We start from the raw sequence: 230,686 nt of genomic DNA, 5'->3' as shown, positions 1-230,686 counted from the left end.
GCCGAACCACTTCTGGTAGATCTGCGCGTAGGTGCCGTCCGACACCGAGGCCTTCAACGTGTCGTTGATCGCCGTGACCAGGGCGGAGTTACCCTGCTTGACGCCGATGCCGTAGAACTCGTTGGTCTTGAACTCGGTCGCGACGGCGGTGTCCGGGTTCGTCTTCACGAAGTCGTAGAGGACGCCGTTGTCGTTGACGCCCGCGTCGACCGTGCCGTTCTTGACCGCCTGCTCTTCGAGGGCGAGGTCGTCGAAGGTGACGATCTCGGCGCCCTTCGCGTGCTCATTGGCGTAGTCGGCGCCGGTCGTGGCCGACTGGACGCCGATCTTCTTGCCTGCGACGTTGCTGAAGTCCTTGATCGGCGAACCGGCCTTGACCAGCAGTGCCTGCGTGGCCTCGAAGTAGGGCTCCGAGAAGTCGAACTTCTGCTTGCGCTTGTCGGTGATCGTCATGCCCGCCGCGGCCAGGTCGCACTGCCCGGAGTTCATGGCCTCGCCCGACTCGATGTTCTCGAAGGCGATGTCCACGATGTTCTGCTGGACGTTCAGCTTCTTCGCGACCAGGTCCACGAGGTCGACGTCGAAGCCGACGATCTTGTCGCCCTGCTTGACCTGGAACGGCTGGTAGGGCAGGTGCGTGCAGGTCGTGAGCTTGCCCGCGGCGATGAGCTGGACACCACCGGCGGCGGTGCCGCCTTCGTCGCCCCCGCACGCGGCCAGGGCACCGGCCGCCAGGGCGAGAGCCGGGATCAGGGCGAGCGCCTTGAGTTGGGGTACTCGGGCCACGTCGTCACTCCTCGTAGTTCTCAGGTTCTGAGAGTACGCATCCTGCCACTCAATCGACTCAACGCCCAGCGACTGCCCGTTACAGACACGTTGCGATGGCATCGAGCACGCAGAGCAGCCGTCAGTTGGTGATCCAGATCACAGTCAAGCGAGAGCTTGATCGACTTTTCGGACTGTGACCACCGCCGGAAAGCGGCTGTGCCCGGCCCGCGACGAGGCTTCACCAGCCGACCCGAATGCGTACAGGTGCAGAACAACTACGCCCTTTACACGGAGCGCTGACGAGCACCGCTGCCGCCCCGGCCGGGCGGCACCGAGCGCCTCGGATTACGGCGACGTTTCGCATCGCGCCACCCTGCGTAGAAGTGTCGCGCCACGCCGCTCACGTGGGTGAGGATGTCGTTCATGAACGCGACCCCGCCCCGGCTGCCCCCGTCCGGTCGACGCGCGAGGAAGGCGACGACCCGCCGGATCACCCGGCCGGGGGCGCGGTTCGAGGGATACCTCTCCCCGGAACGCCCGCACGCCGGTGCCTACGACGAGATGTTCGCCGCGGACGGCACGGTCCGCGGCCCGTACCGCGCGCTCTACGAGTCGATCGCCGCGCTCGACGCGCACGATCTGAACTCGCGGTCGCAGGCGCTGGACCGGGCGATGGTCGACCAGGGCATCACCTTCTCGCTGTCCGGGCAGGAGCGGCCGTTCCCGCTGGACCTGGTGCCGCGGGTGATCCAGGCGGCCGAGTGGACGAAGCTCGAGCGCGGCGTCGCCCAGCGGGTCCGGGCGCTCGAGGCGTTCCTCGCCGACATCTACGGCGACCGGCAGATCCTGCGCGACGGCGTGCTGCCGCGGCGGCTGATCACCTCGTGCGAGCACTTCCAGCGGGAGGCGTTCGGCATCAACCCGCCGAACGGCGTGCGCATCCACGTGTCCGGAGTGGACCTGGTGCGCGACGAGGAAGGCACGTTCCGGGTACTGGAGGACAATCTCCGCAACCCGTCCGGGGTGTCGTACGTGATGGAGAACCGGCGGACGATGGCGCGGGTCTTCCCGGACCTGTTCGTCCAGCACCGGGTCCGCCCGGTCGGCGACTACGCGTCACACCTGCTCCGGGCGCTGCGGGCGGCGGCCGCGGCGAACGTGGCCGACCCGATGGTCGTGGTGCTGACCCCCGGCGTCCACAACTCGGCGTACTTCGAGCACTCGCTGCTGGCGCGGCTGATGGGCGTCGAACTGGTCGAAGGCCGGGACATGTTCTGCCGTGACAACGTCGTCTACCTGCGGACGACCGAGGGCGAGCGCCAGGTCGACGTCATCTACCGACGGATCGACGACGAGTTCCTCGATCCGGTGCACTACCGGCCGGACTCGGTGCTCGGCATCGCCGGCGTCCTCAACGCGGCGCGCGCGGGCAACGTCGTCGTCGCGAACGCCGTCGGCAACGGCGTGGGCGATGACAAGCTCGTCTACACCTACGTGCCCGAGATGGTGAAGTACTACCTCAACGAGAAGCCGCTGCTGCCCAACGTGGACACGTTCCGGTGCTGGCTGCCCGACGAGTTCGACCACGTCATGGCGCACCTGGACGAGCTGGTCGTCAAGCCGGTCGAAGGCTCGGGCGGCTACGGGATCGTGTTCGGCCCCGAGGCGACTCCGGCCGAGCTGGCGACGCTGCGGCGGAAGGTGCGCGCGAACCGGCGCGGCTGGATCGCGCAGCCGGTGGTCCAGCTCTCGACCGTGCCGGCCAAGGTGGACGACCGGCTCGCGCCGCGGCACGTCGACCTGCGGCCGTTCGCGGTCAACGACGGCAAGGACATCTTCGTCCTGCCCGGCGGCCTGACGCGGGTGGCGCTGCCGGAGGGCAGCCTGGTCGTCAACTCGTCGCAGGGCGGTGGCTCGAAGGACACCTGGGTGCTGGCGTCCCGGGCGTCGACCGCCGAACGCGAGCTCGAGTCCCCGGCGCTCGGTGCGATGTCCACTGTGGACGGACTGGTCGCCGAACAGGGGCCCGAGCTGACGTCGTCCCAGCAGCAGCAGCAACAGCAGAGCTAGGGAGGTTCCGATGCTGGCACGCAACGCGGAGTCGCTCTACTGGATCGGCCGGTACGTCGAACGCGCCGACGACACCTCCCGGATCCTCAACGTCTCGGTCCACCAGCTGCTGGAAGACGCGACGGTCGACCCCGACCACGCGAGCCGCCAGCTGCTGGCCGTCCTGGGCATCGACACCCCCGACGGCGAAGCCCTCGACGTCTGGAAGCTGACCGAGCTGGTCGCGTACGCGAAGGACAACCCGGCGTCGATCGTCGGCTCGATCAACTCCGCGCGCGAGAACACGCGCGGCGCGCGCGAAGTCGTCTCGACCGAGCTGTGGGAATGCCTGAACGCGACGTGGAACGCGGTCCCGGACCGGCAGCGGTACGCGCGCCGGGCCGGGCCGCACGCGTTCCTGTCGTTCGTGGAGGAACGCGCGGCGATGTTCGCCGGGCTCGCCGACTCGACGATGTCGCGCGACGACGGCTGGCTGTTCATGGTGCTCGGCCGCTCGATCGAACGCGCCGATATGGTCGTCCGGCTGCTGCTCTCGCGGGTCGCGGACCGCGCGTCGTCGCCGGGCTGGATCACGGTGCTGCGCTCGGCCGGCGCGCAGGACACGTACCTGCGGACGTATCGCGGTGCGCTCGACGCCGGCCGCGTCGTGCAGTTCCTGTTGCGGGACACGCTGTTCCCGCGCTCGGTGTTCCACGCGCTTCGCCAGGCGGAGGAGTGCCTGCAACGGCTCGACCCGGGTGGCGGCGCGCGCAGCAACGAGAAGTCGGAGGCGCTGCGCGAGCTCGGCCGGGCGCGCAGCGAGCTGGAGTTCCTCCGGGCGTCGGAGCTGCTCACCGACCTGCCGGGGCGGCTCGCGGCGTTGCAGACGTCGATCCGGGAAATCGGGGAAGCGGTGTCGTTGCAGTACTTCAGCACGTCGCCGTGGGTGGCGTGGAGCGGTGCGGAGGTTTCGCTGTGACGTGGCAGCTGCGGGTGGCGCACCGGACGGGGTACCGGTACGCGACACCGGCGACGCAGTCGTACAACGAGGCGCGGCTGACCCCGCGTTCGGACCGCCGCCAGACGACGGTCGCGACGCGCATCGAGACGACCCCCGCGACTCGCGCCTACCGGTACACCGACTACTGGGGCACGGTCGTGACGTCGTTCGACCTCCACGCGCCGCACACCGAGTTCACGGTGCTGGCGACGTCGGTGGTCGAGACGGCGGACGAAGCCGAGCCGATCCGCACCGCGACCTGGAAGGACCTGCGGTCCGACACGGTCGTCGACCACCGCACCGAGTACCTGACGCCGACCGACTACACCCCGCGCGACCCCGAGCTGGCGCGCGAGGCCCGCGCGCTGCGGACCGGACTTGATCCGGCGGACGCCGTCCTGGCGGTGTGCGAGTGGGTGAACAAGCAGCTCAAGTACCAGCCGGGCACGACGGGCGTCCACTCGACGGCGACGGACGCCTGGCAGGCGCGTGAAGGTGTCTGCCAGGACTTCGCGCACGTCTCGCTGGTGATGCTGCGGGCGATCGGCGTCCCGGCGCGGTACGTCTCGGGGTACCTCCACACGAAGCCGGAGGGGAAGCTCGGCGAGGTGGTCGAGGGCGAGTCGCACGCCTGGGTCGACGTCTGGACCGGTGGCTGGTGGGCGTACGACCCGACGAACGCGATCCCGGTCGGCCCGCGGCACGTGTGGGTGGCGATGGGCCGGGACTACGCGGACGTGGCGCCGTTGAAGGGCATCTTCACCGGCGGCGGGCAGTCCACTTTGGACGTCTCGGTCCACCTGACCCGGCTGGCTTAGAGGAGGAACGTCCCGCCCGCCGCCTCGGCCACCTCCGCGCCGAGGGCCGACGCCGGGGTGTGCGCGCCGGGCTTGCCCTCGCCGCGGGCCAGGCGGGCCGCGACCTCGGCCACGACCGCCGTCGTGAAGTCCATGCCCTCGCCGGCGCGGAGCCAGCCGTCGCGCGTGGTGCCGTCGGGCCAGGTGACGACGGCGTGACCCCAAGAGTGCGTGCGGGGACGCGGAGCAGCCTTCGCCTGGATCCCGGCCAGCCGCCGGACCGCGAACCGGCGCACGACCGGGATCGCCACCACCCGGCTGAGCAGGGGCAGGAGCGCCCGAACCACCGGAGCGACCGGCGCGAGCGCCGAGATGACCGTGACGTCCGGCGCACCGCTCGCGCGCTGGGCGGCGATCAGCTCACCCGAGGGAATGCCCGCCGCCTTCACCGACTCGCCGTCCGGCAGGGCGATGGCTCTCGGGGCCGCGCCGGGCTTGGCCGTGGTGAGGGCATCGACGATGCTGGCGGCCAGCGCGACGCCCATGGCACCCGCTTCGACGGCGACGGACGCCAGCGCGTCGACCTGCACGTGGCTCGGCGTGTCGCGCCCCTCGCACAGCTTCGCCACGACGGCTTCCGTGGCCAGGACGCCGAAGCCGGCGCCGGTCACGAAGGTGCTGCCACCGGCCAGGGCCTCCTCGTGCAGATCGAGCAGCCGCTCGACGGCGGCGAGGTCGGCGGCCAGGTCGACGTAGTGGCCGCCAGGTAGGCACGCCCGCGCGATCGTCGCGGCCGTGGCGGCGTACTCGCCGATCGTGTTGACGACGACGGCCGGCCGCTGCCGCCGGATCTCCGTCGCGATCGCCTCGACACCGTCCGCGACGACGTACTTCTCTCCCGTCGCCTCGAGCCGCTCACGGTTGCGTCCGACCAGCACGACCGGCACGCCCCGCCGCTCGAGTTCGGCGGTGATGCCCCGGCCGGTCCGGCCCAGCGCTCCGAGTACCCAGATCTCCATGTCGACCTCCGGTGATGTCTCAGTGTGTCATCACCGAGGCTAGCACGTGACGACACAGTGAGACATGACTTGTAGGCTGGGGCCGTGGCCAGATGGGATCCCGGCACCGCGGACCGGCTGCGGAAAGCCGCGCTGGAGCTGTTCGCCGAGCACGGGTACGACGCCGTGACCGTGACGCAGATCGCCGAGCGCGCCGGGATCACCCGCCGCTCGTACTTCCGCTACTTCGCCGACAAGCGCGAAGTCCTCTTCGCCGGCGCGGAGCAGCTACCGCCGGCGGTCGGCGAAGCCGTCCTCGCCGCCGAAGAGGCCGAGTCGCCGCTTCGCACGGCCCTGGGCGCGCTCGCCGAGGTCGGCACGCAGGTGACGCGGCTCGTCGACCCGTCGCCGGAACGCCGGGCCGTGATCGCTTCGAGCGCCGAGCTCCGCGAACGCGAGCGGAGCAAGGGCGCGGCGATCACGGCCGCGATCCGGGACGCCCTGGAGCGCCGGGGAACACCGCCCGAGCTGGCGAAACCGGCGGCACAGGCCGCGGCGATCATCCTCGGCGACGCGTTCGACCGCTGGATCGACTCGGCCGGCGCCGAGGAATTCCCGGCCTACCTCAACGCGGCCACCTCGGCGTTCCACGAGGCCTGCCGCTAGCGCACTTTCACGTGAAAGTGATCCGGAGGGTCCTCCGGATCACTTTCCCTATGAAAGTGACGTGGAGGGGCGTCCTCCGGATCACTTTCATAGGGAAAGTGACGGGTCAGCCGCGGGCGTGCGCGTCGAGGATGTGCGCGACGGCCTCGGTGACCCGCTGCGCGTAGTCCAGGTGCAGCCACTCGTCCGGCACGTGGATGTTCGAGTCGGACCCGCACGCGCCGGTGACCAGGAACTGCGCCTCCGGGTACTTTCGCGAGAGCAGCCCCATGAACGGGATCGACCCGCCCATGCCGGCCGCCCGGTGCGGCCGGCCGAAAACCTCGTCGCTGACCGTGCGCAGGGCGTTCGTCAGCCACGGCGCCTCGGTCGGCGCGTTCCAGCCGTCCTCCGCCTGCGGGTTGTGCCCGAAGGTGACCTTCGCGCCGTACGGGACGTCGGTGGTCAGGGCCTTCTTGACGGCTTCGAGGCCCTTCTCGGCGTCGGCCGTCGGCGGGAGCCGGAAGCTCAGGGTCAGCGTGGTGCTCTCGCGCAGGACGTTGCCGGCGTCGGCGGGCTTCGGGAAGCCGTCGGCGCCGATCACCGAGAGCGTCGGGCGCCAGGTGTTGTTGAGCGCCAGTTCCAGCGCGTCTTCGGTGATCACGCGGCCGCCTTCGACCAGCGGGAACGCCGTCGCCAGCGCCTCCGGGAAGTCCTGTGAGACGGCCTTGAGCTCGGCCAGCCGGTTCGCCGGGACGTCGACCTTCAGCTCGTCGAGCAGCAATTCGCCGGTGGTGCTGTCCTCGAGCCGTTCGAGCAGCTTCCGCAGCACGCGGAACGAGCTGGCGACGACGCCGGAAGCCACGCCGGAGTGCTGCGCCGAGCCCAGCAGCTGCACGGTGACGTCCAGGTGCAGCATCCCGCGCAGGCTCGTGACCAGCCACAACCGCTCGTAGTCGCTGCCGCCGGCGTCGAGGCAGACCACCAGCGAGACGTCGCCGATCCGGTCGGCCAGGTGCTCGACGTACGCGGGCAGGTCGGGGCTGCCGGACTCCTCGCCGGTCTCCAGCAGCACGACGATCCGCGCGTGCTCGCCGCCGGCCGCGTGCACGGCCTGGATCGCCGTCGTCGCCGCGTAGCCGGAGTAGCCGTCGTCGACGGACCCGCGGCCGTACAACCGGCCGTCGCGGATCACCGGCGTCCACGGCCCGAGGCCCTCGGACCAGCCGCCGACGGGCGGCTGCTTGTCGAGGTGGCCGTACATCAGGACGGTGCCCTTGCCCGCCGCGCCTGGGGTCGCCGGGACGTCGACGAGCAGCAGGGGCGTGCGGCCTTCGAGCTGCACGACGTCGAGGGTCGCGCCGGGCAGGTCGCGCGCGGCGATCCACTCGCGGACGTGGTCGACGGCGGCGGCCAGGTGCCCGGTGTTCGCCCAGTCGGCGTCGAAGGCCGGGGACAGGGCGGGGATGGCCACCAGCCCGGACAGGCTCGGGATGACGTCGTCGGTCCACGACGTCACGACGGATTCACGAACGGATTTCTGCTCCACGCCGCCATCGTGCCACGGGGCTCCCGGCGTGCGGCACATCACAACGTCGTCCCCGGCGCGGGTGATCACGCGAGCACCCGATCACACCACGCCTGGTGAGCACGGCGACCGGTACCCGACTCTCGTAGGTCCGATGCTCGGGCTTCCAAGCGTTTTCCCTGTTCAGGGCCCTCTTCTCAGCAACAAATCAGCATCCGTCACTCACCAAAACGCGGACCTTCGTGCCAGGATGACGGCGAGAACCGTCAACGCCGACGGTGACCGAGCGCTTCGGACCCGATGCGCTGGTCCCCGCCGGTGCAGTCGCTGTGGTCGCCACAAGCGGCCGCCAGAGGCACCGACACCGAGGAGTACTGCGCATGCCGTCCGAACAGTGGACGCACCCGGAACCTGGAGACGGGCCGGCCGCCGTCGCGGCCCAGCCTTCCCCCGAGCAGGTGATCGCCGGATTGCGGGCAACCAGCGAAGGTGGCGCTGAGCTGACTCAGCTGCTCACCCCCGAAGGCGAACGGGTCCCCTCGCCCCAGTTCGACAAGTACGTCGAGGACGTCGACGCCGAAGCGCTGCGCGGCCTGTACCGCGACATGGTGCTGGTGCGGCGGGCCGACCGCGAAGCCAACGCCATGCAGCGCCAGGGCCAGCTGGGCATCTGGGTCCCGCTGCTCGGGCAGGAAGCCGCGCAGATCGGCTCCGGCCGGGCGCTGAAGAAGAACGACATGGCGTTCCCCAGCTACCGCGAGCACGGCGTCGCGTACGCGCGCGGGGTCGACATGAAGGACCTGCTGGGCATCTTCCGGTGCACCGACCACAGTGGCTGGGACTACCAGGGCCACGGCTTCCACCCGTACACCATCGTGATCGGCAACCAGGTGCTCAACGCCGCCGGGTACGCGATGGGCCAGAAGTTCGAGGGCAAGGTCGGCGACGACGACGGCGAAGCCACGATCTGCTACTTCGGTGACGGCGCGACCTCGCAGGGCGACGTCCACGAAGGGTTCGTCTGGGCCGCCGTCTACGACGCGCCGCTGGTGTTCTTCTGCCAGAACAACCAGTGGGCGATCTCCGAGCCGACCGAGCGCCAGTCGCGCCTGCCGCTGTACCAGCGCGCCCGCGGCTACGGCTTCCCCGGCATCCGCGTCGACGGCAACGACGTCCTGGCGTGCCTCGCGGTGTCCCGCTGGGCGCTCGACGAGTGCCGCCACGGCAACGGACCGGTCCTGATCGAGGCGTTCACCTACCGGATGGACGCGCACACGACGACCGACGACCCGACCCGCTACCGCCTCTCCGACGAGCTGGAGGAGTGGAAGCTCAAGGACCCGATCGAGCGCGTCCGCGCGTACCTGGCCCGCGGCGGCTACGCCGACCAGGCCTTCTTCGACAGCGTCCAGGCCGAGGCGGACGCGTTCGCCGCCGACCTGCGCGACTACACCTTCAACATGCCCGAGCCGCCGCCGGAGCGGATCTTCAGCAACGTCTACGCCGAGGGCAACCCGGTGCTGGACGCGCAGCGCGAAGAGTTCCTGTCCTACCTCGACGGCTTCGTATCGGCGGGTGAGCACTGATGACCGACCTCCAGAAACTCACCATCGGCAAGGCGCTCAACCTCGGCCTGCGCCGGGCGATGGAAGAAGACCCCAAGGTCCTGATCATGGGCGAGGACGTCGGCAAGCTCGGCGGCGTCTTCCGGATCACCGACGGCCTGCAGAAGGACTTCGGCGAGCAGCGCGTGCTGGACACGCCGCTCGCGGAGTCCGGCATCATCGGCACCGCGGTCGGCCTGGCCGTGCGCGGCTTCCGGCCGGTGTGCGAGATCCAGTTCGAGGGCTTCATCTTCCCCGGCTTCGACCAGATCTCCTCGCAGCTGGCGAAGCTGCACTACCGGACGCAGGGCAAGGTCAAGATGCCCGTCGTGATCCGGGTGCCGTTCGGCGGCGGGATCGGCGCGGTCGAGCACCACTCGGAGTCGCCGGAGTCGCTGTTCGCGCACATCCCGGGCCTCAAGGTCGTGTCCATTTCGAACGCCGTCGACGCCTACTGGGGCATCCAGCAGGCGATCAAGTCCGACGACCCGGTGCTGTTCTTCGAGCCGAAGCGGCTGTACCACTCGGGTGCGCTGCGCGCGGAGATCGACGTGGCCGGAACACCGGCTCAGGTGTTCTCCTCGCAGGTCGTGCGCGAAGGCACGACGGCGACGGTCGTCGCGTACGGCCCGTCGGTGAAGGTCGCGCTCGACGCGGCCGCCGCGGCGGAGGACGAGGGCAAGTCCCTCGAGGTCATCGACCTGCGCACGCTCTCGCCGCTGGACCTCGGCCCGGTGTTCGAGTCGGTGCGCAAGACCGGCCGGCTGATCGCGCTGTCCGAGGCGCCGTCGGAGTCGTCGCTGACGTCGGAGATCGCCGCGCGCGTCCAGCAGGAGTGCTTCTACTCGCTGGAAGCGCCCGTCCTCCGGGTGACCGGGTTCGACACGCCGTACCCGCCCGCCAAGCTCGAGGAGCACTACCTCCCCGACCTGGACCGGGTGCTGCACGCCGTCGACCGCTCGCTCGCCTGGTAAGGGGGATCTCCGCGCAATGCCTACGTACAAACAGTTCCCCCTGGCCGACACCGCCGAGGGGCTGACCGAAGCCGACATCCTGAACTGGCACGTCAAGCCGGGCGACACGGTGACGGTCAACCAGATCGTGGTCGAGATCGAGACCGCGAAGGCCGCCGTCGAGCTGCCGATCCCGTGGGCCGGGGTGGTCACGGAGCTGCTCGTCGAGCCGGGTCAGACGGTGGAGGTCGGCACGCCGATCCTCACCATCGACGTCGACCCCGGTGGCGCCGCGGCTCCCGCTCCCGCTGCCGCCGTGCCGGCTCCCGCCGAAGAAGAAGAGATGAAGCCGCTGGTCGGCTACGGCTCCAAGGCCGTCGTCACGCAGCGACGCGCGCGGAAGGGTGCCGAGCCCGTCGCTCCGGCCCCTGCCGCGGCTGTTGCCGCTCCTCCGGCGCCTGCGCCCGCTGCTCCGGCCGCTCCGCGCGGCGGGTACGTCCCGCTGGCGAAGCCGCCGGTGCGGAAGCTGGCGAAGGACCTCGGCGTCGACCTGCACGCGCTGACCGGCAGCGCTTCCGGCGGCGTGATCACCCGCGAGGACGTCGAGCGGGCCGCCAACGGCACGCCGGTCGTCGAGTCCGTTGTGGACAGCGGCTCCCGCGAGCGGCGCGTGCCGATCAAGGGCGTCCGGAAGATGACCGCGGCGGCGATGGTGCAGAGCGCGTACACGGCTCCGCACGTCACGGAATTCCTGACCATCGACGTCACGCCGATGATGGAGTTCCGCGAGAAGCTGAAGAAGTCGCGGGAGTTCGCCGGCGTGAAGGTGACGCCGCTGACGTTCGCGGCGAAGGCCGTGTGCCTGGCGGCGAAGCGCACCCCGGACGTCAACGCGGTCTGGGACGAGGCGGCGCAGGAGATCGTCTACAAGGACTACGTGCACCTCGGCATCGCGGCGGCGACCCCGCGCGGCCTGATCGTGCCGAAGGTCCGCGACGCCGACTCGATGTCGCTGAAGGAGCTGGCTCAGGCGCTGACGACGCTGACCGACGTCGCCCGCGAGGGCAAGACGTCGCCGGCGGACATGGCGAACGGCACGATCACGATCACCAACGTGGGCGTGTTCGGCGTCGACACCGGAACGCCGATCATCAACCCGGGCGAGTCCGCGATCCTATGCCTCGGCGCGATCAAGGACCAGCCGTGGGTGGTGGACGGCGAGATCAAGGTCCGCAAGGTGCTGCAGCTGTCGCTGAGCTTCGACCACCGGGTGGTCGACGGCCAGCAGGGCTCGGAGTTCCTGGCCGACGTCGGCGCGCTGCTGGCCGACCCGGCCATGGCGATGACGTACTGACGTTCTGCCGATGAGGGGTGGCTCCGGGTTCGGAGCCACCCCTCATCACGTTCAGGCGCCCAACTGCTCGCGGTTCCGCGGCGAACGGGCAACGCTATGGTGACATCGCGTTATACGCTGACTTCTCAATCGGAGTAATCGAGAAACAATAACTCAACGTAACAAGCATCGAGGTACCGCCGGCACTTTCTTCCTCGAGCAGCGTTTCGCGTATGAGCAGACGCTGACCATGCCCAAGGCAACCCAGAAACTCACGTTCGAGAAGAGCCTCCGGAAAACGGAGGCGACGACCCAGGGCCGGAACAGATGCTCAAGGCTTCCGGAAGACGATCTTCCCCGCGTCCAGATCGACCCGCGTGGCGCCGCCGGCCTGGTTCTCGACCAGCATCAGCTGAACCTGGCGCTGCTCCAACTCGTGCTGCTTCGTGCCGCCGAGGATCGCCTCGACCTCTTCGGTCGCGACGGCGCTCGCCATCCGGGGGCCGTCGCCGCGGCGGTGCCACGGCAGGAACCGACGACCCCAGACCTCGAGCACGGCGAGCAGGAACAGCAGCACGACCAGGATGGGGAACGCCATCGCCCAGAGCACGCCCATGGGGCGAACCCTATACTCATTTGACGGAGTGAGCACTCACTCCGCACACTGGTGGCATGACACCAGCACCCGAGACCCGACGCAGAGCACCGAGCATGAGCGTCGAAGACCGGCGCGCCATGATCGTGCACGCGGTGCTGCCGCTCCTCATGGAGCACGGCGCCAACGTCACGACCAGCCAGATCGCCCGCGCCGCCGGCATCGGCGAGGGCACCATCTTCCGCGCGTTCAAGGACAAGGACGAGCTGTTCGACGCCTGCACCGCCGAGGTGCTGCGCCCCGACCACGTCCTCGACGCGATCGCCGAGATTCCCATCGAGCAGCCCCTGGCGGACCGGCTCGTCGAGGCCGCCGAAGCGCTCGGCGCGCACCTCGAGCGGATGGGCGCGCTGATGGGCGCCCTGCACGCGTCCGGCAGGCACAAGCAGCGCGACCCCGAGCAGCGGCTGAAGAACCGCACGATGAAGGGCGGCCGCAGCGAGTCGATGACCGCCATGCGCGGCGCGATCACCGAACTGTTCGAACCCGACAAGGATCAGCTGCGGCTGACCCCCGAGCAGCTGGCCGCGCTGTTCCTGACCCTGCTGTTCGGCGGCCGCCGGATGGCGCCGATCGACGACGCCCCCACCATGCGCCAGGTGGTCGACGTCTTCCTGCACGGCGCCGTGGAGGCCAAGTGATCCCGGGCGGTGGGGGCGGCATGGAGTTCATGCTGGCCCGGCGCGGTCGCCGGCGGCACGCGACGACAGTGCCGGAGAGCGGGCTCACCGGGCCCGTCGACATTCCGGAACCGAAGCCGGAAGACCAGCCGAAGGACCTGCGCTCGCGGCTCAAGCGGGCGAAGACGTCCGTGGCGGGCACGGTCCGCGGCCTGCCGAAGGTCGTCAAGCTGACCTGGCAGGCCAGCCCGATCCTGACGATCCTCCTGGCGCTGATCACGCTGTTGTCGGGCCTTCTGCCGACAGTGACCGCGTACATCGCGAAGCTGCTGCTCGACTCGGTCGTCGCGGCGATCCAGGGCAAGGGGACCACGGGCGACATCGTGAACGTCGCGCTGTTCCAGTTCGGCGTGCTCGCCGCGACGGCGATCAGCAGCGCGCTGACGTCGATCGCGCAGTCGCTGCTGCAGGAACGCATGACGCTGACCATCCGCCACCAGGTGATGGCGCACGCCAGCGAGCTGCACCTCGCGTACTTCGAGGGCTCGACGTCGTACGACATGCTGCGCCAAGCCGCGCAAGAGGCGCCGACGCGGCCGTTGTCGATGATGAACTCCGCACTGGGGCTGGTCCGGACGCTGATCACGTTCGGCAGCATGGTCGCGCTGCTCGTCGCGATCAGCCCGCTGCTGGCGCTGGTCGCCCTGGTGGCGCCGATCCCCGCGTTCATCTCGCAGTCGAAGTACGGCTCGCGCGCGTTCTGGCTGACGTTCCTGATGTCGCCGATCAAGCGCCGGATGGATTATCTGTCCTCTTTGGTCACGACGGACACGTACGCCAAGGAGACGAAGCTGTTCGGGCTCGGCCCGTACTTCGTCGACCGGTTCCGCCGGCTCGGCCTGGTGTCGTACGAGCGGCAGCGGAAGCTGACGATCAACCGCAACATCAGCTCGACGTCCTGGGGCCTGCTGAGCACGTTCGCGGGCTCGGCGATCGCCCTGTACATCGCGCTGGAGGCGGTCGGCGGCCGGCTCACGCTCGGCGACTTGGCGCTGTACACAGCTGCGGCTACTTCGGTGCAGACGTCGGTGTCCGGGCTGTTCACGGCGTTTTCGGGGATGTACGAGAACAATCTGTACCTGGACACGCTGTACCGCTTCCTGGACACGAAGCCGGAGATCACACCACCTGCTTCGCCACGTCCATTTCCCTCCGAAGTGGACGGACACATCGAGTTCGAGTCGGTGACCTTCAGCTACCCGGGCGCGGACGAGCCGGCGCTGGACAACGTCAGCTTCGAGATCCACCCCGGCGAGACGGTGGCGGTGGTGGGCCGCAACGGCGCGGGCAAGTCGACGCTGTTCAAGCTGCTCTGCCGCCTGTACGACCCGACCGGCGGCCGCATTCTGCTGGACGGCGTCGACATCCGCGAGTACGACCCGGTGGAGCTGCGCACGCGGATCAGCGCGATGTTCCAGGACTACGTGACGTACCAGGGAACGGCGGCGGAGAACATCGGGTTGGGCGACCTTTCTCGGTTGGAAGACCGTCCGCACATCGAGGACTCGGCCCGCCGGGCGGGCGCGGACGAGCGCATCGAGCGCCTGCCGTCCGGCTACGACAGCCCGCTGGGCCGCTGGTTCGATCAAGGCGTCTCGCTGTCCGGCGGCGAGTGGCAGAAGATCGCGCTGGCGCGGGCGTTCCAGCGGGAAGCGCCGTTGCTGATCCTGGACGAGCCGACGTCGGCGCTGGACGCGCAGGCCGAGCACGATCTGTTCTCGCGGCTGCGTGAGCTGTCCGAGGGCCGGACGACGTTGTACATCTCGCACCGGTTCTCGACGGTGCGGCAGGCGGAGCGGATCCTGCTGCTGGACCACGGGAAGGTGGCGGAGTACGGCACGCACGAGGAGCTGATGGCGGCGAAGGCGGGATACGCGGAGCTGTTCACCCTCCAGGCGCGCGCGTACCTGGACGAGGTGCCGAGCTGAGCGATGGGGGGCGCCGGATGATCCTCTCGGGGATTTCGGTGCCCCCGCGCAGCTCCACGTTGCGGAGGTTGAGCCACGGCATCGGCGCCTCGCGGTCGTCGATGACGACGGCCGTCGTGTCGAGCAGGCAGTCGGTGAACCAGATCGCCCGCTCACTGTCGGACAGGAACCGCAGATCGAGCCGGCACCGGGTGAACCGCACGTCCTCGAAGCTCAGCCGAGCGAAAGCGCTGCTGCCGGACCAGTTGCCCAGCAGGCCGAAATCGAGGGCGGCGTCGCTGAATTCGACCTGCTCGAACCGGACTACGGCGTTCTCGATGGACAACGCGGAGAAGTCGAGCGTGCCGACCGGGAACCGGCAACGGTAGAAGTCGACCGGTCCGCGAGCGTCCCACCCGGAGCAGATCAGTTCCCCTCCGCCGAACTCGGCGCCGACGAATTCGGCACCGCCGTCGAGCCACGCGTAAGTGATCGAAGTCCGGTCGGCGGTGAACCGCGTGCCGTGACAGCTCAGCGCCCCGGCGAACTTGGTCCGGTCGAAAGACGTCAGCTCGCCGGCGAACTCGGCCCGGTCGAAGATCACTCGCCCGGGAAAACGCAGGCCGGCGAAATCGGCGTTGTCGAAGACGACCTCGGTGAAGTCGAAGTCGACCGGCTGCCGCCAGGCGGTCCCGGTGAGCCGGTCCCGGATCATCCGCAGGATCGCCTGCCGGACCTCGGCCTCGCCGGACGACATCACTTGTGGCTGCAGCCGCAGGTACCCGCAGAGGACGTCGACGCAGACCTGACGCTTGTCGACCCAGTCATCGGCGAGCCCGGCGAGCGCGTACACGCCGGTCAGCCGAACGGCCGGGCTGTCGTGCGCGAGCTGCTCGGCGGCGGTCCCGAGCCGTTCGTTGAAGCCTTGCACCACCTCCCGATCGGCCTTGTCGACGGCCAGGGCGTGCTCCTTTTCGGTGATCCGCTGCTTGCGGTAGTTGACGGCGAGCAGCACGACACCGCCGAACCCGGCGACGACGGAGAGGGCGATCTTCAGCAGGTCGAGCACCTGGTCGACCCCGAACACCCCGGCGTTCGGCAGCTTCGGCCAGCCGAGGAACCACAACAGCCCACCGGCGGTCCCGCCGGCGACGACGATCGCGACGAGCAGCCACGCGAGGACGGACAGCAGGATCGAGCCCCGCCCGTCGAGGTTCGGCAGCCGCGGCCAGGAAAGCCCCAACCGACCCGGTGACACCCGCCGCCCGACGACCAGGCCGACCGCGGCGAGCACCACTGCGGCGATGAGGAGCCAGCGGAGCCAGTCGGACACGAGGGGTGACACTAGCCGGTGCGCTGGGCGGCGCGGGAGCAAATCGGACAGCTCGTTCGTTGACCGGGTATGGCTGTCGCGTTCCTGCTCTACGTCTTCGCCGAGATCGCCGCGATCTGGGCGGTGGGATCGGCCGTCGGCGTGCTCGGCACGCTGGGCCTCCTCCTGGCCGGCGCGTTCCTGGGCTCGTGGCTGGCCCGCCGCGAGGGCGGCAAGGCGATGCGGGCGTTCATGTCGGCGGCCCGGGCCGGGCAACCGGCGGAGAAGGAACTGACCGACGGGATGCTGGTCGCGCTCGGCGGGGTGTTGATCCTGGTGCCGGGGTTCGTTTCGGACGTCCTGGGGTTGCTGCTGATGCTGCCGCCGTCACGGGCGGTGGCGCGTCGGTGGTGGCTGCGGCGGATGGAGAAGCGAGCGGTCCGGTTCGCCAACCAGCGGCGGGGGCCGGTGATGGTGGTGGACAGTGAGGTCGTGCCGCCTTCGGACGCGGGGCCGCGCCGCGACCAGCCGACGGTGATCGAGGGCCGGATCATCGAGGGGTAGTCCTCGCTGGGCTCGAACTTTGCCACAATGTGCGCGTGGAGCGCTTGAAGACCACATCCGCGGTACGCGTCCGGATGAGCAAGCAGAAGTCCCGGAACACCGGGATCGAGATGGCACTGCGCAGACTCCTCCACAGCGCCGGCTTCCGCTACCGAGTGCACCGGCGACCGGTCAAAGGGGTGCGCCGGGAGGCGGACCTGGTATTCGGCCCCGCACGCGTCGCGGTCTTCGTCGACGGATGTTTCTGGCACGGGTGTCCGGAGCACGCGACGTGGCCGAAGAACAACGCGGAATTCTGGCGCGAGAAGATCGAGACCAACCGCAGGCGCGACGCAGACACCGACGCTCGCCTCGACGATGCCGGGTGGTTGTCGCTCCGTGTGTGGGAGCACGAGACAGTGGATGCTGCGGCGGACCGGGTCATCGCCGCGGTCCGGGAACGACGCTGAACCTCAGCTCCTGGCGGTGTCCTTTAACAGGCCGTCGCATCCGCCACGCGTGTCTCTCCAGCTTCGTTTGACGCACGAGTCCAGCTTCGCCACGTCGAGCTCCTTACCCAGAGCTGCGGCGAGGACATGTGCGGCCAACCGCGGCGGAATGGCGTTGCCGATCTGCTGCGCGATGCCTCGACCGGACCACGGGTAGTCGGGCGGGAAGGTTTGCAGTTTGCCTGCCTCGTAGTCGGAGAGGCGGTCCGGCATTCCTTTCGCCCTGCCGACCAGCCGGTTACGGGATACTTTTCCGGTCACGGTGAAAGCGGGCTGGGTCGACAGCCGTTCTCCACGAGCCTTCGGATCACCGCCGGTACCGTAGTTGGATACCACCGTGAACTGCTCCGACCAGCCGAGCGCTTCACCCATGGTTTTCCACGGACGCAAACGCGGATCGCCCTCGCCGCGCGGCGTCCCCTTACGGTACCGCCGGTGCGTGGGTTGGGGCAGCTTCGCTTCGCCATCACGCCGAGCGATCAAAATCGCCCGGCGGCGTGTCTGTGGAACTCCAAAGTCCTCGGTGTGGAGAATTCCACAATCGACGCTGTACCCGCGCTCTTCGAGCACTCGGGCGTACGCTTGCCACACCGGCAGCACGGTCGGGACCTGCTCGAGCACGATCGCCTCGTACGGGACGCCTGCGTCAAGCGCCCACCGAAGCGGCTCCAGCACCAAGCCGGTGCGCTCGTCGTCCAGCTGAGCGAGGTCTTCTGTCACATCTTCGCCCTCGGCGATGGCGTCGACGAAGGAAAGCACCTGCTCCAGCGCCCGCCTGCCGGCGCCTTGCCCCGCAACCGTGTACGTCTGACAGGGGGGGCCACCACTCAGGTAGCGCGCTTTCGGGTAGTCAGCCGGCTTAGAAAGGCGGACATCACTCTGCTTGGTGAGCAAGCTAGCTTGCTCGCGAGTGACGCAGGCGTCTTCGTCCCATTCGATGCCGACGACGGACATGCCGAGCCAGTGGGCGGCGACGTCGAGACCGCCCGGACCTGCGAAGAGATCCACCATCTCGACCTGCGCGGATAACGGCGGGGCCAACTGTCCGTCGGTCATAGGACGGAAGTGTATAAGGAGGGTCCGACAAGACTCGTCCCGCCGAACCCGACACGCCGGCCGAGTGCGGCTTCGACATCCGCACCGGCGTGACACGTTCGTGACGGACTGGCGTAACAAAGTTGGCCGCCCTCACGACGTGAAAGGTTACGAAGCACGTTACGTTTCGAGGCGACTACTTCGGCCTGGGATTGTCTTCCGACGTCCCAGACGAGGAACCTGCAGACTGAGTTCAAACACGAGGAGCGGGGATAAGCGGTGACAGATCCGCAATCTTGGCGGCCAGACGCGGAACTGGTCCAAGAGGTCGTGAACCAGTTCGACGTCGCCATCGCGGTCTACGACAAGAACCCGAATCTCATCTCAGAGCATGCGAATCATGAGGAATCGATCCGGGTCGGGGGCTACTCGGAGCGGACGCTCCTCGAACTCGTCCAGAACGGCGCTGACGCCATGTCCGGAGCCGACCCCGAAGTAAGTTCCGCTGGCCGAGTCGAAATCGTCCTCGACATGGCGAACCAGACGCTATACTGTGCCAATACCGGACGTCCGTTCTCCCGGAGCGGGATAACCGCGATCACCCACGCTCACCTGAGCGGCAAGCGGGGCGACGAGATCGGACGCTTCGGCCTCGGCTTCAAGTCCGTTCTCGCCGTTTCGGACTCCCCGCAGGTCTTCAGCCGGTCCGTGTCGTTCGAATTCAACTCACCGCGGGCTCAGGCAGCGATCGCAGCAATCAAGTCCACCGCAAGACGCCATCCGATCCTGCGAACTGCGACAGTGGTTGACGCAGAGGCGGCGTTCGCCGAGGATCCAATCCTCACCAAGCTCGCCGATTGGGCGACCACAGTCGTCAAGCTCCCCCGGGCATCCAGCCTCGCCCGACTCCGCCGGGAGATCGAGCTGTTCCCTTCGGAGTTCCTGCTCTTCGTCGGTGCCATTCGAGAAATCAAGCTTCGCATCCTCGGCGTCGAACCGTTCGAGACGACCCACGTTTCCCGGGATTTCGGCCAAGGGATCTTGAAGATCGAGCGTCCCGACGGTAGCGGCGAAGAGTGGATCGTCGAGAGCCTGATGCACTCACCGTCAGCCGAAGCACGGAAGCAAGTCGGTGAGGCCGTCTCGCGAGAGAAGGTCAAAGTCTCCGTCGCAGTCCCGAAACGCCATACACGACAGCGGATCGGGCAATTCTGGTCATACTTCCCCCTCAAGGATCAGACGTCGGCGTCCGCCCTTTTCAATGCGCCGTGGAGCGTGAACGACGACCGGACTACGCTGCTGAGAAACGACTACAACCGAGAGATGCTGAAAACTCTCTCGCAGATGTTCGTCAAGCTGCTGCCACGCGTCAGCACCTCCGACGATCCCGCCGCCCACCTCGACTACATGCCTGCGCGAGGCCGAGAAGCTCTATCGTTCGGCGATGAGCTACTGTGCGCACACGTTCCGCAACTGTCAGCGACGGCCGCCCTCATTCCTGACGCAACGGGAGCGCTCACATGCGCTGCAAGGCTGCGACCTCTGGACCTGACCATTGCAAACGTCGAGGCAAGTGATCACCGAGAGTGGACTGACTCGCCGAACACCGGCGACGATGTTCCGCACTGGCGCTGTTACACGTCGCTACAGCGAGCGACGCGTCTACGCCAGCTTTTCGTGGCATCGGTGTCCCAAACTCTTCTCGACAAGGACAGGGATGACAAACGTGCCCTGGAAGCCGTGGCCAAGCGTGGGCTGCTCTCATGGCTGCGGGAGTGGGCAGACGGCGACGATGTCATGTCCTCCGCTCGTGCGCTCAAGTTCGTCGAGGCCCATCGAAACCTGCCCGATATCGATCACGCCAAGGTGGTTCCGACCACCGACGGCATCCGCACGCTACGGGACAGGAACACCGTCTTCTTGCACCAGGAAGACGACATAGCGATCGAGCACGCGGTCTTCGTGGCTCCCGACTACCTCGCTCAACCCGGGGTGGACAAAATCCTCAGGGGGTTCAGATTCCGCGACTTGGATCCTCTGGCGATCCTGAACGCTCGACTTGCGAAGCTGTCGGCCAGTCCTGATGACGAGCAGCTTTCCAAGGTCTGGGATGCCGTGCTCGGCGTTCCAGTGGCCCAAGCGGCAAAGGTCTTGAGGGAGCACACGACCACGGTCAAAGTCCCGACCCGGGACGGCGGCTGGGCGTGGCCGACGCAGGTCTTCGACCTCGACGAACCATTGGGTGACGAGCTGGCGGCCAAGATCCTGGACCACGACCGTTGCCTCCCCTCGGTGGCGCACCGGCTCGGGGTCGTGCACAGCCCCGTCAGCAGCTACTCATCGGAGGACGAACCCCTCTTCGGGCAGTATCGGGAGTGGGTTTTGACAACGCTCAACGCAAGACAAGGTCCCGGCCAGCGTCCGATCGAACGCGTGGAGTTGTACCCGGGCGACGGCCCCGGCCCTTTTTCCGTACTGTCCCTCCTTCGGGATGCCGGGGCGTCCGACCGGTCACGCGCGGCCTGGACCGTCGGACTGCTCCAAGGCGGTGACTCGGACTGGACGTGTGAAGATTTGGACACAGGCACGTCTCATCCGGTGGAATCGCCCGTTCGCTGGGCGGTGAACCGTGCAGGCCTGCTGAACACCGATCGCGGGTTTCGTCCGCCTGCCGAGGTGGTCGCTCCGTCTATGCTCAAGTACAAATACCTCCTGCCGCTTTTCGACGGACCTCGACCGGTTGCCGACGCGTTGGGCCTCCCTGACACATTGGACGCCGTACCATGTTCGGTTCTCCGCGACGCCCTCGAAGCGGAGCTGTTCCCGTCGAGTCTCGACAACGCCGTACTCGTCGAGTTCATCACCGCTGCATGCCGCGTCGCGTATCCCGAGAGTCGGCCCGCGACCATCCCAGCTCGGGTGAAGCGCGCGGTCGAGGCACGCCCGCCAGCTTCTGTGTACCTTGCCACCAATGACGAGCAAGAGGAATTCCTCTACTCGCGTCAGCGCCCTTACTTGCGGGTCACGGGCGAACAGGTGGTCGAGCTCACGGCTTCCGTCGGCTGCCGTCGATTCGAAGACAGCTTCGCCTTCTCCATGGTGATCGAGGGAGAGCAGGAGAGCGAGCGCATCGTCGACATCTTCAGCGGGTTACGTGCCACGCCTGCCGCGGACACAGTACGAAACGCGACGGTTGCGCGCGCACTCCGATTGGTCAAGCGGGTAACCACCGAGAGCGGCGTCGAAGACCAGTCGCTCGAGTGGCATCGCGACGGAGCCGACCTGGTGGTACTCAGTGACATCGATGAGCGCCGCCTCCTCGTCGTCGTCAACGAGGCCTTCGACCTCTGCCTCACGAACGCCGAACTCGAGAACGTCCGCAAGGCAGCGTTGGACCAGCGTCTTCAGGCGCTACGCCAAGAAGCCAAAGCCGTATCCACCGATGCCGAACGACTGGAAGTCTACTTCGGTCCGGACGATCTGCGCGACGCGCTACCAAAGGGACTTTGGCACGCGCTCGAAGGCCAGAGCCTGGTGGACGACAACACCTCAGTCGCCGAGCTGCTCCTGAGGGTCTTCGGCTCCGACTCGATCAAGTTGCTCGCCGACCAGTTCCGACAAGAAGGTTTCGTCGACGTACCTACGCAGTGGACGGGGGGCGCCTCGACCATCTCGTGGCTGCGGCAGATGGGCTTCGGAAGCGAATATGCCGGCCGACGCACCCGGCACCAGGAGGAAGAATTCGTCGTACCCGGCGCCGTCAAACTCAATCCTCTTCACCCCTTCCAGCAGAAGATCAGCAGCCGCTTGAGGGACGTTCTCACACTTCGCGAGGCGAATGGTCGTCATCTCAAGGCAATGGTCGAGCTCCCAACCGGATCGGGCAAGACTCGAGTGGCAGCCGAGACTGTACTCCGCCTCTTCATCGATGGCGGCTTGCAAGGTCCGATCTTGTGGATAGCACAATCGCAGGAACTTTGCGAACAGGCTGTCCAGACTTGGAGCACCGTCTGGCGTGGCCTCGGCGACGAGCGTCCGCTGACGGTCGGCAGGCTGTGGGAAAACAACACAGTGCACGAACCGGATACGGAATTTTCAGTTGTGATCGCGACGGATGCCAAGCTCGACGTCGTCCTCGAGAATCCTGAGTACGGTTGGCTGAGGAACGCCGCCGCGGTGATCGTCGATGAGGGACACCGAGCAGGCGGTTCTGAACGGTACACTCGAATCCTCACTTGGTTGGGCGTTGCAGGTCGTGGTTGGGAACGGCCCCTCATCGGGCTGTCAGCGACGCCTTTCAAGGGTACTTCCGAGTCTGCGACCGCGGCGCTCGCGAGCCGGTTCGGCATCCGGAAGATCGACATCTTCGACTCGACCAACGCCTACCGGCACCTTACGGAAACTGGCGTCCTGGCAAGGGTTCGACACGAGGTACTCTCAGGCATCGACGTCGCTCTTCAGCCGGATGAGGCGGCCGAGGCAGAGCGGCAACGCCGGGTTCCGGCGCGGGTCATGGACCGCGTTGGCGCCGACCTTGCACGGATGTCGACGCTCGTCAACCACATCATGAGTCTGGACCCGAGCTGGCCGGTGCTCGTCTTCACGCCCAACGTCCTCTCAGCCCAGGTGCTCGCTGCAACATTGCGTTATCGGAACGTCGAGGCGGCTGCTGTGAGCGGGCAAACCGGCAGGCAGGAACGCCGAGAGGTCATCGAGAAGTTCAAGAGGAACGAGATCCGTGTCCTCGCGAACTGTGATCTGCTGGCTCAAGGCTTCGACGCTCCCGGCGTCCGCGCCCTCTACATCGCTCGCCCCACCTTCAGTCCGAACGCCTACATCCAGATGGCCGGACGCGGTCTCCGTGGTCCCGACAACGGTGGGAAAGAAGAGTGTCTGATCGTGGACATGGCAGACAACTTCGGAACCTTCAACGAATGGCTCGGTTATCGTAAGTACGAAGACCTTTGGCAGGAGCAGTACGCGTGATCCTCGTTCCGGACCTGACCGACATAGAGAAGAATTCAACTAGCGACGCGGAACGCAGGACAGCCCGCCTCTTACGGGAGATCGAGGGGGATCCAGATGCGGTCGCCTTCCACTCGGTGAAGCTACGGTCCCACGCGTACAAGCAGCAGGCTGAGGCAGACTTCGTCGTATTGTGGAAGAAAATCGTCGTCGTCGTCGAGGTAAAGGGCGGCGGCGTGAGAAAACACGACGGCGTCTGGTACAGCATCGACCGACGGGGCGACTGGCATAAACTCGCCACCTCGCCGATGGAGCAAGCGCAGTCGGCGATGTATGCCCTTCAGAAAATTCTCCGCGAAGAAGGGGTCGGCTGGTTCGCGCACGAGGCCGTCGTAATTACCCCGGACATCGACGACCCGCCACACTCGATCGAGTGGCAGCCGAGTAACTGGCTGGCGCGTGACCACATGAGCATCGGCAGGTTGACCGACGCTCTCGACAAGATCGCATACAACGCTCCAAAGCCACCGGCGGATCGTAAGCTGGCGAGAACAGAAGACCTGAGGACGCGCCTGTTCGGGCACTTCACCCGCATGCCGGTGATCGACGCGCAGCGCGGTGCGGTGATCGAGGAGCAGAACCGGGCCACGTCGGGTCAGGCCAGGGTGCTCGCTTCCCTGGCACGAAATCCTCGGGTATTGGTATTCGGCGGTGCCGGCACAGGTAAGTCGCTGGTTCTCGTCGAGGCGGCCAAGCAGGAGGCGGACCAAGGCAAATCCGTTCTGATCACATTCCGCTCGCCTGCGCTCCGCAACTTCTTCTCCCCTCACATACTCGGTCGCGGAATCGATCTGCTGCCTTTCGACCAGCTGGAACCCGCGAAGGCATACGACATCGTGTTCGTCGACGAGGCGCAAGACCTGATGACTGCGGACGGCATGGACAAGATCGACGGTGTGGTCGCCGGCGGCAGAGGCAGCGGGCGATGGCGGATGTTCCTCGACATGAACAATCAGGCGCATGTGGACGGGCACTTCGATCCCGATGTCCTGGAGATTGTTGCCTCCGATGCGCTTTCGGTCGATCTAGCTCTCAACGTCCGGAATACCCGGGCGATCGTGCACATGGTCCAAGAGTACGTCGGTGCGGATGTAGGAGACCCCGGCATCGTCCACGGCGAGAAGGTTCGATGGCAGGCGGCCGAAGAAGACAGCCTGGTCAAGGCCGAATCCGTGGCGCAGGAGTTGACCGCCGAGGGTGTCCGCCCCGACGACATCTGGATCATCCGCACAGTCTCGAGCGCGCCGCCCCAAAGGACGAAGCATGGTTTCACCGTGACCAGCCCCAAGTACGCCAAGGGCCTCGAGGCTGACCACGTGATCGTCTGTGAGCTTCCCGAGGTTTTCGACGAAGCGACGACTGCAGCGTTCTACGTCGCCGTGACACGCGCGCGAGTTTCCTTGGATGTAGTGCTCACGCGTGATGACAAACGACGCATCCAGCACTTGGTTCGACGACAGTTGGAGAAGAAGTGACACTCACCCGGAATCAGGAGGTCGCACTAGCCCACCTTCGAATGGCATACACCGGCCCTGATCGCGGTGAGAATGAAGTCCTATTCAATCTGCCCGACCGTCAGTACGCCGTAGGAATGCTGTTCCCCGCGGCATCGTCGCCTCCGGGACCCAACATCGCCGGAGAAGATGCGCAGGTACAAGCGGACGTGGCTGCAGGTGAGGTGGAGGAGGCCAGCGCGGGCGTCCCGCTCGCCGAGGACTGGCGGCCGTCGTCAGTTGCAATTTCCTTCGTCACCGACAAGCCGATCGTGTCGTGCGACTTTTCCGGTGGGACCTACCAATCGATCAGTGATGATGGTCCGCCGCGTTGGCGACGTGCACCGTTCCGGTTCGAGGGGCTCGAACTCACACAAGGACGTCCCCCGCACGTCCTTGCCGCAGGCGAGGTGCCGATCGAGATTGGATCGAGGTGGCGCAGCTTCGGAAACGCTCATCTCGTGACGGTTCACGCTCGAGTGTCGGCCGTTTCGACCGACGAAGACCGCCGCGACATCGGCCTGACCCTGTTCCAGGTGGCTCTCGAGGTGACCCCGGCACGCGGTGGCCGTATCCTGGAGTACGACAGGTCCAATGCGTTCGACTCCGATCCTGAAGCCGCTGAGTTACGACTCCGGTACCGAGACAACAAGACCTACGCAGTCGGCCACGGCATGGCGGCGGACTGGGACATCACCGACGGGATCTGCACGCGGATCTTCCTCCAACCGGTGCCCGCCTTCGTCGTGCCCGCCGTCGAGACGACCGGACTCGATCCCGAATCCGTCGCGTCGCAAGCGCTCTTGCTTGACAACCTGTCACGCATCGATACGGAGACCAGCCAGGTGACGCCGATGCTGGACGCTTTCGTCGACGAGTTCGCCCGATGGGTCACCGAGCAGACCGACTGTATCGACGACTTCGGCGCTGACGCGCCAGTCGCGCGCTCAATCACCGATCGAGCGGATACCGCCTTGCGTCGGATGAGAGCTGGCGTCGAGCTCCTTCGCGCGCCTGGGCAAGACTCGTTGAGAACTGCCTTCGCTCTTGGCATGACGGCTATGCGGCTACAGATGCAACAGACTGCGATCAAGGGTGGCACTGATCCGGCCATCGTCAAAGAGCCCCGGTGGCGTCCGTTCCAGCTCGGCTTTCTACTGGTGGCCATGGCGTCGACGGTCGACGAAACACACGGTGACCGTGAACTCGTCGACTTGATCTGGTTTCCTACCGGCGGCGGCAAGACCGAGGCATATCTGGGTCTTGCCGCCGTGGAGATCTTCCGACGCCGTATCGCCCACGGCATCTCCGGGGCTGGAACCGCGGTGATCACGCGATACACCCTCCGCTTGCTGACCTCTCAGCAGTTCCAACGCGCGGCCACACTCATCTGTGCGATGGAGCTGCTCCGGAAAGATGACCAGCGGGCGAGGGGGATGGCTCCGTTCTCCATCGGGCTCTGGGTGGGGAACGAGGTCACTCCTCGCACCCGCGTAGACGCAAAGGCGGCGCTCGAACGCCTGCATAAAGCTGCACGCCCCGAGGAGGCGAACCAGTTCCAAATCGAGAGCTGTCCGTGGTGCGGCGCGCCTCTCCTGCCGCGATCCAGGTCCATCGATCCGGACCGTTACGGCTTTCGCGATGTCGGCCATGACGTACTCATCCACTGCACTTGGACGAGGTGCGAGTTCCACAGTGAACTTCCAGTGGCTGTGGTCGACGAGGTCCTCTACGAGGATCCACCGACGATTCTCCTGGCGACCGTCGATAAGTTCGCGCGCCTGCAGTTTCTTCCCGATGCGGGCAAGTTGCTCGGACTCGGCACTCCGTTCCGGCAACCGTCACTGATCATCCAGGACGAGCTGCATCTGCTATCAGGTCCGCTTGGCACGACTGTCGCTGTCTTCGACGCTGTCATCCAGGTGCTGCTGAGCCATGGCGGCCGGGCTCCCAAGATTGTCGCGTCGACCGCCACAATCCGTGCGTCGGACGAGCAGGTTCGAGGTCTGTACGGACGAGCCGTCGCCCTGTACCCGCCGGCAGGGCTTCACGGCGATCGGACCTTCTTCTCCCGTCCGGTGGAAAGCGGTGAAGGTCGTCTCTACGTCGGGCTGATGCCGCAGTCGGTCTCGCAGGTATCTGCGGTCGTCGCCGCGACAGCCCCACTGGTCGAGATACCAGAGGTGCTCGCCGCTGACTCGACCACGTCCACCGCGAGAGACTCGTACTGGACACTGGTGATGTACCACAACAGCCTCCGCGAACTCGGCCGCACCGGAACGCTTGTGGTCGACGACGTCAACGGTCGCCTCGAACCACGGTCGGAGCGGTTGGAGATACCGTTGCGACAGGTTCGCGCCGACCGGATCCTCGAGCTCACAAGTCGACGAGGGCCGGACGAACTTCCCAACGACCTTCGCGAGCTGGGACGAAGCATCGACGATTCATCAGAGGCGATCGATGTCGTTCTCTCGTCGAACATGCTCTCGGTCGGGATCGACATCCCCCGGCTGGCTCTGATGTTGATGGTGGGTCAACCCAAGACGACCGCCGAGTACATTCAGGCGACCAGCAGGGTGGGGCGTGGCCAGAACAATGGGATGGTCACCACGCTGTTCCGATCGAACCGGGCTCGCGATCGCTCCCATTTCGAGAGTTTCCGTTCGTATCACGAAGCTCTCTATCGCAACGTTGAACCGACAAGTGTAACCCCCTGGTCGTTGTCCTCGCGAACGCGTTCCTTGGCGGGCGCGTTGGTGGTCTTGTTGCGGCATTCATTTCCGATTCTCGCGGCGAACGACGCTGCGTCACGCCTGGATCTCGACGATGACCGTGTACGAAGCTCGATCGAAAAGCTCCTGACGCGCTTTCTTGATCTAGTGACCCGCTCAGATCGAGTCGAGGCAGAAGAGGCCGAGCAAGAGATGTGGCGGCTCATAAACGAATGGGATCGTCGCGCGAAGATCGCTCGCGAGGCAGGCACCACGCTGGTGTACGACCGTCAAAAGCAGGAGGACGATGCGCTGCTCAAGCGCTTCGGTCAGAGTGGTCAGGGGTGGCTCGTCGCAGATTCGATGAGATCGGTCGAGCCGAACGTCGCGATCCACATACGCGAACCGCTGGAAGGTGGCAACGGTGGAACCAATCGTGCATGATCTCCGTCTTTCGGAGACGATCACACCTTTCGGCGTGGGATCCATCGTCGACGTGCTTGGCGAATCCCTGATCGCGGCCGATACCTCCTGGTGGGATCGCAAGTACTCGGCCGAGATCAGCTGCGATCGGCTCCTCGCTCGGCTAGGACCGGGCGTCCTCCGACAGCCGCCCGCACACGCCGGGCGTGCTGCCAAGGAAACAGCACACCTGCTCTACTGGCGCTTTCCCGCGTGGCGGTTCTGCGAGCAATGCAGCCGGCTGTCCCAGATCACCGGCAGGAACAAGGGCCGTTGGGTCAACAGGTGCGAGTGCGGCGGAAAGCTCGTCCCGATGCGTTACGTCGCCGTCTGCGAGAAGGGTAGCCACATCCAGGACGTGCCCTGGTTCAAGTGGGCGCATCGTGGTAACAGCGGGGACGTCACCGACGCCGCGCGTTTTTGTCGATCTTACAAGCAACTCAAGTTCGTCAGAACTTCCCAGCGCGGGGAGGGCCTCGCATCGCTCAGCGTGCACTGCGCGGGGTGCCGGCGCAGTCGCCCGCTCTCCGAGCTCGTGGTTAAGGACTCACTACATCGCGACGGGATTCGTTGTGCCGGTTGTCAGCCTTGGCAGGAACCGACGAGTGACACTGTGTGCGATTACCGACTGAGCGCCGTTCAGCGGGGCGCCACCGGCAACTACATTGCCGAACATCTGTCAGCCCTCGACATTCCCGAAGAGGTTCCCCGGTCGGCCGAGCAAACGGAGAAAATCCGTAACCACGTGTACTTCGAGAAGGTAGTCGCCGATAACGGCGGGCCCCAGGCCGAGATGGTGGCCGGATGGATCGCGGATGAAGTCGGGGTCGCGACAACGGACGTACTCGCCCTAGCGGCTGGCGGAGACGATGCTGAGGAGGCTCCTCTCCTCGGCCTCAAAGACGGCGAGTGGGCTGCCTTCTGCAAGAAGCTCGACAGCGGTCGGGATCACGGCGAAGACGACTTCGTGGTCGACGGTTGGCAGGTGTCCGCCGAGAGCCACCGTCCGTCAGCGTTGACGAGCAGATTGACCGGGATCGGTCAGGTGCGCCGCGTCCGCGAGGTTCGGGCACTTCGTGGATTCCGGCGACACAAAGCAGACGCCGAGTTCGTCAAGGCGGGCTTGGGTATCGATAGCAAACGAAAGCCGATCTACCCGGCCGTCGAAATGTTCGGCGAAGGTATCTTCCTACGATTCAACGAAGACCAGTTGTCCGATTGGGAAAGTGCGCCGGAAGTCCGCGCACGTGCCGAGATCCTGGTGGCCCGACGGAACTCGAGCCCATGGGCTCACCGCCTTGCCGTGCCGGAGCCGCGTTTCATCGCGTTGCACACCATCGCTCATCTCCTCATCCGTCGGCTGGCCTTCGCTAGCGGCTACTCATCGGCATCACTGCAGGAGCGCATCTACGCGCACTCTGAACGTCCTGATCGCACCGCCGGCATTCTGATCTACACAGCAGGCGGCGACGCACAGGGAACACTCGGCGGCCTCGTCCGGCTCGGACATCCCGACAAGCTAATCCCTCTGCTGCTGGCCGCCTTGGGCGACGCGGACGTCTGTTCGAACGATCCGGTGTGCATCGAGAGCGATCGCCAAGGTTCTTCGCACCTCAACCTGTCCGCCTGCCACGGTTGCGCACTCGTCAGTGAAACCTCCTGCGAAACCGGAAATCGTCTCCTGGACCGCCAGCTTGTCCTCGGCGGTGGAACCGTGCCCGGCCTTCTGGACCATGTACTCGACGAGCTGCGACGGACGGACGGCAGATGACCTGAAACGAGGACACCCCGACGGGACTGGTTCGCAATGCTGTCTAGTCCACGGTTGGCTTGGGGATGTCGAAGTAGCTCGAGAACCGGACCGCCGGGGCGTACTCGCCCTTCACCTTGACCCGGCCCGTCACGAACATCGCCGCCACTGCGGCGTTGCCCGTGGCCATCCGGATGAAGTCGTCCACCGACAGCGTGATCGTGGTGTCCGGTGTGCGGGATAAGTCCGTTGAGGAAACGCACACCCCGTCCTCGATCACCGTCTGGAAACGGTCGTAGCCGTCCTCGCCCGTTCCCTCGGAAAAGCGCCACGAAACCACGAAATCCACGTGGCGCGCCCGCGCCGGGGAAAAGTGCTCCGACATTCTGCGGAAAATCTCGTCCAGAAACACTGCGCGCAGCTCCGGATGAGAAGCGATCGCCTTCAGTTGCTCGCGAGACGCCCGGCGGACCACGTCCACCAGGACGTCCGTCGACAACGAACTCAGCTCGATGCCCGCTCCCGCGGAGCCCAGCATGTGCAGGGTTTCCAGCACCTGGATGAACTGCGCGGGCGTCAAGTTGCCGATGACGAGCTTGTCCGCGAACGCGTTGACCGCGTGGCCGGCGCGTACTCCGCGGGGCCGGGAAAGGCGCCACTTCGCTTTTCGGGGCACAGCGACGGACTATACGGGGTGGGGGAGGTCGAAGTATCCGATCAGGCCCGCCGCGAACGCCAAATCGCCCTTGACCTTGATTCTTCCCGTGACGAACAACACCGCCGGCGTAGCCTGGTGGGTGATGAGCCGGAAGAAGTCGGCCGGGGCGATCGTGATGGTGACCCGCGGGGCGGAGTGCATCTCCCGGCTCACCGTGCACGCGCCGTGGGAGATCGTTGTCTCGTAGCGGTCGTAGCCTCCCTCGCCCACGCCGCCCGACAGGCGCCAGTGGACCACCGCGTGCAGGTCGCGGGCTCGATCAGGCCTGATGTGCGCGCCCATGCGGGCGAAGATCTCGTCCAGTACCCGCTCGCGCAGGGGCCTCTCCGCGACGACGCTCTCCAGCTGCGCGCGCGATGCCGAGGACACCAGGGAGGCGAACCGGGCCGGCTCGACCTTGCTCAAGTCGAACGCCGGGGCCTGGGCGGCCAGCCGCAGGAGCGCGTTCAAGAGTCTTCGGAAGTCGTCCTTGCCGAGGTCGCGCGGGTTGACCGCGTCGGCGAGGGCGTTGACGTCGAGGGCGTGCGCCTCGGGGCTCAGCGGGTCGAGCCGCTCCAGGGCGTCCAGCAGCGCCGCCCCACGGAGCACCGCGACCTGATCGGCGCTGGTCATCCCGGCGTTGTCGGCCATGGTCACTCCTCTGCAGTTACTCACGCGTAAGGCTACCCGCCAGTAGGTAGGCGGGCAAGCGTGCCGAAATCACCCTGACGGGGCAGCGCCCGGTACCGTCTCTCGGCAGCAACAGGGAGGTCCAGCGTGTCAGAGGATGATCAGCGTCCGCCCGAACGGGCCAGGCGGCTGCCGCGCGCGGTGCGCGAGCGGCAGATCCTGGACGCCGCCGTCCAGGTTTTCTCGCGCCACGGCTACCACGCGGCCTCGATGGACGAGATCTCCGACGTCGCCGGGGTCTCGAAGCCGATGATCTACACCTACCTCGGGTCCAAAGAGGACCTGTTCGGCGCGTGCATCCGCCGCGAGGCGACGCGGCTGCTCGAGGCCATCCAGGCCGGCGTGCAGCCCGACCTGCCGCCGGACATGCAGCTCTGGCACGGCCTGCGGTCGTTCTACCGCTTCGTCGCGGAGTACCGCGAGTCGTGGACGGTGCTGCACCGCCAGGCCCTCACCGTCGGCGGGGCGTTCGCCGCGGAGATCACCGACATGCGGGCGCGCGCGATCCAGCTCGTCGCGGCCCTCGTCGTGTCGGCGGGCACGCGCAAGGGTGTCGGCGAGCAGGCCGAGTTCTCCGGCGAAGGCCTCTCCGCGGCCTTGGTCGGGGCGGCCGAATCGCTGGCCGACTGGGCCCTCGACCACCCCGACATCTCCGACGGCGTCCTGGCGTCCTGGCTGATGAACCTCGTCTGGCTGGGCTTCAACGACCTCATCGAGGGCGAGGTCTGGAAGCCGTCAGAGTGAGGTGATCGAACCTTCCAGGTGCGGCTTCGACCCGCTCCACAGCTCGAACGCCCAGCCCTCAGGGGTGGCCCACGAGGTGAAGCCCGCCTTCGCCGGCAGCAGCACCGGCTGCTTGAACTTGACGTCGATCGTGAACGCCGGCGGCAGCCGGCCCTCGAACGCCGCCAGGGCGTGGGCCTTCGTCCACATCCCGTGGGCGATCGCGCGCGGGAAGCCGAACAGCTTGGCCGTCAGTGGGTGCAGGTGGATCGGGTTGCGGTCGCCCGAGACCTCCGCGTAGCGGCGGCCGATGTCGCCCGGGATCCGCCAGATCGCGTCCGGGGTCGGCGGCGCCAGCTGCTCTCGGCGAGCGGACGAAGAACCGCCTCCGCGACGCAGGTACGTGCTCACGTCGACCCAAACCAGGTCGTCCCCGGCCCAGGCTTCGCTGACGACGTCGAACTGACGCCCCTTCTCGTGCGGGCGCAGGTTCTCCGCGCGCACCCGGATCGTCAACGCCTCGCCCAGCCGCAGCGCGCGGTGCTGGGTGATCCGGTTCGCCACGTGCACCATGCCGAGCAGGGGAAACGGGAACCCCGGCTCGGTCATCAGCGCCATCTGCAGCGGGAACGCCAGCATGTGCGGGTACGTCGCCGGCAGCTCGTCGCTCAGCCGGAAGCCGCAGACCGTGTTGTACGCGGCCAGGTGCGCCGGGTCGACGACGACGCCCGTGCGGACCAGCTCGGTGTCGGGCAGCGACGAGCCCGTTTTGCGGAAACCGAGCAGCGCCTTCGGGTACAGCGTCGCCAGGCTCGGCGTGCTGTCGAGTTCGCGGATCGCCACGTCACGCCCCCAGCAGGGCCTGGCCGCAGACGCGGACTACGTTGCCGTTCACCGCGGCCGACGCCGGGTTCGCGTACCAGGCGATCGTCTCGGCGACGTCTACCGGCAAGCCGCCCTGGCCGAGGCTCGACAGCCGGCGGCCGGCCTCGCGGATGAACAGGGGGACCGCCGCCGTCATCTTCGTCTCGATGAACCCGGGCGCGACGGCGTTGATCGTGCCGCCGTACGCCGCGAGCTGCGGCGCGCCGACGTTCACCATGCCGATCACGCCCGCCTTCGACGTCGCGTAGTTCGTCTGGCCGACGTTGCCGGCGATGCCCGCGATCGACGAGACGCCGATGATCCGGCCGTTCTCGTTCAACACGCGATCGCCGAGCAGCTTGTCGTTCACCGCGAGCTGCGAAGCGAGGTTCACCGCGATGACCGAGTCCCACGCGCTCTCGCTCATGTTGCCCAGCGTCTTGTCGCGGGTAATACCCGCGTTGTGCACCACGATGTCGACGCCGCCGTGCCGCTCCTTCAGGTACTCCGCGAGCTTCGCGGGCGCGCTCGGCGAAGTGATGTCGAGCTGCAGCGACGACCCGCCGATCTTGTTGGCCACCTTCGACAGGTCGCCGCCCTGGGCGGGGATGTCGAGGGCGACGACGTGCGCGCCGTCGCGGGCCAGCACCTCGGCGATCGCCGCGCCGATGCCGCGGGACGCGCCCGTGACCAGCGCGACCTTGCCGTCGAGCGGCTTTTCCCAGTTCGCGGGGGCAGTGGCCATCTTGCCTTCGGTGCCGATCCGGATGACCTGCGCGTCGACGAACGCCGACTTCGCCGAGAGCAGGAAGCGCAGCGTCGACTCCGTCGCCTCTTCGGCGCCTTCGGCGACGTACACGAGCTGCGCCGTCGCGCCGCGCTTCAGCTCCTTACCCACCGAGCGCACGAAGCCCTCGAGAGCGCGCTGCGCGATCCGCTCGCGGCCTTCGACCTGCTCCGGCGGGGTGCCCAGGACGACGACCCGGCCGGACGGCCCGACGCTGCGGATCACCGGGTGGAAGAAGTCGTAGACCTCGCGCAGGCGCGATGGGTCGGTGACGCCGGTGGCGTCGAAGACGAGCGCCGCGTGCCGGTCGACTGCCGACGTGACGACCTCGATGCCCGCGTCGGCGAGCTGATCCTTGAGGGTCTTCTCCAGGCGACCGCCGGGCGCGGCGCCGAGAAGTGCGGGACCCTCGAGGGCGGGTTGCCCGGGCTTGTACCGGCGCAGCGTGGCGGGGTTGGGCAGGCCGAGCTTCGGCACCACGAACTTCCCCACCGGGGTTTTCGTGAACTGCTGGTACCTGTCAGCCATCGGTTGCCTCCCGTGCAGTCTGCGTCACGTCGCAGTCTAACCTACTGCCGAGTAGGTTACAGTGTGAGAGAGCCGACCAGAGAGGTGGAGTCATGCCGCCCAGGAAAACGCCCGCCGTGCGCAAGGTCGCGATCATCGGCGGCAACCGGATCCCCTTCGCGCGGTCCAACGGCCCGTACGCGAAGGCGTCGAACCAGGACATGTTCACCGCCGCGCTCGACGGCCTGGTCAGCCGCTTCTCGCTGCAGGGCGAGGTGATCGGCGAGGTCGCCGCCGGCGCCGTGCTCAAGCACTCGAAGGACTTCAACCTGGCCCGCGAGAGCGTGCTGGGCAGCAAGCTCTCGCCCGCGACGCCCGCGTCCGACGTGCAGATGGCGTGCGGCACCGGCCTGCAGGCCATCGTCAACGTCGCCAACAAGATCGCGCTCGGCCAGATCGACTCGGCCATCGCCGGCGGCGTCGACACCACGAGCGACGCGCCGCTGGCCGTCAACGAGGACCTCCGCCAGATCCTCATCCAGCTCAACGCCGCGAAGACGCTCGGCGACCGCCTCAAGCTCGTCGCGAAGATCCGGCCGGGCCACATCGTCCCGGCGATCCCGCGCAACGAGGAGCCGCGCACGGGCCTGTCGATGGGCGAGCACGCGGCGCTCACCGCGAGGATCTGGGAGATCACGCGCGAGGCGCAGGACGAGCTGGCCGCGAGCAGCCACCAGAAGCTCGCCGCCGCGTACGACCGCGGGTTCTTCGACGACCTCGTGACGCCGTTCCTCAAGCTCGCGCGCGACCAGAACCTGCGCCCGGACTCGACCGCGGAGAAGCTCGCCAAGCTCAAGCCGGCCTTCGGCGGCCCGGACGGCACGATGACCGCGGGCAACTCGACCCCGCTGACCGACGGCGCGTCGACGGTCCTGCTCGCCACCGACGAGTGGGCGAAGGCGCACAAGCTGCCGGTGCTGGCGTACCTGACGTTCTCGCAGACCGCCGCCGTCGACTACGTCCACGGTGAAGAGGGCCTGCTGATGGCGCCCGCGTACGCCGTGCCGCGGATGCTCGCCCGCGCCGGGCTTTCGTTGCAGGACTTCGACTTCTACGAGATCCACGAGGCGTTCGCGTCACAGGTGCTGGCCACGCTCAAGGCGTGGGAGGACCCGGCGTTCGCCAAGGAGAAGCTGGAGCTGGACGCGCCGCTGGGCGCGATCGACCGGGCGAAGCTGAACGTCAACGGCTCGTCGCTGGCGGCCGGGCACCCGTTCGCCGCGACCGGCGGCCGGATCGTCGCGACGCTGGCGAAGCTGCTGCACGAGAAGGGGTCGGGCCGCGGCCTGATCTCGATCTGCGCGGCCGGCGGCCAGGGCGCCACCGCGATCCTGGAGAAGTAACCGCACGAAAAGGGCCGCCCCTCGCTGGGGCGGCCCTTTTCGCGTTCTAGTTGGGAAGCGCCTTCTGGGCCCGCTTGGCGAGCTTGTTGGCGCGCTTCTGCCCCTTGCGGCTCAGCTTCCCGGCGGCAGCTGACACGTCCTTCGCGGCGTGACGCGCGCGCCAGGCCGCCGACGGCTTCCCGTGCGTGTCGCTGACCGCGAGCAGCAGGCCACCGGCCAGGCTCGCGTTCTTGAAGAACTGGATCTGCTGCTGCTGGCGCTCGCCCGGGTCCTTGATGGTCCAGAAGCTGTGCGTCGCGAGCGTCGTCGGCACCAGGCTGCCGAGCAGCAGCCCGGCCGCGAGCCGCGGCGCCTTGCCGGCCGCGAGCGCGAGGCCGGCGCCGATCTTCACGGCGGCGTCGATGCGGACGAGCGTCACCGGGTCGCGCGGAACCTGCTCCGGCACGACGTCGCCGACCTTCTCGAACGCGCTGTTGAGGAAGGGTTCCGCCGCCTTCGCGTGTCCTTCGGCCTGCCTCAGCGCATTGATTCCGCCCGTCACGAAGATCGTGGCGAGCAGGGGACGTGCCACTCGACGGAGTATCACGGTCGTTTGCCTTCCTCGTACGGGCCGCTGCCTGGTCGAACCTACTCCGTGGATGCCCGCTCGGCTCGGGCTCGAATCCTCATCGGGCTTTCTGGCTCTTTATAGTCTTGATACTAGAAAGCATTAGGAAGACTTAGCGGTTGACCTTGACGCTGCGTCAACTTCTATCGTCGTCGGCATGGAGTGGTCGATCCAGGACCTCGCCCGCTCGGCCGGGACCACGAGCCGGACGCTGCGCCACTACGGCGCGGTCGGCCTGCTCGAGCCCAGCCGCGTCGGCAGCAACGGCTACCGCTACTACGACGAGCACGCGCTCGTCCGGCTGCAGCGGATCCTGCTGCTGCGCGAACTGGGTCTCGGGCTCCCGGCGATCGCGGAGGTCCTCGACGGGCAACGCGACCGCGCCGCGGCGCTCGAGACCCACCTGGAGCTGCTCGAACAGGAGCGGCGGCGGATCGGACGGCAGATCGATTCGGTCCGGACCACGTTGCGGAAACTGAAGGGAGGTGAACGACTGATGGCGGAAGAAGTCTTCGACGGATTCGACCACACGCAGTACGAGGAAGAGGTCACGCGCCGCTGGGGCGCCGACGCTTACCGGCGCGGTGACCAGTGGTGGAGTTCGTTGTCCTCAGCGGAGAAGAAGGCCCACCAGCAGGAGCAGCTGGACATCGCGGCCGCGTTCGGTACGGCCCGGGAAGCCGGGCTCGCGCCGGATTCCGACGAGGTCCAGGCGATCACGCGGCGGCTGCACGAGTGGCTGCGGCCTGCGGTTTCGTCGGTGTCCGCGGGGTACTTCGCGGGGCTCGGGCAGCTGTACGTCGACGACCCGCGTTACGGGCTGGAAGGCGCGACGGCGGAGTTCGTGCGGGACGCGATGAAGATCTACGCGGAACGGAACCTCGGCGAGTAGTGCTACGTCGTAGTGCGCGCTGGGGGTAGGGACGAGCAGGGCTGCAGACCTGTTCGTCTCTATGTACGGCCATCCGGTCGAACTCCGGCGACACGCCCTAGCCGTCTATGGCGGAATATCGGGCTCGCGCTAGATACGTCGATAACTTGGCAGAGTGGACCCCATCCGCAACCCCTTCGCGCCGGGCGCCGGGCAACGGCCGCCCGAGCTGGCCGGGCGCGAGCGTGAGCTCAAGGCCTTCGAGGTCGTGCTCGAACGGGTTGCGCGGGGGAGACCCGAACGCAGTCTCGTCCTCACCGGCCTCCGCGGCGTCGGGAAGACCGTGCTGCTCGGGGAGCTGCGGGCGATGGCCGTGCGGCACAAGTGGGGTGCCGGGAAGATCGAAGCCCGGCCGGACGCCGAGTTGCGGCGGCCGCTGTCGGCCGCGCTGCACCGGGCCATCCGGGACCTCGCCGTGCGGCACCGCGCTCCGGACCGCGTCGAAGAGGTGCTTAGCGTACTCAAGGCCTTCGCGCTGCGGGCCAACAAGGCCGACGCCAAGCTGCGCGACCGCTGGCAGCCGGGCATCGACGTGCCCGCCGCGCAGGGGCGGGCCGACTCCGGGGACATCGAGATCGACCTCGTCGAGCTGTTCACCGACGTCGCCGAGCTGGCCGCGGACGTCGGGACCGGCGTCGCGCTGCTCATCGACGAAATGCAGGACCTGCAGCCGGACGACGTCTCCGCGTTGTGCGCCGCCTGTCACGAACTCTCGCAGTCCGGGGCGCCACTCGTGGTGGTCGGCGCCGGGCTGCCGCACCTGCCCGCCGTGCTGTCGGCGTCGAAGTCCTACTCCGAGCGGCTCTTCCGGTACTCGCGCATCGACCGGCTCGACCGCGAGGACGCCGACTACGCCGTGATGGCGCCGATCGAGCGCGAGGACGCCGGCATCGAGCCCGAAGCCCTCGACGCGCTCTTCGACGCGTCCGGCGGCTACCCGTACTTCATCCAGGCCTACGGCAAGGCGGCCTGGGACGCGGCGCCGTCCGACCCGATCACCGTCAAGGACGTGCAGGTCGCCGCGCCCGAAGCGGAGTCCGAGCTGGCGGTCGGCTTCTTCGGCTCGCGCTACGACCGGGCGACGCCGGCCGAGCGCGAGTACCTGCAGGCCATGGCCGAGCTGACCCAGGGGCGCGACGAGCCCGCCGGCACCGCCGACGTCGCCGTGTTCCTCGGGCGGAAGCCGTCTTCGCTGTCGCCGGCGCGCGACAGCCTGATGAAGAAGGGCCTGGTCTACTCCGCCGAGCGGGGCCAGATCGCCTTCACCGTGCCGCACTTCGGCCACTACCTGCTCGGTCGCGACTGACCCCCTATCCGCGTTCCTAAGGCTCTCTAGCTCATGAGCTAGAGAGCCTTATAGCTATGTAGCGGGTTGCTTTGTCGTGACCGCCGCCACCCCTGATCCTCCGGCTCTTACCCAGATTTGCCGATGATTCATCGGCACGTGCGCCACATCACCGGATATCCGTTGGCTTCCTTGTGAAAAAAGGCGCATACTAGAGGCACAAGCCACCCAGAACCCTCGAAGGGGATGCAGAAACCGATGAACAACATCGCCGCCAAGCTCCGTGCCCGTCGCGCCGAGGCTCGCACTCGCCGGGCGCTGAACCGGGCGATCGACACCGCCGCCACCGCGACGGTCCGTCAGGAACTCATCGCGATCGCGCAAGCTCGCTCGGGCTACATGCGCTGACCTCTGTTTCACCCCGTGGCGGTCGCCCATTCGAGTGACCTATGCCACAAAGTGCTGAAGGTGTAACGACACGCAAAGTGTCGTCGATACCCCCTACGACCCCGTGATGCTGGCGGACCCCCGACCTGGCAGCATCGCGGGGTTTCCCATTTCCCCGGTAAACCCCTTGCCCGGGCCGGCTTGCCGAGTAATCTTTGACTTCGTCAACGAACTTGTTGAGGTGGTCAATGAATGACGATCGGCTCGCCGACCGCGTGGCCGCGGTCCGCGCCTTCAACCGGCTCTACACCGGCGTCATCGGGGTGCTCGACGAAGGACCCGCCGACGCCGAGTACTCGCTGCCGGAAGCTCGTGTGCTCTTCGAGCTCGCGCACCAGGACCCGCTGCCGGTGACCGAGCTGCGCAAACGCCTCGACCTGGACGCCGGCTACGCCAGCAGGCTGCTCGCCCGGCTCGAGTCGCGCGGGCTGATCGCGCGTGAACGGTCCGGCGAGGACGCCCGGCGCCAGCTCGTGCGCCCGACGGCCGCGGGCCGGGACGCCTTCGCCGTGCTGAACGCCCGGTCCACCGAGCAGATCGGCGGGCTGCTGCGCCGGTTCGCCGACGAAGACCAGCAGCGGCTGCTGACCGCGATGCGCACGATCGGCGACCTCGTCGGCGACCGCCGTCGCGACCCGGCGCTGGTGCTCCGGCCGCCACGACCGGGTGACCTCGGCTGGGTGGTGGAACGCCACGGCGCGCTCTACGGCCGCGAGTACGGCTTCGGCCCTCGATTCGAGGGCTTGGTCGCCCGGATCGTCGCCGACTTCGCCGAGCGCGAAGACCCGCGGCAGGCCTTCTGGATCGCCGAGCTCGACGGCGAGCGCGTCGGCAGCATCGCGTGCACCCGAGGTCCGGACGACGACACCGCGAAGCTGCGGCTGCTGCTGCTTGAGCCGTCGGCCCGGGGTCACGGCGTCGGCAAGCGGCTGGTCACCGAATGCGTTTCCTTCGCGAGGGCGCACGGGTACAGCGCGATGGAACTGTCGACGGTCTCGATCTTGACCGCCGCGCGCTCGATCTACCGCGCGGCCGGCTTCGAGCTGGTCGAGGAGACGGACTTCGCCGACTGGGGTCCGAAGCTGACCGACGAGACCTGGCGCTTGAAGTTCTAACGCGGCACGCGGCCGAGCAGGTAGAACTCCGGGTTCGGGCGCAGCGCGGTCAGGTGGGCGAGGCGGTTGGACATCGCGAACAACGCCGTGATCGCGCCGACGTCCCAGATTTCGTCGTCGGACAGGCCCGCGTTGCGCGCGGCTTCGAGGTCGCCTTCGCCGAAGAGCGCCGAGTCCTGGGCGAGCGCCAAGGCGAGGTCGACGATCGCGCGGCCGCGCTCGTCCAGCTCCACCTGCCACGGGTTGCTCGAGACGCGGTCGGCCAGCTCGGGGTCCTTGGCGCGGATGCGCAGGATGGCCCCGTGCGCGACGACGCAGTAGGTGCAGTGGTTGGCACCGGACGTGGCGACGACGACCAGCTCGCGCTCGGCCTTGGTGAGTCCGTCGGCGCGTTCCATGAGCGCGTCGTGGTAGTCGAGGAAGGCGCGCAGCTCGGCGGGGCGGTGGCCGAGGGCGCGGAAGATGTTGGGGACGAACCCGGATTTCTCGGCGATCGCGCCGACGCGCTCGCGCAGGTCGTAGGGCAGGTCTTCGAGTTCCGTGATCGGGAACCGGCTCACCGCGTCGCTCATACCCCGCACGCTAGTCGTGGTTGGCTGTGTTCGTGACGGACTACGTCGACGGGTACTGCGAACGCGTCGGGCCCGGGCTCTGGGGTGAGCCGCTCAACGATCTCAGCAACCTCGCCTTCCTCGTGGCCGCCGTGCTCGTGTGGCGACTGGCCGCGGGGGACCGGATCGGGCGGTTGCTCGCCGCTCTGATCGGGCTGGTTTTCGTCGCCAGCGGCGTCTTCCACCTGGTTGCGACGCGCTGGGCCGGCGCCGCGGACTCGGGCGCCATCCTCGTCTTCGTGCTGGTGTACGCCGTGGTGTTCGTGCGCGAGTACTGGAGCCGGCGGTGGGCTTGGGTTGCCGTGCCGGGGTTTCTCGCGCTCACCGTCGGCACCGCGTTGCTGGGCGGCGGGCTTTACCTCGCCCCGCTGATCGGGCTGTTCGCCTTCGCCGCGGTGCTCGCCGTCCAGCGCGACACCGCCTGGACGCACTTCGCCGTCGCCGGCGCGGTTTTCGCGCTCTCGCTGAGCCTTCGCACGCTCGACCGGGACGTATGCGCATACGTCCCGGTCGGCACGCACTTCCTCTGGCACCTGCTCAACGGGCTGGTGCTCTACCTCGTATCCCGAGCGGTCATCCGTCCTCAGTGGACTTAGTGGACGCCGATCGGGCGCAGGTCCTTGTCGTGCTCGTCGGCGTGGTAGTCCTCGGCGTTGGTGTCGTCGGTGCCGTTGAACACCTTCAGCTGCCGGGCGATCACCGTGACGATCGCCGCGACCACCAGGTTGGCGACCAGCGCCACGAAGCCGACGTAGATCTGGACCTGGGAACCCGCGAACGGGTGCCAGCCGAAGATCGACATGTTGCCCAGCGCCAGCGCCGAACCGCCGAAGTGGAGCTTGCCGTTGGCCGGGTTGGGGATGCCGTACAGCATGATCAGGCCCCAGCCGATGCCGACGACCCAGCCCGCGATCAGGCCCCAGCGGTGGAACCAGCGCGTGTACAGCGCGAGCGCCACGGCCGGCAGCGTCTGCAGGATCAGCACGCCGCCGATGAGCTGGAGGTCGATCGAGAACTGCGGGTCGATCAGGATGATCACGGCCACCGCGCCGAGCTTCACGACCAGCGAAGCCAGCTTCGCCTGCTTCGCCTCTTCCGCCGGGGTCGCGTTCTTGCGGATGTACTCCTTGTAGATGTTGCGGGTCCACAGGTTGGCCGCGGCGATCGACATGATCGCGGCGGGCACCAGCGCGCCGATGCCGATCGCGGCGAACGCGATGCCGGCGAACCACGACGAGAACTGCGTGTCGAACAGCACCGGGACGATCGTGTTGCCGTCCGCCTTGCCGGTCGCCGCGTTCGTCAGCGGCTTGACACCCGCCGTGATCGCCACGTAGCCCAGCAGCGCCAGCAGGCCCAGCACCAGCGAGTACGCCGGCAGCGCGACCATGTTCCGCTTGATCACGTTGCGGCCGCGCGAAGCCAGCACGCTGGTCAGCGAGTGCGGGTACAGGAACAGCGCGAGCGCCGAACCCAGCGCCAGCGTCGCGTACTGCAGCTGGTTGTTGGCCGTCAGCAGGATCGACCCGGCCGGCTTGCCGGTGGCCGGGCTCGGGGTGCCGAGCTTCTTCGCCGCCGCGTCGAAGATGTGCGACCAGCCGCCCAGCTTCGAGGGCAGGTAGATGATCGCCACCAGGATCACGATGTAGATCAGGATGTCCTTGACGAACGCGATCAGCGCGGGCGCCCGCAGACCGGACTGGTAGGTGTAGAAGGCCAGGATCACGAACGCGACCAGCAGCGGCAGGTGCCCGACGATGCCGGAGCCGTTGATGCCCATCGTCCGCAGCACGGCTTCGAGGCCGACCAGCTGCAGCGCGATGTACGGCATGGTCGCGACGATGCCGGTGATCGCCACCAGCAGCGCGAGGATCGGCGAGCCGAAGCGGCCGCGCACGAAGTCGGCCGGGGTCACGTAACCGCGGACCCGCGAGACCGACCACATCCGCAGCGCCGGGAGCAGCACGATCGGGTAGACGACGATCGTGTACGGCAGCGCGTACAGGCCGAGCGCACCGGCGCTGAACACCAGCGCGGGCACCGCGACGAACGTGTACGCCGTGTAGAGGTCACCGCCGAGCAGGAACCACGTGATCCACGAGCCGAACTTGCGGCCGCCGAGGCCCCATTCGTCCAGGTGGTCCAGCGTGCTGCCGCGCTGCCAGCGCGACGCCATGAAGCCGAGGACGGTGACCAGGGCGAACAGGATCGTGAAGATGATCAGCTCGGGCCACTGCAGGTTGCTCATCGAGCGTCCCCCTCGTCCAGGTCCTCGACGCTCAGCTTGTCCGGTGCGTCAACGGTCGGCTTGTCCCGCGTCATCAGGTAGACGATCCAGGTGCTCAGCACCCCGACCGCCACCATGAGGAACTGGAACCAGTAGAAGAACGGCATCCCGAACAGCCGTGGACCGTCCATGTTGAACAGTGGCGTGACCAGGACCAGCAGCGGGACGATCAGGAGCAGGTTCCACGGGCTGAACCGCAACCCGCGCACCTTCCCGTCGTGCTTCACAGTCGACATCGGACCTCACCTAACACTCCCGTAACCGACCGCCTGACCTTAGAACCTGGGTGACAGGGAGTCACGTCTGTCCGATATCGATTTGATCGCCCCGGTCCGCGTTGCCCGACCAACGTCGGTTGCCCCGCCCCCACCCGGCCTATAGGAATAGCCGGACTCGCACGCGAAAACCCGATAAGGGGCAACCGTATGACACGACTCCGCTACGCGGTGGTGATCCCGGCGATCGCCGGCACCCTGCTGGCCGGGTTCACCCCTGCGTTCGCAGGCCAGGATGCCGCGGCCGGCAAGCAGCCGCTGAACTCCACGAACATCCCGCCGCAGTACGCGAACCAGACGCTGAGCTGGCACAAGTGCGCCGTGCCCGACGAACTGCCGACGGCCCCGCCCGCGGGCGCCGAGGACATGGAGTGCGCGACCTACAAGACGCCGCGCAACTGGTACCAGGCCAACGCCCAGATCGACCTGACCATCGCGGTCAGCCGGCTGAAGGCGACCAAGGACGCGACGGCCAGCGTCGTCACCAACCCGGGCGGCCCGGGGGCGCCCGGGCGCAACTTCCCGGCGCGCCTGCGCAACCAGCCCAAGCTGCGCGAGCACCAGGAGATCGTCGGGTTCGACCCGCGCGGCACCGGCAAGAGCACGAACATCACGTGCGGTGGCGCCATCGGCACCGGCTCGGACCTGGACCCGCGTGACCGCAGCAAGCAGAACCTGAACCTGATCATCCAGGCGACGAAGTACGCGGCGCTGTCCTGCCAGCAGAAGTCCGGCGAGCTGGGCCCGCTGATCAACACCGACCAGACGGTCAAGGACATCGACCTGCTGCGCGTGCTGCTCGGCCGCGACAAGATCAACTGGGTCGGCTACTCGGCGGGCACGTGGATGGGCGCGCACTACGCGCAGGCCTACCCGACGCGCACCGGCCGGTTCGTGCTCGACTCCGCGACGGAGTTCACCACGACCTGGCAGAAGTCGTTCGACTGGCAGCCGCTCGGCTTCGAGCGCCGCTGGCGGCAGGACTTCCTCCCGTGGATGGCGAAGTACGACAAGCTCTACCACTTCGGCACCACCGGCGAGGCCGCCCGCCAGACCTACGAGCAGGTCCGCTACGCCCTGACCCAGGGCGCGGTCACCCTGCCCGACGGCTCGACCGTGTCGGCCAACGGCCTGGACTCCTTCATCGCGTCTTCGATCTATTCGAAGCGTTCGTTCCCGGGCCTGGCCGACTACCTGGTCAGCGTCCGCACGCTGACCCAGGGCACCGCGTCCGCGCAGGCCAAGACGTCGGCCGCGCAGAAGGTCAAGGCCGCCGACAAGAGCACCGAGACCTCCGGCGCGCAGCCGCTGATGGTCCCGACCGACGGCGACGCCTACGACGCGTCGTTCTGGACGATCCCCTGCAACGAGGGTCCGTGGACCGGCTCGACCCAGAGCGCCATCAAGCAGTCGCAGAAGTTGATCGACCAGCAGCTGCCCCTGCTCGGCGCGGGCTGGTTCATCCAGCCGTGCCTGTTCTGGAAGAAGCCGCCGGCCCCGCTGCCGGTGCTCAACGGCAAGGGCGTCCCGCCGGTGCTGATCGTCGAGTCGGAGCACGACCCGGCGACGCCGATCGAGGGTGCGCGGCGCGCGCACAAGGCGTTCGACAACTCGCGGATGCTGACGATCACCGGTGAGGGTGACCACGGCATCTACGCCGGCGGCAACGCGGGTGTGGACAAGGTCGTGGAGGCCTACCTGGTCGACGGCGTCGTGCCGAACGACCAGAGCCTGCCCGGCATGCCACTTCCGGTGCCTCCGGGCGCCTGAAGGCACTAGATGTGGTGGGGCCCCGCCGATCTCCGGATCGGCGGGGCCTTTTCCACACCTGTGCACAGAGTTGTCCACCATCTGTGGACAACTCTGGTATTAGTATTGGCGCCATGGTGCGGGTACCGCTAACGGACGAAGAGCGCGAACGGGGCGAACGCCTCGGCCAAGCGCTGCGAGCGGCGCGGGCCGGCCGGAGCATGGTCGACGTCGCCGCGGAGGCCGGGATCTCGGTCGAGACGCTGCGGAAGATCGAGACCGGGCGGATCCCGACACCGGCGTTCTTCACGGTCACGGCCATCGCGGACGCCGTGGGCCTGCCGCTGGACGAGTTGCGCGCAACCGTCGCGGAGACGGCGTCCCCACCGCTTTCCCAGGCGAGCTGACCCCGGAACATGGGCTGGCACCTCACCGAGGACATCGACGACTTCCTGGCTCGGGCCGACGACTTCCTACGCTCGAAGCCCGCGCTGCACACCTCGCCGCTGACCCGGCTCGAGAAGCTGCGGAAGCAGGAGGAAGCGGGCACGCTCTTCGGCCGGCTGGAGCAGGACGGCGAGGTCCGCGCGATCTGCTACCGCCGTCCGTCGCAACGCCTGCTCCTCACCGCGGTCACCCCCGACCAGGCCGACGCCCTCGCCGCGGAACTGGCCGGCCGGCCGTTGTCCGGCGTGACCGCGGAGGACGACACCGCCACCGCGTTCGCCGAGGCGTGGCAACGGCGCACCGACGTGGTGCCGGTGCCCGGCGTGCGAGTCCGGCTGCACCGGCTAGGCACGCTCACCCCGCCGGAACCGATGCCCGAGGGCCACGCTGTGGACGCGCTGGACCGCGCGGAGATCATCCGCTGGTGCAGCGAGTTCGCCACCGCGGTCGGGCAGGCGCCCTTCGCCGACGAGCGGTCCTGGGCCGCGTCGAACTTCGCCGACAAGCGGTTCACGTTCTGGGCGGCCGACGGCCCCGTCGCCATGGCCGGCGCCACCGCGATGGTGGCCGGCATGGTCCGCGTCGACCCGGTCTACACCCCGGCCCGGTTCCGCGGCCGGGGTTACGCGGGCGCCGTGACGTTCGCCGTGAGCCAGGCCGCGCTGGCGGCGGGAGCGACGGACGTCGTCCTCTACACCGATCCCGCCAACGTCACCAGCAACGCCCTCTACCGGCGGCTCGGGTACGTCCCGATCGCCGCGTTCACCGGGTACGACTTCCGCTAGACCGGGCGGAGCTGGTTCAGGATGTGCTCGCGGTCGTTGAGGAACGCGCACGCCGGGACCGGCAGGTCGTAGCTGTTCAGCAGCCGCTCGAAGTCGGAGAACTCGTCCGTCGAGAAGCCGAAGCCGACCTTGACCGCGTGGGCCGCCAGGACGTCGGCCAGCTCCTCCCACTCGCCGGACCACAGCAGCGTCCGGTAGTGCGTGTAGTCCTCCGGGGACAGGCGGTCGGCCAGCTGGGTCAGGACGCTGTCGCCGAAGAAGCTGATCCGGTTCTCCTTGAGGTCGGCCACCGTCGGGTTCGCCGGGTCGCGGGCCGCGTCCGGGTTGCGGACCACGCCGGGGCCCGCCACCGGGTACGCCGTGTGGACGTGGCCGTTCTCCTCGACCAGCACGATCAGGTGCACGTTGTACCGCTCGCCCGCGCAGCGCCAGCGGCCGTTCGGCTGCCGCCGCCGGGCCTCGCTGGGGTCGTTCGCGACGTCCTTGACGACCGAGATGATGTGCTCGTCGCTCCAGCCGGGCGGGAACTCACTGGTCGACCGCCGCCCGACGCCCGGTGCGTGTCCGCCGCCCACCGCTGCTCCCTTCGACGGAACGAGCGTAGGTCAAACGGCGGCCGACAGCACCACGATGCCGAGCACGAGCAGGTCGAGACCGCGGAACAGCTGGCGGGTCAGGTTGGCGGGCATCGGCCCGACCGGGGTGTCCACGAAACCCGGATTCGCGTAGTCAACGGCGGTGCGCGTGACTGTGCGCAGGATCGAGAGCACCGCCAGCGGCACGGCCAGCCACGCGCCCACGCCGAACGACGTCCCACCCGCGAGGGTGACCACGGCGAGCACGCCCGCCCAGAGCAGGCCGGTGCCGGCGAGCACCACACCGTGCGCCAGGACGAGGTCGCGGTTCGACGACCCGAGCCAGCGGCGGCGGCCCGGGTTGCGCCACAGCTCGCCGAGCCCGGCGCCGAACGGCGTCAGCGCGACGTACGCGCCGATGCCGGCCAGGACCGCGCCCGGCAGGGTCGGCAACGCGATGTGCGCGACGACCACCGCGAAGCCGACCAGCACCGCCGCGCCCGCGTAGCGCGACCGGCCGAGCGTGCCCGCCACCGCCAGCCGCAGCGGGGTCGGCCGCCGGACCGAAAGGCCGATCGGCGCGGACGGCGGGAGCAGCATCATCGGGTCGAGGAAGGTGACGGCGACCGAGCGCAGCACCCGGCCGTCCCACCCGGCGAGCAGCGCGGACCGGCCCGCGCGCGAGACCGGTTCGCCGCCGAAGGCCAGCGGCAGCGCCGCGACCAGCACGCCCGCCGCGACGAACTCGACGGTCACCGGACCGAGGCCGAGAGCGGTGATCGCCAGCCCGAACACCGCCAGCACCAGCGGGCCGAACGCGTCGAACCCAGTGCCTTCTGGGGCCGAGCCCCAGACCCCAGCCGGGGGCCGAGCCCCCCTGGACCCCCCAAATGCGAGTGGCGTCCGCCGCGCGCTCACGAACGCGACCACCGCGGTCGCCGCGACGACGGCGATGCCCGCGCGCCACTGGTCCAGCCCGGCGCCGCCGACGGCCAGCATCAGCGCGGCCAGGTAGCCGGTCACCGCGACGACGCCCGTCCAGGCGCCGAGCAGCCGCAGCGTGACGACGCGGCCGCGGTCCACCGGCGCGAAGTCGAGCCAGGTCAGCTCGGCCGGTTCGACCCACGCGAACCCGCGGCGCAGCAGGCCGCGCCAGCCCACCGCGCAGCAGAGCGTGAGCAGGCCGAGCACGGCGGGGAAGTCCACGTGGGCCGAACCGTAGACGGCCTGGCGCCAGGCGTCGACGTGGAAGAACGCCGTGAACAGGAACCCGAAGGCGAACAGGAAGAGGAACGAAGCCGAGTCGCCGCTGAAGATCCCGCCGAACCGCTTGCGGCCCGGGATCCGCATCCGCCGCGGCGCCAGGGTCACCACAGCTCGAGCGTGCTGTCCGCGGCTTCGAGCAGCGGCGGGTGGTGCGTGGCCACCACGACCGCCGCCCCGGCCGCCGTCGACCGGGCGATCAGCTCGACCAGCCATTCCTTGCCCTCGACGTCCAGCGCGCGCTCCGGCTCGTCGAGGAGCAGTAGCTGGTGCGGCCGCGCGGTGACGCCGAGCAGGAGCAGCCGACGACGTTGCCCCGCGGAGAAGTGCCCGGACGTGACGCGCATGCGGTCGCCCAGCCCCGCGTCGCGCAGCAGTTCCTCGTGGTCGCCGAGGTCGGCGCCGAACGAGCCGGACAGCAGTTCGAGGTGCTGCATCGGCGTCAGCTCGGCGAAGAAGTCGGAGTCGTCGAACAGCACCGAGACCTTGCGGCGGAACTCGACGTCCCGCTCGTCCGGTGCCTTGCCGTCGACGAGCACGCGGCCCCGCTGCGGCTTCTGCATGCCGTAGAAGCAGCGCAGCAAGGTCGACTTGCCGACCCCGTTCGGCCCGACGATCGCGGCGCACTCGCCGGGGTCGACGGAGAAGTCCAGGTCGTCGAACAGCCACAGTTCGCCGGCCCGGACGCCGATGCCCCGCGCGTCGATCATCGGAGGTGCTCGAGCACCGGGGCGAACTCGTCGAGGAACATCTCGAGGATGGTGAAGTAGGTGAACCCCCACCGCTCCCGGTGCGCGCGGATCTGGTCGGCGATCTGGGCGGGCGTGCCGACGAGCGCGATCGGCAGCTCGCCGATCTCGTCGGCGGTCATCCCGCCCGGGACGAGCTGCTCGAGCTCGGCCAGGCCGGCCGCGCGGTCGTTCGTCACCTTCACGAACTGGCAGAGCAGGTTGAACTCCACTTCGGACGCTCGCTCGCCGAGCTTCGCCCGGACGAACGCCACCCGCTCGTCGACGTCCGCGGGGGTCCCCGCCGCGATGGGCGCGCCGTCCGGCGTCTTCGCCGTGCCGGTGAAGCCGATGATGTCGGCGTGCTCGACGGCCAGGCTCAGCACCCGGTCGCCACGGCCGCCGAGCAGCAGCGGCGGCCCTTGGGGACGGACCGGCGACGGCTTGTGCTCGGGGTCGGCGTACAGCCGCTTCAGCTCGAGGATCGTGCGTTCGAGGTGGTCGACGCGCTCGCCGGCGGACGGGAACGGCATCCCGGCCGCTTCGAACTCCGCCTTGACGTACCCGGCGCCGAGCCCCAGCTCCAGCCGGCCGTCGGTGAACTGGTCGGTGCCCGTGACGTCCCGCGCCAGCAGCACCGGGTTGTAGAAGGGCGCGTTGAGCACGAAGGTGTTCAACTTGACGCGGGAAGTGGCCTCGCCGGCGAGGACCAGCGACGGGAAGGGCGTGGCCATGCCGAGGTGGTCGGCGACGGACAGCACGTCGTAGCCGAGGTCCTCGACCTTGCGGCACTTCTCGACCCACGCGGCGCGGCTGTCCGGAACCACCATGTTGACGCCGAAGCGGAAATCCCCAGTCATGATCCCCAAAATACTCACCGGAGTTTTTCGATCACCGGCGCCAGCCGCGTGAGGTCCTCTTCGATCACCGTGAAGTAGCTGACGCCGAGCGTCTCCCGCGTGTGCAGCAGCTGCTCGGCCGCCGCCTCGGCCGACCCGATGACGACGGTGGGCAGCGCAGCGAGCTCGTCGGCACCGAGGTGCGGTACGAGCCGACGCGCTGTTTCGAGCGCCGACCGCCGGTCGTCGGTGACGCGGATGAAGTGGATCAGCAGGTTGAGCTCGGCGTCGCGGCCGCCGAGCGCCCGGTTCGCGAAGCCGATGCGCTCGGCGAGCGCGGCGGGACCGGCCAAGGCCAGCCGTCCTTCGGCCGCGCCGGGCGCGGTGCCGGTGAAGGCGATGGTGTCGGCGTGCTCCGCGGCGAACGTCAGCATCCGGTCGCCGCGGCCACCGAGCAGCAGCGGTGGGCGGGGGCGGCCTTCGTAGGCGCGCTCGAGTTCGGCGACCGCGCGGACGAGCCGCTCGAACCGCTGCCCGGCCGTGCCCCACTCGATGCCCGTGGCCTCGAACTCCGCGCGGGCGTACCCGGCGCCGATCCCGACTTCGAGCCGGCCACCGGTGAAGTCGTCGAGTCCGCTGAGGTCGCGCGCCAGCAGCACCGGGTTGTGGAAGCTCGCGTTGAGCACGTACGTGTTGAGCCGGACCCGTTCGGTGGCCTCCGCGGCGAGCAGCAGTGCGGGCACCGGAGCGACCCGCCCGAGGTGGTCGACCACGCCGACGACGTCGTACCCGAGGTCTTCGGCTTGCCGGCACTTCGCCACCCATTCAGCTCGTGAGCCGGGCGTCACGAGCGCCACCCCGAAGCGAAACGGTTTCATGACCGCGAAACTACCGGGAAAAGGTAGAAGGGGACGCCTCCCGGATGCGGCCGGGAGGCGTCCCCTTCTGTCTCAGGGAGCTCAGGCGAGGCGCTGGGCCAGCGCGTCGAGCTCGTCACGCAACGACGTCGGAACCTTGTCGCCGATCTTCTCGAACCACTCCTCGATCAGCGGCAGCTCCTCGCGCCACTCCTCGGGCTTGACGTCCAGGGCGGCCTGGATGTCCTCGATCGGCTCGGTCAGGCCCTCGGTGTCGAGGTCCTCGGCGCGCGGCACGAAGCCGACCGGCGTCTCGACCGCGTTGCCGCGACCCTCGACGCGCTCGACGACCCACTTGAGGATCCGCGAGTTCTCGCCGAAGCCCGGCCACAGGAAGCGGCCGTCGTCGCCGCGGCGGAACCAGTTGACGTAGAAGATCTTCGGCAGCTTGTTCGCGTCGGCGTTCTTGCCCAGGTTCAGCCAGTGCTTGAAGTAGTCACCGGCGTGGTAGCCGAGGAACGGCAGCATCGCCATCGGGTCGCGGCGCACGTTGCCCACCGCGCCGGCTGCCGCAGCAGTCGTTTCCGACGACATCGTGGCGCCCATGAAGACGCCGTGCTGCCAGTCGCGGGCCTCGTTCACCAGCGGGACCGTCGTCTTGCGGCGGCCGCCGAACAGGATCGCCGAGATCGGCACGCCCTTCGGGTCGTCCCACTCCGGCGCGAGGATCGGGCACTGCGACATCGGCGTGCAGTAGCGCGAGTTCGGGTGGGCGGCCTTCTCCTCGGAGTCGGGCGTCCAGTCCTGGTGCTTCCACGAGGTGGCGTGCTCGGGCTTGTTCTCCATGCCCTCCCACCAGATGTCGCCGTCGTCGGTCAGGGCGACGTTCGTGAAGACCGTGTTGCCCTTCTCGATCGTGCGCATGGCGTTCGGGTTGGTGTGCCAGTCGGTGCCCGGCGCGACGCCGAAGAAGCCGAACTCGGGGTTGACCGCGTACAGACGGCCGTCCTCGCCGAAGCGCATCCACGCGATGTCGTCACCGAGGGTCTCGGCGCGCCAGCCCGGGATGGTCGGCTGCAGCATGGCAAGGTTGGTCTTGCCGCAGGCGCTCGGGAACGCGGCCGCGACGTAGTGGACCTTGTCCTCGGGCGAGATCAGCTTGAGGATCAGCATGTGCTCGGCGAGCCAGCCCTCGTCGCGGGCCATCACCGAGGCGATGCGCAGCGAGTAGCACTTCTTGCCCAGCAAGGAGTTGCCGCCGTAACCCGAGCCGTAGCTCCAGATCGCGCGCTCCTCCGGGAAGTGCGAAATGTACTTCGTTTCGTTGCAGGGCCAGGAAACGTCCTGCTGACCCGGTTCGAGCGGCGCGCCCACGGAGTGGAGAGCGGGCACGAATTCACGCTCGGTGCCATCCGGCGCGACGAACTTCTCGAGGGCCGCCTTGCCGGCGCGCGTCATCACGCGCATGGAAGCGACAACGTAGGCGAAATCGGTGATTTCGATACCCAGCTTGGGGTTCTCGTCACCGAGCGGGCCCATGCAGAAGGGGATGACGTACATCGTGCGGCCGCGCATCGAGCCCCGGAACAGCTCGGTCATGGTGGCCTTCATCTCGGCCGGGTCCATCCAGTTGTTCGTCGGCCCGGCGTCCTCGGGGCGCTCCGAACAGATGAAGGTGCGGTCCTCGACGCGGGCGACGTCGTTCGGGTCGGAAGTGGCCCAGAAGGAGTTGGGCTTCGACTTGAGCTGCACGAACGTGCCGGCTTCGACCAGCTCCTGGTTGATCCGGGCGGCTTCTTCGTCGGACCCGTCGACCCACACCACGCGGTCCGGGGTGGTCAGCTCGGCGACCTCCCGGACGAAGGACAGCACGCCGGTGTGCGTCGTCGGCGCGGTGTCCAGTCCGGGGATGGCGACTGCGGTCATCTCTACTCCTGACTTCCGACGACAAACAAGCCCGCACCGGAACGACGTTGTCCCGGTGCGGGCGTCATTGCCGGCGACCGAATGGCTTCGCACACCGGCTGGCGAACCGGTGTGCGGATTTTGGGATTCTTCGAGAGTAACCGCATGACCGGCAGGTAACAGAGAGCTGACGTGTACGTTCTCTCACAAGACCGATAAGGGGATCGATTCAGAAGGCATCTTTCTTTTCATTGACGACATGAAAAAAGCCCGGGGCCGCAGCCCCGGGCTTTCAAACTATGACCTGAGTCACCCTCAGTTCGGCGAAATCCACTGTCCCGTGCCGGAGTCGATGCGCGCGACGCCTTCCAGCGTCTGCGTGCCGGCGCCGCCCCATTCGGCGTCGCCCGCCGGGTCGCCCTCGCCGCCGGAGTCCATCAGTCCACTGGAGACCTCGGTCCACTGGCCGGGTCCACTGTGCTCGAACGTCGTGGTCGTGCCGTCCGCGTCGGTCTGCACGGCGATGTCCGCTTCACCGTCGCCGTCCTTGTCGGTGAAGGCGATCGTGCCGCCGCTCTTCGTCTCGACGATGGCGGTGTCGTTGTGGCCGTCGTGGTCGGTGTCGATCGTCGCGGCACCCGCGTCGACCTCGCCGTCCGGCATGTCCGCGTGGATGTGGCCGCCGGAGCCGTCGTCGCGGCCGCCGGTGTCGGAGTCGTCGTGGCCGCCCCCGGAGGCCTCGACCCACTCGCCGCTGGCCTCGTCGTAGACGGCCTGCTCGACGACCTTGCCGTTCTCGTCCAGCACGGCGTACTGGTCGGCCTCACCGTCGTGGTTCGAGTCGATGAAGGCCTGGGCGGTGCCGTCGTCGTGCTCGACGATCGCGGTGTCGTTGACGCCGTCCTCGTTCACGTCGTAGTTGACCTCGGCCTGGTACTCCTGGCCGTCGACGTGGACGGTCATCGCCTCGGTGCCGCTGGCATCGGTGTCGCTGCCGCCGCTCTCGTCGACCCACATGGGAACTGCCCCCTTAGAACCGGGTAACGCCGTCTCTGACCTGCTGTCGGAGGGTATGACTCACCGTAGGCCCGTTCGGTTCCGCTCCACAACCGGGCGGCTGCTCAGGCCGTCTTGTCCCGCAGTGCCCGGATCCGGGTGAGGAAGGCTTCGGCGCGGTCGCGGCCTTCGGAAACCTCTTTGAGCCGCTTCGACACGATGGCGATCTTCTTGGCGCGTTCCTGGGCACCCATCTTGATCGTCTTGTCGACTTCCTTCAGCTCGGCCTCGATGGCGTCGATGCGCCGGCCGAGCGCCTCGTCCAGGGCCATCGACAGCTGCTGCTCGGCCTCGATGAGCTGCTCGGCGACGAGCTGGTCGAGTGTCGAGCGGGCGTCCGCGATGGCCTCGACCAGCCACTGTTTCATGTGCTGCTTGTCTGCCGCGTGCTTGCGCGTGCGGGCCATCCACCAGCCGGCGCCGAGGCCGATGATGATCGTCGCGGGCAGCACGACGGGGTTGAGGATCGCGACGCCGGCCAGCGGCAACGCGGCCACCTTGCCCGCGCCGACGCCGCCCGAGATGCCCATGAAGACGAGCAGCTTGTCCTCGGCCGTCGGCGGCTTCTTGTCCGGCGGGCGCAGCACCACCGGCGGGCCGCCGGCCCGGGCGAACTGCGCGCGGATGACGTCGAGCTCCTCGGGGGAGAACAGCTCCGAGAGCGAGACGTTGGTGACCTGGTTCAGCCGTTGCGAGAGCAGCATCGAAATGCGCTGCGACGTCGTCTGCAGCGCGATGTCGACCTGCTGCGGCAACGCGGCCAGCTCGTCGCGCTTGGCGGCGTCGATCAGCTGGCGGAAGTGGGTCTGGGCGTCCCGCATCTGCCGGGAGCTCTCGTGCCCCACCTCGACGCGGGTGCGCTGCACCTCACCACGCAGCTTCAGCTGCCAGCCGCGGGTCGACGTCCGGCGCTCGGCCTGCAGCTGGTCACGGCGTTCGCGCAGCTGCTCGGCCTCGGCCTCGCCCGCGGACAGCGCCCGGCTCTCGGCCTGCAGCTTCGCCTTCAGCTCGCCGAGCGCGCTGGACAGCGCACGCAGCGTGTTCGCCTCGCCCAGCATGGCCGAGCGGCCGACGAGGAGCTCCTGCAACGCCGTCTGCACCGCGGCGACGCCGGACTTCTCCCGCAGCATCGCGGCCATCTGCTCGTTCGGCGCCTTCGAGGCCGTCTCGAACATCCGCGCCGACACCGGGTGGAACACGGCGTCGGCGAAGCGGGGCGCGTGCTCGCGCAGCAGCTGCTTGTCGGCCTCCATGACCTCGCGCCAGCCGCGGAACATGTCCACCTTGGTCAGCGCGAACACCACGGTCTCGACGCGCTCGCCGACGTCGCGCAGGAACTGCAGCTCGGTCGACGTGAACGGCGCCGAGGCGTCGACGACGAACAGCAGCGCGGTCGCGCCCGCGGCGGCTTCCTTGGCGAGCTCGCCGTGCATCGAGTCGAGCCCGCCGACGCCCGGGGTGTCGACCAGCGAAAGGCGTTCGAGCAGCGGCACCGGCCCGGTGACCTCGACGTACCGCGGCGGGATCTGTCCCGGCGGCAGCTCGTGCGCGGCGGACACCCAGTTGATCAGCTGGCCGAGGTCGATCGGGACCGACGCCAGCTGGCCGGGGTAGCAGGCCTGCGCGCCCCACGCGTCGGCGTGGTCGAACACGAGGTAGGTGGCGGTGGCGACGTCGGCGTCCACAGGGGACAGTCCCGGCGTCGCGAGCAGCGCGTTGACCAGCGAGCTCTTCCCGCGGTTCGTCTCGCCGACGACCACCACGGCCGGCTTCTTCGGCCGGGCCTTGCGGACCTCGTCGACCCACTTCGCGGCGTCCGGGTCGGCGTCGCGGACGACGGTCAGCAGCTGGTCGCGGGCCGCCTGGACCTGCGCGGGCAGGCTCGGCGCGGTCGGTGCGCTCACGGGTTCTTCTTCGCGTAGACGGTGACGATCGGGGCACGCAGCAGCCGGTCGTGGTCGGCGAAGCCGGTGACCTCGGTTTCCGCGACGACGCCGTCGAGCGCGGGATCGTCGGTCGGGACCGCGCCGCCGGCCTCGTGACGGGCCGGGTCGAACCGTTCGCCGTCGGGCCGCAGGGCCTGGACGCCGATCGCGGCGAGTCCTTCTTCCAGGCGTTCGACGACGCCGCCGCTGCGGGCGCGGTCCAGGGCGTACAGGCACATCTGGATCAGTGCCTGGCGATCCGCGAGGGCACGTTCGAGATCGCTCACCTGCTGCAAGGGGTGCACATCGGTGTCCGACGCGGCGGATCCGCGGTCGGTTCCGTCCTTGCGAAACCACGCCATGCGGACAGTCTTGCGGATTCAGCCACCCGCCGGGGGCGAAACCGGGCGAAGGAACCGGATCAGGATCGTCCGGAGGATCGCTTGTTCGGCCGCGAGATCGAGGTCCGGGTCGAGACTCGCCCGGGAAATGATCGCGTCGAGCAGCCCGGCGACCCAGCCGGCCACCGCGCGCGAAGGCAGGCCGGGGTCGATCAGGCCGGCGTCGACGGCCCGGTCGACCAGGACGGCCAGGCCGTCACGCAGGGCGCTGTCGTTGCGGTGGATCAGCTCCGCGAACTCGTCGTCGCGGGCGGCCTGCGCGGCGGCCTCCAGGACCAGCCGGCCGACGGCGGGGTGGGCGAGCTGGCCGGCCAGTTCGGCGACGACGTCGAGCAGCGCGGCCCACGGGTCGTCCGCCTGCGCGGCGGTTTCGAGGCGCCCGGCCGTCTCGACGGCGTCGTCGGTGAAGATCGCCGTGAACACCGCGCGCTTGTTCGGGAAGTAGTGGAAGAGGCTGCCGGAGCTGATGCCCGCGGCCCGGCAGATGTCCGCCGTCGTCGTCCGCTCGAAGCCCTTCTCGGCGAAGCAGCCGGCGGCCGCGTCGACGATCGAGGCGCGCTTGGCCGCGTGCTTGGCCGGGTCGACCGTCCTCATCGCTCGACCGGCGGTTCGTCGCGCCAGGGGTAGCCGTGCTCGGCGAAGGCGGGCGCCAGCTCGTGGTTGCGCAGGTCGGTCTTCTCGCGGGCGATCTCGCGGCCGTCGGTCGTACGCAGGACGAGCTCCTTGCCGTCGAGGTAGACGGCTTCGAGGTCGGCCTCGATGCGCCGCGTCTTGTCGCCGCGCACCAGCGTGACGCGGGTCGGCGACACCGTGACGACCAGCCGGTCGGTCGCCCAGACCACGGCGAACACCAGGCCGAGCACGAGCCCGCCGGCGACCGCGGCGAGCGTCGCCCACGGCTGCGGCAGCTTCGTGAGCACCTTGAACACGCCCTGGAACGGGAAGGCGTCCAGGCCGCTGACCCACGCGGCGATGGCCCAGACGCCCACGCCGAGCGCCCCGCCGAGCAGCGGGCAGCCGATCCAGGACGCGGTGCGCAGCCACGACGGCTCGTCGACGGTCGTCTCCATGCCGCCTATTATTAGACCGCGTGCTCGGTTTATGAAAGCCGAGGCTCAGACGAGCTGGTCGATCACGTCGCGGAGCACGGCTTCGAGGCCGGGACCGTCCTCGGCGAGCCGGGAGCTGACGAGCAGCTGGTCCTCGGCCGTGCGCAGCCAGATCGACCCGGCGACGGAGATCTCGATGACGTTCAGCCGGAACGGGTACGCGCGTCGGCCCAGCCGGACCTCGGCCTCGCGCACGAGCTGGCCGAGCCGTTCGCCGGCCACGATCTGCCGCCGGTAGAAGCCGGGCGCCCACGGCGTGCCGCCGGTCGGCTCGCCCCCGCCGCGCAGGGCGGGCCCGCGCGCGTTGGCGAAGTGGCGGGCCGCGGCCGGGCCGAAGAACTCGAGCGCCTGGCGCATCGCCGAGCCCTGCGCGAGCGCGGGCCTGCCGTAGCGGGAGCGCGGGCTGCGCGGGTCCGGGTCCTCGCGGTTGCGCAGGAAGGCCAGCAGGTCGACCCACCAGTCGGCCCACTGCGCCTGGACGGCCGCGCGGTCGATCTCGCGGGGGACGTGCACCGGGACCTGCGGCTCCACGGGCGGCAGCACCTGTCCTTCGGAAACGGACAGCGCGAGGGCGTCACGGATGTACAGCGCGACGTCGATCTCGTTCTCGCTGCTCCAGCCCGCTCGCCACGATGTCGTGTTTTCTAGGCGCACGCCTCAACAGTACGCGGGAAAAGGGCGCTGACCGGCGAAGTCGGCAAGTAGGAACAAACTCAGGCTTCGCGGACCTGTTGCCAGATCAAGAAGTACGCCCGGTGCACGACGTGCGCGACGCGGCTCTGCGCGGGCGTCGCGCCGAAGGACGCGAAGGACCGCCACCAGCCGGCGCGTTCGAGCGCGTGCGCGGCGAGGTCCGGCCGGGGTGCGCCGGGCTTGCCGAGCTGGGCCCCGATGTCGGCGTTGCTGCCGACGCGCAGGACCTCCTCGGACAGGTCCTCCGGCATGTCGACCGCGCCGGACGCGACCAGCGTCAGCGCTTCGAGCAGCCGCAGCTGGTGGGCTTCGGGCTTGGCTAGCAGCACCTCGATGGCGTCGTGGACGCGCTGGCGTTCACCCGGATCGCCGGAGGCGTGCGCGAGCGCGGTGACCGACGCGAGCGCGGCGGCCGCCTTGATGCCGTCGGCGCGGGCGGCGAACACGATCGACAGCCGCTGCCGCACCGCTTCGAGGCCGGACGCGTCGAGCAGCGACCGCCGCAGCGCGCCCGCCGTGATCTCCGGTTCCTTGCGGATGGCCTCGACGGCGTGGGAGATGCCGAACAGGTCGAGCTTCTCCAGCAGCCGCAGCCGGGTGCCCGACGGGACGTCGCACTCCCAGGTCGTGAAGATGTCGGCCGAGATCAGCATGGTCTGCAGGATGTCGTCGTCGAGGCCGGCGAGCTGCCGCAGCGCCTCGGCGTCGGCGGAGGTGAACCCGCCCGACTCGGCGGACTCGGCGATCAGCCCGATCACCGGCAGCACGTCGGCCACGCGCGGCTTCAGCGTGCTCGCCTGTTTCTCGGCGAGGATCGTCGCGGCCTTCCAGACGTCGCCGTCCGCGCCGTCGACCGACTCCGGCGCGATGGTGTCGGCCTTGTTCAGCACGGCGATGGCGTTGACCGGGCCCGCCTCACGGCTCGCGGTGGCCGCGGTGAAGGCGGCGAGGGCCTGCTGGTCGTCGGCGCGGACGCCCTGGGTCACGACGTAGAGGACGGCTTCGGCGCCGGCGACCGCGTTGCGCGAGGTGTCGTCGAGCTCGTCCGAGCCTTCGTCGTCCTTGGCGTGCTTCGCGGCGCCCAGCAGCTGCTCGGTCCGTGACACCGAAGCGGCGTCGAGCGAGCCGAGGCCGGGGGTGTCGATCACCGTCATGCCCTGCAGGACGGCGTTGGTCAGGTAGGCCTCGATGTGCGACACCTTTTCGATGTCGACGCCCAGCTCGGCCGGGATCATCCCGTCGGCGGCGAAGGGGAGCACCTGCTTGCGGCCGTCGGTGAAGACGATCTCGACGCGGTCGACCGTGCCGTACTGGAACCGGGTCACCAGCCGCGTGCACTCGCCGATGTCGGTCGGCGCGACCCGGCGCCCGATCAGCGCGTTGACCAGCGTCGACTTGCCCGACTTGATCCGCCCGGCGACGGCCACCTGCAGCGGCGCGCCGAGCCGGCGCAGCACTTCGGCGAAGCCGGCCGCGGTGCGCGCGGAGACCTGCGACTGCAGCCGGTGGCACAGATTGGCCACCGACATCGACAGCGGTCCCGCGAGCCGGCCCTGCTCCGGTGACGTCACGGCCCCCAGCCCTCCCCGGTCGTACGGACAACCCCGTGAATCGTGCCATGCACGTCATCCGGAGGTCGCACCGAAGGTGGTACCGCCGACCGACGCGCTTCCGGCGGCCCGCGACCTAGTGTTGCCTGGTGCGACGGCTGAGTCTCTGGATGCGTGCCCACCCCATGGCGGGCGACACGGTGCTCGCCGTCCTGCTGGGCTTCATCGACCTGACGCTGTTCGTCGCCGACCAGTTCGCCGAGCTGCCGGAGCTGCCGCCCTGGTACGTCGCCGTGCCGATCAACCTCGCGATGGTCGCGCCGCTGGTGTTCCGCCGGAAGTCGCCGCTGTGGTCGGCCTACGTCGTGCTGGTCATCAGCATCGTGCACGCGACGCTGATGCTCGGCATCGGCAGCGCCGCCGGGCTGGCGATGAGCATCTACTCGGTCGTCGTCTACGCCGGGCGGCGGCAGGGGCTGGTCTTCGTCGGGGCGGTGATCGTCTCGTCGGCCGTGCAGCTGGCGCTGGAACCGCCGGACGACGAGCTCGTCATCGAGATCCTGTTCCTCGCGTTCGGCATCGCGCTGTGCTGGACGCTCGGCGAGTTCGTCGGCGCCCGGCGCGCCTACGACGTGGAAGTGGAGGCCAGGTTGCACCTGCTCGAGACCGAACGTGACCAGGCCACCCGGATCGCGGTGGCCGAGGAGCGCGGGCGGATCGCGCGCGAACTGCACGACGTCGTCGCGCACGCGGTGAGCGTCATGGTGGTGCAGGCCGACGGCGCGTCCTACGCGATCGAGAGCAGCCCCGAGCTCGCCCAACGGGCCCTGCAAACGATTTCCGAGACGGGCCGCGGCGCGCTCGGCGAGCTGCGGCGCTTGCTCGACGTGCTCCGCAGCGACGACGCCGACGGCGAACCGCGCGTCCCGCAGCCGGACGCGCACGCCATCGCCGACCTGGCCGACCGGATGCGCACGGCCGGCGTGCCGGTCGAGCTGGAGGCCGACGACCTCGGCGACCTGCCCGCCGGCGTCTCGCTCGGGATCTACCGGATCGTGCAGGAGTCGCTGACCAACACGCTCAAGCACGCCGGCCGCGGCGCGATGGCGTCGGTGCGCGTGCACCGGACCGGCGACCTGGTGGAGGTGCTGGTCTCCGACGACGGCGCCGGGCGCGTCCCGCAGCTGGCGGGTTCCGCGCAGCGCCTGCCGGGCGGCAACGGCTTGATCGGCATGCGCGAACGCGCGCACGTGTACGGCGGGACGCTCGACGTGGGCCCCGCTCCGGGTGGTGGGTGGCAGGTCCGCGCGGAGCTGCCGGTTAGGTTGGACAAGTGATCCGGGTGGTGGTCGTCGACGACCAGGAACTGATGCGCGTCGGGTTCCGGATGGTGCTGGGCGCGCAGGCCGACATCGACGTCGTCGGCGAGGCGGGCGACGGCGCGCAGGCGATCGAGCTGGCTTCGCAGCTGCGGCCCGACGTCGTGTTGATGGACGTCCGGATGCCGGTGCTCGACGGGGTGGAGGCGACCAAGCGGATCGTCGCGGCCGGCACGGCGCGCGTGCTCGTGATGACGACGTTCGACCTCGACGAGTACGTCTACGCGGCGCTGCAGGGCGGGGCGAGCGGGTTCCTGCTCAAGGACACCCAGCCCGGCCACCTCGTGTCGGCGCTGCGAGCGGTGGCTTCGGGCGACGCGGTGGTGTCGCCATCGGTGACCCGCCGGCTGCTCGACCGTTTCGTCGGCTCCGGCGGCGCGCCGATGCGGGACACCGCGGAGCTGGACGTGCTGACCGACCGCGAGCGCGAGGTGCTCGTGCTGATCGCCAAGGGCATGTCGAACCTGGAGATCGCGGAGGCGCTGTTCCTCTCGGAGGCGACGGTGAAGACGCACGTCGGGCGGATCCTGGCGAAGCTGGAGCTGCGGGACCGGGTGCAGGCCGTGGTGTTGGCCTACGAAACCGGCCTCGCCCGCCCCGGCCTCGCCTGACGGAAGCTGCACTTTCCCTAGGAAAGATGCGCGCAAAGCCCTCCGGACGCATCTTTCATAGGGAAAGTAACGACCGGACGGTCGCGACCACTCGCTTCGGATCTCCGTACAAGTCGGCCTTGGTGACGATCACGAAGCGCCATCCCTCGGCCTCGATCGAGGCGCGGCGCTGCGCGTCGAGGCGCGGCTGGATACCGTCGAGATGCCACTCGCCGTCATACTCGACAGCCAGCTTCTGCGCAGGAAATGCCAGGTCAAGGCGGCCGAGGAAGCCGCCTGACGCCGCTACGACGTCAACTTGGACCTCGGGCTTGAGCCCGGCGACGGTGAGCCAAACCCGCAGCTCGGACTCGGGCACGCTCTCCGAGCGCGCATTGACCAGCGCGATCGCTCTCCTGGCTCGCACCATTCCGTTGTCCCGGCGCGGTCCGAGATAGCGGCGCAGCTCGGCCAGGTCCACCAGCCCGCTGCCGAGGAAGGCGTCGAGGTAGCCGACGGTCCGAGGAAGCGAACGATGCAGCCTGGTGTTCGTGGCGACGTCCAACGCGAGCCGCAGAGGCGTGGCGAGCTGGATGTCACCCCACGGCTCGCTGTCGATCACCCGGCTGGTCCGCCGGATGTGCAATCCGGCCTGCCTGTCGAACTTCAAGTTCTCGGGCACGACGAATTCGACCAAGTCCTGCGGACCAACCAGGTCGAGACCCCAGACGGCCGCTGCCGAGCACCCGGTCAGGACGGCTCTGCTCGGTGCCAGCAGAGCTGCGGCCCGGCACCGCATCGCGTGCGTGACTTCGGTCGTCGAGGCGACGTAGACGTTGCGGAACAGGCGGGTGAACGACGGAGACCGCAAGTCGCACAACGTCAACACCTCTTCGGCCACGGCGTGGCTCCCGATGAAGGGCTCGGCGAAGTCGACCAGGTCACTGCTACGACGGCGGAACACCCTCCAAACCTTGCGTCATACGACTGACAACCAGCCCGGTTCAAGATCAACTACAGCTTAGTTGTCCACATCCCTCGAAATCCCTCCACAACCCCGCATCTTTCCTAGGGAAAGTGCCGTCTCAGAGCCCAGGGGCCGCACTTTCACAGGGAAAGTGGCGTTTGGTTAGCGGAAGGTGTCTGGTGGGGTTGTTGCCGGGTCCTTGCCTGCGTGGCGGACTTCGGTCAGCCAACGGCCGAAGTCCGGGCGGTCGCCGTCGATGTCCGTGTAGCCGTACTCCTTCATCAGCGTCCACGATGCCAGCGTTTGGCCGGCGAAGCGGGAGACCTGCGGGTCTTGGGCGAGGGCCGCGACGCCGCGGGCCAGCAGGTACGGTGTCTCGGAAATCTTGAAGTCGACCGGCGCCAGCTTGCCCACCGCGTCGCGCCAGTTTTCCTCCGTCACCTCGAAGTGGTCGAGCATCGACTCCGACCGCAGGAAGCCCGGCGTCACCGCGAGGCCGACGCAGTCGTTCTTCTTCAGCTCCACGCCCAGCGCCCGGCCGAGCGCGCGGATGCCGCACTTCGCCAGGTAATACGGCAGGCCCGCGCCGACGTAGTCGTCGTTGTCGCCGTCGGTCACCTCCAACACCAGGCCGCGACGCGCGACCACCAGCGGCAGCAGCTTGTGCAGCGCGATGAGGTGGGTGTCCAAAGCGTTGTGCGTCAAGTTGAGCGCGTCCTCCAACGGCGTCTCCCAGAACGGCGCGTCGAAGTGGAAGTACATGTCGCCGCCCCAGACGTCGTCGACCAGGAGGTCGATTCCGTCCACTTCGGACTCGATGCGCGCCTTCAGTGCGTCCACATCGGACTGCGACGTGAAGTCGCAGCGGACGACCACCGCGCGGCCGCCCGCCGCTTCGACCAGTTCGCCCGTCTCTTCGATCGTCTCCGGGCGTTGCATAGGCGACCTCGACGAACGCGTCGTGCGGCCGGTGACGTACACCGTCGCGCCCGCGCGGCCCAGCTCCACCGCGATCGCCCGCCCGCAGCCCCGGGTCGCCCCGGTGACCACCGCTACCTTGCCCTGCAAACTCATGAATCCTCCCGTCCCCGCCACGCGGTCAAAACCGCGTCGACGTCCTCCGCCAGCCGGTCGGCCAGCCGCCCGTGCGGCCGGATCGACCAGTCGATCGACACCCCGTTGATCACGTCCAGCACGACCCGGGCCGCCCGCGGCACGGTCGGCGCGTGCGGCAACGACGAAGCCGCCGCCCGCACGAGCCGCCGCAGTTCTTCTTCGACCGCCGTGAAGTGCTCGCCCAGCAGCGCCCGCAGCACCGGGTCGCCGATGTCCACGCCGAGCTGGCTCAGGTGGTTCGCCGCCTCTTCGGCGTCGCCGAGCACCGCGTAGACCGCGACTGCCGCGGCGCGCAGGCCGTCGACCGGGTCGTCCGCCCGCTCGGCGCACTCCCGCATCTGCTCGACCGCCCGCCGGGTCGCCCGCCGGCTCATCTCCTGCAGCAAACCGCTCTTCGAACCGAACCGCTGCGCGACCGTGCCGACCGAAACCCCGGCCTCCGCGGCGACCTGCGCGAGCGTGAAACCGGGGCCGCACCTGCCGATCACGGTCTCCGCCGCACCCAGCAGCCGCTCGTCGGTGATCCTCCTCGGCCGGGCCACCGCATTATTGAACCACAGTTCATTAATGCCGTCGAATCAGGGTCGTCTCAGGGTCATCACGGATCGCGCATCGGCCGAAGAGCCAGCAAGGTACTACTCAGGTAGGGGGAGCGGTTAGGCCCGCAGGGTGACGCGCGAACCGCCCCCGACCCGCGACGATGAACGCGTCGTAAGCGAGGGGCGGAAGAGGAGCAGTCATGATCGAGGCAACCGGCCTCACCAAGCGGTACGGGAAGACACTGGCGGTGAACAACCTGTCGTTCTCCGTGGCCGCGGGTCAGGTCACCGGCTTCCTCGGCCCGAACGGGGCGGGCAAGTCCACCACCATGCGGATGATCCTGGGCCTGGACAACCCGACGGGCGGCCAGGTCACCATCGGGGGCAAGAAGTACCACGAACTCAAGGAGCCGCTGCGCACCGTCGGCGCGCTGCTCGACGCGAAGTGGGTGCACCCGAACCGCTCGGCGCGCGCCCACCTGCTGTGGATGGCGAAGTCCAACCGCATCCCGGCGAGCCGGGTCGACGAGGTGCTCGACACGGTCGGCCTGACCAGCGTCGCGACCAAGCGCGCCGGCGGGTTCTCGCTCGGCATGTCGCAGCGGCTCGGCATCGCGGCCGCCCTGCTGGGCGACCCGGAAGTCCTGCTGTTCGACGAGCCGGTGAACGGCCTGGACCCGGAGGGCATCCTCTGGATCCGGAAGTTCATGCACCGCCTGGCCGAAGAGGGCCGCACGGTCTTCGTGTCGAGCCACCTGCTTTCGGAAATGGCGCTGACCGCGAGCAACCTCGTGGTGATCGGCCGGGGTCAGCTGATCTCGCAGTCCTCCACCGAGGACTTCGTCGCCCGCGCCGCGGAGAACACCGTCAAGGTCCGCTCGCCGCAGCTGGCCGAACTGCGCGACGCGTTGCAGCGCGCCAGCGCCGGGGTCGTCGAGGAAGCGAACGCGCTCGTGGTGTCCGGCATGGACAGCGACAAGATCGGCGAGATCGCCGCCGCCAACCGGATCGTGCTGCACGAGCTGAGCCCGCAGACCGGCTCGCTGGAGCAGGCCTTCATGCAGATCACCGGCGACTCCGTCGAATACCACACCGGTCTCGACGCCGAGGCGCAGCACGTGCTCGAGTCCGCCAAGTAACCGGGGAAACCAAGACCATGAACCTGCTCGCGGTAGAACGCATCAAGCTGTTCTCCACCCGATCGCCGTGGTGGTGCGCGCTCATCACCCTGGCCCTGACCATCGGCTTCGCCGCCATCATCGCCGGCGCGACGCCGTCCGACTCGCAGCTCACGCTGTCCGCCACCCAGTTCGGCGGCTCCCAGTTCGGGATCGCCGTCGTGATGGTGCTCGCCGCGCTCGCGGTGACCACCGAATACCGCTTCAACACCATCCGCACGACGTTCCAGGCCGTGCCGCACCGCTCGCCGGCGCTGGTCGCCAAGGCGATCGTCGTCGCGCTCGTGGCGCTGGTGATCGGGGAGATCGCCGCGTTCGGGGCGCTGGGCCTCGGCATGCTCATGCGGCCCAACGACGGCCTCGGCCTGCACACCTCGCAGGACTGGATGAACGTCGCGGGCCTCGGCCCGGTGTTCGCCCTCAGCGCGGTGCTCGCCGTCGCGCTCGGGATCCTCATCCGGCACAGCGCCGGTGCCATCGCACTGCTGCTCATCTACTACTTGGCCGTGGAAGAGCTGGTGCAGCTGATCCCGAAGATCGGGCACACCATCCACGAGTGGCTGCCGTTCAACGTGGCGAACAAGTTCCTGCGCGGCTCGGCGGTCGTCGACGGCCCCGCGCCGTCGGACTCGCCGCTGAGCCCGGGGTGGGCGCTGGCCTACTTCGCGGGTGTCGCCATCGTGTTCCTGCTCATCGCGCTCGGGGTCGCGAAGAAGCGGGACGCATAAGGGGGAACAGGGGATAAAGGGGAAAACGGGAATCCGGGTCGCGCTGTCGGGGGGCGACCCGGATTCCCGTTTCTCGGTAGTCTCCTCAGGTGATCGAAGCGAACGCACTGACCAAGCGGTACGGCGCCACCACCGCGGTCAACGAGCTGACGTTCACCGCGCGGTCGGGGCGCGTCACCGGCTTCCTCGGCCCCAACGGCGCCGGCAAGTCCACGACCATGCGCCTGGTCCTCGGCCTCGACACGCCCGACGCGGGCACGGTCCTCGTCGACGGCGTCCCGTACCGGCAGCTGAAAGATCCCCTCCGGACGGTCGGCGCGATGCTGGACGCCACTTGGCGCCACCCCGGCCGCAGCGGGCGCGACCACCTGCGCTGGCTGGCCGCGACCAACGGCCTGCCCGAGAAGCGCGTCGACGAAGTGCTCGCCCTGGTCGGGCTGACCAGCGCTGGGGGACGCCGCGCCGGGCAGTACTCGCTCGGCATGCTCCAGCGGCTCGGCATCGCCTGCACCCTGCTCGGCGACCCCCGCGTGCTCCTGTTCGACGAGCCGGTGAACGGCCTCGACCCCGAGGGCATGGCCTGGATCCGCCGGCTGCTGCACGCGCTGGCCGCCGAGGGCCGGACCGTCTTCGTCTCCAGCCACCTGCTGCCCGAGATGGCGCAGACGGCCCAGGACCTGGTCGTGATCGGCCGGGGCAGGCTCATCTACCAGGGCACCATGGACGACTTCGTCGCGCAGACGAGCCGGCACGGCGTGCGCGTGCGCACCCCGCACGCCGACGAGCTGCGCGCCGCGCTGACCGGGCAGGCGGAGTTCACCGAAGACGGCGGCGCGTTCGTGGTGTCCGGAATGGACAGTGACCGGATCGGGCAGCTCGCCTTCGACGCGGGAGCGACGCTGCACGAGCTGAGCCCGATCACCGGCTCGCTCGAACAGGCCTACCTCGACCTCACGCGCGAGGCCACCGAGTTCACCGCGGGAGCGGCCCGATGAGCACGACCGGCAACCTGCTGCGCGCCGAGCGCATCAAGTTCTTCAGCACCCGGGCGCCGTGGTGGTGCATGGCGCTCGCGTTGGCGGCGCCGCTCGGCTTCACCGCGCTGTTCTTCGCGCTGGCCGGCCCGGAGATCCCGCCGACGGTCGGCAACACCCAGCTCGCGAGCGGCAACGGCCGGACCGTGCTGGTCGTGCTCGCGATCCTCGCGACGGCGTCGGAGTTCAACTGGGGCACGATGCGGCTGACGTTCCAGGCCGTGCCGAGCCGGGTGCCCGCGCTGCTGGCGAAGGTGGCCGTCGTCGGCGCGGTCGGCGCCGGGCTCGGGCTGCTCGTCGGCTTCGGCTCGTGGGGGCTCGCGACGGTGGTGGCGCCGGACGCCGACCTCGCGCTGCACTCCGGCTCGGAGTGGCGCTCGGTGCTGGGGCAGAGCCTGGTCTTCCTGCTCGCCGCGGTGGCCGGCGTCGGCGTCGCCCTGCTGCTGCGCAGTGTCGCCTTCGCGCTGACGGTGGTGCTCGTGTGGACGCAGGTGCTCGAGGGCGTGGTGATCTTCATCCCGGGCGCCGGCAAGCACATCTACCAGTGGATGCCGTTCCACGCGGCCGACCAGTTCGTCGGCGCCGGCGGGCTCGGCGCGGGACCGGTGCAGCTACCGGCCGCTCCGCTCGGCCCGTGGGGCTACCTCGGTTACTTCGCGGCGATCTGCGTTGCACTGTTCGTGGCCGGGGTCATCACCACGGCACGCCGCGACGCCTGAGCGTGACGGCGCTCTCAATACCTCAAAAATTCGTGTTAACAAAAGATGAAGAGGCTGTGGCTTCTCTCACAGGCACCGGACATACTGCTATGACCAGGCAATATTCGTAAGTGAGCACCGGAACCGTCTGCGCTCCCCTGGAGGTGATCCTTGACGGTGAACACCGGTCAAGAATTGGGCAACACGATTCCCCGAGCCCGTGTCGAAGACGACGCTCCCCGGCTCGAACCGATGCTGGACCTCGAATGGTCGCGGGCGATCGAGCTCCCGCAGGCTGCCCTGACGGCGGCGACGCCGGCCGAACTCCGCCGGGCGTGGGTGCACCGCGCGCCCGAAGACACCGTCCTGGCGTTGTTCCGCGCCTCGGCCGGGATGGCGGGGCCGATCCCGGCGCCGTGGTGGCTCCGCGCGATCGCGGACGGGAAGCTGGATTCGCGGGAACAGGGTTTCCGCGTCGAAGACCGCATCGCGCAGCTGCTCGGCAGGCGGCCGGGCTGGGAATTCGTCCCCTGGGCCGCGGACGGCGAATCCGGCTACTGGGAGTTCATGCCGTCCGAACGCGGGAAATCGGGGCACGCGATTCCCACGACGGTGATGAACACCGACCGGCACCCGGGCTGGATCGACGTCCTGCCCGCGCACAGCGGCCGGACGCCGGACCCGATCGCGATCGCCGGACTGGCGGGGCTGCGGTCTCGTCTCGGGGAGCTCGAAGCCGTTCGTTAACCTCGGTGAGTGGAAAACGAGGACCAGCCCCGGCTGCGCAGCGTGGTCAGCTACGTCAAGCGCGGTGGCCGGATGACCGTCGGGCAGCAGCGAGCGTGGGACGAACTGTGGCCGAAGCTCGGCCGCACGGTCGGTGAGCTGCCCGAGGGAAAGCTGGACTTCACCGAGTGGTTCGGCCGCGAGGCGCCGGTCATGCTCGAGATCGGCTCCGGCATGGGCGAGACGACGTCGCAGCTGGCCGCCGCGGCGCCGGAGCTGAACTACGTCGCGGCCGAGGTCTACGACCCGGGCCTCGGCCAGCTGATGCTGCGCGCCGAAAAGCTGGGCGTCGAGAACCTGCGGCTGCTGCACGGCGACGCCGTCGTGTTCCTGACCGAGCACGTCGAGCCGGACACGCTGCACGGCGTGCGGCTGTTCTTCCCGGACCCGTGGCCGAAGAAGAAGCACCACAAGCGGCGGATCGTGTCGCCGTCGTTCGCCGCGCTCGTGGCGTCGCGGCTCGCGCCCGGCGGCACCTTCCACATGGCGACCGACTGGGAGAACTACGCCGAGCAGATGCTCGAGGTCTGCTCCGCCGAGCCCGCGCTGCGGAACCGGTACGACGGCTGGGCGCCGCGGCCGGAGTGGCGGCCGGTGACCAAGTTCGAGCAGCGGGCCGACGTCGAAGGCCGCGTCTCGCACGACCTGATCTTCGAAAAGCGGTAGGAGTTCGCCCCTCCCCCGACAGAGGGGCGAACATCCTCCCTATTCCTCGGCCAGCGGCTCGGCCTGGACCCGCTTGAGGGCGGGCGTGCAGACCGACGCGCCGAGCAGCGCCACGCCGACGCCGAGCACGACCGGCGCCAGCAGCCACGGGCTGAGCACGATGCCGCGCGGGTCGACCATGCTGTAGAGCCCAACACCGACCAGCACCCCGACGATTCCCGCGCCGACGGTGGCGACCAGCGCGGGCAGCGCGGCCTCCATCCGCAGCGCCCTCGCCAGCACCCGCACCGGTGTGCCGGCGGCCATCAGCGCCCCGAACGTCCGGCGGCGGTCCATCACCGAGCCCGCGGTCGCGACCGCGGCGCTGCAGCCGGCCAGGATCCCGGCGGCGATCAGCCCGATCACCGTGACGCGGCGCAGGTCGCCGAGCTCGGTCTGCTGGTTGAACAGGTACTGGTCGCGGCTGCCGATCTCCTCGCCCGCGGCCGGCGCGGCCAGCGCCGTCCGGACGATCTCGCGGTTGGCGTCGGTGGTCGGCGCGACGACGGTGACCCACTTCGGCGTGAGGCCGGCCGGCAACGCGGCCGGGTCGATGATCGACGTGCTCGACAGGTCCGAGTCCCGGGGCGGCACGGCTTCCGCCCGCGTCCCCGAGTTCACGGCCACCGCGGGGGCCTCCCACTCGGTGGCGATCTTGTACGTCGCCAGGTCCAGCTGCTTGTCCCCGAAGACGGCCGGACCGCCGGTGCAGTTCGCCGGCGTGAGGCCGTACCGGGTCAGCTTGACGGCGTCGGCGCAGGTCATCACCAGCGCCCGGTTACCGTTGCGCTCGCGGCCTTCGCCCTGCACCAGGTAGACCTCGCCGACCGCGACGGCCTTCTCGGCCTGCCCGTACTTCCGCAGGGACGCGTTGGCCTGGTCGACGATCGTGCCCGCGTGCTGGGCGTCGGTGTCGACGTAGAGCACGGAGTCCTGGAAGGACCGCCCGCCGCCGGCCATCGACTCGAACGTCGGCAGCAGCGTCAGGGCCATCGACCCGGCGAACACCGCGAGCACGATCCCGGCGGAGGCGCGGTAGGCACCCTTCGGGTCGTCACGCAGGCGGCGGCCGGCGAGCAGCGCCGACGGGCGCCGCCAGATCCGGACGAACGTGCCGCCCACCGCCGACGTCACCCACGGCCCGACGACCGCGGCCGAGCCGACCAGCAGGAACAGGCCCGCCATGACCATCGTGATGCCGCCGGAGTCCTTCGCGGTCGTCACCGCGACGAGGAAGAACAGCCCGGCCGCGGGCAGCGCCAGCAGGCGCCACCAGCGCAACGGCTTCTTCGTGTGGCCGCCCGTCGCGAACAGCGGATTCTTGAGCACGCGGCGCAGGCCGAGGACGCCGGCGAGCACCACGAGCACCGGGATCGCCAGGACGATGAACACCGTCAGGCCGACCGGCAGCGCGAAGTCGGACGCGAGCCACGTGCCGCCCGCCCACGGCACGAACGACGCGAGGCCGTGCAGCGCCGGGCTGATCAGCAGGCCCAGCAGCGCGCCGATGCCCGCGGACAACGTCGTCTCGGCGGCCACCATGTTCGTGACCTGCCCCGGGGTCGCCCCGGCCAGCCGGATCGCGGCCAGCCGCCGCTCCCGCCGGGCCGCGGTCAGCCGCGCCGAGGACGCGACCAGCACCAGGCTCGGCACCAGCAGCACGATGATCCCGACCCAGGACAGCAGCATGAGCAGCGGGTCCGGGCGCGCCTTCCCGCCCGGGAAGCCCGCGATCGGGTTGGCGTTCTCGGGCATCTGGTCGGGCGTGTGCCCGACGAGCGCGACGAGCTGCTCCGGGAAGCGGAGGGCGTCCTCGCCGAGCGCGCCGACGGGCTTGCCGAACCGGTCGCCGAGCTGGTCGGCCGGGTGGCCCTGGAGGAGCCGGCCGAGCGCCGGCGACACGACGGTCTCGCCCGGGCCCGGCAGCTGCGGCACCCCGGCCGGCAGCGGGACCTCGGCCGCCGTGGCGCCCGGGGTCAGCGCGACGTCGACGCGCATGATCTGCTGCCCGTCGAAGTAGTCCTTCGCCGAGTTGAAGACGATCTTGGCCGGGGCGTCGGAGCCGCGGCTGTAGAAGTCCTCACCCTGCCAGAGGGCGCGTTGCTCGCGGTTCTGCGTGGCGAACGGCAGCGTCGCCAGCAGCAGCACCAGCCCGGTCGCGACGGCCACCCCGATCGCGGTGAGGATCGCCGACGTCCGGGTCCGCCGGTCGACCTTCAGCACCCGCAGGGCGATCTGGAGCGAGTTCACGCCGCCAGCCTCGTCGCGATCAGGCCGTCCCGGATGGAGACGGTCTTGGGCATCGACTCGGCCAGCTCGCGGTCGTGGGTCACCACGATCACCGCGGCGCCGGTCTCGTGGGCGGCGCCGAGCAGGGCGTCCATCGTGTCGCGGCCGGTGCGCGTGTCGAGCGCGCCGGTCGGCTCGTCGGCGAAGATCACCTTCGGCCGGTGGGTCAGCGCACGGGCGATCGCGACGCGCTGGGCCTCGCCGCCGGACAGCTCGCCGGGGCGCCGCTTCTCCTTGCCGGCCAGGCCGAGGCGCGAAAGCCACTGGCGGCCGGCCTCGATGGCCTCCTTGCGGCCGAGCCCCGCCAGCAGCGACGGCAGCGCGACGTTCTCTTCGGCCGACAGCTCCGCGACCAGCATCCCCGACTGGAAGACGAAGCCGAACTCGGTGCGGCGCAGCTCGCTGCGCTTCTTCTCGCCGAGGTGGTCGATCCGCTGGCCGGCCAGGAAGATCTGCCCGTCGTCGGCGCGGAGGATCCCGGCCAGGACGTGCAGCAGCGACGTCTTGCCCGAGCCCGACGGCCCGACGATGGCGACGGCGTCCCGCGGCTGGATGTCGATGTCGATGCCGGCCAGGGCGTACTGCGCGCCGTAGCGCTTCACGAGCCCGCGGCCGGAGAGCACCGGCCCAATCGTCGCTTGTGGAGTGTTCGGGTCCACCACGTTCTCCTGTCGGTTCGGATCTTGACGCCGACGAGCTTCGCGGAGATCGGGGGTGGTCCACTTCGGGCAGACGGCCAGTCACGGCTGGTGCAGCCTCGGCCGATCGGCCGAGGGAGCGCGGGCCACTCGGCCAAGGTGCGGACGCGGGCGGATCCTCTAACGTCACGTTGTGACCGCCGCGCCCCCGCCGAAAACGCTGTACGCCCGCGCCGCCAACCTGGTGCGGCGCATCGGCGTGCCTTCGGCCGTCCTGTTCGCCGCCCTGCTCTTCGACGTCGTCTTCACGACGCAGGCGGCGCTCGACGATCACGGTCCCAAGTTCATCGACTTCGGGCTGCTGCCCGGCATGTTCGCGATGGTCGCCTGCGCGGTGTGGGCGCAGAAGCGCGCCGCCGTCGCCGGGGTGGCCGGTGGCGCGGTGCTGGTGTTCTCGACGCTGTGGATCTACGCGTTCCGCATCCCGGCGTACTCCAGCGTGCTACCGAAGATCACCATCACCGAGGTCGTGGCCGGGGTGCTGATGGTGTACTACGTCACCCGGCGGGCGCGGGCGGGCGTGGCGTTCTGCGTGGTCGGTTTCCTGGTCGTCGGCGGCCTGGTCGCGCTCTTCGGCCGGTACCGGGGCATCGACGACATCGACGGCGGCACGGCGACGCAGGGTCTGGTGTTCGGCCTGCTGCTGCTCGCCGGCGCGGTCGTGCCCGCGATCACGCTCCGGGACCGCCGGCCGAAGGCCGATCCGCGGACGCGGAAGCTGCAGCGGGTGAACGAGCTGGCCCTGGGGCAGTGGCCGTTGATCGGGCTGCTCGGGTTCGCGCTGATCTTCGAGTTCGGCTACACGTACTCGAGCAACGCCCGCGGGTTCCCGATCCTGTTCTGCTCGCTCGTCGCGGCCGCGATCGCGGTGCTGGCTCCGCGGCGGCCCGCCGACGCGCTCCTCGGCATCGCCGGGGTCCTGCTGGTGTCCGCGGTCGTCACCCCGTTCCTGCACCTGCGCTACGACTACCCGATGCCGGGCGGGGTGCCGTTCGTGCAGGTCATCGCCGCGATGGGCGTGATCGTCACGCTGACCCGCGCCCGCGGGCTGAGCCAGTCGTGGCCGCGGATCGGCGTCCTGTCGGCCGTCGTGGCGCTGGCCGCGATCGTCAACTCGGACAAGCCGTCCGGGCTGCAGACCGACCCGCAGACCCTGTCGATCCTGGCCTTCGCCGCCGCGCTGCTGCTCGGCATTTCGATCGCGGTCGGCCTGATGCTGCGGTCGCGGGACTCCGAGCGCACGACGGTCGTCCAGTCGGCGGTGGCCGACGCGCAGACCGCCGAGCGGATGGCGCTGGCCCGCGAACTGCACGACGTCGTCGCGCACCACGTCACCGGGATCGTCGTGCAGGCCCAGGCCGCGCGGATGATGGCCGAGCAGAAGCCGGAGGTCGCGGTCGAGGCGATGGCCCGGATCGAGAACGCCGGCGTCGAGGCGCTCGCCGCGATGCGGCGGCTGGTCCGCTCGATGCGCGGCGACGCGCCCGCCGGGTCGAGCGAGTTCAGCGAGCAGGCCACCACCGACCTGGGCGCCGACCTGCGGAAGCTGGTCGAGAGCGCCAACCACGGCGTGCCGACGTCGATGCACCTCGACCTGCCGCCGGACCTGCCGCACGAGGTCGGCCGCTCGGCGCTACGGCTGGTCCAGGAGTCGCTGACGAACGTCGGCAAGCACGCCTCGGACGCGACGGACGCGTTCGTCCTCGCCGAGGTGAGCGGCGACGAGCTCCACCTGCGGGTGACGGACAACGGCCACGAGACGACGCGGCGGCCCGCCGGCGGGTCGGGCGGATACGGTCTGGTCGGCATGCGCGAACGCGTCGCGCTGCTCAAGGGACGGCTGTCGGCCGGGCGCGGCCCGGACGGCGGCTGGCGCGTCGAAGCTTGGCTGCCGCTGGCGGCCGGAGAAGACACGGAAGGGGACGAGTGATCCGGGTACTGATCGCCGACGACCAGGAGATGGTGCGGATGGGCTTCCGCATGATCCTGGACGCGCAGGACGACATCGAGGTCGTCGCCGACGTCGCGGACGGCGTCTCGGCGGTGTCGAAGGCCCGCGAGCTGCGCCCGGACGTCTGCCTGCTCGACATCCGCATGCCGGGCCTCGACGGGCTCGAGGTCACCCGGCAGCTGGCCGGCCCGGACGTGAGCGATCCCTTGAAGGTCGTCGTGGTGACCACGTTCGACCTCGACGAGTACGTGCACACGGCGTTGCGCAACGGCGCCCACGGCTTCCTGCTCAAGGACGCGGGCCCGGCACTGCTGATCGAGGCGGTCCGCGCGGCCGACCGCGGCGACGCGCTGGTCTCGCCGCAGATCACCATCCGCCTGCTCAAGCACTTCGACGGCGGCTCGGCCCGGTCGCAGCCGGCCCCGCCGTCGGAGCCGCTGACCGCGCGGGAGATGGACGTCGTCAAGGCGGCGGCGCGCGGGCTGACGAACACCGAGATCGGCGCGGAGCTGTTCCTGTCGCTGTCGACGGTGAAGACGCACCTGGCGTCGGTGCAGGGCAAGATCGGCGCCCGCAACCGCGTGGAAATCGCGGCGTGGGCGTGGCGGAGTGGAGTCGTCTCGTAATCCAGGGTGCGTAGTATCCAGAGATGCAACGCCGTTTCCACGCCCCTGTCGTTCTCCCCGCCGACGCGTCTTGTTCGCTCCTGCGTGACGCGGTCGTCGATGTGGACGCCGACGGGCGCATTTCCCACTGCGGACCGGCGGCCACCGCCCCCGAGTCCGCCGCACCGGTCACCACCCTGACCGGCATCCTGCTCCCCGGCCTGGTCAACACGCACGCGCACAGCCCGATGACGCTGCTGCGCGGCATGGGCGGCGACCTGCCGCTGCTGCCCTGGCTCAACGAGATCATCTGGCCCGCCGAAGCGAAGCTGCGGCCCGAAGACGTCCGCACCGGCATGTTGCTGGGCTCGGTCGAGATGCTGCGCCACGGCGTCACGACCAGCGCCGAGATGTACTTCGAAGGCGAGCAGCTGGTCGACGCGGTCCTCACGACGGGCGGCCGCGTGCTGGTCGCGCCGCCGGTGATGGAGCTGCCGGGCCTCGACTGGAAGGCCCAGCTGACAGCGATCGAGCGCTGGATCGACACGGACGGCCTCCGCTTCGGTCACGGCGACCGCATCGAGCTGGGTTACGGCCCGCACTCGGCGTACATGCTGTCGTCGGAGGGGCTGCGCGCGACGGCGGAGTCGGCGGCTTCGCGTGGTGCGCTGGTGCAGATCCACGTCGCCGAGGCGGCCGCGGAGGACACGGCGGTCCGCGCCTCGCACGGTTCGGTGCCGGCGCTGCTTCGTGAGCTGGGCATGCTCGACGGCCGGGTGCTGGCGGCGCACGCGATCCACCTGTCGGACTCCGACATCGCGCTGTTCGCGGCGCACGGCGTCGGTATGGCGCACTGCCCGGGTTCGAACGCGAAGCTGGCTTCGGGGATCGCGCGGATCAAGGACCTGCGAGACGCGGGCGTGGCGGTCGGCCTCGGCACCGACGGCCCGGCGTCCAACGACGACATCGACCTGTGGGAAGAGCTGCAGCTCTCGGCGATGTTCGCGCGGCTGGCGACCGGCGATTCGACGGTGCTGACGGCCGCGGACGTGTTCCTGCTGGCGACCCGCGGTGGGGCTTCGGCGCTGGGGCGGTCCGACATCGGGGCGCTGGAGCCGGGCCGCTGGGCCGACCTGGTGCACATCGACCTGGACGACCCGGCGTTCGCGTGCGGCTTGGACGTGCCGGACGTGCAGTTGCTGTCGAACCTCGTGTGGGCGGCGGGGTCGCGGCGGGTCCGGGACGTGTGGGTCGCGGGTGAGCAGGTCGTGGCGGACGGCGAGTCGCTGAAGGTGGACCGGGCGAAGGTCCAGGCCGAGGTGGCCGAGACCGCCGCCCGGCTGCGGGCTTGATACCTGGCTGCGGCTTGATCCACAGGCTCGTGCGAATGGGGACAACTCCGGGCCGGCAGCGTCGGCGGGCCGGGTTTGTCGGCCCTCGCCGATAGAATGGACTTGGGGACGCCCCCAGGGCAGGGCGGGGGCCGTTCTTGGGGCGGGGGCGGGTTCCGGCATAGTCGCCCGACTCAACTGAACCGCCGGTGAAGCCCCGACCTGCGTCCGCCGAGTCCTGAGTGGCGCGATCCAGCCCTGGCAGCAGCCAGGACTTGAAGGTCGCGGCCTCCGGGCTGCCGAGGACGATCGCCGTTCCGGCTTGAAGCGCGAGCTGAAGGAGACCTTTCACCTTCCAGTGCGCCCTGAGCAGAGGCCGGAATGAGCACGCGCGACTTCGCCGGAACCCTGCCGGAGAGGGCGGGTTCCAGGTGCCTCACCGGCGTGAACGGCAAGCTGACGGCAGAACCGGCACCCCACCCAGACCTCCCCCCACCCCGATACGAAGCCAGAACACGGACGGTAGCGCCGGGTCAAGGCACGCTTTCCCGCCTTGACGCGGTGCTACCGGCCGTCGTCACAATCCGGCTTCGGGGTGGTGGGCCAGCGAGGGCCGGCCGGGACGTCATGAACGACCCTTTCCTGACATCAGACGCGGTGAACGACCCTTTCCTGACGTCACCCGCGGGAGAGGACGGGGCCGGGCTGGTCAGCGGGGGCGGAGGATGACTTCGGTCTGGTGGGCGTCCGGGGTGGCGGACACCGCCGTCACCACCGCGGTCGCCACCGAGTCCGGCTTCAGCAGGTGCGACGTGTCGTAGTCGCGGCCTTCGCCCTTGAAGATCTCCTGCTGCATCTCGGTGTCCGTGCGGCCGGGGTACACCGACGTCACGCGGATCTCCGGCTCCTCCTCGCGCAGGGCGTCGGCGAAGGCGCGGACCGCGAACTTGCTCGCCGCGTACGGGGACCAGCCCGGGCGCGCGTTGCGGCCGGCGCCGGAGTTGATCACGACCACGTGGCCGCGGGCCGTCCGCAACGCCGGCAGCAGGAGGCGGGTCAGCTCGACCACGGCCAGGGTGTTGACCTCGAAGTTGTCGCGCCACGCCTGAGCCGGCGCCTCCTCGACGCGGCCCAGCTTGGCGACCCCGGCCGAGTGGACCAGGACGTCCAACGACGGGATGTCCGCGACCGCCGACGCGAGTGAGTCCGGGTCGGTCAGCTCGACGGGCCACGGCTTCGCGCCCGGGAGCTCCTTCGCCAGCGCCTCAAGGGCCGCCGCGTCGCGGCCGCCGAGGAGGACGCGGTGGGTCGGGGCCAGCTGGTGGGCCACCGCCTTGCCGATGCCGCGGGAAGCGCCCGTCACGAGGGCGAGGGGAAGATCCGTCATGCCCTCCACCGTAGCTACGCGAAGCCGACGTCGACCGTGCGGTCTTCGCGCTTGTCGGGACCCAGCTGCCGCGGGTCCGCGCAGCCCGTCGCCGGGTCCGCGTCCGAGTCCTTCGCGTCGTCGCCCGCGTCCTTCGGCGCCGGCTGGTGCCCGTCCGCGGTGAAGCACACCTGGTAGCTGCCGTCCTCGAGACCGTCGAAGCCGTACGCGCCGTCCGGGCCCGTCACCACGCTCGCGACCTCCTTGTCGCCGCTCTTCAGCACCGCCTTCACCCCGCCCAGGCCCGGCTCGCCCGCGTCCTGCAGGCCGTTGCCGTTCGGGTCCGACCAGGCGAAGTCGCCGATGCGGTTCGTCGGCGTCACCAGGCCGAGGTCCACCGCGAAGTCCTCGCGCGACGGGCCGCCGACCGTGCGCGGCGCGGTGCAGCCGTCCGGGCCCGCGTCCGAATCGCGGTCGTCCGGCGCCGCGTCCTTGCTGGTCGCCGCGTAGCCCGGCGGCACCGCGAAGCAGACCTGGTACGTGCCGTCCTTCAGCTTCTCGAAGCCGTACTTGCCCTTGTCGTCCGTCGTCGCGGAGGCGACCGTGCCGCCCGCGCCGTCCTTCAGCGTCACCTTCACGCCCGCGACGCCGGGCTCGTCCGGGTCCTGGACGCCGTCGCGGTTGCGGTCCGCCCAGGCGAAGTCGCCGATCTTCGCGATCGCCGGCGGCGGCAGCACCGTGATCGTCGCCGACGCCGTCTTGTCGCCCAGCGTGCCGCCCGGGTACTTCACGCCGGTCACCTTCGCGGTGTTGACGTGCCCGGTGTCGGCCACCGTCAGGTTCGGGTGGTCACAGGTCAGCGCCTTGTTCGCGCCCGCCGCGAGCGCGAACGGCTCGAACCTCCCGGTGCACCACGGGTCCACGACGGTGATCCCGCTCAGGTCCTGCGTGCCGTCGTTCGTCACGGTGACGCGGTAGTGCGCGGTCTCGCCCGCGGTGACCGTCGCGAACGGGCCCCACGCGCCGGTCGCCGGGTTCTGCACTTCCTTCTTCACCGAGTACGCCGCGAGCTGCAGGTCGACGCAGTCCCAGCGCACCCGTTCGGCCCTCGTCGTCGCGAAGAACTTCACGGCCGCCGCCTTCGCCGGAGCTGTCACCTCCGGGAAGTCCTGCCGGACCAGCCGGCCGTCGCCGGCGAAGTGGTCGGCGACCAGCTTGGTCTCCTGGACCTGGGTGCCGTTCACGTCGAAGAAGCGCAGCCCGGTCCCCGGCCCGGTGTCCGGCGCGTACGAGCCGGTCGACACGCTCAGCGTGTAGACGCCGCCGGGGACGAACTTCTCGGTCGAATAAGCCGTGCTGGCCCGGCCGTCCGGCGTCTGGATCACCGCCGACCGCTGCCCGTCGACGGCGAACGCCCGCTCGGTCAGCAGCTTCGGCGCCTTCGCGGGCGGGGTCCCGGGCGGCACGGGCGCGGCCGGCGTGAAGACGTAAGCGTCCGGGGCGCCGTTGCGCGCCGTCTCCTCGACGCTCGGGTTGGCCGCGATCCCGCCGCACGCCGACGGCGGATCCGCGGCGGCCGCGGGTACGACCGTCCCCGAGAGCGCCACCACCGCCACTGCCACCACGCGCGCCGAACGGACCATGCCTCGACTATGGCGCGGCGCCGGGGCCCGCACCGGCCGAGAACCGTCCACTTAAGAGTGAACCTGCAGCCGGTGCGGGCCACGCGTCAGCGTTCGCCGATGCGGCCCGGCAGGCCGAAGCGGCCCTTCTTCCACACCGACACGATCGACGGCCGCGGCTGCGCGGTGCCGCCGTCGGGCCAGTGCGACGTCGGGTTCGCCGAGCTCGCCGCGTTCTCGCCCGGGTGCTGGACCGCGACGAGCACCAGGTTGTCCGTCACGACCGGGCCGCAGGTCTCCGCGCCGACCGGCACCGAGAGGAACTGCTTGACGTGCCCGCGCTCCGGCCCGCTGACCGGCACCGAGAACAGGCCGTCGTTCGCGCCGAGGGCGTTGCCGTCGGTGGAGATCCACAGGTTGCCGTGCCGGTCGAAGGCCACGTTGTCCGGGCACGAGATCGGGCTGACCTGGCTCTTGTCGAAGCCGCCGAAGTACGTGTCGGCCGCGGCCGGGTCACCGCAGACGAGCAGCAGCCGCCAGGTGAAGCGCGTCGACGCCGCGTCGCCGCGGTTCTCCTCCCACTCCAGAACGTGGCCGTTCTTGTTGCCGTTGCGCGGGTTCACCTCGTCGACGCCGGCCTTGCCCGCCGCGCCGCGGTCGGTGTTGTTGGTCAGCGCCGCGTAGATCCGGCCGTTGACCGGGTTCGGCTCGATGTCCTCCGGCCGGTCCATCTTCGTCGCGGCGACCTTGTCGGCGGCCTGGCGGGTGAAGACGTAGACCTCCTCGGCGGTGAATCCGTCCACAAAGGACTTGTCGCCGCTGGCCAGCGGGAGCCACTCGCCGGTGCCGTCGAACTCGTGGTCCGCCGGAAGCTTGCCGGTGCCGTCGATCTCGCCGGGGCTGTCGCCGGTGAAGCGGGCGACGTACAGGGTGCCTTCGTCGAGCAACGCCGAGTTGTGCCGCCGCGCGTGCGCGCTGTTGCCCGGCTTGTACTTGCCCTTCGAGACGAACTTGTAGATGTACTCGAACCGGCTGTCGTCCCCGGAGTAGACGGCGACGCGGCCGTCCGTGGTGATCTTGATGTTCGCGGCCTCGTGCTTGAACCGGCCGAGCGCGGTGTGCTTGACCGGCGTCGAGTTCGGGTCGTTGGGGTCGATCTCGACGACCCAGCCGAAGCGGTTCGGCTCGTTGGGCTCCCGCGAGACGTCCCAGCGCTTGTCGAAGCGCTCCCACTTGCGGGTGCTCGTGCCGGTGCCGACGGTGTAGCGCTTGAGCCGCGCGGCCTCGACCGGGTCGGTGACCTTGTCGGAGTTCGCGAAGTACTGGTCGAAGTTCTCCTCGCCGGAGAGCACCGTGCCCCACGGCGTCACGCCACCGGAGCAGTTGTTCTGCGTGCCGCGGACCTTGCGCCCGCTCGGGTCGGCCGACGTCTTCAGGTACTTCGAGCCGGCGGCCGGGCCGCGGACCTCGAAGACCGTGTCGAGCGTGATCCGGCGGCCGTACCGGCTCGGGACGACCGAGAGGCCGCCGTGCACCGGGTCGCGGCGGGTCAGCAGCACCGACAGGCCGTGCGCCGCCCAGGCGATCTTGACCTGCTCCTCGGTCGGGTTGGCCGGGTCGTACTGGTCGGCCGGGAACATGTGGACCTCGGTCGTGTACTCGTGGTTGACCACGAGCAGGTTCGACAGCCCCAGCGGGTCCTGCGGGATCAGGCCGACGAAGTCGTTGTTGTAGCCGAACTGCTTCGCCTGCGCGGCCGCCGTCTGCTTGGTGTAGTCGAACTTCGGGGCGCCGGCGACGACCGGGTCGCCCCAGCGGACGACGACGCGCTGGTCGTAGGCCGCGGGGATGCTGACCTGGTCGAGCTTGTTCGGCGGGACGGGGTCGAAGTCCGTGCCCGGGACGGGCCGCGACGGCTTCGGAGCGTGGCCGGCGGGTGCGGCGGCCGCCGTGCCGGACAGGGCGGCGAACCCGCCCGCGGCGGCGGCCATCACGGCGCCCGCCTTGAAGACCCGGCGGCGCGAGATGTCCTTGACGACGTCGCCGAAGTACTCGTTCCCGGAATCGTTGGCTTCCGGGTGGGCGCACGCGTTGCCGCAGCGGTATTCACAGGTGATCGGTGAGCGGCCGCCCGGATGGGCGGGCAGCAGCGGGAGCAGGCGGTCGAGCACTTCGCCTCCATGGTGGGGGTTCGGGAACGATCCGAACCTAAGCTCCCAAAACCAGCCATTCCCGACATCCAGGTGAACGGCGGATGTACTGCTGCCCCCAACGGACCATCAGAACTCTTCGCCGACGAGCACCGCTTCCCGCGGCACGGCGTGCGGGTCCGCCTTCTTCTCCCGCAGCGAGAGCAGCCCGCCCGCGACGACGCACAGCACGGCGGAGGCGATGAACGGCGCCTGCGGCGAGCCGAACCACTCGGCGACGTGCCCGACGAGCGTCGCGGCGACGGCGCCCCCGAGCCAGCGGCAGAAGTTGTAGCCCGCGCTGGCGACCGGGCGCGGCGCGTCGCTGATCGACATCGCGGTGCCGGTGAACAGCGTGTTCAGCAGGCCGGACACCAGCCCCGAGACGACGATCCCGGCGACCAGGACCGGCTTGCTCGGCACGGCGAGGACCAGCATCAGCACGGCGTACCCGAACACGGCGGCCGCGGCGGCGTGCCGCTCGCCGAGCTTGGCGGCCAGGCGCGGCGCGAGGGCGACCCCGGCGACGGCGACGCACAGGCCCCAGCCGCAGAACACCAGCCCGACGGCGATGGCGCTCCAGCCGAGGACGAACGGCGACCAGGCCAGCACGGCGAAGAACGCGGCCGTGTACAGCGCCGACGCGACCGAAGTGCGCAGCAGGCCGGTGTGCTTCAGCGCGCGCAGCGGGTCGAGCAGCTTGATCGGAGCGCGTTGCTCGCCCTTGTCGCTCTTGAGGAAGACCGCGCACAGCACGAGCGCGCCGGCCATCAGGATCGCGGTGCCGAGGAACGGGCCGCGCCACGAGATGCTGCCGAGCAGCGCGCCCAGCAGCGGGCCGACCGACAGGCCGACCCCGAGGGCGGCCTCGTAGAGCAGGATCGCGCCGGCCTGGCCGCCGGTCGCGGCGCCGACGATCACCGAAAGCGCGGTCGCGATGAAGAACGCGTTGCCGAGGCCCCAGACCGCGCGCAGCCCGACGAGCTGCTCGATCGAGCCGGCGGCCGAACACAGCGCGGTGGCGGCGACGATCAGCGTCAGCCCGACCAGCACGGTCTTCTTCGGGCCGAACCTGGCGCTCGCCGCGCCGGTGACCAGCATCGCGATGACCTGGACGCCGAGGTAGGACGAGAAGAGCAGCGTGACCTGCGACGGCGTCGCGTCCAGGCCCTTGGCGATGGACAGCAGGATCGGGTCGACCAGCCCGATCCCCATGAAGGCGATGACCGCGGCGAACGCGGTGATCCACACCTGCTTGGGCTGGCCCTTGACGGCGTCCAGCAGGCTCGAGTGGTGCTCAGCGCTCATCGCTGATCAGTTCCTCCTTCTTGGTGTCTACGAGCAACTGTGTCTTCTGGGGCCGAGCCCCAGACCCCAGCCGGGGGGCAGGCCCCTCTGGCCCCCCCAAAAGCAACTTGGCGAGAGCCGGGAGGGCGGCTTCGATCGCGGCGCGGTCGGTGTCGTCCATGGCGATGAGCCGTTCGCGAAGGAACTCCTCGCGGGCAGCCACCGTCTCGGCGTAGAAGCGGCGGCCCTCGTCGGTGACGTCCACGAGCACCGCCCGCCGGTCGGCGGGGTCCGGCGTGCGGGTGGCGAGGCCGAGGCGTTCGAGCCGGCTGACGACGTCGGTCATCGACGGCAGCTTCACCTGCTCGAACTCGGCCAGCGCGCTCATCCGCCGCGGCCCGCCGTTGACCAGCTCGCTCAGCACCGAGCCCTGCGTGAGGGTCAGCGTCAGCTGCGGGGTCTGGCGGCGCACCTGGTGGTACAACCGGAAGACCAGCGGCCGCAGCCGGTGGGCGAGGTCGGCGATCGGGGAAGTCACTTAGCTAGGCTAACAAAATATAGTAAGGGTAGCTAAGTAATTCGGCTCACAGGCTAGGCTCGGGGTATGGAAGCGGTGATCTTCGACCTCGACGGCGTCCTGGTGGACTCGGAGCGCATCTGGGACGAGGTGCGCCGCGCGGTGGTCGCCGAGCACGGCGGCACGTGGCTGCCGGAGGCGACGCGGGCCCAGCAGGGGATGAGCACGCCGGAGTGGGCCCGGTACCTGGTGGAGGAGCTGGGCGCCCGGCTGTCGCCACCGGAGATCGCGACCTTGGTGGTCAAGCGGATGGCGGCGCGGTACGCGGCCGAGCCGCCGTTGATCCCGGGTGCGGTGGAGGTCGTGCGGCAGGTTTCGGGGCGGTGGCCGGTGGCCATCGCGAGCTCGTCGCCGGTGATCCTGATCAAGGGGTTCTTGGACGTGACGGGGTTGCCGGTGGGGGCGGCGGTGTCGTCCGAGCAGGTGGGGGCCGGGAAGCCGGCGCCGGATGTGTACCTGCGGGCGGCCGAGCTGCTGGGGGTGGCGCCGTCGGACTGTGCGGCGGTCGAGGACACGACCAACGGGCTGCGGTCGGCGATGGCGGCGGGGATGGCGGTTTATGCGGTGCCGAACCCGCACTTTCCGCCGGATGAAGAGGTGCTGACGCAGGCCACGGCGGTGGTGGAGAAGATCACCGACCTGCCGGGGGCCCTAGGGCTCAGCTGACCTCGGCGCGCACGGGCGGCGAGCCGGGAACGACATCGGCCAGGAACACCTGGTACGAGGAAGCCACCCGGTCGACCAGCTTGCCTTGGCTCAGGTCACCCTTCGCGTTGTACAGCCGCAGATGCTCCATCGTCGAAGAGAGCAGGTAAACCGCCTTGCCGGGCGGCAGCGGCCCACCGATCTCGCCGACGTATCCGGCCAAGACGGTTTTCCCGCCGTCCGGTAGCAGTGCCATGCACTGCGGAGATTTCGTCCCGTACTGCGGAGCAGCCGAGGTGAGGTCCGCGCCCACGGGGATGGCCGCGACACAGAACAACTCCTGGCCGGTGCTGTTCGGCGGCGTGCCGACGTAGGCCCACGCCCGCCACCTGTCGGTCTGTCCCGCGAACTCGATGAGTATCGCTTTGTCACCGAAGGTGAGCATGCGGTCGAACGGCTGGTGCTCCGGCTTGGCGAGCACCAGCTCCTGGCCCGGGTTCGCCGGCGGGGCCGGGGCGGGGTCGGTGTTCACCCGGGTCGCCAGCAGCACGCTGGTCAGCACCACCAGCACCGCCGCCAGCGGCGCGACCACCACCGTCAACCGGCGGCGCCGCGGCCGGCGCTGCCTCCGCTGCTGCTCCGCCCACGCCGCGTCGAGGTTGGGCGTGACTTCCTCGGCCTGTCCGCGCAGTGCTTCGGCCAGTTTGCGTTCGAGGTCGGTCATCGCTCACCTCCCGGCTCTTCCCCCAGGTGCTTGCGCAGGTTCTCCATCGCGTGGTGGGTCGTCGCCTTGACCGTGCCCGGGGAGATGCCCAGGATCTCCGCGATGCCCGCCGTACTGAGGTCCAGCCAATAGCGAAGCACCAGCACCTCGCGTTGACGACGGGACAATTTCCCCAGCACCGTGCGCAACTGCTCGTGCTCCCAGTTGGCCACCGCCCGGACCTCGGCCGACAGCTCGTCCGGCGGCCGGTCCTGCGGGGTCCGCCGGACCACGCGCAGGTGCCGCGTGCGCGACCGCGACATGTTGACCACGGTCGTGCGGAGGTAGCCGGCCACCCGCGTGTGGTCGGACAGCGTGTCCCAGCGCTGGTGGAGCTTGACGAAGGCCTCCTGGGCGACGTTCTCCGCGTCGTCCGCGCCGAGCAGGTGGGCAAGCCGGGTCATCTGGGCGAAGTACTCCCGGAACAGGTCGTGGAACGTCGGCGCGCCCAGGTCCCCCGGCGCGCTCTCGCCCACGCTCGCACTCACACCCCGCCAACGCGCACCCCGCCCCACCGGTTTATCCATCCGGCCGAAAAGTAGGCCGTCCCCCGCATGACACGTGACCTCCACTCCCAAGCCATCGGCCGTGACTGTGGTCGGATGGGTAAAGACTGGCACAGCGTCCACCACGCGAAGAAGGCCGCCACCAGCGGTGACGGCCTTCTCCCGGGAGTCTGCGTTTACCGCTCGACCTCGCCGCGGATGAACTTCTCGACGGCATCGCGCGCGGTCGCGTCGTCGTACTGCTCCGGCGGCGACTTCATGAAGTAGGACGACGCCGACAGGATCGGGCCGCCGATGCCGCGGTCGAGCGCGATCTTCGCGGCGCGCACGGCGTCGATGATGATGCCGGCCGAGTTCGGCGAGTCCCACACCTCGAGCTTGTACTCCAGGTTCAGCGGCACGTCGCCGAACGCGCGGCCCTCGAGCCGGACGTAGGCCCACTTGCGGTCGTCGAGCCACTGCACGTAGTCCGACGGTCCGATGTGGACGTTGCCCTTGCCGAGCTCGCGGTCGACCTGCGACGTCACGGACTGGGTCTTGGAGATCTTCTTCGACTCGAGCCGCTCGAGCTCCTTCATGTTCAGGAAGTCCATGTTCCCGCCCACGTTGAGCTGCATCGTCCGGTCGAGCTGGACGCCGCGGTCCTCGAACAGCTTCGCCAGCACGCGGTGCGTGATGGTGGCGCCGACCTGGGACTTGATGTCGTCGCCGACGATCGGGACGCCGGCGTCGGTGAACTTCTGGGCCCACTCGGGGTCGGAGGCGATGAACACCGGCAGCGCGTTGACGAACGCCACGCCGGCGTCGATCGCGGCCTGGGCGTAGAACTTGTCGGCCACCTCGGAGCCCACCGGCAGGTACGACACGAGCACGTCGGCCTGCGCTTCGCGCAGCGCGGCGACGATGTCGACCGGGGTCTCGTCGGACTCCTCGATCGTCTCGCGGTAGAAGCGGCCGAGCCCGTCGTGGGTGTGGCCGCGCTGGACGGTGACGCCGAGCGGCGGCACGTCGGCGATCTTGATGGTGTTGTTCTCGGAGGCGAAGATCGCCTCGGACAGGTCGCGGCTGACCTTCTTGGCGTCCACGTCGAACGCGGCGACGAACTCGATGTCGCGGACGTGGTAGCCGCCGAAGTCGACGTGCATCAGACCGGGAACGCGGGTGGCCGGGTCCGCGTCGCGGTAGTACTGGACACCCTGGACCAGCGACGCCGCGCAGTTGCCGACGCCCACGATGGCCACCCGTACGCGGCGGTTCTCGCCCATGGGGGTTTCTCCTTCAATCCGTCTGTTCAGTAGGTCTGGTGCCGCGACGCTGCGGCCCGGCCGCGCGGCTCAGGTCTCGGGACCCTGCCGTTCGGCTTGTTCGTGCGCGATCAGCTCGTTGAGCCAGCGCACCTCCCGCTCGCTGGTCTCCAGCCCCAGCCGGTGCAGCTCGCGGGTGTAGCGATCGATCTTCTCCTCGGCCCTGGCCAGCGCCGCCCGCATGCCCTCACGGCGTTCTTCGACGCGGCGGCGACGGCCTTCGAGGATCCGCATCCGCACGTCGGCCGGGGTCCGCGAGAAGAAGGCCAGGTGGACGCCGAAGCCTTCGTCGTCCCAGGTCTGCGGCCCGGCGTCGCCGAGCAGCTCACCGAAGCGCTCCTTGCCCTCCGCGGTGAGCTTGTAGACCCGCCGTCCGCGCCGCGACCACGCCCGGTCGTCGGCCTCGTCCAGCTCTTCGACCAGGTACCCGGCCCGCAGCAGCTTCCGCAGGGTCGGGTACAGCGAGCCGTACGAGAACGTCCGGAACGTGCCGAGCGTCTCGTGCAGCCGCTTGCGCAGCACGTACCCGTGCATGGGCGCTTCGTGCAGAAGACCGAGGATCGCGAACTCCAGCACACCGCACCCCCTTTCGGGAACAAACCGAGCCGACCGGCGTTGCTCCGAACGATCGCCTCGATCAAACCTACTCAGCCACTATATCGCGCCGATACATCGAAGTGGCGAAGCTAACGAGGCCACTCACTCTGGAGCGGGGGAAATTCACCGGAGAGTTATCGAACGTCCGGCGTGTCCGTCCCGGTTGCGGGGCCGGTGACGCTAGGGGGCGTGGACGACACAGGAAGAGCCCGTACTCTGTCCTGGTGATTAACCAGCGGCAGGTCGTGGACTACGCGCTGCAGCGCCGTGCGCTGCTGGCCGAAGTCCGCTCCGGGCGCGTCGGCAGCTACGAAGCCTGTGACGCGAGCCCGTACCTGCTGCGGGCGGCGAAGTTCCACGGCCGGGCCGGTGACCAGCCCTGCCCGATCTGCCGCCAGGAGCCGCTGACCCTGGTGTCCTGGGTCTACGGTGACGAACTCAAGCACGTCGCGGGCTCGGCGAGGACCCCCGAAGAGCTGGCCAGGATGGCCGGCCGGTTCGCCGAGTTCACCGTGTACGACGTCGAAGTCTGCCGGGCGTGCCACTGGAACCACCTGGTCCGGTCATACGTCCTCGGCACGGGGGAGCCGGCCGACGGTCCGCGAAGGACCGCAGGCCGGTGAGCTGGAACACAACCGCTGAAGAGCGCAGAACGGCGCACTACCGGGTGCCGGTCTGGGAGGCCCATTCGTGAACGACGACCGCAACCGCTCCTGGCCCGGCCAGGAGCCTGATGCACCTCGCCGTGCCCAGTCAGGCCCGTGGCCGGGGGAAGACCCCGGACCGGCGTGGCCCGGCGAAGAAGCCCCCCGCCGTCCTCAACGTGGCACCCCGCCCCGCGGCAATCCGCGCGGCGGGTCGCCCGAGTGGCCGTCCGGCGACGAAGGCGGCCCGCAGTGGCCCGGCGAAGAGCCGCCACGGCGGCCGCAGCGCCCGCGTGAGCAGGGCCAGCAGGGCATGCCGCCGCGCCGCGCCGTGCCCCCGACCGGGCAGCAGCGCGACCGGCAGGGTCCGCCCGGGTCGCCGCCGCAGGGCTTCCGCCAGCCACCGGGTGGCCGGCGCCCCGCGCCGCCGCCCGAGCGCGAGCCGGACCTGATCACCCACCACGCGCACAACGGCACCGACGACTTCGGCCGCGACCCGTACGACGACGGCTACGACGACGCCGCCTTCAACGAGTTCGCCGACGACGTCGAGCCCCAGGACGAGCTCGACGAAAACGGCAAGAAGGTCCTCACGCCGGCGCAGCGCAAGAAGCGCCGGTGGAAGATCATCCGGCGGGTGGCGTACGCCTGCGTCGGGCTGTTCTTCGTCGTCCCCGCGATCGCGTTCGTCATCACGTACTTCCTGGTCGACGTGCCGACGCCGGAGAACATCAAGTCGCTGCAGAACCAGCCGATCACCTACTACGACGCCAGCGGCCAGGTGATGGGCCGGGAGCTGCCACCGGGCGGCGACCGCCAGCTGCTCAAGCCGGGCGAGGTGCCCGAGGTCGTCAAGCACGCGGTGTACTCGGCGGAGGACGCGACGTTCGAGACCAACTCCGGCTTCGACGTCACCGGCATCCTGCGCGCGGTCTGGAACCAGGTCTCCGGCGGCCAGGGCGGTGGTTCGACCATCTCCCAGCAGTACATCAAGCAGGCGACGCAGAACGACGCCCCGACGCTGACCCGCAAGTGGACCGAGCTGGCCAAGTCGTTCAAGATGAACAACCAGCAGTCCAAGGAAGAGATCATCACTTCCTACCTGAACATCGTCTACTTCGGACGCGGGGCGAACGGCATCCAGGCGGCCGCGAAGGCGTACTTCAACAAGGACGCGAAGGACCTCAACGCGTCCGAAGCCTCGCTGCTGGCCGGCCTGATCCAGGGCCCCGGCAAGTCGGAGAACCAGGCGTACGCGCAGAAGCGCTGGACGTACGTGATGGACCAGATGGTCGCCAACAAGTGGCTGCGCGCGGACGAGCGGGCGACCTTCCAGTACCCGACGCCGATCCCGAAGAACGCCAACAAGGAGCAGAACTCCGGCAAGCTGACCTACCAGGTCCAGCAGCGGATCAAGGACGAGCTCGCGGCGAAGGGCTACGACGAGAACAAGCTGTTCTCCAGCGGCGCCAAGATCTACACGACGATCGACCCGGCGGCGCAGGAAGCCGCGGAGAAGGCCACCGCCGACGGGATGAAGGGCCAGACCGACGAGAACCTGCTGAACGCGCTCGTCGCGGTCGACCCGAAGACCGGCGGGGTGCTCGCCTACTACGGCGGCCCGGAGCTGGTGAAGGACGCCAACGGCAAGGACCAGATCGGGCAGGACCGGGCCAACCAGGCGCGCAACCCCGGTTCGTCGGTGAAGGCGTTCGACCTCACGGCGTTCCTCAAGATGGGCAAGGGCCTCGGCGAGACGTTCGACGGCTCGAACAACCGGGTGCTCGGCGGCCGCACGGTCCGGAACGCGGGTGACAGCGCGAGCTGCGGCAAGGAGTGCACCGTCGCCAAGGCGATGGAGATCTCGGCGAACACCGTGTTCTACGACATGGTCCTGAATGTGACGAAGCCGTCCCGGGTCGCGGAAGCGGCCAAGGAGGCCGGGGTCAAGGTCGCGCCGGACGGCAAGAGCGTCCTCTACACCGACGACAACAACATCTCGCTCGGTGGTGGTGGCACGGCCGTGACGCCGGAGGACATGGCGGCCGCGTACGCGTCCTTCGCCAGCGGTGGCACCTACCACGAGCAGCACTTCGTCGCGAAGCTCACGAACAACCAGGACGAGGTGGAGTTCGACCAGAACAACATCAAGACCAACCCGGCGTTCGACGACGACGCGTCGAAGAGCCAGCAGATCGCGGGCAACGTCACCGAGGCGCTGAAGCCCGTCATCGAGCACTCGAAGCTGAAGTGCCCGACCGGCCACGAATGCGCGGGCAAGACCGGTACGCAGCAGTACACGGCCAAGGACGGCGACCCGGCGTCGTACAACGACCGCAACGCGCAGACCTGGATGGTGGGCTACACGCCGTCGGTGTCGGCCGCGGTCTGGGTCGGCGGCGACGGCAACAAGCCGCTGCACGACCCGAAGAACAAGCCGATCTTCGGTGCCACCATCGCCGGTCCGACGTGGCAGAACTTCATGAACCTCTACCTCAAGGGCAAGCCGGCGGAGAAGTTCGACAAGGTCCAGCCGATCGGCAAGGACGTCAACGACGTGACGACGACGCAGCAGAAGCCGTCGGACACGCCGACCACGACGACCCCGCCGACCAGCACGGAAAGCTCGCCGAGCACCGAGCCGTCGGACACCGAGACGAGTACGTCCCGGACGACCCGGACCCGGCCCGGGCCGCCCATCTCGAGCATCAACCCCGGTGACGGCAACACCTTCGGAGGTGGTGGCGGGCTCGCCTCGCCACCGGGCGCCGGGCCCGGGTAGCAGCGTCCTCCTTCAGGGCCCTCCGCGAACGCGCGGAGGGCCCTGAAGCGTTTCAGGAAGACCGTTCCGGCAACCAATCCGGCCCACGCGCGTCCTTTCCCAGAGGGGGTGGCGGCCGTCGCTGCCCGCGTACTCACTGGAGGACTGCCCCGTGCCCGACGATCGATCCCGCTCCTGGCCCGGCCAGGGACCCGATCCGCGCCGTCGCGCACCCCAGGGTCCACCCGGCCAAGGGCCGCGCCGCCCGCAGCAACCGTGGCAGCAGCAGCCGCCACAACAGCCGCCGCGGACGCCGCCGCGTGGGTACCGGCCCGAGCCACCGCCGATGAGCGGTGGCCCCGAGCTGATGACGCACCACGCGTACGAAGAGCCGGTCGACGACGTCCGGCCCGACGAAGACGGCAAGCCGGTCCTCACGCCGGAACAGCGCAAGAAGCGCCGCTGGAAGATCATCCGGCGGGTCGCCTACGCGTTCGTCGGCGTGTTCTTCGTGCTCCCCGCGATCGCGTTCGTCATCACGTACTTCCTGGTCGACGTGCCGTCGCCGACCGAGGTCGCGCAGAGCCAGAGCCAGGCGGTGACCTACCTCTACGCCGACGGCTCGCCGATGGGCAAGGACGTCCCGCGCGGCGGCAACCGAGTGCTGCTGACGCCGGAGCAGATCCCCGACGTCATGAAGCACGCGGCGATCGCGACCGAGGACGACTCGTTCGAGACCAACTCCGGCTTCGACGTCGGCGGCCTGATGCGCGCGGTCTACAACCAGGCCACCGGCGGCACGGGCGGTGGTTCGACGATTTCGCAGCAGTACATCAAGAAGGCCACCGACAACGACGCCCCGACGTTGACGCGCAAGTGGACCGAGCTGGCGAAGTCCTTCAAGATGAACCAGACGTACGAGAAGAAGGACATCATCACCGCGTACCTGAACATCATCTACTTCGGGCGCGGGGCGTACGGGGTCGGCGCGGCGTCGCAGGCCTTCTTCCACAAGGACGCCAAGGACCTCACCTTCTCGGAAGCCGCGCTGCTGGCCGGGCTGATCCAGCAGCCGGGCCGGTCGGAGAACCCCAAGGTCGCGAACGACCGCTGGAACACCGCGCTCGACCGGATGGTGAAGAACAACTACATCACCGCGGCCGACCGCGCGGCGGCGCAGTTCCCGACGCCGATCCCGCTGGAAGACAGCAAGCAGCAGGCCGGCGCGCCGCCCGCGTTCGTCGTCCAGCAGGTGAAGGACGAGCTGGCCGCGCACGACATCCCGGAGGACCGCTACTACTCCGGCGGCTTCGTCGTCCAGACGACGATCGACCCGAAGGCGCAGGAAGCCGCGGAAAAGGCCGCCACCGAGGCGCTCGAGAACCAGGTCGACGACAACCTGCTCGACGCGCTGGTCGCCGTCGACCCGAAGACCGGCGGCGTGCTCGCCTACTACGGCGGCAAGCCGATCGTGCAGGTCAACGGGCAGGACCAGGCCGGGCGCGACTGGGCGAACACGCCGCAGAACCCGGGTTCGTCGATGAAGCCGTTCGACCTCACGGCGCTGCTGAAGATGGGCAAGGGCCTCGACACGACGTACGACGGCTCCAACAACCGCACCTTCGACGGCCGCGTCGTCCGCAACGCGGGTCCGGGCAGCACCTGCTCGCAGCAGTGCACGGTCTCGGAAGCGATGATGCGGTCGGCGAACACCGTGTTCTACGACATGGTCCTGAACGACACCAAGCAGGGCCCGGTCAAGGAAGCCGCGAAGGAGGCCGGCGTCAAGGTCAAGGAGGACGGCGGCCAGTCGATCATCTCCACCAAGGACAACAACATCTCCCTCGGCGGCGGCGAAACCCAGATCACGCCGCTGGACATGGCTTCGGCCTACGCGACGTTCGCCGCGAACGGCGAGCAGCGGCAGCGGCACTTCGTGCTCAAGGTGACCAACGGCCAGAACGAAGTCGCGTACGAAGCATCGACAGACGCGAAGGCGGCCTTCGACAGCGACTCGGACAAGAGCCGCCAGATCGCCGGGAACGTCACCGAGGCGCTGAAGCCGGTCGTCGACTTCTCGCACCTGAAGTGCCCGAACGGCCACGAGTGCGCCGGCAAGACCGGGACGCAGCAGCACACGAAGGTCGCGGGTGAGCCGTCGTGGGCGGCGAACGCGAACTCGCAGACGTGGATGGTCGGGTACACGCCGTCGGTCTCGGTGGCGGCGTGGGTCGGCGGCGACGGCAACAAGCCGCTGCACGGCAAGAACAACTCGCCGATCTACGGCTCGACCATCGCCGGCCCGATGTGGCAGAAGTTCCTCTCGCTGTACCTGACCGGCAAGCCGGGCGAGCGGTTCGACAAGGTCGACCGCATCGGCGGCGAGGTCCCGCCGCCGGCGACGTCCGACGTCGCCACGACGACGGACGCGACCCCGACGGGCGAGAACCAGGACAACGGCGGCGACCAGGGCGACAACGGTGGCAACAACGACGACAACGGCCACAACCAGTCGTCGTCGAAGGAGAGCACGTCCAAGCACACGAAGACGCCGACGTCGAAGGAGACACCGACGAACTCCGACGAGCCGGACAACTAGCCGGCTGAACCACGGTGGGCCGCGGTCCGTGTTCCTCCCGAGAGGACTGCGTCCGCAGCCCACCGTGGAGGACGGCCCGTGAACCACGACCGCACGTCACCCGGCCGGCAGCACGTCCCGCGTCGACGTACCCGGCGGCCGGTGCCGCGCTCCGGCCTGCTGGGCGCCGAGCCGGAGCTGATCACCCACCACGCGCACAACGGCACCGAGGACGAGCCGCCGACCGTGCCGATCCTGCGGCCGCGGCCCGGTCAGCCGCCGCGGCGGCCACGGCCGCTCACCGACCACGACCTGCGGCGCCGGCGGTGGCGGCGGGTCCGGCGGATCGCCTACGTCGCCGCCGGGCTGTTCTTCGCCGTGCCCGCGATCGCGTTCCTGATCACCTACCTCGCCGTCGACGTCCCGTCGCCGGAGACGGTCGCGCAGGCGCAGGGCCAGGCCGTGACCTACCTGTTCAGCGACGGCACCGAGATGGGCAAGGACGTGCCCAGCGGCGGCAACCGGCAGATCCTCGCGGCGAACCAGATCCCGGACGTCGTCAAGAAAGCCGTGATCGCGACCGAGGACGCGTCCTTCGAAACCAACTCCGGCTTCGACGTCGGCGGCATCCTGCGCGCGGCGTACAACCAGGTCACCGGCGGGTCCGGCGGCGGGTCGACGATTTCGCAGCAGTACATCAAGAACGCCTCCGGCGACGACGACCCGACCCTGAGCCGCAAGTGGGTCGAGCTCGCGAAGTCGTTCAAGATGAACCAGACCTACGAGAAGGCGGACATCATCACCGCCTACCTCAACATCATCTACTTCGGCCGCGGCGCCTACGGGATCCAGGCCGCCGCGCAGGCCTACTTCGGCAAGGACGTCGGGCAGCTCGACTACTCGCAGGCCGCGCTGCTGGCCGGGCTGATCCAGCAGCCGGGCCGGTCGGAAAACACCGCCGTCGCGACGAGCCGGTGGAACACCGCGCTGGACCGGATGCAGAAGAACGGCTACCTGACACCGGCCCAGCGCGCGGGCGCGAAGTTCCCCGCGCCGATCCCGCTGAAGGAGAGCCGGGAAGCCGGCGCGCTGAACCCGTTCATCAAGAAGCAGGTCAAGGCCGAGCTGGCCGCGCAGGGCATCGACGAGAAGCAGTACTACGCCGGCGGGTTCCAGGTGTTCACCACCATCGACCCGCAAGCCCAGCAGTCGGCGGAAAAAGCCGTCGCCGAGGGCATGGCCGACCAGACCGACGACCGGATCCTCAACGCGCTCGTCGCCGTCGACCCGAAGACCGGCGGCGTGCTCGCCTACTACGGCGGGGAAGCGATCGTGAAGGGCCCGAACGGCGAGGACCAGGCCGGCCGCGACTGGGCCGACGAGCCGCACAACCCGGGTTCGTCGATGAAACCGTTCGACCTGGCCGCGTTCCTCAAGCTCGGCCGCGGCCTCGACGCGCGCTTCGACGGCACGTCACCGCGGACGTTCCCCGGTGTCGACCTGCCGATCCGCAACGCGGGCGACAGCAGCAGCTGCTCGCAGCAGTGCACGGTCGCCGAAGCCATGCAGCGGTCCACCAACACCGTCTTCTACGACATGGTCCTCAACGTCACCAAGCCGTCGGGGGTGGCGGAAGCGGCGCAGGAAGCCGGGATCCGGACGTCGGAAAACGGCGGCCGCAGCAAGCTCTTCACCGGTGACAACAACATCTCCATCGGCGGTGGCGGCACCCAGGTGACGGCGGCCGACATGGCGTCGGGGTACGCGACCTTCGCCGCGGGCGGCGTCCAGCGCGACCGGCACTTCGTGCAGAAGGTGACCAACGCGAACGGCGAAACCGCTTACCAGGCCAAGGATCGCTCGGCCGACGCCTTCGCGGACAACGACCCGCAGAAGAGCGCGCAGATCGCCGGGAACGTGACGGCGGCACTGGCGCCGGTGATCCAGTTCTCGCGGCTCAGCTGCCCTGCCGGCCACGAATGCGCCGGGAAAACCGGTACGCAGCAACACACCCCGCAGAACGACGAACCCGCGTCGGCGGCGAATGCGAACTCGCAGACGTGGATGGTGGGCTACACGCCTTCGGTGTCGGCGGCGGTCTGGGTGGGCAGCGACGGCGACAAGGCGTTGCGCGGCCCGAACGGCGCACCGCTGTTCGGCTCGACGCTGGCCGGGCCGATCTGGGACCGGTTCATGCAGCTGTACCTGTCGGGCCGGCCGGGCGAGCGCTTCGACCGCGTGGCGGCGATCAGCTCGCCGCAGGACCGGGTGCAGGTCCAGCAGCCGCCGCAACAGCAACAGCCGGACCAGCGCGACCAGCGGATCCAGGTGGGACCCGGCAACCAGCAGCAGCTGGACCAGTTCCGCCAGTTCCAGCAGCGGCTGCAGGAACTCCAGGATCGGCAGCGCGGAAGGAAGAGGCCGTGACGTCGGCGCTGGGGGACACCGGCGTCACGGCCAGACCGGGGGTCAGAGCTTGATGACCGTTCCCTCGACGCCCGAGCGGTGCGCCGCCTCGATCACGCGGAGGGCTTCGACCGACGACTCCGGGTCGACGGGGAAGCTGCCTTCGCCACGCAGGGCGTCGCGTACTTCGGCGTAGAACTGCTCGTAGCGGCCCGTCTCGGTGGGGACCGTCTTGACGTCGTTGCCGACGCCGATGCGGCCCGCGTCCGACGCGGGTTCGACGGCCCAGCCGTCGTCGCCGGGGCGCATGCCCGCCTTGATCTGGGGTTCCTGCACGTCGAGGCCGTACTTGGTGAACGTCGCCTGGTCGCCGAGCACCCGGAACCGGGGGTTCAGCGTGCCGGCGAGCGCGGACGCCCACAGGTGCGACCGGACGCCGTTGGCGTGCTTGAGCGCGACGAAGACGTCGTCGTCGACCTGGACACCGGCGCGGCGGCGGTCGGTCTCCGCGTAGACCTGCGTGACCGGGCCGAACAGCTGCAGCGCCTGGTCGACGATGTGCGCGCCCAGGTCGTAGAGCAGGCCGCCGGCCTCGGCCGGGTCGCCGAACTCGCGCCAGTTGTCCTTGGGCTTGGGCACCCAGCGGTCGTAGCGGGACTCGAAGCGGAAGACCTCGCCGAGCTTGCCGGACTCGAGGACCTTCCGGACGGTGAGGAAGTCGGAGTCGAGCCGCCGGTTCTGGAAGACCGTCAGGCCGACGCCCGCCGCCTTCGCCGCGGCGACGACCTGCTCGGCCTCGAGGGCGGTCGGCGCGAACGGCTTGTCGACGACCACCGGCAGACCGGCCTCGATCGCCCGCAGCGCGAGCGGCACGTGGGTGCGGTTGGGTGTGCTGACCACGACGAGGTCGAGGTCGCCGGCCCGCTCGAACAGCGCGTCGGCGTTCGGGACGACCTCGGCGCCGGGGTGGTCGGTGCGCGCCTGGAGGGCGTTGCTCGACGTCGTGATCACCGCGGGGGTGAGCCCGGGCGTCGCCGCCACCAGCGGCGCGTGGAAGACGCGTCCGCCGATGCCGTACCCGAGGATGCCCACGCGCAAGTCAGCCATGAGCCCCATTAAACAACAGTGTTGCTTAATTGACCAGCCGTGGGAAGATCCTGTCCATGGCGGACACCGGGGTGAACCTGCGCAACGTGCGCGAGCACAACCGCGCCCTGCTGCTCACGCACATCCTGCGCGCCGGCGGCCTCAGCCGCGTCGAGCTCGCCGAACGCACCGGGCTCACCCAGCAGGCCGTCTCCAAGATCGTGCCGGAACTCCTCGACGCGGGCCTGCTGGACGAGGAACGCCAGGCGTCGACCGGCGTCGGCAAGCCCCGCACGCAGCTGACCATCCGGGCCGGCGCCCGCCACGCGCTCGGCGCGCGCCTGGACCGCGACGAGTACCGCGTGCTGCGCACCAACCTCATCGGCGAGGTCGAGGAGGCGGCGGGCGGCCCGCTCCCGGCCGGCTTCACGCCCGAGCAGGCCGTCGAAGCCATCGGGGCGACCGCGCTCGAACTCGCCGACGGCTTCGACGTGCTGGGCCTCGGCCTCGGCGCGGTCGGCCCGCTGGACCACCTCGCCGGCCTGGTCCGCGACGCGACGAACATGCCGGGCTGGCACGACGTCCCCCTGCGCGACCTGCTCGAGAAGCGCACCGGGCTGCCGGTGACGCTCGACAAGAACACCAACGCCGCGGCGTTCGCCCAGCTCTGGCCACACGGCGAGCCGACGGCGACCGCGGTGGTGCTCGTCGGCACCGGCATCGGCGTCGGCCTGCTGATCGACGGGCGGCTCTACCGCGGCCCGCGGACCAACGCGGGTGAGTTCGGGCACACCACGATCGCCTTCGACGGGCCCGTCTGCGCCTGCGGGCGACGCGGCTGCGTCGAGATCATGGCCAAGCGGGCACCCGGTACCCGGACCGCGGCGGGCTTCCTCGGGATCGGCCTCGCCGACCTCGTCCAGGTGCTCGACCTGGAGCGGATCGTGCTGGCCGGGCGCGCCGTGCGGGACGAACCGGGCACGTACCGCGACGCCGTTTCGGAACGGCTGGCGGAGCTGCTGCCGCTGCCGCAGTGGCAGCGCATCGAGGTCGTCGAAGACGCCTTCGGCGAGGAGATCGTCACGCGCGGAGCCGCCGCCGAGGTCCTGGCCTCGTACTACGCGAATCCGGCATGATCACCGGCTTCACCTCGGTGGCGGGCGCCGACCGCTAACATCCGCACTCGTGCCAGAGGAGACCACGCGCGAGCCGGAGCCCGGCCCCGTGACGCTTACCCGGGCGGAACGGGTCGTCCCGAGCTGGAACGAGCCCCTCGCGGCGGCGGTCACCAGACCCCTCGGCGGTCCGCTCGGCGAGCACGCGGCGGTCGGCAGGCACTGGTTCTGGTCACCACAGCGCGTCGGCCTGCTGCTGGCCACGCTCGCCCTGATGCTCTGCTGGCTCGGCAAGGGCTCCTGCATCCAGCAGTACCAGGACTCCAGCGGCGCCACCCAGCTCGACTGGCGGGCGGGCCGCCCGTTCGTCGCGATGTGCTACTCCGACATCGTGCCGCTCTACAGCTCCGAGCGGCTCGACCGGCCGGGCACCTTCCCGTACTACACGTCGTGGAAGGAAAGCTCGCAGACCGCGGAGAACGACACCCGGTACATGGAGTACCCGGTGTTCACCGGCCTCTTCCAGTGGGCGAACGCGAAGCTCGCGGCGGGCTGGCTGAACGTCGCCGAGAGCGGCTGGCTGCCCGGCGCGCTGCCGGTCGCCGTCTACTTCGACCTGACGGCGTTGTTCCTGGCGCTGGCCTGGCTGGTCACCGTGTGGGCGACCGGCCGCACGGTGAAACGCCGGCCGTGGGACATGGTGCTGGTGGCGGTCTCGCCGCTGGTGCTGGTGCACGCGTTCACGAACTTCGACGCGATCGCGACCGCGTTCACCGCGACCGGCCTGCTCGCCTGGGCGCGCAAGAAACCGCTGCTCGCCGGGCTCCTGCTCGGCCTGGGCGCGACAGCCAAGCTCTACCCGCTGTTCCTGCTCGGCGTGCTGTTCTTCCTGTGCCTGCGTGCCGGGAAGCTCACGCCGTTCTGGAAGACCGCGGCCGCCACCGTCGTGACGTGGCTGGCGGTGAACGCGCCGTTCATCCTGACCGCGACCCGCGGCTGGTGGGAGTTCTTCCGGCTCAACGCGCTGCGGCCGATGGACCCGGACTCGCTCTACAACGTCATCTCGTACACGACGGGCTGGGCCGGCTTCGACGGCGTGCTGCAGAAGAACCAGACTCCGACGTACCTCAACCTGACGGTCGCCGTGCTGTTCCTGGCCTGCTGCGCGGGCATCGCGTACCTCGCGCTCGCCGCGCCCAGGCGGCCGCGCGTCGGCCAGCTCGCGTTCCTCGTCGTGGCCGCGTTCCTGCTGACGAACAAGGTGTGGAGCCCGCAGTACTCGCTGTGGCTGGTGCCGCTGGCCGTGCTGGCGATCCCGCGCTGGCGGCTGCTGCTCGGCTGGATGCTGCTCGACGCCCTGGTCTGGGTGCCGCGGATGTTCTACTACCTCGGCGTCGACCACAAGGGCCTGCCCGAGGGCTGGTTCCTCGGCACGGTCGTGCTCCGCGACCTCGCCGTCGCCGCGCTGTGCGTGCTGGTCGTGCGCGAGATCTACCGGCCGGGCACCGACCTGGTCCGGGCCGCGGGCGACGACGACCCGGCGGGCGGCTTCCTCGACGGCGCCCGGGACGCGGTCGTCCCGAACGCCGTCCGGCGCCGCCGCAAGGCCGTGGCGGCCTAACCCAGCTGTTCGCGCAGGTAGGCGATGTCGGTCGCCTGGCCGTCGGCCGGGGTTTCGACGACGACCGGCGCGCCGGCGGCCCTGGCCACGCCGACCAGCACCTCGGGGTCGATCGTGCCTTCGCCCTCGACGACGTTGGCGTGCCGGTCGCGGGTCGAGCCGAACTCGTCGCGGGAGTTGTTCAGGTGCACCAGGTCGATCCGGCCGGTGATGGCCTTGACCTTCTCGACGGCGGTCGCGAGGTCCCAGCCCGCGGCGTACGCGTGGCAGGTGTCCAGGCAGAACCCGGCGCCGAACTCGCCGACCTTGTCCCAGAGCCGGGCGATGACGTCGAGGTCGCGGGTGATCGCGTTCTCGCCGCCGGCGGTGTTCTCGATCAGGATCGGGACCTTGAAGCCGCCCTTCTCCTGCTCGCGCTCGAAGAGCTTGCGCCAGTTGTCCAGCCCGGTCTCGACGTCGTCGTTCGCACCGACGTGGCCGCCGTGCACGATCAGGCCCTTCGCGCCGATCGCCGCCGCGCCGTCCGCGTGCTGCGTGACGTTCTTACGGGATGGGATCCGGATCTTGTTGTTCAGCGAAGCCACGTTGATGAGGTAGGGAGAGTGGATGAACACTTCGACGGGGTCGGCCGCGATGGCCTCGCCGTGGGGGTGTGGCTTCGGGGCCTTCCAGCCCTGCGGGTCGGAGAGGAAGAACTGGACGACGTCGGCTTTGCGCTCGGCGACCGCGGTCAACGGGTCGTCGTCACGGACATGGGCACCGATCAGCATGCCGAGCACGCTACTCCGGGTACTTCTTTCCCCTGTGGGACCGGTTGGTGACGCTCGTGGAGTACCGTGAGCGCGTTCCGTGATCCAGATTGGTCCGACTGCCGGAGGGCATCGATGGGGAAGCAGTTCACCCGGATCACCGCACTGGGATTCACCCTCGCCGCTTCGGCCGCGCTGTTCGCGCCGGGGGTCGCGAGCGCGGACACCAGCCCGACTCTCGGCGGCGACTGCCCGGCCACCCTGCAGAACGGCGAGGCCCGCGACGCGAAGACCGGCCTCCTGCTGGACGCCGGCGCCCCGCTGAACGCCCCCGACCGGCTGACCGTCGGGCTCGACTCGACGTCCCGGAACACGAACGGCTCTACCCCGCTGCTCACCCTGCCCGTGGGCGACACCGTGCGGGCGCTCGGCATCGGCGACGTGCCGGTGGTCGGCGACGCGGCCGCCAAGGTCGTCTGCCCGACCGCGCAGACCGTCGTGAACACCGTCGGCGGCGTGACGCAGGGCGTCGCCGACGAGCTGCCCCCGCTGCCGCTCCCGCCGGGCCCGAACCCGCCCGCGCCGCCCGCACCCCCGGCCCCGCCCGGCCCGACACCGCCGGGGCAGAACCCGCCCGGCGACAGCACCGGCCCGGTGACCACCGGCCCCGGCAACGCGGGCCTGCCCGGCGACGCGATCTCGGGCATCTTCAGCAACGCCTCGCTGCTGCCCGGCAGCCTGGTGCAGGCGCCGGTGATCGCGCAGATCATCCCCGGCCAGCAGGTCCCGACGGTCGACGAGCAGAAGTCCGGCACGGCCGAGGCGCTGCCCGGCGTCACGCCGCCGGCGAAGCTGCCGATGTTGCTCGCCGTGCTGGCCCTGGCGATCGTCGCCGCGGCCCTCGTCCGGGCGTGGATCCGCCGCAAGCCCGCCTGAATTCACCGACGGTGACGTCCGCTACCACTCGAATGCCGGACATTTCTGAGCGAGCGGGCGTCACCGTGCTGCCTTAACGTCGTTGTTCCGGGGAGAAGCGACGAGGTAAGGGGCGGCGAGCATGCAGGATCGGACACGGAGGGCAACGGCGGTCGGAGCGACGGCGTTCGTGCTCGCGGGTTCGGCCGTGCTCGGCATGCCCGGCACCGCCTCCGCCGAGACGATCACGGCCAAGTGCGGCGACACGGTCACCGCGAAGCCCGGTGACGTCATTTCCACACCGTTCGGCTTGAAGACGGTCACCGACGGGTTGACCAGCCTGGTCGGCGGGCTGCTCGGCGGACTTTGCAAGGTCACCGTGAACATCGTGGACACGGTCGTCGCTCCCGTTCCCGTCGTGGGCGCGCCCGCGGCGAGCGCCGTGAACGGCGCGGTCGCCGGCACCACCAACGGCATCACCAAGGCGACCGGCGATGTCGGCGGCGCGCTGAGCGGCGGCCAGCCCGCACCCCAGCAGCCCGGCGGCAACCCGCAGCAACCGCCGTCCGGTGGGACCGGCGGCGCACCGCAGGGCGGGACCCCGCAGGGCTCCGGCGGCATCCCGGAAGCGAACAGCCCCCTGCTCCCCGGCTTCTCCGGCGGCGGCGCGAGCCCGGCGTTCGGCGGCTTCCCGTTCGCCATCGGCACCGGCTACGCGCCGATGCGGGACTACAGTGGCATCCCGTTCGCGACGGCCGGGCTCTTCACGCCGTCGCCCGCCCTCCGGTACGGCAGCCAGATCCCGGGTTACGCGCCGCAGTACGGGCTCAACGGGCCCGACCAGGCCGCGGCGGGCAACTCCGGCGTCCAGACGGCGGGTCAGGCCGAAGCGCTACCGTCGGTGTCCGACGGTTTCACGGACGGGTCGAATCTGCCCCTGTTGATCGCGGTGCTGGCACTCTCCGGAGTCAGCGCGGGCCTCGTGCGGACCTGGGTGCTCCGCCGAATGGCCGCTGCGAATTGACCCGACTGCCGAGTATCTTTCGCGTATCTCCTTCGTTGATCCTGTTGCCTGGAACGACGCCCCCGTAAAGCTCTGGAGGACATGCACGTGCGGAAGATCCTGACCGCCACCGCCCTCGCCGCGTTTCTGGCCGGCGGCGCATTCCTCGCCACAGGCACCGCTTCCGCCGCGACGACGCTCGCGGGCACCTGTTCGGGTGCGGTCAACGGCAGCATGGGCGACACCGTCGCGATCCAGGGCTCCTCGGTGAAGGAACTGGTCCGCAAGGGCGCGCAGGACTACGTGAACAGCCACCTGTGGACCGCGCTCTCGGTGTGGCCGAACTCCCTCGCCGACACGATCGCCGCCAAGGGCGCGCTGCCGGTCGGCCAGGTGCCGAACGCGGCGGGCGGCACGATCGCCGGCTCGGCGATCGGCGGCGTCGTCGCGACCGCGCTCAAGGGCGCCAACGGCCTCGGCGTGCTGGACAGCACCAAGAACGAGGTCCTCAGCTCGATCTCCGCGCACGTCGCCCAGGGCTGCGGCCTGACGACGGTCGCCACGAACTACGTCGCGCCGGGCCAGCCGGGCGCCGGCACCGCGCCGGGCGGCACCGCGACCACCCCGGGCGGCACGACCGGCAACCTCTCCAACCTCAACCCCGGCACCGCGGGCGGCACGGGCGGCAGCGCGCCGATGCGCGACTACAGCGGCATCCCCACGGCGACCGCCGGCACGGCCGTCGCCCCGGGCGTGCGGTACCCCGCGAACGGGACGCTCCCCGGTGACGCGTCCGCCCCGCAGGCGGGTCAGGGCGACCAGAGCGGCCAGAGCGCCGGCATCCGGGACGCGGGCAACGCGCAGTCGCTCGCTTCGAACGGCGCGTCGAACGACGTTCAGCTGCCGATGCTGCTCGCGGTGATCGTGCTGGCCGGCGTCACGGCCGGGCTCGTCCGCACGTGGGTCCTGCGCCGCGCGAGCTGACCCCGGCGTCCGGCCCCGAAGGCACCCCCAGGTAGCCTTACCTGGACAAACCCTCCTGCCACGGACAGTCCGTGGCCGCGAGCCCATAGGAGGTGAGTGGTTGTGTCACGCCATTACGAGGTAATGGTCATCCTGGACCCCACGCTCGACGAGCGTACGGTCGCCCCGACCCTCGACACGTTCCTCAACGTCATCCGCACTTCGGGCGGAAGCGTCGAGAAGGTCGACGTCTGGGGCCGCCGTCGCCTCTCGTACGAGATCAAGAAGCACGCCGAGGGCATCTACGCGCTGCTCGACCTGAACTCCTCGGCCGACGCGGTCAAGGAGCTCGACCGGCAGCTGTCGCTGCAGGAGACCGTGCTCCGCACCAAGGTCATGCGTCGCGAGGTCAAGCGCGCCGCGGCCAAGCCCGCTGCCGCCAAGGCCTGAGCCCGAGGGGAACCCCGATGGCTGGAGACACCGTCATCACGGTGGTCGGCAACCTGACGTCCGACCCGGAACTGCGCTTCACCCCGTCCGGTGCGGCGGTCGCGAACTTCACCGTCGCGTCCACCCCGCGCACGCTCGACCGGCAGTCCGGCGAGTGGAAGGACGGCGAGGCGCTGTTCCTGCGCTGCAACATCTGGCGCCAGGCGGCGGAGAACGTCGCCGAGTCCCTGACCCGCGGCGCCCGCGTCGTCGTGCAGGGCCGCCTGAAGCAGCGGTCGTTCGAGACGAAGGAAGGCGAGAAGCGCACCGTCGTCGAGCTCGAGGTCGACGAGATCGGGCCCTCGCTGCGCTACGCCACGGCCAAGGTCAACAAGGTCAGCCGCGGTGGCGGCGGCGGTGACTTCGGCGGCGGCGGTGGCGGCGGCAACCGCGGTGGCGGTGGCGGCGCGCCCGCCGACGACCCGTGGGGTTCGGCCCCGCCGGCCGGTGGCGGCGGCGGTGGCGGCTTCTCGGACGAGCCCCCGTTCTGATCTCGTACACATCCACAAAGATTTGAATTACCAGGAGTAGACAGTGGCCAAGCCACCCATCCGCAAGCCCAAGAAGAAGGTCTGCGTGTTCTGCAAGGCCGAGAAGAAGGGCCGCCCGGAACTGATCGACTACAAGGACACCAACCTGCTGCGGAAGTACATCTCCGACCGCGGCAAGATCCGTGCCCGTCGCGTCACCGGCAACTGCAGCCAGCACCAGCGTGACATCGCCATCGCGGTCAAGAACTCCCGCGAGATGGCGCTGCTGCCCTACACCTCGACCGCGCGCTAAGGGAGGGCACTGAAATGGCGAAGATCATCCTCACCACGGACGTGGCCAACCTGGGCGGCCCCGGCGACATCGTCGAGGTCAAGGACGGCTACGCGCGCAACTACCTGCTCCCGCGGGGCTACGCGATCGTGGCCTCCAAGGGCGCGGAGAAGAACGTCCGCACGATCCAGCGCGCGCAGGAGAGCCGTCGCATCCGCGACCTCGACCACGCCAAGGAGATCAAGGCGACGCTGGAGGGCCTCGGCGCCATCCAGCTCACCGGCAAGGCGGCCGAGGGCTCGAAGAAGCTCTTCGGTTCGATCACCGCCGGCGAGATCGTCGACGCGATCAAGGCGGCCGGTGGCCCGCTGCTCGACAAGCGCGTCATCGAGCTGCGCGACCACATCAAGACCGTCGGCAAGCACTCGGTCGGCGCCCGGCTGCACCCGGACGTCAAGGTCGACGTGCGCCTCGAGGTCAAGGCCTCGCAGTAAGGCAGTACGCCGTGCGGAAGGCGGGTCGCTCCCTGGTGGGCGGCCCGCCTTCACGCGTTTCGGGGGAACCCCGGACAGGCGGCCGCCGTCGTAGGACAATGGAGCGGGACGCGAAGGGAGCGCACTCGGATGGGTAACGAGGTCAACATGTCCGCGCCGTCCGGCGGAGGGGGTTTCACGTTCGACGCCGACAAGATCGACGGCGTGATCAAGAAGTGGCAGGACCTCCAGGCCGACCTCAAGCGCGACTACGACGACGCCAACCTGATGGCGAACGTCAAGGCGCCCGGCAAGGAGTTCGCCAGCGGCGACTGGGAGAAGCTCGCGAACCCGTCCGGCAAGGCCTTCCTCGAGCAGAACTCCAAGATGCAGGAGTACGTCAAGAACTACATCGACGCGCTCACGGCCGCGAAGCAGAAGATCACCACCAAGGAGTCGGAGACGCAGGCCGACCTCTCGAAGACGGGGAACCAGGCCACGTGAACCGACGACTCCTCGCCGCCGGCGCCCTGGTCTTCGCCGTGCTCGCCGTCGCGGGCTGCTCGGGCAAGACGCGCGGCACCGCCAACCCCGCGCCGACCGAGGACGCCACCTCCAGCGAGACCTCCCGCTCGGCCGCCGACTCGGCGCCGCGGGTGCCGGAGCCGCTGAACACCGCGAACATCACCGCGGACGCGTGCAGCACCATCAACGCGGCCGGCCGCGCCACGCTGGGCCTCGGCGACGGCACCCCGCGCAGCACGGGCAACGGTCCGAGCTGCACGTTCCAGGAAGCCGCCGACCCGGGCAACCAGATCGACGTGACCACGGTGACGGCGAACAAGAACGGGCTCCAGGACGTCTATGACACGAAGGGGAACGACGCCTACTTCGGCGAGTCGCAGGCCTACGGCTACCCGGCCGTCTACGCCGCCGCGCTGGACGACCGCAAGAACGGCAAGTGCGGCCTGTTCGTCGGGGTGACCAACGAGCTGGCGGTCAACATCCTGGTCCAGTACGACCACGGCGCGGGCGCGTCGGACCCGTGCACGGTCGCGGGGAAGTTCGGCGAAGCGATGATCCAGACCTTGATGGGGGGCTGAGATGCTGGAACTGGTCCTGCTCGGCGGTTTCGCCGCGTACAACATGGCCACCACGCACTCGGACGACCACACGTCGGTGCAGGGTGACCGCAAGATCGACTGCTACGACATCTGGCACCAGATCACCACCGGCCCGGGCACCGGCTCGATCCAGAACGGGCAGGCGGCGGCGAGCCGGCTCAAGGGCGCGTACGCGGACCGGCTCACGACCATCGACGCCCTGGCCAAGGAGATGGACGCGGCCTGGACCGGCGGTGGTTCGGAAGCGGCGCAGAACGCCGGCGCGCACCCGCTGCGGGTGTGGATGGAGGACTCGGGCACCAAGCTCACCGACTCCGACAAGTACCTCGGCGAGCAGAACAACGCCTTCACCACCGTGCACGCGCAGGTGCAGGAGGTCCCGAAGGACCCGCCGAAGAACAACCTGCTCAACGCGGTGACGCCGTGGACGACCGACACCGACCGGGCGATCCGCGACTACAACGCCAAGGGCCAGGCCAACGTCGACGCCTTCAACACCTACTACAAGGCGAGCAACGACAACGGCCAGAACATGCCGACGTACTCCGCGCTGAAGGGGCAGCAGGAGAACGTCAACGTCGACAACGGCAAGGACGGCAAGAAGAAGCCGGGTGACGACGGGACCGGCACCGGGGACGGCGAGCGCGGAGGTGCTCCGGGCACCGGTCCCGGCGGCGTGAACATGCCCGGTCCGGGCGGCGTCCCGTCGTTCAACGGCCAGCCGCCGAACACCCCCGGCGGCAGCTTCGACCCGTCGAAGGTGCCCGGCGGGAACTTCGACCCGTCCAAGGTGCCGGGCTTCGACCCCTCGAAGGTCCCGAGCGGGAGCTACGACCCGTCGAAGCTGCCCGGTGGCGGCAACTACACGCCGCCGAACTTCAACGACGGCACGCACTCGTCCGGCTTCTCGCCGTCGGCCGTGCCGGGGATGCCGGGCTTCGGGCCCGGCGGCGGCACGCCGAGCTTCTCCGGTGGCGGCGGCAGCGGGTTCGGCCCCGGCGGGTCGGGCGGGGTCGGCGACCCGACGGCGGGCTTCGGCCCGGGCGGCGGCGCGGGCTTCGGGCCCGGCGGCTCGAGCGGCGCGGCCCTGCCGGGTGGCGCGGGCGCGGCCGGCGCGGGCCGGGGCGGCATGGGAGCCGGTGGCGCGATGGGCGCGGGCGGCGCGGCGGCCGGGCGCGGGGGTGCCACCGGGATGGGTGGCATGGGCGGCATGGGCCACGGCGCCAAGGGCCAGGGCGGCGGCGACGAAGAACGCACGTCGAAGTACCTGCTCGGCGACGACCCGAACGACATCTTCGGGACCGACGAGCTGACGGCCCCGCCGGTCATCGGCGAGTAGCGCACGCGGGACGGCCGGGCGCGTGCCAAGATGGGCGCGCCCGGCTCGTCGAGCTGCACCGGGTTCGGATTCCTACTGGGGGAAAGCGTGCTGGACAGGCAGGTCACGATCACGACCGGCACCCTGGTCAACCTGATCAGGCGCCGCGGCGGCGAGCCGCACACGGTGCTGTCCGAGACGCCGACCTGGTACAGCGACGAGGCCCAGCGCGCTGAGGACGAGCGGGTCAACGCCGAGCTCGCCAAGGCCGGGCTGTTCGGCCCGCGCGGCATGCACCCCGGGTTCGTCGCGACGGTCGAAGCGATCGCGCGGCCGCAGCTGGAGTACTACGCCTGGGTCGACGGCGGGTTCCAGGGCAAGCCGGTCAGCTACCGGCTGCTGGCCGGCAGCGCCGGCGGGGAGGCGTTCGTGCTGGCCAAGCACGAAGAGCTGGACGTCGTGGTGCTGGAGTCGACCCGGCCGGGTGAGCTGCTCGACGACTTCCTCGGGCAGATCCCGAAGCTGGCACCGGGCCGCGGCACGCCGCTCGCGGTGCCGAAGAGCCAGCTCGAGGGAACCGCCCGCGGTGACGACGGCGGGTACGCGGTGCTCCGCAACGACCGCCCGGCCGAGGGCTCGCAGGAGGTCCAAGAGCTCCGGCGGATCCTGGCGCTGCGCCGAATGGGGAGTGGCAGCCTGTACGTGGCGGCCCGCAGCCGCACCGGCGCCTGGCGCCGGATCGAACGCCCGGTGAACTACATCGATACCTCGGAAGGCCGATGGCTGACCGAAGAGGTTCCGGGGCGCGGGGAGAACCGGATCGCCTTCACCCCGGCCGACCAGCGCGTTCTCGCCGACCGGTTACGCAGCGCACAGGGCAGGCTCACCGCGGCCTGACCCATCGGCCGTTCAGCCCTCCGGGTTACCGCTCTACCCTCCGTGATATTCATCCACAGGGCGCGCGGCCCAATGGGCTCCGGCTGGTCCACGACACGCCGAACAACGGGTTTCACGCGACACGCCGGACGAGTTTCCAGGAAGTTCTCCACACCTTGTTCACAGGGTTTGACCTGCGGATTCGCCGAAGCCGATCAACCTTGTCCCCAACTTGTCCACAGCTCTCGCGCCACCTGTGACTGGTTACCCCTATTCATCCCCAGGTTGTCCACAGAAGGGTCCCCATCCTGAATTGCCATCCGCCTTCCGGGGGATCTAGCGTGCCCGCTCGGGCCTGTACTCACGGTGGCGCTCCGCGTGTCTAAGACGACTGGCGGACGTTGTCCCCGATCATCGGTGAGGGGCCCGGGGACGGGTGACGCGGATCGAGCCGCGTGCTTCGAGAGCGAAGATCCGGCATACTCGAACGGGTGTTCGACACGATGAGGAGGTGTCCGGGGCGGTGGCGCTGACCGACGACCGCAGTCCGATGTACGCGGAGTCCGACCCGGGGCCGAGCGACCCCGGTCCGGGGGGTGGCGGTGGCGGGTTCGACCGCCAGCCGCCGCAGGACATCGCGGCCGAGCAGTCCGTGCTCGGCGGCATGCTGCTGTCCAAGGACGCGGTCGCCGACGTCATCGAGGCGCTCGGCCCCGACGACTTCTACCGGCCCGCGCACCAGGCGATCTACGACTGCATCCTCGACCTCTACGGCCGCGGCGAGCCCGCCGACCCGATCACCATCTCGGCGGAGCTGGAGCGGCGCGGGGAGCTGGGCCGCGTCGGCGGCGCGCCGTACCTGCACACGCTGATCGCGACGGTGCCGACGGCGGCGAACGCGGGCTACTACGCGGAGATCGTCGCCGAGAAGGCGGTGCTGCGCCGGCTGGTCGAGGCGGGCACCCGGATCGTGCAGTACGGCTACGGCGCGGCCGCGGCCGACGGCGCGAACATCGACGAGGTCGTCGACCGCGCGCAGGCCGCGATCTACGACGTCACCGAGCGCCGGACCAGCGAGGACTACGTCGCGCTGGAAGAGCTGCTGCAGCCGACGATGGACGAGATCGACGCCATCGCCTCGCGCGGCGGCCAGTCCCAGGGCATCCCGACCGGCTTCACCGACTTCGACGAGCTGACCAACGGGCTGCACCCGGGTCAGATGATCATCGTCGCGGCCCGTCCCGGTGTCGGCAAGTCGACACTGGGCCTCGACTTCGCGCGGTCGGCGTCGATCCGGCACGGCCTGACCAGCGTCATCTTCTCGCTGGAAATGAGCCGGACCGAGATCGTCATGCGCATGCTCTCGGCCGAAGCCAAGATCCGCCTCGCCGACATGCGCGGCGGCAAGATGTCCGACGACGACTGGACGCGGCTGGCCCGCCGGATGAGCGAGGTGTCCGAGGCGCCGCTGTTCGTCGACGACTCGCCGAACATGACGATGATGGAGATCCGCGCGAAGGCCCGGCGGCTGAAGCAGCGCAACGACCTGAAGCTCGTCGTCCTCGACTACCTCCAGCTGATGACGTCCGGCAAGCGCGTCGAGTCGCGGCAGCAGGAGGTCTCGGAGTTCTCGCGGCAGATGAAGCTGCTGGCGAAGGAGATCGAGGTTCCGGTGATCGCGATCAGCCAGCTGAACCGTGGTCCCGAGCAGCGCACGGACAAGCGCCCGATGCTGTCCGACCTGCGTGAGTCCGGCTCACTGGAGCAGGACGCCGACCTCGTCATCCTGGTCAACCGCCCGGACGCCTGGGAGCGCGACGACCCGCGCGCGGGCGAAGCGGACCTGATCATCGCGAAGCACCGTGCCGGCCCGACGGCGACGATCACCGTCGCGCACCAGCTGCACTACAGCCGGTTCGTCGACCTTTCCCACGACTAACCGAGCGCGCTGTACCCGCGGACGAACGCCGTGAGGAGCCGGCCGAAGTTCTCGCGGTCCTCCTCCGGCCAGTCCGCCATGACCTCGGCGAACACCGAGCGCCGGAACGCGTGCAGTTCGTCGAGGTGCGCTTGGCCGGCCTCGGTCGGCACGAGCACCGCGCGCCGTCCGTCGCGCTGATCGGCTTCGCGGCGGAGCAGCCCCTGCTCGACCGCGCGCGCGACCAACCGGCTCGCGCGCGGCTGGTCGACGCCCATCGCCGCGCTCAACGCGGTCACCGTGCCGGCTTCGCCGCGTTCGGTGAGCTCTTCGACGACGTCCAGCAGTTCGTGCACCGGGTCGTGCGCGCCCTGGCCGCGGGCCTTGCCGATCCGGCTCAGCGCCCGCCGCTGCTGGCTGCGGCGGATCGCGATCATGGCGCGCTCGACCTCGGCCACCGCGTCCGTCATGGTTGCTCCACCTCCGAACTGCATGTACTTTTACATGTAGTTGTTCATCGACATTGTCGGAATACCCATGAAACCCCTCGGGTGGCACCTGCGCCACGTCCACGAGCTCCTCGAGTCCTCCATGGCCCAGGCCCTCGACGCGGAGTCGCTGAGCCGCCGGCACTGGCAGGTACTCAACACGATCGCCCTCGGCGCCCGCACGCCGGAGGAGGTCGGCGCGGCACTGGCCCCGTTCGGTGCGACCGGCGACCACCTGGCCGACCTCCGGACCCGGGGCTGGGTCGCCGGAAACGGTGAGCTCACCGACGCCGGCCGCGAGGCCCACGCCCGGGTCGAAGCGCGCGTCCAGGCGTTCCGCACCGCCGTGACCGACGGCATCAGCGATGACGACTACCGCACGACGATCCGCACTCTGGAGCGCTGCGCGGCGAACCTAGAAAGCCACTAGAGGAATATCCCGGACAACGACGGCGTCGGGTATCCTAGTAGTTGAACTTTCAAGCACTGGAGCCGTCGATGACCCGCACCCCGGTCCTCTACCTCAGCCACGGAGCGCCGCCGCTCGCCGACGACACCACGTGGACCCGCCAGCTCGCCGACTGGTCGGCCGACCTGCCGAAGCCTCGCGCGATCCTGGTCGTGTCGGCGCACTGGGAGGAGGCCCCGCTGACCATCGCGGCCACCACGACCGTGCCGCTCGTGTACGACTTCTGGGGCTTCCCCGAGCGCTACTACCAGGTGAAGTACGCGGCGCCGGGCGCGCCGGAGCTGGCGGAGAAGGTGCGGAAGCTGCTCCGCTCGACAGACACTCCGGTGCACGACGCGCCCGAGCGCGGCCTCGACCACGGCGCCTACGTGCCGCTGGTCGAGATGTACCCGGACGCCGACGTGCCGGTGCTGCAGGTGTCGATGCCCTCGCTCGACCCGCGGGAGCTGTTCGACCTCGGCCGCAAGCTCGCGCCACTGCGCGACGAAGGCGTGCTGATCATCGGCAGCGGCTTCTTCACCCACAACCTGAGCGGCATGGCCCGCGCCACCGACGGGACGCCGCCCGCGTGGTCGGCCGAGTTCGACCACTGGGGCGACGAGGTCGTGCGCGGCGGTGACATCGACGCGCTGCTCGACTTCCGGCACAAGGCGCCGGCCGCGGCGCTGGCGCACCCGCGGATCGAGCACTTCGCGCCGCTGTTCGTCTCCCTCGGCGCGACCGCGGAGGAGAAGTCCGGCCGCACGGTGATCGACGGCTTCTGGCACGGGCTGGCGAAGCGGTCCCTGCAGTTCTCCTGACCTTCCCCCGAACACGAACGAGCCCCAGGAACCTGATCGGTTCCTGGGGCTCGCCGTCTCCAGGGAAGGAGCGTTCCATCGATCGTCAGGCGCTCCGTGCGAGGAGACCTCGCGGCGCGGTGGAGCGCCTGCCGGGGTTCGGGGGCCGGGCGGGTCCTGGCCGGACCCGCCCGGCGTCACCGGACTACTTGCGCTTCACCAGGCCCAGCAGCTTCGCGAGGAAGCCGGTGGAGTCCAGGCCCGGCATCGCCGGGACCTGCGCGGCCGGGGCGGCGCTGTCCAGCACCGGCAGCTTGGCGTTCACCGGCAGGGCCGGGGCGGCCGGCAGGGCCGGGGCCGCGGGCAGCGCCGGGGTCACCGGGAGGGCGACCGGCAGGGTCGGCACGGCCGGCAGGCCGGCGGTCGGCAGGTCCGCACGCTCGGTGTGGCCGGGCAGGCCGTTCACCACGGGCAGCGCCGCGGGGGTCGGCAGGCCCGCCTTCGGCAGCGCCGGGGCACCGGCGAGGCCGCCCGCGGCCGGCAGCTGCGCCAGCTTGGTCAGCCCGGCCAGCGGGTTGCCGCCACCGGTCGGCAGGTCGGCCCGCTCGGTGCCGAGGGGCGCGGCGACCGGCAGCGCGGGCAGGCCCTGGGTGGGCAGCCCCGCGGTCGGCAGCTTGCTGGTCAGCCCGTCCACCGAGGGCAGGCCCTGGGTGGGCAGCTTGCCGGTGAGGCCTTCCAGCGAGGGGAGACCCTGCGTCGGCAGCCCGGCGATCGGCAGCTTGCCGGTCAGCCCGTCCAGCGACGGCAGGCCCTGGGTGGGCAGCCCCGCGGTCGGCAGCTTGCCGGTCAGCCCGTCCACCGAGGGCAGGCCCTGGGTGGGCAGCCCCGCGGTCGGCAGGCCACTGCGCAGCGCGGCCAGCGAGGGCAGCTCGTCGGCGGCCAGCTCGGAGCCCTCGACCGGGAACGCGATGGCGTCCTCGGCCTCGTCGATGCTCGTCATGTCCGTCGCGTCCGCGGTCGCGACCCCGAGCAGCTCGAGGGGCACCCCGAAGATCTGCACCGGCAGCGCGAACGCGTGGTAGAAGTTGTAGCCCGACAGGCTGGACCCGTCGCCTTCGGTGATGGCCTCGCCACCGTTCTGCGTGGTCAGCGAGTTGTCGCCGATGGCGTGCGCCACGCCGCCCACGGCCACCGCGTCGCCGAACAGCTGCACGATCGCCGTCGCCGGGATGTCGAGGATGTTGCCGGAGATGGCGCCCTCGACACCCGAGGTGGTGTCGTCGCCCGCGTTCTCCACGGACGTCGTGTTGATCCCGGTGCCGCTGGCGACACCCGCCGCGCTGACGGCGTCCCCGAAGACCTGCGCGACCGGCAGCGCGTCCGCGCCGACGATGTTGCCGGCCACGGCGCCACCGTCACCGTTGGTGGTGGCGTCGCCGCCCGCCTCCGACGTGGTGTCGCTGGTGCCCAGGCCGTGACCCAGGGCCGCACCCGCGACACCGTCGCTGAAGACCTGCGCGACACCCGCGACCGGGGCCTTCACGATGTTGCCGGCCAGCGCACCGTCCTGGCCGTCGGTGAGGGCGTCGCCGCCCGCCGAGGAGTCGGTGATGTTGTCGTTCTCACCGGTGCCGATGCCCGCGAGGGCGGCACCGCTGCCGGCGGCCAGCACCGGGAGCGAGACCGGGGCCTCGATGATGTTGCCGGCGCCGGCGCCGGCGGGGCCGTTCGCCGTGACGTCGCCGCCCGCGTTGGACGTCGTGTCGGTCGAGCCCGTGCCGTGGCCCTGGCCGACGAACGCGCCGCCGATGTTGGCGACCTGCACCGGCAGCGACGCCGGCACGGTGCCCAGGTTCGAGCTCAGGAAGCCGTTGTCGTCGTGCGTGCTGCCACCGCCGCCGCCGGAGACGACCTTTGTCTCGTCGGCCGAGCCGGAGCCCTGGCCGATGAACGAGCCGCCCACGCCGAAGACCTCGGCGGGCAGGCCGACCGGCACCTGGACGACGTTGCCCGAGCCGGACGAGTCGTTGCCCTGCGTGCCGTCGTACGCGCCGGCGGTGACCGTCTTGTCCTCGGTCGCCGAGCCGGAGGCGTTGCCGATGTGGCTGCCGCCGATGCCGAAGACCTCGGGCGCGCCCGCGGCCTGGGTGTTGACGATGTTGCCGCCGAGGACGGAGCCGTTGCCCTTGGTGTAGCTGCCGTTGCCCGCGTTGGCGTCGGTCGTGTTGTCGTGCGCCGCGTTCGCCTGGCCGATGTAGGTGCCACCGATGCCGAAGGCCTCGACCGGCAGCGCGACCGACGGGTTCAGGACGTTGCCCGAGCCGCTGGCGTCGTCGCCGGCGGTCTTGACGAAGCCACCCGAGTCGACCGTGCTGGAGGAACTGCCGGTGTCGGGGATGCCCGCCGAGGCGTTGCCGATCCACGAGCCCGCGACACCCGCGACGTTCGCGATCGGGGACAGCGAGGCCGCCCCGCCGTTGCCGGACAGGAACGAGTCGTTGCCGGACGTCTCGAGGTAGGTCGGGATGCCCAGGCTGCCTTCGCGGGTGTCCCCGGCGGTGGCGTCGGCCGAGGTGTTGCAGCCGTCGGAGTTCGACAGCGAGCCCCACACGGCGCCCGAGTTGCAGTTGAACTTGACCGGCAGGGCGATCGGCGCGCCGACCACGTTGCCGGAGCCGCTGGCCTGGTCGCCGGAGCTGAGCAGCGAGCCGCCGGAGGTCGCGACGGTGTCGGCCGTGTAGCCGTGGCTCTGGCCGTTGCCGAGCAGGTACGAGGCGGCGTTGCCGGTCACCTGCACCGGGGTGGCGAACTGGCCGGCCACGATGTTGCCGGAGAGGGACGAGCCGTCGCCGTTCGTGTCGACGTCGCCGGTCTCGGTCGCGCTCTGGCTGGCCGAGCCACCGGTCACGCGGCCGGTGCCGCCGGCGACGCCGCCGCCGTTCCCGGCGATCTGGACGGGGAGCGCCCAGTCGAGGGCGACCGCGTTGCCCGCGAGGCTCGAGTCCTTGCCGGTCGTCGCGATGTCCTGGTTGTGGTCCCAGGTCTGGGTGTGGTTGCCACCCTGGACGGTCGCGTCGCCGAGCACGCCGACCGCGTTGTCCACGATCTGGATCGGGACGACGACGTCGCCCGTGACCTTGTTGCCCTTGAGGTTGTTGTGGCTCGGGGTGAACGCGCCCGCGCCGTCGGCCTTCGTGGCACCGCCGAGGGTGCTCTGGCTGATCGGGCTGGCTTCGTCGAGCTGCTGGGCAGCCTGGTTCGCCGCCTGGGTGACCGGCTTGGCGCTCAGCTCCGTCTGCCCGGCGGGCAGGTCCAGCTGGCCGAAGGGGGTGCCGACCGCGTTGTTGGCTTCCTGGATCGGAACCGTGACGTTCAGGTCGAGCGGCGAGGCAGGGGTGTCGGGGTTGACGTTCTCGTCAGCCGAGGCGATGCCGGTGCCCAGCATCAGCAACCCACCCGTGACAAGTGCGGTCTGGAGTCCGCGCTTTGCCCACGTCTGCATGGGGTTTTTCTCCTTTATTTCGGGTTCCCTTGCGGGCTTGTGGAGGTGCGCTCGTCGAAAAGGGGATGGCGTCCGAGCCGCACCAGAGGGGGAAGGACCAGCTGCGGGCGCGCAAAGGCGCACCGCCGTGTCACGGGAAATCCGCGGACGCAGGAGCCGTCGTCAGAAGACGGACTTGGGCGCGTCAGCGACCCGTGAAGGGAGGTGTTCAGTCAGGAGTGACACCGGGCTGCTCGCCCGGGGTGCGCATCGTGGTGCGCAGGCCGGCGCGGCTCATCGCCGCGACGGCGGACTCGACGGCTTCGGTCGTCCAGAACGGGACGCCGAAGTTGGGGCCGTCGAGGTGACCACCGGGGGCAGAGCTGCCACCCGGGGCGGTGGGGACGGACGGCGCGACCGGAAGCTGCGCCGGGGTCAGCGGGGACGGCAGGTCACGGTGCCCGTCGCGGGACGAGCCCACGGCACCGGTGCCGTCGTGGTGCGCGGCGGCCTTCGCCAACGCGAGGGCGGCACGCACGGATTCGGGAAGTTCGACGGTCGTGACGGCGGCCGGCTGGGCCACCTGACCGGCGCCGGAGGTCACCGGCTGCGGCTCGACCGGGGCGAGGCCCGGGAGCTCGGGGAGCAGGACGTCGCGGCCGGCCGGGTCGAGCAGCTGCCACACGCGGTGGCCGAAGTCCTGCGCCGGCGCCGGGGCGACGGTCTCCTCGAGGACCTGGCGGGTGTCCTCCGGCTGGCGGGCGATGTGCTCGGCCGCGCCGAGGGTGCGCTCCACCGGGCTCAGCACCGCGTCGTCGGCGAGGTCGGACACCGAGTCGCTGACGCGCTCGGAGACCTCGTGCTGGAGGGTGCGGGCGTCGGTGTGGCAGGAGCGCTGCGGCTCGCTCCACGTCGTCGCGTCCTGGTGGCAGTTCGCCGCTTCGGCGAGGCCGCCGGCGGTGTCACCCGCGAGCTTCGCCGTGCCGTGGTTGACGTCGCCGAGGCTGCCGGCCGTGGCGTCGGTGAACGGGGTGACGGAGGCGGTGCCGACCTCGACGGTGTCCGCGGAGGCGGTCGCACCGGAGACGAGCCACGCGGCGGCGGTGCCGGCCACGGCGCCACCGAGCACGAGCAGCGCACGCGACACGAGCCGGCCGGCGCGCTTGGCGCCCTGCCCCTCGTTCGTCGCGTGGTCCACCACTTGGTGCGTCTCCTTCGAAACCGGGTGATCGTTCGGCGATTGCCGTTGCGGAAGCGACCTAACCAAATCCGCGACGCGGCTCGCACCCTCGACACGACTTGATGCCCCCATCGTGTGAAGAACACAGCGTGCAACCGGGCCTGACACCGGGTGATCCCCCCTGGCAGCCGAGCGTGTCGGACTCGGCCCGCGGAAAGCGGCCGAATCGGGCGGTGTTGCCAGTACGGTGATCCGGTGAGCCACGCGCGACGCGAAGACCCGTTCCTGCCGGAGCACGAGGACATCACCGGGCTGATCCCCCGGGGCCTGCGCATCAGCGCGGCGCTGGCGTGGCGGTTCATCGTCGTGATCGCCGCGCTGTACGCGGTGGTCTGGGTGATCGGCTACCTGTCCGTCGTCATCATCCCGCTGTCGATCGCCCTGCTGCTGTCGGCGCTGCTCGCGCCCGCGGTGCAGAAGCTGGTGGCGGTGAAGTTCCCGCGCGGGCTGGCGACGGCGATCGTGCTGGTCGCCGGGCTGGCGGTGCTGGGCGGGCTGCTGACGTTCGTCATCACGCAGTTCTCCTCCGGCCTGCCGCAGCTGCAGCAGCAGCTCAACGACAGCCTCAACCAGATCAAGGAGTGGCTGCTCAACGGCCCACCGCACCTGCGCCAGGAGCAGATCCAGGACTTCATCAACCAGGCGATCGGCTTCATCCAGAACAACCAGGCGTCCATCACGACGACCGCGCTGACGACGGCGAGCACCGTCGGCGAGATCCTCACCGGCTTCCTGCTGACGCTGTTCATCACGATCTTCTTCCTCAGCGGCGGCGACGGCATCTGGACGTTCCTCGTCCGCGCCGTGCCCCGCCGGGTCCGCAACCGCGTCGACGTCGCCGGGCGCCGCGGGTTCGCGTCGCTGGTCAGCTACGTGCGGGCGACGGCCGCGGTGGCCGTGGTCGACGCGGTCGGCATCGGCGTCGGGCTGTGGATCATGGGCGTGCCGCTGGTGATCCCGCTGGCGACGCTGGTGTTCATCGGCGCGTTCATCCCGATCATCGGCGCGGTCATCACCGGCGGTGTCGCGGTGCTGATCGCGCTGGTGACGAACGGGTTCATCGGCGCGGTGATCGTGCTGGCCATCGTGATCGGCGTGATGCAGCTGGAGAGTCATATCCTGCAGCCGCTGCTGCTCGGACGCGCGGTGAAGCTGCACCCGCTGGCCGTGGTGCTCGCCATCACCGCCGGCCTGGTCGCGGGCGGGATCGCCGGCGCGCTGCTGGCCGTGCCGCTGCTGGCGGTGCTCAACGCCGGCGTCCGGTCGCTGCTGCACGAGACCAACCCGGACCCGGCCGAGGTGGACGTCCTGAAGGACCAGGCCGCGCAGCCGAACGACGCCGAGCCGGGCAGCCCCAAGGCGGAAGTGCCGACGCGCGGCGACGAAGACGAATGACCACCACGCGGACGCCCGACCCGATCACGCCGATGTGGCGTGGCGTGCTCGCGTTCCGCGTGCTCACCTGGGCGTTCGCCTGCGGCACCGTGATCGTCCAGAGCGGGCACTACCAGCGCGAGTGGCTGGCCTGGACGATCCTCGGCGTGATGGCCGTCTGGTCGGTGCTCAGCAGCTTCCTCTACCTGCGCGAGCGGACGCGGCCGCCGGCGCTGGTCGTCTTCGACCTGGTGCTGACGACCGCGTTGCTGCTGACTTCGCCGTGGGTGCTCAGCGACGCGCAGTTCGCGCTGAACGTCCCGCTGATCACGACGGTGTGGGCGGCCGTGCCGCCGGTCGCGGCGGGCGCGCGCTTCGGCGCGGGCGGCGGGGTGCTGGCCGGGCTGGTCGTCGGCGTGGCGACCGGGCTGGCGCGGGAGAAGTTCGACCTCGACGTCGCCCGCGACGGCGTCCTGCTCGCCGCGGCCGGGCTGCTGGTCGGCATGGCCGCGACGATGGGCCGCCGGTCCGCGGCGCGGCTCGAGCAGGCGCTGCGGAAGGAAGCGGCGACGGCCGAGCGGGAACGGCTGGCGCGGTCGATCCACGACAGCGTGCTGCAGGTGCTGGCCCGCGTCCGCAAGCGCGGCAACGAAGTCGGCGGCGAAGCGGCCGAACTGGCGAGGCTCGCCGGCGAGCAGGAGATCGCGCTGCGGTCGCTCGTGACGACCGAACCGCTGACGCCGAACGACCGCGGCACGGCGAGCCTGCGTGCCGCGCTGCAGCTGCTCGCGACGTCGTCGGTGCAGGTCTCGACCCCGGCGGACGACGTCGAGCTGCCGGCCCACGTCACCGACGAACTGGTGGCCATCACCCGCGAAGCGCTCTCGAACGTCGAGAAGCACGCGGGCCCCGAGGCGCGGGCGTGGGTGCTGCTGGAGGACCTCGGCGGCGAGGTCGTGGTCAGCGTCCGCGACGACGGACCGGGCATTCCGGACGGCGTTCTCGAGCGAGCGGCCGCGGACGGGCACCTCGGCGTGGTGGAATCCATCCGGGGGAGGGTCCGCGACCTCGGCGGGAGCGCGACCCTCGACACCGGGCCCGGCCGGGGCACGGAGTGGGAGGTCAGGGTGCCGAGCACGAGGGGTGCGAGATGAGCGACGAGCCGCGGATCTCCGTGATGGTGGTCGACGACCACCCGATCTGGCGCGACGGGGTCGCCCGCGACCTGACCGAGCACGGCTTCGACGTCCGCGCGACGGCGCCGGACGCCGACGCGGCGCTGCGCATCGCGCGGACCGTCCAGCCGGACGTCGTGCTGATGGACCTGAACCTGGGCAGCACGTCCGGGGTGGACGCGACCCGCGAGATCACGTCGGCGCTGCCGTCGACGAAGGTGCTGGTGCTGTCGGCGAGCGGCGAGCACAAGGACGTCCTCGAGGCGGTGAAGGCCGGCGCGTCCGGCTACCTGGTGAAGTCGGCGTCCGCGGCGGAGCTGGTGGACGCCGTGCACCGGACCGCGGCCGGCGACCCGGTGTTCACCGCGGGCTTGGCCGGGCTGGTGCTCGGCGAGTACCGCCGGATGGCCGACGCGCCGGCGGAAGGCGCCGAGCCGCCACGGCTGACCGAGCGCGAGACCGACGTCCTGCGCCTGGTCGCGAAGGGGCTGACCGCGCGGCAGATCGCCGAGCGGCTCGTGCTGTCGCACCGGACGGTGGAGAACCACGTGCAGTCGACGCTGCGGAAGCTGCAGCTGCACAACCGCGTCGAGCTGGCCCGGTACGCGATCGAGCACGGCCTCGACGAGGAATAGTCAGGGCAGCACCGCCAGGCCCGACCAAGTGTCCCTCGGCAGCTTGGCCTGACCCAGCCGCCACTGCGGTTCGCCGGGGTGCCAGGCGGCCAGGACGTCGTCGGCGAGCACGAGGTCACCGGCGTCCGACCAGTCGAAGCCGCGTTGGAGGTGCTCGGTGACGAACGGCATGCCGGGAGCGTGGTCCCAGGTGGGCCCGTCCGGGCGGAGCAGCCAGATGTCCCGCGTCTGCGTGCTGGTGGCGCGGTAGGCGTGGTTGGCGAAGTCGACCGCCCAGATGGCTCCTTCACGCGAGGGCACCACGGTGGGTGCCGGGCCGATCGAGGGCCGGTTGAGCTTCTTGCTGCTGTTCTCCCGCAGGTCGACCAGGGTCAGGTCGGTCAGGCCGTCGAGCAGCAGCCAGTCGCCGGCGGCGCCGAGGATGCGCGGCGCCTGCCGGACCGTGCGGCCGGTCGCCGGTTCGATCAGGGCGTCGGTCGATTCGGCGGCGCCGGCGTTGATGGTGATCAGCAGGCCGTGCCGGGTCTCGGCCCGCACCCCGGTGCGGCAGCTGGCGGGCCGGCCGCGGCCGAGCTCGCCGTTCGTGAACGAGACGTGCTGGAGGCGGCAGTCGTCCGGCGCGTCCTGCCGGATCAGCCAGACGCCCTCGCCGTCGGCGTCCGGACCCGCCGACCGGGCGCGGCCGAGGGAGCGCGGCGGGCTCGCCGGCCCGGTGTACTCGAGGATCTCGAAGGGTTCGACGCCTTTCGGGTACTGCGGGCGGACCGTCAGGACGAGGTGTTTCCCGACCCGCACGACGTCGAACCGGACGTCACCGCCGGGGTAGCCGGGCAGGGTGGCCGCCGGGCCGCGGTCGGCGTCGAACAGGGTGGGTGCGACGGTCGGCAGCAGCGCGGTGACGCCGATGCCGCCGGTCGCCTGGACACCGGAGAGTTCCGCCAGCGGACCCGGCGGCGCCGGCGGCGGCGGCGGCGGGAGTTTGTTCGTGCACGCGGACAGCAGGACAGCGGCCGCGACGGCGGCAGCGGCGCGGAATACGGGTCCGTTCAGGGTTTTCCCCCGATCTCCCTGGTGAAATCCGGTTCTACCATCATGGGCATGGGCGAGGAAGAGACCGCGGCGGCGGAACCGGTGACCGAAACCAAGCCGTTGAGCGAGCGCGATCTCCGGGTGTCCGACGACGAGCGCGAGCACGTCGTCGGGGTCCTGCAGAAGGCGATCGGCCGCGGGATGATCGACCTGGACGAGTTCACCGAGCGCACCGACCGCGCGCTGGCGTCGCGGACCCGCGGCGAGCTGAACGCCGTGCTGGCCGACCTCGCCGGGCTCTACCACCCGGCGGCCGCGATGGCCGCCGCGCCGTCGTACGCGGCGCCTGCGCCGGCGCCGGGCTTCTCGCCCGGCCGGCGGTTCGAGCTGAACGCGAAGTACTCGTCGCTGGTCCGCAGCGGGCCGTGGGTGGTGCCGCCGGAGATGGTCGTGCGGAACAAGTACGGCTCGACGAAGCTCGACTTCACCGAGGCCCAGGTCCAGTCGCCGGTGGTGCACATCGAGCTGGACGCCAAGTGGGGTTCGGTCGAGGTCATCATCCCGGAGCACGCGGCGGTCGACGTCAACTCGATCACCGACGTCAAGTTCGGTTCGCTGGAGGACAAGACGCGCAGCAACGGGCACATGGGGAACCCGCGGTTCGTGCTGAGCGGCCGGGTCCACGGCGGCTCGCTGGTCATCCGGCACCCGCGGCGCGGGTTGTTCGGCTAGCCGGGGCCCCTCTGCCCCCGGCGTCAAGAAGGCCTCCCCACCCAGGCATCGGGTGGGGAGGCCTTCGCTTACGCGACCCGGAGGTTCTTCGCGACGAAGCCGACGAGGACGGCGAACGCGACGGCGGCGAGCCCGGCGACGACGTGCAGGCCGGCGGCGAACCCGTGCGCGTGGACGACGGCGTTGCCCAGCGTCCCGACGGTCGCGATGCCGAGGGCGTAGCCGAACTCGTTGACGGTCTGGGCCAGCGAAGCGGCGGCGCCGGCCTTGCGCTCCGGAACCGAGCCGACGACGAGATCGGTCCCGAGCGCGACCATCGGCCCGACGCCCAGCGACGTCACGGCGAACCCGAGCGCGGGCCACGCCGGCCCGGCCGCGGGGTCGGCGAACGCGAGGATCGCCATCCCGGCGGCGGCGAGGGCGACCCCGCCGGCGATGAGGACGTTCGTCTTTACCCGGCGCGCGAGGTGCGGCGCGGCGAGGAAGCTGACGGTCGAGGAAGCCATCCCGGGCAGCAGCCCGAGCGCGGCCCCGACCGGCGAGAGGTGCTGCGCGACCTGCAGGAACTGCGCGGTGGACAGCATCGTGGTGCCGCCGAGCATGCTGAACAGGAGCATCCCGCCGAGCGTGGTGCGGAAGGCCTTCGCGGCGAAGAGGCTGAAGTCGACGAGCGGGTCCTTCAGGGCGCGTTGCCGCTTGTAGAAGACGTATCCGACGGCCAGGCCGATGATCAGGGAGGCCGCGGGGACCGGGTGGAAGCCGTCGCGGGCGAGCTCCTTGACGCCGTAGACGGCGGGCAGGATGGCGGCGAGCGAGAGGAAGACGCTGGGGAGGTCGAGCCGGCCGGCCTGCTCGTCGCGGTACTCCGGCAGCAGCTTCGGGCCGATGATCAGGAGCAGGACCATGGCGGGGACGCCGAGCAGGAAGACCGAGCCCCACCAGAAGTGTTCGAGCAGCAGGCCGCCGACCATCGGCCCGATGATGGCGCCGACGGTGAAGCAGCCGGCCCAGATCCCGATCGCCTGCGCCCGCTGCTGCGGGTTCTTGAAAAGCGTCCCGATCAGGGAAAGCGTCGAGGGCGCGAGGGTGGCACCGGAAATCCCGAGCACGGCCCGCGCGGCGATGAGCATCCCCGCGCTGGTGGCGAAGGCGGCGCCGATGGAGGCGAGCCCGAAGGCGGCGGCCCCGATGAGCAGCAGCTTCCGCCGCCCGATCCGGTCACCGAGGGTCCCCATGGTGACCATGAACCCGGCGACCATGAAGCCGTAGGTGTCCATGATCCACAGCTGCTGGGTGCCATCGGCGTGCAGCCCGGCGGCGATCTTCGGCAGTGCGAGGACGAGTACGAAGACGTCGAGCGAGACGAGCAGGGTGGGCAGGGCCAGCACGGCCAGCCCGATCCACTCCCGGCGCCCGGCCTTCGCCGTCTCGGCCGGCGCTCCGCTCGGGGCTCCCGGCGCTTCGGCGGTGATGGTCATGGCTGCGTCCTCTCGGCTCGGTGGTGCTCTCACCACTTCGTCGAGCGGGCGCGGCCGAAATCGACAGCTCTTGGTTTTCGGCTGGAAAGCCGTGAAGGCCACCTCGCGGTCGAGGCGGCCTTCACGACGGTTGTGTCAGGTTGTCCACACCCCTCGTGCATTGGGGACAACTCGGCGCATCCAGGTTCGCACAGTCCGGCACTGTCGGTCACGATCGATAGACTGAAAGTGGGGGGGCGCCCCCCGGGACAGTGGCGGGTCGAGTCGAAATCCGCCGGTCGCGCAGTCGTCGGTGCAGCTGTCGGGAGGCCGCCTTGGTCAGGGGCGAGCCGCCGCGCGCGCCGCCGCCGGGTCCGAGGTCGCCAGTGCCGCTTCCGCCAGCGCCTCGCATTCCGCAAGGGTCGCCGACGCCAAGCTGGCGCCCACCGCACGGACCGCCGGCGCGTTCATCGACAGGCTCGTCAGGCCCAGACCCGCCAGGACCAGCGCGAGCCGCGGGTCCGCCGCCGCTTCGCCGCACACGCCCGCCGGCTTGCCCGTGGCCTTGGCCGCGTCGCCGATCAGCTTCAGCAGGCGCAGCAGCCCCGGCTGCCACGGGTCGTTGAGCTTCGCGACCGCGCCCAGCTGGCGGTCCGCCGCGAACGTGTACTGCGCCAGGTCGTTCGTGCCGACCGAGACGAAGTCGACGACGTCGAGGATCTCGCGGGCGCTCAGCGCCGCCGCCGGGATCTCGATCATCACGCCGGCCCGGGCGACGCCCGCCGCGCGGACGCGCTCGGCGAACCAGGCGGCTTCCTCGACCGTCGCGACCATCGGGGCCATCACCGAGACCTCGGCACCCGAGTCCTCGGCCGCGCCGGCGATCGCCACGAGCTGCCGGTCCAGCACCTCGGGGCGGTCGAACGCCACGCGCAGCCCGCGGACGCCGAGCGCCGGGTTCGGCTCGGCTTCCGGCGAGAGGAACGCCAGCGGCTTGTCGGCGCCCGCGTCCAGCGTCCGCACGATCACCGGCTTGCCGCGGAACGGCGAGAGCACCGCCGTGTACGCGGCGCGCTGCTCGGCGACCGACGGCTCGTCCGAGGCGTCCAGGTAGCAGAACTCGGTGCGGAAGAGGCCGACGCCCTCGGCGCCCGCGTCGGCCGCGGCCTGCGCGTCAGCCGGGGAACCGACGTTGCCGTAGACCTTCACGCGGTGGCCGTCGGCCGTCGCGCCGGTGCCGTTCCAGTCGGCGAGCTGCGCGACCGTCGCCGTGACGACCGGCGCGGACGGGTCGGCGACCTCGACCGTGCCCGCGTCACCGTCGACCGCAAGCGCTTGCGCGTCCAGGGCCAGCAGGCCGCGCACCGCGACGACGGCCGGGATGCCCAGCGCCCGCGCGAGGATCGCGGTGTGGCTCGTCGGGCCGCCCTCTTCGGTGACCAGGGCGAGCACCTTGGCCGGGTCGAGGCCCGCGGTGTCGGCCGGGGCGAGGTCGCGCGCGACCAGCACGCTCGGCGACGCCAGCTCGGGCACCCCCGGCGGCGCGATGCCGAGCAGCTCGGCGATCAGCCGGTCGCGCACGTCGCGCACGTCGCGGACGCGCTCGGCCATGTACCCGCCCGCGGCGGCCAGCGCTTCGGCGAAGCCTTCCGCGGCCTGGTAGACGGCACGCGCGGCGGGCAGCCCCTGCGTCTTGACCAGCGTTTCGGCCTGGGCCGCGAGCGCCGGGTCGGCCGCCATCGCGGCGGTGGTGATGAGGATCGTCGCGGCCTCGCCGGTGGCCGTCTCGGCCTGCTTCTCGAGCCGCCCCGCGACGACCGCGGCGGCGGGCGTGATCCGGGCGGCTTCGGCGGCGGGATCGGCCGGGGCCGGGGTGGCGGCGGGCTCACCGAGCGGCTCCGCGACGCGGACGACGGGACCACTGGCACGGCCGGGGCTGACGGCGACCCCGGACAGAGAGTCAGACATGGTCTAGACCATAGCTCAGATACGTCTGGATATCTCGTGGCGGCAGGCACAAGCCTCGCTGACGCACCTGTTCGAGCACCGGCCGGACCTCCTCGTGCCACCAGGCTTCGGCCAGTTCGCCGCGGCTGCGCACCGGCCGTCCGGCCAGCATACGGCGGAAACCCCAGGCCTCGGCCGAGTCGGCGAGCCGGAACCAGTCGGCCGGGTCGTCGAGCCAGAGCCCGAGCCGGACGTCGTCGGGGAGCGGGACGCGCTCGAGGAACATCCGCTCGGCGGTCTTCGACGGCAGGTCGGCGAGCGTCAGGCAGCGCAGCGCGCAGGCGACCGTGCTGATCCAGCGGACCCGCGCGCGGATCGTCGTGGCGCCGCGGGCCCGGGCGATGGCGACGCGGTGGTGGCCGTCGTCGACGAAGAACATGTCGGAGAGGCGCACGAGCCGCACCGGCGGGAGGTCGGCGGTCGTCCGCGTCAGCCGGTCCCAGCGGTCGCGCAGGGCGCGGTTGCGCGGCCGGAACTCGCGGTCGAAGTCGCCGGCGCGGGCGACCGTGCCGACGATGCCCTCCAGCGGGACGTCGTACACGCCTTCGTCGACCTCGGTCTGCTTGCCGAGCGCCTTGAGCGTTTCGTCGAGCGGCATGATCGCGAGCCGGTCGGGGCGGCGTGCGTCCGCGATCGCCCTCAGCTGTGCGGCGTAGCCGCGCCACCAGGCCGAACCGAACGAATCGCCCATGTGATGGGCAACACAAGCCGTCGGACGATCATTCCCCCAGGTCGGCGGCGGTCGGGTAGGACGGCTGCGCGCCGGCCCGCGTGACGCTGAAGGCCGCGACGCGCACCGCGCGCTTCGCCGCGTCGACGAGGTCCGCGCCGTCGGCGAGCGACGCGGCGAGCGCGCCCGCGAAGGCGTCCCCGGCGCCGGTGGTGTCGACGGCCTCGACCGCCGGCGATTTCAACTCGGTCGTGGCGTCCTTTTCCACCACGACGGCACCGGCCGCCCCGAGCGTGACGACGGCGGCCCGCGGCCCGAGCCCGAGGAGCTTCCGGAAGTCGGCGCCGGGCCCGGTCAGCCAGGCGGCTTCGTGCTCGTTGACCAGCAGGACGTCGAGCTTGGCGAGCGTCTCGGGGGAGAGCTCGGCCGCCGGCGACAGGTTCAGCAGGACTTTGACGCCCTTTTCGGCGGCCCGCGCGACGGCGTGTTCGACGGTCGGCAGCGGTACTTCAAGCGACGCGACCATGATCTCGACCCCGTCGAAGACGGCGTCGACGTCAGCGGGCTCCAGGCTCGAGTTGGCGCCGGGCGAGACGAGGATGGCGTTCTCGCCGTCGGGAGTGACGGTGATGTAGGCGATGCCGGTCGGCCGATCGCTCGTCCGGACGAGCCCGGTGTCGACGCCGGCGGCACGCAGCGAGTCGAGCAGCAGCCGCCCGTAGGGATCGTCCCCGACGGCCCCGAGGAGCGCGACGTCCGCCCCGAGCCGCCCGGCCGCGACCGCCGTGTTGGCTCCCTTGCCACCCGGCGAGAGGACGGTGTCCCCACCCAGTACGGTTTCGCCACCCGCCGGCCGCCGGTCCACGGCGACGACGAGGTCGGCGTTGGCGGATCCCACAACGAGTACGTCCGAGTTCATACCGCACTGTCCCACGAAAGCCGTCCGACCAGGTCGGGAAGGGTGCGCAAGAGGAAAGTGAAGGTTTTTGTAACTTATCCGGCGTTGAGTGCGACAATCATGCGAGCAGCGGATACCCGTCACTCGATCGGGGGATGTCCGTCCCCCGGCCGTCACTTCCCGGACCGGTCCCGCTCTCCAGGTGCGTCATCACGCGAGACGTGGTGACGGTGCCCCAGCCGGCGAGAGCCGGAGAGGGCATCAGGTCGCCGGCGCCGATCACGTAGCCCCCCGAGTGATCGGCGTCGGCGGCGCCCCCACCTCGCGAACGAGGGCCGCGGCGGCGCCCGGCGACAGCTTCGGAACCACCGTCCGTTCCTCGCCATCCGGCGAAATGACGTGGAGAGCGACGTACAGCCGCCGGTGAAACGCGCGGACGGTCGGTCATGCGGTCACCGTCGCCTCGTCCAGTTCGGCGGTGAACACGCGGAACCGGTTCGGCTGGTGGACCGCCATCGCTTCTCGCACCTGACGGGCAGCGGCATCGCTGAACGCCTCCGGCAACCGGTACGCGCCCTTCTCGCCGGGCAGCCGATGCGTTCCCAGCTCGGCCCCGAGCTGCCAGAGGCCGCGCAGTTCACCGCGCCGTCCAGGAGCCGCGTCCGTGAGAAACAGGTCGATCACGCGGAGCACGAGGCCGTCGTGGTCGATCGTGGTCAGCCTGATCTCCGCGATCTCGGTCCAGTCGAGCATGAACGTGGTCTGGCCGCGGCGGTACCAGCCGAATCCGTCGGCCGAGATCGTCACCGCCGTCGCGTAGTCACTCGTGCGGTACCACCGCGGGGTGAAGGCCACCAGCCAGATCGGAGCCGCGAGGCACATCAGTCCAAGGGTGGTCAGGATTTCCCGCGCGTCAGCGGATTCGGCCAGCGCTCCGACGATGGCGAAAACCGCACCGGGAACCATGAGCGAACCGGCGAGCCGCCAGTACTTCGGCCCCGACCACTCGGTGGGCGCTATCTTCCGGCTTCCCCGCCCGCCACCCGGCCCGGCGCCGGCGGCGAGCACGCAAGTCGCCGCCGTGAGCCGAACGGTCGCCTGCCACGGCTCGGTGCGATGCCGCAGCCGCTTCCGCCGGTGCAGTTCGGCCCAGGCGCCGAGCCCGAGAAAGAAGGCGATCCCCGGCGCGACGGACCACCACACGACTGGTTTTTCGGCGGCGCGCCGGAACGTCCGCGAGCCTTCGACCGGCACCGGCTTGCCGATGTCCGCCGGCGTGAGCTCGTTCAGCTGGAACCGCGCCGATCGGGTGTCGCCGTCTTCGGTAGTGACATCGGCGGTGCAGAACCAGTAGAAGCCAACGCCGCCCCGGCTGATCGGGCCGACGCGTTCGCAGGACGTCACCCGGGCGAACCCATCCGCGTCGCCGATCCGGTCCGTACTGGACCATGCCGCGGGCCGTGATGGTCCACAGCGTGAGGACCACGACGAGGACGACCAGCGCCTGGAGGACGAACTTTCCCCACCCCGGCCGACGAGCGCTGGGAACCGATTCGAAGCCGGTCATCTTGATCGACTCAACTCACCCAAGCGACGCCGCCAGGGAGCACCTCGCGGATGTGCGCTTCGAACTCCTTCATCGCAGTCGCGCTCAGCGCGGTGGGCAGCCGGTACCAGCCGTCGGTCTGCCGGAGTTCGTCCAGCTCGGGGCGGCGGAGCGGGAAGTCGTCGCTCGCCGGGCGGAACTCGAGGAGCCGCATCGGCGTCCGCAGCTCGGCGATTTCCGGCCAGGAAACCACAATCTGCCGGTAGTAGGACTTCCAGCGGAGGCCGGCGGCCGACAGCTCCAATGTGATCCGGACCTTCCGCGAACGGTTCTGCTGCCAAGCGATTTCCCGCCAGGACACGCCGACCAAGATCGCGGCGAACACCACCTTGCAGGCGGTGCGGAACCCGTTGTGTGGCCCGAACTCGATCACGGCACCGAGTCCCAGTTCGATCGCGAGGACGAAGAACCGGAGCCACCACTGCGCTGCCCGATCCCAGCCGTTCACGTGGATCTCGACCACCGCCTGGGACGGCCGCACCGGCGGCGGCATCCACTCGGGCACCGCGGCCGCGACCGGTGGTGGCGCGAGGACCGGAGCGACCCGTTCTACCCGGACGCCGACGTGCTTCGCCAGCGCCTCGCGCACTCGCGGAACTTCTCGCTCGTACAGCCCGATCCCGGCCACCAGGAAGTCACCGCCGCCGATGCGGACCAAGCCCCGGTGGTGACTCTCGAAATCGGCCCGAGCCGGGCTGAGCACGACCTGAAAACGCTCGTGCTTCTGCCCGCTCTCGACGACCGACGCGGCGGCGAGTTCGTCCCACCGCAGGGCCCAGACGACGCCGCCGATCACCCGCGAAACGCCGGTCGCATCGACGATCAGCTCATCCCGAACCGGCTTGCGCACCGAACGCCGGACCAGGTTCAGCCCGAGCAGCCCGAAGGCGCCGCCGAAAACCCAGCCCATGACGTCCGGGCCCCGCTGCGTCGAAGCCAGCGCCATCCAGACGAATCCGCCGGAGATGAGGAGCAGTACCGCCGCGAGGATCCAGTACCGGCCCTCAGTCCGCGAGACGACGACGCGGCCGTTGTCCGGCTCGGTCACTCGATCGAGCCGGAGATGCGTTGAGAGCCAGGCTGTTCGAACACCGGCGGCTGGGCGGTCGTCTGCTTTTCCGTCGACTCGTCGTCTTCGCCGCTCCTCCAGTCGTCGATCCCCTCGGCCTTCTTCTTCCGCGACTCCTTGCCCCACTCCTCCTTGGCGTCGTCCCAGAGGTCCTTGCGGAAGTTCTCCCCGAACTTCTCGCCGAACTCCTTCCGGGCGTCGTTCCCGAACTCCTTCCCGACGTCCTTGAGGTTCTCGCCGATCGACTTGTCCGACGAGACGATGTCCTTCCACTTCTTCCGATCAGGGCGTTCCTCGCGAACCTTGTCCAGGAACGTCCGGGTGTCACGCGGTTCGTTCTTGATCAGGCCGCCGACCTTCTTCAGCGGACCCGGCAGGTTTTCCGCGCCGCGCTTCAGGACGCCTTTGACCCGCCGGAAGATGTCGCTGATGCGGTGGAACAGCTCCTGCGCCTTCTTGAAGGCCTTCAGCAGCTTCTTGATCCACTCCATGCACTTGCTGCCGGTCTTGACGGCTTCCGCCGTGCCTTCAGTGGCCATGCCCGCCGGCAGGGCGGGACCCGGGTAGCGACAAGCGATGCTGATCAGCTTGCCGACGCATTCCGAGATCAGGTCACGCACGATCGAGCGCACGACGCTCAAGATCGTCTTGCAGATGTCGACCAGTTTCGAAATTGCGTTGGCCCCGGTCGCGACGCCCGCGTACGTCGCCGCGCGGTCTTCGGCGAAGGCGCGATAGGCATCCGCTGAAGCGCCTTCCCAAGCCGCGCTGTCCTTCTTGACGGTGTCCTGGAGATCGGTGCTGATCTTCTCCAGTTCCTTGCCGACGTTCTCCCAGGTCCCCACCATGTTCTCCAGGGCGACCTGGTCACCGGTCAGCCAGTCGAGCGGTTCCCGCAGCCACGGGAAGAACTCCATCGCCCAGCCGACGGCGGCCGAGGCGAGCGTTCCGATCGGGTCCGCGACGAGTTCCGCGAGGCCGCCGGCGCCGAACGCGGCGTTCACGAGGCCCTCGGTCCAGTTGCCGTCGGCGACGGCGGTGCCCGCGTCCCAGAAGTCCTGGAAGAGGCCGGCGCCTTCGAGCGCGCTGCGGTCGTCCGCGGCGTCCGTTTTGATCAACGGGTTGTCGGCCACGGCTCAGTCCTCCACCTTGAACAGGTCCTTGAACTCCGCTTCGTCGGCTTCCTTCATCTGCTGCCAGAGCTGGATGCGGGTCGCATGGTCGTATGACGACGTCGACGCGGATTCGATCGCGATCTCCGCCACCTGCTGAGCGATCGCGCAGATCGCCGCGAGCGGGATGCCGAGCAGGCCGAACGCTTCGGGGTGCTCGGTCGCGCGGGCGGCTTCCTTGCACTTGTCGATCCGGTCGGTGATCGCTTCGATGTTTTCGCGGTGCTTCTGCAGCTCCAGCGGGTCGACCGCGAAGCCCGGGCCGCCTGGTCCGGCCATGGTTCCCCTCCCTCGCCCGCGCTTCAGCGCAGGTAGTCGCCGTCGCTGAAGTAGTCGTCGTCGTGGCCGTCGTCGGACGACGGGCGCGGCGCGCGCGGCGGCTCCGGCGGTTTGGGCGCCGTGGGCAGCTGCCGCTCCGCTTCCGGCACGAACCGGTCGCCTTCGTCGCGAGGCGCACCCGGCGGCGGGGCGAAGCCCTCCGGTTCGGGTGCCGGGAACGCCTGCTCGAGGCGGCTGACCAGCTGGTTCATCACTTCGGGCCCGACCGGATCGGTGACCCCCGCCTGCATCGCCCCGGCAAGCTTGCTCTGGGCGGACTTGACGGTGCGGAGGATCTCCTCGGCGAGGTCCGGCTTGTCACGCACGCTCATGCCGATCTCCAGGCCGACGAGGTTGCCGGCGTGATCGACCTTGACGCCGATCTGGCCGTCCTTGCTGCGCTCGGAAACCGAGACCGCTTCGATCTCGCTGACCATCCGATCAGCTTTCCGCTGGGACTCCGCCATCCGGGTTTCGAAGTCCGCGATCAGCTGCTCAGGGTTCGTCACGCGAACCTCCCCTGTTCACGTCAGTAGCCGTACGGCGACCGAGTGTGGCACACCGGCCCGACAGTTTCGGGGGAGTTCCGGTTTTCCCCACCCTTCCGTGCGGTAAGCCCCGTGTTCACGCTGGTCAGCGGCTCGTAGCGTGCTTTTCCATGAACATCTCCGACTGGAAACGGACGATCTACGCGGCCCTCGCCCTGCCCACGTACCTGGCGGGTCCGAACGCGCGGACGCGGCTCGCGCGGCGGTGGCTCGGCGCCGAGCCGAAACCGGGTGGCTTCGGCGCCGCCGTCGCGGCCTTTCCGGTCGCCCTGCTGGTCTGGTACCTCGTCGGGCGGATCGGGACCTTCGGGTTCTTCTGGACCGAGGCCGGGGCCGCCGGGTCGTGGGGCGGGCCCTCGCTGGCCGGGGCGTGGGTCGTGCACTTCTTCGCCGCGCTCGGCATGGCAGTGGTGTGCATGTGGGTGCTGCGGCCGCTGACGCGGTGGCAGGTGTGCTCGCCTGACCTGGTCGATTCTTCGCACAGCCGGTAACCGGTGGGGTATTGTCCGTGACGCAAGAGGGGAGATCGAACGCGAGGGGAGCGCGGTTCGGTGGGGTTGTTCGGCGACATGCTCGACGCTGCCAAGCACGTCGGGTCGGAGATCGCGCACGCCGTCCAGTCGGGTGGTGAGCGGCTGGGCAACGTCTTGACCGGCGCGGGCGTCGGCCTGCTCGCGGGCGGGATTCCCGGCGCGGTCGCGGGGGCCTACGTCGGCTCGCAGACCGGGACCGGGGCGGCGAACCCGCAGGCTTCCGGGCTGTCACCCGGCCAGCTGGTCCAGGCCGTGATGACGGGCCCCGGCACCGAGTCGCTGCAGAAGGTGCACCAGGCGGGCGTCGACCAGTCGGCTTACCAGCGGCAGCTCGAGCAGGGCACGCGTGAGCTGACTTCCGGTCTCGAATCCGCGTGGACGGGCGGCGCTTCGGACGCGGCCCGGGAGCGGCTCCAGCCGTTGACGGCGTCGGCGACCTCGGCGTCCACGACGCTGGACCGCAACTCGACGCTGGCCCAGACGCAGATCGACCAGTTCCACCAGATGAAGAACTCGCTGCACCCGGACGTCACCGACCAGCCGCCGACGCGCAGCGCCTGGGACGTCGCGACGCCGTGGGACACCGACACCGAAGACAAGATCAACCAGTACAACCAGAAGGCGCAGGAGAACGTCGAGCGGTACAACGCGTACTCGCAGCAGTCCAGCTCGAACACCGCGGCCCGGACGATCGACTACGGCCAGCTCCGCGAGTACACCGGCGGCGACTTCACGGTGCAGGACCCGAAGAAGCCCGTCGAACCGCCGCCTCGGAAGCGGACGCCGACCGGGGGCGACGACGACCGGTCGATCGGGGCCCAGGTGCAACCCCCGCCGGCGGTCCACCCACCGGTCGTCCAGCCTCCGCCGCCAGGTCAAGTCGCGCCCCCGGGGCAGGTCACACCGCCGACCTCCGGCGTGGACGACGGCGTTCGCGCGCAGAGTTACGTGCCGCCGTCGACGCAGTACCCGCCGGGCTACCAGCCACCGGGGACAGGGTTCGGCCCCGGCTCGGGTCCCGGCGGTGGGTCCGGTCCCGGCTTCGGGCCTGGTTTCGGCCCAGGCGGCGGCTTCGGCCCCGGCGGCGGCTTCGGGCCGGGCTCGTCGTCCGGTGCGAGCGGCGGCACCGGCGCGGGCGCTCGCGGTCCGGGCGCGGCGACGGGAGCCGGCGTCCCGGGCGAAGGACGTCCCGGCGCGGCCGGCGGGGTCCGCGGCGGCGCGTCGGGCAAGCCGGGCTCACCGGGGATGGGCGGCATGGGCCACGGAGTCAAGGGTGGCAAAGGTGAGGAGGACGCGGAGCACCAGCGCGCGTCGTACCTGGTGGAGGCGGATCCGGAGAGCATCTTCGGCGGCTCCGACGAGCGGACAGTGCCCCCGGTGATCGGGCTGTGATCTTCCTGCCCAAGGCCGCGCTGCTCACCGCGTGGGAGTGGGAACGCCACGGCCCACCGCCCGCGGTCCTCGGCGCCGACAACCTCTGGCTCGGTGACGAGACCCGCAAGCGGCTCGAGGAGCAGGTCCTCGACGTCCTGGCATCGCTCCGGCTCGCGGCGGGCGGCACGTTGACGCGGGAGTTCCGCGACGTCTTGCGGGTCCTGGCGAAGGGGGCCCACCAGTTCACGGCGTGGCTGGGCGACATCGAAGCGGACGAGTCGGGCGCGGTGCTCGTGTCCGCCTCCGGGCCCGACGCGCTCCGGCTGATCCGGAAGGACGACACGGTCCGGATCGACGTCGTGGAGCCGTCGCGGCTGGCGGAGTCGCTGGTGGACGTGCTACCGCCGGTGCCGCCGGCGCGGATTTCGGCGGTGTCGATTCCGGAGGCGCGGTTCACGGGCCGCGCGGTGGAGGAGTCGTACGACCTCGACGACCCGACTCTTGATCGCGGCCGCGACCCGCTGCCGTGGGCGCGTCGGCTGATGGCCGCGCGGCGGACTGGGTTGCACCAGTGCTACGCCGTCAACCGGGGTTCTCGCAGCGCGCCGATCACGGCGGTGGACGTGGCTGGGACCGGGCGGGTGCTGACGTACGTGTATCCGGGGCGCGAGCGGATGGTCAGCTTCCAGCCGGGGACCCGGGGTGCGCTGACCGAGGTGCTGTACGCGACCCTGAACGGGTTAGGGGGAGGACGATGACCAGCTCCATCTTCAACGGGATCGGCTTTTGGGCGACGGACCTGGCGGGCGCGGCGCCGCCGCCTGCCGGTGGGCAGGGGTTCGCGATGAGCTCCGACGAGATGCGGGCGATGCTCAAGAAGGCCGAGGACCAGCGGCAGACGATCGAGCAGCAACGCAACAACGCGGAAATCCTTTCGAAGGCCATTCCGCCGGCTGATGAACCGGTCAGCGCTGCTGCGGTCAAAGGACCGAACGGCGTCAATGAGGCGGGCAACTACTACCTGGGCCACCTGATATACCAGTACAACTACCTCACCGAGTTGATCAATCGCCTACGCGCAGCCCTCGGCATCACCGAGGCTGCGGACGACCAGGCGGCCGATTCGCTGAAGAAACGCGGGATTGCCGAATGAACAGGCGAGCAACCATCACGATCGCGGCGATCGCCACGTGCGGGCTGCTGCTCACGGGCTGCACCGAGAAACGGGGATCGGCCAGCCCGGCACCCTCGAGCGCGGAGGCTTCGACCTCGGCCCTTCCGCACGACGGGGCGCCGAAGGTCGACTCGCCCCTGCCGGCAACGGCCCTTGCCGGCAATCCGTGCGACTCGGCGCTCACCCCTGACCAGGTGAGCACATTCCTCGGCGACGCCACCTCGGGCAAGCCGAGTGACAGCGCACTCGGGCCGCTGTGTAACTGGAGCAGCAATTCAGGGAGCGGAGCGGGCTTCGCGATCAGCTACGAGACCAAGTCCGACCAGGGCATCAGCCTGACGTATCAGAACATCCAGCCCAAGGCCGCGCGTTGGAAGCCGCTGGACCCGATCCAAGGCTTTCCGGCGGTCGCCTACGCGAACTTCGATGACAAGCGCTCTTGCGTCGTCGTAGTGGGTGTGAGCGACACGCTCGCGTTTTCGGTCGGGCTGACTCTGGGTGACAAAGCCGCGAGCGAAGGCAAGGACTCGTTCGACATCGCGCCGCAGGTGGCCGACACGGTGCTGACCAACCTCAAGGCGCGCGCCTGAGCTGCACCTTTTCGTTACGGCCGGGATCGCGTTAATGCAAGACTTGTCGTAGTAAGCACCTAGACTGTTCGGATGAGCCACCCCACCCGCAGGGGTCGCGCGCGTGCGGCTACCGAACAGGACATCCGGCGGACCGCCCGGAAGCTGCTCGTCGAGCAGGGGCCGGAGGCGGTCACCCTGCGCGCCATCGCGCGGGAGCTGGGGATCACCGCGCCCGCGCTCTACCGGTACTACGAGTCGCGGGATGACCTCGTCGAGAACCTGCGGCTGGACGTCTGCGCCGACCTCGCTGACGAGCTCGCCGAAGAGATCGCCGAGCTGCCCGACGACGGCATGCTGCAGCTGTTCGCCATCTGCAAGGGTTTCCGGCGGTGGGCGCTCACCCACACGAAGGAATTCACGCTCGTCTTCGCGTCCCCGACCGGGGGTGTGGGCTCGGCGGCCGGGAGCGCGCTGAGCCGGGTCGACGAGCCGTTCGGGCGGATCTTCCTCGCCGCCGCCGGGCGGGTGCTCGCGCGGACCGACATCGTGCTGCCGTCCGCCAGTGGGGTGCCCGACGAGCTGCGGGACGACTTCCAGACCTTCCAGGAGTCGCTGAGCGCCGTGCTCGCCGAGGCCGACCACGACGTTCCGGTGGAGAAGCTCGACCTCGGCGTGACGTACCTGATGATCCAGTTCTGGGCCCGGCTCTACGGGCACGTCACGCTCGAGGTCTTCGGCAACTACCCGATCCCGATGTCCAAGCCGGACGTCCTGTTCGAGGCGATGCTCATCGACCTCGCCCGGGAGATCGGGCTCTACTCCGGCTAGGCCGCGTGGCCGCCGTCCACCGACAGCACCGCCGCCGTCACGTATCCGCTGCCGGGTGAGGCCAGGTACGCGACCGCCGCCGCCACCTCGGACGGCGATCCGTAGCGGTCGAACGCCGTCAACGCGCGCTGGTCCGCCGCATAAGGGCCGTCGGCCGGGTTCATGTCCGTGTCCGTCGGGCCCGGGTGGACCAGGTTGACCGTGATGCCGCGCGGCCCCAGCTCGCGCGCCAGCGCCTTGGTCAAGCCCACCATCGCCGCCTTGCTCGTCGCGTACAGCGCCATGCCCGGGCCGGGCACGCGGTCCGTGACGCAGCTGCCGATCGTGATCACGCGGCCGCCGTCGCCCAGGACGCCGGCCGCGGCCTGAGTCGCCGCGAACACGCCGCGGACGTTCACCGCCAGCACGCGGTCGACGTCCTCCAGCGAAGTTTCGTCGAACGCGCCCACGAAGCCGACGCCCGCGTTGTTCACCAGCACGTCCAGCCGGCCGAACTCGGCCACCGCAGCCGAAACGGCGGCCGAAACCGCGGCGGCGTCCGCCGAATCGGCCTGGACCGCCAGCGCGCGACGGCCGAGGTTCTTGATCTGCTCGACCACCTCGGCCGCCCGCGCGGCGTTGTGCTGGTACGTCAGCGCGACGTCCGCGCCGTCCTCGGCGAGCCGCAGTGCCGTGGCCGCGCCGATGCCCCGGCTGCCGCCCGTCACCAGCGCCACCTTGCCGTCGAGCGTCATCCCCGGTTCTCCTTCGATCGAACGGATTTCCTTGACCGTTCAATCAAATCGAGAACCGGAGCCGAGCACCGGCGGCTTTCCGACAGTGCGCTACAGGACGATGTTGACCAGCCGCCCCGGGACCACGATCACCTTGCGGGGCGAGCCGCCGCCGACCATCGCCGCGACCTTCTCGTCCGCCAGCGCCGCCGCCTGGACCTCGTCCTGCGACGCGGAAGCCGCGACCGTCACCCGGGAGCGGACCTTGCCGTTGACCTGGATCGGGTACTCGACCGAGTCCTCGACCAGGTACTTCTCGTCCACCACCGGGAACGGGCCCTGCACCAGCGAGTCCGCGTGGCCCAGCCGGTGCCACAGCTCCTCGGCCATGTGCGGGGCCAGCGGCGCCAGCATCAGCACCAGCGGCTCGGCCAGCTCGCGCGGCGTCGACGCGGCCGCGCCGTACACCTTGGTGACGTGGTTGTTCAGCTCGATCAGCTTCGCGCCGGCCGTGTTGAACCGCATCTCCGCGTAGTCCTCGCGGACGCCGGCAATAGTGCGGTGCAGTGCCTTGCGGTCCGCCTCCGAAGCGTCCTCAGTGGACACTCGCAGCTCGCCGGTCGTCTCGTCGACGACCAGGCGCCACAGCCGCTGCAGGAACCGGTGCGCACCGACGACGTCCTTGGTCGCCCACGGGCGCGACATGGCCAGCGGGCCCATCGCCATCTCGTAGAACCGGAACGTGTCGGCGCCGTAGTTCTCGGCCATCTCGTCCGGCGTGACGACGTTCTTCAGGCTCTTGCCCATCTTGCCGTACTCCTGGGTGACCTCTTCGCCGTTGAAGAAGTACTTCCCGTCGCGCTCCTCGACCTGCTCGGCCGGGACGTAGACGCCGCGCGCGTCCGTGTACGCGTACGCCTCGATGTAGCCCTGGTTGAACAGCTTCCGGTACGGCTCCTTGGACGTCACGTGCCCCAGGTCGAACAGCACCTTGTGCCAGAACCGCGAGTACAGCAGGTGCAGCACCGCGTGCTCGACGCCGCCGACGTACAGGTCGACGCCGCCGGTGTCGTCCGCGCCGTACTCGCCCGGGCGCGGGCCCATCCAGTACTGCTCGTTTTCCGGCGCGCAGAACGTCTCGGCGTTCGTCGGGTCCAGGTAGCGCAGCTGGTACCAGCAGGAACCCGCCCAGTTCGGCATCGTGTTGATGTCGCGGCGGTACTTCTTCGGGCCGTCGCCCAGGTCCAGCTCGACCTCGACCCAGTCCGTCGCGCGCGCCAGCGGCGACGACGGCATCGAGTCGCGGTCCTCCGGGTCGAACGTCACCGGCGAGTAGTCGGCGACCTCGGGCAGCTCGATCGGCAGCATCGACTCGGGGACGGCGTGGACTTCGCCGGCCTCGTCGTAGACCACCGGGAACGGCTCTCCCCAGTAGCGCTGGCGCGAGAACAGCCAGTCGCGCAGCTTGTACTGGACGGTCCCGGTGCCGGCGCCCTTCTCGGCCAGCCAGTCGATGATCGTCTTCTTGGCCTCGGCGACGTCCATGCCGTCCAGGAAGCCGGAGTTGATCGCGGGGCCGTCACCCGTGAACGCCTTGCCGTCGAAGCCCTCCGACGGCTGCACGGTCCGGATGATGTCCAGCCCGAACTTCTCGGCGAACTCCCAGTCGCGGACGTCCTGGCCGGGGACGGCCATGATCGCGCCGGTGCCGTAGCCCATCAGCACGTAGTCGGCGACGAAGATCGGGATCTGCTTGTCGTTGACCGGGTTCGTCGCGTACGCGCCGGTGAAGACGCCGGTCTTCTCCTTGTTCTCCTGCCGGTCCAGCTCGGACTTCCGCGACGCGGCGACGCGGTACTCCTTGATCGCCTCGGCGGGCGTCGCGGCGCCACCGGTCCAGCGCTCGTCGACCTCCGCGGGCCACGCCGACGTGACCAGCTTGTCGACCAGCGGGTGTTCGGGCGCCAGCACCATGTAGGTGGCGCCGAACAGGGTGTCCGGGCGGGTCGTGAAGACCTCGATCGCGTCTTCGCCGGTCTTGAACGTGACGCGGGCGCCGTGCGAGCGGCCGATCCAGTTCCGCTGCATGGACTTGACCTTCTCCGGCCAGTCCAGCAGGTCCAGGTCGTCGACCAGGCGGTCGGCGTACGCGGTGATCCGCATCATCCACTGCCGCAGGTTGCGGCGGAAGACGGGGAAGTTGCCGCGCTCGCTGCGGCCGTCGGCGGTGACCTCTTCGTTCGACAGCACGGTGCCCAGGCCCGGGCACCAGTTGACCGGCGCTTCGGAGATGTACACCAGCCGGTGGTCGTCGATCACCTTCTTCCGCTCGGACGCGCTCAGCGCCGCCCAGTCACGGCCGTCCGGCGTCGGACGCGAGCCGTCGGCGAAGGCGGCCTCCAGCTCGGCGATCGGGCGCGCCTTGCCCGCCTCGCTGTCGTACCAGCTGTTGAAGATCTGCAGGAAGATCCACTGCGTCCAGCGGTAGTACTCCGGGTCGATCGTGGAGATGCGACGGCGTTCGTCGTGGCCCAGGCCCAGGCGCCGGATCTGGCGCAGGTAGGTCCGGATGTTCTCCTCGGTCGTCTTGCGCGGGTGCTGCCCGGTCTGGACCGCGTACTGCTCGGCCGGCAGGCCGAACGCGTCGAAGCCCATCGTGTGCAGCACGTTGCGCCCGATCATCCGGTGGTACCGGGCGAAGACGTCGGTGCTGATGAAGCCCAGCGGGTGCCCGACGTGCAGGCCGGAGCCCGACGGGTACGGGAACATGTCCTGGACGAACAGCTTGTCGCTGGGCACCGGCTGCCCCTCGACGGCGAGCGGCCCGACGGGGTTCGGCGCGTGGAAGGTCCCCTGGTCGGCCCAGTGGTCCTGCCAGCGCTGCTCGATCTGCCCCGCCAGCGCGGCCGTGTAGCGGTGCGCCGGGACGTCGGTCCCTGTCGCCTCAGTCATGACGTCATCCTTCGTCGCAGCTCCAGAAACAACTCGACCCCTCAGCCACCAGGGCATGAGGGGTCGCCGCGCCGGCCGGGCCGGGCCCGGTCAGCGCGGCAGGCTAAGGAGCAGCCGAGCCGTGTTCATGTGCACATCGTAACTTGCTGGTCAAAGCCGTTCGGAGGGGACCGCCAGTGCGACGAACTGGGTGACCTGGGTCGCGGAGAAGTTGTTGTCGCTGACCAAGATCAAACTGCGCTCACCGCTCGGCAGCTTCGGCCCCCACGTCATGCCCTCGATGTTGTCTACCGTGGACAAGCCGAGGTCGGCCGCGTCGAAGAGGAACCGCTTCTTCACCGGCTTCACGTTCTTGGCGTCGGCCAGGGATTTGACGTTCAGGACGTTCGTCGCGCCCTTCGTGTCGATCTCGTAGACGCGCACCTTGTTGCCGACGCCGGTGACGAACGAGCGTTCCATCATCAGGAACTTCGTCGGGTCGGCCTGGTCGACGGCCAGCATCGACGAGACGCCGGTGGTCGCGAACGCGCCAGCGGGCACCGGTGACGCGAAAATCGGCTCCTGCGGGTAGGCGTACTGCGCCAGCACCGGGCCGAACCGCGACTGGAGGGTGATCCGCGAAAGCGCGCCGGACGTCGTGGTCGGCTCCAGGCCGTCCTGCAGCAGCGGGCCCTCGACCTCGCTGGCCAGCAGGGAGCCGAAGCCGGTGAAGGTGATGCCCTCGAGGACCAGGTTCTGCCGCGGCCCGGCCGTCGGCGTCATCTTTTCGTTCGCGGGGATCGGCAGGTCGCGGACGTATTTTCCGTCGCGGCGCGCCTCGCGGATCGACGGGTCGATCAACGTCGTCGCGGTCCGCTCGCCCTCCTGCGACCAGTAGTAGTCGCCGGTCCACGGGTCGACGCGCAGCTCTTCGGGGTCGATCGTCTGCTCGTTCTGCGGCTTCGAGGGGTCGTTCTGCGCGAGCGGCGGGTACGGCGTGCCGTCCGGGCGCAGCAGTGGCTTCGTGCCGGTGAAGGTGACCGGGCCGACGCCGTTCGCGGACACCGGGAAGGTCGCCGTGTAGAAGCGGGCCGGGTTGATCGCCGACCGGTCGTCGCAGATGAGCGCGTAGCCGCCGGTCCGGGGGTCGTAGTCGATGCTGGACAGGCCGCCGACCGTCGTGCCTTGGAACTGCAGGGAGTTCGGGACGATCCGCTCGCCGAGCAGCCGGATGGGCCGCTGGTGACTCTCGGTGGCACTCGCCGGTGTCGCAGCGAGGATTCCCCCGATCAGGGCAGCGGTCAGGACGGTGGGCAGTACACGCGGTGACATGGCCTGTAGCACAGTCGATCAGGGTATCCGGCAGGTTGCCGGGACGTCACGCTTATCCTTGACCCGTGTTCGCTATCGCGCTGGTTCCGGTCGTGCTGGGTCTGCTCGTCGGTTTTGGTGGGTTCCTCGGGTTCCGCGAGCGCTTGACGCGCGAGGGCGGCACCGGGGTGCGCACGGAAGCGGCGTTGCGCAGCGAAGAAGCCTTCAAGCTGGCCAACCGCGTCGCGGGCCTGCCGACCATGGCCGGGGGCGCGATCGCCGTGCTCACCGGGCTGGCCGGGCTGGCCATGCCGACGACCGGTGGTCTCGTCTCGGCCGCGCTCGCGGGCGTGCTCGCGATGCTGGTGCTGGTCATGGGCGGCGGGGTGCTCGGCAACCGCGCCGCGCTGACCGTGCCCGCACCGGCTCCGGCGGCGCCGGCCGGCTGCAGCGGCTGCGCGTGCGGCGCCGGCGGCTGCGGCGTCTTCAAGAAGGAAGAGGCCTAGTTCCGCTGGAGGTCGCCCGGATGGGTGGCCAGTAGCGCGAGCGGGATGCCCTGGCGGCGCAGCACCTGGCTCCACAGGTCGCCGTTGGGCGAGGCCAGGATGTCGCTCGGCAGCGCGGGCACGATGACCCAGTCGTCGCGTTCGATCTCGCCGGCCAGCTGACCGGAGTCCCAGCCCGCGTACCCGGCGAAGACGCGCACGCCGCGGACCTTCGGCACCAGCGCCTCCGGGTCGGTGTCCAGGTCGACCAGCGCGACCGGACCGCGGACCGCGATCACGCCCGGCACGCTCGCCGCCGTCTCGCCGGTGCGCAGCGCGGCCAGGCACAGCGCCGTCTTCTTCTCGACCGGCCCGCCGACGAACACCGCCTGCGGCTCGGCGACATGCCCGCCCCAGTTCGGCAGCACGTCGTGCACGGCGACGTCGCTCGGGCGGTTCAGGACGACGCCGAGGGTGCCCTCGTCGCGGTGATCGATGACGAACACGACGGTCCGCTTGAAGTTGGGGTCGACCATCGTGGGGGCGGCGACCAGGAGCGTTCCCGGTTCAACCTCGGCGTCCGCTGGCACGCGACCCATGATCCCACCCCTGGCCCGGCGAATTACTTCGGCTCGGGAACAATCGCCCCAGCAGCCTCGTTTGAAACATGTGGCCGGCGCACTCCGTGTCCCCCGGGCTCACTGAAGAACCGCCTTTGTGGAATACCGTCCGGCTGGAGCCACACTGCGCATAGCCGCCGAGAGGCGACCTTAGTGCGTCGGCCACCCTTTACCCTTGGCTTCGTGACGATCAGCGCTCGGACGGCGACAACGCGAAGAGGGCCGCGCGAGCTGCTCAAGGACCCTGACTTCCGCCGTCTGCTCTTCACCCGCTTCGCGGCGAGCTGGGGCGACGGCGTCTTCCGGGCGGGCCTCGCCGGAGCCGTTCTGTTCAACCCCGAGCGCGCCGCCGATCCGCTGGCCATCGCCGGTGGCTTCGCCGCGCTGCTGCTGCCGTACTCGGTCGTCGGGCCGTTCGCCGGCGCCCTGCTGGACCGCTGGGACCGGCGTCGCGTGCTGATCTTCGCGAACCTCCTGCGCGGGCTGGCGATCGTCGCCGCGGCCGCCGCCGTCGGTTTCGGGCTGGGCGGGCTCGGCCTGTTCGCGCTGGCCCTGGCCGCGGAAGGGATCTCGCGCTTCATCGGTTCCGGGCTTTCGGCGTCGCTGCCGCACGTCGTCGAAGAAGAGAGCGTCGTGACGGCGAACGCGTTCGCGACGACGCTCGGGTCGGCGGTCGCCGTCGTCGGCGGCGGCTGCGCGATCGGCCTTCGCGCGCTCTTCGGCAGCAACGACCTCGGGTCGGCCGAGACCACGGTGTTCGCCGTGCTCGGCACGCTGGTGTCGGCCTTCATCGCGCGGGGTTTCGCGCGCGGCGTCCTCGGGCCGTCGGTGGTCGACGAGCCGCCGAACCCCGTGCTGGCCGTCGCGCGCGGACTGGCGGACGGCGCCCGGCACGCGTGGCGCGCCCCCAGCGTCACGGCCGGGTTCATCGCGTTGTTCGCGCACCGGGCGTCGTTCGGCGCGTCGCTGCTGGTCACCGTGCTGCTGATGCGGAACTACTTCACCGACCACGGCGTGTTCCGCGCCGGCCTGCCCGGGCTCGGGCAGATGGCCGCGCTCGCCGGGGCCGGCATCCTGATCGCCGGGCTGCTGACCGCGCGGCTGCTCCGGAAGTTCGGCCGGCTGCGGGCGGTGCTCGGTTCGCTGCTGCTCGCCGCGATCGCGCAGTCCGCGCTGGGCCTGCCGATGCTGCTGCCGCTGGCGCTGCTCGCGTCGTTCGTCATCACCGGCGCGGGCCAGGTCCTGAAGCTCTGCGTCGACTCGTCGATCCAGCTCGACGTCGCCGACGAAGCCCGCGGCCGCGTCTTCGCGCTGTACGACACGCTGTTCAACATCACCCAGGTGGCGGCGGTATCGCTGGGCGCGCTCGTCGTGCCGGACGACGGCCGCTCGCCGGGCCTGTTGATCGCGGCGACCGTCTGCTACCTGGTCGGCGGAGCCGGGTACGTGCTGGCGCGGCGCCGCGCGATTCGCTGAGGCAAACACCCGAACCGGTCACGGTGACTGCTCCATTGGCATTAGGGTGACGGCAAGTCATTAGTAGGTTCGAGGGACACCGGGGGCACCTGTGACCACCGCGGGCGACGACCGTGCACGGCTCGAAGCACGCAATGCCGCGATGAGGGACCAGATGGACACCCTCCTGGAGAACTTCGAGCGGCAGACGGCGCAGCTGCGGGACGCCCAGTCCGCGGCGGCCCAGACCACCGCCCAGGTGAGTTCCCCCGACGGCCTGGTCCGCGCCACGATCGACGCCGGCGGCAACCTCGCGAAGCTCGAGATCGCGCCGAACGCGTTCGAGCGCACGACGCCCGCGCAGCTCGCGAACACCGTCCAGACGGTGGTGCGCCAGGGAACGCTGCAGGTCAAGCAGAAGATCGCCGACCTGATGGCGCCGATCACCGAAGGCCTGCCCGACCTCGCGGACCTCGTCGAGGGCGCACCGTCGCTGGCCGGGCTGGTGCCGCAGATCCCCGAGTTCGTCGAGGAGCCGGCGCCGCAGCCTGCGCCGTTCGAAGAGGGCGGCTCGATCCTGCGCAACGAAGCCGCGCCGATGCCCGCGCCCAAACCCGCTCCCAAGCGCGTCCGCCCGCCGCGTGACGAGGACGAGGAGCCGCCGTCGTCCTGGATGACGAGGGGCGACTGATGCCCGACGGGGGCTCCGGGTTCACCGCGGAACCCGACGCCGTCCTGCGCGCGTCGAACGGTTTCACCACGGCGGCGGACGCGCTGGAGAGCGCGCTGAAGACGTTGCAAGGAGCGCTCGACGCGCAGGGCGAGTGCTGGGGCGGCGACGACTCGGGCAAGGAGTTCGCGAAGGACTACGTGCCCGGTTCGCAGGGGGCCGTCGAGGGATTCACCAACCTCGTGCAGGGGTTGCGGGGCATGCAGCAGAACGTCGCCAAGTCGATGAAGGCGCTGTCGGGCGCCGACGAAGACGTGACTTCGCAGCTCGGCAAGGGGCAATGACCCGTGGGTATGGAGATGCCCGACGCGGTCAAGTGGCTGCTGCCGATAGTCGTCGGCGAGAGCTGGCCGGAAGGCGACGAGACCAAGCTGCGGGCGCTGCGCGACGCGTGGCACGCGGCGTCGGCGGCGGTCGGGCCGGTTTCGGAGACGGGTAACCAGGCGGCGTCGGGAGTCCGCGACAACTGGACCGGCGACGGCGCCGACGCGTTCGTGGCGCAGTGGAAGAAGTTCGTCGAGGGTGATGAGGCGTACTTCAAGCAGCTGGCGGACGCGGCGAAGGCACTGGGCGATTCGTGTGATCAGACGGCATTGGACGTCGAGTACACGAAGTACATGATCATCATTTCGCTGATCGTGCTGGCGGCCCAGATCGCGGCGATGATCGCGGCGGCGGCGGTGACGTTCGGCGGCTCGACGGCGGGCATCGCGCCGGCCCAGATCGCGACGCGGATGACCGTGCAGATGCTGTTCCGGCAACTGCTCGAGAAGCTGGCGCAGCAGGGGTTCAAGCAGGTCGCGAAGGAGCTGCTGGAGAAGCTGCTCAAGCAGGGTCTCAAGAAGATCGGCATGGAGATCCTCAAGAACGAGGCCATCAACCTGGGGATGGACGCGGGGATCCAGGGTTTGCAGATGGCGAAGGGGGATCGCCAGAGCTGGGACTGGTCGAAGACCTCGGACGCGGCGATTTCCGGTGCGGTCGGTGGGGTTGTCGGGGCGGCTTCGGGGTCGATCGGGCGGGGGGCCACCGAGGGGCTTTCGCATTCTGCTGGGGGGCAGGTCGCGGACGCGGCTTTGCGGGCGGGGGCTCGGGGGGCGGTCGAGGGGGTTGCGCAGACCGTTGGGCAGGCGGCGGTTACCGGGGATCTGGGGTCTTTGACGCCGGAGCAGTTGCTGACCGGGGCTTCCAGTGGGGCTGTGGGTGGGGCCGTCGGGGGCGCCAAGGAGCAGATGCACGCCGTTCACGAGGCGAACATTCCGCGGGATGCCGGTGGGTCGGGGTCGGGGTCGGGGGAGTCGCGGTCCGGGGATGACGGGGGTTCGTCCTCGGGATCGGAGCCGCGGTCGTCGGAGCCGGAGTCGCGCGGGGAACAGCCGCGGGCTGAGGCTTCGTCGGAGCCTCAGCCGCGAAGCGAGACTTCGCCGGAATCCCAGTCGCGGAGCGAAGCGTCTTCCGAGCCGGAGTCGCGGAGCGAAGCGTCTTCCGAACCGGAGTCGCGGCGGGAGGCGTCGTCGGAGCCCGGATCACCGGGCGAGGAACCTCGGCGGGAGGCGTCCTCAGAACCGGAATCGCGGGGCGAAGAGCCGCGGCGGGAGGCGTTCGCTGAGCCGGAGTCCCGAGGGGAAGAGTCCCGGCGGGAGGCCTCAGCCGAGCCGGAGTCGCGCGGTGAGGAGCCCCGGCGGGAGGCGTCGGAGCCTGAGTCACGGAGTGAGGCTCCGCGGCGCGAGGCTTCGTCCGAACCGGAGTCGCGGGTGGAGAGCGCGCCGAGCCGGGAGCCGGAACGTCCGGTCGCTGAGCCTCCGCAGGCCGCGGGCCCGCGGCCGAGTTCCGACCACGTTCCGCAGCAGCCGGAGATCACGACGGCACCCGGCAACCCCGCACCCGCGCAGCAGGCTGAGGCGAGGGCCGCCGAAGCGCCAGCACCCCAGCAACAGGCACCGAGCCAGCCGACGGCCGGATCCGCACCTTCGATGGGCGGATCGTCCGGCAGCGTGCCGTCGCACGTGTCTTCCGCGGGCGGTCCGGCGAACGGCGGCTACGGGATGGCCCCGCCGGGTTTCGGCGTGGAACCGGGACGTCAGGTGGGCGGGCGTCCTCAGGACAACGTCGGAGCGGCGGGCTTCACCGGCGGTACGAACCAGCCGTTCGCGGCGGATGGGGGGCCGGCGCCGTTCCAGCACGGACCGTCGGCGCAGCAGGCACCACCTCCCGGTGGCTTCGCCCCGCCGCCCCCGCCCGGCATGCCAGGGGGACCGGGACCACGCGCGGGCGGACCAGCACCGCAGGGCCCGTTGCCCCCGCGCGGCGGGCAGCCACCGCACGAACAGCCTCGACGGATGCCCCCGCAGGACCCGCGCCGAATGCCGCCGGGCCGGCCGATGGGTGGGCAGCCGCCGCAACAGCCCCGGGGACACCAAGTTCCGAACGGCCGGCCGCAGGAAGCCGGCCCCGCACCGCACAGCGGCCACCCCTTCCGCGGCGGGCCACCGCAAGGTGGACTGGCACCTCAGGGTGGGCAACCGCCCCACGGTGGGCAGGCACCGCACGGTGGGCAGCCGCCCCACGGTCCGCAGGCACCACACGGTGGACATTTGCCCCACGGTCCGCAGGCACCACACGGTGGACATTTGCCGCAGGGCCCGCAGCCGCCATGGAGCGGGCAACCGCAGCACGGTCCGGAGGCACCACACGGTGGGCAGCCGCCGCACGCTCCGCAGGCACCGCACGGTGGTGGTCCGCTGCGGGGTGAGCAGCCGCAAGTCGGCCAGGCACCGCACGGTGGACAACCTCCGCACAGCCCGCAACCTCCGCACAGCCCGCAGCCGCCACACAGTCCGCAGCCGCCCGGTGGGCAGCCGTCGCCGGGTGGGCAGCCTCCGCGGGGTCAGTTTCCGTCGCACGGGGGGCCGCCGCCGCAGGGTGGGGCGCACCCGGTTGATCCGCGGCGCATGCCGCCGCAGCGTCGGCCGGTTGGTGGGCCGCCGCATCCGGGGATGCCTGGTGGGCAGCGACCGGCCGGGTATCCGAGTCAGCCTCGGGGGCCGCAGGGGCCTGGTCCGGGTAATCGCCCGCCCACGCCGCCGCCGGATCCGCGGTTGGGTTGGGCTCGTCCGGCTGGGCCGCCGCAGGTTCCGCCGCCTCGGTTCGGCCCGCCTGCCGAGCAGCCGGGGCGGGGAGTGCAGAGTCCCTTCGATCCGCCGCGGCCTGCGCCTGTTCACGACCAGCCGAACGTGCCCGCGACCGAGCACGCTCCGGCCCAGGAACGACCGGCTGATCAGCCGACCGCCCACGACCAGCCCGCGGAACCGCGGCCCGAAGCCGAGCCGACGACCGACGCACACACTGAGCAGCACGAACCCGGGCACGAAGCTAACGACGACCAGTACGGCCAGCCCGACCAAGCCCCCCACGAGCCCTATCTCGACGACCCCGACTTCCACACCGACGACCCCGCCGGCGTGCGGCGGATCGAGGACACCTTCCTGGACTCCGGGCGGCAAAGCCCGGAAACCGGCGAGTTCCGCCACGAGCAGGTCCGTCGCGAAGCGCTCGCCAAGCGGGACGAATTCCACCCCGGCATGTCCGACGACGGCGCCTTCGCCGTGCACGCCTACACGCGCCACGAGATGGTCGGGCCGCTCAACCGGGCTCTGCGGCTCGGTGGTCCCGAGCTGCTCGACCTCGCTCCTCAGGCCGCCGCGCTCGTCTCCGGGCTGAACGAGCTTCCTCCGCACGTCGGAACCGTTTCCAGGCGCGTCGACTTCCACGGTGATCCCTCGCGGCTGCAAGCCTTCCTCGGGCGCTTCCACGAAGGCGCGCACATCACCGAGCCCTCCTTCCTCAGCTCGTCGAAGGTCGACGCGGAGCACCCGCGCAGTACCTTCGCCGGCGAGGTCGAGATGCGGATCGAGTCCAAGACCGGGCGGGACGTCGAGTCCATGGCCAGCATCGGACGCGAGCGCGAGGTCCTCTTCAAGGCGGGATCGCAGTTCGAAATCACCCGCGTCGAGATGGGGCCGGGGCATCCCGAGCACCCCGACTTCACGAACGCGCCCGGGGCCCGGGACAAGCCGCAGTGGATCGTGCACGCCGAAGAAATCGCACCCGGCGATCCGCGGTACCGCGGCGACTCGCACGAGGCGATCGAGGAACGCCGGGCCCAGGAACGCGCCGACGAGGAACGGTTCCAGCGCGAGGCCGACGCCGAGCTCGAGCAGTTCTACGCCGAACACCCGCACCTCAAGCCGACCAACGACCTCTTCAAGCTGCTCGGCGGGGACGAAGACGCGCCGCCGCCGGCCGTCAAACCCGCGCCGGCCACGAACGCGCCCGAAGGCGGCTGGTCGCAGCTCGCCGAACCGCTCACTCCGGGTGGGACGCCCGTGCTGCACGCCGGGTCCGTCGAGACTCCGCAGCAGCACGCACGCCTGATCCGCGACGCCGTTCCCGAACTCGCCGCCGTCAACACCCGCAACCACTACAGCCCGGGCGAGCACGGCTTCCGCACCAACGCCGCCGAGTCGATGACGGCCTTCGACCGGCGGATGAACGGCGAGGACGTCGTCGCCGGCCCGGCTCGCGGCGAAAGTCTGAGCGGCCCGTGGAGCGACCGGGGCAGCTTCGCCGAGGTCGCGAACGACCTCCACGAACGTCCCGTCGGCGCGCGGTCCGCCGTCGCCTTCGAGCACGGTGGCCAGGAACACCTGGTCGCCGCCGTGCACACCGAGCACGGGGTGCTCTTCGCCGATCCCGTCACCGGGCGGCTCGCCGAGCTGCCGCACGACGCCACCACGATCCGCGAGCTCCCCCTCGGCCACCAGGAAACGCCGACCATCGCCGACCGCCTGAGCCCGGCGACCGAACGGCCGCCGCACGACGAGGGCTACCTCTTCGACGGCGAGCACCGCGGGACCCCGGCCGACCACGAGAGCATCCGCCGCGCGGTCGGCGACGAGCGCATCTACCAGGACATCCACGACCGCGCACTCGCCCGCCGAGACGCCGCCGGGCTGCCGCTGACCGACGACGGCGCCGTCGCGGTCCACGGCTACACCCGCGGCGAGTACGCCTACGACCTCAACGAGGCCCTCCGCCGCGGCCCCGGCCATCCCGGCTTCGACCTGGCGCAGGCGAACGCCCGCGCCGTCATCGACGGCCTCAACCAGGTGCCGCGCACGTCCGGCGAGACCATCCGCGCGTACGACGTCGGCGGCGACCCGCGGCTCGCCGAGCTCGTCGCCGGGCCGTACAACCCGGGAGACGTGGTCGTCGAGCCGGCGTTCTCCAGCGCCTCGATCAAGACCGACGAATTCTCCACCAGCAAGTTCGGCGACGACGTCGAGCTGCACGTCCGGTCGGACAACCTCCGCGACATCTCGAAGCTCGCCGAAAACCCGTCCGAGCGCGAATCGCTGTCGCCGCCCGGCACGCAGCTGCTGGTGCACGAACGGCGGCTCGAGATCACGCCCGAGGGCCGCCGCAAGTGGGTCATCGAGGCCGAGGAGATCGGCCCCGGCCACCCGCGCTACCTCGATCCCGAGGCCGCGCAGCGGAAGATGGCCGAGCGCCGCGCGGAGAACGACCACAACGCGGCGGAGTTCGAACGGCGCCGGCAGGCCTCGCTCATGGAACGCCTCGGCGGCCTGACCGAGCCCGATCACGTCTCGCCGCCACCGGAGCACCCAACGGTCCACGATGCCGTCGACACCCCGGCCGAACCGCTGCCCGTCCCCCAACCGGGGCCGGACTACTCACGGCTGGCGCGCTCGACGAACCCGCCCGCAGAGCCGGCCATCCACGCCGGCGGGACGACGCCGAGCGAGCGCGCGGCCTACGTCCAGGACCGGCACCCGCACCTGCGCGAGGTCAACCCGGGCTTCCACGAGCCGGGCGCCCTCGAGAACGGCTACCTGTCCAACTGCACCCGCGGCCCCGGCGCGTACTGGGACCGGCTGCACGGCGGCAGCGCGACGGCCGAGCCGATCCTCTTCCACGAGATGGGCACGCGCGGCACGCTCGAGCACATCGAGGGCCGGTTCGGCGAGACGTTCTCCGCGCGCGGCAGCTACGACGACGTCATCCGCGAGATGCGGGACATGCCGCTGGACCACCACGCCGTGGTCGCGGTGAAGTACGAGGGCCCGAACGGCGCCGAGTACGGGCACGTCGCGATGGTCGTGCACACCCGCGAGGGCGTCGCGTTCATCGACCCGCAGTCCGGCGACCTCATGCACCTGCCGCAGCCGCCGAAGGACATCAAGCTGCTGCACGTCGGCACGCCCGGCACCGAGCACGTCCAAAGCGAGCACATCGAAACCGCAGAACACGGCGGCTACGGCCACGCCCCGCAAAGCCGGCTCGACGAGCTCCTCGCCCAGCCGCGCGTCGCCGAAGCGCTCGACGGCGCCACCACCGACCTCGTCGTCAAGGACCACGAGGGGAACCCGCAGAACCTCGGGCCGGTCGGCGAGTTCGTCCGGACGCGGCTGGCCGAGCACCCGGAGCTGGTCGAACTCCTCCACGACCCGGCCAACGAGTTCCTGACGCGGTCGCTGCTGCGCAAGCCGGAGACGATCGCGAGCCTGCTGGTGCACGACGAGGCCATCCCGATCCTGGCCGACGCCGTGCACGAGGTGCACCACCCGGACCCGGACGCCGAACCGGTGGCGCCGCACCCGGACCCGACGCCGCTCACGCCGGAGCAGGCCGAGACCTCGCGGGACGTGCTCGACGAGGCGAAGGACCACCCCAACGCGCACCGCAAGCAGACACCGTTCGACCAGGGCCGCCTCGGAGACGAGGCGTACACGCGGGAGTACCTCGCCGAGCGCTACCGGGAAGCGGCTCGGGTCGACCTCAAGCTGAAGGAGATCCTGCCGCCGCTGGCGGAGGAGACCGGCGGCCACGCCGGGTTCCGGCCCGGACCGAAGTCCGAAGGCCGGGCGATGGACAAGATCAACACCAACTACGACGGCGACGCATCGCGCTTGGTCGACCTCGCGGGCGCGATGATCCAGTTCGAACGGGTGCAGGACGCCTACGCCGCGTTGGCGCGGATCGCGGGGCACCCGGACCTGGAAATCGTCGCCTTCGACGACCGCTTCGCCAACCCCGCTCCGGCGGGTTACCGCGACCTGCAGATGAGCGTGCGCATCGACGGGCACGTCGCCGAACTGCGCCTGCACCTGAAGTCGCTGGACGACGTGTCGGCGTACGAACACTCGCTGTACGAGGTGCGACGTGACCTCAAAGCGCTCAAAAAAGCCGAAGACAGACCACACACCGACGAGGAACAGGCCCTGATCGACGGGCTGATCAAGCGCGAACGGGCGCTGTTCTGGGACGCGCTGCAGGGGAGTCTCTAGATGGTCCAGACGCCGTCCTACTTCGAGTACTACGCCCATCCGTTCGTGGTCGACAGCACGCCCGACGGCGGGCTCACGGGCCGGATCCTCAACTGGAAGACCGGCCGGTTCGACGAGGACAACGAGCACGTCATCGACGTGCTGTTCGACCACGGGCCGGACATCCGGAGCCTCGACCGCGAGCGGTTCGTGCGCCGGACCGAGGAGGAAAGGCACAACTACCTCCGCGGGGACGGGCCGATTTTCGCGCTCTATCAGACGATCGACGCGATCTGGGCCGGCGTCGAAGAGGAGAACCGCAAGATCACCAAGGAGGAACGCGCCTTGATCGAATCGCTGTACCGGCGCACCTTCAAGATGTGGGAGGACGAGTTCGCCCGCCGCGACGCCGGCGAAGCCCCGACCTTCCACTTCACCTCGGTGTTCGAACGATGATTCACGTGGAACATCGACTTTCGCCCGAAGACCAGCGCACCCTCTTGGTGCAGCTGGGAAAGCTCGTCCGCGACCTCCGGACCGACGCCACGGGACCGGCCGCCGTCGACTTCCGGCAGGTCGGGACGCACCGCGAACTCGAGGGCCACAACGCGACGACGTCCGACGCCGTCGCCGAGCTGTTCTCCGAGCTGCGCGAGGGGATGGCCGCCGAGGGCCGCGGCACCTGGCTGCAGGCGCGGTTCACGCTGAACCCGGACGGCACCTTCGACTTCGACTTCGCGCTCGACGACGATCCGGTGTGGACGGACCCGCCGCCCGCGGCCGCCTACCCGGACGAGCTCGCCGCGTTCCCGCGCGCCGACGAGCACATCCCGGACTGGTGGCGGCTGCGGGCGCAGCTGCCGCTGGGCCTGGTGTTCCGGCACGCGGACGTCGGCGGCCCGGACGTCGAACGCCCGCCGCTGACCGACACCGAGGTGCCGCTCGTGCTGCAGTACCTCGAGCGCGAAGCCGTCGTGCACGAAGACGGCGACGTCCGCTTCCAGACCGACGGCACCTGGGTCTGGCCGTCGTCGGTGGCCGATCTGCTGGCCGAAGAGGGCATTCCGCCCGAGCCGGACCTGGTCGCGCACATCCGGCGGCACCACTTCCAGCCGCCGTACGTCGAGCCGCTGGTGCGCCGGACCGCCGCGGCCGACCTGCGGGGCGAGCCGCGGCCGAAGCCGAGCCGCGCCGACGTCAAGAAGACCAGCGGGGACGTCGTCGCGGAGCTGGAGACCACGCCGGACCCGCGGCTCGGCGACCAGGAACTGCTGATCGTGCTGGTGCAACGGCTCGGCGAGCACGGCGTCTGGCCGGAGGCGTACCGCGTCGGCGAGCGGGCCGACGGCACGTGGTGCCTCAACTTCACCGCCGACGGCTGGGAAGTCGCCGCGTACGCCGGCGGGAAGCCGCGCGCGCCGAAGTACTTCGACCGGCTCGAAGACGCCGCCCAGCAGCTGCTCGGCGCGTTGCTGCTGCACCCCGCCCGGATGACCGCCGGCCACGAAACCCCGCTGGAGACGGCGAAGGAGCTCGACGACTGGCCGGTCCACCCGGCGCCGGGTGAGCCTCCCCTCACCCTGCTCCGCAACAAGCGCATCACGCGACTGGTGGCGGGTACGGTCGTCCTGCGCTTCGGCGAGGAACCCGGCAATCTCGTCCACCACGGCGAGGTACGGTTCGCCACGACGTCGCTGCCGCTCGAACGGGAGCGGGTGCGGCGGAGCTACCGGCTCAGACGCCCTCTGCACGTGATCACCGGCATCACGGTTCCGTGGGCGAACCTGCCGGGTGGCGCGGTGGCCTTCGTGCTGCCGAAGACGATCGCCGAGCACGAGTCCGACGGAAGCCTGGAGAGGATCGAGTAGGTGGAAGCGGCGGAAGCGATTGCCAAGGTCGGCCAGTGGCTGCGCGCGGTGCACGGTCCGGACGTCTCCGGTCCCGCCGGGCTCCGGGTGGACACCGAGAAGGTGCTGCGCATCCCCGAGGGCTGGTCGGTGCCCTACAACACCATCGCGTTCCTCGACGAGGGACGGCCGGAGAAGGAGATCTTCCCGCCGCCGTCGGTCGTCGTCCGCGAGCCGGACGGCGAGCTGCGCCAGGCGCACCCGCACCCCGGCGGGCTGTCGGTGCCGGTGGCGTTCCCCGGCCAGGAGAACTGGCGCGAGGTCGTCGACCCCGAATACGTGAAGGCCGGGCTCGGCGAGCTGGGCGTGCCGCTGCAGGCGGTCGCGGGCTGGGTGAAGGTCGACGCCGACGGCAACCAGACCGGTGAAGAGCGCGAGAACCCCGAGTACAAGGCGGGGCCGATCCGCCGCGGCTACCCGAAGCCGGAGAACACCCTGGAGACGCTGCTGTCGTTCGGCAGCGTCGGCTGGCTGACCCGGGAGCTGCTGCTCATCGGGCTGATCCGGTGCGAGGTGTTCGTCCCGCTCGACCTGGAGACCGGCAAGACGGACCGGTTCTACTTCGCCGAGGAGCGCAACGAGCTCAAGGTGTTCAGCTCGACCCGGCACCTGCCCTCGCGCGAGCACGGCTGGTGGAAGGTCGACGTCGCGACGCTCGCCGAGTTCGAGCACCCGCCGAACCTGGTGATCAACGGCGGCCCGACGACCATCGAGGACGTCTCCAGCGGCGAGCTCGCCGAGATCGTCCAGCGCTTCCCGCGGCACGAGCCGCGCATCGACGTCCACGGCCGCTGCCCGGAGGCCGAGGAGGACCTGATCCGCGTCGCCGCCGACACCGCGGCGCGGATGGGCCTGCCGGACCCGGTCAAGCCGCCGCTGCTCGCGGCCGAGAAGGCGCGGCGGCGCGGCTTCGAGCTGACCGCCGAGGAGTGCGCGAAGACCGTGCTCGGCGAGTCGTGGCTGAAGCGGCTGCAGATGCCGGAGCCACCGCGCAGCAAGCCGAACGACCTGCGCGCGAACGGCCTGGCCCCGACGTACGACAACGCCGGCCGTGCGACTCCGCGGCTGGACACGTTCGGCAAGTACTTCGAGCGCGACCTCGACGGCTTCCGCTACGGCTGGCAGCGCGTCACGGGCGCGTACGTCGGCTTCGCGCTCGGGGAGGCCCTCGGCGCGGCCGTCGACCGGATGATGCTGCACGACATCCACGCGAAGTACGGCATCGAAGGCGTCACCGACTTGGTGCCGGCGTTCGACCAGCCGGGCCGGATCGGCTCGCTGACGCAGCGGCTGCTCTTCTACACCGAGGCCGCGATCCGCAGCCCGCACCGCGAGCAGCCGGAGTCGCGCGAGGCCGAGCAGCTCTTCCCCGGCGTCGTCCGCGGGGCGCTGCAGCGCTGGCTGCGCACGCAGGGCGCGCCGATGGAGAACGCGGACGGCTGGCTCGTCCAGGTCGCGGACCTGCACGCCCGCCGCGACGCCGACGACGTCGAGCTCAACGCCTACCACCAGCTCGCGACGGAGGCCGCGGGCGCGCCGCCGATGACCGGTCCGGCCGCGCTGATCCCGGCGCTGCCCGCCGCGCTGACCATGGCCGGTCCGGGCAGTGGCCTCTCCGGGGGCGCGCGCCAGGCGGTGCGCGACCTGGCCGGCGTCACCCACCCGACCGAGCCCGACCTGGCCGCCGCGACCTACCTGACCTGGCTGTTCGAGCACGCGCTGACCAAGGACGCGTTCAGCTTCCCGATCTGGAACACCAGCCGCGAGGTGCTCAACCCGGACAACCAGTTCCAGCAGGGCCCGGAGTGGACGGCGATCGCGGAGATGGTCGCCGAGTCGGTGCCGTTCTTCGGCGAGCACGGGCTGCCCGACCTGCGGATGCCCGAGCTGATCGGCGATGGCAAGACGACGCTCTCGGTACTCGGACGCGCCTTCGCCGCGTTGTCCGGCTTCGAGAACTACCCGGAGCAGGCGCTGCTTCGCGCGGTCAACCACTCCGGCCGCAGCGCGCTCACCGGCGCGATCGCCGGCGCCCTGCTCGGCGCGCGCACCGGGATCCCGGGGCTGCCGCAGAAGTGGGTCGACCAGCTGGAGCTGCGGTACCTGGTGGAGAACGTCGCTTCGGACGCCTACTGGCACTTCGACCGCCACTCGGCGCTGAGCGCGCTCGGCGACCAGTGGATCGAGCGGTACCCGCGGCATTAGCCCGAGGATGGGGAGCATGGCAGAAAGCGACGACGGCTTCGTCGAGTGGCGGCCCGACGTCGACCCGGAGTTCGACGAGAAGGCGTTTCCCGACCTCGGCATCCCGGTCCGCGCCATCCGCGGCTGGGCGCAGTACACGCTGTTCGGGGAACCGACCGGCCCACGTCGCGCCAACGAGCAGTACACCCCGGGCCCGGTCTGGCGCGGCTTCCCGGTGCCGTCGACCGACGCCGGGAAGCTGCTGAACTACCTGGGCGCGAACTGGATCAGCCGCGCCGAGTTCGCCCGCGCGCTCTTGGACTGCGAAGTCCTCGTGCCGGTCCAGGACGGCGAACCGCTGGTCCGTCCGGTGTCCGGCGGCCGGGAGGTCATCGCCTACAGCTCGTCGGCGAAGGTGCCCGGCCGGTACCCGCACCGCTGGCGGGTGACCGTGCGCGACCTGCTGGCGGACCTGCCGTCGACCGGCCTGACGCTCGACCCCGGCACCGGCATGGTCCGCAGCCTGACCGCGGCCGAGCTGGCCGCCGGTCCCGCCGAACGGCGGCCCAAGGTCGACGAGCCCGCGCCGGAAGCCGGCCCCGAGGTCGCCGACGCGCTGCCCGGGCTGGTCGCGGAGTTCGGCGTCGAGCCCCCTGACCTGCTGGAACGGCACCTGCGGTACGCCGTCGACCACGCCCGCGACCACCACTTCGAGCTGACGCCGGAGGAGTGCGTCCGGTACCTGCGCGGGTTCGCCTGGCAGTACCGCAACGGCGTCCGGCGGCGGGCGGGCCAGGCCCCGGAATGGCCCGCCGACCTGGGCGCGAACGGCCTGATCGCGCACGTCGGCGAGGACGCGCAGCCGCGTCCGGTGCCGTGGACGTTCGGCAAGTTCTCCGCCTTCGGGACGCCGGCCGCGCGCTTCGCGTGGCACCGGATCGTCGGCGCGTACGTCGGCTTCGCCATCGGAGACGCGCTGGGCGGCGGCGCCACCGGTCCGCTGCCGATGGGCGGGCTGACCCGGCACCTGCTGTTCCACACCGGCATCGTGCTGCGCGGCCTGCCGCCGGTGCCGACCGGCGAAGTGCCGTCTCCGCTGCCCGATCCGGACCCGGTGGGCTGGCTCGCGGTCGCGACGCGGCACGCCGGGTTCGCCCCCGACGACTCGTCGGCGTTGCTCGCCACGGCGCTGGCGGCGACCCCGGCCGGCGCGGTCGCCATCGACGGTGTCGACAGCGACCAGTACGCGAAGGACGTCGCCCGCGAACTGGCCGGTGGTGAAGCGACCGAGGGCGTCGACCTGCTGATCGCGCTGTTCCAGGCCCTGCTCACCCGGGACGCGTTCGCCGTGCCGGTGCACCTGCGGCTGCGGGAGATCGGCGGTGACCTCGCGACGCAGGTGCTCGCCTTGCGCGAGGACCGCGACGCCGACGACGTGACGCAGCTCGAATCACTCGGCGACGGCCGGGGCGTCCGGTCGGTGCTGAGCCGCGCGCTGTTCGCCGCGGCCAAGCGCGGCCACGACCCCGAAGCGGCCATCACGCTCGCCGCGCGGTCCGGCCCGGTCGCCGGCGCCGTCGCGGGCGCGCTCGTCGGCGCCCGGGTCGGCGTGCCCGGCCTGCCCCGGGTCACGGCGCTGCCCGACCTCGGGCTCCTCGAGGACGTCGCCAGCGACGTCTTCTGGTACTTCAACCGCAACGGCCTCCAGACGGAGACCGCGGAACACGCACGCTGGGAACGCCGGTACCCGAGCGGCCGGTTCACCCCGAAACCGAAGGGACCCGACTTGCGATCGCGACTGCGCGGAAGCCTGCTGGCCGGGGCGATCGGCGACGCGCTGGGCGCGAAGACCGAGTTCGACTCGATCGACCGGATCCGCGAAATCGCGGGACCGGCCGGGATCACCGACTTCATCCCCGCGTACGGCGGCGTCGGCCGGATCACCGACGACACGCAGATGACGCTCTTCACGCTCGAAGCGCTGATCCGGGCGCACGCCCAGCAGCGGAAGACCGGGTCCGCGGACGTCGTCCACTCGTTGCAGATGGCGTACCAGCGCTGGCTGCACACGCAGGGCGTCGCGTGGGACCGGGCGCGTGGGCCGCAGTCGGCGGTCGAGGCGCCGGACGGCTGGCTGATCACGCACCAGGAGCTGTTCAGCCGCCGCGCGCCGGGGCTGACCTGCTTCGGCGAGCTGGAGGCGTACGGCCGCGCGGGCGTCCGGGGCAGCATCGAGCGGCCGGTGAACAACTCGAAGGGCTGCGGTGGTGTGATGCGCGCGGCGCCGATCGCGCTCTGGTCGGACGACCTCGCCGAGGTCTTCAGGCTCGGCGCCGAGAGCGCGGCGCTGACCCACGGTCACCCGTCCGGGTATTTGTCCTCGGGCTGCTTCGCGGTGCTCGTCCACGGGCTGCTGCACGGGAAACCGCTGCCCGGCGCCCTCGCGGCCGCGCGGGACGAGCTCGTCAAGCACCCGGGCCACGAAGAGCAGAGCGCCGCGCTCGACGCCGCCTTGGCGCTGGCGGAGCAGGGCCCGCCGACGCCGGAGAAGCTGGAGACGCTCGGGCAGGGCAACGTCGGCGAGACGGCGTTGTCGATGTCCGTGTACGTCGCGCTGACCACCACGGACGCCGACACGGCGTTGCTCGCGGCGGTCAACCACAGCGGGGACAGCGACTCGACCGGCTCGGTCTGCGGCAACCTCGTCGGCGCGATGTACGGCGAAGAAGCCCTGCGGCGCAGCTGGCTGGCGCAGCTGGAGCTCCGCGACGTCATCGTCGGCCTGGCGGACGACGCGCTCACCGAGTTCGGCCCGGACGCACCGGGTGACGACCGGTGGTTCGCGCGGTACCCGGTCGACTAAGTTTCGGTTGTCACTGGGGTCAGGGGAGGACGAAACGTGCGTTACCGGGTTGAAGTGGCCGAACGCCCGGACGGCCTGTACGCGACGTGGGGCGAGGGGACGTTCCGCGCGCAGCGTTCGACGACCGACGGCACGGTGCTGCTGTCGGTGCTGCCGGAGGAAGAGGCGCCGGAGGGCTTCGACAAGGAGTTCGAGGGCCGTCCCGCCAAGGTCGTCCCGGCGAGCGAGGTGCCGTCGACGTTCACGCTGCGCACCTTCGCCGCGTACGACGACGAGGTCTTCGAGGTCGCGCCGGGCGCGCGGCCGGAGCTGACGCTGCGCTGGGTCCGCGACGACGCCGCCCGCGCGGCGCAGCTGGGCCTGACCGACTTCTCGGTCACGGTGTCGGCCAAGCAGGTCACCGCGTTGTGGCAGACGCGGCTGGACTTCACCGAGACGCCGGAGGCGCGGCCGCAGCCGGGCACCGGCGACCAGAACGCGCTGCTGCGCGCGATCGGCCGGACGCTGCTGCACACGGTTCCGGGCGGCTGGGCCCGCGTCGGCGCGCAGTTCCGGCAGGTCGGGGACTACTCGGAGATCGAGGTCCGCGCGGTCGGCGACGAGGACGGCCCGGTGTCGGTCTCGCTGCCGGCGGTGCCGCGGCTGGGCGGGCTCTTCGCGCGGCTGCGGGCCGCGATGTTCCAGCCCGAGACCGGCACGTGGTTCCAGGGCACGTTCACGCTCGACGCGGAATCGCAGTTCGACTTCGACTTCGACGCCGACCGCGAGCCGGACTGGCGGGTGCCGCCCAACGACGGCGGCCGCCCGTCGACCGCGGCCTACGAGCTGGAGCTGGCGACCTTCCCGCGGACGCCGAAGCACGTGCCGGCGTGGTTGACCGCGAAGGCCGGCCTGCCGCTGGACGTCACGTTCCGGCTGGCCCGGGCCGCCGACTCGCACGCCGAGGGCGAGCGCCCGGTGGTCAACCGGCCGCCGGTGCCGCCGGACCAGGTCCGCGGCCTGCTCGACTACCTGTTCCGGGCGCCGGTCGCGCTGCACCGGCCCGCGCCGCTGCCGGACATCTTCGGCGTGCCGGGCGCGAAGCCGGACGTGCCGAACGCGTTCCACACCGACGGCACCTGGATCTGGCCCGCCGCCGTACCGCACTACCTGCGCAAGTACGGGGTGCCGCCGGAGCCGGAGCTGGTCGAGCACGCGCGCGCGATGGGCTTCCGGCCGCCGTTCGTCGGCGAGCTCGTCCGGGCGACGGCGGAGGCGGAGGTCCTCGGCCAGCCGCGGCCGCCGCAGACGGACGCGGACCTGCCGGACGAGCGCGCGCTCACCCGCGTCGCGCGCGGCGAGCAGGTGCGGACGCTGAAGGGGGCGGAGACGCTGGAACTGCTCCAGCAGCGGCTCCACGAGCACGGCGTTCCGTCCTCGGCCTATCGGATCGGCGCCAACGAGGTCCCCGCCGACGACGTCTGGACGCTGCGGCGCGCGGAGAACGGCTGGGAGGTCTCGCGGCCGCCGTCCGACGAGCCGGTGGCGTTCGGCTCGCTCGCCGACGCGGCCCGGTTCCTGCTCGGCGTGCTGCTGATGCAGCCGCCGCGGCCGGCGGAGGAGTCCGACCAGCCCGCCGACTGGCCGATCCTGCCGATGCGCGGCGAACCGCCGTTGAACTTCTACCGCGGCAAGCGCCTGATCGTGCTCGCGCCGGGCACGACGGTCGTCCGGTTCGGCAACGAGACCGGCAACCTGGTGCACGCCGACGGCTCGCGGTTCGTCGAGACGTCGCTGGCGTTCGAACGCGAACGCGAGAAGCGGCTCTACCGCGTGCAGCGCTCGCTGCGGGTGCTGACCGGCGTGACGGCGCCGTGGAGCGGGATGCCGGGCGGCGCGGTCGCCTACCTGCTGCCGCGGCCGCTCGCCCAGCACCTCGAGACGGGCGCGCTCAGCAGGCAGTGATCACGACGGCGGGCGACCACCAGTAGTCGGCGAGCGGTTCGACGTCGACGTCGGTGAAGCCCGCCGTCCGCAGCTGCTCGGCCCAGCCCGCGGCCGGGTGCTCCCAGTTCGTCCGCTCGTCCCCGGAGACGATCCCGAGCAGGACGGGCAGCAGGAACCCCTGCGCGACCAGCGAGGCGTCCGCGCCGTACTCGGCGACGCCACGCTCGTAGCGCGCGACGAGCGAGCGCAGGTGTTCCGGCGAGCCTTCGACGTACTCGGGGACGTCGAACTCGGCGAGCACCAGCGTCCCGGTGCGCGGCTGCAGCGCGCGCAGCACCTCGGCGCGCAGCTCCGGCTCGATCGATTGCAGGGCGAACGTCGACTGCGTGAAGTCCCAGCCCAGGTCGTCGCGGGCGAGGAACTCCTGCGCGGTGGCCTGCCAGCAGCTCGCCGACGGCACCCGATCGCGGACGCCGTCGAGCAGCGCGGCCGACGGCTCGACGAGGTCGATCCGGCTCGGCACGTGCGTGGCCTGTTCCAGCGCGGGCACGACCGCCAGGCCGTCCCCGCAGCCCAGGTCGAGCAGCGACTCCGGCTTCGCGCGGTCGTAGCGCACAGCCAGTTCTTCGCTCAGCCGCCGATAGAGCTCGACGTTGCCGCCGCCGCGGATGAACGCCGTGAACGCCTCGGGCTGGTCGTACACCGCCGCCGCGCCGTCGCCGGCCAGGTGGATCCGCAGTTCGCCGGCCAGCGGGGAACCGGCCCGGCGGGCGAGTTCGGCGGCGCGCTCGCGGTCACCGGAGCGGTAGGCGGCGAGGGCGTCGGCGAGCAGCTCGATCGAGGTCATGGTCCGGGGATATCAGAACGGCACCCACAACGTCACCCGCGTGCCGCCCCCGGCGAGTCCCGACTCGACCCGCGCGGTCCCGCCGACCTCCGCCAGCCGCGCGGTGATCGACTCGCTGATCCCGAACCCGGCCGGGTGGTCGGCCGCGCTGAAACCGCTGCCGTGATCGCGGGTGATCACCGCGATGCCGCCGTCGCGCTCCTCGACGCGCACCACGACCCGGTCGGTGCCGGAGTGCTTCATCGTGTTCCGCATCGCCTCGCGCACGGCGTCACGGATGGCGATCTGGCGGACCTCCGACAGCGTGTCGTCGTCGAGTTCGGCCACCACGAGCTGGGCGCGCAGCCCGTCCCGCGCCATCTCGGCGGCGAGCGCGGCGAGCTTCTCGCCCAGCGGCCGGGCGCCGGCCTCGGCCTGCTCCGACTTCGCCGACTCGATCATGTGGCGGATCTCCATCGCCTGCGCGCGGGCGAGCCGCTGGATCTCGACCAGCCGCTCTTCGGCGTTCGACGTGTCGGACAGCGCCATGGCTTCGAGGGTCTGCAGGACGGTGTCGTGCAGCATCCGGTGCTGTTGGGCGCGCTCGGCGAGCCGGCCGTTGCGGGTGCCGTAGGCCAGCGCCAGCCGGGTGCCGAGGCCGGTCAGCACCAGCGCGGCGGTGGCCAGGAACAACTCGGCGAGCAGCGCGGAGTACGTCGAGAACGCGGCACCGACGTGGAACTGGCCGGTGTTGAGCCAGTTGGCCAGCATCCGCAGCGGGAAGCTGAGCAGCCCGAACACCAGCCCGCTGGGCACGCCGAGGGCGAGCGTCAGCAGCCCGGCCTCGCCGAAGAGGTGGACGCTGCTGACCGCCAGCGCGTCGAAGTACGCCTCGGCCGGCACGGTCAGCGCGAGGACCAGCGGCGAGAGCACGGTGAACACGAGGTCGGCGGCCAGCAGCTTCCCCGCGTCCCGGCCGCGGTAGGGCGCCGAGCGGAACATCCAGCGGAAGCCGATCAGGTTCACCGCGACCGAGAGCAGGGTGAACAACCCGACCGGCAGCAGGCCGGTCGAGCCGTGGCGGAAGGCGTAGACGCCGAACTGGCCGGGCACCGCGAGCAGCCGGAAGGCCAGCGGGATGAGCACGACGTACCGGGTGGCGCGCAGCAGCAGGCCGTCGCGCCGGGTCGGGTCGATCGGCCCGGCCATCTTCGAGATCCGCTTCAGCGCGTGGATCGGGGTGGGGTCGCCGATCTCGTCCGAGAGCTCGCTGGTGGCCGTCGCGATCGCGGGCGCGCCCTGCCGCAGGAGCGCCACGAAGAAGCTGCCCGGTTTGGGCGGGCCGGGCGCTTCCGTGGACATCGGCCGGACAACCCCCTGGTCACGTCGGTGAACCGAGGTTAGGGAGTATCACCGATCCGCGATGGTCAGGTCCAGCGTTCCACGGAATTCAAAGAAATCCGGTCAGTAATTTCCGATTCCCTGCTCGGCGGCCCACTTCTTCAGCTCCGCCACGGCGTCGTCGTGGTCCAGCGGGCCGCGGTCGAGGCGCAGCTCCTTGAGGAACTTCCACGCCTTGCCGACGTCCGGCCCCGGCCTGATGCCCAGCAGCTCCATGATCTGCTCGCCGTTGAGGTCCGGCCGCACGCGGTCGAGGTCCTCCTTGGCCTTGAGCGCGGCGATCCGGGCCTCGAGGTCGTCGTAGGTCGCCTGCAGCGCGGCCGCCTTCCGGCGGTTGCGCGTGGTGCAGTCGGCGCGGACCAGCTTGTGCAGCCGGGTCAGCAGGGGGCCGGCGTCGGTGACGTACCGGCGGACCGCCGAGTCCGTCCACTCGCCCTTGCCGTAGCCGTGGAACCGCAGGTGGAGGAACACGAGCTGGGAGACGTCGTCGACGATCTCCTTGGAGAACTTCAACGCCCGCAAACGCTTGCGGGCCATCCGCGCCCCGACCACCTCGTGGTGGTGGAAGCTCACCCCGCCGCCCGGCTGGAACTCCCGCGTCGCCGGCTTCCCGGCGTCGTGCAGCAGCGCCGCCAGCCGCAGGATCAGGTCCGGCTCCGACGTCGGCTCGTGCGTCTTCTCCAGCTCGATCGCCTGGGCGAGCACGGTCAGCGAGTGCTGGTAGACGTCCTTGTGCTGGTGGTGCTCGTCGATCGCCAGCCGCATGCCGGGCACCTCGGGCAGCACCCGGTCGGCCAGCCCGGTGTCCACGAGCAGCTCCAGCCCCGGCCGCGGGTCGTCCGCGAGCAGCAGCTTCGACAGCTCGGCCTGGACGCGCTCGGCGGTGATCCGGTCGATCTCACCCGCCATCGACGCCATCGCGTCGACCACGCGCGGCGCGGCGGTGAAGCCGAGCTGGGCGGCGAACCGGGCGGCTCGCAGCATCCGCAGCGGGTCGTCGGCGAACGACTCCTGCGGCGTCGCCGGCGTGTCGAGCACCTTCTCCCGCAGCGCGCCCAGCCCGTCGTGCGGGTCGATGAACGTCTTGGACGCCAGCTCGACGGCCATCGCGTTGACCGTGAAGTCGCGCCGCAGCAGGTCGCCCTCGATGCTGTCGCCGAAGGTGACCTCGGGGTTGCGGCCGACGCGGTCGTAGCTGTCCGCGCGGAACGTCGTGATCTCGAGCTGCATGCCCTTCTTCGTCACGCCGACCGTGCCGAACGCGATCCCGACGTCCCAGACCGCGTCGCCCCAGTCGCTGACGATCTTCAGCACCCGGTCCGGCCGGGCGTCCGTGGTGAAGTCGAGGTCACCGGAGCGCCGGCCGAGCAGCGCGTCGCGCACGCTCCCGCCGACGAGGTACAGGCGGTGCCCGGCCCGGGCGAACCGCTCGGCCAGCTCGTCCGCCAGGGGGGAGAGCCGCATCAGCTCCACCACCGCGTTCTCCTTGGCGACCACGTCGTTCACGAAAATCCCACTGGGTTCGGGTGCGGCTACTACAGGCACCACCGGACAGGACACGGAGAGCCAGCCTACCGGGGCAACCGTTTGCTCTAGCATCGCAGCATGTCTGGATCAGCCGGCCGCCCCGGCGCCTCGAAGCCGCGGAGGCGGCGCAGGCGTCAGCGCGGCAGGCGCCTGACCACGGTCGACGAGACGTCGGCCGGCGGTCTCGTGGTGGACGCCGAGCGCGAACAGGCGGTGCTGATCGGCCGGCTCGACCGGCACGGCAGACTGCTGTGGTCGCTGCCCAAGGGCCACATCGAGGACGGTGAGACGGTGGAACAGACGGCCGTGCGCGAGGTCAAGGAGGAAACCGGCATCTCCGCGCGCGTGCTGCGGCCACTGGGCACCATCGACTACTGGTTCGTGGCCGAGCGGCGGCGCATCCACAAGACCGTCCACCACTTCCTGCTCGAAGCGCTCGGCGGCGAGCTGTCCGACGAGGACGTCGAGGTCACCGAGGTGGCCTGGGTCCCGCTGGCCGAGCTGGAGACCAGGCTGGCCTACTCCGACGAGCGCAAGCTCGTCCGGAAGGCCGGTCCGATGCTCAAGGAACTTTTCGCGCGCCCGGACGTCCACGGACGAGACGAGCACGCCCCTGAGGGAGCCCCCGAGTGAAGCGGTTCGCCGCAGCCTTCCTTTCCGTCCTCTTCCTGGCCGTCCCCGCCCTCACCGGAGCCACGGTGGCCCAGGCGGAGGAGGGCGCCCGCCTGCGGGTCGACCTGACCCAGCTGAACCCGCGCGTGATCACCAGCTCGTCGACGACGCTGACCGTCGCCGGCACGGTGACCAACACCGGCGACCGCAGGGTCACCCGGCCGCAGGTCCGGCTGCAGGTCGGGGAGCGGGCGACGACGTCGCGCGGGATCAACGACGTGCTGTCCGGCGCCGTCATCAAGGACACCCCGCTGACCGAGTTCACCTCGGTCGCGGACGTCCTGGAGCCGGGGCAGAGCGCGCCGCTGAACATCACGGTGAGCCTGACCGGCACGAAGGCCGCGCAGTTCGGCGGCCCCGGCGTCTACCCGCTGCTGGTGAACGTCAACGGCACCCCGGAGTTCGGCGGACCGGCCCGGCTGGGCGCGGTCAGCATGCTGATGCCGGTGCTGGCCAGGCCGGGCAAGGCGGCCGGCCACTCGTCGGCGGGCGCGCCGAGCATGACCCTGCTGTGGCCGCTGACCAGCAGCGTCCCGCAGGTCTACGCGGCGCCGTACGGCCAGCCGCTGGTGCTGCGCGACGACCGGCTGGCCGACGAGATCGGCCCCGACGGCCGGCTGAACGCGCTGGTCACCGCCGCGTCGACGGCCGTGCACGGCGACCCGGACCTCGCCAAGTCGATGTGCTTCGCGCTCGACCCGGACCTGCTGACGACGGTCGACTCGATGACCCGCGGCTACCAGGTGCACACCGACGGCGGGAACGTCGACGGCAAGGGCGTCCAGACGGCGAAGACGTGGCTCGCCTCGCTGCGCACCCTGCTGACCGGCCGGTGCGTGGTGGCGCTGCCCTTCGCCGACGCCGACCTGAACACCGTCTCCCGGATCCGCCCCGGCGACCCGATCCTGGTCGCGCAGGCGGCCGCGGCGGCGTCGGCGATCCAGCAGGTGGCGGGCGTCACGCCGCAGACCGGCGTGCTCTGGCCGGACGGCACGCTCAACGAGTCCGTGCTCGCCGCGCTGACCCAGGCCGGCGTCAAGACCGTGCTGACCGACGCGGCGAAGCTGGCTCCGGCCGGCTCCGGCGGCGGTGTCACCGTGCAGGGCAGCACCGTGCGGGCCCAGCCGACCGACTCGCTGATCTCCGCCGCCATGTCCGGCGTGCCGAGCGTGCCCGGCTCCGTCACCGTGGCCGTGAACACCGAGCGCGCGATCTCGAGCCAGAACGGGCTCGGCGCGCTTGCCTTCCGCGCGGGCCTCGGCGTCCCGTCCGGGCAGGAGCGCCCGGACCACCTGCTGGTCGCCCCGCCGCGGCGGTGGGACGCCCCGGCCGCCGAGCTCACGGCGTACCTGCAGCAGGTCGGCGACTTCCTCAACGCGGGCATCGTCACGGCGTCGTCGCTCCCGTCGCTGCTCGACGCCGATCCGCAGACCACCGGCGCGGTCGGCGACGGCGGCCAGGACCCCGGCTCGGTCCCCGACCCCGCGCTCGTCTCGACGCTGTCGAAGCTCGACGAGCAGGCCACCGGGATGGCCTCGGCGATGCAGCTGGACCCCACCAAACGGGTGAAACCGGACGACGTCGTCGCGCCGGTCCGGCTGGCCGAGCTGCGCGGCGCCTCGACCGGCTGGCGGGGCCTGCCCGCCGACGCGGCGACCGCGAACGCGCGGGCCGAGATCGGGGCCATCAGCGACCGGGTCAGCGTCCAGCAGCCGCGGCAGACGATCGCGCTCGCGTCCGGCAACTCCCCGCTCCCGGTGTACGTGGTGAACGACCTGCCGGTCGGGATCAACGCCCGGTTCACCCTGAACAACACCATCGGCCTGCGCGCGGACGACCGCAAGGAAGTGTCGTTCCCCGCGGGCGGCGGCCGGCAGTACTTCCTCCCCGTGGAGGCGCTGCGGGCCGGCCGGTTCAGCGTCGATGTGTCGTTGAGCACGCCCACCGGTACCCCGCTCGGGTCATCCGCGCGCTTCGAGCTGACGTCCACGGAGTACGGCGCGATCACCATCATCGCGACCGTCGCCGCAGGTGTGGCCCTGCTTCTGCTCGCCTCCCGGCGCATCTACCGGCGGGTCAAGGACGCCCGGACGGGTCGCGACGTCGTGGACTGATCCGTCGGCCTTCGAGTGTTCCGGGCGGTTCCCGATTACCCTTGGTCCGCACGTGCGCGGCACCGGGCCGCGGCACCGGGGAACAGCACCGAGGATTGGGCACGCGTTGGAGAGAGAGCCGGGCTTACCACCCGAGCGTGCGGGCCGTCCTCGGCGCGAAGGCGCTCAGCCCCCGCAACGGGGTGACGGGCCCCCGCGTCCGGTCCGCCGCCAGCAGCCGCCTCCGCCACCGCCGGAGCGCGGCCGCAGGCAGCCGCCCCGCAACGGGCAGACGCGCCAGATGCCCCCGCCGGACGACGCGACGGTCCGCGACCGGCGCCCGGTCCGCGAAGACGGCCCACCACGCCCGGCCCGTGACGACGGGGGCCCGCGGCGGCCCGCTCGCGACGACGCCCCGCCCCGGCGGCCGTCCCGCGAGGACGGCCCGCCGCCCCGCCGCCCGGCCCGCGACAACGCACCCCCGCGCGACGGCCGTCCGGTCGATGGCGCCCCGCGCGACGGCCGTCCCGTCGACGCACTTCCGCGGGACGGCCGTCCCGTCCGCGACGACGGCGTGGTCCGCGACCAGCGGCCACCTCGTGACGGCCAGCCGGTCCGCGACGACGTACCCCCCAGCGACGCCTGGCCGGTCCACGACGAGGCCCCGCCCCGTGAGCCGCAGCGCCCGCGGCGCGTCCCGCCGCCGGGCCCCCCGCCTTCACCAGGCCCGCCGCCGCAGCGCGGCGGGCAGCCTCCGCGAGCCGGCGGCCCGGCGCCCACGCGCGTCCAGCCGGTGCCGCCGCCTCCGGGACCGCCCGGCCCGCCGTCGGCCCAGGGCCGGCTGCCGCAGCCCGCCCCGCCGGTGACCCCGCCGCCGGGCACCCCGGCCCCCGGCACCCCGCCGCCCGGCATCCCGGTGCCCCCGCGCGGCCGCGGCTCCCGGCGTCCCGCGCCGGTCCGGCCGTGGCAGGAGGAGGCCCAGCGCCCGCCCGACCCGGAGGCGACGCGGTTCATCCCGCGCACCGCCGGCGTCCCGATGAACTCGCGCTGGCCGGTCGCCGACCCGGACGTCATGCGCCCGTACGACGCGCTGGCCACCCAGGTCATGCCGGCGCTCAAGGGCCCGCTGGTCAAGCCGAGGCCGGGCGAAGAGGTCGAAGCGCCGGCCAAGGCGCCGTCGCTGGCGAAGGCGTCCGGCCGGATGGCGATCGCGTCGCTGATCAGCCGGATCACCGGCTTCCTGTGGAAGCTGCTGCTGGTCGCCGCGATCGGCCAGGGCATCGCGAACGACTCGTTCAACGTCGCCAACACGATGCCGAACATCATCTTCGAGCTGCTCATGGGTGGCGTGCTCGCCAGCGTCGTCGTGCCGCTGCTGGTGCGTTCCCAGGACGACCCCGACGGCGGCGCGGCCTACACCCAGCGGCTCATCACGGTCGCGTTCTCGCTGCTGCTGGTCGGCACGGTGGTCGCGGTGCTCGCGGCACCGGCGTTCACGAGCCTCTATGTCGACTCTTCCGGCAAGGCGAGCGCGGACCTCACCACGGCGTTCGCCTACCTGCTGCTGCCCGAGATCTTCTTCTACGGCGTCTTCGCGCTGCTCTCGGCGGTGCTGAACGCCAAGCAGATCTTCGGCCCCACCGCGTGGGCGCCGGTGATCAACAACCTGGTCGTCATCTTCACGATCCTCGTCGTCTGGGTCATGCCCGGCGACATCGACACCGCGAACGTGTCGATCACCGACCCGAAGGTCCTGACCCTCGGCATCGGCGTGACCGGCGGCATCGTCGCCCAGGCCCTGCTGCTGGTGCCGCCGCTGCTGCGGTCCGGCTTCCGGTTCAAGTGGCGCTGGGGCATCGACAAGCAGATGAAGGAGTTCGGCGGCCTCGCGCTCTGGATCCTCGGCTACGTCGCCGTCAGCCAGATCGGGTACACGATCAACACGCGCGTGCTGACCACCGGTTCACCCGGTGGTGTGACCGCGTACAGCAACGCCTGGCTGCTCTTCCAGCTGCCGTACGGCGTCATCGGCGTCTCGCTGCTGACGGCGATCATGCCGCGGATGAGCCGCGCGGCCGCCGACGGCGACCACAAGAAGCTGATCGGCGACCTGTCGTACGCGTCCCGGATCTCGACGGTGATGCTCGTCCCGATCTCCGCGGTGATGACCGTGGTCGGCGGCTCGATCGGCATCGCGCTGTTCACCTTCGGCAAGGGCACTATCGACACCGCCGAACGGCTCGGCGACGCCCTCGCCATCTCGGCGTTCGCGCTGCTGCCGTACGCGCTGGTCATGCTCCAGATGCGCGTCTTCTACGCGATGAAGGACGCCCGCACGCCGACGCTGATCATGATCGTGATGACGCTGGTCAAGGTGCCGCTGCTGTACCTGTGCCCGGTGCTGCTGTCGCCGGACAACGTCGTGCTCGGCGTCATGATGGTCAACGCGCTGACGTTCGTCGTCGGCGCGATCCTCGGCCAGGTCTGGCTCTGGGTGACGCTGGGCAACCTGCGCAGCAAGCGGGTGATCGGCGTGATCCTCTTCACGGTCGTCGCGAGCGCACTCGGCGTCGGCGCGGCGTGGCTGGTGGGCCAGGTCGTGCCGGACTCCTTCGGGCCGAAGCTGGGCGCCTGGGTCAAACTCTTCCTGCAGGGCATCGTCGGCATCGTCGTGTCGTTCGGCGTGCTGATGGCGCTGAAGGTGGAGGAGCTGAAACCGGCCACGTCGAGGTTCACCCGGTTGATCAAGCGAGGGTAACGATTCCGGTACGGAAGGCGACGACTCGTGCGTCGTATTCTGGGTACCCTCGACAGCGGGGATCGAGCGGGAGCGAGTGAGGGTGGACACGAGGCGGAGCGAACAGGCGGGGGGTGCGAACCACGTGGGCAAGGCCCAGGTCGGATCGCTGGCCCCCGGGCGTGTGGTCGGCGACGGCCGCTACCGCCTCCTCGCGCAGTTCGGCGTGGACGAGCGGGGCGACGCGCACCTCTGGCGTGCCCGGGACGGGCAGCTGAAGCGGGACGTCGCGCTGACCCTGCTGGTCGGCGACCCGGCCGACCCCGAAGCCGCCCGGCTGGCCCGGCGGACCCTCGAACGCGCCACGCACGCGTCCAAGTTCGGCCACGGCGGCGTCGCCCGCGTGCTCGACGTGCTCGCGCTCGGCAGCGGCATCACCTCCAGCGAAGGCCTGCTCGGCGTCGTCGTCGCCGAGTGGACCAAGGGCAGCGACCTGGTCGACCTCGTCGCGCAGCGGCCGGTGGCCCCCGCCGCGGCCGCGCGGATGGTGCAGGCGCTGGCCGAAGCCGTCGAACAGGCCCACCAGAACGGGCTCGTGCTCGGGCTCGACCACCCGCAGCGGCTGCGGCTGACGCCGAACGGCGCGCTGAAGCTCGCGTTCCCCGGCCCGCTGCCGGAGGCGACGCTGCGCGACGACGTCAAGGCGCTCGGCGCGGTCCTGTACCTGCTCCTGACCGGCCGCTGGGCGCTGCCCGGCGGCCCGCCCGCGATCCAGCCGGCGCCGCTGTCGCCGCAGGGGCGGATCGTCCCGCCGCGCCAGCTGGTGCCGACGGTCCCGGCCGACCTCTCGTCGCTGGCCGTCCGCACGATCGAGGACGGCGGCAACGGCGGCATCCGCACCAGCGCGGCCATCCTCCGCATGCTCGACCAGGTGGCCGAGGAGGAAGAGCGCACCCAGCTGATCAAGGCCGTCGGCGGGGACCCGGCCGAGGGCGAAGGCACCGTCTGGACGACGAAGAAGCCGGTCAAGGACGTCGCCCGGCGGCGCAAGCTGGCGCTCGGCGTCACGGTGCTGGTGGTCGCGACGGTCGTCATCCTCGCCTGGGGCGGGCTGATGCTGATCAACGTCTTCCAGGGCGACTCGAAGGCGAGCGGGCCGACGATCAACGTCGCCGCGCCGCCGGCGTCGAGCCAGCCCGCCGGGCAGCCGCCCGCGTCGTCGTCGCCGGCCCCGCCGCCGTCGCCGGCCGTGGGCGCCGCGGTGAAGCCGCAGGCCGTCGCGGTCTACAACCCCGATGGCAAGGGCGACAACACCGCGCGGGCGAAGTACGCGACCGACGGCAACCCCGAGACCCAGTGGCGCACCGAGCAGTACAAGCAGCAGTTCCCCGTCATCAAGCCGGGCGTCGGGCTGGTCGTCACCTTCAAGGACCCGATCAACCTCAGCCAGGTGAAGGTCGAAGGCGGCACGCCGGGCACCAAGGTCGAGATCCGCTCGGCGACCGAGAAGAACCCGGACTTCGACGACACGAAGGTCGTCGGCAACGGTGACCTGAAGGACGGCGAGACGACGATCCCGCTGGCCCAGCCGGCGCAGGGCGAGTACTTCATCGTCTGGATCACCCAGCTGGGCGGCGAGGACGGGAAGTTCCAGACGGAAATCGCCGACCTGACGTTCCTGCCTGCGGGGTGACGCACCCGACAGGGTCAGTAGGCTCTTGCGGGTGACAGCTGCAGCTCCCACGGATGCGGATCTGATAGCGGCTCACGCCGCGGGGGACCCCCATGCGTTCAGCGAACTCGTCCAGCGACATCGCGACCGCATGTGGGCAGTCGCCCTGCGCACGGTCCGCGATCCGGAAGAGGCCGCCGACGCGTTGCAGGACGCGTTCATCTCGGCGTTCCGGGCCGCCGACAAGTTCCGGGCGGAGTCGCAGGTCACGACGTGGCTGCACCGGATCGTGGTGAACGCCTGCCTCGACCGGATCCGCCGCCGCCAGGCCCGGCCGACCGTGCCGCTGCCGGAGACCGGCTTCAACGAGCCGGCCACCCCGCGCGACTCGATGGCCGAGCGCGAGACGAGCCTGCTCGTGCGCGAGGCCCTCGACCAGCTGCCGGAGGACCAGCGCGCGCCGATCGTGCTCGTCGACGTCGAGGGCTACTCCGTCGCCGAGACGGCGAAGATGCTGGGCATCGCCGAAGGCACCGTGAAGAGCCGATGCGCGCGGGGCCGCGGAAAACTCGCGAAGGTTCTCGGGCACCTGCGGAACCCCGATGCGATTGCGAACGTCCCAACTCACGAAAGCAAACGGGCCGGGCGCCAGCCGGGTAGCGGGGAGGGACGATGACGGACGAAAGCCGGGGGATCGGGGGGACCGTCGGTCCGCCCTGGTCTGTCGACGTGCTCGCCGACCTCCACGCCGGTGTGCTGGAGGACGCTCAGGCGGCCGAGCTGTGGCCGCTGGTCAACGCCGACCCGGAGGCCCGGGAGATCCTGGCCGCCCTCGACGCGACGCAGACCGATCTGGCCTCGCTCGCCGACGCGCCGGCCCCGCCGATGCCCGCCGAGTTCGCGGCCCGGCTGGACGCGGCGCTGGCCGCCGAAGCAGCCGCCAAGTTTCCGAACGCCGGGCAGGCAGGTCCGGCACCGCGGGACGCCCAGGTGGTGGACCTCGCGGCGGCCCGGAGGCGGCGGAACAAGCGGCTCGGCTGGGCCGCCGGCGTCCTGACCGCGGCCGCCGCGGCGGTCGTCGCCGTGACCGTCGCGATCCCGAACACCACCCAGCAGAGCGGCACGCCGAACGTGGCCGCTCCGGCACCGACCGGCCCATCCGTCGGCAGCGACGGCAGCGGCGCGCAGGCCCTGATCGGCAAGGCGGTCGGCGTCCGCGACTTCGGCCCGCTGCAGAACGAAGACCGGCTGGACGCGTGCATCGCGGCGGCCGGGCTCGATCCGAAGGTGCGGCCGGAGGGCATCCGCCCGGTGAACGTCGGCGGCAAGGCCGGGGTGATGATCATCCTGACCACCGGCAAGCTCGCCCAGTTCCGGCTCGTGGCCTTCGGCGCGGACTGCGGGCCGGGCAATCCGGCGGTGCTGTTCGACAAGGTCGTCGGGGAGAAGTAGCGCCTGTCACCCTGGGAACACCGGCCCCTACGATCGTGTTGAGCCTGGTACACGGGTCACTACGAGCGGAGGTCACGGGTGGCTGCCGAGGAAATCAGGAACCTGATCGTCGTCGGGTCGGGTCCTGCCGGATACACCGCTGCCGTCTACGCGGCACGGGCCCAGCTGGAACCGCTGGTGTTCGAGGGCACGCAGTTCGGCGGCGCGCTGATGACGACGACCGAGGTCGAGAACTTCCCCGGGTTCCGCGACGGCATCATGGGTCCGGACCTGATGGAGGAGATGCGCAAGCAGGCCGAGCGCTTCGGCGCCGAGCTGCGCGCGGAGGACGTCGAGTCGCTGGAGCTGACCGGAGACGTCAAGTACGTCGTCGCGAACGGCAAGCGCTACGCCGCCCGCGCGGTCATCCTCGCGATGGGTGCCGCGGCGCGGTACCTCAACGTGCCGGGCGAGCAGGAGCTGCTCGGCCGCGGTGTCTCGGCCTGTGCGACCTGTGACGGCTTCTTCTTCCGCGACCACGACATCGTGGTCGCCGGCGGTGGCGACTCGGCGATGGAGGAGGCGACCTTCCTGACGAAGTTCGCGAAGTCCGTCACGGTCGTCCACCGGCGCGACGAGTTCCGCGCGTCCAAGATCATGCTCGAGCGCGCCCGCGCGAACGAGAAGATCAAGTGGAAGCTGAACTCGCAGATCACCGGGGTGCTCGGCGACGGCAAGGTCGAGGCCTTGAAGCTGAAGGACACCAAGGACGGCACGGAGTCGACACTGGACGTGTCGGGCTTCTTCGTCGCGATCGGCCACGACCCCCGCAGCCAGCTGGTGAAGGGGCAGGTCGACCTGGACGAGGACGGCTACGTCGTGACGAAGGGCAAGACCTCCTTCACGAACCTCGACGGCGTCTTCGCGGCCGGCGACCTGGTCGACCGCACCTACCGGCAGGCGATCACCGCCGCCGGCTCCGGGTGCAGTGCCGCGATCGACGCGGAACGATGGCTCGCGGAGCACGGCGAATCGGACGCGCACGAGGCGCCCGAACTCGTCGGCGGCGGCTACGGCGCGGGCACCAACTGACTTTCCGGCGTTCAACCACCCTTGGAGGAGAAACCATGGCCAACACCGTCAAGGTGACCGACGCGACGTTCGTCGACGAGGTCCTGACCAGCGAGAAGCCCGTCCTGGTCGACTTCTGGGCCACCTGGTGCGGCCCGTGCAAGATGGTCGCCCCGGTGCTCGAGGAGATCGCGGCCGAGAACGGCGAGAAGCTGACCATCGCCAAGATCGACATCGACGAGAACCCGAACACGCCGCGTGACTACCAGGTGATGTCGATCCCGACGCTGATCCTGTTCCAGGGCGGCAAGCCGGTGAAGCAGATCGTCGGCGCCAAGCCGAAGGCCGCGCTGCTGTCGGACCTCGCCGACGTTCTCTGAGCCGAACCACTCCCGGCGGACCCGGGGCCTGCGAGAACCCTCTCGTGGACCCCGGGTCCTTCGCCGTTCGGGGGAATGTGACCGGTGTGGGTGAATCGAGCGTGACGGCAGCCACCGCGGGTACTCCACGATCGGGCTCTTGACCTACCTACCGGGCCTGCGCTGTCACCGAGAGTTGGCAAGGCACAATAGAGGACCTGGGCCCGTCCCAGCGAAGGTTTTCTTGCCACGCACCGAGCCCCCGAATCGGTGCCCTAGGAAGAGCGAGGAGTGCATGCGGGTACTCCGCCGCGGTGACGCCGGTCCGGACGTCGCCGAGATCAGGTCCATCCTGGCCGGGATGGACCTGCTCCCGCCGGTCACCGGTACCGACGACTACGACACGTTCGACGTCGCCGTCGAGCACGCCGTCCGTGCCTTCCAGCAGCGCCGTGGGCTGATGACCGACGGCATCGTGGGTCCGGCGACCTTCCAGGCGCTCAAGGGCGCCAGCTACCACCTGGGCAGCCGTCCGCTGTCCTACATGATCGCGTCGCCCGTGCACGGCGACGACGTCTTCACACTCCAGGAGCGGCTCACGGAGCTCGGCTTCGACGCCGGCCGCCCCGACGGCTACTTCGGCCCGGCCACCGAGCGCGCCCTCAAGACGTTCCAGCGCGACATGCGCCTGACGCCGGACGGCATGTGCGGCCCGGCGACCATCCGCGAGCTGCACCGCCTGTCCTCGCCGCGGGCGAGGGGCGGGCGCCCGGTGTTCCTGCGCGAGCAGGAGCAGGTGCGCCAGGCCGGTCCGCGCCTGCGCGGCAAGCGCATCGTGATCGACCCGGGCCACGGCGGCGACGACCTCGGCGTGGTCGCCGGCGGTCTCCGCGAAGCCGACATCGCCTGGGACCTCGCACGTCGGCTCGAAGGCCGGATGAAGGCCACCGGCATGGAGGCGCTGATCTCCCGCGGCCCGAACCACAGCCCGACCGAGCTGGAGCGCGCCAAGTTCGCCAACGACGCGGGCGCGGACCTGTTCCTGTCGCTGCACAGCGACAAGAACCCGTCGCCGCGCGCGCAGGGCGTCGCGAGCTTCCACTTCGGCAACGGCAACGGCACGACGTCCACGGTGGGCGAGCTGCTGGCCGGCTTCATCCAGCGCGAGGTCGCGGCCCGCACGGGCCTGCAGGACAACCGCACGCACTACAAGTCGTGGGACATCTTCACCCGCACGCGCTGCCCGGCGGTCCGGATCGAGATCGGCTACCTGACGAACCCGGACGACGCCCGCAAGCTCGGCGACCCGGCGTTCCGCGACATCGTCGCGGAGGGCATCCTGATCGCCGTCAAGCGCCTGTACCTGCTCGGCGAGGGCGACCAGCCGACGGGAACGTTCACGTTCGCCGACGTCCTGGCGCACGAGCTCGCCAAGGCCGAATAGGGCCGACCACAACCCCTAGCGGCTCGCCTTCCCCTGCCCCACCACCCCTGGGGACGCACGCGCTGCGTCCCCAGGTTTCCGGGCAGTCATCCACAGCTTGTCCACCGCGCCTAGCAGCGCTCTGTGGATAACTCGACACTTCATCCACATGTGTGCACACGCGCGTTTCAGCCGTGGTCGAGCACAGGCGCAAACGTTTGCGGAGGGTCAGGCGCGGCCGAGACTCGGCTCGGCCGTCGTGATCGTCACCTGGCCGAGCAGCCGCTCCAGCGCCGCCTCGACGTCTTCCTTCCAGGTGATCGCCGACCGCAGTTCCAGGCGCAGCCGCGGCCACTTCTGGTGCGGGCGGACCGTCTTGAAGCCGACGCTCTGCAGGAACGCGGCCGGCAGCACGCAGCTGTGGCCGCCGTCCGGGTCGGTCTCGTCGGGGCGCGCGTCGCCGAACGCCTCGATCGCGCGGACGCCGCGCTTGGTCAGGTCCTTGGCGACCGCCTGGACCAGCATCCGGCCGAGGCCGCCGCCGCGGAACTCCGGGAGGACCTGGAACGCCGTCAGCAGGACCGCGTCCGCGCTTGGCGGGGACGTCGGGAAGGCCAGCGCACGGGGGACGGCGTTCGGCGGGGCGTACAGCACGAACCCGACCGGCAGCGTGTCGCTGTAGACGATGCGGCCGCAGGAACCCCACTCGAGCAGGACGCTGGAGACCCAGGCTTCCTTCTCGACCTCGGTGGCGCCGAACTCCTCGGCCTGGTTCTTCAGGTGCGGGGCCAGCTCCCAGTACACGCACCTGCGGCAGCTCTTCGGCAGGTGCTCGAGGTTGTCCAGTGTGACGCCCACGACGCGACGCGACACCCGCGACCTCCCCTGACCTGCTGCTCCCGACCGGCCGCCCGGCCGTCAAGCCGCGTTGGACCGCGGGCACGACACAGGAGCCACGGTCGAGGATAGGCCGATGTGACGAGCGCCGAAAGGCCAGGGGTACCGGATGGGTGCCCGGTTACACTCGACAGGATCTCTATCCATCGAACCCCGGGTGAATCGTCGATGACCGAGAACCGCCCCAGCAAGCCGCACAGCGGCCGCCAGAACCTCGACCCGCACCTCGAGCGGTACGCCGCGCGCACCGCCGGGATGACCGCTTCCGAGATCCGGGCGCTGTTCGCGGTCGCCAGCCGGCCCGAGGTGGTTTCGCTGGCCGGCGGCATGCCGAACCTGGCGGCGCTCCCGCTCGACACGCTGTCGGCGCAGGTGGCGGAGATCATCGCCGAAGACGGCCTCGTCGCGCTGCAGTACGGCTCGGCGCACGGCGTCCCGGTGCTGCGCGAGCAGATCTGCGAAATCATGGCGCTGGAAGGCATCAAGGCCCACCCGGACGACGTCGTGGTGACCGTCGGCTCCCAGATGGGCCTGGACATGGTCACGCGGCTGTTCTGCGACCCGGGTGACGTCGTCATCGCCGAAGGCCCCTCGTACGTCGGCGCGCTGGGCTCGTTCGCCGCGTACCAGGCGCAGGTCGTGCACGTCGCGATGGACGACCAGGGCCTGGTGCCGTCGTTGCTGCGCGAGGCGCTCGACCGGACGGAGAAGGCCGGCCGCCGGGTCAAGTTCCTCTACACGATCCCGAACTTCCACAACCCCGCCGGCGTCACGCTGGCCGTCGAGCGCCGCGCGGAGATCCTGGAAATCTGCCGCGAGCACAACGTCCTCGTCGTCGAAGACAACCCGTACGGGTTGCTCGGCTTCGACGGTCAGACGTACCCGGCGCTGCGCTCGACCGACCCCGACAACGTCGTGTACCTCGGCTCGTTCTCCAAGACGTTCGCCTCGGGCCTGCGCGTCGGCTGGGTGCTCGCGCCGCACGCCGTGCGCGAGAAGCTCGTGCTGGCCGCGGAGTCGGCGACGCTGTGCCCGCCGACGTTCAACCAGATGATCGTGTCGCGCTACCTGGCCACGCACGACTGGAAGGGCCAGATCAAGAAGTTCCGCGAGAACTACCGCGAGCGGCGCGACGCGATCCTGTCCGCGCTCGACCAGTACCTGCCCCCGGGCTGCTCGTGGACCAAGCCGGACGGTGGGTTCTACGTCTGGGTGACGGTGCCGGAAGGCGTCGACACGAAGGCGATGCTGCCGCGCGCGGTGACCGCGCGGGTGGCGTACGCGTCCGGAACCGGCTTCTACGCCGACGGGTTCGGCAGCCGTCAGATGCGGCTGTCCTACTGCTACCCGACGCCGGAGCGGATCCGCGAAGGCGTGCGGCGGCTGGCCGCGGTGCTCGAGTCCGAAATGGACCTCGCGCGCACCTTCGGTAACGTGAGCGCGCGCCAGATCCAGGGACCGCAGAACCCGTCCCCGGACACGGTCTAGATCTTTTTCGAAGGAGTTTCCACGGTGGTCGACCGTACCGTTGCCGTGCTCGCCGGCGGGCTTTCGCACGAACGCGACGTCTCGCTGAGGTCCGGGCGACGGCTCTCCGCGGCGCTCAAGTCCGAAGGCCTCGGCATCGAGGAGTGGGACACCGACGCGGGCCTGCTGGAGCGCCTGCGCACCCAGCGGCCGGACGCGGTGGTCGTCGCGCTGCACGGCGGTGAGGGCGAGAACGGCTCGGTGCAGACGGTGCTGGAGATGCTGGACGTGCCGTTCGTCGGCACCGGCTCCCAGGGCTGCCGCCGCGCGTGGGACAAGCCGACCGCGAAGGCGCTCATCGAGAACGCCGGGTTCACGACGCCGGGCTGGGTGGTGCTGCCGCACAGCACGTTCCGCGAGCTCGGCGCCCAGGCGGTGCTCGACGCGATGGTGGAGCGCCTCGGCCTGCCGCTGATCCTCAAGCCCGACCAGGGCGGCTCGGCGCTCGGCACCCAGGTGGTCCGCGAGGCGGCGGAACTGCCGGCCGCGATGGTCGGCTGCTTCGCGTACGGCGACACGGTGCTCGCGGAGCGGTTCGTGGACGGCGTCGAGGTGGCCGTGACGGTCATCGAGGGCGAGAACGGGCCCGAGGCCCTGCCCGCGGTCGAGATCGTCCCGGAGAGCGGCGTGTACGACTACACGGCCCGCTACACGGCCGGCCTGACGGACTTCTTCACCCCGGCCCGTCTCGACGACGCCGCGGCCAAGGCGGTGGCCGAGCTGGCCGTCGCCGCGCACCGCGTGCTCGGGCTGCGCGACATCTCCCGCACCGACGCGGTCGTCGCGTCCGACGGCACGGTGTACTTCCTCGAAGTGAACCCGTCGCCGGGTCTCACCGAGACGTCGACGGTGCCGATGGCGATCGAGGCCGCGGGCAAGTCGCTCGGCACGGTGTTCGGCGAACTCATCGGGCGCGCGATCTCCCGCTGATTCAGAGGTACGGACTGAAGTGGTCGGCCACCTGGCCGGCCACTTCTTCCGCGTTCAGGGAGCCGTCGACCTCCAGCACCCGGACGCCGTGTTCGCGTGCGCTGCGGACGGCGTCTTCGGCGAGCAGCCGATCTCGCGCGATCCGGTTCTGCTGCGCGCGCACGGGATCGCTGACCTTGGTCGTGACCGCGCCGGCCCGCGGGAGGGAGTTCAGCTGGTGCTGCCGGAACTCCTCGGTCGGCACCATCACCACCATCCGGCGGGGCGAGTCGAGCAGCGGCGCCACGAACTCCGGGCGCAGCCCCCACCCCTCGGCGAGCAACGGCCGGCCGGACACGAGTGCGCGCAGATCGTCGAGCGCCCACTCGAACCGCAAAGCGAAAACCTCGCGCGTCGCGGCCGCCATCTCCTCCGGCGTCGAGCGCACCCACGTCCGTTCGGGATCGCGCGCGGGTGCGCCGGTGGCGAGCAAGCGATCGTTGTGGCCGCGCGCGTCGTGGTAGTCGTAGTGGTAGGCCGTCAGCCCGTGCCGGACGGCGAGCAGCCGGGCGACGGTCGACTTCCCCGCCCACTGCGCGCCGCCGATCCAGAGCGCGCCGCCGATCGAACCGGTCGGATCCCACACGTTTCCCCCCGTTGCTCAGCGTCGCGGCGGAGTGATCCCTCCGCAATCATCACCGTGACGAAACACCCCGGGGTGATCCCTAATCGGTTTTCGGTGTCTGATTCGTCCCGTTCGCATCGATGATCGCGACGATCCGCTCGAGGTCGTCGACGGACCCGAACTCGAGCGTGATGCGACCCTTGCGGCGACCGAGGTCGACCTTCACCCGGGTGTCGAACCGATCCGAAAGCCGGTTCGCGAGCTCCTGCAACCCCGGCGCCTGGATCGGCTTGCGCGGCGCGGGCTTCGGCTTGGCCGGCTTCTCGCTCTTCTTGAGCGTGACGGCTTCCTCGGTCGCCCGGACCGACATGCCCTCCGCGATGATGCGGGCGGCGAGCTCTTCCTGGCTGTCGGCGTCCTCCAGCGAGAGCAGCGCGCGGGCGTGGCCGGCGGACAGGACGCCCGCGGCCACCCGGCGCTGCACCGGCAGGGGGAGCTTCAGGAGCCGGATCGTGTTGGTGATGACGGGCCGGCTGCGGCCGATCCGGCTCGCCAGCTCCTCGTGCGTGACCGCGAACTCGTCGAGCAGCTGCTGGTACGCCGCCGCCTCTTCGAGCGGGTTCAGCTGGACGCGGTGGATGTTCTCCAGGAGCGCGTCGCGCAGCATGGACTCGTCGGCGGTCTGCCGGACGATCGCCGGGATCGCTTCGAGCTCCGCCTGTTGCGACGCGCGCAGCCGGCGCTCGCCCATGACCAGCTCGTACTCGTCGTTCCCGAGCTCGCGGACGACGATGGGCTGCATGAGCCCGAACTCGCGGATCGAGTGCTCGAGCTCGGCGAGCGCGTCTTCGTCGAAGACCTGACGCGGCTGCTTCGGGTTCGGCTTGATCGAGCTGACGGGGATCTCGCGGTAGACGGCGCCGGCGACCTCGCCGCCGTGCGTCTTCGCCTGGCCGTTGGCCGCGAACCAGCCCTTGTCCTCGGCCGCCTTCTTGTCCGCCGCCGCGTCCGCGGGCGCGGGCAGCGGACCGCCCGTGGCGGGTCCGGTCGGGATCAGGGCGGCGAGGCCGCGCCCCAGCCCTCCTCGGCGCTCGGTCATGTCGAACTACCCTTCTCCAGCTGTGCGCCGCGCTCGGCGATCTCCTTGGCCGCGTCGACGTAGCTCATCGCACCGCGCGAACCAGGATCGTAAGCGAGGACGGTCTGGCCGTACCCGGGTGCCTCCGAGACCTTCACGCTGCGCGGGATGACGGTCTTGAGGACCGTGTCGCCGAAGTGGTTGCGCACCTCGTTCGTCACCTGGTCGGCCAGCTTGGTCCGGCCGTCGTACATGGTGAGGAGGATGGTCGAGACGTGCAGCTCGCGGTTGAGGTGCTGCTGCACGAGCTCGATGTTGCTCAGCAGCTGCCCGAGCCCTTCGAGCGCGTAGTACTCGCACTGGATCGGGATGAGCACCTCCTGCGCGGCGACCATCGCGTTGACCGTCAGCAGGCCGAGCGAGGGCGGGCAGTCGATGAAGACGTAGTCGACGCCGATCTCGTCGAGGATCTCCGAGGAGATGGCCTCCTTGAGCCGGGACTCGCGGGACGCCATCGAGACGAGCTCGATCTCGGCGCCGGCGAGGTCGATCGTCGCGGGGACGCAGAAGAGGTTGGGGGACTGCTCGGTGGGCTGCGCGGCGTCCGCGAGCGTCACCTCGCCGATGAGCACCTCGTAGATCGACGGCGTCCCGGACCGGTGGTCGACGTCGAGCGCGGTGCTCGCGTTGCCCTGTGGGTCGAGGTCGACGACGAGCGTCTTGAGCCCGTGGACGGCGAGCGCGGCGGCGAGGTTGACCGTGCTCGTGGTCTTGCCGACGCCGCCCTTCTGGTTGGCGACGGTCAGCACCCGACGACGGCCGGGACGCGGAAGCGTCCTCTCGGGGTTCAGCAGGCGAGCGGCGCGGGCGGCTTCTTCGGCGATCGGGGTCCAGCCCACGTCGGGGGTGGTCTCCGTGGAGTCGGACGGCGGGGGATTCACCGGTCTCGACACCTCCTCCATGTTGACGTCTGGTCGGTGGTCGAGTCGCGTCGTTTCACGTGGAACATCGCGGCCCGTTAACGCTTCTTGCTCCGCGCCTTCGGCTTGCTTGCTGCTGGGAGGCGACGGATCTTCACGACCGTGCTGGGGACCTCTAGTACGGCGCCACCGCATTCGACGATCAGGGGAGCGGCCCCGCCGGCCTTGCGGATGGCGGCGCCGTCCCGCTCGATCTCGTCCGCCGCGCTGGCGCCCTTGAGAGCGACCAGGAAGCCATCGGGACGAACGAGCGGCAGGCACCAGTCCGCGAGCCGGGCGAGCGGGGCGACCGCGCGAGCGGTGACGATGTCGGCGCCACCGAGCTGCTCACGCACAGGCCGCTCCTCCGCGCGTCCACGGACGATGGTGATCGGGAGTTCCAGCTTCTCGGCCACCTCGGCCAGCCAGTCCACCCGGCGGGCCATCGGTTCGAGCAAGACGATATCGAGGTCCGGTCGCGCGATCGCGAGCGGTACTCCCGGAAGCCCAGCGCCCGACCCGACATCGACGACGCGCGCGCCCTCGGGCATCTGCTCACCGATGACGGCGGAGTTGAGGACGTGCCGCTCCCACAGCCGCTCGACCTCCCGCGGCCCGATCAACCCGCGCTCCACGCCGTGCAGCTCGAGGAGTTCGACGTACCCAGCGGCTTGGTCCACACGCGCACCGAACACCCGCTCCGCCGCGGCCCGCACCGCCACCGCGGCCTGTTCCAAGCTCACTCCGTCTGCTCCTCGTCCGCCGGTTTCACGTGAAACCGCGCTCCGTCGATTGTCCCCGATGCCGAGCCGAAAACGAGCCGACAGTCCGCAGATGTGCAGAACTCCACTCACCCGGCGGCGCAGTGGAGGTGGTTCCACGTGAAACGACGGCACTCGGCGGGCATCACGACCCGGCGCGCGCTCGCCAGTTCCACGTGAAACATCACCGCTGTAATTCGCTCGGCCGCGGCTGAGCGTTCCGCAACCGGATGCCGCTGAACCCGAGCGAACTGCCCGCGGCGGCGTCCACGAACGCCCACAGGTTCGGCAGCACCCGAAGCGGGCCCCAGCGGAGACACCGCCGAGGACGCCACCATCGCGTGCGCGTGCTCGCCGAGGGGCTCGAACGCCGAAGCCGCGAACCGATACGCGTACAACCGGACCCGTCCGCATCACCGAGAGCCACCCGCACTCGATCACTTGCACCCGATCCAGCCCGAGCCACTCCCGATCAACCGAAGCCGTCGACGGCATCACCCACGCCATCGCGCGCGGGCACTGCCGCGGGAATCAATAGTCCGGCGTCCGCTCCGCACCGACCGCCCACATACGTCTCCGGCAGCCGACCCGCCGCGGCCACGTGCGGGCTCGAAGCGCGAGACCTCACCGGGTGCCGGGCGCATGCCACAAAAGAAGCGGCCCCACCTGACTCGGTCAGGTGGGGCCGCTCCGGTGGAACCGAGTCTCAGGACTCCGGGAAGATCACCACACGGCGCTTCGGGTCCTCGCCCTCGCTCTCGCTCGTGACGCCCGCGACCGCCGCCACGGCGTCGTGGACGACCTTGCGCTCGAACGGGCTCATCGGCTGCAGCCGCACCCGCTCGCCGCTCTGCAGGACCGACTCCGCCGTCGAACGGCCGAGCTCGCGCAGCTCCTCGCGGCGGTCCGCGCGCCAGCCCGCGATGTCCAGCATCAGGCGGCTGCGGGAGCCCGTCTCCTGCTGGACCGCCAGGCGGGTCAGCTCCTGCAGCGCCTCGAGCACCGTGCCGCGCGGGCCGACGAGCTTCTCGAGGTCCTCGCCGCCGTCGATGCTCACGATCGCGCGGCCGGCTTCGACGTCCAGGTCGATGTCACCGTCGTAGTCGAGCAGGTCGAGCAGGCGCTCGAGGTAGTCGCCGGCGATGTCGCCCTCCTGGACGAGGATGTCGTCACCGCCCGCCTTCTCCTCGCCCGCCGCGTCCGCTGTCGCGGCCGGGGTCACGTCGTCCTTATCGGCTTCGATCGTGTCGATCGTCTCCGACATCATTCGTCTCCTCTCCGAACCGGTCGCGCCTCAGCGGCGCTTCCGGCCCGACTTCCTGGTCGAGTCTTTGAGAAGGCCCGGCACCCCGGTGCCGTTGTCCTTCGAACCGTTCTGGCCGTTCGTGTCGGCCGGGGTCTGGTCGCCGTCGGCAGAGGCGGCAGAGGCGGAAGAAGCAGCCGAGGCGGTCTGCGCGAAGCCGTGGGCCGAGCCCGCCTTCGTGACCTTCTTCTGCGAGCCACCCTGAGCCGGCTGGTTCTTCTTCTGCTGAACCGGCTTCTGGCCGACCTTCGGCGCGGTCGGCTTCTGACCCGGCTTCGGGCCGAGCGACGCACGCTTCTCCGCGGCCTCCGCCTTGCGGGCCGCCTCTTCCTTGTCGATCTTCGTGTAGACGAGGCGCTGCTGCATCAGGGTCCAGCCGTTGTTCGCCAGCCAGTAGAAGAGGAGGCCGAGCGGGAACAGCGCACCGAAGACGAGGACACCGAGCGGGAAGATGTACATCGTCAGCTTGTTCATGATCGCGGTCTGCGGGGTGGCCGACGCGGCGTTCTGGCGGGCCACCGAGTGCCGCGCGGTGAGGTGCGTGGCGATGGACGCGACGATCATCAGGGGCAGCGCGACCGGGAGCACGTTCCAGTGGAAGCCGACGTTCGTGGCGCCACCGCTGACGACCCCGACGCCGTTGTAGACGGCCTCACCGAGGTTGACGCCGAACAGCTTCGCGTTGACGTAGGACTCGACGTCGTGCTGGGTGAAGAAGTAGTTCTCGGTCTTCGGGCCGCCACCGGGCGGTGGCATCGTGAACGCGCGCAGGACGTGGTTCAGGCCGATGAAGACCGGGATCTGGAGCAGCATCGGCAGGCAGCTGCCCAGCGGGTTGACGCCGTGCTCGCGCTGGAGCTTCTGCATCTCCTGCGCCTGGCGCTGCTTGTCGTTCGCGTACTTCTTCTGAAGCTTCTTCATCTCCGGCGCGAAGTCCTGCATCTTCTTCATCGACCGGACCTGGTTCACGAACGGCTTGAACATGATGCCGCGGACCGTGAACGTCAGGAAGATGATGCCGAGGATCCAGGAGATCGCCGCGGCTTCCCCGAAGACGAACCCGAAGACCTTGTGCCAACACCAGAGGATGAAGGACACGGGGTAGTAGATGAAATCGAGCACTGCTGCTACTCCTCGATCGGTGTTTCAGGTCGTCGGTGGCGCCACGAGAACTCCTCGGGCACGGGGTCGTGGCCGGGCGGTGTCCACGGGCCGCAGCGCAACAGCCGGCGCAGCGCGAGGTAGGAGCCCCGGCCGGCACCGTGCCGGGTGAGGGCTTCGACCGCGTACGCGCTGCAGCTCGGGTAGAACCGGCAAGCCGGCGGGAGGAAGGGCGAGATCGCCTTGCGGTAGAGCTTGATGGGGAGCAACAGGACCCAGGCGACGGGACCGGGCCGCCGAGGCGGGGTCTCCACGTCGTGGTGGTCGTGCTCGGGGGTGGCTCGCATGCCGGTCACACCGCTGATCCGTGGTCGGGGGCCGCGTCGGCGGGACCCGCCGGGCGGGGGACATCCCCGGCCGGACGACGCGACGGTGAAAGACCCAGTCGACCCGGCACCAGCCCCAGACGACGCAGCGCGGCGTCGAGATCGGCTCCGAGCTCGGCGCTGGACGCGGTCGCGGACGGCGGCAATGCCCTTACGACCAACGCACTGCCGGGCGGCAGGGTTCCGAGCCGCGCCGAAACGAGGTGACGCAGCCGCCGGGTGACGCGGTGGCGGACCACCGAGTTGCCGACGGCCTTGCTCACCACAAAACCCGCCCTGGCCGCCGACGGCACAGCGTCGGCGGCCCCGGACGGGTCCGTGGTCAGCGCGTGGACGACGAGGCGGCGCTTGCCTGCCCGGGACCCGCGACGGAGAACCACGCGGAAATCCTCGCTCCGCCGCAAACGTGCGGCAGCCGGCAGCACGGCGCGCCCCGACGTGCCGGATCAGGCGGACAGCGCGGCGCGGCCCTTGCGACGGCGGCCCGCCAGGATGGCCCGGCCGGCACGCGTCCGCATGCGCAGGCGGAAGCCGTGCGTCTTCGCGCGGCGGCGGTTGTTCGGCTGGAAGGTGCGCTTACCCTTGCTCACTGCTTCTCCTGTGTGTCGCGTCGGGCGGAAGAATCTCTTCCCCCACCTGGCGTGTCGTGCGGGCGCACGGCAGTCTCTGGTGTCTCCTACCAACGAGTGGCCTCGTCACGACGAGCGACGACAACGTGGGCACGCGAATAGCACCCGTCGCATACGGGAGACCTTACGAGGGTACGCACCCCCGTCCGGCGCTCGGTAAGCACCCCCTCGGCCACGGTGCGCGACCGGCTCGCGAACGCGAGATCGTCAACGCCGGGGCACCGAATGGCAACACGCCGTACACCGTGAAATGCTTGCCGCCCAGGATGCCTTGTGGCAGCGGGCGGGGCTTGTTAGCGTGCCTCTCTCGGGTCACCGGTCGAGGTGCACGAGTATCCGGGTGGTGGAGTGCCCACCGGCGTACGACGAGCCCGCAGGTGGCGTCGCCGCGGGTCGCCGTACATTAGTGCACAGCTGTGGACAACTATGTGGATATTCGCTGTGCCGGTGCACACGCGGGTCCGCTGATGCCTACCGGACCGCGTGACCAGGGGCGTTCGGCCGTCCACGCCGACGAGGGGAGGGGAGCCAGACCGGTGTCGGAGCACCAGCACAATCTGGGCGTCATCTGGGAACAGGTGGTACGCGAACTGTCCGACGGGACCCTGTCCCCCCAGCAGCGCGCGTGGATGCGCGTGACCCGCCCGATCGGCCTGCTCGACGGCACCGCCCTGCTGGCGGCCCCCAGCGACTTCGCGAAGGAAGCGATCGAACGCGGCCTGCGCGGCGCGATCACCGACGCGCTCTCCCGGCGGCTCGGCCGCGCCATCTCGCTCGCGGTGAAGGTGGACAGCGCCGAGACCGTCGCGCCGTCGCCCTCGCCCCGGTACGTGCCGTCACCCGGCCGGGTGGAAAACGGCGTGAGCCCCGAGCCCGCTCCCGCGGTGCCGGGCAACGGCGCGCCGATGATGCCGCCGCCGCGTCCCGAACCCGCGCCCCCGATGCCGCCGCACCCCTCCGTGGCGGCGAAGGCCGACGACGGCGACGACACCGATGAAGAGGTGGACGAAGAAGGCGAGGCGCTCGCCGCCGTCCACGAGATCTGGCCGACGTTCTCCGGCCAGCCGATCGCCGGCCAGCCCTACACCGCGCCGGCGCAGCCGCAGACGTCGAAGACGAAGCTGAACGAGAAGTACACCTTCGACACGTTCGTCATCGGCGCGTCCAACCGCTTCGCGCACGCGGCCGCGGTCGCCGTCGCCGAAGCGCCGGCCCGCGCGTACAACCCGCTCTTCATCTGGGGCGAGTCCGGGCTCGGCAAGACGCACCTGCTGCACGCGGTCGGCCACTACGCGCAACGGCTCTTCCCCGGCATGCGCGTCCGGTACGTCTCGACCGAAGAGTTCACGAACGACTTCATCAACTCGCTGCGCGACGACCGCAAGGTCGCGTTCCAGCGCCGCTACCGCGACATCGACATCCTGCTCGTCGACGACATCCAGTTCCTGGAGGGCAAAGAAGGTACGCAGGAAGAGTTCTTCCACACCTTCAACACCCTCCACAACGCGAACAAGCAGATCGTCGTCAGCTCCGACCGCCCGCCCAAGCGCCTCGAGACGCTGGAAGACCGGCTGCGGACGCGGTTCGAGTGGGGCCTCATCACCGACATCCAGCCGCCCGAGCTGGAGACGCGCATCGCGATCCTCCGGAAGAAGGCCGCGCAGGACAGGCTGGCGGTGCCGGGCGAGGTCCTGGAGTTCATCGCCTCGCGCGTCGAGGCGAACATCCGGGAGCTCGAAGGCGCGCTCATCCGCGTCACGGCGTTCGCGTCGCTGAACCAGCAGCCGGTCGACAGCGCGCTCGCCGAAATCGTGCTCCGCGACCTGATCCCCGACTCGCACGCGCCGGAGATCACCGCGCCGACCATCATGGGCGTCACGTCCGAGTTCTTCGACGTGACGCTCGACGACCTGTGCGGCCCCGGCAAGACGAAGGCGCTCGCCACCGCCCGCCAGATCGCGATGTACCTCTGCCGCGAGCTGACCGACATGTCGCTGCCGAAGATCGGCCAGACGTTCGGCGGCCGCGACCACACGACCGTCATGCACGCGGACAAGAAGATCCGCAAGGAGATGGCCGAGCGCCGGCGCATCTACGACCAGGTGCAGGAGCTGACGTCGCGCATCAAGCAGCGCGCCCGCCAGTAGCACATCCCTTATCTCCCAACGACTTCGGGGCGTCCGCTCAATGTGGACGCCCCTTAGTCGTCTTTGGAGTGTCCGACGCGCGCGAAGCAGCGAAGGCGCGTACGCGTGCTTCGCCAAAGTCGCGAAAATTGTTTGTACACAAGGACTTTTCCCCACCGTGTGGGCGGATTGCCCACAGTGCCAACGGATCTCCCATCAGCGACGACGTGGATTCCGTCCACACCCCGCCCACAGGTGATCCACAGCGCATCCACACCCTTGTCCACGCTGATTCCACAGGTTGCCCACATTCTGTGCACAGGTCGGCCCGATCACTCGGTAGGGCGAACCGGACGCCTCCGCGCACCCCCAGACCCTGGGGACGGAAGGCCCCACACCTGGGGACAACCGTGGGGACAACTGGGCCCGGCTGTGGACGAATCGGGGGTCACCCGAAACCATCCACGGACGGCCCGATCTACCCACAGGACTGCCACCACGGTTCTCCACATGCCCGCGACCGCTCCGACCTGCGCGAACGAGCTCGATCCACACAATCCACACCGCTTACTACTGCTACTGCCTTTAGATCTCTTCTAAGAGAGAACAAAACAAAAACAGGCGAAGGACGAAGTTGGGGACAGCCGCGAGAACGTGTCGGCAAGTCGACAAAGTCAAGGGGAGGCCGAGGTGACGGCGGGGCCCGCGACGGCCTAACGTGGACGCCTGCACCTGGTCCGCGCTCCGGCCGCTCAAGCGGGAGGACGGACCGGCCGGAGGGGGCAGCCGGTCACTGCCCCGCGAGAACGAGGCCTGGCCCGAGCCACGAGCGCTCGGTCGTCGAAAGGATGCGCGCATGAAGATCCGCGTCGAGCGTGACGGGCTCGCCGACGCCGTCGCGTGGGTGGCCAGAAGCCTCCCCTCCCGGCCTCCCGTGCCGGTTCTGGGCGGTGTCCTGCTCGACGCCGGTTCCGACGGCGACTCCGACGCCCTGACCGTCTCGGGCTTCGACTACGAGGTCTCCGCCACGGTCGGCGTCCCGGCGACGATCGCCGACGGCGGTCGCCTCCTGGTCTCCGGGCGTCTCCTCGCCGACATCACCAAGGCGCTGCCCGCGCAGCCGGTCGAGATCTCCGTCGACGGCGCGCGCGCCACCATCACGTGCGGCACCGCGCGGTTCTCCCTGCCGACCATGCCGGTCGAGGACTACCCGCAGCTGCCGTCCCAGCCCGCCTTCGCGGGCGAGCTCGCGGGCGACGCGTTCGGCCAGGCCGTCACCCAGGTCGTCGTCGCCGCGGGCAAGGACGACACGCTGCCGATGCTCACCGGCATGCGGCTCGAGATCTCCGGCAGCTCCCTGACCCTCGTGGCGACCGACCGCTTCCGGCTCGCCATGCGCGAGTTCACCTGGCAACCGGCCGAGGGGCTGGCCGACGCCGCGGTGCTCGTCCCGGCGCGCACCCTCGCCGAGGCCGCCAAGACGCTCGGCGCGAGCGGCGCCACGATCCGCCTGGCGCTCGCCAGCGGCGAGGGCCTGCTCGGCCTGTCCGGGTCCGGGCGGTACACGACGACCCGCCTGCTCGACGCGGAGTTCCCGCCGTACCGCCAGCTGCTGCCCGCGTCGCACACCTCGCGCGCGGTCATCGACGTGTCCGCTCTCACCGAGTCCATCAAGCGCGTTTCGCTGGTGGCGGAGCGGGGGACTCAGGTACGACTGGAGTTCGGGGACAACTCGCTGCGGTTGTCCGCGGGCGGCGACGACGAGGGAAGCGCCGAAGAGGAGCTTCAGGTCGAGTACGAAGGTGAGCCGGTGACCATCGCGTTCAACCCGGGTTACCTCGTCGACGGCCTCGGCGCGCTCCACAGCGACCGGGCGGAGCTGACGTTCACCACGCCGAACCGGCCGGCGCTGATCAAGCCCGCCGACCCCGAGGGCAACGTCGTCCCCGGCTACCTCTACCTCCTGATGCCGGTCCGCCTCCCGGGCTGACCCGCCTACCTGCTTTAGGGGGTCCGGGTGGCGGAGCCCCCGGCCGGGGCGAAGCCCCGCAAGACACTGTTAGCACGTAAGGGGATCTCGATGGTTCAGCTCGGTCTGATCGGCCTGGGCAAGATGGGCTTCAACATGCGTGAGCGGCTGCGCGCGGCCGGTCACGAGGTGGTCGGCTACGACCGCAACCCGGACGTCTCCGACACGACGTCGCTCGAAGACCTGGTGTCCAAACTGGACGGCCCGCGGATCGTCTGGATCATGGTCCCGGCCGGCGACCCGACGCGCCAGACCGTCACCGAGCTGAGCAACCTGCTCGCCGCCGGCGACATGGTGATCGACGGCGGCAACTCGAAGTACACCGACGACAAGCTGAACGCCGATCTGCTGGCGGCGAAGAACATCGGCTACGTCGACTGCGGTGTTTCCGGTGGCGTGTGGGGCAAGGAGAACGGCTACGGCCTGATGGTCGGCGGTACCGCGGCCGACGTCGAGAAGGCGATGCCGATCTTCGACGCCCTGCGTCCCGAAGGCCCGCGCGAAGAAGGTTTCTCGCACGCCGGCGACGTCGGCGCGGGGCACTACGCGAAGATGATCCACAACGGCATCGAGTACGGCATGATGCAGGCCTTCGCGGAAGGCTTCGAGCTGCTCGAGGCCGCGAAGGTCGTCAAGGACGTGCCCGCCGTGATCAAGGGCTGGCAGCGCGGCACGGTCGTCCGGTCCTGGCTGCTCGACCTGCTCGTGCGCGCGCTCGACGAGGACCCGGAGCTGGACGACCTCGAGGGCTACGTCGAGGATTCCGGCGAAGGCCGGTGGACGCTGGAAGAGGCGATCAACAACGCGGTGCCGGCGCCGGTCATCTCGGCCGCGCTGTTCGCGCGGTTCGCCTCGCGCCAGGAGCACTCGGCCGCGATGCGCGCGGTGGCCGCGCTGCGCAACCAGTTCGGCGGGCACGCCGTGAAGAAGGTCGGCGGGTAAGGAGCAGCTGGTGTATCTGCGTCACCTGCAGGTCACCGACTTCCGCTCCTGGCCGCAGGCCGATCTCGCGCTCGAACCGGGCCCGACCGTGCTGGTCGGCCAGAACGGTCGAGGCAAGACCAACCTGCTGGAGGCGATCGGGTACGTCGCGACGCTGGGCTCGCACCGCGTCGCGACGGACGCGCCGCTGATCCGGCACGGCTGCGAGCGCGCGCTGGTGCGGGTCGCGGTGGTCAACGACGACCGCGAGCTGACGGTCGAGCTCGAGATCACCAACGGCCGCGCGAACCGCGCCCGGGTCAACCGCGGCGCGGTCGGCCGGCCGCGCGACGTGCTCGGGATCCTGCGCACGGTGCTGTTCTCGCCGGAGGACCTGGCGCTGGTCCGGGGCGACCCGAGCGAGCGAAGACGGTTCCTCGACGAGCTCCTCGTGCTGCGCGCGCCGCGGTACGCGGGGGTCCGGGCCGACTACGAGAAGGTGCTGAAGCAGCGCAACGCCCTGCTCAAGACGGCGGGGAAACGACGTACGGGCCGCGAAGACCCGTACGCGCTTTCGACGCTGGAAGTCTGGGACGACCACCTCTCGGTGGCGGGCGCGGAGCTGCTGGCCGCACGCCTGAACCTCGTCGCGGACCTCGGGCCGTACGCGGCCGCGGCGTACATGGGCGTGGCGCCGGACTCGCGGCCGGCGAAGATCTCGTACAAGTCGTCGCTGGGTGACGCCCTGCCGGAGACGTACGGCGTACCGGATGGCGAACGGGCGCAACCCGAAGTCCTCAAGGACGTCCTACTCAAGGCGCTCGGTGAAACTCGGAAAGCCGAGCTCGAGCGCGGGATCAGCCTGGTCGGCCCGCACCGGGACGAGCTGGAGCTGATCCTGGGCGAGGCGCCGGCCAAGGGGTACGCGAGCCACGGCGAGTCGTGGTCGTTCGCGCTCGCCCTCCGGCTCGGCAGCTACGAGCTGCTGCGCGGGGAGGCGGGCGAACCGGTGCTGCTGCTCGACGACGTGTTCGCCGAGCTGGACCGCAAGCGCCGGGCCCGGCTGGCCGAGGTGGCCGCGAGCGCCGAACAGGTGCTGGTGACCGCCGCGGTCGACGAAGACGTGCCCAGCGAGCTGGCCGGCGGCCGGTTCGTGGTGGCGGATGGTGAGATCACACGTGGCTGAGCAGGGCGAACCGGCGTCGGCAAGATCGACTCGCACACCCCGTGTGATCGCCGACACAGCAGTTACCCACCGATCTGGGGACAAACCTGTGGACAGTGTGGATAAACCCGTGCCCGAGTTATCGCCGCGCGTGACCAAAACCCCGGAACAGCCGCTTGACGCCCCCCGCACGGGGGTTAACCCACGTGGGCAGGTCCCTTCGGGTACGCAGAGTGAAGGCGGCACTGCTCCGAACGGGCAGACGGGCCGGGACCTGGCCCACGCCGCGCTCGAAGCGGCGAAGGCGAAGGCCAAGGAACGCGGGACGTCGCCGGGGTACCGGCGCCGCGCGGCCGGCGGTGGCGGGGGCCAGAACCCCCGGCGTCGCCGCTGGTCGGGGCCGGGAGCGGACCCCCGCGACCCGCAACCGCTGGGCCGGCTCGTCTCGCGGCTGGTCACCGACCGCGGCTGGAACGAGAGCGTCACGACCGCCCGCGTCTTCGCGCAGTGGGCCCGGCTGGTCGGCGAGGACGTCGCCGAACACGCCCAGCCGGTCGCGCTCAAGGACGGCGAGCTGACCGTCCGCGCCAGCTCCACGGCGTGGGCGACGCAGCTGCGGTTGCTGCAGGGGAAGCTGCTGCACAAGATCGCGGCGGGGGTCGGGAACGGCGTCGTCAAGCGCATGCGGATCCAGGGTCCGACCGCCCCGAGCTGGCGGAAAGGGCCCCGGCACGTGCCGGGTCGCGGCCCGCGTGACACGTACGGCTGACCCGGGTTGCGCGATGCTCGGTTGAATGCCCCGAGAACGCATCCAGACCTCCCGAAATACGTCAAGACTCGGCTCGGACCGATTTCGTCCGTCTGCGACGCGCTCAGGGGTGTCCTTGCCGCATGCCAGCGGACGCGGCCAAGTACACTGGGAGGGAGCGAGCGTCCGCTCGGGCGAGACGAGGAGAAACAACGCCGGTGACCGAGAACAAGCACGAGTACAACGCGTCGTCGATCACGGTGCTCGAAGGCCTCGAAGCGGTCCGCAAGCGCCCCGGCATGTACATCGGTTCCACCGGTGAACGCGGCCTGCACCACCTCGTCCAGGAGGTCGTGGACAACTCCGTCGACGAGGCGATGGCCGGCCACGCAACCAAGGTCGAGGTTACCCTGCTCGCCGACGGCGGGGTGCGCGTCGTCGACGACGGCCGCGGCATCCCCGTCGACATGCACCCCAAGGAGCAGAAGCCGACCCTCGAGGTCGTGCTGACCGTGCTCCACGCGGGCGGCAAGTTCGACAGCGACTCCTACGCGGTGTCCGGCGGCCTGCACGGCGTCGGCGTCTCGGTGGTGAACGCGCTGTCGACGAAGCTGCTCGCCGAGGTCAAGTACGGCGGCCGCAGCTGGCGCCAGGAGTACACCGACCAGATCCCCGGTCCGCTCGAGGACCTGGGCCCGGCGTCGGAGACCGGCACCACGATCACCTTCTGGGCCGACAAGAACATCTTCGAGACCACGACGTACAACTTCGAGACCATCTCGCGCCGGCTGCAGGAGATGGCGTTCCTGAACAAGGGGCTGACGCTGTCCCTGCGCGACGAGCGCGTCGCCGACGAGGAGACCGAAGCCGACGCCGAGGGCAAGGTCGCGCGGGTCAAGGAGAAGACCTACTGCTACCCGGGCGGGCTCGAGGACTTCGTCAAGCACATCAACGGCAGCAAGGACCCGATCCACCCCAGCGTGATCTCCTTCGACGCGAAGGGCACCGGCCTCGAGGTCGAGGTCGCGATGCAGTGGAACACCGGCTTCACGCCGTCGGTCTACACGTTCGCCAACACGATCAACACCCACGAGGGCGGCACCCACGAAGAGGGCTTCCGCGCGGCGCTGACCCGCGTCGTCAACTCCTACGCGCGCGACAAGAAGCTGCTCAAGGAGAAGGACGCCAACCTGACCGGTGACGACGTGCGCGAGGGCCTCGCCGCGATCGTCTCGATCAAGCTGGCCGAGCCGCAGTTCGAGGGCCAGACCAAGACCAAGCTGGGCAACAGCGAGGCCAAGACGTTCGTGCAGCAGACGTCGAACGAGTGGCTGGCGGACTGGTTCGAGCGCAACCCCACCGAGGCGAAGACGATCATCAACAAGTCGATCTCCTCGGCGCAGGCCCGGATGGCCGCGCGCAAGGCGCGTGACCTGGTCCGCCGCAAGGGCGCGCTGGAGATCGGCGGCCTGCCCGGCAAGCTCAAGGACTGCCGCTCGACCAACCCGTCGGAGTGCGAGCTCTACATCGTCGAGGGTGACTCGGCCGGCGGCTCGGCCAAGGAGGGCCGGGACTCGATGTACCAGGCGATCCTGCCGATCCGCGGCAAGATCATCAACGTCGAGAAGGCCCGCATCGACCGCGTCCTGAAGAACACCGAGGTCCAGTCGCTGATCACCGCGCTGGGCACCGGCATCCACGACGAGTTCGACATCTCGAAGCTGCGCTACCACAAGATCGTGCTGATGGCGGACGCCGACGTCGACGGCCAGCACATCACCACGCTGCTGCTCACCCTGCTGTTCCGGTTCATGGCGCCGCTGATCGAGCACGGTCACGTCTTCCTGTCGCGGCCGCCGCTGTACAAGATCAAGTGGCCGCGGGCCGAGCCGGAGTACGCGTACTCCGACCGCGAGCGCGACGCCGTCATCCAGGCGGGCGTCGAGGCCGGCAAGCGGCTGCCGAAGGACGACGCGATCCAGCGCTACAAGGGTCTCGGCGAGATGAACGCCGAAGAGCTGTGGGAGACCACGATGGACCCGGCCAACCGGCTGCTGGGCCAGGTCACCATGGACGACGCCGCCCAGGCGGACGAGCTGTTCTCGGTCCTGATGGGCGAGGACGTCGAGGCTCGCCGGTCGTTCATCACGCGCAACGCCAAGGACGTGCGCTTCCTGGACGTGTAGGCGTCCCCCGTTCTTCGTCCCGCTAGGCCCCCGCACCCGAGAAGGACCTCATGACGGAAACCTTGCCGCCGGCTCCGGAACACGACCGGATCGAGCCGGTCGACATCCAGCAGGAGATGCAGCGCTCCTACATCGACTACGCGATGAGCGTCATCGTGTCGCGGGCGCTGCCGGACGTGCGTGACGGCCTCAAGCCCGTCGCCCGCCGGATCCTGTACTCGATGTTCGACTCCGGTTTCCGGCCGGATCGCGGGTACAACAAGTGCTCCCGCGTCGTCGGCGACGTCATGGGCAACTACCACCCGCACGGTGACTCGGCGATCTACGACGCGCTGGTCCGGCTGGCCCAGCCGTGGTCGCTGCGCTACCCGCTGATCGACGGCCAGGGCAACTTCGGCTCGTCGGGCAACGACCCCGCGGCCGCCATGCGGTACACCGAGTCCCGGCTCGCGCCGCTGGCCATGCAGATGCTGGCGGACATCGAAGAAGACACCGTCGACTTCTCCGACAACTACGACGGCCGCACGCAGGAGCCCGACGTCCTGCCGTCGCGGTTCCCGAACCTGCTGGTCAACGGCGGTTCCGGGATCGCGGTCGGGATGGCGACGAACATCCCGCCGCACAACCTGCGCGAGGTCTCCGAGGGCGTCGCCTGGGCGTTGGAGAACCCGGAGGCGACCGACGACGAGCTGCTGGCCGCGCTGCTGGTGCGGATCAAGGGCCCGGACTTCCCGACCAAGGCGATGATCCTCGGGACGTCCGGCATCGAGGACGCCTACCGCACCGGCCGCGGCTCGATCCGGATGCGCGCGGTCGTCGAGGTCGAAGAGGACGCGAAGGGCCGCACGATCCTGGTCGTGTCCGAGCTGCCGTACCAGGTCAACCCGGACAACCTGGTCGAGAACATCGCGAACCTCGTCCGCGACGGCAAGCTCACCGGCATCGCCGACATCGCCGACGAGTCCAACAGCCGCTCGGGCATGCGGATCGTCGTCACGATCAAGCGCGACGCGGTCGCGAAGGTCGTGCTGAACAACCTCTACAAGCACACCCAGCTGCAGCAGAACTTCGGCGTCAACATGCTGGCCCTGGTCGACGGCGTGCCGCGCACGCTGCGGCTCGACCAGATCATCCGGCACTACGTGAAGCACCAGGTCGAGGTCATCGTCCGGCGGACCAAGTTCCGCCTGAAGAAGGCCGAGGAGCGGGCCCACATCCTGCGTGGGTACGTCAAGGCGCTGGACATGCTCGACGAGGTCATCGCACTGATCCGGCGGTCGCCGTCCGCGGACGAGGCCCGGCCGGCCCTGATGGAGCTGCTGGACGTCGACGAGATCCAGGCGACCGCGATCCTCGACATGCAGCTGCGGCGCCTCGCTGCCCTGGAGCGCCAGCGGATCATCGACCAGCTGGCCGAGATCGAGCTCGAGATCGCCGACCTCAAGGACATCCTCGAGAAGCCCGAGCGGCAGCGCGCGATCATCCGCGACGAGCTGATGGCGATCGTCGACAAGTACGGCGACGACCGGCGCACGAAGATCATCGGCTTCAGCGGCGACGTCACCGACGAAGAGCTCATCGCGGTCGAGGACGTCGTCGTCACCATCACCCGCACGGGGTACGCCAAGCGGACGAAAACGGACCTGTACCGCTCGCAGAAGCGCGGCGGCAAGGGCGTGCAGGGCGCGACGCTGAAGCAGGACGACATCGTCCAGCACTTCTTCGTCTGCTCGACGCACGACTGGATCCTGTTCTTCACGAACAAGGGCCGCGTGTACCGGACCAAGGCGTACGAGCTGCCCGAGGCCAACCGCAACGCGCGCGGCCAGCACGTGGCGAACCTCATGGCGTTCCAGCCGGACGAGCAGATCGCCCAGGTCATCCAGATCAAGAACTACGAGGTCGCGCCGTACCTGGTGCTCGCCACCCAGCGCGGCCTGGTGAAGAAGACCAAGCTCACCGACTTCGACTCGAACCGCTCGGGCGGTCTCATCGCCATCAACCTGCGCGAAGGCGACGAATTGGTCGGCGCGGTCCTGGCCGGCGCCGAGGACGACCTGCTGCTGGTGTCGGCCGAGGGCCAGTCGATCCGCTTCCACGCGACCGACGAGGCACTGCGCCCGATGGGCCGCCCGACGTCCGGCGTGATGGGCATGCGCTTCAACGACGGCGACGAGCTGCTCGGCATCAGCGTCGTCAAGGAGGGCAAGTTCCTGCTGGTCGCGACGGACGGCGGGTACTCCAAGCGGACGCCGATCGAGGACTACCCGGTGCAGGGCCGCGGCGGCAAGGGCGTGCTCACCATTCAGCACGACCGCAAACGTGGCAGGCTGGTGGGTGCGCTCATCGTCGACGCCGAGGACGAGCTCTACGCCATCACCTCGAGCGGCGGCGTGATCCGCACGCCGGCGGGCGACGTGCGCAAGGCAGGACGGCAGACGAAGGGGGTCCGGCTGATGAATCTCGGCGAAGGCACCACTCTTCTCGCCGTCGCACGCAACGCGGACGAGCCTTCGGACGTCGCCAATGGTGACACCCCCGAAGAGGCGCCGGCTCCGGAAGCACCTGACGCGGCGGGTGAGGAAACGACGGCCACGCCGGAGCAGTAAGTTTGCTCTCCGACGGCGGCCCCACGGCACGGGTAAGGACTGACTCTTCGTGACACCATCCGAGAATCCCGAGGCAGCGGGTTCGAACGGGACTCCGGCGAGCCCGCCCTGGCAGAGGGTTGGCAAGGACGGCGACTCCGAAGCGACGGTCAAGCTGGCCACGGAGGACGCGCTGCCGTCCGGGGAGACCCAGCCGGTCTCCCCGGACCAGCGCCCGGTGGTAACGGGCAGCGCGGCCCCCAAGCTGTTCGGCGACACCCCGCCGTCCGGCGCCGAGGTCCCCCCGGCCTCGGCCCAGCGAGCCCGCCCGAGCGCGCTCCGGCGTCCGGGCCGCGGCCCCCGCCGGGCATCGCTGCAGGTCAAGCGGTTCGACCCGTGGTCGGTGCTGAAGCTCTCGCTGGTGCTGGGCGTGGCGATGTTCTTCGTCTGGCTGGTAGCGGTCGGCGTCCTGTACACGGTGCTCGACGGCATGGGCGTGTGGGACAAGCTGAACGGAACGTACTCGTCCCTGGTGGGCGGCGAAGGAGCCAACGCGTCCTCGGAACCGCTGATCAGCGCGGGCCGAGTGTTCGGCATCGCGGCCATCCTGGGCGCGATCAACATCGTCCTGGTGTCGGCGCTGGCCACGGTGAGCGCGTTCATCTACAACGTGTCGGCTGACCTGGCCGGAGGCCTGGAAGTCACGCTGTCGGAGCGAGAGTAACCCGGTTGCAGGGCCCCTCCGGGGGTCCTGTAAAGTTCTCCTCGTTCAAGGGCCTATAGCTCAGGCGGTTAGAGCGCTTCGCTGATAACGAAGAGGTCCCAGGTTCAAGTCCTGGTAGGCCCACAGAACAAGGCCGGTTCGCAGTTCGCGAATCGGCCTTTTTCATTTCAGCCGGCGTCGTGGGCGGTGTTTTCGAGCCAGTGCTGAGCAAGCGCGGTCTCGCCGTCAACGGTGACGCCGGTCGATTCGTGGTCGGTCAGCGGAAGCCGCCGGGTCAACGTCAGCAGCAGCGCGCTCGCCGGGCCCGTCAGCGTCACGTCGGCCGGCCGGGCACCGGGCTGCCACTTTGCTCCGTCCGGCCGCCGTTCGACGAACCACGCGTCCGGGGTGTCGGTGGCCTGCCACAGCAAGGTCTGCCCGGTGCCCCGGATGGCGTGCGCCGACTCGGATCGCTGCAGTTCCCATGTGGGCGAGGAGAGCATCGTCAGGTGGTTGCCGATGAGCGCGGCCGCGACGGTGGCGTCGATGTCGGCCGGCCGGTTCGCTGCGTTGGCCGCGTCGAAGCCGTGGATGACCGCCTCGTTGACCATGCTGGTCAGCCAGAACCGCGTTCCGGACCGCTCGTCGCCCGCGGCGTTGAACACGGGTGCGTCCAGCGCGTCGTCGGAGCACGCGGTCGCGACGCGCTGTGCGGACTCCGTCAGCCACCCTCGCCACTCGCTCGGACTGCCCGGGGGTGTGGCCATCTCGGTGGGCAGCTGGGTGGGGTCGGTGATGCGCCGTTCGATGATCTCCGCGACCCAGTGCTGGGTCTGGCCGATGTGCGCGACCAGATCGGAGACGGTCCACTCCGGGGCGGTCGGTACGGCGGCGCCGGGTCCGGCCGCGATGGCTGCTTCCGCCAGCTGCCGCGTGTGGTCGACGATCGCTCGCCGGGCTTGGTCCGCGCTCAGTTCGGTCATTGCTCGCCCCTCGGTCGATGGTTCGCCTTCGGCAACGCGTCGAACGAGGATGGCCGGAATCGACAGAGTCCGGATACAGGTCAGCCCTGCCGGGAAGAGAATGAACCGGCAGGGCTGAGCGGTCACGGTCGGCGCGCGCCACGGTCGCCTCTCGGCGAAGTGGCTCAACGCGGCTCCAGCCGAACGGAACTCCGCGAAGGCGGTGGTTGAGGCCCGGGGGACACGGTGGGCACGTCGACCAGTGGGTACAACGAGACACCCCGCCCCCGTATTTCCGGCTCGATGTGACCTGCGTTACCTGCGCAATCGTGGTTCCACGTGGAACCACCGCCCCCGACGGTGGCCGCGGCCGGTGCAGTAACATCGCGGGGTAAGGGAAGCAAGCTGAGAAGGGGGCTTCGGTGAAGAAGCTGCTGGCACTCGCGGTCATCGCGGGCGGCGTCCTGTTCGTCGTGAAGCGCAACAAGGCGGCCAAGGCGGAAGCCGACCTGTGGCGCGAGGCGACCGCGCCGGTCCCCTCGAACAACGGCACCACCCCGGCCAAGCCGGCGGGTGCGTCCCACAACTGAGTTTCCCGCGGGCGACACTCGCCCGCGCCCGGGGCTGTAGCTCAATTGGTAGAGCACCGCCTTTGCAAGGCGGGGGTCAGGGGTTCGATTCCCCTCAGCTCCACACCGAAATCCCGGCGTAGCCTGGCTACGTGGGATGGCCCGTCAAACGCGTCGACCTCGGTGAGGTCGACTACCACCAAGCCCTCGCCGACATGCGGACCTGGGTCGAGGAACGGCAGCAAAACCTCGCCGAGGACCGGCTTTTCCTCCTCAGCCATCCGCCGATCGTCACCTACGGGCCGCGCACCAAGCCCGAAGACCTGCCCACCGATCTTCCCGCCGTCGAGGTCGATCGCGGGGGGTTCGCCACCTACCACGGGCCCGGGCAGCTCGTCGGCTACCTCGTCGTCGACCTCAAGGCTCGCGGGCCCGTCGATGTCGTGCGGTGGCTGGAAAACGGGCTCGTCGACGCGCTGACAAAACTCAACTTTCCCGCTGTCCGAAGGGAAACGCCACCGGGGCACGCCAGCCTCGCCGGCGTCTGGACGCCCGACCACCGCAAGGTCGCCTCCATCGGCATGCGCATCCGCCGCGGCGTGACGAGCCACGGTTTCGCGCTCAACGTCGACCCGGACATGACCGCCTTCCACCACTTCACCGCCTGTGGCCTCGCCGACGTCACCATGGTGTCCCTCGCCGAGCTCGCCGCCGAACAACAGCGAGGGACACCGACCGACGCCGAAGTGCGTGACGCCGTCTTCGAAAGCCTTACTGCAGGAAGCTGATCACCGCGTCCCGGCCCGCGTGGCCGCGCTCGCGGTTCTGGATCGAATGGGACTCGCCCGGGACGATCACCAAACGACCCTGTGGGGCGACCCGAGCTTCCTCCCGCGCCCACTCCAGCGGTGTCGACAAGTCGCGGTCGCCGTTCAACAACAGCACCGGGACGTTCGGTAGCCGCGACGCCGGATTCGAACCGGGACGCTCCGCCGGCCACGGCAGGCACGTCTGGATGAAACCCTGCTGCGTCGCCACTTCCGTCGTGTACGGCCAAGTCGCCGACGCCGGCAGCGAACGCGCAGCCAGCGACAAGAGCGGCTTCCTCAAAGCCACCGGTGTCGCCGACGAGCCCCACGGGAAGCGCTGGTCCGCGCACAACGTCGCCGCGTGCAACCCCGAGCTGAACGACGCCGGGTCGTCGCCGCCCGACTTGTACGCCTCCAGCAGCTCGTCCAGCTGTGCCGGCGAGCCCGCTCGGGCCGCGTGGAGCGCTCCGATCACGTCGCCCGCCGACGGGTTGCGGTACGTCGGGTCGACGAACTCGTACGTCACGATCAGGTCGAAGATCTTCACGCCGTCGGCCGTGCCGCGGTGGCGGACCACCCACGCCAGGTCCTCCGCCGGGTCGTAACCGCAGGCCGGGGCCACCGCACACGCCGCGCGCAGCACGCGGGCCTCGGCCGTCAGGCCGGTCAGGTACAGCGAGGCCGACGCGGACGCGTGGTGCGGCAGCACCGAATCCAAGACGACCTTGCTGACGTTGCCCGGGTGCGCGATCGCGTACCGCGCCGCCGTGAACGAGCCGTACGAGACCCCGTCCACCACCATCTTCGACACGCCCAGCGCCTCGCGGAGCTGGTCGAAGTCCGCGACGGTCTGGTCGGTCGAGTACAGCGGTGCCGTGTCGCCGAGGATGCGCGCGCACTCGGTGACCGCGTCGCGCGTCGGTGTCGCGATGTCCGAGCTGCCCATCTGGGCCTGCAAACCCGGGCACCGCAACGCGTTCGCGCCCGTGCCGCGCTGGTCCAGCATGACGAACCGGTAGTCCTTGGCGACCTCCGGCAGCCGCTGCGTCGCGATCCGCGTGATGGCGCCGACGCCGCCCTGGCCGGGTCCGCCGGTCAGGAACAGCAGCACGCCCTTGGGCGCGGTCACGTTGTCCGCGGTCGCGACCGGCAGGTCGAGCGTGCCCGGCACGCGGCCGGACCGGTCGAGCGGCACGGTCAACGTCGAGCACGTGAAGCCCGGCTGGCCCGGGCACGGATGCGGGTCCGTCAGCGTCGGTCGTCCCCCAGGACGCGCGTCGGCCGAGGCCACACCCCCGAGTGCGGCAGTCAGCGCCAGGACCAGCCCGGCGGTCAGCAGTTTCGAGCGCATGATCCATCATCGCCACACCGACCGGGGCGCGGCATACCCCCGATCAGGGCCTTACGCAGGAAATCTTCGCCCGCACCGCACCCGTCGGGCTCGCCTCGCCCGCCGTGTTCGGCGCGTTGTCGCGGCGGTTGCCGTCGGACTGCGTCACGCACAGGCGGCCGTCCGGGAGCAGCACCGGGCTGGTCGGGAACTCCAGCGGCCCGGCGTTGCGCAGCTTCGACGCCGCGTCGGCGGGGTTGCGGAAGTACTCGACGACACGGCCGTCGCGGCGGGCCAGCACGATCGCGTTGCGCTCGTTCGCCGCCGTCCAGACGTGGCCCGCGCGGTCCAGGACGATCCCGTCCGCGCCCTCGAGGTACGGGTGCTGCACGTCGACGTTGTCCAGGCACAGCGTGTCCGCGGGGAACGCGATATCGCAGCCGGTCGCCGCGCGAGGGCGGCCACCGCGGTCCATCGGCACGCGCCAGAGCGCGCCTCGCGCCGTGTCCGCGACGAGCAACGTGCCGTCCGCCGTGAACGCCAGGCCGTTCGCGACAATGTGCTGCGAACCCGCGGTGTCCGCCGCGGTCCGGCCGCTCGGCGTGATCGTCACCGTGCCGGGCGGCAGGCCACGCACGTCCCGGCCGATCCCGCCCGGGATGACGTCGCTGACCAGCGGCTGCACGCGGAACTGCTCGAGCGCGACGCCGTCCGCGCCCGCTCGCCACACCCGGCCCTGGCCGGTGACCCCGTCGGAGATCCAGAGCGCGCCCGACCGGTCGAACGCCAGGCCGTTCGCGCCCGGGACGCCGCTCGCGAACACCGTCGCCGCCGGCGGGTTCGCCGCGTCCGGCACGAACGACACCACCGTGTCGGCGTTCGCGACGTACAGGCGGCCACCGCGGCCGAACGCGAGCCCGGCGGGGTTGCACGGCGCGGGGATCGTGCCGACGACCGCGGCCGGGCCACCGGTGGCCGCGACCCGGTAGACCGGGCAGGGATCGGCGCCGCGCGCCGGCGAGTAGAGGTTGCCGCGGCCGTCGGTGGTCAGGCCTTCGAGGCCCAGCGGCGACGCGAACACCGTCTCGAACACGGCTGGGTGCCGCGAAGGCGACACTTCACCTGCGGAAGCGCCGGACAGCACTCCGGCGGACAAGGCGGCGGTGGCGGCGAGGACGACGGTGCGGCGCATGCAGGCCTCCGTTTTGTCGGATTTCCTGACTACGCCGCCGCGTCCGGTCCGTCAAGGCCAGAGGCGCTCGCGGACCCAGCCGCCGTCGGTCTTCCGGTACCGCAGCCGCACGTGCCGGCGGTCGTGGCTGGCCTGCCAGAACTCGACTTCGTCCGGGTCGACGAGGTACCGCGTCCACGTTTCCGGGGCCACGTCCGGGTTTTCCGCGACCCAGCGCTCCGCCTCCGCGGCCGCCGCGTCGAGGTCCGCCGGGTCGTGCAGCACCTGCGACTGGTGCCCGATGAACGCCTCGACGCGCGACGCGGGCGGCCGCGCCAGGAAGTCCGCCGCGGACACCTCGGGCGCGGCGGGGGAGACCGGGCCGCGCAGCCGGACCTGACGGCCGCGGCCGGGCCAGAAGAACGTCAGCGCGGCGCGCGGATCCTTGCGCAGCTGCAGGCCTTTCGGGCTTTCCGAGCTGGTCGCGACCGCCCAGCCGGCCGGCCCGACGTCCTTGAGGATGACCACCCGCGCGTCCGGCGCGCCATCGGCGTCCACTGTGGACAGTGTGACGGCGTGTGGTGCCAGCACGTGTTCACCGGCTTCGGTCAGCCACTCGACGAAGAGTGTCTGCGGGTCCTCGGCCGCCGTTTCCGGCGTGAACACGGGGAGTTCTTCGGGGAAGGAGGGCCAACCGCGCAACGCGACCATGTCAATAACCGTACGGCGGCGGGTAGCCAGGCGCCGGCGGGCCGGCGTACGGCGGGGGCGGCACCGGCGGCGCGGCCATCGGCGGCTGCTGCTGCCAGCCAGGCGGCGCCTGCTGGGCGGGCGGCTGCTGTTGCTGCTGCCACTGCACCTGCTGGTAGACCTCGGCGGGCTCCGGGAAGCAGTACGTCAGCTTGGCGTTGACCGATCCCTGCACCGCGGCGCCCCAGAACTTCCCGCCGACGAACGCGTACCGCTGCCCGGCCGAGACGTCGACCGCCACCATCCGCGTCTCGCCGCCGAACTGGTTGCCCGACTTCGCCGACGCGGCCTGCGCGGCGTCCGGGTACACGCGCTGGCCGACGAGCCCGGCGATGACGACCGAAGCCGCCGTCCAGCCCATCGTGCCGACGAGGTTCGCGCGGGCGTGCTGCGTGGCGCGGCCGGTGAAGTCGTACAGCGCGGCGGCCGTGACCTCGGGAACGGCCGCGGCGATGACGCAGTAGTTCATCGTCGAGAGCATCACCGACTCGGTGAACAGCCCGACGGGGCAGACGGCGGGCCCGATCTGCACGGTGTTCAGCTGGCCGCCGGAGCGCTGGATGCGCTCGGCCACCGCGCCGAGGTACTGCTCGGGGGTAAGCACGACGCCATCGTCGCACGTCCGGCCGTCCCGGCGGATTCAGCCAGCGGTTTTCACACATGCTTCATGGTTGACTGTGCGCGCTATGCGACGACTCGTACTTCTCGCGCCCGCCGTGGTCCTGCTGGCCGGCTGCGGCCCGTCCCTCGTGACCGGCACCGCGACCCCCAGTTCGCCGACGGCGTCCGCCGGCACGGCCGCCGGTTCGGAGCTGCCGCCGGATCCCCAGCCGGCCGCCACCGAGGACTGCCCGTACCTCGACAGCGAGTTCGTGGCCGACTCGAACGGCCAGCACGTTTCGAAGGTGCGGATCTCGGCGGATCAGCCGCACCCGGCGTGCTTCTTCTACCGCCCGGACGGGAAGATCCAGCTCACCGTCCGTGTCTACGTCGGGGACGCGAAGACGGCGACCGCGCTGGTCAACAAGGCGGCGCCGGTCGACTCGTCGAACCCGGCCAGCGACCCTTCCGGCTGGAAGGGCGGCTACGAGTCGACCGACGACGGGGCCGTCTACGCGGTCTCGAAGGGGTCCGCGGCGGTCATCGCGACCACCAACCAGAAGCAAAGCGTGAAAGCACGCACAGTGGTCAAGAAGGCTATCGCTGCCCTGAAGCTCTAGGTAGCGGGCTCCACACGGGTGAGTGATGTTGATCTTGTATTACCCTGTGCGTCACGCGCAGGCTTCGTGGACTCGCGCACCGCAGCCATCGGGGGAACCCCACCCCGGGGGCCGGGCACAAAATCTGCAACGCAAAGGACAAGATTCGTGGCTGACACCCTCAAGGACATCCTGCTCGACTCCAGCCGTCGTCCGGCTGTCGTGACCGACTTCGAGACCCTCGTCGACGCCGAGGTCTCGGACAAGGGCGGCGTTTCGGGTGCCGTCGTCAAGACCGGCTTCGCCGCGGTCAAGAAGATCAAGCCGGGCATCATCCCCTCGGCCGTCGACACGCTGCTGCCCGACTTCGCCACCGCGCTCGAGCCGTTCTACGGCGACTACCGCGCCAAGGGCGGCAACGACTTCGGCGCCTACCTGACCAGCCGCTCGGACGAGGCTTCCGACGCGCTGCTGAGCGTCACCGACTCGCGCGCCGAGCGCAGCAGCCGGGACAGCATCAAGAAGGTCTACTCGAAGCTGCGCCCGAACGGCAAGAAGAACGTCGAAGAGGCGCTGCCCCGCCTGGGCCAGCTCATCGACAAGCACGCCGCGAACGCCTGATCGCACGCACCACTGAAGAGGCCCCTCGGGTGCACGCCCGAGGGGCCTCTTTCATGAGGCTTATTCAGCCGTCGCCCGGCGCTAGGCACCTGTTGACCGGCAAGCTGCGGCCCGTTGCGCCGGGCTAACCAGAATAAGCCTCAGTGTCCGGCTCAGTTCTTCTTCTCGGCAGGCGCCGGGGAGGGAGCCTTGCCGTTCGCCTGCGGGCTCGGCTTCGCCGCTTCGGCGGGCTTCGGCGCGGGCGGGGTGGCCTTCGGCGGCGCGGGCGCGACCGGCGGCTCCTGCTTCGACCGGAGCGCGTAGGCGGCGCCGGCGCCAACCACGAGCAGACCGACCAGCCACGGCCACTTGCGACGGCTGCGCGTGCCCTTCGCCGCGGCCTTCGCCTCGACGACAGCGGCGTAGAAGTCCTTCTTCGCCGCCTTGAAGTCCTTCTTGCCGCGGCGCTTCGACTCGCCGGCCGCCTTCGCGGCCTTGATGGCGGCCTTCTTGGCCTTGCGACCCGGCTTGCGCAGCTCGGACAGGCGGGAGAGGGCCTCCTGGCGGGCGGCCTTCGAGCTCTTCTTGAGCTCCTTGCGGGTGAGCTCGGTCTTCTTCGCGAGCTGCTTCTGCGCGCGCCGGCCGTGCTTGACGCCCTCGGAGACGAGTTTGTCGGCGGTCTCGGCGGCCTGGGCTGTCGCCCGGGACATGGACTTCACCTCATCATTCGTTTTGACACTGCTCTGTTACCCGTAACCTATCGTGCCCCTTTTCGCCGCCGCCCGCTGCAGATGGCACGATTGGCTTCGTGAAAGCAACGCTGCACACCAACCAGGGTGACATCAACCTGAACCTCCTCCCCGACCACGCGCCGAAGACGGTCGCGAACTTCGTCGGGCTCGCGGAAGGCACCAAGGAGTACACCCAGCCGAACGCGGCGGGCACGAACTCCGGCCCCTTCTACGACGGTTCGATCTTCCACCGGGTCATCGACGGCTTCATGCTGCAGGGCGGTGACCCGACCGGCACCGGCCGCGGCGGGCCCGGCTACAAGTTCGGCGACGAGTTCCACCCCGAGCTGCAGTTCAGCAAGCCGTACCTGCTGGCCATGGCCAACGCCGGGCCCGGCACGAACGGCTCGCAGTTCTTCATCACGGTCGCGCCGACCACCCACCTGAACTTCCGGCACACGATCTTCGGCGAGGTGGCCGACCAGGAGTCGCGCAACGTCGTCGACGCGATCGCGCGCACCGCGACCGGCCCGGCGGACCGCCCGCTGACCGACGTCGTCATCGAGAAGGTCACCATCGAGCACTGACGGCTTCCGCAGCGTGGTTTCGGTAGGTTGGTGACATCGTGAACCAACCGCCGAACCCCGCCGCCGAGCAAGCCGCGCTCCCCGGGTGCTGGTGGCACCCGAACCGCCCGACCGGGCTGAGCTGTTCCCGGTGCGGGCGTCCGGCGTGCCCGGATTGCCTCCGCGAAGCCCCCGTCGGCTTCCAGTGCACCGACTGCGTGCACAGCGGCACCCAGCAGCAGCGCCGTCAGCACCGCGGCTACCAGGAAGCCGGCCTCGGCGTTCGCACGATCGCCGGTGCGCGGCCGTCCGGGTCGTTCCTCGCCACGCAGGTCATCCTCGCGGTCAACGTGCTGGTCTTCCTCGTCACGGTCGTCCAGGCGCGCAGCCTCAACGACAACCAGGTGTCGAACGTCTTCCAGCTGGGCGTGCTCTGGGGTCAGGCCACTTTCGGCGCCGACGAGTGGTGGCGCCTGTTCACCTCGGGCTTCCTGCACTACGGCCCGATCCACATCGCGGTCAACATGTTCTCGCTGTGGATGATGGGCCGCGCGCTCGAACCGGTCTTCGGCAAGGTCCGGTACCTGACGCTCTACTTCGTCTCGATGCTCGGCGCGTCCACGGCCGTGCTGCTCTTCGACAACCTCGACGGCGGCACCGCGGGCGCGTCCGGCGCGCTGTTCGGCCTGATGGGCGCCTACGCGGTCATCGTGCTGAAGCTGCGCCTCAACCCGACCGGGCTGATCATCACGCTCGCGCTGAACGCCTTCATCACCTTCGGCGTCGCGAACATCTCGATCCTCGGCCACGTCGGCGGCCTGGTCACCGGCGCGCTGGTCACCGTGGCGATGCTCTACGCCCCGCAGGCGCGCCAGACGACGTGGCAGGCGGCCGGGGTCGCCATCCTCGTCGTCGCGATGATCGGGCTGCTGATCTACAAGGACACCGAAGTCGCGGCCCAGACCTGCCAGTTCGCCCAGTACCGCGGCCAGGAGCTCTACAGCTGCGGCTAGCTCCGCAGCGTGCTGAGGACGTCCAGGACGTCGCGGGGATCCTCGCCGAGGTCGAGCCACCCGAAGACGTACAGTTCGTCTTCGTGCTCGACCTCGAGCGTGACGCCGTCGCGGCCCATCCGGCGGGTGGTCCGCAACCGGGTGCGGGTCTCGGCCCACGGCAGCCGGTGCGTGCCGCCGAGCGTCCGGGCCACCAGGCCCTCGGGACCGGCGGCCAGGCGGGGCCGGACGAGCGTCGAGTGCGCGGCGAACGCGCCGACGGCCAGCGTGGCCAGTGCGAACAGCACCAAGCCGCCGCGGTCGCCGGTGAGCGCGTCGGCCACCACGCCGACCAGCAGCAACGCGGTGACCGCCCACGCCGATACCACAAGGGCGCGCCGCGGCGCCCACGAGGTGGGGTAGTTATCCACAGGGGTTATCCACACTGGGGATGAGTCACACCGGTGTAATTAGGCGTCAATCCGCCATTCGGAGTAATAATCAGCGCCAGCGCATAGTCATGAGCAGACCCGCGATCATCAGCGCGAACCCGCCGGCGAAGTTCCAGTTGCCGAGATCGGCCATCCACGAGATCTTGTCGCCGGCGATGTAGTTCACCAGCAGCCAGACCAGGCCCACGAGCATCAGCCCGAACATGGGGATCTTCCAGGCGAGACCGGTGGGACCGGCCGCCCGCACCTTCACCGGCGTGCGCCGGTCGGCAGGCGGGGTGTAAGCCGTCTTCTTGCGGACCTTGGACTTGGGCATCGTGTTCCTCGCGGTGCTCTTCGGGCTCGTCTGGTGGCGATGACCCGCCTGGGGTGCGCAACCAGCGCCACGTGCACACGTTAACGTAAATGACCGCAGGAAAGCAGCGGCCGGGAGTGGTCGGATTTCCCGTACCGTGACGTCGGGGTCACCAAGTGTTGGACGCGGCTTGAGAGGAGCTTGCGTGACTACGCGCGAAGGACCGGATGACGACCGGCGCAGACACCCCGGACAGCGGCCCGCGCCCCAGCGCCGCCCGGTCCCGCCCCCACGTGGGCAAATGCCGCCTCGCCAGGCCCCCGGCCAGCCGCCGCGCCGTCCGCAGGCCCCGCCGCCCCGCCGCTACACCAGCCCGCCCCCGCCGCCCGGCGCGAACGAGGAGACCGTTGTGTTCGCCCCGGTCAAGGGCGGCACCGCGACCAAGGAGAAGCCGGCCCCGCCGCCGCTGGGCAAGGGCGGCGTCGCGATCCGGACGGCCGGCGAAGTCCTCATCACGCTGGGCCTGGTCGTGCTGCTGTTCATGGTCTACGAGCTGTACGTGACCGACCTGTTCTCGGCCGGCAAGCAGTCCGAGGCGAGCGACCAGCTCGAGGGCGAGTGGGCGCACGACCGCACGCTGCACCCCGAGCTCATCGACGGCAAGGCGTTCGCCCGCATCCACATCCCGACCTTCGGCGTCGACTACAACTTCACCATCCAGGAGGGCACCGACGACGCCTCCCTGGAGGTCGGGCCCGGCCACTACAAGGGCACGGCGCTGCCCGGCGAGCCCGGCAACTTCGCCGTCGCCGGTCACCGCGTCGGCAAGGGCGCCCCGTTCAACGACCTGGACAACCTCTCCTCTTGTGACCAGATCGTGATCGAAACCTCGACCGACTTCTACATCTACAAGGTCCTGCCCTACGACGACGAGATCGAGGACTGGGCGGGCGGCAAGGGCGCCGACCCGAAGTGCAAGGGCGTCTCGACCCTGCGCGACCCGAACGCCGAAGAGGGCGGCGCGTACAGCGAGACCTTCGGTCGCAAGGTCGTGCTGCCCAGCCAGGGCACCGCGGTGAACCCGGTCCCGTACAAGGACGCCGACGTGCTCCCGAAGGCCCAGCAGGCCGCGCTGCTGACGCTCACGACGTGCCACCCGCAGTTCTCCGCCAAGGAGCGGCTCATCATCACGTCGGTGCTTACCCAGCAGGTACCGAAGGACCAGGTCAAGGACTACGGCGACCTGCTCTCGAAGATCGGGGAGGCCTGATGTACGCGTGGCTCTGGCGGAAGTTCCCCGGCCCGTTCGCGGTGAAGCTGACGATCGCGGTGGTCCTCGCCTTGGGCGTGGTGGCGCTGCTGATGTTCGTGGTGTTCCCGTGGCTGGAGCCGCGGCTGTGGTTCAACGAGGTCGCGGTCAACTGAGGTTCGGGGTCTTCCTGGTCAGCGGCCGCTTCCCCGGCCAGGCGGACGGCGACGTCCTCCGCCGGTCGGTCCGCGCCGCCGAACTTGCCGAAGAGGCCGGCTTCGACGACGTCTGGTTCGCCGAACACCACTTCATGCCCTACGGCGTCTGCCCGTCCGCGATCACCCTCGCCGCGCACGTGCTCGGGCGGACCTCGCGAATCACGGTCGGGACCGCGGTCAGCGTTCTCTCGACGACGCACCCGGTCGCGCTGGCCGAGCAGTGGGCGATGCTCGACGCCGTCTCCGGTGGCCGGCTGCGGCTCGGCGTCGGGCGCGGTGGGCCCTGGCAGGACCTCGAGGTCTTCGGCACCGGGCTGGACCGCTACGAGACCGGCTTCGAAGAGACCCTCGACGTCCTTCTCGAGGCGACTACCGGCCGGGCACGCGCCGACGGACGGCACTTCGCCTTCCGTGAGGTGCCGCTGGTGCCGGCCCCGGAACGGCGGCCGGACGTCGTCGTCGCGTGTGGTGGGCCGGAGTCGGCCGCCGTGCGGCAAGCAGCCGATCGGGGCCTGCCGCTGCTGCTCGGCCTGCACGCCGACGACGACGAAAAAGCCAAGACCGTCGCCGCCTACGGGAAGCCCGCGGCCCACGTCTCGACCGTGCTCTGCCAGGTGGGCGACGCCGACGTCGTCCGGCGAGCGCTCCCCGCGTGGCTGAAAGATGGGCTCGGCGCGCACGTCACGGTCGACGGGCGGCCGGGGCCTCGACGAGATCCGGGGGAGTACACCGACCGGCTCTGCGCCATCCACCCCGTCGGCGACGCGGCCCACTGCGTCCGGACCCTGGAAACGAGCCTCCGGCGCACCGGCGTCTCCCACGTGCTGATGCTCGTGGAGGCGTCCGGTACGCCGGAGGGCACGTACGCGAACATCGCGCGGATCGGCACCGAGGTGCTGCCCGCGCTGCGGGCTAGCAGTCCCGCAGCTCCGGGCTCTGGTTGAGCAGCTGGCCGCGCGGCGAGACGAACGCGCGGTAGCGGTCACCGTCCACTTCGGACTTCTTGAAGACGGCGACCCGGTGGCAGTTCTGGAAGGCCAGCTTGACACCGAAGTGGCGCTCGAGACCGCCGCGGATCGCGTCCGACGCCAGGGCCCGCAGCAGCTGGCCGCGGGCGGCCTCGCTCGGCGGCGGCGTCTCGTTGTCGGCGAAGCCGTCCGCCGCGCCCTCGGCGTCGGCGATGACGCCGGTGATGACCTCCCAGGCGTACGGCAGGGATTCCTTGACGCAGGTGACGAACTCGGCGTCGGTGACCTCCCCGCGCTCGGCCTTCTCCAGCAGCGCGGGTGACACGTCCAGGGACATCGAACCTCCAGTTTGAGCAGGGCCACTCTCCTGGCTACCGGCCGGGCGACCCCGCCACAAGAGAAAACGATGATCATCACCAATATGGCGGATCACTCCCAGCGGAAGAGCTTCGCCGCCAGCGCCGTGCCGATGACCGCGAAACCGGCGAGGACGACCAGCTGCAGCGGCTGCACGCCGGTGCCGACCCAGGCGTCCTGCAGCGGCTGCGCGCCCGGCGGGAGGTAGTCGCCGACCCGGCGCAGGACCTCGGGCAGCAGCGGCCGCGGCAGGTAGACGCCGCCGAAGAACATCGTCGGGATGAACGCGATCAGCGCGAACCCGCCCGCCGACTTGGCCGTCCGGGCGACCGCGGCCGCCAGCAGGCCGAACGAGAACATCGAGACCGTCCCGAGCAGCAGCGTCAGCAGGAACAGCAGCGGGTGCTTCGGCAGCGGGACGTCGTAGACCGCGTTGGCCGCCGCGAGCACCAGGCCGATGCCCGCCAGCGCGACCACGACGTGGATCAGCAGCTGCGCGCCCAGCAGGTTGGCCGGGTGCACCGGCGTCGTGGCCAGCCGCCGCAGCACGCCCTGCTCGCGGTAGGTCGCGACCGCGCCCGGGATCGACTGCAGGGCGAGCATCGCGAGGCTGATGACAATCAGCGACGGCACCCACGCGTCGATGAACCGGTACCCGCCGGCGGCCGGGCTGGGCTCTGTCATGCCCGGGATGGCGCCGACGGCCAGCAGCACGGCGGTCGGCAGGAGGAGGCCCGCGATGCCCATGACCGGCGTGCGGAGGAAGAGCCGGGTCTCGGTGGCGGTGATCTTGGCGAAGGTGTTCACAGCGTGCTCCTCGTGAGCGAGACGAACGCGTCGTCCAAAGTGGAGGCTCCGGCCAGCGTGCGGAGCTCGGCGGGCGTGCCGGTCGCGACCACGCGACCGGCGTCGAAGACGGCGACGCGGTCGCAGAGCCGCTCGGCCTCGTCCATGAAGTGGGTGACCAGCAGGACGGTGACGCCGGCGGCGCGCACGCCTTCGACCAGCCGCCACGTCTCGCGGCGGGCGTGCGGGTCGAGCCCGGTGGTCAGCTCGTCGAGGATGGCCAGTTCGGGGTTGCCCACCAGCGCGAGCGCGATCGACACCCGCTGCTTCTGGCCGCCGGAGAGCTTGCCGAAGTAGCTGCGCGCGTGGTCGCGGAGGTCGAGCCGGTCGAGCAGGACGTCGACGTCGGCGGGGTCCGGGTAGAAGGAGGCGAACAGCTCCAGCGCCTCGCGCACCCGCAGCTTCGGCGGCAGCCGGCTTTCCTGCAGCTGCACGCCGACGCGTCTGGTCAGCGCGGCGCGGTCGGCCGCGGGGTCGAGGCCGAGCACGGAGATCTCCCCGCCGTCGGCCCGGCGGAGGCCCTGCAGGCATTCGACCGTGGTCGTCTTGCCGGCGCCGTTCGTGCCGAGGATGCCGAAGATTTCGCCGCGCTCGACGGTGAACGAAACGCCGTCGACCGCGACCCGGGTGCCGTAGCGCTTGCGGAGGTCGGTGACTTCGATGAGTGGCATGGCTCCGACGCTACGAACTCGCCGCCGTCCGCGGAATGACGCTGAATCCCCAGCTCAAGTAGGGTTTTGCTGACGCCGGGGTGGGTCTGGCCCCACCCCGGCCGGGGAGCTTCGGCCAGTGCGCGGACGCGCGTGGTCCGGCGAGGATCCCGGGGGAAGGAGGTGTCGGATGACGTACCTGCGGGCGCTCGGGCGGGCTTGTGCGCTGGCCGCGTTCGCGTTCGTCAGCTGGTTCGACGTGCTACTCGAGCTGATCGCGTTCGCGCTGCTGTGCGTCGGCCTCGTCTTCTTCCTCGGTCCGATGATCGAGTGGGCCCGGCACCGCTCGGCGACGGCGCGGACGCTGGCCGCGCGCTGGTGCGGCGTCGAGGTCGAGTCGCCCTACCGGCCCGAACCGCCGGAACCGGTGCGCGAGCGCGACGGCTGGTACCGCGACGGCAACACGCTCTACAAGCGCGCGTTCTGGATCCGCTGGAACCGCCGCTTCACCTGGGCGATGGAGGACCCGGCGGCCGGGCGCGAGTTCACGTGGCAGCTGCTGAACCCGGTGGTGACGCTGGTGCTGCCGGTGGCCGTCCTGCTCGGCGGCCCGGTGCTGCTGCGCGGCTACGGCCGCTGGACGCGCTGGTGGCTCGGCCCGCGTCCGGCGCCGGCCGAGCGGCGGGGCCGCTGGCTGCACCGGCGGCTCGAATCGCTGGGCCACCAGATGGGCATCCTGGCGCTTTCGGTGGTCATGTTCGTCTTCTCGCTGTGGCAGCTGGCCGTGATCGCCGGCGCGATGCCGGTCGCGGCGCCGGTGGTCCTGTGGGCCCGGTCGATCACCGACACGCTGCGCCGCGAGTCCGGCAACTGGACCGGCGTGCGGATCGCGCGGCCGTACCTGCCGTCGCCCGGCTTGCCGGTGCCCCGCCCGGACGGGCTCTTCCAGGTCGGCAAGCAGCTCTACGAGGAGCCGTTCTGGCCGGTCCAGCACGCGCGCACGCGGTGGGTCCTGTGCGACCGCGCCACCTGGCGCGACCTCGCCGGCGGGGCGTTGATCCCGCTCGTCTCGCTGCTCCTGCTGCTGCCGACGGTCGGGCTGGTCGGCCGCGGCTTCGTCGGGCTCGTGACGCTGTGGGGGTGGCGGCCGTTCGTCTCGTCGCCGGTGACCTGGTGGCCGTTCCCGGAGGTCTCGACGCATTGGGGCGCGGCCGCGCAGACGCCGGTCGCGCTCGCGATGATCGTCGCCGGGCTGGCGCCGGCCACGTGGCTCGCGCGGCAGCAGGCGCGGTTCGCGCGGCTCTGGCTGGGCCCGACGGAGGCGACCCGGCTCGCCGCGCGCGTCGAACGGCTGAAGCAGACCCGCAGCGACGTCACGGTCACGCAGGCGGCGGAGCTGCGGCGAATCGAACGCGATCTGCACGACGGGATCCAGTCGCGGCTGGTCGCGATGGGGATGAAGCTCGGCGCGGTCGAGGCGCTCGTCGACACGGACCCGGCGGCGGCCAAACGGCTCGCGGCCGAGCTGCGCGCGGCGTCGTCGGAGGCGCTCACCGAACTGCGCGTGCTGATCCGCGGCATCCACCCGCCGGTGCTGTCCGAGCGCGGGCTGCTCGACGCCGTGCGCGCGCTGGCCCTCGACAGCCCGCTGAAGACCGAGGTCACCGGCTCGCTGCCGGGCCGCGTCGAGGAGCCGGTCGAAGCGTGCACGTACTTCGCGGTGTCGGAACTGCTGGGCAACGCGGCGAAGCACGGCTCGAAGCGCGCGTCGATCGACGTCGGGTTCGCCGACGACCAGCTGACGGTGGTGGTGACCGACGACGGCCCGGGCGGCGCTGTTCCGGCCCGGGGTTCGGGACTGCGCGGAATCGAGCGCCGGCTCGGGGCCTTCGACGGTAGGTTGACCCTGACCAGCCCGATCGGCGGGCCGACCAGGGCGATGGTGGAGATCCCGTGTCAGCTCGACCCCGTGTCGTCGTCGCCGAAGACCAGTACCTCCTCCGAGACGGCCTGACGCACTTGCTGGCAGCGCACGGCTTCGACGTCGTCGCGGCGGTCGGCAGCGGCCCGGAACTGGCGGCTGCCTTACGCACTCACCGCCCCGAGGTGTCCATTGTGGACGTCCGGATGCCGCCGACGAACACCGACGAAGGCCTGCAGGTCGCGCTGGCGGCGCGGCGCGAAGACCCGGGATTGCCGATCTTGGTGCTGTCCCAGCACGTCGAGCAGCTGTACGCACGCGAACTGCTCGCCGACGGCACCGGCGCGATCGGCTACCTGCTGAAGGACCGCGTGTTCAACGCGGACCAGTTCATCGACGCGGTCCGCCGGGTCGCGGCCGGCGGCACGGTGATGGACCCCGAGGTGATCGCGAAACTCCTGGCCGGCAACGCGTCCGACCCCCTCGCCGCCCTGACCCCGCGCGAGCGCGAGGTCCTCGGCCTGATGGCGGAGGGGTGTTCGAACGCGGCGATCGCGTCCCGGCTGCACTTCAGCGAAGGCGCGGTCGGCAAGCACACGGCGAACATCTTCGCCAAGCTCGGCATCTCGGCGTCGGACGACACGAACCGCCGGGTGCTCGCCGTGCTGGCGTACCTCGGTGCCGGCTAACCCGTGGACGTTCGCGGACGATCCGTGCCGGCGCTGTGGCCGTTCGCGGACACGTGGTGCCGGCCGCGGTCAGTTCGCGGATATGAGTGCCATTCGTGGACGCACCGGGTCAGCTGGGGGCAGCGACCGGCTACAACCCGATGACGGGCGGCGTCGCCCGGACTTCGTCGTTGAACGCGTTCCGGTAGTTGTTGTCCCACTGGCGCCCGCCGGCGTCCCCACGCCCGGGCTCGGACAGCTGAGTGGTGGACGCGCCGATGTTGACGATCTGCTTGCGGAGATCACCGAGCTCACCGTTCATCTTCTTGAGCTCGGTCTCGATCTCGCCGGCGAGCGCCTTCGTGGAGCTCGACAGCTGGTCACGAAGCTCGAAGAGCTTGCGCTGCATCAATTCCGTCTCGTTCTCCATCTCCCTCGCCCGCAGCTGGGCGTTGTCGCGATCCCGTTCGATCTCCTGGATCCGCTGCAGACTCGATTGGTGGAGGCGTTCGATTTCTGCCACCTGCTCAGCGGATCGGCGGACCGCCACATCCCGCTCGTCTTCGACCTGCTTGATCCGCCTCAGCTGAGCTTCGTAGTTCATTTCGTACTGCTCGGTGAGCTCGTTGAGTCGCAGTTGCGCGGCTTCCTGGCGCTCACCGGCCTCTCTGACGAGACGGTTGTTGATCTCCCGTTGCTCTTCGAGTTCGGCGCGCAGGTCGGCCAGTCGACGAGGTCCGCCATCGGCTTCCGCGTGGGCTTCGGCCAAAATGGCCGCCGCCTCGGCCTGGGCTTTGGCCAGGATCTCCTGCGCCTCGTCCCGAGCCGCGGTTGTCGATGTCGAATCGATGCCGAGCGCACTGGTCACCGGGTCGAGCCGCGACCAGACGTCGAGCCACGGTTCGTGGTCCTCTTCCGGAACTCCGCAGGTGAGGAGGTAAAGAACCAGGAAGTTCTTCTTCGGCAGTTCACCCGCCAATGCCTTGCCGACCTTCGTGCGGCCGAGGAGCTGGTTGCTGAACTTCTCCACTTCGCGATTGGAGTTGATTCCGGCGAGGTTCCGCAGTTTGGTCAGGCAGGCGCCGAAGTCCGCGCTGTTCGACACCTTGTCGAGCGGGATGTCCGCCAGCCCGTGGGGCACCGGGCGGTGGACAGGTCGCACGGGACCGGTCGACTGAGCGAATACAGGCTTGTCCACGACCACTTGCGCCTCACTGGGTGTCCACATCCGGCTTCTGGTGGCCACGATTGGCCACTGGCTTCGTGTGGATCGTTTTGGCCAGGTTCGGTGTTTCACCTTCGACCGGAAACGGTTCGAAGTGGCGCGAATTGTCGCGCCCGGCCGGGACCCGGCCGATCTTGACCGGCTATAGCAGCACTTTGTCCATCCGATAGCACCCTAGCCGTGCCCTGTGATGCTCTGATAACGACCGCGTAGCCGGTGATCGGCCAGTCCGCGGCGGATCGGAGGTGAGGAAAGTGGCCAAGCACAAAAAGAACAGAAGCTCGCCGCCGCAGCCCTGGTGGGCGTGGACGGTCGAGCTCCTGATCGTGTTCTATTACGTGGTGGTTCCGGTTGGCAGCCACTTCCACCGCTGACAAGAACACCTGGTGAGGCTGGGGCCGCTCGAAAGAGCGGTCCCAGCTTTTTTCAGTGTAGGTCGCGCTGGTGGACAGTGTCGACCACCGTGGACATCTGTGGCCGGAAGACCTCAGCCGCGCGAAACCCGCGTCATCTCTTCGCGTTCCACTACCTTGATCCGCTCGCGGCCCGCCGCCAGGCCCAGCGCCTTCTCGTGCGAGTCGAGCTTGCCCCAGCCTTCCCAGGTCGTGAACGGGATCCCGCGCGCCGCAAGGAAGTCGAGGATCGCGTCCGGGGAGGCGTACTTCGGGGCGGTCAGCGTGTCCGCGTCCGACAGCAGGCTCGCGATCGTCTCCGCCGCGTCGCCCTTCGTGTGGCCGATCAGGCCGATCGGGCCGCGCTTGATCCAGCCCGTCACGTACACGCCCGGCAGCTGGTTGTCGTCCAGGTCCAGCACGCGGCCCGCCTGGTTCGGCACGACGCCGGCCACGTGGTCGAACGGGATCTCCGGCAGGTGCGACGACAGGTAGCCGACCGCGCGGTACACGGCCTGGACGTCCCAGTCGTGGAACTCGCCCGTGCCGCGGACGTTCCCGTCGCCGGTCAGCTCGGTGCGTTCCGTGCGCAGGCCCGTGACACGGCCGTCCTCGCCGAGGACTTCGGCCGGCGAGTGGAAGAAGTGCAGGTGCAGCCGCTTCTGCCGGTCGCCCGGCTCGCGGATCGCCCACTCCTGCAGCGTCTTCACGACCATGTCGATCTGCTTCGACGCCCGCAGTGCCGCGATGCTGCCGTCGTCGAACTCGATGTCCTCGGGGGACACGATGACCTCGACGTTCGGCGAGTGGTCCAGCTCGCGCAGCTCCAGCGGCGTGAACTTCGCCTGCGCCGGCCCGCGGCGGCCGAACACGTGCACGTCCGTGACGGGGCTCGTCCGCAGACCCTGGTAGACGTTGTCCGGGATGTCCGTGGTCAGCAGCTCGTCGGCCGTCTTCGCGAGGATGCGTGCGACGTCGAGAGCGACGTTGCCGACGCCGAGGACCGCGACCGAGGAAGCGGTCAGCGGCCAGGTGCGCGGGACGTCCGGGTGGCCGTCGTACCAGGAGACGAAGTCGGCGGCGCCGTAGCTGCCGTCGAGGTCGATGCCCGGGATGTCGAGCGCGCGGTCGGCCGACGCGCCGGTCGAGAAGATCACCGCGTCGTAGAACTCGCGCAGCTCGTCGAGCTTGATGTCGGTGCCGTAGTCGATGTTGCCCAGCAGGCGGATGTTCGGCTTGTCGAGCACCTTGTGCAGCGCCGTCACGATGCCCTTGATGCGCGGGTGGTCGGGAGCGACGCCGTAGCGGATCAGCCCGAACGGCGCGGGCATGCGCTCGAAGAGGTCGATCGTGACGTCGGCGTCGGACTTGTCCAGGATGTCGGCGGCGTAGATGCCGGCAGGACCAGCGCCCACCACGGCCACACGAAGAGATCGGCTCACACCCTCCACGGTAAGTTAGGGTCACCTAACTAGAAATGTGATTTACCGTACGGTCCACCAGTTGGGAGCCGGTAAGCTCGGCGCCATGCGCGTTCTCGTCGTCGACAACTACGACAGCTTCGTCTACAACCTGGTCCAGTACCTGGCCCAGCTCGGCGCCGACTGCACGGTCTGGCGCAACGACGTCGTGGACCTCGACCGCGTGCCCGAGTTCGACGCCGTGCTCGTCTCGCCGGGCCCGGGCACTCCCGAACGCGCTGGTCAGAGCATGGATGTCATCCGGAAATGCGCCGAGACGCGCACGCCGATGCTCGGCGTCTGCCTCGGCCACCAGGCGCTCGGCGTCGTCTACGGCGCCACCGTCGACCGCGCGCCCGAGCTGCTCCACGGCAAGACCAGCCAGGTCCGCCACGAGGGCACCGGCGTCCTGAAGGGCCTGCCCGAGGAGTTCACGGCCACCCGGTACCACTCCTTGACCGTGGTGCCCGACACGATCCCGGCCGACGTCTTCGAGGTCACCGGCCGCACCGAGACCGGCATCGTGATGGGCATGCGCCACCGCGAGCTGCCGCTGGAAGGTGTCCAGTTCCACCCGGAGTCCGTGCTCACCGAGGGCGGCCACCGGATGCTGGCGAACTGGATGGCCGCGGCCGGCCACCCCGTCGACCCGGTCCGCGTCGACGAGCTCGAGCGGGCGACCAAGGCGCTCCAGAAGGCCGCTGTTGCGTGATCCGGCTCGAGGGGGTCGGCAAGCGGTACGGACGTGGTGACTTCGTCCTCCGCGACGTCGACCTGAGCGTCGAGCCCGGGCACGTCGTCGGCGTCCTCGGCAGCAACGGCTCCGGCAAGTCGACGCTGCTGCGGATCATGGCCGGCGTCTCGCACGCGACCACCGGCTCGGTGACGGGAAGCCCGCGGATCGGCTACCTGCCCGACCGCTTCCCGGCCGGCCAGCGCATGGGCGCGCGGGCCTACCTGCGGCACATGGCGCGCATCCGCGGGCTCACCGACCTCTCGGTGATCGACCCGCTGCTCGACCGGCTCGCGCTGGTCGGCGGCCCGACCGCGCCGCTGCGGACGCTCTCGAAGGGCAACGCCCAGAAGGTCGGGCTCGCGCAGGCCGTCATGGTGCGACCCGACCTGCTGATCCTCGACGAGCCGTGGTCCGGCCTCGACGTCGGGACGCACGCGATCCTCGGCGAGCTCGTCGCCGAGACGCGGGCGCGCGGGGCGAGCGTCGTGTTCACCGACCACCGGCCGCAGGTGGTGCACGACCACGCCGACGTCGTCCACCTCATGACCGACGGCCGGCTCACGGCCGAGAGCGCCGAGCCGACGACGCGGATCGTCCTGCGCGGCGACGGCGCCGGCTGGGCGGACGAGCCCGGCGTCCGGCACGCGGTCGTCGAAGGCGCCCAGCTCGTGCTGACGGTCGAAGTCGCGAGCGTGGACGCGGTGCTGCTGCGGGCGTTGAAGGACGGCTGGTCCGTGCGGGAGGTGGCGCCGTGCTCGCCCTGACCCGCTACTACCTGGCGCTGCTCGGCCATTCGCAGCGGTACCTGCCCGCGCTGCTGGCCTACCTCGCGCTGTGCGTGATCCTCTACGCCGACCCGCACTCGCCGCCGTTGCCGCTTTTCGGCGTGAGCGCCGGCGGCCTGCTCGTCGTGTCGTGCTGGCTGACGATCGCGCTGCTCGACATCGAGGACCCGGTGCAGCGGCTGGTGACCTTGAGCCACGCGCGGCAGTGGCGGCGGATGGTCACCGGCGCGATCTTCACCGTGCTGGCCTGCGCCGCGGTCCTCACGGTGATCACCGAGGTGTGGTCGGCGCTCAAGTCGTTGAAGGTCCAGCCGTCGGCGCTGGGCATCGGGCTGCTCGCCCACCTCGCGTGCGCGCTGCTGGGCATCGCGATCGCGCTGCCGTGCTCGCGGCTGCTCGTGCAGCGCATCGGCTGGACGGTGCTCGCCGCCGTCGTCACGCTGATCGTCGTGCTGCTGGCGAAGATCCCGCTGGTCCACCCGCTGCTGCACGCGCTCACCGACGACGAACCGGTCGGCGGCCCGCTCGTCCTGGCGCTGGTGACGTCGGTGGTCGTACTGGCCGCGAGCTTCTTCGTCGTCTCGCGGCTCGTGCAACGCCGTTCCTGAGTGCAATTTGCAATCTTCAAATCCCGGGTCGGGGTTCCGGCGGGTGCTCGGCGCCGACTAGTGTTCGGGTCCTCTCCGATTCCGGGCGAAGGGAGAACGGGTGACGGCGGGGATCGTCGCGATCACCGGGCCAGACTCCGAAGGCGAGCTCCGGGAGCTCGCCGCCTGGCTGCGCGGCGAGGACGAGCTCCGCGGCCGCGTCCAGCTGTTCGACGCCGTCGTGGTCGGCGTGACCAGCAACTCCGCCGGCGTCTTCTGCCGGTCGTTGATCGCCTGGCTGCGGCGCTGCCGCGAAGCCCGCGTCTCCCTGAAGGTCAAACGCTCCGGCGCGGCCGAAGAACTGGAGCTCGACTGCGGTCCCGCCAGTGACGCCGAACAGATTCTCGGCGCTGTGCAAGGATTCCTCGACAAAGCCTGAAGAACGACGAAGGCCCGCACGGCGAACCGTGCGGGCCTTCGTCGTGTGAACCGGATCAGGGGCTGCCGCTGGTCGTCGGGAACAGCGGGCCTTCCGACACCGAGATCGTGATGTTCTGGTCCTTGTCGATCTGCGTACCCGGCGACACGCTCTGCTTGGTGACCGTGCCTTCGGGCTTGTTGCTGGTCCGGTCGGACTGCTCCCGCAGGTCACCGGTCCAGCCCATGCTCTGCAGCTTCGCCTTGGCGTCTTCGGCCGTCATGCCGACCAGCTGCGGCATCTCGATCTTGTTGTCCGGCTGGCCCGTCGACACGGTCAGCGTGATCGTGCTGCCGACCGGCACCGAACCGCCGTTCGGCGTCTGCTGGAGGACCTGGTCCTTCGGCTGATCGGACTGCTGGTCGACCCGCTTCACGGTGAAGCCCAAGCCGGTCAGGGCGGACTGCGCTTCGCTGAACGACTTCCCGGTGAAGTTCGGGACCTGCTTCTGCGCCTTGCCCTTGCCGATCGAGATGGACACGCTCGTGGCCTGCTGGACCTGGTTGCCCGCCTGCGGGGTCTGGCTGACGACCTTGCCGACCTGGTCGTCGTCGGTGACGTCGACCTCCTGCACCGACTGGTTCAGGGTGAGGCCGGCTTCCTTCAGCTTCGCCTCGGCGTCGTCCTTGCTCAGGCCCTTCAGGTCCGGCACGGCGACCTTGCCCGGCGGCGTGCCGATCGTGAGGGTGATCTGCGCTGTGGTCGCGACCGGGGTGCCGACGTCGGGGGTGATCGAAATGACCTGGTTGACCTGGTCGGTGGTGCACGGCGTGTTGCCGCTCGCGTCGGGCACCCCGCAGATCACGGTCTTGTTCGGCGCGAAGTTGTTGAACCCCTTCTCGCGCAGCGTGTTCTTGGCCGCCAGCTCCGACTGTCCCTTGACGTCGGGGATCGCCACCGTGCCCGGCTCGTCGCCGCCGCCCCTGAACGACCCCGACAGCCACATGATCAGCAGGACCGCGCCCAGCACGAAGACCGCGGCCAGCGCGGCCAGCAGCGTCCGGCGCCGGCGCTTGGCCTTCGGGTCCTCGTCGTCCGGGGCGTCGTACTCCTCGTAGCGCTGCGGCTGCCGCCGGTCGGCGTTCATCACCTGCGTGCGCTCGTCTTCGGACATCACCATCGGCGCGGCCGGGCGCTGGCCCGACAGCGTGCGCACCAGGTCCGAGCGCATCTCCGCCGCCGACTGGTAGCGGTTCGCCGGGCCCTTGGCCAGCGCCTTCAGCACGACGGCGTCGAGCTCGGGCGCCACGGCCGGATTCACCGACGACGGCGGGTTCGGGTCTTCCCGGACGTGCTGGTAGGCCACCGCGACCGGGGAGTCGCCGGTGAACGGCGGCTCGCCGGTGATCAGCTCGTACAGCACGCAGCCGGCGGCGTAGACGTCGGACCGGGCGTCGACCGACTCGCCGCGGGCCTGCTCCGGCGACAGGTACTGCGCCGTGCCGATCACCGCGGCCGTCTGGGTCATCGCGGACTGGCCGTCGTGCATCGCGCGCGCGATGCCGAAGTCCATCACCTTGACCGCGCCGTTCTTCGTGATCATCACGTTGGCCGGCTTGACGTCGCGGTGCACGATGCCGTGGCGGTGGGAGAAGTCGAGCGCCGCGCAGACGTCGGCCATGACCTCCATGGCCCGCTTCTGCGACATCGGGCCCTCGGTCTTGACGATGTCGCGCAGCGTCCGGCCTTCGACGTACTCCATGACGATGTACGGCAGCGGACCGAACTCGGTGTTGGCCTCACCCGTGTCGTAGACCGCGACGATCGCCGGGTGGTTCAGCGCGGCGGCGTTCTGCGCCTCGCGGCGGAAGCGCTCCTGGAACTGCGGGTCCCTGGCGAGGTCGGCACGGAGGATCTTGATCGCGACTTCCCGGCCGAGGCGCACGTCGTGGCCGTGATGGACCTCGGACATGCCTCCGTAGCCGAGCGTTTCGCCCAGCTCGTACCGGTTGGAGAGCAGTCTGGGTGTGCTCATCTCTGGGTGCCGTTCCATTCCGTCCAAGGTGCGGTCATGATGCCTTGCTGGCCATCGTCGGTCGTTCCGGGAGATTCCGCCGGTATCGCGCTCGACACGGGCGGTTCCTCCGCGGGCGGCTGTCTGCCCGGGACCACCTGGCTCTGCGTCTGGCCGGTGTGCGGTGGCGAGCCCGAGCTGCCGATCATCTTCGCCACGAGGACGATGGCCGCCACCAGGACAACGAGCAGGATGGCCGCGAGGAGCGCCCACCAGCCCCACTGGGACTTCTTCCGGGGAGCCGGCACCATGGCCGGCCGCATGACCGGCCGTGACGGCGGGCCGATGGCGACCATCGGGTTCACCGCCGGCGACGGCGGGCCCACCGGCATGTGCTGCTGCTGCGGCGGGACCGGCTGCTGCTGAGCCGGTTGCTGCGGCACCTGCTGTTGCTGCTGCGGTTGCGGCGGCTGCTGCACCGCCGGCTGCTGGCCCGTGTAGGTGGCGTTGACCAGGCCGGACGGCGTCGGCAGCGGAAGCCCGGCGCGGACCGCGGCGACGGCGGCCGCGAACTCGCCGCCGCTGTTGTAGCGCTGCCGCGGGTCCTTCACCAGCGTCGCCTCGATCACCGCGCGCGCGGCGGGCGGGACGTCCGGCGGCAGCGGCGGCGCGATGTCGCGGATGTGCATCATCGCGACCGTCACGGCGTTCTCGGACAGGAACGGCCGGTGCCCGGCGAGGCATTCGTAGCCGCACACGGCCAGCGAGTAGACGTCGGACGCCGGCTCGGCCGGGTGCCCGAGCGCCTGCTCCGGCGCGATGTAGTGCGCGGTGCCCATGACCATGCCGGACCGGGTGACCGGCGCGGCGTCGGCCGCCTTGGCCACGCCGAAGTCGGTGATCTTCACCTGCCCGGCCGAGGTGACCAGGATGTTGCCCGGCTTGACGTCGCGATGGACCAGGCCCTGCTCGTGCGCGGCCTGCAGCGCGTTGCCCGCCTGCTCCAGCATGTCGAGCGTGAACTCCGCGGACAGCCGCCCGTGCTTGGCCAGCAACCCGGCCAGCGGGTCGCCGTCGACGAGCTCCATCACCAGGTACGCGATGGAGAGGTCACCGTCGAAGATGGTTTCGCCGTAGTCGTGCACCGCGGCGATGCCGGGGTGGTTGAGGGACGCCGTCATCCGCGCTTCGGTGCGGAAGCGGTGGAGGAATTCGGCGTCGCCGGAGAGCTCGGCCTTGAGGATCTTGACGGCCACGGTCCGGTCCAGCCGGGTGTCGCTGGCCTGCCAGACCTCGCCCATCCCGCCGACGGCGATCCGGCTCGTCAGCTTGTACCTCTCGGCCAGCAGCTGGCCCGAGGACAGCATCCGCTATCCACCCCCGAGCTTGGCGTTGATCGCGGCGCGGCCGATCTCTGCGGCGACCGAGCCGCCGGTGGCCGCGAGCCCGCGGTTGCCGCCGTCTTCGACGATGACGGCGACCGCGATCTGCGGGTCGTTCGCCGGGGCGAAGGCGGTGTACCAGGCGTGCGGGGCGGTGTTCTTGGAGTCCGTGCCGTGCTCGGCGGTGCCGGTCTTCGACGCGATCTGGATGTCGGCGCGCTTGCCGCCGCCCTTGGTGAAGCCCTCGGAAGCGATCATCATGTCCTTGAGGATCGCGGCGTTCGACGACGAAAGTGCCGCCGTGCCGGTGAGCTCGGTGGGGCTGTAGTCCTCGATGGTCGACAGGTCCGGCGCCAGCACCGACTGCACCAGCTGCGGCTTCATCGCCATCCCGCCGTTGGCCACGGTGGCCGCGAGCAGGCAGTCCTGCAGCGGGGTCAGCCGGACGTCGCGCTGGCCGATGCCGCTCTGGTAGAGCGCGCCCTGCGAGTCGAGCGGCCCGACCGTCGACGGCGCGACCTTCATCGGCACGGTCAGGTCGGTCTGCCCGATCCCGAAGTTCGCCGCCGTCTTCTTCAGCTTGTCCGCGCCGAGCTGGCCGGCGAACTCCGCGAACGGGACGTTGCACGAGTGCGCGAGCGCGTCCTTGAACGTGGTGCCGGGGCACGCCTCGCCGGCGTAGTTCTCCAGCGTCACGCTGGTGCCGGGGAGCTTCGTGTTCGGCGCGGCGTTGACCGGGGTGTCCGGTCCCTTGCCGTCCTCGAGCACCGCCGACGCGGTGACCAGCTTGAACGTCGACCCCGGCGGGTAGGTCTCCGAGATCGCCCGGTTCAGCATCGGGTTCTTCGGGTCCTTGACGTAGGAGTTCCAGGCGTCGGTCTGCGCCTTCGACGTGTGCGACGCCAGCTTGTTCGGGTCGTACGACGGCGTCGAGACCATCGCCAGGATCCGGCCGGTCTTCGGCTCCATCGCGACGACGGCGCCGGTGTACCCGCGCTGCGTCATCAGGTCGTACGCCGCCTTCTGGACGGCCGGGTCGATGGTCAGCCGGACGTTGCCGCCGCTCGGGTCGCGGCCGGTGACCATGTCCGACAGCCGCCGCACGAACAGGCGCGGGTCGGAGCCGTTCAGGACGTCGTCCTCGGAGCGCTCGAGGCCGCCGGAGCCGTAGTTGATCGAGTAGTAGCCGGTGACCGGCGCGTACATCGGGCCGTCGACGTACGACCGGATGTACTTGTACTTGTCGTTCGACGGGTCGACCTTCGCCAGCACCTCGCCGTTCGCCTGCGACACGATCTGGCCGCGGCGGCGGGCGAACTCGTCGTAGAGCACGCGCGCGTTGCGGGAGTCGGTGCGGTAGTCGTCGGCCTTGACGACCTGGATGTAGGTCGCGTTGGCCAGCAGCAGGACGACCATGACGAGCATCGTCATGCCGACCTTGCGCAGCGGGGTGTTCATGCCTGCTTGCCCCCGTCCGCCGGCGGACGCTGGACGAGCACGGTGTGCGCCTCGGCGATCGGCGCCTGCTGCTGGGGCTGCGGCTTCGGCCGGGCGGCGGGCCGCCGGGCCGCGTCGGAGATCCGGAGCAGCAGGGCGACCAGGATGTAGTTCGCCAGCAGTGACGAACCACCCTTGGACAGGAACGGGGCGGTGATACCGGTCTCCGGGATGAGCTTCGTGACCCCGCCGACGACGACGAAGATCTGCATGACCATGGTGAACGCGAGCCCGCCGCCGAGCAGCTTGCCGAACGTGTCGCGCACGGCGAGCGCGCTGCGCATGCCGCGCATGGCGACCAGCAAGTACAGCATCAGGACCGCGGCCAGCCCGATGAAGCCGAGCTCTTCGCCGATCGCCGCGGTGATGAAGTCGGTGTTCGCCTCCGGGACCATGTCCGGGCGGCCGGCGCCGAGCCCGGTGCCGCCGATCCCGCCGGTGCCGAGGCCGAACAGGCCCTGCGCGATCTGGTAGCCGCCGCCGAGCTTGTCGTACGTCGCCAGCGGGTCGAGCCAGTTGGCGACGCGCTGCTGGACGTGCGTGAAGAGGTTGTAGGCGATCAGGCAACCGCCGACGAAGAAGCTCAGGCCCAGGACGACCCAGATGATCCGCTCGGTCGCCACGTACAGCATCATCAGGATGACGCTGAAGAACAGCAGCGACGTGCCGAGGTCCTTCTCGAACACCAGGATGCCGATGCAGGCGACCGCGGCGATGAGGATCGGGCCCAGGTCACGCGCCCGCGGCAGCTCGACGCCGAGGAACTTCTTGCCCGCCACCATGAACAGGTCGCGCTTCGACACCAGGAACGAGGCGAAGAAGACCATCAGCAGGATCTTCGCGAACTCGCCCGGCTGGATGGAGAAGCCCGGCAGCTTCAGCCACACCTTGGCGCCGTTGACCTCGGACAGGCTCGACGGCAGCAGCGCGGGCAGCGCCAGCGCGACGATCCCGACCAGGCCCGCGGTGTAGCCGTAGCGGGTCAGCGTGCGGTGGTCGTTCACCACGACCAGCACGGCGACGAAGAACCCGAGCGAGATGACGGTGAACAGCACCTGCGCCGTGACGGCGGGGGTGTAGTCCTTCCCGTTCTGCACGGCCTTTTCGGCCAGGGCCAGGTCGATCCGGTGGATCATCACCAGCCCGATGCCGTTCAGCAGCGCGACGCAGGGGAGCAGCACCGGGTCCGCGTACGGCGCCCAGCGCCGCACGGCCAGGTGCGCCGCGGCGAAGATCGCGAGGTAGGCGAGGCCGAGCCAGACGATCGACCAGGTCAGCTCCTGCTCCTGGTTCGCCTCGACCAGCACCAGGGCGATGGTGACGATGAACGCGGCGAAACCCAGCAGCACCAGCTCGGTGTTGCGGCGGGTCGGGACGTCGCGCGGCGGGTTCGTCTGGAACTGCGCGGCGAGGGGTTCGGCGGCGCGCGCGGCGGGCTGGCTCATCAGTTACCGCCTCCCGTCGTCGGTGCCGTCGAACTCGGCGTCGAGCAGTCCCTCCCCGCTGGCTGGTTCGCCGACGACGGAGCAGTGGAGCCGGCCGGAGCCGACGGGGTGGACGTCGGCGTGACCGTGGGGGTCGGCGTCGTGGACGGCTGGCCGCCCGCCGGCGCGCAGTTGTTCAGGCGCTTGTGCAGCTGCAGGAAGTCGTCGATGTACTTCCGGGCGTCGTCGAGGCTGTCCTTCTTGACGCCGTTCTGCACCGCCAGCCGCGCGTCCTCCTGGAGCTGGTCGACGCGCAGCTTGTCCGTGCACACCTGGTTGGGCGGGCACGAGCCCTGCTCGTAGGTGTGCAGGTCGATGCCGAGGATGCTGCCGGGGACGCCGCGGTAGATCACGACTTCCTGGTCCGCACCTTCGCCGACATAGTACTGACTCAGGACGAAGTACCGGGTGGCGATGGCGGCCGCGGCGAGCACGACGAGCACCACCAGCGCGCCGGCGAGCCAGCGGAACCGCTTCCGGCGCTTGGCCTTCGGATCGACGCTCGGCTGTGGCAGCTCGGGCCGCGGCTGCGGCGGCGGCTGGGTCAGCGCCCGCGCGCGTGCCGCGGGCGAGTCGCCCTGGTGCCGTTCGTCGCTGCCGTCCCCGGCGGCGCCGCCCACGATGGGCGCGTCCTCGCCGAAGTCGACGTCGACCACGTCGGCGATGATCACCGTGACGTTGTCCGTGCCGCCGCCCTTGAGCGCCAGCTCGATCATCCGGTCCGCGCACTGCTGCGGGTCCGGGATCTGCACGGCCTCGGCCAGCGTCTCGTCGCTGACCATGCCGGACAGGCCGTCCGAGCAGATCAGGTACCGGTCGCCGGAGCGGGCTTCGCGCACGGTCAGGCTCGGTTCGACCTCGTGCCCGGTCAGCGCCTTCAGCAGCAGCGACCGCTGCGGGTGCACCGCGGCTTCTTCGGGCGTGATCCGGCCCTGTTCGAGCAGCTCGTTGACGAAGCTGTCGTCGCGGGTGATCTGCGCGAACTGGCCGCCGCGCAGCAGGTACGCGCGCGAGTCGCCGACGTGCACCAGCCCGAGCCGGTTGCCGGCGAAGAGAACGGCCGTGAGCGTGGTGCCCATGCCGTCGAGGTCGGGGTCCTGCGAGACGAGTTCGGCGATCGCGGCGTTGCCGTTCGCCACGGCCTCCCGGAGCTGCGCGAGGAGGTCGTCACCCGGCTCGTCGTCGTCGAGCGGGGCGAGCGAGGCGATGACGACCTTGCTGGCCACCTCACCCGCCGCGTGGCCACCCATACCGTCGGCGAGCGCGAGCAGGCGAGGGCCGGCGTACACGGAGTCCTGGTTGCTCGAACGCACCAGGCCCCGGTCGCTGCGGGCTGCGTAGCGGAGGACGAGAGTCATGGGCGAAGCTCGATCACCGTCTTGCCGATCCGGATGGGGACTCCGAGCGGGACCCGGAGGGGTGCAGTGACCTTAGCCCGGTCGAGATACGTCCCGTTCGTCGAGCCCAGATCTTCCACGTACCAGTCCTCGCCGCGCTGGGCGATCCGCGCGTGCCGGGTCGACGCGTAGTCGTCGTCGAGCACCAGCGTGGAGTCGTCGGCCCGGCCGATGAGGATCGGCCGGCCGTCCAGCGCGATGCGCGTCCCCGCCAGCGCGCCGTGGGTCACGAGCAGCTGCTGCGGGGACTTGCTGTTGCGCGGCTTCTTCTCCTTCTTGCGCCCGAAGGTCGGTACCTGGACGCGCATGCCCGACGCCGCGTAGAGGTCCGAACGGACGACTCTGAGCGCGGCGAACACGAAGAGCCAGAGCAGCACGAGGAAGCCCACCCTGGTGAGTTGTACGACCAGCTCTGGCACTTGGTGTGTCCGCTCCCGACTCTTCCGCGCAGCCGCGACGCGGGTACGCCGCGGTCCCCCCGCACGTCAATTCTGCGGGAACAGTATTCCGTGTCCCCAGTCAGCCCTGTGTACGGAACACGAGCGAGGAGTGCCCCACCCGGATCACGTCGCCGTCCGCGAGCTGCCAGGTCTGGACCGGAGTGCCGTTCACGGTCGTGCCGTTGGTCGAGCCGATGTCGGCGAGCGTCGCGCTCTGGCCGTCCCAGGTGATCTCCAGGTGCCGGCGCGAGACGCCGGTGTCCGGGAGGCGGAAGTCCGCGTCCTGGCCGCGGCCCACGACGTTCCCGCCCTGCTTCAGCGAGTACGTGCGGTTCGAGCCGTCGTCCAGCTGCAGGCTCGCCGCGAGCTGGCGGCCCGGCGCGGGCGGGGCGTAGCCACCCTGCTGGCCGTACGGGTCCGCGGCCGGGGCGCCGTACGCCTGCTGCTGCCCGTACTGGTCGTAGCCGCCGCCCTGCTGCTGGCCGCCGTACTGGTCGTAGCCGCCCTGCTGGGGCTGGGCGTAGCCGCCCTGGTCGTACCCACCCTGCTGGTAGCCCTGGTCGTAGCCACCGCCCTGGGGCTGGGCGTAGCCGCCCTGGTCGTACCCGCCGCCCTGCGGCTGGGCGTAGCCACCCTGGTCGTAGCCACCGCCCTGGGGCTGCGCGTACCCGCCCTGGTCGTAGCCGCCCTGCTGCTGGCCGTACTGGTCGTAGCCGCCACCCGGCTGCTGCTGGCCGTACTGGTCGTAGCCACCACCCTGCGGCTGGCCGTAACCCTGGTCGTACCCGGGCTGCTGGCCACCCTGCTGTCCGTAGCCGTACTGGCCCTGCTGGCCGTACGGGTCACCCTGGTCGTATTGGCCGTAGCCGGGGGGCTGGCTCATTGCTGGGTCTCCTGCGTTGCTGGGTCGTGCCGACCGCGGTGAACCGGCGCCTGAGGGGCGGGCGTCGGGATCGACGGACGAACGGGTCTTGAACTGTCCAGTATGCAGCGCCTCGTTGCGCTCGAGTGATACGACGACGTCACCATAGGTGTCCAGGCCCTCCGCGGCGAGGTGTTCCGCCACCGCCTTGGCGAGGACCTGGGTGACGCGCTGCTCGTCACCGGCCATGCGCTCGTGGTCAGCTGCCCCCAGCGACACGATGTAGTGATTGGGGGCGAGCTGCCGACCGCCTGCCAGCTCACGAACGTTCTCCTCACTCTCCCGCTCCAGGGCGATCGCCACTTCCTGCGTGACGACGTTGCCACCGAACATGCGCGCGAAAGTGTTCCCCACCAGGTTCTCGAGGCGTCTGTCGAAACGCTCGACGCGGCTCACCGGGGAAAACCTCCTCACACGTGTGCTTCCGCTATCGATCCTATCCGGGTGAGCGAGCCTCGACACGGCCCCCGGTGAAACCCGTTCAAACGACCTGCTAGTCTTCTCCTCGCTGCTTGAAGGAAGCACTCGGGCGAGTGGCGGAATGGCAGACGCGCACGGTTCAGGTCCGTGTGTCCGAAAGGACGTGAGGGTTCAACTCCCTCCTCGCCCACTCGGAAAGGGCCCCAGCATCACGCTGGGGCCCTTTTTCGTGTCTTCCCGCCTTCGGCTCAGGTGGGGAATATCACCCGTTTGGCTCTGCGTGGTGTTCGCTCACGGCGGACTTCCGGGTGTATCAGGCTGTCGATTTGGCGACCCACGCCGCGAGCACGTCGGCCCGGCTGGCCGTCTCGATGCCGGCGTGGGGGCAGCCCGGGCCGGTCGCCTCGACCGCCACCAGTTCGCCGTCCGTGAAGTACGGCGCTCCCGAGTCGTAGGTGCAGGCGCTCGTCGTGATCTCCGGGGCGGCGCCGCGGACGCCGAGGGTCGTCTGCTCCACCTTGGCGACGGCCACCGTGCCCTGCTGCATGCGGCCGGCCGGGGCCGGGTTCGTGTTGGTCGTGCTGCCCCAGCCGGCCAGCGTCAGCTGCTGGCCCACCTTCGGGACCGCGCGGCCGATCTTCAGCGGCGTCACGGTGGTCACCGGGGTGTCCAGGCGGGCCAGGGCCACGTCGTTCTCCTTGGCCTGGACCACCTCGGTCACCCGGCGGGCGATGCCGGACTCCGTCGACTCGTCGACCAGGCCCAGCGTCACCGTGGTCGGGTAGGGGACCTTGCCGGTGACGCGGTTGCGGTTCGCGTCGTGGAAGCAGTGGCCGGTCGTCAGCACCCAGCCCGGGGCGATCAGCGAGCCGGTGCAGTAGCTGCTGTAGGTCGAGCCGTCCGGGCGCGGGATCTTCGTCATCGCGAGCTTCGCGACGAACCCGAACTGCCCGGGCGGTACGTCGGAGCCGTGGGCGATCCCCGGCGCGGCCAGGGCGGCGGGGGCGGTGGCGATGGTCAGGACAACAGCGGCGAGCAGGGCGCGCAGGCGCATTTCTCCCCTTCGTCGAATGGATGGTCGACGTTCGAGGCTATTGGCACGGCCGCACGCTGGGAATTCCCTGGCCGGGCGTCACCCGGGTGACGCCCGGCC

At 70.2% G+C, this 230,686-nt stretch carries 208 protein-coding genes and 3 tRNA genes (1 of these 211 running past the window's edge); 114 read left to right on the top strand and 97 right to left on the bottom strand.

The features are described from left to right. Positions 1-786: the 5' portion of a transporter substrate-binding domain-containing protein gene (locus ABFJ78_RS03295; RefSeq protein WP_436384111.1), read on the bottom strand. 39 nt of this gene lie to the left of the window's left edge; only the first 786 of its 825 coding nucleotides appear in the window; it begins with the start codon at positions 784-786; the stop codon falls past the left edge of the window. A gap of 396 nt (positions 787-1,182) precedes the next feature. Between ABFJ78_RS03295 and ABFJ78_RS03290 the strand changes: the two genes are divergently transcribed. The 3 genes from ABFJ78_RS03290 to ABFJ78_RS03280 are packed head-to-tail and all read left to right on the top strand — an operon-like array spanning position 1,183 to position 4,635. Further along, positions 1,183-2,838: a circularly permuted type 2 ATP-grasp protein gene (locus ABFJ78_RS03290; protein ID WP_436384110.1), complete on the top strand. Its 1,656-nt coding sequence runs from the start codon at positions 1,183-1,185 to the stop codon at positions 2,836-2,838. Positions 2,839-2,848: 10 nt separating this feature from the next. Continuing rightward, entirely contained in the window at positions 2,849-3,796 is a 948-nt protein-coding gene (locus ABFJ78_RS03285; RefSeq protein WP_436384109.1) for an alpha-E domain-containing protein, read from the top strand. Next, positions 3,793-4,635 carry a transglutaminase family protein gene (locus ABFJ78_RS03280; RefSeq protein WP_436384107.1) on the top strand — a complete coding sequence of 281 codons (843 nt, stop codon included), beginning with the start codon at positions 3,793-3,795 and terminating at the stop codon, positions 4,633-4,635. The genes ABFJ78_RS03285 and ABFJ78_RS03280 overlap by 4 nt, the downstream gene beginning before the upstream one ends. Here the strand turns inward: ABFJ78_RS03280 and ABFJ78_RS03275 are convergent. Next, entirely contained in the window at positions 4,632-5,633 is a 1,002-nt protein-coding gene (locus ABFJ78_RS03275) for a hypothetical protein (protein ID WP_436384106.1), read from the bottom strand. The genes ABFJ78_RS03280 and ABFJ78_RS03275 overlap by 4 nt on opposite strands. 84 nt (positions 5,634-5,717) lie before the next feature. Here ABFJ78_RS03275 and ABFJ78_RS03270 point away from each other — a divergent pair, with 84 nt between their 5' ends. Next, the gene (locus ABFJ78_RS03270) at positions 5,718-6,278 is read left to right on the top strand and encodes a TetR/AcrR family transcriptional regulator (protein WP_436384105.1); all 561 of its coding nucleotides are present in this window, start codon (positions 5,718-5,720) and stop codon (positions 6,276-6,278) included. Positions 6,279-6,384: 106 nt separating this feature from the next. On the opposite strand, the gene ABFJ78_RS03265 is transcribed toward ABFJ78_RS03270, so the two are convergent. Beyond that, positions 6,385-7,806, bottom strand: coding sequence for a M20/M25/M40 family metallo-hydrolase (locus ABFJ78_RS03265; protein WP_436384104.1), 1,422 nt, complete (start codon positions 7,804-7,806; stop codon positions 6,385-6,387). Between the two features lie 359 nt (positions 7,807-8,165). Between ABFJ78_RS03265 and pdhA the strand changes: the two genes are divergently transcribed. Genes pdhA through ABFJ78_RS03250 form a run of 3 tightly spaced genes read left to right on the top strand, consistent with a single transcriptional unit; the run spans position 8,166 to position 11,696 of the window. Continuing rightward, entirely contained in the window at positions 8,166-9,371 is a 1,206-nt protein-coding gene (pdhA, locus tag ABFJ78_RS03260; protein WP_436384103.1) for a pyruvate dehydrogenase (acetyl-transferring) E1 component subunit alpha, read from the top strand. Beyond that, positions 9,371-10,363 carry an alpha-ketoacid dehydrogenase subunit beta gene (locus ABFJ78_RS03255; protein ID WP_372667430.1) on the top strand — a complete coding sequence of 331 codons (993 nt, stop codon included), beginning with the start codon at positions 9,371-9,373 and terminating at the stop codon, positions 10,361-10,363. Before pdhA ends, ABFJ78_RS03255 begins: the two co-directional genes overlap by 1 nt. Positions 10,364-10,379: 16 nt before the next feature. Further along, complete coding sequence (locus ABFJ78_RS03250) at positions 10,380-11,696, top strand: dihydrolipoamide acetyltransferase family protein (protein ID WP_436384102.1); 1,317 nt, start codon at positions 10,380-10,382, stop codon at positions 11,694-11,696. 310 nt (positions 11,697-12,006) lie between these two features. Here the strand turns inward: ABFJ78_RS03250 and ABFJ78_RS03245 are convergent, their stop codons facing one another. Further along, positions 12,007-12,291, bottom strand: coding sequence for a DUF6191 domain-containing protein (locus tag ABFJ78_RS03245; protein WP_436384100.1), 285 nt, complete (start codon positions 12,289-12,291; stop codon positions 12,007-12,009). Between the two features lie 95 nt (positions 12,292-12,386). On the opposite strand from ABFJ78_RS03245, the gene ABFJ78_RS03240 reads away from it, so the two are divergent. Next, positions 12,387-12,971 (top strand): TetR/AcrR family transcriptional regulator, encoded by a 585-nt coding sequence (locus ABFJ78_RS03240; protein ID WP_436384099.1) that lies wholly within the window; start codon positions 12,387-12,389, stop codon positions 12,969-12,971. A gap of 20 nt (positions 12,972-12,991) precedes the next feature. Next, the gene (locus ABFJ78_RS03235) at positions 12,992-14,938 is read left to right on the top strand and encodes an ABC transporter ATP-binding protein (protein ID WP_436384098.1); all 1,947 of its coding nucleotides are present in this window, start codon (positions 12,992-12,994) and stop codon (positions 14,936-14,938) included. On the opposite strand, the gene ABFJ78_RS03230 is transcribed toward ABFJ78_RS03235, so the two are convergent. Further along, positions 14,895-16,250: a hypothetical protein gene (locus tag ABFJ78_RS03230; RefSeq protein ID WP_436384097.1), complete on the bottom strand. Its 1,356-nt coding sequence runs from the start codon at positions 16,248-16,250 to the stop codon at positions 14,895-14,897. The two genes, ABFJ78_RS03235 and ABFJ78_RS03230, sit on opposite strands and share 44 nt — an antisense overlap. Positions 16,251-16,319: 69 nt before the next feature. Here ABFJ78_RS03230 and ABFJ78_RS03225 point away from each other — a divergent pair, with 69 nt between their 5' ends. Together ABFJ78_RS03225 and ABFJ78_RS03220 are read left to right on the top strand one after the other, a co-directional pair. Continuing rightward, the gene (locus ABFJ78_RS03225) at positions 16,320-16,793 is read left to right on the top strand and encodes an FxsA family protein (protein ID WP_436384096.1); all 474 of its coding nucleotides are present in this window, start codon (positions 16,320-16,322) and stop codon (positions 16,791-16,793) included. Positions 16,794-16,867: 74 nt separating this feature from the next. Continuing rightward, positions 16,868-17,242, top strand: coding sequence for a very short patch repair endonuclease (locus ABFJ78_RS03220; protein WP_436385371.1), 375 nt, complete (start codon positions 16,868-16,870; stop codon positions 17,240-17,242). Positions 17,243-17,245: 3 nt separating this feature from the next. On the opposite strand, the gene ABFJ78_RS03215 is transcribed toward ABFJ78_RS03220, so the two are convergent. After that, positions 17,246-18,337 (bottom strand): DNA cytosine methyltransferase, encoded by a 1,092-nt coding sequence (locus ABFJ78_RS03215; protein WP_436384095.1) that lies wholly within the window; start codon positions 18,335-18,337, stop codon positions 17,246-17,248. 309 nt (positions 18,338-18,646) lie between these two features. Between ABFJ78_RS03215 and ABFJ78_RS03210 the strand changes: the two genes are divergently transcribed. The 4 genes from ABFJ78_RS03210 to drmB are packed head-to-tail and all read left to right on the top strand — an operon-like array spanning position 18,647 to position 29,778. After that, positions 18,647-23,302, top strand: a complete 4,656-nt coding sequence (locus tag ABFJ78_RS03210) for a sacsin N-terminal ATP-binding-like domain-containing protein (protein ID WP_436384093.1) — start codon at positions 18,647-18,649, stop codon at positions 23,300-23,302. Then, the gene (locus ABFJ78_RS03205) at positions 23,299-24,816 is read left to right on the top strand and encodes an NERD domain-containing protein (protein WP_436384092.1); all 1,518 of its coding nucleotides are present in this window, start codon (positions 23,299-23,301) and stop codon (positions 24,814-24,816) included. The genes ABFJ78_RS03210 and ABFJ78_RS03205 overlap by 4 nt, the downstream gene beginning before the upstream one ends. 41 nt (positions 24,817-24,857) lie before the next feature. Continuing rightward, positions 24,858-27,989, top strand: coding sequence for a helicase-related protein (locus ABFJ78_RS03200; RefSeq protein ID WP_436384091.1), 3,132 nt, complete (start codon positions 24,858-24,860; stop codon positions 27,987-27,989). Then, positions 27,970-29,778 carry a DrmB family protein gene (gene drmB, locus ABFJ78_RS03195; RefSeq protein ID WP_436384089.1) on the top strand — a complete coding sequence of 603 codons (1,809 nt, stop codon included), beginning with the start codon at positions 27,970-27,972 and terminating at the stop codon, positions 29,776-29,778. The genes ABFJ78_RS03200 and drmB overlap by 20 nt, the downstream gene beginning before the upstream one ends. A gap of 43 nt (positions 29,779-29,821) precedes the next feature. Here the strand turns inward: drmB and ABFJ78_RS03190 are convergent, their stop codons facing one another. Further along, on the bottom strand, positions 29,822-30,337 hold the full coding sequence (locus ABFJ78_RS03190; RefSeq protein WP_436384088.1) for an SCP2 sterol-binding domain-containing protein: 516 nt from the start codon (positions 30,335-30,337) through the stop codon (positions 29,822-29,824). 105 nt (positions 30,338-30,442) lie between these two features. After that, complete coding sequence (locus tag ABFJ78_RS03185; RefSeq protein WP_436384087.1) at positions 30,443-31,105, bottom strand: SCP2 sterol-binding domain-containing protein; 663 nt, start codon at positions 31,103-31,105, stop codon at positions 30,443-30,445. Positions 31,106-31,231: 126 nt separating this feature from the next. Between ABFJ78_RS03185 and ABFJ78_RS03180 the strand changes: the two genes are divergently transcribed. Continuing rightward, entirely contained in the window at positions 31,232-31,888 is a 657-nt protein-coding gene (locus ABFJ78_RS03180; RefSeq protein ID WP_086670992.1) for a TetR/AcrR family transcriptional regulator, read from the top strand. On the opposite strand, the gene ABFJ78_RS03175 is transcribed toward ABFJ78_RS03180, so the two are convergent. Next, the gene (locus ABFJ78_RS03175; RefSeq protein WP_436384085.1) at positions 31,880-32,710 is read right to left on the bottom strand and encodes a MaoC family dehydratase; all 831 of its coding nucleotides are present in this window, start codon (positions 32,708-32,710) and stop codon (positions 31,880-31,882) included. The two genes, ABFJ78_RS03180 and ABFJ78_RS03175, sit on opposite strands and share 9 nt — an antisense overlap. A gap of 1 nt (position 32,711) precedes the next feature. Continuing rightward, positions 32,712-34,046: a 3-oxoacyl-ACP reductase gene (locus ABFJ78_RS03170; RefSeq protein ID WP_436384084.1), complete on the bottom strand. Its 1,335-nt coding sequence runs from the start codon at positions 34,044-34,046 to the stop codon at positions 32,712-32,714. A 92-nt stretch (positions 34,047-34,138) separates the two neighbouring features. Between ABFJ78_RS03170 and ABFJ78_RS03165 the strand changes: the two genes are divergently transcribed. Continuing rightward, entirely contained in the window at positions 34,139-35,428 is a 1,290-nt protein-coding gene (locus ABFJ78_RS03165) for an acetyl-CoA C-acetyltransferase (protein WP_436384083.1), read from the top strand. Positions 35,429-35,474: 46 nt separating this feature from the next. On the opposite strand, the gene ABFJ78_RS03160 is transcribed toward ABFJ78_RS03165, so the two are convergent. Further along, positions 35,475-36,014, bottom strand: coding sequence for a DoxX family membrane protein (locus tag ABFJ78_RS03160; RefSeq protein ID WP_436384082.1), 540 nt, complete (start codon positions 36,012-36,014; stop codon positions 35,475-35,477). 178 nt (positions 36,015-36,192) lie between these two features. On the opposite strand from ABFJ78_RS03160, the gene ABFJ78_RS03155 reads away from it, so the two are divergent. The 4 genes from ABFJ78_RS03155 (at position 36,193) to ABFJ78_RS03140 (ending at position 39,813) form a co-directional block, all read left to right on the top strand. After that, positions 36,193-36,927: a MerR family transcriptional regulator gene (locus tag ABFJ78_RS03155; protein ID WP_436384081.1), complete on the top strand. Its 735-nt coding sequence runs from the start codon at positions 36,193-36,195 to the stop codon at positions 36,925-36,927. A gap of 154 nt (positions 36,928-37,081) precedes the next feature. Next, complete coding sequence (locus ABFJ78_RS03150; protein ID WP_436384080.1) at positions 37,082-38,272, top strand: AAA family ATPase; 1,191 nt, start codon at positions 37,082-37,084, stop codon at positions 38,270-38,272. 237 nt (positions 38,273-38,509) lie between these two features. Then, positions 38,510-38,659 carry a hypothetical protein gene (locus ABFJ78_RS03145; protein ID WP_167344411.1) on the top strand — a complete coding sequence of 50 codons (150 nt, stop codon included), beginning with the start codon at positions 38,510-38,512 and terminating at the stop codon, positions 38,657-38,659. Between the two features lie 227 nt (positions 38,660-38,886). Then, complete coding sequence (locus ABFJ78_RS03140) at positions 38,887-39,813, top strand: bifunctional helix-turn-helix transcriptional regulator/GNAT family N-acetyltransferase (RefSeq protein WP_436384078.1); 927 nt, start codon at positions 38,887-38,889, stop codon at positions 39,811-39,813. On the opposite strand, the gene ABFJ78_RS03135 is transcribed toward ABFJ78_RS03140, so the two are convergent. Next, positions 39,810-40,385 carry a peroxidase-related enzyme gene (locus tag ABFJ78_RS03135; protein ID WP_436384077.1) on the bottom strand — a complete coding sequence of 192 codons (576 nt, stop codon included), beginning with the start codon at positions 40,383-40,385 and terminating at the stop codon, positions 39,810-39,812. The genes ABFJ78_RS03140 and ABFJ78_RS03135 overlap by 4 nt on opposite strands. A gap of 32 nt (positions 40,386-40,417) precedes the next feature. Between ABFJ78_RS03135 and ABFJ78_RS03130 the strand changes: the two genes are divergently transcribed. Beyond that, on the top strand, positions 40,418-41,020 hold the full coding sequence (locus tag ABFJ78_RS03130; RefSeq protein WP_436384075.1) for a hypothetical protein: 603 nt from the start codon (positions 40,418-40,420) through the stop codon (positions 41,018-41,020). Here the strand turns inward: ABFJ78_RS03130 and mctP are convergent. After that, positions 41,017-42,672, bottom strand: coding sequence for a monocarboxylate uptake permease MctP (gene mctP / locus ABFJ78_RS03125; protein ID WP_436384074.1), 1,656 nt, complete (start codon positions 42,670-42,672; stop codon positions 41,017-41,019). The genes ABFJ78_RS03130 and mctP overlap by 4 nt on opposite strands. Then, positions 42,669-42,947, bottom strand: a complete 279-nt coding sequence (locus tag ABFJ78_RS03120) for a DUF3311 domain-containing protein (protein ID WP_436384073.1) — start codon at positions 42,945-42,947, stop codon at positions 42,669-42,671. The genes mctP and ABFJ78_RS03120 overlap by 4 nt, the downstream gene beginning before the upstream one ends. Positions 42,948-43,136: 189 nt before the next feature. Here ABFJ78_RS03120 and ABFJ78_RS03115 point away from each other — a divergent pair, with 189 nt between their 5' ends. The 3 genes from ABFJ78_RS03115 to ABFJ78_RS03105 all read left to right on the top strand — a co-directional run bounded on the left by ABFJ78_RS03115 (position 43,137) and on the right by ABFJ78_RS03105 (position 45,967). Next, positions 43,137-44,756, top strand: coding sequence for an alpha/beta hydrolase (locus ABFJ78_RS03115; RefSeq protein ID WP_436384071.1), 1,620 nt, complete (start codon positions 43,137-43,139; stop codon positions 44,754-44,756). A 113-nt stretch (positions 44,757-44,869) separates the two neighbouring features. Further along, the gene (locus tag ABFJ78_RS03110) at positions 44,870-45,142 is read left to right on the top strand and encodes a helix-turn-helix domain-containing protein (RefSeq protein WP_436384070.1); all 273 of its coding nucleotides are present in this window, start codon (positions 44,870-44,872) and stop codon (positions 45,140-45,142) included. 9 nt (positions 45,143-45,151) lie between these two features. Further along, positions 45,152-45,967, top strand: coding sequence for a GNAT family N-acetyltransferase (locus ABFJ78_RS03105; protein ID WP_436384069.1), 816 nt, complete (start codon positions 45,152-45,154; stop codon positions 45,965-45,967). On the opposite strand, the gene ABFJ78_RS03100 is transcribed toward ABFJ78_RS03105, so the two are convergent. The 13 genes from ABFJ78_RS03100 to ABFJ78_RS03040 all read right to left on the bottom strand — a co-directional run bounded on the left by ABFJ78_RS03100 (position 45,964) and on the right by ABFJ78_RS03040 (position 58,847). Next, the gene (locus ABFJ78_RS03100; RefSeq protein WP_436384068.1) at positions 45,964-46,542 is read right to left on the bottom strand and encodes an EndoU domain-containing protein; all 579 of its coding nucleotides are present in this window, start codon (positions 46,540-46,542) and stop codon (positions 45,964-45,966) included. The two genes, ABFJ78_RS03105 and ABFJ78_RS03100, sit on opposite strands and share 4 nt — an antisense overlap. Before the next feature lie 30 nt (positions 46,543-46,572). Further along, on the bottom strand, positions 46,573-47,916 hold the full coding sequence (locus tag ABFJ78_RS03095; RefSeq protein WP_436384066.1) for a hypothetical protein: 1,344 nt from the start codon (positions 47,914-47,916) through the stop codon (positions 46,573-46,575). After that, positions 47,910-48,515 (bottom strand): ABC transporter ATP-binding protein, encoded by a 606-nt coding sequence (locus ABFJ78_RS03090; RefSeq protein ID WP_436384065.1) that lies wholly within the window; start codon positions 48,513-48,515, stop codon positions 47,910-47,912. The genes ABFJ78_RS03095 and ABFJ78_RS03090 overlap by 7 nt, the downstream gene beginning before the upstream one ends. Then, complete coding sequence (locus tag ABFJ78_RS03085) at positions 48,512-49,393, bottom strand: LLM class F420-dependent oxidoreductase (RefSeq protein WP_436384064.1); 882 nt, start codon at positions 49,391-49,393, stop codon at positions 48,512-48,514. The genes ABFJ78_RS03090 and ABFJ78_RS03085 overlap by 4 nt, the downstream gene beginning before the upstream one ends. A gap of 14 nt (positions 49,394-49,407) precedes the next feature. Then, positions 49,408-50,250, bottom strand: coding sequence for a TIGR03621 family F420-dependent LLM class oxidoreductase (locus ABFJ78_RS03080; RefSeq protein WP_436384062.1), 843 nt, complete (start codon positions 50,248-50,250; stop codon positions 49,408-49,410). A gap of 81 nt (positions 50,251-50,331) precedes the next feature. After that, a complete protein-coding gene (locus ABFJ78_RS03075) occupies positions 50,332-52,155 on the bottom strand; it encodes a phosphoenolpyruvate carboxykinase (GTP) (RefSeq protein WP_436384060.1) in 1,824 nt (607 codons plus the stop codon). Between the two features lie 294 nt (positions 52,156-52,449). Then, a complete protein-coding gene (locus ABFJ78_RS03070; RefSeq protein WP_436384058.1) occupies positions 52,450-53,151 on the bottom strand; it encodes a hypothetical protein in 702 nt (233 codons plus the stop codon). Positions 53,152-53,255: 104 nt separating this feature from the next. Further along, the gene (locus tag ABFJ78_RS03065) at positions 53,256-55,094 is read right to left on the bottom strand and encodes a dynamin family protein (RefSeq protein WP_436384057.1); all 1,839 of its coding nucleotides are present in this window, start codon (positions 55,092-55,094) and stop codon (positions 53,256-53,258) included. Beyond that, on the bottom strand, positions 55,091-55,477 hold the full coding sequence (locus ABFJ78_RS03060) for a nucleotide exchange factor GrpE (RefSeq protein ID WP_436384055.1): 387 nt from the start codon (positions 55,475-55,477) through the stop codon (positions 55,091-55,093). Before ABFJ78_RS03060 ends, ABFJ78_RS03065 begins: the two co-directional genes overlap by 4 nt. Positions 55,478-55,495: 18 nt before the next feature. Beyond that, complete coding sequence (locus tag ABFJ78_RS03055; protein ID WP_436384053.1) at positions 55,496-56,110, bottom strand: TetR/AcrR family transcriptional regulator; 615 nt, start codon at positions 56,108-56,110, stop codon at positions 55,496-55,498. After that, positions 56,107-56,586 (bottom strand): YqeB family protein, encoded by a 480-nt coding sequence (locus tag ABFJ78_RS03050; protein ID WP_436384051.1) that lies wholly within the window; start codon positions 56,584-56,586, stop codon positions 56,107-56,109. Before ABFJ78_RS03050 ends, ABFJ78_RS03055 begins: the two co-directional genes overlap by 4 nt. A 45-nt stretch (positions 56,587-56,631) precedes the next feature. Then, positions 56,632-57,279 (bottom strand): hypothetical protein, encoded by a 648-nt coding sequence (locus ABFJ78_RS03045; RefSeq protein ID WP_436384050.1) that lies wholly within the window; start codon positions 57,277-57,279, stop codon positions 56,632-56,634. Between the two features lie 59 nt (positions 57,280-57,338). After that, positions 57,339-58,847: a dynamin family protein gene (locus ABFJ78_RS03040; RefSeq protein WP_436385370.1), complete on the bottom strand. Its 1,509-nt coding sequence runs from the start codon at positions 58,845-58,847 to the stop codon at positions 57,339-57,341. Positions 58,848-59,038: 191 nt separating this feature from the next. On the opposite strand from ABFJ78_RS03040, the gene ABFJ78_RS03035 reads away from it, so the two are divergent. Next, positions 59,039-60,205, top strand: a complete 1,167-nt coding sequence (locus tag ABFJ78_RS03035) for a sensor histidine kinase (RefSeq protein WP_436385369.1) — start codon at positions 59,039-59,041, stop codon at positions 60,203-60,205. Continuing rightward, complete coding sequence (locus tag ABFJ78_RS03030; protein WP_436384048.1) at positions 60,202-60,858, top strand: response regulator; 657 nt, start codon at positions 60,202-60,204, stop codon at positions 60,856-60,858. The genes ABFJ78_RS03035 and ABFJ78_RS03030 overlap by 4 nt, the downstream gene beginning before the upstream one ends. 55 nt (positions 60,859-60,913) lie before the next feature. Here the strand turns inward: ABFJ78_RS03030 and ABFJ78_RS03025 are convergent, their stop codons facing one another. From ABFJ78_RS03025 to ABFJ78_RS03015, 3 genes are all read right to left on the bottom strand, one after another. After that, positions 60,914-61,801, bottom strand: coding sequence for an endonuclease domain-containing protein (locus ABFJ78_RS03025; protein WP_436384047.1), 888 nt, complete (start codon positions 61,799-61,801; stop codon positions 60,914-60,916). 165 nt (positions 61,802-61,966) lie between these two features. Then, positions 61,967-62,878 (bottom strand): SDR family NAD(P)-dependent oxidoreductase, encoded by a 912-nt coding sequence (locus ABFJ78_RS03020; RefSeq protein ID WP_436384046.1) that lies wholly within the window; start codon positions 62,876-62,878, stop codon positions 61,967-61,969. Continuing rightward, positions 62,875-63,462 (bottom strand): TetR/AcrR family transcriptional regulator, encoded by a 588-nt coding sequence (locus ABFJ78_RS03015; protein ID WP_436384045.1) that lies wholly within the window; start codon positions 63,460-63,462, stop codon positions 62,875-62,877. The genes ABFJ78_RS03020 and ABFJ78_RS03015 overlap by 4 nt, the downstream gene beginning before the upstream one ends. Positions 63,463-63,659: 197 nt before the next feature. On the opposite strand from ABFJ78_RS03015, the gene ABFJ78_RS03010 reads away from it, so the two are divergent. The 6 genes from ABFJ78_RS03010 (at position 63,660) to trmB (ending at position 68,549) form a co-directional block, all read left to right on the top strand. Continuing rightward, entirely contained in the window at positions 63,660-64,598 is a 939-nt protein-coding gene (locus ABFJ78_RS03010) for an ABC transporter ATP-binding protein (RefSeq protein ID WP_436384044.1), read from the top strand. A gap of 17 nt (positions 64,599-64,615) precedes the next feature. After that, positions 64,616-65,365: an ABC transporter permease gene (locus ABFJ78_RS03005; protein ID WP_436384043.1), complete on the top strand. Its 750-nt coding sequence runs from the start codon at positions 64,616-64,618 to the stop codon at positions 65,363-65,365. 89 nt (positions 65,366-65,454) lie between these two features. Then, positions 65,455-66,360, top strand: coding sequence for an ABC transporter ATP-binding protein (locus tag ABFJ78_RS03000; protein ID WP_436384042.1), 906 nt, complete (start codon positions 65,455-65,457; stop codon positions 66,358-66,360). Further along, a complete protein-coding gene (locus ABFJ78_RS02995; protein ID WP_436384040.1) occupies positions 66,357-67,118 on the top strand; it encodes a hypothetical protein in 762 nt (253 codons plus the stop codon). The genes ABFJ78_RS03000 and ABFJ78_RS02995 overlap by 4 nt, the downstream gene beginning before the upstream one ends. 174 nt (positions 67,119-67,292) lie before the next feature. Beyond that, the gene (locus ABFJ78_RS02990; protein WP_436385368.1) at positions 67,293-67,844 is read left to right on the top strand and encodes a hypothetical protein; all 552 of its coding nucleotides are present in this window, start codon (positions 67,293-67,295) and stop codon (positions 67,842-67,844) included. A 9-nt stretch (positions 67,845-67,853) separates the two neighbouring features. Next, the gene (gene trmB, locus ABFJ78_RS02985) at positions 67,854-68,549 is read left to right on the top strand and encodes a tRNA (guanosine(46)-N7)-methyltransferase TrmB (RefSeq protein ID WP_436384039.1); all 696 of its coding nucleotides are present in this window, start codon (positions 67,854-67,856) and stop codon (positions 68,547-68,549) included. A gap of 39 nt (positions 68,550-68,588) precedes the next feature. Here trmB and ABFJ78_RS02980 read toward each other — a convergent pair whose 3' ends face one another. Beyond that, a complete protein-coding gene (locus ABFJ78_RS02980; protein ID WP_436384037.1) occupies positions 68,589-70,838 on the bottom strand; it encodes an FtsX-like permease family protein in 2,250 nt (749 codons plus the stop codon). Further along, positions 70,835-71,536, bottom strand: coding sequence for an ABC transporter ATP-binding protein (locus ABFJ78_RS02975; protein WP_436384036.1), 702 nt, complete (start codon positions 71,534-71,536; stop codon positions 70,835-70,837). Before ABFJ78_RS02975 ends, ABFJ78_RS02980 begins: the two co-directional genes overlap by 4 nt. Positions 71,537-71,708: 172 nt before the next feature. On the opposite strand from ABFJ78_RS02975, the gene ABFJ78_RS02970 reads away from it, so the two are divergent. The 3 genes from ABFJ78_RS02970 to ABFJ78_RS02960 are packed head-to-tail and all read left to right on the top strand — an operon-like array spanning position 71,709 to position 75,483. Continuing rightward, entirely contained in the window at positions 71,709-73,505 is a 1,797-nt protein-coding gene (locus ABFJ78_RS02970; RefSeq protein WP_436384035.1) for a histidine kinase, read from the top strand. Next, on the top strand, positions 73,502-74,152 hold the full coding sequence (locus ABFJ78_RS02965; protein ID WP_436384033.1) for a response regulator: 651 nt from the start codon (positions 73,502-73,504) through the stop codon (positions 74,150-74,152). Before ABFJ78_RS02970 ends, ABFJ78_RS02965 begins: the two co-directional genes overlap by 4 nt. 23 nt (positions 74,153-74,175) lie before the next feature. Continuing rightward, positions 74,176-75,483 carry an amidohydrolase family protein gene (locus tag ABFJ78_RS02960; RefSeq protein WP_436384032.1) on the top strand — a complete coding sequence of 436 codons (1,308 nt, stop codon included), beginning with the start codon at positions 74,176-74,178 and terminating at the stop codon, positions 75,481-75,483. 688 nt (positions 75,484-76,171) lie between these two features. Here ABFJ78_RS02960 and ABFJ78_RS02955 read toward each other — a convergent pair. The 5 genes from ABFJ78_RS02955 to ABFJ78_RS02935 all read right to left on the bottom strand — a co-directional run bounded on the left by ABFJ78_RS02955 (position 76,172) and on the right by ABFJ78_RS02935 (position 82,464). Further along, positions 76,172-76,849 (bottom strand): SDR family oxidoreductase, encoded by a 678-nt coding sequence (locus ABFJ78_RS02955; RefSeq protein WP_436384030.1) that lies wholly within the window; start codon positions 76,847-76,849, stop codon positions 76,172-76,174. A gap of 14 nt (positions 76,850-76,863) precedes the next feature. After that, positions 76,864-78,471 (bottom strand): DUF7850 domain-containing protein, encoded by a 1,608-nt coding sequence (locus ABFJ78_RS02950; RefSeq protein ID WP_436384029.1) that lies wholly within the window; start codon positions 78,469-78,471, stop codon positions 76,864-76,866. An 86-nt stretch (positions 78,472-78,557) separates the two neighbouring features. After that, positions 78,558-80,621 (bottom strand): PhoX family protein, encoded by a 2,064-nt coding sequence (locus ABFJ78_RS02945; protein WP_436384028.1) that lies wholly within the window; start codon positions 80,619-80,621, stop codon positions 78,558-78,560. 108 nt (positions 80,622-80,729) lie between these two features. Further along, positions 80,730-81,947, bottom strand: coding sequence for an MFS transporter (locus ABFJ78_RS02940; protein WP_436384027.1), 1,218 nt, complete (start codon positions 81,945-81,947; stop codon positions 80,730-80,732). Continuing rightward, positions 81,937-82,464: a MarR family winged helix-turn-helix transcriptional regulator gene (locus ABFJ78_RS02935; RefSeq protein ID WP_436384026.1), complete on the bottom strand. Its 528-nt coding sequence runs from the start codon at positions 82,462-82,464 to the stop codon at positions 81,937-81,939. The genes ABFJ78_RS02940 and ABFJ78_RS02935 overlap by 11 nt, the downstream gene beginning before the upstream one ends. A gap of 66 nt (positions 82,465-82,530) precedes the next feature. Here ABFJ78_RS02935 and ABFJ78_RS02930 point away from each other — a divergent pair, with 66 nt between their 5' ends. Then, positions 82,531-83,169 carry an HAD family hydrolase gene (locus tag ABFJ78_RS02930; RefSeq protein WP_436384025.1) on the top strand — a complete coding sequence of 213 codons (639 nt, stop codon included), beginning with the start codon at positions 82,531-82,533 and terminating at the stop codon, positions 83,167-83,169. Here the strand turns inward: ABFJ78_RS02930 and ABFJ78_RS02925 are convergent. The 4 genes from ABFJ78_RS02925 to ABFJ78_RS02910 all read right to left on the bottom strand — a co-directional run bounded on the left by ABFJ78_RS02925 (position 83,162) and on the right by ABFJ78_RS02910 (position 86,297). After that, positions 83,162-83,872 carry a hypothetical protein gene (locus ABFJ78_RS02925; protein ID WP_436384023.1) on the bottom strand — a complete coding sequence of 237 codons (711 nt, stop codon included), beginning with the start codon at positions 83,870-83,872 and terminating at the stop codon, positions 83,162-83,164. The genes ABFJ78_RS02930 and ABFJ78_RS02925 overlap by 8 nt on opposite strands. Then, the gene (locus tag ABFJ78_RS02920; protein ID WP_436384022.1) at positions 83,869-84,387 is read right to left on the bottom strand and encodes an RNA polymerase sigma factor; all 519 of its coding nucleotides are present in this window, start codon (positions 84,385-84,387) and stop codon (positions 83,869-83,871) included. Before ABFJ78_RS02920 ends, ABFJ78_RS02925 begins: the two co-directional genes overlap by 4 nt. Before the next feature lie 206 nt (positions 84,388-84,593). After that, on the bottom strand, positions 84,594-85,682 hold the full coding sequence (locus ABFJ78_RS02915; protein ID WP_400897229.1) for an inositol-3-phosphate synthase: 1,089 nt from the start codon (positions 85,680-85,682) through the stop codon (positions 84,594-84,596). Between the two features lie 69 nt (positions 85,683-85,751). Next, on the bottom strand, positions 85,752-86,297 hold the full coding sequence (locus tag ABFJ78_RS02910) for a PadR family transcriptional regulator (protein WP_086679623.1): 546 nt from the start codon (positions 86,295-86,297) through the stop codon (positions 85,752-85,754). Positions 86,298-86,542: 245 nt separating this feature from the next. On the opposite strand from ABFJ78_RS02910, the gene ABFJ78_RS02905 reads away from it, so the two are divergent. From ABFJ78_RS02905 to ABFJ78_RS02890, 4 genes are all read left to right on the top strand, one after another. Continuing rightward, the gene (locus ABFJ78_RS02905) at positions 86,543-86,941 is read left to right on the top strand and encodes a DUF5318 domain-containing protein (protein ID WP_329053600.1); all 399 of its coding nucleotides are present in this window, start codon (positions 86,543-86,545) and stop codon (positions 86,939-86,941) included. 334 nt (positions 86,942-87,275) lie between these two features. Continuing rightward, a complete protein-coding gene (locus ABFJ78_RS02900; RefSeq protein ID WP_436384021.1) occupies positions 87,276-89,744 on the top strand; it encodes a transglycosylase domain-containing protein in 2,469 nt (822 codons plus the stop codon). A gap of 325 nt (positions 89,745-90,069) precedes the next feature. Beyond that, positions 90,070-92,322, top strand: coding sequence for a transglycosylase domain-containing protein (locus ABFJ78_RS02895; RefSeq protein WP_436384020.1), 2,253 nt, complete (start codon positions 90,070-90,072; stop codon positions 92,320-92,322). Between the two features lie 78 nt (positions 92,323-92,400). Continuing rightward, a complete protein-coding gene (locus ABFJ78_RS02890; protein WP_436384019.1) occupies positions 92,401-94,728 on the top strand; it encodes a transglycosylase domain-containing protein in 2,328 nt (775 codons plus the stop codon). Positions 94,729-94,770: 42 nt separating this feature from the next. Here ABFJ78_RS02890 and ABFJ78_RS02885 read toward each other — a convergent pair whose 3' ends face one another. Next, the gene (locus ABFJ78_RS02885; protein WP_436384018.1) at positions 94,771-95,814 is read right to left on the bottom strand and encodes a Gfo/Idh/MocA family oxidoreductase; all 1,044 of its coding nucleotides are present in this window, start codon (positions 95,812-95,814) and stop codon (positions 94,771-94,773) included. 29 nt (positions 95,815-95,843) lie between these two features. Here ABFJ78_RS02885 and ABFJ78_RS02880 point away from each other — a divergent pair, with 29 nt between their 5' ends. Together ABFJ78_RS02880 and ABFJ78_RS02875 are read left to right on the top strand one after the other, a co-directional pair. Then, positions 95,844-96,929 carry an ROK family protein gene (locus tag ABFJ78_RS02880; RefSeq protein WP_436384016.1) on the top strand — a complete coding sequence of 362 codons (1,086 nt, stop codon included), beginning with the start codon at positions 95,844-95,846 and terminating at the stop codon, positions 96,927-96,929. A 49-nt stretch (positions 96,930-96,978) separates the two neighbouring features. Further along, positions 96,979-98,529: a glycosyltransferase family 87 protein gene (locus ABFJ78_RS02875; RefSeq protein ID WP_436384015.1), complete on the top strand. Its 1,551-nt coding sequence runs from the start codon at positions 96,979-96,981 to the stop codon at positions 98,527-98,529. Here the strand turns inward: ABFJ78_RS02875 and ABFJ78_RS02870 are convergent. Beyond that, positions 98,526-99,299: a deoxyribonuclease IV gene (locus ABFJ78_RS02870; RefSeq protein WP_436384014.1), complete on the bottom strand. Its 774-nt coding sequence runs from the start codon at positions 99,297-99,299 to the stop codon at positions 98,526-98,528. The two genes, ABFJ78_RS02875 and ABFJ78_RS02870, sit on opposite strands and share 4 nt — an antisense overlap. Before the next feature lie 114 nt (positions 99,300-99,413). On the opposite strand from ABFJ78_RS02870, the gene ABFJ78_RS02865 reads away from it, so the two are divergent. The 12 genes from ABFJ78_RS02865 (at position 99,414) to dnaB (ending at position 109,140) form a co-directional block, all read left to right on the top strand. Continuing rightward, complete coding sequence (locus tag ABFJ78_RS02865) at positions 99,414-100,214, top strand: hypothetical protein (RefSeq protein WP_436384013.1); 801 nt, start codon at positions 99,414-99,416, stop codon at positions 100,212-100,214. A gap of 121 nt (positions 100,215-100,335) precedes the next feature. Then, positions 100,336-101,217, top strand: a complete 882-nt coding sequence (locus tag ABFJ78_RS02860; protein WP_436384012.1) for a hypothetical protein — start codon at positions 100,336-100,338, stop codon at positions 101,215-101,217. A gap of 81 nt (positions 101,218-101,298) precedes the next feature. Further along, positions 101,299-102,180 carry a hypothetical protein gene (locus tag ABFJ78_RS02855; protein ID WP_436384011.1) on the top strand — a complete coding sequence of 294 codons (882 nt, stop codon included), beginning with the start codon at positions 101,299-101,301 and terminating at the stop codon, positions 102,178-102,180. 102 nt (positions 102,181-102,282) lie between these two features. After that, positions 102,283-102,609, top strand: coding sequence for a 30S ribosomal protein S6 (gene rpsF, locus ABFJ78_RS02850; RefSeq protein WP_436384010.1), 327 nt, complete (start codon positions 102,283-102,285; stop codon positions 102,607-102,609). 17 nt (positions 102,610-102,626) lie between these two features. Then, positions 102,627-103,139, top strand: a complete 513-nt coding sequence (locus ABFJ78_RS02845; RefSeq protein ID WP_400897250.1) for a single-stranded DNA-binding protein — start codon at positions 102,627-102,629, stop codon at positions 103,137-103,139. Positions 103,140-103,182: 43 nt separating this feature from the next. Next, positions 103,183-103,431 carry a 30S ribosomal protein S18 gene (gene rpsR, locus ABFJ78_RS02840; protein WP_003098744.1) on the top strand — a complete coding sequence of 83 codons (249 nt, stop codon included), beginning with the start codon at positions 103,183-103,185 and terminating at the stop codon, positions 103,429-103,431. Positions 103,432-103,445: 14 nt separating this feature from the next. Continuing rightward, positions 103,446-103,904, top strand: a complete 459-nt coding sequence (gene rplI, locus ABFJ78_RS02835; protein ID WP_257926071.1) for a 50S ribosomal protein L9 — start codon at positions 103,446-103,448, stop codon at positions 103,902-103,904. 129 nt (positions 103,905-104,033) lie between these two features. Next, positions 104,034-104,387 (top strand): hypothetical protein, encoded by a 354-nt coding sequence (locus ABFJ78_RS02830; protein WP_400866210.1) that lies wholly within the window; start codon positions 104,034-104,036, stop codon positions 104,385-104,387. Beyond that, entirely contained in the window at positions 104,384-104,986 is a 603-nt protein-coding gene (locus ABFJ78_RS02825; protein WP_436384008.1) for a DUF3558 domain-containing protein, read from the top strand. The genes ABFJ78_RS02830 and ABFJ78_RS02825 overlap by 4 nt, the downstream gene beginning before the upstream one ends. Before the next feature lies 1 nt (position 104,987). Next, positions 104,988-106,346, top strand: a complete 1,359-nt coding sequence (locus ABFJ78_RS02820) for a hypothetical protein (RefSeq protein WP_436384006.1) — start codon at positions 104,988-104,990, stop codon at positions 106,344-106,346. 87 nt (positions 106,347-106,433) lie between these two features. Further along, positions 106,434-107,222 (top strand): ESX secretion-associated protein EspG, encoded by a 789-nt coding sequence (locus tag ABFJ78_RS02815; RefSeq protein ID WP_436384005.1) that lies wholly within the window; start codon positions 106,434-106,436, stop codon positions 107,220-107,222. 502 nt (positions 107,223-107,724) lie between these two features. Continuing rightward, positions 107,725-109,140 carry a replicative DNA helicase gene (gene dnaB, locus ABFJ78_RS02810; protein WP_436385367.1) on the top strand — a complete coding sequence of 472 codons (1,416 nt, stop codon included), beginning with the start codon at positions 107,725-107,727 and terminating at the stop codon, positions 109,138-109,140. Here dnaB and ABFJ78_RS02805 read toward each other — a convergent pair. Continuing rightward, positions 109,137-109,589 carry a MarR family winged helix-turn-helix transcriptional regulator gene (locus ABFJ78_RS02805; protein ID WP_372667503.1) on the bottom strand — a complete coding sequence of 151 codons (453 nt, stop codon included), beginning with the start codon at positions 109,587-109,589 and terminating at the stop codon, positions 109,137-109,139. The genes dnaB and ABFJ78_RS02805 overlap by 4 nt on opposite strands. A gap of 67 nt (positions 109,590-109,656) precedes the next feature. Between ABFJ78_RS02805 and ABFJ78_RS02800 the strand changes: the two genes are divergently transcribed. Beyond that, complete coding sequence (locus tag ABFJ78_RS02800; RefSeq protein ID WP_436384004.1) at positions 109,657-110,037, top strand: MarR family winged helix-turn-helix transcriptional regulator; 381 nt, start codon at positions 109,657-109,659, stop codon at positions 110,035-110,037. Positions 110,038-110,105: 68 nt separating this feature from the next. Continuing rightward, positions 110,106-110,876 (top strand): dioxygenase family protein, encoded by a 771-nt coding sequence (locus ABFJ78_RS02795; protein WP_436384002.1) that lies wholly within the window; start codon positions 110,106-110,108, stop codon positions 110,874-110,876. A 184-nt stretch (positions 110,877-111,060) separates the two neighbouring features. Here ABFJ78_RS02795 and ABFJ78_RS02790 read toward each other — a convergent pair whose 3' ends face one another. Together ABFJ78_RS02790 and ABFJ78_RS02785 are read right to left on the bottom strand one after the other, a co-directional pair. Next, a complete protein-coding gene (locus tag ABFJ78_RS02790; RefSeq protein ID WP_436384000.1) occupies positions 111,061-114,357 on the bottom strand; it encodes a beta strand repeat-containing protein in 3,297 nt (1,098 codons plus the stop codon). A 208-nt stretch (positions 114,358-114,565) separates the two neighbouring features. Further along, on the bottom strand, positions 114,566-115,537 hold the full coding sequence (locus tag ABFJ78_RS02785; RefSeq protein ID WP_436383999.1) for a hypothetical protein: 972 nt from the start codon (positions 115,535-115,537) through the stop codon (positions 114,566-114,568). 234 nt (positions 115,538-115,771) lie between these two features. Here ABFJ78_RS02785 and ABFJ78_RS02780 point away from each other — a divergent pair, with 234 nt between their 5' ends. Genes ABFJ78_RS02780 through ABFJ78_RS02770 form a run of 3 tightly spaced genes read left to right on the top strand, consistent with a single transcriptional unit; the run spans position 115,772 to position 118,760 of the window. After that, the gene (locus ABFJ78_RS02780) at positions 115,772-116,971 is read left to right on the top strand and encodes an AI-2E family transporter (RefSeq protein ID WP_436383998.1); all 1,200 of its coding nucleotides are present in this window, start codon (positions 115,772-115,774) and stop codon (positions 116,969-116,971) included. Then, positions 116,968-118,104, top strand: a complete 1,137-nt coding sequence (gene macS / locus ABFJ78_RS02775) for a MacS family sensor histidine kinase (protein WP_436383997.1) — start codon at positions 116,968-116,970, stop codon at positions 118,102-118,104. Before ABFJ78_RS02780 ends, macS begins: the two co-directional genes overlap by 4 nt. Beyond that, complete coding sequence (locus ABFJ78_RS02770) at positions 118,101-118,760, top strand: response regulator (RefSeq protein WP_086675405.1); 660 nt, start codon at positions 118,101-118,103, stop codon at positions 118,758-118,760. The genes macS and ABFJ78_RS02770 overlap by 4 nt, the downstream gene beginning before the upstream one ends. On the opposite strand, the gene ABFJ78_RS02765 is transcribed toward ABFJ78_RS02770, so the two are convergent. Beyond that, complete coding sequence (locus tag ABFJ78_RS02765; protein WP_436383995.1) at positions 118,761-119,954, bottom strand: hypothetical protein; 1,194 nt, start codon at positions 119,952-119,954, stop codon at positions 118,761-118,763. It abuts the gene before it with no gap. Here ABFJ78_RS02765 and ABFJ78_RS02760 point away from each other — a divergent pair. Beyond that, positions 119,859-120,521: a DUF1707 SHOCT-like domain-containing protein gene (locus tag ABFJ78_RS02760; protein ID WP_436383994.1), complete on the top strand. Its 663-nt coding sequence runs from the start codon at positions 119,859-119,861 to the stop codon at positions 120,519-120,521. The two genes, ABFJ78_RS02765 and ABFJ78_RS02760, sit on opposite strands and share 96 nt — an antisense overlap. A 68-nt stretch (positions 120,522-120,589) precedes the next feature. Here ABFJ78_RS02760 and ABFJ78_RS02755 read toward each other — a convergent pair whose 3' ends face one another. From ABFJ78_RS02755 to ABFJ78_RS02715, 9 genes are all read right to left on the bottom strand, one after another. Then, positions 120,590-121,999 (bottom strand): MFS transporter, encoded by a 1,410-nt coding sequence (locus tag ABFJ78_RS02755; protein ID WP_436383993.1) that lies wholly within the window; start codon positions 121,997-121,999, stop codon positions 120,590-120,592. A gap of 318 nt (positions 122,000-122,317) precedes the next feature. Beyond that, on the bottom strand, positions 122,318-123,946 hold the full coding sequence (gene ptsP / locus ABFJ78_RS02750; RefSeq protein ID WP_436383992.1) for a phosphoenolpyruvate--protein phosphotransferase: 1,629 nt from the start codon (positions 123,944-123,946) through the stop codon (positions 122,318-122,320). Beyond that, positions 123,939-124,676, bottom strand: a complete 738-nt coding sequence (locus tag ABFJ78_RS02745; protein WP_436383990.1) for a hypothetical protein — start codon at positions 124,674-124,676, stop codon at positions 123,939-123,941. The genes ptsP and ABFJ78_RS02745 overlap by 8 nt, the downstream gene beginning before the upstream one ends. Positions 124,677-124,704: 28 nt before the next feature. Further along, positions 124,705-125,574 (bottom strand): ribokinase, encoded by an 870-nt coding sequence (locus ABFJ78_RS02740; RefSeq protein WP_436383989.1) that lies wholly within the window; start codon positions 125,572-125,574, stop codon positions 124,705-124,707. 423 nt (positions 125,575-125,997) lie between these two features. Then, positions 125,998-126,984, bottom strand: a complete 987-nt coding sequence (locus ABFJ78_RS02735) for a DUF6346 domain-containing protein (protein ID WP_436385366.1) — start codon at positions 126,982-126,984, stop codon at positions 125,998-126,000. A gap of 146 nt (positions 126,985-127,130) precedes the next feature. Further along, positions 127,131-128,207 (bottom strand): hypothetical protein, encoded by a 1,077-nt coding sequence (locus ABFJ78_RS02730; protein ID WP_436383987.1) that lies wholly within the window; start codon positions 128,205-128,207, stop codon positions 127,131-127,133. After that, complete coding sequence (locus tag ABFJ78_RS02725) at positions 128,204-129,361, bottom strand: WXG100 family type VII secretion target (RefSeq protein ID WP_436383986.1); 1,158 nt, start codon at positions 129,359-129,361, stop codon at positions 128,204-128,206. Before ABFJ78_RS02725 ends, ABFJ78_RS02730 begins: the two co-directional genes overlap by 4 nt. A 3-nt stretch (positions 129,362-129,364) precedes the next feature. Continuing rightward, positions 129,365-129,679, bottom strand: a complete 315-nt coding sequence (locus ABFJ78_RS02720) for a hypothetical protein (protein WP_436383985.1) — start codon at positions 129,677-129,679, stop codon at positions 129,365-129,367. A gap of 23 nt (positions 129,680-129,702) precedes the next feature. Beyond that, positions 129,703-130,227, bottom strand: coding sequence for a YbaB/EbfC family nucleoid-associated protein (locus tag ABFJ78_RS02715; protein WP_436383983.1), 525 nt, complete (start codon positions 130,225-130,227; stop codon positions 129,703-129,705). Between the two features lie 149 nt (positions 130,228-130,376). Between ABFJ78_RS02715 and ABFJ78_RS02710 the strand changes: the two genes are divergently transcribed. From ABFJ78_RS02710 to ABFJ78_RS02685, 6 genes are all read left to right on the top strand, one after another. Continuing rightward, the gene (locus ABFJ78_RS02710) at positions 130,377-130,757 is read left to right on the top strand and encodes a hypothetical protein (protein WP_436383981.1); all 381 of its coding nucleotides are present in this window, start codon (positions 130,377-130,379) and stop codon (positions 130,755-130,757) included. Positions 130,758-130,817: 60 nt separating this feature from the next. Then, a complete protein-coding gene (locus tag ABFJ78_RS02705; protein WP_436383980.1) occupies positions 130,818-132,191 on the top strand; it encodes a hypothetical protein in 1,374 nt (457 codons plus the stop codon). Then, on the top strand, positions 132,188-132,931 hold the full coding sequence (locus ABFJ78_RS02700; RefSeq protein WP_436383979.1) for an ESX secretion-associated protein EspG: 744 nt from the start codon (positions 132,188-132,190) through the stop codon (positions 132,929-132,931). Before ABFJ78_RS02705 ends, ABFJ78_RS02700 begins: the two co-directional genes overlap by 4 nt. Next, positions 132,928-133,326, top strand: coding sequence for a hypothetical protein (locus ABFJ78_RS02695; protein ID WP_436383977.1), 399 nt, complete (start codon positions 132,928-132,930; stop codon positions 133,324-133,326). The genes ABFJ78_RS02700 and ABFJ78_RS02695 overlap by 4 nt, the downstream gene beginning before the upstream one ends. Beyond that, the gene (locus ABFJ78_RS02690) at positions 133,323-133,937 is read left to right on the top strand and encodes a DUF3558 domain-containing protein (RefSeq protein WP_436383976.1); all 615 of its coding nucleotides are present in this window, start codon (positions 133,323-133,325) and stop codon (positions 133,935-133,937) included. Before ABFJ78_RS02695 ends, ABFJ78_RS02690 begins: the two co-directional genes overlap by 4 nt. Before the next feature lie 72 nt (positions 133,938-134,009). Continuing rightward, on the top strand, positions 134,010-134,747 hold the full coding sequence (locus ABFJ78_RS02685; protein ID WP_436383974.1) for a TetR/AcrR family transcriptional regulator: 738 nt from the start codon (positions 134,010-134,012) through the stop codon (positions 134,745-134,747). On the opposite strand, the gene ABFJ78_RS02680 is transcribed toward ABFJ78_RS02685, so the two are convergent. The 3 genes from ABFJ78_RS02680 to ABFJ78_RS02670 form a co-directional block, all read right to left on the bottom strand. Beyond that, complete coding sequence (locus tag ABFJ78_RS02680) at positions 134,744-135,481, bottom strand: SDR family oxidoreductase (protein ID WP_436383973.1); 738 nt, start codon at positions 135,479-135,481, stop codon at positions 134,744-134,746. The two genes, ABFJ78_RS02685 and ABFJ78_RS02680, sit on opposite strands and share 4 nt — an antisense overlap. Positions 135,482-135,571: 90 nt before the next feature. Continuing rightward, positions 135,572-138,412, bottom strand: coding sequence for a leucine--tRNA ligase (gene leuS, locus ABFJ78_RS02675; RefSeq protein ID WP_436383971.1), 2,841 nt, complete (start codon positions 138,410-138,412; stop codon positions 135,572-135,574). A gap of 150 nt (positions 138,413-138,562) precedes the next feature. Beyond that, positions 138,563-139,723, bottom strand: a complete 1,161-nt coding sequence (locus ABFJ78_RS02670; protein ID WP_436383969.1) for an esterase-like activity of phytase family protein — start codon at positions 139,721-139,723, stop codon at positions 138,563-138,565. A 65-nt stretch (positions 139,724-139,788) separates the two neighbouring features. On the opposite strand from ABFJ78_RS02670, the gene ABFJ78_RS02665 reads away from it, so the two are divergent. Next, a complete protein-coding gene (locus ABFJ78_RS02665) occupies positions 139,789-140,208 on the top strand; it encodes an SdpI family protein (RefSeq protein ID WP_436383968.1) in 420 nt (139 codons plus the stop codon). Here ABFJ78_RS02665 and ABFJ78_RS02660 read toward each other — a convergent pair. Next, complete coding sequence (locus ABFJ78_RS02660; RefSeq protein WP_169734908.1) at positions 140,205-140,786, bottom strand: YqgE/AlgH family protein; 582 nt, start codon at positions 140,784-140,786, stop codon at positions 140,205-140,207. The two genes, ABFJ78_RS02665 and ABFJ78_RS02660, sit on opposite strands and share 4 nt — an antisense overlap. A gap of 204 nt (positions 140,787-140,990) precedes the next feature. Here ABFJ78_RS02660 and ABFJ78_RS02655 point away from each other — a divergent pair, with 204 nt between their 5' ends. From ABFJ78_RS02655 to ABFJ78_RS02645, 3 genes are all read left to right on the top strand, one after another. Then, positions 140,991-142,283 (top strand): MFS transporter, encoded by a 1,293-nt coding sequence (locus ABFJ78_RS02655; protein WP_436383967.1) that lies wholly within the window; start codon positions 140,991-140,993, stop codon positions 142,281-142,283. A gap of 142 nt (positions 142,284-142,425) precedes the next feature. Beyond that, positions 142,426-142,953, top strand: a complete 528-nt coding sequence (locus ABFJ78_RS02650) for a YbaB/EbfC family nucleoid-associated protein (RefSeq protein WP_436383965.1) — start codon at positions 142,426-142,428, stop codon at positions 142,951-142,953. Next, positions 142,953-143,276, top strand: coding sequence for a WXG100 family type VII secretion target (locus ABFJ78_RS02645; protein ID WP_436383964.1), 324 nt, complete (start codon positions 142,953-142,955; stop codon positions 143,274-143,276). The genes ABFJ78_RS02650 and ABFJ78_RS02645 overlap by 1 nt, the downstream gene beginning before the upstream one ends. 299 nt (positions 143,277-143,575) lie before the next feature. Here ABFJ78_RS02645 and ABFJ78_RS02640 read toward each other — a convergent pair whose 3' ends face one another. Further along, entirely contained in the window at positions 143,576-143,845 is a 270-nt protein-coding gene (locus ABFJ78_RS02640) for a hypothetical protein (protein WP_400866114.1), read from the bottom strand. Between the two features lie 2,380 nt (positions 143,846-146,225). Here ABFJ78_RS02640 and ABFJ78_RS02635 point away from each other — a divergent pair. Genes ABFJ78_RS02635 through ABFJ78_RS02610 form a run of 6 tightly spaced genes read left to right on the top strand, consistent with a single transcriptional unit; the run spans position 146,226 to position 159,236 of the window. Then, entirely contained in the window at positions 146,226-150,359 is a 4,134-nt protein-coding gene (locus ABFJ78_RS02635) for a toxin glutamine deamidase domain-containing protein (protein WP_436383962.1), read from the top strand. Further along, entirely contained in the window at positions 150,360-150,794 is a 435-nt protein-coding gene (locus ABFJ78_RS02630; protein WP_436383961.1) for a hypothetical protein, read from the top strand. After that, positions 150,791-152,206, top strand: a complete 1,416-nt coding sequence (locus tag ABFJ78_RS02625) for a TNT domain-containing protein (protein ID WP_436383960.1) — start codon at positions 150,791-150,793, stop codon at positions 152,204-152,206. Before ABFJ78_RS02630 ends, ABFJ78_RS02625 begins: the two co-directional genes overlap by 4 nt. Further along, on the top strand, positions 152,207-154,450 hold the full coding sequence (locus ABFJ78_RS02620) for an ADP-ribosylglycohydrolase family protein (protein WP_436383958.1): 2,244 nt from the start codon (positions 152,207-152,209) through the stop codon (positions 154,448-154,450). Positions 154,451-154,466: 16 nt separating this feature from the next. Continuing rightward, a complete protein-coding gene (locus ABFJ78_RS02615) occupies positions 154,467-157,292 on the top strand; it encodes an ADP-ribosylglycohydrolase family protein (RefSeq protein ID WP_436383957.1) in 2,826 nt (941 codons plus the stop codon). A gap of 36 nt (positions 157,293-157,328) precedes the next feature. After that, complete coding sequence (locus ABFJ78_RS02610; RefSeq protein WP_436383956.1) at positions 157,329-159,236, top strand: TNT domain-containing protein; 1,908 nt, start codon at positions 157,329-157,331, stop codon at positions 159,234-159,236. Here the strand turns inward: ABFJ78_RS02610 and ABFJ78_RS02605 are convergent. From ABFJ78_RS02605 to ABFJ78_RS02595, 3 genes are all read right to left on the bottom strand, one after another. After that, entirely contained in the window at positions 159,223-160,065 is an 843-nt protein-coding gene (locus tag ABFJ78_RS02605; protein WP_436383955.1) for a class I SAM-dependent methyltransferase, read from the bottom strand. The genes ABFJ78_RS02610 and ABFJ78_RS02605 overlap by 14 nt on opposite strands. 12 nt (positions 160,066-160,077) lie before the next feature. Next, on the bottom strand, positions 160,078-161,406 hold the full coding sequence (locus ABFJ78_RS02600) for a sensor histidine kinase (protein ID WP_436383954.1): 1,329 nt from the start codon (positions 161,404-161,406) through the stop codon (positions 160,078-160,080). A 102-nt stretch (positions 161,407-161,508) separates the two neighbouring features. Continuing rightward, positions 161,509-162,951: a CCA tRNA nucleotidyltransferase gene (locus ABFJ78_RS02595; protein ID WP_436383953.1), complete on the bottom strand. Its 1,443-nt coding sequence runs from the start codon at positions 162,949-162,951 to the stop codon at positions 161,509-161,511. A gap of 99 nt (positions 162,952-163,050) precedes the next feature. On the opposite strand from ABFJ78_RS02595, the gene ABFJ78_RS02590 reads away from it, so the two are divergent. Both ABFJ78_RS02590 and ABFJ78_RS02585 read left to right on the top strand, forming a co-directional pair. Beyond that, complete coding sequence (locus ABFJ78_RS02590; protein WP_372667546.1) at positions 163,051-163,605, top strand: NUDIX hydrolase; 555 nt, start codon at positions 163,051-163,053, stop codon at positions 163,603-163,605. Then, positions 163,602-165,758: a DUF6049 family protein gene (locus tag ABFJ78_RS02585; RefSeq protein ID WP_436383952.1), complete on the top strand. Its 2,157-nt coding sequence runs from the start codon at positions 163,602-163,604 to the stop codon at positions 165,756-165,758. The genes ABFJ78_RS02590 and ABFJ78_RS02585 overlap by 4 nt, the downstream gene beginning before the upstream one ends. Positions 165,759-165,882: 124 nt before the next feature. On the opposite strand, the gene ABFJ78_RS02580 is transcribed toward ABFJ78_RS02585, so the two are convergent. After that, entirely contained in the window at positions 165,883-166,392 is a 510-nt protein-coding gene (locus ABFJ78_RS02580; protein WP_436383951.1) for a hypothetical protein, read from the bottom strand. Positions 166,393-166,773: 381 nt separating this feature from the next. On the opposite strand from ABFJ78_RS02580, the gene murJ reads away from it, so the two are divergent. The 7 genes from murJ to ABFJ78_RS02545 all read left to right on the top strand — a co-directional run bounded on the left by murJ (position 166,774) and on the right by ABFJ78_RS02545 (position 174,451). After that, positions 166,774-168,495: a murein biosynthesis integral membrane protein MurJ gene (murJ, locus tag ABFJ78_RS02575; protein ID WP_436385365.1), complete on the top strand. Its 1,722-nt coding sequence runs from the start codon at positions 166,774-166,776 to the stop codon at positions 168,493-168,495. An 82-nt stretch (positions 168,496-168,577) separates the two neighbouring features. After that, positions 168,578-170,167, top strand: coding sequence for a protein kinase family protein (locus ABFJ78_RS02570; RefSeq protein ID WP_436383950.1), 1,590 nt, complete (start codon positions 168,578-168,580; stop codon positions 170,165-170,167). Positions 170,168-170,198: 31 nt separating this feature from the next. Next, positions 170,199-170,822, top strand: coding sequence for an RNA polymerase sigma factor SigM (gene sigM, locus ABFJ78_RS02565; RefSeq protein ID WP_086679039.1), 624 nt, complete (start codon positions 170,199-170,201; stop codon positions 170,820-170,822). Continuing rightward, positions 170,819-171,598 (top strand): hypothetical protein, encoded by a 780-nt coding sequence (locus tag ABFJ78_RS02560; protein WP_436383949.1) that lies wholly within the window; start codon positions 170,819-170,821, stop codon positions 171,596-171,598. Before sigM ends, ABFJ78_RS02560 begins: the two co-directional genes overlap by 4 nt. Before the next feature lie 78 nt (positions 171,599-171,676). Beyond that, positions 171,677-172,669, top strand: a complete 993-nt coding sequence (gene trxB / locus ABFJ78_RS02555) for a thioredoxin-disulfide reductase (protein ID WP_436383948.1) — start codon at positions 171,677-171,679, stop codon at positions 172,667-172,669. 35 nt (positions 172,670-172,704) lie between these two features. Continuing rightward, positions 172,705-173,028, top strand: coding sequence for a thioredoxin (gene trxA / locus ABFJ78_RS02550; RefSeq protein WP_003082899.1), 324 nt, complete (start codon positions 172,705-172,707; stop codon positions 173,026-173,028). A 274-nt stretch (positions 173,029-173,302) separates the two neighbouring features. Then, entirely contained in the window at positions 173,303-174,451 is a 1,149-nt protein-coding gene (locus ABFJ78_RS02545) for an N-acetylmuramoyl-L-alanine amidase (protein ID WP_257922726.1), read from the top strand. A 207-nt stretch (positions 174,452-174,658) separates the two neighbouring features. Here ABFJ78_RS02545 and ABFJ78_RS02540 read toward each other — a convergent pair whose 3' ends face one another. Continuing rightward, entirely contained in the window at positions 174,659-175,303 is a 645-nt protein-coding gene (locus tag ABFJ78_RS02540) for a GNAT family N-acetyltransferase (protein WP_086857098.1), read from the bottom strand. A gap of 192 nt (positions 175,304-175,495) precedes the next feature. On the opposite strand from ABFJ78_RS02540, the gene ABFJ78_RS02535 reads away from it, so the two are divergent. Then, complete coding sequence (locus tag ABFJ78_RS02535) at positions 175,496-176,815, top strand: PLP-dependent aminotransferase family protein (protein WP_372667552.1); 1,320 nt, start codon at positions 175,496-175,498, stop codon at positions 176,813-176,815. Between the two features lie 24 nt (positions 176,816-176,839). Beyond that, on the top strand, positions 176,840-177,784 hold the full coding sequence (locus ABFJ78_RS02530) for a D-alanine--D-alanine ligase family protein (protein WP_372667553.1): 945 nt from the start codon (positions 176,840-176,842) through the stop codon (positions 177,782-177,784). A 1-nt stretch (position 177,785) separates the two neighbouring features. Here ABFJ78_RS02530 and ABFJ78_RS02525 read toward each other — a convergent pair whose 3' ends face one another. The 10 genes from ABFJ78_RS02525 to rpmH all read right to left on the bottom strand — a co-directional run bounded on the left by ABFJ78_RS02525 (position 177,786) and on the right by rpmH (position 184,566). Continuing rightward, complete coding sequence (locus ABFJ78_RS02525) at positions 177,786-178,409, bottom strand: hypothetical protein (RefSeq protein WP_436383947.1); 624 nt, start codon at positions 178,407-178,409, stop codon at positions 177,786-177,788. A 79-nt stretch (positions 178,410-178,488) separates the two neighbouring features. Continuing rightward, positions 178,489-179,487, bottom strand: coding sequence for a ParB/RepB/Spo0J family partition protein (locus tag ABFJ78_RS02520; protein WP_436383946.1), 999 nt, complete (start codon positions 179,485-179,487; stop codon positions 178,489-178,491). After that, entirely contained in the window at positions 179,484-180,407 is a 924-nt protein-coding gene (locus ABFJ78_RS02515; RefSeq protein WP_372667896.1) for a ParA family protein, read from the bottom strand. Before ABFJ78_RS02515 ends, ABFJ78_RS02520 begins: the two co-directional genes overlap by 4 nt. 77 nt (positions 180,408-180,484) lie before the next feature. Next, on the bottom strand, positions 180,485-181,168 hold the full coding sequence (gene rsmG, locus ABFJ78_RS02510) for a 16S rRNA (guanine(527)-N(7))-methyltransferase RsmG (protein WP_436385364.1): 684 nt from the start codon (positions 181,166-181,168) through the stop codon (positions 180,485-180,487). Positions 181,169-181,370: 202 nt separating this feature from the next. Then, the gene (locus tag ABFJ78_RS02505) at positions 181,371-181,457 is read right to left on the bottom strand and encodes a hypothetical protein (protein WP_436385363.1); all 87 of its coding nucleotides are present in this window, start codon (positions 181,455-181,457) and stop codon (positions 181,371-181,373) included. Positions 181,458-181,892: 435 nt separating this feature from the next. Then, on the bottom strand, positions 181,893-182,450 hold the full coding sequence (locus ABFJ78_RS02500) for a protein jag (RefSeq protein ID WP_436383944.1): 558 nt from the start codon (positions 182,448-182,450) through the stop codon (positions 181,893-181,895). Between the two features lie 30 nt (positions 182,451-182,480). Continuing rightward, positions 182,481-183,611 (bottom strand): membrane protein insertase YidC, encoded by a 1,131-nt coding sequence (gene yidC, locus ABFJ78_RS02495; protein WP_436383943.1) that lies wholly within the window; start codon positions 183,609-183,611, stop codon positions 182,481-182,483. Positions 183,612-183,616: 5 nt separating this feature from the next. Next, a complete protein-coding gene (yidD, locus tag ABFJ78_RS02490; protein ID WP_436383942.1) occupies positions 183,617-183,937 on the bottom strand; it encodes a membrane protein insertion efficiency factor YidD in 321 nt (106 codons plus the stop codon). Positions 183,938-183,942: 5 nt separating this feature from the next. Then, entirely contained in the window at positions 183,943-184,401 is a 459-nt protein-coding gene (gene rnpA, locus ABFJ78_RS02485; RefSeq protein ID WP_436383940.1) for a ribonuclease P protein component, read from the bottom strand. Between the two features lie 21 nt (positions 184,402-184,422). Further along, positions 184,423-184,566, bottom strand: a complete 144-nt coding sequence (rpmH, locus tag ABFJ78_RS02480) for a 50S ribosomal protein L34 (RefSeq protein WP_003082934.1) — start codon at positions 184,564-184,566, stop codon at positions 184,423-184,425. A 575-nt stretch (positions 184,567-185,141) separates the two neighbouring features. Between rpmH and dnaA the strand changes: the two genes are divergently transcribed. The 9 genes from dnaA to ABFJ78_RS02435 all read left to right on the top strand — a co-directional run bounded on the left by dnaA (position 185,142) and on the right by ABFJ78_RS02435 (position 197,215). Then, the gene (gene dnaA, locus ABFJ78_RS02475; protein ID WP_436383938.1) at positions 185,142-186,752 is read left to right on the top strand and encodes a chromosomal replication initiator protein DnaA; all 1,611 of its coding nucleotides are present in this window, start codon (positions 185,142-185,144) and stop codon (positions 186,750-186,752) included. 835 nt (positions 186,753-187,587) lie between these two features. Beyond that, the gene (gene dnaN, locus ABFJ78_RS02470; protein WP_436383936.1) at positions 187,588-188,721 is read left to right on the top strand and encodes a DNA polymerase III subunit beta; all 1,134 of its coding nucleotides are present in this window, start codon (positions 187,588-187,590) and stop codon (positions 188,719-188,721) included. Positions 188,722-188,811: 90 nt separating this feature from the next. Continuing rightward, on the top strand, positions 188,812-189,702 hold the full coding sequence (gene gnd, locus ABFJ78_RS02465) for a phosphogluconate dehydrogenase (NAD(+)-dependent, decarboxylating) (RefSeq protein WP_436383934.1): 891 nt from the start codon (positions 188,812-188,814) through the stop codon (positions 189,700-189,702). Positions 189,703-189,712: 10 nt separating this feature from the next. Further along, positions 189,713-190,867 carry a DNA replication/repair protein RecF gene (recF, locus tag ABFJ78_RS02460; RefSeq protein ID WP_436383932.1) on the top strand — a complete coding sequence of 385 codons (1,155 nt, stop codon included), beginning with the start codon at positions 189,713-189,715 and terminating at the stop codon, positions 190,865-190,867. Between the two features lie 253 nt (positions 190,868-191,120). Further along, positions 191,121-191,615 (top strand): DciA family protein, encoded by a 495-nt coding sequence (locus tag ABFJ78_RS02455; protein ID WP_436385362.1) that lies wholly within the window; start codon positions 191,121-191,123, stop codon positions 191,613-191,615. A 197-nt stretch (positions 191,616-191,812) separates the two neighbouring features. After that, a complete protein-coding gene (gene gyrB / locus ABFJ78_RS02450) occupies positions 191,813-193,780 on the top strand; it encodes a DNA topoisomerase (ATP-hydrolyzing) subunit B (RefSeq protein WP_436383931.1) in 1,968 nt (655 codons plus the stop codon). A gap of 50 nt (positions 193,781-193,830) precedes the next feature. Next, positions 193,831-196,389 (top strand): DNA gyrase subunit A, encoded by a 2,559-nt coding sequence (gyrA, locus tag ABFJ78_RS02445; protein WP_436383930.1) that lies wholly within the window; start codon positions 193,831-193,833, stop codon positions 196,387-196,389. Between the two features lie 49 nt (positions 196,390-196,438). Further along, positions 196,439-197,092, top strand: a complete 654-nt coding sequence (locus ABFJ78_RS02440; RefSeq protein ID WP_372667568.1) for a DUF3566 domain-containing protein — start codon at positions 196,439-196,441, stop codon at positions 197,090-197,092. Positions 197,093-197,141: 49 nt separating this feature from the next. After that, positions 197,142-197,215 (top strand) — tRNA-Ile (locus ABFJ78_RS02435). A 44-nt stretch (positions 197,216-197,259) separates the two neighbouring features. On the opposite strand, the gene ABFJ78_RS02430 is transcribed toward ABFJ78_RS02435, so the two are convergent. Then, entirely contained in the window at positions 197,260-198,054 is a 795-nt protein-coding gene (locus ABFJ78_RS02430; RefSeq protein WP_436383929.1) for a maleylpyruvate isomerase family mycothiol-dependent enzyme, read from the bottom strand. A 401-nt stretch (positions 198,055-198,455) separates the two neighbouring features. On the opposite strand from ABFJ78_RS02430, the gene ABFJ78_RS02425 reads away from it, so the two are divergent. From ABFJ78_RS02425 to lipB, 3 genes are all read left to right on the top strand, one after another. Beyond that, positions 198,456-198,623, top strand: a complete 168-nt coding sequence (locus ABFJ78_RS02425) for a DLW-39 family protein (RefSeq protein WP_086679331.1) — start codon at positions 198,456-198,458, stop codon at positions 198,621-198,623. 30 nt (positions 198,624-198,653) lie between these two features. Then, a tRNA-Ala gene (locus tag ABFJ78_RS02420) sits at positions 198,654-198,726 on the top strand. A gap of 28 nt (positions 198,727-198,754) precedes the next feature. Then, positions 198,755-199,390: a lipoyl(octanoyl) transferase LipB gene (gene lipB / locus ABFJ78_RS02415; RefSeq protein WP_436383928.1), complete on the top strand. Its 636-nt coding sequence runs from the start codon at positions 198,755-198,757 to the stop codon at positions 199,388-199,390. On the opposite strand, the gene ABFJ78_RS02410 is transcribed toward lipB, so the two are convergent. From ABFJ78_RS02410 to ABFJ78_RS02395, 4 genes are read right to left on the bottom strand one after another with little or no spacing between them, the layout of a single operon-like run. Further along, positions 199,374-200,762, bottom strand: a complete 1,389-nt coding sequence (locus tag ABFJ78_RS02410; RefSeq protein ID WP_436383927.1) for an alpha/beta fold hydrolase — start codon at positions 200,760-200,762, stop codon at positions 199,374-199,376. The two genes, lipB and ABFJ78_RS02410, sit on opposite strands and share 17 nt — an antisense overlap. A 43-nt stretch (positions 200,763-200,805) precedes the next feature. Next, positions 200,806-201,933 carry an SMP-30/gluconolactonase/LRE family protein gene (locus tag ABFJ78_RS02405; RefSeq protein ID WP_436383926.1) on the bottom strand — a complete coding sequence of 376 codons (1,128 nt, stop codon included), beginning with the start codon at positions 201,931-201,933 and terminating at the stop codon, positions 200,806-200,808. A gap of 51 nt (positions 201,934-201,984) precedes the next feature. Further along, entirely contained in the window at positions 201,985-202,623 is a 639-nt protein-coding gene (locus tag ABFJ78_RS02400; RefSeq protein WP_436383925.1) for a pyridoxine/pyridoxamine 5'-phosphate oxidase, read from the bottom strand. A gap of 1 nt (position 202,624) precedes the next feature. Further along, positions 202,625-203,266, bottom strand: a complete 642-nt coding sequence (locus ABFJ78_RS02395; RefSeq protein WP_436383924.1) for a hypothetical protein — start codon at positions 203,264-203,266, stop codon at positions 202,625-202,627. A gap of 82 nt (positions 203,267-203,348) precedes the next feature. Here ABFJ78_RS02395 and ABFJ78_RS02390 point away from each other — a divergent pair, with 82 nt between their 5' ends. Together ABFJ78_RS02390 and ABFJ78_RS02385 are read left to right on the top strand one after the other, a co-directional pair. Beyond that, on the top strand, positions 203,349-203,882 hold the full coding sequence (locus ABFJ78_RS02390; RefSeq protein ID WP_436383923.1) for a DUF2020 domain-containing protein: 534 nt from the start codon (positions 203,349-203,351) through the stop codon (positions 203,880-203,882). A 147-nt stretch (positions 203,883-204,029) separates the two neighbouring features. Beyond that, on the top strand, positions 204,030-204,482 hold the full coding sequence (locus tag ABFJ78_RS02385; RefSeq protein ID WP_372667581.1) for a DUF6918 family protein: 453 nt from the start codon (positions 204,030-204,032) through the stop codon (positions 204,480-204,482). A gap of 152 nt (positions 204,483-204,634) precedes the next feature. On the opposite strand, the gene ABFJ78_RS02380 is transcribed toward ABFJ78_RS02385, so the two are convergent. Continuing rightward, positions 204,635-205,171 (bottom strand): hypothetical protein, encoded by a 537-nt coding sequence (locus ABFJ78_RS02380; RefSeq protein ID WP_436383922.1) that lies wholly within the window; start codon positions 205,169-205,171, stop codon positions 204,635-204,637. 98 nt (positions 205,172-205,269) lie between these two features. On the opposite strand from ABFJ78_RS02380, the gene ABFJ78_RS02375 reads away from it, so the two are divergent. Beyond that, a complete protein-coding gene (locus ABFJ78_RS02375; RefSeq protein ID WP_372667583.1) occupies positions 205,270-205,779 on the top strand; it encodes a peptidylprolyl isomerase in 510 nt (169 codons plus the stop codon). 38 nt (positions 205,780-205,817) lie between these two features. Next, complete coding sequence (locus tag ABFJ78_RS02370; RefSeq protein ID WP_436383921.1) at positions 205,818-206,771, top strand: rhomboid family intramembrane serine protease; 954 nt, start codon at positions 205,818-205,820, stop codon at positions 206,769-206,771. On the opposite strand, the gene ABFJ78_RS02365 is transcribed toward ABFJ78_RS02370, so the two are convergent. Together ABFJ78_RS02365 and crgA are read right to left on the bottom strand one after the other, a co-directional pair. Next, on the bottom strand, positions 206,768-207,181 hold the full coding sequence (locus ABFJ78_RS02365; RefSeq protein ID WP_436383920.1) for a PH domain-containing protein: 414 nt from the start codon (positions 207,179-207,181) through the stop codon (positions 206,768-206,770). The two genes, ABFJ78_RS02370 and ABFJ78_RS02365, sit on opposite strands and share 4 nt — an antisense overlap. A gap of 70 nt (positions 207,182-207,251) precedes the next feature. Further along, positions 207,252-207,518: a cell division protein CrgA gene (crgA, locus tag ABFJ78_RS02360; RefSeq protein WP_033261030.1), complete on the bottom strand. Its 267-nt coding sequence runs from the start codon at positions 207,516-207,518 to the stop codon at positions 207,252-207,254. 280 nt (positions 207,519-207,798) lie between these two features. Between crgA and ABFJ78_RS02355 the strand changes: the two genes are divergently transcribed. From ABFJ78_RS02355 to ABFJ78_RS02345, 3 genes are read left to right on the top strand one after another with little or no spacing between them, the layout of a single operon-like run. Beyond that, the gene (locus ABFJ78_RS02355) at positions 207,799-208,767 is read left to right on the top strand and encodes a class E sortase (RefSeq protein ID WP_436383919.1); all 969 of its coding nucleotides are present in this window, start codon (positions 207,799-207,801) and stop codon (positions 208,765-208,767) included. Next, complete coding sequence (locus ABFJ78_RS02350) at positions 208,767-208,922, top strand: hypothetical protein (protein ID WP_086675995.1); 156 nt, start codon at positions 208,767-208,769, stop codon at positions 208,920-208,922. The genes ABFJ78_RS02355 and ABFJ78_RS02350 overlap by 1 nt, the downstream gene beginning before the upstream one ends. Continuing rightward, positions 208,895-209,908, top strand: coding sequence for an LLM class flavin-dependent oxidoreductase (locus ABFJ78_RS02345; protein WP_436383918.1), 1,014 nt, complete (start codon positions 208,895-208,897; stop codon positions 209,906-209,908). Before ABFJ78_RS02350 ends, ABFJ78_RS02345 begins: the two co-directional genes overlap by 28 nt. Here ABFJ78_RS02345 and ABFJ78_RS02340 read toward each other — a convergent pair. The 3 genes from ABFJ78_RS02340 to ABFJ78_RS02330 all read right to left on the bottom strand — a co-directional run bounded on the left by ABFJ78_RS02340 (position 209,877) and on the right by ABFJ78_RS02330 (position 211,806). Next, entirely contained in the window at positions 209,877-210,269 is a 393-nt protein-coding gene (locus ABFJ78_RS02340; protein WP_370969812.1) for an SCO5389 family protein, read from the bottom strand. The two genes, ABFJ78_RS02345 and ABFJ78_RS02340, sit on opposite strands and share 32 nt — an antisense overlap. 92 nt (positions 210,270-210,361) lie before the next feature. Then, complete coding sequence (locus ABFJ78_RS02335; protein ID WP_436383916.1) at positions 210,362-211,096, bottom strand: ABC transporter permease; 735 nt, start codon at positions 211,094-211,096, stop codon at positions 210,362-210,364. Beyond that, the gene (locus ABFJ78_RS02330; protein ID WP_436383915.1) at positions 211,093-211,806 is read right to left on the bottom strand and encodes an ABC transporter ATP-binding protein; all 714 of its coding nucleotides are present in this window, start codon (positions 211,804-211,806) and stop codon (positions 211,093-211,095) included. The genes ABFJ78_RS02335 and ABFJ78_RS02330 overlap by 4 nt, the downstream gene beginning before the upstream one ends. Positions 211,807-211,975: 169 nt before the next feature. Here ABFJ78_RS02330 and ABFJ78_RS02325 point away from each other — a divergent pair, with 169 nt between their 5' ends. Continuing rightward, positions 211,976-213,799 carry a histidine kinase gene (locus ABFJ78_RS02325; RefSeq protein ID WP_436383914.1) on the top strand — a complete coding sequence of 608 codons (1,824 nt, stop codon included), beginning with the start codon at positions 211,976-211,978 and terminating at the stop codon, positions 213,797-213,799. Further along, entirely contained in the window at positions 213,739-214,395 is a 657-nt protein-coding gene (locus ABFJ78_RS02320) for a response regulator (protein WP_436383912.1), read from the top strand. The genes ABFJ78_RS02325 and ABFJ78_RS02320 overlap by 61 nt, the downstream gene beginning before the upstream one ends. A gap of 130 nt (positions 214,396-214,525) precedes the next feature. Here ABFJ78_RS02320 and ABFJ78_RS02315 read toward each other — a convergent pair whose 3' ends face one another. After that, positions 214,526-215,578, bottom strand: coding sequence for a hypothetical protein (locus tag ABFJ78_RS02315; RefSeq protein WP_436383910.1), 1,053 nt, complete (start codon positions 215,576-215,578; stop codon positions 214,526-214,528). Positions 215,579-216,086: 508 nt separating this feature from the next. Continuing rightward, positions 216,087-217,406: an FAD-dependent oxidoreductase gene (locus tag ABFJ78_RS02310; protein WP_436383908.1), complete on the bottom strand. Its 1,320-nt coding sequence runs from the start codon at positions 217,404-217,406 to the stop codon at positions 216,087-216,089. Positions 217,407-217,518: 112 nt separating this feature from the next. Here ABFJ78_RS02310 and ABFJ78_RS02305 point away from each other — a divergent pair, with 112 nt between their 5' ends. From ABFJ78_RS02305 to ABFJ78_RS02290, 4 genes are all read left to right on the top strand, one after another. Continuing rightward, on the top strand, positions 217,519-218,163 hold the full coding sequence (locus tag ABFJ78_RS02305; RefSeq protein WP_436383906.1) for an aminodeoxychorismate/anthranilate synthase component II: 645 nt from the start codon (positions 217,519-217,521) through the stop codon (positions 218,161-218,163). Further along, positions 218,160-218,951: an ABC transporter ATP-binding protein gene (locus ABFJ78_RS02300; protein WP_436383905.1), complete on the top strand. Its 792-nt coding sequence runs from the start codon at positions 218,160-218,162 to the stop codon at positions 218,949-218,951. The genes ABFJ78_RS02305 and ABFJ78_RS02300 overlap by 4 nt, the downstream gene beginning before the upstream one ends. Continuing rightward, positions 218,939-219,580, top strand: coding sequence for a hypothetical protein (locus tag ABFJ78_RS02295; protein WP_436383903.1), 642 nt, complete (start codon positions 218,939-218,941; stop codon positions 219,578-219,580). The genes ABFJ78_RS02300 and ABFJ78_RS02295 overlap by 13 nt, the downstream gene beginning before the upstream one ends. A 100-nt stretch (positions 219,581-219,680) precedes the next feature. After that, positions 219,681-219,998, top strand: a complete 318-nt coding sequence (locus ABFJ78_RS02290; protein WP_436383902.1) for an effector-associated constant component EACC1 — start codon at positions 219,681-219,683, stop codon at positions 219,996-219,998. A gap of 55 nt (positions 219,999-220,053) precedes the next feature. On the opposite strand, the gene pknB is transcribed toward ABFJ78_RS02290, so the two are convergent. The 7 genes from pknB to ABFJ78_RS02255 form a co-directional block, all read right to left on the bottom strand. Further along, a complete protein-coding gene (gene pknB, locus ABFJ78_RS02285) occupies positions 220,054-222,012 on the bottom strand; it encodes a Stk1 family PASTA domain-containing Ser/Thr kinase (RefSeq protein WP_436383901.1) in 1,959 nt (652 codons plus the stop codon). After that, positions 222,009-223,358 carry a serine/threonine-protein kinase gene (locus ABFJ78_RS02280; RefSeq protein ID WP_436383899.1) on the bottom strand — a complete coding sequence of 450 codons (1,350 nt, stop codon included), beginning with the start codon at positions 223,356-223,358 and terminating at the stop codon, positions 222,009-222,011. Before ABFJ78_RS02280 ends, pknB begins: the two co-directional genes overlap by 4 nt. A gap of 3 nt (positions 223,359-223,361) precedes the next feature. Next, on the bottom strand, positions 223,362-224,831 hold the full coding sequence (locus ABFJ78_RS02275) for a peptidoglycan D,D-transpeptidase FtsI family protein (RefSeq protein ID WP_436383897.1): 1,470 nt from the start codon (positions 224,829-224,831) through the stop codon (positions 223,362-223,364). Then, a complete protein-coding gene (locus ABFJ78_RS02270; RefSeq protein WP_436383895.1) occupies positions 224,828-226,315 on the bottom strand; it encodes an FtsW/RodA/SpoVE family cell cycle protein in 1,488 nt (495 codons plus the stop codon). Before ABFJ78_RS02270 ends, ABFJ78_RS02275 begins: the two co-directional genes overlap by 4 nt. Next, a complete protein-coding gene (locus tag ABFJ78_RS02265) occupies positions 226,315-227,712 on the bottom strand; it encodes a PP2C family protein-serine/threonine phosphatase (protein WP_436383894.1) in 1,398 nt (465 codons plus the stop codon). Before ABFJ78_RS02265 ends, ABFJ78_RS02270 begins: the two co-directional genes overlap by 1 nt. Further along, on the bottom strand, positions 227,709-228,170 hold the full coding sequence (locus ABFJ78_RS02260) for an FHA domain-containing protein FhaB/FipA (protein ID WP_003079002.1): 462 nt from the start codon (positions 228,168-228,170) through the stop codon (positions 227,709-227,711). Before ABFJ78_RS02260 ends, ABFJ78_RS02265 begins: the two co-directional genes overlap by 4 nt. 100 nt (positions 228,171-228,270) lie before the next feature. Further along, positions 228,271-229,509 (bottom strand): DUF3662 and FHA domain-containing protein, encoded by a 1,239-nt coding sequence (locus tag ABFJ78_RS02255; protein ID WP_436383892.1) that lies wholly within the window; start codon positions 229,507-229,509, stop codon positions 228,271-228,273. A 131-nt stretch (positions 229,510-229,640) separates the two neighbouring features. On the opposite strand from ABFJ78_RS02255, the gene ABFJ78_RS02250 reads away from it, so the two are divergent. Continuing rightward, positions 229,641-229,723, top strand: a tRNA-Leu gene (locus tag ABFJ78_RS02250). 123 nt (positions 229,724-229,846) lie between these two features. Here ABFJ78_RS02250 and ABFJ78_RS02245 read toward each other — a convergent pair. After that, positions 229,847-230,587 carry a S1 family peptidase gene (locus ABFJ78_RS02245; protein WP_436383891.1) on the bottom strand — a complete coding sequence of 247 codons (741 nt, stop codon included), beginning with the start codon at positions 230,585-230,587 and terminating at the stop codon, positions 229,847-229,849. Between the last annotated feature and the right edge of the window lie 99 nt (positions 230,588-230,686).

Source organism: Amycolatopsis sp. MEPSY49 (assembly GCF_051337345.1).
Classification (GTDB): domain Bacteria; phylum Actinomycetota; class Actinomycetes; order Mycobacteriales; family Pseudonocardiaceae; genus Amycolatopsis.
The sequence above is the reverse complement of the archived record's forward strand: the minus strand, read 5'-3'. Positions and strand labels throughout refer to the sequence as shown.

Coding starts and splice junctions, on each gene's coding strand:
- ABFJ78_RS03290 (WP_436384110.1), top strand. CDS start 1,183: ATGTCGTTCATGAACGCGACCCCGCCCCGGCTGCCCCCGTCCGGTCGA.
- ABFJ78_RS03285 (WP_436384109.1), top strand. CDS start 2,849: ATGCTGGCACGCAACGCGGAGTCGCTCTACTGGATCGGCCGGTACGTC.
- ABFJ78_RS03275 (WP_436384106.1), bottom strand. CDS start 5,633: ATGGAGATCTGGGTACTCGGAGCGCTGGGCCGGACCGGCCGGGGCATC.
- pdhA (WP_436384103.1), top strand. CDS start 8,166: ATGCCGTCCGAACAGTGGACGCACCCGGAACCTGGAGACGGGCCGGCC.
- ABFJ78_RS03255 (WP_372667430.1), top strand. CDS start 9,371: ATGACCGACCTCCAGAAACTCACCATCGGCAAGGCGCTCAACCTCGGC.
- ABFJ78_RS03250 (WP_436384102.1), top strand. CDS start 10,380: ATGCCTACGTACAAACAGTTCCCCCTGGCCGACACCGCCGAGGGGCTG.
- ABFJ78_RS03245 (WP_436384100.1), bottom strand. CDS start 12,291: ATGGGCGTGCTCTGGGCGATGGCGTTCCCCATCCTGGTCGTGCTGCTG.
- ABFJ78_RS03240 (WP_436384099.1), top strand. CDS start 12,387: ATGAGCGTCGAAGACCGGCGCGCCATGATCGTGCACGCGGTGCTGCCG.
- ABFJ78_RS03235 (WP_436384098.1), top strand. CDS start 12,992: ATGGAGTTCATGCTGGCCCGGCGCGGTCGCCGGCGGCACGCGACGACA.
- ABFJ78_RS03225 (WP_436384096.1), top strand. CDS start 16,320: ATGGCTGTCGCGTTCCTGCTCTACGTCTTCGCCGAGATCGCCGCGATC.
- ABFJ78_RS03220 (WP_436385371.1), top strand. CDS start 16,868: ATGAGCAAGCAGAAGTCCCGGAACACCGGGATCGAGATGGCACTGCGC.
- ABFJ78_RS03215 (WP_436384095.1), bottom strand. CDS start 18,337: ATGACCGACGGACAGTTGGCCCCGCCGTTATCCGCGCAGGTCGAGATG.
- ABFJ78_RS03200 (WP_436384091.1), top strand. CDS start 24,858: ATGGCATACACCGGCCCTGATCGCGGTGAGAATGAAGTCCTATTCAAT.
- ABFJ78_RS03185 (WP_436384087.1), bottom strand. CDS start 31,105: ATGGCCGACAACGCCGGGATGACCAGCGCCGATCAGGTCGCGGTGCTC.
- ABFJ78_RS03170 (WP_436384084.1), bottom strand. CDS start 34,046: ATGGCTGACAGGTACCAGCAGTTCACGAAAACCCCGGTGGGGAAGTTC.
- ABFJ78_RS03165 (WP_436384083.1), top strand. CDS start 34,139: ATGCCGCCCAGGAAAACGCCCGCCGTGCGCAAGGTCGCGATCATCGGC.
- ABFJ78_RS03155 (WP_436384081.1), top strand. CDS start 36,193: ATGGAGTGGTCGATCCAGGACCTCGCCCGCTCGGCCGGGACCACGAGC.
- ABFJ78_RS03145 (WP_167344411.1), top strand. CDS start 38,510: ATGAACAACATCGCCGCCAAGCTCCGTGCCCGTCGCGCCGAGGCTCGC.
- ABFJ78_RS03140 (WP_436384078.1), top strand. CDS start 38,887: ATGAATGACGATCGGCTCGCCGACCGCGTGGCCGCGGTCCGCGCCTTC.
- ABFJ78_RS03135 (WP_436384077.1), bottom strand. CDS start 40,385: ATGAGCGACGCGGTGAGCCGGTTCCCGATCACGGAACTCGAAGACCTG.
- mctP (WP_436384074.1), bottom strand. CDS start 42,672: ATGAGCAACCTGCAGTGGCCCGAGCTGATCATCTTCACGATCCTGTTC.
- ABFJ78_RS03120 (WP_436384073.1), bottom strand. CDS start 42,947: ATGTCGACTGTGAAGCACGACGGGAAGGTGCGCGGGTTGCGGTTCAGC.
- ABFJ78_RS03115 (WP_436384071.1), top strand. CDS start 43,137: ATGACACGACTCCGCTACGCGGTGGTGATCCCGGCGATCGCCGGCACC.
- ABFJ78_RS03110 (WP_436384070.1), top strand. CDS start 44,870: ATGGTGCGGGTACCGCTAACGGACGAAGAGCGCGAACGGGGCGAACGC.
- ABFJ78_RS03105 (WP_436384069.1), top strand. CDS start 45,152: ATGGGCTGGCACCTCACCGAGGACATCGACGACTTCCTGGCTCGGGCC.
- ABFJ78_RS03090 (WP_436384065.1), bottom strand. CDS start 48,515: ATGATCGACGCGCGGGGCATCGGCGTCCGGGCCGGCGAACTGTGGCTG.
- ABFJ78_RS03085 (WP_436384064.1), bottom strand. CDS start 49,393: ATGACTGGGGATTTCCGCTTCGGCGTCAACATGGTGGTTCCGGACAGC.
- ABFJ78_RS03080 (WP_436384062.1), bottom strand. CDS start 50,250: ATGAAACCGTTTCGCTTCGGGGTGGCGCTCGTGACGCCCGGCTCACGA.
- ABFJ78_RS03075 (WP_436384060.1), bottom strand. CDS start 52,155: ATGACCGCAGTCGCCATCCCCGGACTGGACACCGCGCCGACGACGCAC.
- ABFJ78_RS03070 (WP_436384058.1), bottom strand. CDS start 53,151: ATGTGGGTCGACGAGAGCGGCGGCAGCGACACCGATGCCAGCGGCACC.
- ABFJ78_RS03060 (WP_436384055.1), bottom strand. CDS start 55,477: ATGGCGTGGTTTCGCAAGGACGGAACCGACCGCGGATCCGCCGCGTCG.
- ABFJ78_RS03055 (WP_436384053.1), bottom strand. CDS start 56,110: ATGAGGACGGTCGACCCGGCCAAGCACGCGGCCAAGCGCGCCTCGATC.
- ABFJ78_RS03050 (WP_436384051.1), bottom strand. CDS start 56,586: ATGGAGACGACCGTCGACGAGCCGTCGTGGCTGCGCACCGCGTCCTGG.
- ABFJ78_RS03040 (WP_436385370.1), bottom strand. CDS start 58,847: ATGTCGGTGGCCAATCTGTGCCACCGGCTGCAGTCGCAGGTCTCCGCG.
- ABFJ78_RS03035 (WP_436385369.1), top strand. CDS start 59,039: ATGCGTGCCCACCCCATGGCGGGCGACACGGTGCTCGCCGTCCTGCTG.
- ABFJ78_RS03020 (WP_436384046.1), bottom strand. CDS start 62,878: ATGAGTTTGCAGGGCAAGGTAGCGGTGGTCACCGGGGCGACCCGGGGC.
- ABFJ78_RS03010 (WP_436384044.1), top strand. CDS start 63,660: ATGATCGAGGCAACCGGCCTCACCAAGCGGTACGGGAAGACACTGGCG.
- ABFJ78_RS03005 (WP_436384043.1), top strand. CDS start 64,616: ATGAACCTGCTCGCGGTAGAACGCATCAAGCTGTTCTCCACCCGATCG.
- ABFJ78_RS02995 (WP_436384040.1), top strand. CDS start 66,357: ATGAGCACGACCGGCAACCTGCTGCGCGCCGAGCGCATCAAGTTCTTC.
- ABFJ78_RS02960 (WP_436384032.1), top strand. CDS start 74,176: ATGCAACGCCGTTTCCACGCCCCTGTCGTTCTCCCCGCCGACGCGTCT.
- ABFJ78_RS02955 (WP_436384030.1), bottom strand. CDS start 76,849: ATGACGGATCTTCCCCTCGCCCTCGTGACGGGCGCTTCCCGCGGCATC.
- ABFJ78_RS02950 (WP_436384029.1), bottom strand. CDS start 78,471: ATGGTCCGTTCGGCGCGCGTGGTGGCAGTGGCGGTGGTGGCGCTCTCG.
- ABFJ78_RS02940 (WP_436384027.1), bottom strand. CDS start 81,947: ATGAGCGCTGAGCACCACTCGAGCCTGCTGGACGCCGTCAAGGGCCAG.
- ABFJ78_RS02930 (WP_436384025.1), top strand. CDS start 82,531: ATGGAAGCGGTGATCTTCGACCTCGACGGCGTCCTGGTGGACTCGGAG.
- ABFJ78_RS02925 (WP_436384023.1), bottom strand. CDS start 83,872: ATGACCGACCTCGAACGCAAACTGGCCGAAGCACTGCGCGGACAGGCC.
- ABFJ78_RS02915 (WP_400897229.1), bottom strand. CDS start 85,682: ATGGGCGAGAACCGCCGCGTACGGGTGGCCATCGTGGGCGTCGGCAAC.
- ABFJ78_RS02900 (WP_436384021.1), top strand. CDS start 87,276: ATGCCGCCGCGCCGCGCCGTGCCCCCGACCGGGCAGCAGCGCGACCGG.
- ABFJ78_RS02895 (WP_436384020.1), top strand. CDS start 90,070: ATGAGCGGTGGCCCCGAGCTGATGACGCACCACGCGTACGAAGAGCCG.
- ABFJ78_RS02885 (WP_436384018.1), bottom strand. CDS start 95,814: ATGGCTGACTTGCGCGTGGGCATCCTCGGGTACGGCATCGGCGGACGC.
- ABFJ78_RS02870 (WP_436384014.1), bottom strand. CDS start 99,299: ATGCTGATCGGTGCCCATGTCCGTGACGACGACCCGTTGACCGCGGTC.
- ABFJ78_RS02865 (WP_436384013.1), top strand. CDS start 99,414: ATGGGGAAGCAGTTCACCCGGATCACCGCACTGGGATTCACCCTCGCC.
- ABFJ78_RS02860 (WP_436384012.1), top strand. CDS start 100,336: ATGCAGGATCGGACACGGAGGGCAACGGCGGTCGGAGCGACGGCGTTC.
- ABFJ78_RS02855 (WP_436384011.1), top strand. CDS start 101,299: ATGCACGTGCGGAAGATCCTGACCGCCACCGCCCTCGCCGCGTTTCTG.
- ABFJ78_RS02845 (WP_400897250.1), top strand. CDS start 102,627: ATGGCTGGAGACACCGTCATCACGGTGGTCGGCAACCTGACGTCCGAC.
- rplI (WP_257926071.1), top strand. CDS start 103,446: ATGGCGAAGATCATCCTCACCACGGACGTGGCCAACCTGGGCGGCCCC.
- ABFJ78_RS02830 (WP_400866210.1), top strand. CDS start 104,034: ATGGGTAACGAGGTCAACATGTCCGCGCCGTCCGGCGGAGGGGGTTTC.
- ABFJ78_RS02820 (WP_436384006.1), top strand. CDS start 104,988: ATGCTGGAACTGGTCCTGCTCGGCGGTTTCGCCGCGTACAACATGGCC.
- ABFJ78_RS02805 (WP_372667503.1), bottom strand. CDS start 109,589: ATGACGGACGCGGTGGCCGAGGTCGAGCGCGCCATGATCGCGATCCGC.
- ABFJ78_RS02800 (WP_436384004.1), top strand. CDS start 109,657: ATGAAACCCCTCGGGTGGCACCTGCGCCACGTCCACGAGCTCCTCGAG.
- ABFJ78_RS02795 (WP_436384002.1), top strand. CDS start 110,106: ATGACCCGCACCCCGGTCCTCTACCTCAGCCACGGAGCGCCGCCGCTC.
- ABFJ78_RS02790 (WP_436384000.1), bottom strand. CDS start 114,357: ATGCAGACGTGGGCAAAGCGCGGACTCCAGACCGCACTTGTCACGGGT.
- macS (WP_436383997.1), top strand. CDS start 116,968: ATGACCACCACGCGGACGCCCGACCCGATCACGCCGATGTGGCGTGGC.
- ABFJ78_RS02770 (WP_086675405.1), top strand. CDS start 118,101: ATGAGCGACGAGCCGCGGATCTCCGTGATGGTGGTCGACGACCACCCG.
- ABFJ78_RS02760 (WP_436383994.1), top strand. CDS start 119,859: ATGGGCGAGGAAGAGACCGCGGCGGCGGAACCGGTGACCGAAACCAAG.
- ABFJ78_RS02755 (WP_436383993.1), bottom strand. CDS start 121,999: ATGACCATCACCGCCGAAGCGCCGGGAGCCCCGAGCGGAGCGCCGGCC.
- ptsP (WP_436383992.1), bottom strand. CDS start 123,946: ATGTCTGACTCTCTGTCCGGGGTCGCCGTCAGCCCCGGCCGTGCCAGT.
- ABFJ78_RS02745 (WP_436383990.1), bottom strand. CDS start 124,676: ATGGGCGATTCGTTCGGTTCGGCCTGGTGGCGCGGCTACGCCGCACAG.
- ABFJ78_RS02740 (WP_436383989.1), bottom strand. CDS start 125,574: ATGAACTCGGACGTACTCGTTGTGGGATCCGCCAACGCCGACCTCGTC.
- ABFJ78_RS02720 (WP_436383985.1), bottom strand. CDS start 129,679: ATGGCCGGACCAGGCGGCCCGGGCTTCGCGGTCGACCCGCTGGAGCTG.
- ABFJ78_RS02710 (WP_436383981.1), top strand. CDS start 130,377: ATGAACATCTCCGACTGGAAACGGACGATCTACGCGGCCCTCGCCCTG.
- ABFJ78_RS02695 (WP_436383977.1), top strand. CDS start 132,928: ATGACCAGCTCCATCTTCAACGGGATCGGCTTTTGGGCGACGGACCTG.
- ABFJ78_RS02690 (WP_436383976.1), top strand. CDS start 133,323: ATGAACAGGCGAGCAACCATCACGATCGCGGCGATCGCCACGTGCGGG.
- ABFJ78_RS02685 (WP_436383974.1), top strand. CDS start 134,010: ATGAGCCACCCCACCCGCAGGGGTCGCGCGCGTGCGGCTACCGAACAG.
- ABFJ78_RS02680 (WP_436383973.1), bottom strand. CDS start 135,481: ATGACGCTCGACGGCAAGGTGGCGCTGGTGACGGGCGGCAGCCGGGGC.
- leuS (WP_436383971.1), bottom strand. CDS start 138,412: ATGACTGAGGCGACAGGGACCGACGTCCCGGCGCACCGCTACACGGCC.
- ABFJ78_RS02670 (WP_436383969.1), bottom strand. CDS start 139,723: ATGTCACCGCGTGTACTGCCCACCGTCCTGACCGCTGCCCTGATCGGG.
- ABFJ78_RS02660 (WP_169734908.1), bottom strand. CDS start 140,786: ATGGGTCGCGTGCCAGCGGACGCCGAGGTTGAACCGGGAACGCTCCTG.
- ABFJ78_RS02650 (WP_436383965.1), top strand. CDS start 142,426: ATGAGGGACCAGATGGACACCCTCCTGGAGAACTTCGAGCGGCAGACG.
- ABFJ78_RS02645 (WP_436383964.1), top strand. CDS start 142,953: ATGCCCGACGGGGGCTCCGGGTTCACCGCGGAACCCGACGCCGTCCTG.
- ABFJ78_RS02640 (WP_400866114.1), bottom strand. CDS start 143,845: ATGCCGATCTTCTTGAGACCCTGCTTGAGCAGCTTCTCCAGCAGCTCC.
- ABFJ78_RS02630 (WP_436383961.1), top strand. CDS start 150,360: ATGGTCCAGACGCCGTCCTACTTCGAGTACTACGCCCATCCGTTCGTG.
- ABFJ78_RS02625 (WP_436383960.1), top strand. CDS start 150,791: ATGATTCACGTGGAACATCGACTTTCGCCCGAAGACCAGCGCACCCTC.
- ABFJ78_RS02615 (WP_436383957.1), top strand. CDS start 154,467: ATGGCAGAAAGCGACGACGGCTTCGTCGAGTGGCGGCCCGACGTCGAC.
- ABFJ78_RS02605 (WP_436383955.1), bottom strand. CDS start 160,065: ATGACCTCGATCGAGCTGCTCGCCGACGCCCTCGCCGCCTACCGCTCC.
- ABFJ78_RS02600 (WP_436383954.1), bottom strand. CDS start 161,406: ATGTCCACGGAAGCGCCCGGCCCGCCCAAACCGGGCAGCTTCTTCGTG.
- ABFJ78_RS02590 (WP_372667546.1), top strand. CDS start 163,051: ATGTCTGGATCAGCCGGCCGCCCCGGCGCCTCGAAGCCGCGGAGGCGG.
- murJ (WP_436385365.1), top strand. CDS start 166,774: ATGAACTCGCGCTGGCCGGTCGCCGACCCGGACGTCATGCGCCCGTAC.
- ABFJ78_RS02560 (WP_436383949.1), top strand. CDS start 170,819: ATGACGGACGAAAGCCGGGGGATCGGGGGGACCGTCGGTCCGCCCTGG.
- trxA (WP_003082899.1), top strand. CDS start 172,705: ATGGCCAACACCGTCAAGGTGACCGACGCGACGTTCGTCGACGAGGTC.
- ABFJ78_RS02545 (WP_257922726.1), top strand. CDS start 173,303: ATGCGGGTACTCCGCCGCGGTGACGCCGGTCCGGACGTCGCCGAGATC.
- ABFJ78_RS02535 (WP_372667552.1), top strand. CDS start 175,496: ATGACCGAGAACCGCCCCAGCAAGCCGCACAGCGGCCGCCAGAACCTC.
- ABFJ78_RS02520 (WP_436383946.1), bottom strand. CDS start 179,487: ATGACCGAGCGCCGAGGAGGGCTGGGGCGCGGCCTCGCCGCCCTGATC.
- ABFJ78_RS02500 (WP_436383944.1), bottom strand. CDS start 182,450: ATGTCGGAGACGATCGACACGATCGAAGCCGATAAGGACGACGTGACC.
- yidD (WP_436383942.1), bottom strand. CDS start 183,937: ATGCGAGCCACCCCCGAGCACGACCACCACGACGTGGAGACCCCGCCT.
- dnaN (WP_436383936.1), top strand. CDS start 187,588: ATGAAGATCCGCGTCGAGCGTGACGGGCTCGCCGACGCCGTCGCGTGG.
- gnd (WP_436383934.1), top strand. CDS start 188,812: ATGGTTCAGCTCGGTCTGATCGGCCTGGGCAAGATGGGCTTCAACATG.
- gyrA (WP_436383930.1), top strand. CDS start 193,831: ATGACGGAAACCTTGCCGCCGGCTCCGGAACACGACCGGATCGAGCCG.
- ABFJ78_RS02430 (WP_436383929.1), bottom strand. CDS start 198,054: ATGACCGAACTGAGCGCGGACCAAGCCCGGCGAGCGATCGTCGACCAC.
- ABFJ78_RS02410 (WP_436383927.1), bottom strand. CDS start 200,762: ATGCGCTCGAAACTGCTGACCGCCGGGCTGGTCCTGGCGCTGACTGCC.
- ABFJ78_RS02405 (WP_436383926.1), bottom strand. CDS start 201,933: ATGCGCCGCACCGTCGTCCTCGCCGCCACCGCCGCCTTGTCCGCCGGA.
- ABFJ78_RS02400 (WP_436383925.1), bottom strand. CDS start 202,623: ATGGTCGCGTTGCGCGGTTGGCCCTCCTTCCCCGAAGAACTCCCCGTG.
- ABFJ78_RS02390 (WP_436383923.1), top strand. CDS start 203,349: ATGCGACGACTCGTACTTCTCGCGCCCGCCGTGGTCCTGCTGGCCGGC.
- ABFJ78_RS02380 (WP_436383922.1), bottom strand. CDS start 205,171: ATGTCCCGGGCGACAGCCCAGGCCGCCGAGACCGCCGACAAACTCGTC.
- crgA (WP_033261030.1), bottom strand. CDS start 207,518: ATGCCCAAGTCCAAGGTCCGCAAGAAGACGGCTTACACCCCGCCTGCC.
- ABFJ78_RS02355 (WP_436383919.1), top strand. CDS start 207,799: ATGCCGCCTCGCCAGGCCCCCGGCCAGCCGCCGCGCCGTCCGCAGGCC.
- ABFJ78_RS02350 (WP_086675995.1), top strand. CDS start 208,767: ATGTACGCGTGGCTCTGGCGGAAGTTCCCCGGCCCGTTCGCGGTGAAG.
- ABFJ78_RS02340 (WP_370969812.1), bottom strand. CDS start 210,269: ATGTCCCTGGACGTGTCACCCGCGCTGCTGGAGAAGGCCGAGCGCGGG.
- ABFJ78_RS02330 (WP_436383915.1), bottom strand. CDS start 211,806: ATGCCACTCATCGAAGTCACCGACCTCCGCAAGCGCTACGGCACCCGG.
- ABFJ78_RS02325 (WP_436383914.1), top strand. CDS start 211,976: ATGACGTACCTGCGGGCGCTCGGGCGGGCTTGTGCGCTGGCCGCGTTC.
- ABFJ78_RS02305 (WP_436383906.1), top strand. CDS start 217,519: ATGCGCGTTCTCGTCGTCGACAACTACGACAGCTTCGTCTACAACCTG.
- pknB (WP_436383901.1), bottom strand. CDS start 222,012: ATGAGCACACCCAGACTGCTCTCCAACCGGTACGAGCTGGGCGAAACG.
- ABFJ78_RS02280 (WP_436383899.1), bottom strand. CDS start 223,358: ATGCTGTCCTCGGGCCAGCTGCTGGCCGAGAGGTACAAGCTGACGAGC.
- ABFJ78_RS02275 (WP_436383897.1), bottom strand. CDS start 224,831: ATGAACACCCCGCTGCGCAAGGTCGGCATGACGATGCTCGTCATGGTC.
- ABFJ78_RS02270 (WP_436383895.1), bottom strand. CDS start 226,315: ATGAGCCAGCCCGCCGCGCGCGCCGCCGAACCCCTCGCCGCGCAGTTC.
- ABFJ78_RS02265 (WP_436383894.1), bottom strand. CDS start 227,712: ATGACTCTCGTCCTCCGCTACGCAGCCCGCAGCGACCGGGGCCTGGTG.
- ABFJ78_RS02245 (WP_436383891.1), bottom strand. CDS start 230,587: ATGCGCCTGCGCGCCCTGCTCGCCGCTGTTGTCCTGACCATCGCCACC.